Here is a 230,686-nt window from a genome sequence, read left to right as displayed (position 1 = left end):
GTCTTCAAAATCCTGCACCAGATGGTCTTTGCTGATGTCCAGCAGCTCGATACGCACGTTTTGGCGGAAATCCGTCTGGTCGATCAGCGATTTCACCCCACGCCAGGTCGACTCGACGCGCTGGAAGTCCGGGTGGTGCATGATCGCATCCAGTTGACGGCTTATCTGCCGATCCAACGAGGCGATATGCTCATCCAACAGCACCTTGTCCAGGCGTTCGACCTTATGGGCTGACTGTTTCAATAACTGCAGGAACACATTGACCGCGGCGGTAACCCGCTCATCAGCAGACACATCGGAAAGTGCCTCGGTATTTTGAAACACCTCGAGCCCGCCTAACTCCGCCACGGGACTCAAGTTAATTTTGCTGAACAGTGTGGCGTAGACCCCACTGTTGTTTTCCGACAGTACGGTGCTGCCGTGGGATTGCGAACCGGATTGTTCTACGGACATGCTCAAAACTCCTTTTTCAAACCCGCGGACATCAATTAGTTTTAGGCGCCAACGCGGCCAGTTCGGTACGAAGTTCAGCGCTTAACGCGTCGTCCTTGAGAATGCGCTCCAACTCATGTCGGAAGGTCGCGTTATCCAGCAAGTTGGATTTGAGATCGCGCAACAGATTGCGCATGGCCAGAAGTGCACGTAACTGCGGGACTTGCCGCGCAACCTGCTCCGGTTCGAAATCCTTCAGGCGTTGGAAGCTCAACTCGACAGTGGTGTCGCATGCGTCATCCGGCAAGGTGTTTTCCACCACCAGTTTCAGTCCCGGCGAGAACTCGCCGAGAACACTGTCAAAGTTGTTTTTATTGATATTGATCTTGCCCCGCTCCGAGAGTGGGCGTTGTTCCTTGCCGTTACTGTAGTCCCCCATCACCATTAACTTCAGGGGCAACTCGACTTTTTTCTGGGCGCCGCCGGTATGCAAGTCCAGTTTGATATTGACCCGCGCCTTGGGCACTTCATTCTGAAAACTATCTAGCGTCATAACTTCATCCCTTGCTGTATGGCAAAACAATAACCGGCCATCACTGGCGCTCTCTGTCGCCGCAAGAATGAAGTATCCCAGACATTTTTTACCAGCCCCCGAACTATGCGCGGGAACTTTCCACAAAGCTTTGAAGATGCATCCTACAAACCGCACAGATAAACTCTATTTCAACTTTCTATTTATTCATAAACAAAAAAATATGAAACAGCTGTCAGAAGAAGAGTAAATCCAGGGAGAACCCAAAACAAACCGATGAGGCAAGACCTATACAGACAGAGTGTTCCTAGCGTTAGAAATCACAATGCCTACAAACGCGAGAAAACCCAAGGCGAGGCATTCGATGAGAAGAACGCTTAAAAAGCGAGGCACGACTCACACCGCAACCGGCACATTAACGTCCGGCTGCGGTCGGTTGAAATCGTAATAGTTGTATTAGGGCAAGTCGGGATCAGGCCTCCCGACTTTTCACCTTCAGATGCCGCGCGTACCAGGGCCGCTTTGGCACCCGCTTGAACAATCCCTTCAGCGCGTCATCTTCTGCACCGAAAGTAATGCGCAATGCCAGCTTCATGGTCTCCGGGTCCATCTCCATCGACCGCCCCATCTGCAACCCCGGTGTGGTGCTGCAGCCGTGGGTGTCCGGGCCCAGCCAGGGGTCGCCGACCTCTACCCAACGCCCCTGGGCAAACCACGCCACGCCGTTGACCTCAAGCCGGCTGACCTCACCCGGATTGAAGCGCTCATGGGCACGGAACCAGTCCTCGATACGGTCATCGATCCAGCCATGAAAATGCCAGAACACCGGGTTCACATGGGATGAGAACGGGTCGCCCAGAAAGTCGTTTTCCGCGGCATACCACCGCGCGGCGAAGTCAGAAGGATCGCGGGCGAACGGCACCGGGCCACCGTTGGAGGGGTCGCGAGGCATGGAGGCCCAGCGCATGTGCAGCCAGTCGTGCAGCCCCAATTCCATCTCGGAACCGAGCTGGCCCAGGGTCAACTTGGCCAGGTAGCGCGGGTCGCGGTATTGGGACTCCCACACTTGAAAGTTGCTGTGGTAAGTCTCGGCCGCCTTGATGTCGCTGACCCACTGGGTGTAGTCAGGGTCATCCGGCGCCGACCAGGTGGGCGGCAAGGCAAAGCCATCGTGGTTGTCGAAGTAACGCACGAAACCCAGCCGGTCACGCTCCAGTGCAGGTTGCGGTGCGGGGAATTCGGGCCACGAAGGCAAGTCTTGCATCGAGCGCGCGGTGCCGAGCATATGGCGATGCATGAAGAAGAAATCGATCCCCGAACCGTTGCGGTCCTTGTGTTTGCCGCGCGCATCGCGCTCCTGGCCGCGGGGGCCGGGTTGCCAACCGATGCCGCGCAGGGCATCGCGCTTTTCTTCGGAGAGTTTGTGCCATTGGTCACGGGTCGCGTGCCAGAGCTGGTGGAACAACCGATGTTCGGCGCTGATCAGCCAGGCCAGCAGGGTCGGATTGAGGCCGATGCGCTCGCGGGCTTCGGGAAACAGTTGCTTGTGCGCGATAAACCGGTTGTCGCGTTCGGTCAATGCCAGGGGACGATCGAGGTTGAGAATCTGCCCGCTGAGGGTGCCGCTGCCGGCGTTGCCAAACACGCCCCAGACTTCGTCGAGGGTCATTTTGAATTCATAGGCGGGCACGCCACCGGGCGCGTCGCGGTCGATCAGGCGCCAGTAGAGCGTGGCGCCCTCCCCCGGCAGCAGGTCGCCGAGGACACGGTAACGCGGTTCGCCGGCGGCGCGCAGGTTGGCTGCGGTGTCGAGGTAGCCACGCAGGCCACGACCCCGTGGGGCGATGTCGAGCAACAGTTCCAGGCCCTGCAGCGGCAGGCCTTTGAGACCCGCGTCGCGACCTTCCAGGCGCAGGCTCCAGACACCGCGCAAGCTGTTCGCCAGGTGCTGGCCGGCAGTGTCGGCCAAGTCCACCGTGGCTTCGCCGGGAGTGATCGGGAATTCTTCTTCACGCGTCAGCTCGCGATGGGCATAGAAGGCCGCTGGCACAGCCGCGCCGGTCAGCGCCAGGCCTGCGATGAACCCACGTCGAGAGATCGTCATTGTCTACCTTAGGAAACGGCTTAATCAGAGCTAGAACGTTTGCAGGCCGGGGAAATTTACCGCACTTGGCGCACCGCCTAAATTTCTGCGTCCAGCGCTCGTTCTTCCCTGATAGCAAAGGCCTCAACTGACTGAGATGGCAATGACAAAACCACGTTCGAAAAAGGCGCTGTATATCGGCCTGCCACTGGTACTGGCCATCGGCGCCGCAGCCGGTTTCCTGGCCTGGGATCACTGGTTCAGGGGCAATGCGGGTTACCCACTGGCAGTGATCAAGCAGGCCAATGAAATGCAGGATCGCCTGTTGTCGTTCGACAGCCATATCACCGTGCCCCTGGATTTTGGCGGTGTCGGCAGCGAGGCCGACAAGGACGGCAGCGGCCAGTTCGACCTGGCCAAGGCTGCCCGCGGACGCTTGTCGGGAGCGGCGCTGACGATTTTCGGCTGGCCGGAGATCTGGAACGGTGCCAACGCCCCGCACAAACCCACCGACGGTTTTGTCGAAGAAGCGCGCCACGAGCAGGAGGTGCGCTACAAGATCATCTCCGGCATGGTCCGCGACTTTCCCAACCAAGTGGGCATTGCCTACACCCCGGACGATTTCCGGCGCCTGCATGGCGAAGGCAAATTCGCGATCTTTATCAGCATGCTCAACGCCTACCCCCTGGGCAATGACCTGAATCAGCTGGACCTGTGGGCCGCACGTGGCATGCGCATGTTCGGCTTCAGCTATATCGGCAACAACGCGTGGTCCGACTCATCGCGCCCACTGCCGTTTTTCAATGATTCCACCGACGCCCTCGAAGGCCTGTCGCCGATTGGCCAGCAAGCCGTGCACCGCCTCAACGACCTGGGCGTGATCATCGACGTGTCGCAGATGTCGACCAAGGCGCTGGAGCAGGTGGCACAGCTGAGCCGCACGCCAATGGTCGCGTCCCACTCGGCGCCGCGAGCGTCGGTGGATATTGCGCGCAACCTCAGCGACAAGGAACTGCAACTGATCAAGAACAGCGGCGGCGTGGTGCAAGTCGTCGGGTTCTCGGCGTACCTGCGACCGCTGAGCCAGCCGACCCAGGACAAGCTCAACAGCCTGCGCGCACGTTTTGATCTGCCACCGCTGCCAAACCTCGCCATGGCGCTGATGCCCGGCGACGCAATCATCGCCGCCTGGCCCGAGCAGAAATTCGGCCAGTACGCCCAGGGCCTGTACGGCATTCTTGAGGAAGAACCCAAGGCCAGCCTCAAGGATTGGGGCGACGCCATCGACTACACGGTACGCAAGATCGGCATTGATCACGTCGGCATCTCGTCGGACTTCAACGACGGCGGCGGCATCGACGGCTGGGAGAACGTCGGCGAGGTGCGCAACGTCACCGCCGAGTTGATCCAGCGCGGCTACTCCGAAGCTGACATTGCCAAGCTGTGGGGTGGCAACTTCCTGCGCGTGTGGGACCAGGTACAAAAAGCCGCCAAGCCCTTGGCCAATCGCTAATCACCTAGAAGCACGTCCATGACCGACCGCCGTACATTTCTCAAGCAGGCCGGGGTATTTGCCGCCAGCCTGCCGCTGCTGCCCGAGGCGCTGGCCGCGACTGCCGCGCCTGCGGCAAAACATCCATGGACGGATCTCAAGCAACTGTTCAACCAAGACCCGAGCTACCTGCACTTCTCCAACTTCCTCGTGGCGTCACACCCCAAACCGGTGCGCGACGCCATCGAGCACTACCGCCTGCAGATCGACCGCAATCCCGGCCTGGCGATGGACTGGGGCCTGGAAGAAACCTGGAAGCGCGAAGGCCAGGTGCGCGAATGGGCCGGTCGTTATTTGCAGGCCGCACCCGCGCAGATCGCCCTTACCGGCAGCACGTCCGAGGGCCTGGCGATGATCTATGGCGGCATCCAGCTGCGCGCCGACCAAGAGATCCTCACCACCGTGCACGAACATTACGCGACCCAGAACGTGCTGGATTTTCGCGTGCGCAAGCAAGGCACCCAGGTGCGCCGGTTCAAGCTGTTCGAGCACGCCAACCGCCTCTCGGCGGACGAAGTGCTCGGTAATATCCAGCGCAATATCCGCCCCAATACCCGCGTGCTGGGCATGACCTGGGTGCAGTCCGGCAGCGGCGTGAAGCTGCCCATCGGCGAGATCGGCCAGTTGGTGACTGAACACAACCGCCACCGCGACGACCACGACCGCATTCTCTACGTGGTCGATGGCGTGCATGGCTTTGGCGTGGAAAACCTCGACTTCCCGGACATGCACTGCGACTTCTTTATCGCCGGCACCCACAAATGGATGTTCGGCCCGCGCGGTACCGGCCTGGTCTGCGCCCGCGAGAGCGAGAACAAGTACATCACGCCGATGGTGCCGACCTTTTCCGAGGACACCAACTTCGCGACCACCATGACCCCTGGTGGCTTCCACGCATTCGAACACCGCTGGGCGGCCGATGAAGCCTTCAAGCTGCACCTGCAGCTGGGCAAGGCGCAGGTGCAGGCGCGTATCCATGCGCTCAATACCGAGCTTAAAGACCAACTGCTGAGCCACCCGCAGATCGAACTGGTCACGCCGCGCAGCGCCGAACTGTCGGCTGGCTTCACCTTCTTCCGGGTCAAGGGCCAGGACAGCAGCGACATCGCCGACTACATGATGAAACAGCGTGTTGTCATCGATGCGGTGGACCGCGATGCCGGCCCGGTGATCCGCACCGCGCCCGGCCTGCTCAATTCCTCCGACGAGATCCAGCGTTTCATGGCCCTGCTGAGCCCTCGGCTGTGACGTGCATTTTTCCTTTTGACCAGAGGCCCTCATGATGCGATCCCGATTCAACCCCCTGGCCGCCCTGACCCTGGCGGCCGCCTGCGGCGCCCTGCTGCCAGGCCTGGCCCAGGCTGCCACGCCGCAGCCGGGCAAAGTGTTCAAGGACTGCAAGGACTGCCCGGAAATGGTGGTACTGCCCGCGGGCACGTTCACCATGGGCACGCCCGAGGATGAAGTCGGCCGCGAGCCTGACGAAGGCCCGATGCACACAGTGACCTTCGCCAAGCCCTTCGCCATGAGCCGCTTCCACATCACCGCCAGCGAGTGGGACAGCTACGTGCGCCAGACCGGAGTAAAAATCGCTGACGGCGACACCCGCCCCGGCCGCGAATGCATCGCCAGCAAACCGCGCTACCCGCAGGGCCCACGCCAACCGGCGGTATGCATGGACATGGACGACATCCAGAGGTACGTGAGCTGGCTGTCGAAAAAGACCGGCCAGCAGTACCACATGGTCAGCGAAGCCCAACGCGAATACGCCGCGCGGGCCGGCACCAAGGGGCCCTTCCCGTTCCCGTTTGACGAGGGCAAGGGTTACAGCATTGCCGGGCACGCCAACACCTACGGCCCGGCGGATGGCTACAGCTATTCCTCGCCGGTGGGCAGCTATGCGCCGAATGGGTTTGGCATGTATGACATGCACGGCAATGTCTACGAGCGGGTTGCCGACTGCTACCACGAGAACTACGCCGGTGCGCCGTCCGATGGCAGCGCCTGGACGGAACAGACCTGCGAGGCCTACGTCATTCGTGGCAATGACTGGGGCGAGGCGCCCGTGTTTTCGCGCTCGGGCAACCGCAACAATATCTACCCGCAGACGCGGGGGGACTGGATTGGCTTTCGGGTAGTGCGCGAACTCTGAAGCACTGAAGATTCAAATGTGTGCAGGCTTGTGTGGGAGCGGGCTTGCTCGCGAAAGCGGTGTGTCAGTCACTATTTCCGGTGAATGACACACCGCTTTCGCGAGCAAGCCCGCTCCCACATTTTGAACTGTGCCCGCTTCAGATTTTTGCCAACAGCTCCAACCCTTCATGCAACGCCGGGAACAGGCTGTTGTTGAAGTTATTCCAGCGCAATTCGAGGATGGTGTCCTCAGGCGAAATCTCGGTCTTCAACACGTCGTGAAACACCTCCCCCGAATCAATGCCGTTATCCACGTAATGAAACGATGCGCCAGTCAGGTACAGCGGTTCCGACGGCGTGGTGGCCTTGGTGGTCCAATCCGTCACCGTCAGCCCGCGCGCGCCGTACAGCGCATTCCACGTGGCATACGCGCCGCGGCGCTCGTACGGCGATTCGATGCGGGTAATACCGGGGTGAATGTTCATGATGCGCCGCGCAAATGGCGCACCCGGTCGCACCAGCTCATCCAGGATCACCAGCAAGCCATCGAGCACCACGATGTCAGCCTTCAATTCCACCAGCGTGTCATGCAAGCGACGTTCGAAATCCTGCTTGCCGGCGATGTGTTCGGCGCTGCCCCGTGGCAAGCGGCGATAGGTGGACGGCACACTCAACAACAAGTCATTGACCAGCCGGCCCTGCACCCGCAGGTCCGCCGGGTACAGCCACTGGCGGCCAGGCTGGTAGGCAAAGCCGTAGTCCTTGACCAGTTGCTGGTCCCGCGGGTTCTGCTCGTCATCGTCGTACACCACGCCCACCAGGTTGTAGGCCTCGCCCAGCGAGGTGTCGTTCAACGAACCCACCAGGAACTCCAGCACCGATTTCATGTAGCGCTCGTGGTCCTTGTAGGCCACCGGCTGCCCGGCCTTGTCGGCGGCAGCATTTCTCAGGGACCACACGTACACCAGATTCTTCTTCGACATTGTTTCGCTCTCGCTGGATGGACTGCGCGCTGCGTGTTTACGCGTGCGCCTACATCACAAGAACGAACCAGCCCGCCGCCAATTTATCTGCCGCCGGCACCACCGGGCACATCGCGCTAAATACTCGCCACCACGCTTCGTTTGTCATGGGTAAGGGTCTGTGTGCCCAGCCCCTCTATTCACTCTCCGGGAAGTATTTATGACCGACCCCAAGCGCGGCGCCTTCAATGGTCTGCTCGCATTGCTCAGACCTTTTCGTACCCTGGTGACGGTGTCCGTCGCCCTGGGCATGGCAGGCGGCCTGGCCATCACCTTTTTGCTGGCCACCATCAACAACGCCCTGCACTCCTCCACCGGCATGACCCAAGGCGTGGTACTGACCTTTGCCGCCCTGTGCGTGCTGGCCCTGACCAGTTCGATCGTGTCCGACATCGGCACCAACTATGTCGGCCAACGCATCATCGCCGCGTTGCGCAAGGAACTGGGCGAGAAAGTGCTGTCGGCGCCCATCGAACAGATCGAGCGCTACCGCTCCCACCGCCTGATCCCGGTGCTGACCCACGACGTCGACACCATCAGCGATTTCTCCTTCGCCTTCACCCCGCTGGCCATCGCCACCACCGTGACCCTGGGTTGCCTGGGCTACCTGGCGTACCTATCGGTGCCGATGTTCCTGCTGATGATCGTCGCCATCGCCATCGGTTGCAGCGTGCAGTTCATCGCCGGCGCCAAGGGCATTCGCGGTTTTGACGAGGCCCGTGACCTCGAAGACGAACTGCAACGCTACTATTCGGCAATCGCCTCGGGCGCCAAGGAGCTGCGCATCCACCGGCCACGTCGCTATCGCATGAACACCCATCGCATCCAGGAAACCGCCGACCAGATCAGCGACATCCAGGTGCGCTCGGTGAACATCTATATCGTCGCCAAGACCTTCGGCTCGATGCTGTTCTTCGTAGTCATCGGCCTGGCCCTGGCGATGCAGGCCTACAGCCCCAATCCGGACCCGGCGGTGATCACCGGTTTCGTACTGGTGCTGCTGTACATGAAAGGCCCGCTGGAGCACGTGGTGGGTTACCTGCCGATCATCGGCAAGGCGCGTATCGCGTTTGCGCGCATCAGCGAACTGGCCGAACGGTTCTCATCCCCCGAGCCGCACTTGTTGATGGACGCCAGCGAGGCGCCTCACCCGGTGGTCACCAGCCTGGAATTGCGCGGCGTGAGCTACAGCCCGCCGCCGGTGGAGGGCAGCCAGCCGTTCCACCTGGGGCCGATCAACCTGAGCATCAAGCAGGGCGACATCGTGTTTATCGTCGGCGAAAACGGCTGCGGCAAGACCACCCTGATCAAGCTGTTGCTGGGCCTGTACCCACCCCAGTCCGGAGAAATCCGCCTCAACGGAGAAACCGTCACCGACCCGGTGCGCGACGACTATCGCCAGTTGTTCACCACCGTATTTGCCGACTATTACCTGTTCGATGACCTGGTACAGGGCAGCGCCACGCAGTCGCTGGACAGCGCGACCAAGTACCTCGAGCGCCTGGAGATTGCGCACAAGGTCAGCGTCAAGGACGGCGTGTTCAGCACCACCGACCTGTCCACCGGCCAGCGCAAGCGCCTGGCCCTGGTCAACGCCTGGCTCGAAGAGCGCCCGGTGCTGGTGTTCGACGAATGGGCCGCCGACCAGGACCCGGTCTTTCGCAAGATTTTCTATACCGAGCTGCTGCCGGACCTCAAGCGCCTGGGCAAGACCATCATCGTGATCAGCCACGACGACCGCTATTTCGACATCGCCGACCAGTTGGTGCGCCTGCGTGCGGGCAAGGTCGTGCACGAATTGGAATCGGCATGAAAAAAACTTTCCGGTTTTTTCAAGTAGGAACGTCTCACTAGTGGTAATGAGAACCAGACTCAATAAACATCTATAATCTGCCCACTAAAACATAGAAGAGAAAGTATTCATGTCAGTACGACTCGGTCTGAGCCCCTTGAGCAAAGCGCTATCGATGCGACGGGCACTGAACTTCAACCTGTTGCCCAGCGCGCTGGCGCTGGCCGTGTCGCTGCCGATTGCCGGCTATGTACAGGCACAGGAACTTGAGATCGACGTGCCGGCCCAGTCCCTGGGTAGCGCACTGCAAGCGTTCGGCCGCCAGTCCAACCTGCAAGTGCTGTACAGCCCGACGGATGTGGAAGGCAAGCGCAGCAACGCCGTCAAAGGCAAATTCGACCCGGACCGCGCCCTCGGCACCCTGCTCAAAGGCACCGGCGTCGGGTATGGCCTGCAAGGCAACACCATCAGTATCAGCAGCCACGCAGGTTCCGGCCTGGAACTGGGCGCGACCCAAGTGACCGCCAACCAACTCGGCACCGTGACCGAAGGCACCGGCTCCTACACCCCGGGCACCATCGCCACCGCCACGCGCCTGGTACTGACGCCACGGGAAACGCCGCAATCGATCTCGGTGGTCACGCGCCAGGCCATGGATGACTTCGGCCTCAACTCGATTGACGACGTGATGCGCCACACCCCCGGCATTACCGTGTCGACCTATGACAGTGAGCGTACCAACTATTTCTCGCGCGGCTTTTCCATCAATACCTTCCAATACGACGGTATTCCAACCCTGCGCGACGCCCAATACTCGGCTGGCCAGACGCTGACCGACATGGCCATCTATGACCGCATAGAAGTGCTCAAGGGCGCTACCGGTTTGTTGACCGGGGCTGGCGGTGTAGGCGGCACGCTCAATTTGATCCGCAAGAAGCCGACGTCCGAGTTCCAAGGTAGCGTCGAATTGGGCGCCGGGTCTTGGGACAACTACCGCTCCCAGATCGACGTAAGCGGCCCGCTGACTGAAACTGGAAATATTCGTGGTCGAGCGGTTGCGTCATATCAAGACAAGCACTCGTTCCTCGACCACTACTCGCGCAAGACCAGTGTTTTCTACGGGATTCTTGAAGCCGACCTGGACGAAGACACCCTGCTGACCGTAGGCGCCGACTACCAGGACAGCGACCCGAAAGGTTCCAGCTGGACCGGCAGCCGCATGATCTTCGACGCAGAAGGCAAAGAGCTGGACTTGCCACGCTCGTTCAACAACGGCCCGAAATGGGGTTCGTGGGCGCAATACAGCCGTACAGCCTTCGCCACTCTGGAACATAGCTTCGCCAATGGCTGGGTCGCCAAAGGCCAATACAACCACCAGATCAACGGCTACCATGCACCGCTAGGCGCCCTCTCTCAGGACTCCGGCAACCAGAGCTCGCTGTTTGCAAAAAAACACACTGGCGAAACCACCGGAGACAGCCTTGACGCCTACGCCACGGGGCCTTTTGAACTGTTTGGTCGTGAGCACGAGTTGGTGGTGGGCCAATCCATTTCGACCAGCAAATGGACGGGCAAGAGCTACAACGCCGTCTTTGCTCCCGGCACCAACTCTGCTGACTTCTATAACTGGGACGGCGACATTCCGGAGCCAGAGTGGGTTCAATACCGCAAACTCGACCAGAGCACTCGCCAGACCGGCACTTACCTCACCAGCCGCTTCAGCCTGACCGACGAAATGCACCTGCTGCTCGGCGCGCGCCTGGCCAACTACGAAGTCACCGGCACCAGCAAGTCCAAGGAGAGCGGTAAAGTCGTGCCTTATGCCGGCCTGACATACGACCTCAACGATAACTTTACCGCCTACACCAGCTTCACTGAGATCTTCCAGCCGCAGACCGACTACTTCGACCGCGAAGACAAAATGCTTGAGCCGGACGAAGGTAAGAACTACGAAATCGGCCTCAAGGGTGAATTCTTCAATGGACGTTTGAATTCCAGCCTCGCGTATTTCGAAGTCCACGAAGAAAACCGTCCGGAACTCGACAGCGAGCACAACTCAGTTCCCGGCAACGATACGGCCTACTACGGCATCAAATCCAAGACCAAGGGCTACGAAGCAGAAATCTCCGGCGAAATCGCCACCGGCTGGCAGCTGCAGGCGGGCTACACCCACAAGGTTGCCCGCGACGACAGCGGCGTGAAGGTTTCCACCTGGGAACCGGAAGACCAGGTCAACTTCTACACCACCTACAAACTCACCGGCCCGCTGGACAAGCTCACCGTCGGCGGTGGCGCACGCTGGCAGAGCGAAGGTTGGAAGTCGATCCGCAACTCCGGCCTGCGCCGCTCCGAAGTCCTCACCCAAGACCCGTACTGGCTGGTGGACCTGATGGCCCGCTACCAGATCACCAAAAACCTGTCGGCCACCCTCAACGTCAACAACGTGTTCGACAAGAACTACTACACCAACATCGGTTTCTATGACTCCGCCTACCCTGGCGACCCGCGCAACATGATGGTCACCACCCGCTACAACTTCTAAACCCGCGCTAAAGCAAAAGCCCCGTATCTCGCGATACGGGGCTTTTTTGTGCCTGCAATACTATTTTGTAGTGAGCGGGCTTGCCCCGCGCCGGGGGGCGAAGCCGCCCCAAACCCAGGCACCTGGGTCTGTCTGAAACACCGCAGAGGACCGTTTTGGGGCGGCTTCGCCACCCAGCGCGGGCAAGCCCGCTCACTACAGGGATGGTTTATGCCAGAGCCGCCGCCAAGGCCCCGTCTAACGAGATACGCGGCTTTTTTATCACCCTGAAACGCAATCTGTAGTGAGCGGGCTTGCCCCGCGCCGGGGGGCGAAGCCGCCCCAAACCCAGGCACCTCGGTCTGTCTGAAACACCGCGCAGGACCGTTTTGGGGCGGCTTCGCCACCCAGCGCGGGCAAGCCCGCTCACTACAGGGATGGTTTATGCCAGGGCCGCCGCTAGGCTTTTGATGAACTCAGCGTTATCAACAATCCGATGGTGAGTCGTGTCGATCACCACCGAGCGCTCGATCCCCGCCTGCCCAATCACCTCGCGCAAACCACTTTCGATCAGCGCCTGGTGCATCCCCGCCTCGCTACGTGCCGCCCACCAGCAACTGACCGGCGCCTTGATCGCGCGGAAGTCAGTGGCCTGCAAACGCTCATCGAGGATCTGCTTGATCGCCCACGAACGCTCGGTTTCACCGCCACTTTGCAGTTCGGCCTTGAGGGCCTGGAAGCTGGCGCCCAGCGTCGCATCCGCCCAGTCGCACAGGTGCTGCCACTGTTGCTCCTCATTGCAATGAGCCTGCTGCGCCTGGCGCCATTGCGCCTGGACCTGCTCGGCATGCGCGGGGAACATCACCTCCAACATCTGCGCCCGGCGTTCAACCGCACTCAGTTGCGGCTGCGACGGTGCAGCGCCCTGCTCCCAGAACGCGGTAAACCGTGACGGCGGTGGCCCGTCGATCCAGCCGACAAACTCCACCGTGCGCCCGGCCTGCTCCAGCAGGTACGTCACTTCCATCGCCAGGTTCCCACCCAGCGACCAGCCCGCCAGTCTGAAGGCGCCCTGAGGCTGCGCGTTCAACAGTTGCTGGGCGTAGTCCTCGACCATCTGCGTCCAACCCGGCACTGCACCGTCCTCTGCCACCAGCGCCCGGCAAATAATCCCGAACACCGGCCGCTGTTCACGCAATGCCAAGGCAATTGGCTTGTAGCAATGCACCGAGCCGAAACTTGGGTGGAACAGGTACAGCGGCGTGCCTTGGGTCTGGCTGTTGAGCGGCACGATCAATGAACTTGGCGCATCACCCTCGATACAACGGGCTTGCCCGGCCACCGTGGGGTTGAGCATCAACTGATTGACGGCCAGCACCGCGCCGCAGAGCCGATTGATCCGCTCCTTGAGCATCAGCACCAACAACGAATGGCCGCCCAATTCAAAGAAATTGTCGTGCAAACCAACGCGTTCAACCTCGAGCACCTCGGCCCAAATCGACGCAATCTGGTGCTGCAACGCCGTTTGCGGCGCAGCGAATTCACCCCCCCGGCCATGGGCATCCGGCTTGGGCAGCGCCTTGCGGTCCAGCTTGCCGTTGGGGCTCAGCGGCATCTGCTCGAGCACCACCCACTGCGCCGGCACCATGTAATCCGGCAAGTGCCGGGCCAGGTGCGCGCTGACGTGCGCACGCCACTCGGCGTCGGTCGCGTGCAGCACCACATAGCCCACCAGCTGCTTGCTATCGACCACCAGCACCGTGGCTTCGCGCACCAACGGATGCTCCAGCAGGCGCGCTTCGATTTCACCCAACTCAATACGCAGGCCGCGCAACTTGACCTGATGATCGAGGCGCCCGAGGTACTCAATCACCCCGTCGGCACGTTGGCGAACGCGGTCGCCGGTGCGGTACAAGCGTGCGCCGCGCTGGAATGGGCACGGCACGAAGCGCTCGGCCGTCAAGGCCGGACGCCGGTGATAACTGCGCGCCAGGCCTTCACCGCCCAGGTACAACTCACCGGCAACCCCGACCGGCACCGGCAGCAACTGCGCATCCAGCACATGGGTACGCAGGTTGGCGATGGGTTCACCGATCGGCACGGTATCGCTGCCTTCATCGGTGCAAGTCCAATGCGTCACGTCAATCGCCGCTTCCGTCGGGCCATACAGGTTGTACAGCCCGGCCTGGGGCAACTTGGCAAAGACCTGCTGCTGGGCATCCACCGGCAGCGCTTCGCCACTGCACACAATGCGTTGCAGGCTATGACAGGTCGATACCGCCGGGTCTTGCAGGAACGCCTGCAACATTGACGGCACAAAGTGCAGCGTAGTGACCTGCTCGGCGTTGATCAGGCTGACCAGCCTCGCCGGATCGCGATGATCACCCGGCGCTGCCACCACCAGGCGTGCGCCAGTCATCAACGGCCAGAAGAACTCCCACACCGACACGTCAAAACTGAACGGGGTCTTTTGCAGCACCGTGTCTCGCGCATCCAGACCATAGGCCTGCTGCATCCAGCACAGGCGGTTGGTCAGTGCCGAATGTCGGTTGCCTGCGCCTTTGGGCTGGCCGGTGGAGCCGGAGGTGTAGATCACATAGGCGAGGTTTTCCGGATCGATAGCGATGCCTGGGTTGTGCTCGCCATACCCTTCGAACCACGACTCACCCAGCACCACGCTGTGCAACCCTGCTGGAATCGGCAGTTGTTCCAACACGTGCGCCTGGGTCAACAGCAGTGTCACGCCGCTGTCTTCAAGCATGTACGCCAGGCGTTCGCGTGGATATTCCGGGTCAAGCGGCACATAGGCACCGCCCGCCTTGAGAATCGCCAGCAAGCCGACGACCATTTCGATGGAGCGCTCCACTGCCACGCCGACCAGCACGTCAGGGCCCACACCGGCGCTGATCAAACGATGGGCCAGGCGGTTGGCGCGACGGTTCAGCTCGGCGTAGCTCAGGCGTATTTCAGCAAATGCCAAGGCTGGCGCATCCGGCGTGCGTGCGGCCTGTTCTTCGATCAGCTGGTGCACACCGCGTTGCAGCGGGTAAACCTGGGCGGTGGCGTTCCAGTCGTGGACCACTGACTGCTGCTCGAGCGCATCCAGCAACGGCAACTGGCCGATGCGCTGTTGCCCATCACCGGCCATGCCTTCCAGCAGATTCAGCCAGTGCTGCGCCATGCGGGCCGGCGTGGCGGCGTCGAACAAGTCGCTGGCATAGATCAGCGAAGCCAATAGCGCATCGCTCGACTCCTGGGTGCTCAGGCTCAGGTCGAACTGTGCGGTGCGGGTTTGCCATTCCAGGCCACTGACGTGCAGGCCCGGCAGTTGTTGCGCCGGTTCTGAGGTCTCGGCCTGGTGGTTGAACATCACCTGGAACAACGGGTTGAAACTCAGGTTGCGCTCAGGGTGCAACGCTTCGACTAACTGTTCGAACGGCAAATCCTGGTGCGCCTGGGCTTCCAGCGCCCGTTGCTTGACCTGTTGCAGCAGCTGGCTGACGGTCAGTTGGCCGTCGATGTCGGCCTTGAGCACCTGGGTGTTGACGAAGAAGCCGATCAGCCGCTCGGTTTCCTCACGGTTGCGGTTGGCAATCGGCACGCCGACGCGGATGTCCGACTGGCCGCTGTAGCGGTGCAGCAAGGTCTGGAACGAGGCGAGCAGCAACATGAACAGCGTGACTTCTTCACGCTGCGCCACTTGCCGCAACGCCGCCAGCAAGCGCGGCGGCACACTGATGTCCAGGCTCGCACCGCGATGGCTTTGCAGGGTTGGGCGGCCGTGGTCCAACGGCAGCTCCAGCACTGGTTGCTCGCCTCCCAGGCGCTCGCGCCAGTAGTCGAGCTGGCGATGTTTTTCGCCGGCATCCATCCAGTCGCGCTGCCAGCTCGCGTAATCGGCGTATTGCAGCGCCAGGTCAGGCAGTTGCAGGTCCTGGCCGCGGCTGTAGGCCGCATACAGTTGCACCAGCTCATCGACCATCACCTGCATCGACCCGCCATCAGAGACAATGTGGTGCTGTACCAGCACCAACACATGCTCGTCCTCGGCCAGGCGCAGCAGGTTGACGCGCATCAGCGGGCCGCGTTGCAGGTCAAACGGCTCGGCGATCAGTGCTTCGACCAGGGCCAGCACGTCACCCTCATCGACGTCACGACGCGAGATCTCGACCTCGGCATGCGCCGCAATCACCTGTACCGCGCGCTCGCCGTCCTGTTGCACATGGGTGCGCAGGCTTTCATGACGGGCGACCAGGGTGTCGAAACTGCGCTGCAACGCAGCCGTGTCGAGGCGTCCTTTCAGGCGCAAGGTGCCGGGGATATGGTAAGCGGCGCTGTGTGGGTCCAATTGCCAGAGGAACCACTGGCGCTCCTGGGCGTACGACAACGGCAACGGCTGCTCACGCCCTACCGCCACCATCGGCGGCGCCAGTGGCTGTGTGTTCACGGCATCGGCCAGCACGCTGGCGACAAACCCTTGCAGGCGTGGCTGCTCGAACAGGCTGCGCAGCGGCACCTCACGCCCGAGCAGGTTACGCAGGCGTGAGATCACTTGCATCGCCAGCAACGAATGACCGCCCATCTCGAAGAAGTGGTCGTTCAGGCCGACACGCTCGGCGCCGAGGATCTCGGCCCAGATCGCCGCGATGTGTTGCTCCAGTTCAGTGACCGGCGCAACCCAATCCTGTTGCGCCTGGCTGGCGTCCGGCTTGGGCAGGGCCTGGCGGTCCAGCTTGCCGTTCGGGTTGAGCGGCATGCGCTCAAGGAAGATCAGGTGCGCGGGCACCATGTAGTCCGGCAGTTGCTCGCGCAGCAGCGTTTTCAGGGCTTCAGCGTCCTGCTCGGCAGCAACCAGATAAGCCACCAGTTGATTATCAGCCGCCAGCACCAGGGTTTCGCGCACACCGTCCTGCGCCAGCAACAGGGCTTCGATTTCCCCCAACTCGATACGGAAACCACGGATTTTCACCTGATGGTCCACACGGCCGACGTATTCGATCACGCCATCGGCGCGATAACGCGCCAGGTCGCCGGTGCGGTACAGGCGGTCGCCGCCGAAAGGATCGGGAACGAAACGTTCAGCAGTCAGCAACGGGCGATTCAAGTAAGCACGGGCCAGGCCGCATTGGCTGCCGATGTACAACTCACCGACGGCGCCCAACGGTGCCAGATTCAAATCGCGATCCAACACGTACAGTGCACGCCCCGGCAACGAACGGCCAATCGGGCTGGCGGTGGCGCCGATGGTTTCTTCACCACGGGTGCAATCCAGCACGCTCGACACCACCGTGGCCTCGGTCGGGCCGTAGGTATTCAACAAACGTACGTGGCCAAGGCCAGCCTTGAGCCACTGCGCCGGGCCGTCCAACGGCATCGCTTCGCCGCCGATATGGATCTGGCGCAACGCCCCATAAGAGCGCGGCCCCGCTGCCAGGCAATCGAGCAGGAACAGGTTCCAGTACGCCGTCGGCAAGTCCGCCAGGGTGATGCCTTGGCGGATGATCTCCGCGTACAGGCGGCCGCTGTCCCACAGCTCGGCACCGCGCAGAACTACGGTCGCGCCGTGGGTCAGCGCCGGGTAGAGCTGCTCGACGAAACCGTCGAAGTTCAGGGTGGCGAACTGCAGGACACGATCGTCCTCGCTCAACCGCGAATAGCCGGCCGCAATCGCGGAAAACTCGGTCAACGCCGCATGGTTGATCGCCACGCCTTTAGGCTTGCCGGTGGAGCCTGAGGTGTAGATCACGTAGGCCAGGTTCTGTGGTTCAACTGCTACCTGCGGATTACCTTCGGCACACGGGTCCAGCGCCAACCGATCAATCGCCACGCTGCGCAGCCCTGCGGGCAACGGCATTGGTACGTGGGACTGGGTCAGCACCAGGCTCACGCCGCTGTCTTCCAACATGTGCAGCAGGCGTTCGCGCGGGTATTGCGGGTCCAGCGGCACGTAGGCGCCGCCCGCCTTGAGGGTCGCCAACAGGCTGACCACCATGGCGAACGAACGCTCCACCGCGACACCGACCAGGACCTCGGGGCCGACCCCCTCAGCGATCAGGTAATGCGCCAGCTGGTTAGCCTGGCGATTGAGCTCGGCGTAGGTCAGCGTCTGCTCATCCAGGCACAGGGCAATGGCGTCGGGACGTCGTCGTACTTGCCGCTCGAACAGCCCGTGCACACCCAACGGGCTTTGGAATGCAGCAGCGCCGTTGTTCCATTGCACTTGCTCGACCCCGGCCAGCAGCGGCAACTCGCAGACACGTCTGTGCGCATCAGCGGCCACTGCGTGCAACAAGTGCTGCCAGTGCTGGGCCATGCGCGCGATGGTCGCGTCGGTAAACAGGTCGGTGGCGTAGGTCAGCGTGGCAAACAGGCCATCGGCCGAGGCTTGGGTGTCCAGGCTCAAGTCGAAATGCGCCGGATGGTTGTTGGACTCCAGCCCTTCCAGGCGCAGGCCCGGCAGTTGTTCGCCACGCTGCACACGCAGCTCGGACTGGTGGTTGAACATCACCTGGAACAGCGGGTTGTGGCTCAGGCTGCGTTCCGGTTGCAGCGCTTCCACCAACTGTTCGAACGGCAGGTCCTGATGCGCCTGGGCTTCCAGCGCACGGCGCTTGGTCTGTTGCAGCACCTGGGCAAAGCTCATTTGCCCGTCGATTTCAGCCTTGAGCACCTGGGTGTTGACGAAGAAGCCAATAAGACGCTCGGTTTCCACGCGGTTGCGGTTGGCAATCGGCACGCCGATGCGGATGTCCGACTGGCCGCTGTAGCGGTGCAACAGGGTCTGGAACGAGGCCAGCAACAGCATGAACAGCGTCACGCCTTCGCGTTGTGCCAAGGCCTTGAGGCCGGCGACCACATGCGCCTCCAGCGCCACATCCAGGCGTGCGCCGCGATAGCTCTGCACGGCCGGGCGTGGATGATCCAGGGGCAACTCCAGCACCGGTTGCTCCGCGCCCAGCAGTTCGCGCCAGTAACTCAGTTGGCGCTGCTTTTCACCGGCGTCCATCCAGGCACGCTGCCACAGCGCGTAATCGGCGTATTGCAGTGGCATGGCGGGCAACTGCACGTCATGGCCCTGGCTATAGGCGGCATACAGTTGCACCAACTCATCGACCATCACCTGCATCGACCAGCCGTCCGAGACGATATGGTGCTGCACCAGCACCAGCACATGTTCCTGCGCGCTCAGTTGCAACAGCTTGACCCGCAGCAGCGGGCCCTGGCGCAGATCGAACGGGCGGGCGATTTCGGCTTCCACCAGCGCCTGCACCTGCTCGGCAGTCGGGTTATCGAGTGCCAGGCTGTCGATGTGCAGGGTGGCCACCGGCAGCACGCGTTGCAGGGTGCGCTCGCCGGCGCTGACAAACACGGTGCGCAAGGTTTCATGACGGGCCAGCAGGCTGTCGAAGCTACGTTGCAACGCCGAGCGGTCCAGCTCGCCCGTCAGGCGCAAGGCATTAGGCACGTGATAGGCCGCGCTTTCAGGCTCCAACTGCCACAGGAACCACTGGCGTTCCTGGGCGTAAGACAGGCTCAGCGGTTGATCACGGTCCACGGCCAGCATCGCTGGAGCCAACGGCGCTTCATCGCTTTGCAGGGCCTGCAAGGCCAACACGAAACCTTCCAGTTGCGGTTGTTCGAACAGCGTACGCAGGGCGATTTCCCGCGCCAGCAGTTGGCGCACCCGCGAGATCACCTGCATCGCCAGCAGCGAATGCCCGCCCAGCTCGAAGAAGTGATCGGTCAGGCCGACGCGCTCGGCGCCGAGCACATCGGCCCAGATCGCGGCGACTTGTTGCTGCAACGCGGTGACCGGTGCAACCCACATGCCCTGGGACTGCGCGGCGTCAGGTTGCGGCAAGCCCTTGCGGTCGAGTTTGCCGTTGGGGGTCAGGGGCATTTTGGCAAGGAACATGAAGTGCGCGGGCACCATGTAATCCGGCAGGTGGGTTTTCAGGGCGCGGCGCAGGGTTTCGCGGAACTCGGTTTCGTTGGCCAGGGCGGCATCAGCCGGGACGACGTAGGCCACCAGTTGCTTGCCGGTCGGGCCGTCCTGGGCCACCACCACAGTTTCGCCGACGCTGTCCTGTTCCCGCAGGCGCGCTTCGATTTCCCCCAGTTCGATGCGAAAACCTCGGATTTTCACTTGATGGTCGACACGCCCGAGGTAATCGACCACGCCGTCCGCACGCCCACGGGTCAGGTCGCCGCTGCGGTATACGCGGCTGCCGGGCTTGCCGAACGGGTCCGGTACGAAGCGTTCGGCGGTGAGCGCCGGGCGCTCCAGGTAACCCCGGGCCACGCCCTCGCCGCCCAGGTACAACTCGCCGGCGACGCCGATGGGTTGCAGGTTGAGCTGGGCGTCCAGCACGTAGCCGCTGCGGTTGCCCAGCAAGGTGCCAATCGGCGCGTAGACGGCGCCGCAGGGATCGCCTTTGCGCGCTTTCCACAACAGTGGCGTGACCACGGTTTCAGTCGGGCCATAACCGTTGAACAGGTAGGTCGGCTTGAGCGCACGCCAAGCCAGGTCGTAACTGGCCTGCGCCACCGCATCGCCGCCAAAGCAGTAGACCCGCACCGCCGGTGGATTGCCGTCGCGCTCGGCATGTTCGGCCAGCTGTTGCAGGTACACCGGCGGGAACACCGCCATGGTCACGTTGTGGCGATGCATCTGCGCGTAGGTGTATTCCGGCAGCCACAGGCTGTCATCGCGAATCAGCACGCTGGCGCCGTTGATCAACGGATGCATCCAGCCTTCATGGGAGCCGTCGAAGGCGAAGGACATGAAGTGCAGTTCGCAATCGGCCGGACCGGTTTCGTAGCGCTCGCCAGTGGCGATGATGTGCGCCACCAATGGACCGTGGGAAACCGCCACGCCCTTGGGCATGCCGGTGGAGCCGGAGGTGTAGATCACGTAGGCAAGGTTGTCGCCGTCCAACGCCACCTCTGGCGCGGTCTCGGCATAGTCCTCGGTGCAATCAATCGCCAGCACCTCTAGGCCCTCGGCAATCGGCAGTTGCGGCACCGCACTGCTGTGGGTCAGCAGCAATTGCGCGCGGCTGTCTTGCATCATGTACAGCAGGCGATCACGCGGGTATTCGATGTCCAGCGGCACGTACACACCGCCGGATTTCATCACGCCGAGGAACGCCACCAGGCTTTCGGCACTGCGCGGCATGGCAATCGCCACCCGCACTTCGGGGCCGACGCCACGGGCGATCAGCGCGTGGGCCAGGCGGTTGGCCTGGCGATCCAGCTCGCCGTAGCTGAGGGTTTGCGTGTCGAACTTGACCGCCACCGCCTGCGGATTTTCACGGGCGCGGTCGGCGAACAGTTCATGCACCAGACGAGCGTTTGAGAAGCCGGACTCACTGCGATCCCACAGTTGCAGGATGTGCTGTTGCTCATCGGCATCCAGCAGGTTCAACTGCCCGATGTTCTGCTGCTGGTCGGCAACCATCGCCTGCAGCAGGTTCTGCCAATGCCGCGCCATGCGCGCAATGGTCGGCGCATCGAACAGATCGGTGCTGTAACCCAGGGATGCCCACAAGCCGTCGCGGCTGTCATGGGTGTCCAGGTCGAGGTCGAAGTGCGCGGTGCGCCGCTCCCAGGCTAGGTTTTCAATGCTCAGGTGCGCCAGCGCCAGCGGTTCACGCGGCCCGTCGGTCTGGTAGTTGAACATCACCTGGAACAGCGGGTTGAGGCTCAAGCTGCGCTCCGGTTGCAGCGCTTCCACCAGTTGTTCGAACGGCAGGTCCTGGTGGGCCTGGGCGTCCAGCGCCCGTTGCTTGACCTGCTGCAGCAGTTGGGCGACGGTGGTTTGCCCGTCGATCTCGGCCTTGAGCACCTGGGTGTTGACGAAGAAGCCGATCAGCCGCTCGGTCTCGACCCGGTTACGGTTGGCGATGGGCACGCCGACGCGAATGTCCTGCTGGCCGCTGTAGCGGTGCAACAGGGTCTGGAACGACGCCAGCAAGAGCATGAACATCGTCACGCCTTCGCGCTGCGCCAAGGCTTTCAGGTCTGCCGCCAGCGCCGCCGGCAACGGCACGTCGAGACGCGCACCGCGATGGCTTTGCTGGGCGGGGCGCTGGTGATCGAACGGCAATTCCAGCACCGGCTGCTCACCGCCCAGCAGGTCGCGCCAGTAGCTCAACTGGCGCTGTCTTTCGCCGGCTTCCATCCAGTCGCGTTGCCACAGCGCATAGTCGGCGTACTGGATCGGCATCGCCGGCAGTTGCGGCACATCACCGCGGCTGTAGGCGCTGTAGAGCTGCACCAGTTCATCGACCATCACCGCCATCGACGCGCCATCGGAGACGATATGGTGCTGCACCAGCACCAGTACATGCTCATCGGCCGCCAGGCGCAGCAAGGTCACGCGCAACAGCGGGCCCTGTTGCAGGTTGAACGGGCGTGAGATTTCGGCGGCGACCCGCGCATGCAGGTCAGCCTCGTCGATGTCGGCCAGCTCGATGGGGAGCGCGACCTGAGTACCGATCACCTGCACCGCGCCCTCGCCTTCCTGCTGCACATAGGTGCGCAGGCTTTCGTGGCGCGCGATCAAGCTGTTGAAACTGCGCTGCAAGGCCTCGCAGTCCAACTGGCCGGTCAGGCGCAAGGCACTGGGAATATGGTAAGCGGCGCTGTCGGGGTCCAGTTGCCAGAGGAACCACTGGCGTTCCTGGGCGTAAGACAACAGCAGCGGTTGCAGGCGATTGCGCGCTACCAGCGGTGGCGCCTGTTCGCGGCCTTCCAGCGCCTGCACTGCCGCCGCGAAACCGGCCAGCCTTGGTTGTTCGAACACCAGTTTCAACGGTACTTCCTGCGCCAGGACCTGGCGCAGGCGCGAGACCACTTGCATCGCCAACAGCGAGTGGCCGCCCATTTCGAAGAAGTGGTCGTTCAGGCCGACGCGCTCGGCGCCGAGGATCTCGGCCCAGATCGCCGCGATGTGTTGCTCAAGCTCAGTAACCGCCGCAACCCAATCCTGTTGCGCCTGGCTGGCGTCCGGCTTGGGCAGGGCCTGGCGGTCCAGCTTGCCGTTCGGGTTGAGCGGCATGCGCTCGAGGAAGATCAGGTGCGCGGGCACCATGTAGTCCGGCAGTTGCTCGCGCAGCAGCATTTTCAGGGCTTCAGCGTCCTTATCGGCAGCGACCAGATAAGCCACCAGTTGATTGTCAGCCGCCAGCACCAGGGTTTCGCGCACACCGTCCTGCGCCAGCAACAGGGCTTCGATTTCCCCCAACTCGATACGGAAACCACGGATTTTCACCTGATGGTCCACACGGCCGACGTATTCGATCACGCCATCGGCGCGATAACGCGCCAGGTCGCCGGTGCGGTACAGGCGGTCGCCGCCGAAGGGATCGGGGACGAAACGTTCAGCAGTCAGTAACGGGCGATTCAGGTAAGCACGGGCCAGGCCGCATTGGCTGCCGATGTACAACTCACCGACGGCGCCCAACGGTGCCAGGTTGAGGTCACGGTCCAACACGTACAGCGCACGCCCCGGCAACGAACGGCCAATCGGGCTGGCGGTGGCGCCGATGGTTTCTTCACCACGGGTGCAGTCCAGCACGCTCGACACCACCGTGGCCTCGGTCGGGCCGTAGGTATTCAACAAACGTACGTGGCCAAGGCCAGCCTTGAGCCACTGCGCCGGGCCGTCCAACGGCATCGCTTCGCCGCCGATATGGATCTGGCGCAACGCCCCATAAGAACGCGGCCCCGCCGCCAGGCAATCGAGCAGGAACAGGTTCCAGTACGCCGTCGGCAAGTCCGCCAGGGTGATGCCTTGGCGGATGATCTCCGCGTACAGGCGGCCGCTGTCCCACAGCTCGGCACCGCGCAGAACCACGGTCGCGCCGTGGGTCAGCGCCGGGTAGAGCTGCTCGACGAAACCGTCGAAGTTCAGGGTGGCGAACTGCAGGACACGATCGTCCTCGCTCAACCGCGAATAGCCGGCCGCAATCGCGGAAAACTCGGTCAATGCCGCATGGTTGATCGCCACGCCTTTAGGCTTGCCGGTGGAGCCCGAGGTGTAGATCACATAGGCCAGGTTCTGCGGGTCGACCGGTACCTGCGGATTGCTCTCGGCACAGCGCTGCAACGCGTCCTTGGCGCTGTCGATGTCGAGCCTCGCCACCTCGGCGGGCAACGGCAATGGCTGGGCGGATTGGCACACCACCAAACGCACATGGCTGTCTTCGAGCATGTGCAGCAGGCGGTCGCGCGGGTATTGCGGGTCCAGCGGCACGTAGGCGCCGCCCGCCTTGAGGATCGCCAACAGGCTGACCACCATGGCGAACGAACGCTCCACTGCCACGCCGACCATCACTTCCGGTCCGACGCCCTGGCCGATCAGGTAGTGGGCCAAGCGGTTGGCCTCACGGTTCAACTCGGCATAGGTCAGCGTCTGCTCATCCAGGCACAGGGCAATGGCGTCGGGACGTCGTTGCGCTTGCACCTCGAACAGGCCGTGCACACCCAGCGGGCTTTCGAAAGCTGCGCCGCCGTTGTTCCAATCGTTCAGCAAGTCGCGCTGCTCGCCGTCGGCCAGCAACGTCAGTTGCGCCAGGCGGGTGCCCGCGCTGGCAACCATCGCGTGCAGCACGGTTTGCCAATGCTGCGCCATGCGCGCCACGGTGGCGGCTTCGAACAGGTCGGTGGCAAAGGTCCAGGAGGCCCACAAGCCCTGGTCGGTTTCTTCGGTGTCCAGGCTCAAGTCGAACTGCGCACTCTCGCTTGCCCACTCCAGGGAGGTCACGCCCAGCCCCGACAGTTGCTGCTCGCCCACGGCTGTACGAGTTTGCGCCTGGTGGTTGAACATCACCTGGAACAGCGGGTTGTGGCTCAGGCTGCGTTCCGGTTGCAGCGCTTCCACCAGTTGTTCGAACGGCAGGTCCTGGTGACTCTGGGCCTGCAACGTGCGCTCTTTGACCTGGGCCAGTAGTTGGCGGAAGGTCATCTGACCGTCGAGGTCGGCCTTGAGCACCTGGGTATTGACGAAAAAGCCGATCAGGCGTTCGGTCTCAGCGCGGTTGCGGTTGGCAGTCGGCACGCCGATGCGGATGTCCGACTGGCCGCTGTAGCGGTACAGCAGGGTCTGGAACGACGCCAGCAACAGCATGAACAGGGTCACGCCTTCGCGCTGCGCCAAAGCCTTGAGCCCCGCGACCAGCGCAGGTTCCAGCGCCACATCCTGACGCGCGCCGCGATAACTCTGGCGCGCCGGGCGTGGGTGATCGAACGGCAATTCCAGTACCGGCTGGCTGCCACCGAGTTGTTCACGCCAGTAACCGAGCTGGCGCTCCTTCTCCCCCGCTTCCATCCAGCGGCGCTGCCACAGCGCGTAGTCGGCATATTGGATCGGCAGTGCCGCCAACTGGCAGTCCTGGCCGTTGCTGTAGGCGGCGTAGAGCTGCATCAGCTCTTGCACCATCACGCCCATCGACCAGCCGTCGGAGACGATATGGTGCTGCACCAACACCAGCACATGCTCGTCTTCGCCCAGGTTGAGCAGGTTTACGCGCAACAAGGCACCGTGCTGCAAATCGAAGGGCTCGGCGATGAGTGCCTGCACCCGCGCTTGCAACCCGTCTTCGGTGACCGTGCTTTCAATGATGTCGACGACAGCGTGGGCCAGCACCACCTGGGAGCGGTTGTCACCCTCCAGATGCAGGCGCGTGCGCAGGCTTTCATGGCGTTCGAGCAGGCGGTCAAAGCTGCGCTGCAAGGCGCTTTTATCCAGGCGCCCGCTCAGGCGCAGCACGCCGGGAATGTGATAGGCGGCGCTGTCCGGGTCCAGTTGCCAGAGGAACCATTGACGTTCCTGGGCGTAGGACAGCGGCAGTGGTTCACCGGCCTCGCGGGCCGGGGCAATCGGCAGTTGCCCGAAGCTCATGCCGCGGGTTTGCAACCGTTGGTAGAACTGCTGGCGTTGTTCCAGAGGCAGGCGAAGAAAGCGCGACACCAGGTCGATGTTAGGGTTGGAAAGCATGGTTCAAATCGCCTCTAGTTCGCTCAAAAAGTCACGAAGATCATCAAAGTCTTCCGCGCTGCCGGCACGGAAGGTGGCGGCGGCCTGGACATAGGCGCGCAGGGTTTCGGTCTGGAACACCTCCACCAGCGGCACTTCCAGGCCCAGTTCGGCCTGGACCCGCGAGGTGATCTGGATGGCCAGTAACGAGTGGCCGCCGACCTCAAAGAAGTTGTCGTTCAAGCCCACTTGTTCCAGGCGCAGGACGTCGGCCCAGATGGCGGCGATCTGCTGCTCCAGCTCGGTTTCGGGGGCCACGTAGCTTTGCTGCAACTGGCTCGCGTCCGGTTCGGGCAGGCCCTTGCGGTCGAGTTTGCCGTTGGGGGTCAGGGGCATTTGCGCGAGGAACATGAAGTGCGCGGGCACCATGTAATCCGGCAGGCGGGCTTTCAGGGCGCGGCGCAGGGTGTCGCGGAACGCGGCGGTATCAGCCAGGTTGGCCTCGGCCGGGACGACGTAGGCCACCAGTTGCTTGCCGGTCGGGCCGTCCTGGGCCACCACCACGGTTTCGCCGACGCTGTCCTGTTCCCGCAGGCGCGCTTCGATTTCCCCCAGTTCGATGCGAAAACCTCGGATTTTCACTTGGTGATCGACGCGCCCGAGGTAATCGACCACGCCGTCCGCACGCCCACGGGTCAGGTCGCCGCTGCGGTACACGCGGCTGCCGGGCTTGCCGAACGGGTCCGGTACGAAGCGTTCGGCGGTCAGCGCCGGGCGCTCCAGGTAACCCCGGGCCACGCCCTCGCCGCCCAGGTACAACTCGCCGGCGACGCCGATGGGTTGCAGGTTGAGCTGGGCGTCCAGCACGTAGCCGCTGCGGTTGCCCAGCAAGGTGCCAATCGGCGCGTAGACGGCGCCGCAGGGATCGCCTTTGCGCGCTTTCCACAACAGTGGCGTGACCACGGTTTCGGTCGGGCCATAACCGTTGAACAGGTAGGTCGGCTTGAGCGCACGCCAGGCCAGGTCGTAACTGGCCTGCGCCACCGCATCGCCGCCAAAGCAGTAGACCCGCACCGCCGGTGGATTGCCGTCGCGCTCGGCATGTTCGGCCAGCTGTTGCAGGTACACCGGCGGGAACACCGCCATGGTCACGTTGTGGCGATGCATCTGCGCGTAGGTGTATTCCGGCAGCCACAGGCTGTCATCGCGGATCAGCACACTGGCGCCGTTGATCAACGGGTGCATCCAGCCTTCGTGGGAGCCGTCGAAGGCGAAGGACATGAAGTGCAGTTCGCAATCGGCCGGACCGGTTTCGTAGCGCTCGCCAGTGGCGATGATGTGCGCCACCAATGGACCGTGGGAAACCGCCACGCCCTTGGGCATGCCGGTGGAGCCGGAGGTGTAGATCACGTAGGCAAGGTTGTCGCCGTCCAACGCCACCTCTGGCGCGGTCTCGGCATAGTCCTCGGTGCAATCAATCGCCAGCACCTCTAGGCCCTCGGCAATCGGCAGTTGCGGCACCGCACGGCTGTGGGTCAGCAGCAATTGCGCGCGGCTGTCCTCCATCATGTACAGCAGGCGATCACGCGGGTATTCGATGTCCAGCGGCACGTACACACCGCCGGATTTCATCACGCCGAGGAACGCCACCAGGCTTTCGGCACTGCGCGGCATGGCAATCGCCACCCGCACTTCGGGGCCGACGCCACGGGCGATCAGCGCGTGGGCCAGGCGGTTGGCCTGGCGATCCAACTCGCCGTAGCTGAGGGTTTGCGTGTCGAACTTGACCGCCACCGCCTGCGGATTTTCACGGGCGCGGTCGGCGAACAGTTCGTGCACCAGACGAGCGTTTGAGAAGCCGGACTCACTGCGATCCCACAGTTGCAGGATGTGCTGTTGCTCATCGGCATCCAGCAGGTTCAACTGCCCGATGTTCTGCTGCTGGTCGGCAACCATCGCCTGCAGCAGGTTCTGCCAATGCCGCGCCATGCGCTCGATGGTGCTGGCTTCAAACAGATCGGTGGCGTAACTCAAGGACGCTAGCAGGTGCGTCTGGGACTCTTCGATGTCCAGCGTCAGGTCGAACTGGGCGACCGCTTCATCCCAACCGACCGGGCTGATCGTCAACTCGCCCAGGCGCCGCAAGTGCTCGCCCGCGAGGCTGATGTGGTGGTTGAACGCCACTTGGAACAGCGGGCTCAGGCTCAGGCTGCGCTCCGGCTGCAGGGCTTCCACCAGCTGTTCGAACGGCAGGTCCTGGTGGGCCTGGGCTTCAAGGGCGCGCTGTTTGACCTGGGCGAGCAGCTCACGAACGCTGGTGTGCCCGTCGATCTCGGCCTTGAGCACCTGGGTGTTGACGAAGAAGCCGATCAGGCGCTCGGTCTCGACCCGGTTGCGGTTGGCGATGGGCACGCCGACACGGATGTCCTGCTGGCCGCTATAGCGATGCAGCAGCACTTGGTAGGACGCCAGCAACAACATGAACAGCGTCACGCCTTCGCGTTGGGCCAGGGCCTTGAGACTGTCGAGCAGCGCCGCCGGCAACGGTACATTGAGCCGCGCACCGCGATGGGTCGGCACCGCCGGGCGCTGGTGGTCGAACGGCAGCTCGAGCACCGGCTGTTCGCCGCCGAGCCGTTCGCGCCAGTAATCCAGCTGGCGGGCCTTCTCTCCCGCTTCCATCCATTGGCGCTGCCAGGCGGCGTAGTCGGCGTACTGGATCGCCAGCGCTGGCAGTTGCAGGGGTTGCCCCTGGCTGTAGGCGGCGTAGAGCTGGACCAGTTCATCGACCAGCACGTGCATCGACCAGCCATCGGAGATGATGTGGTGCTGCACCAGCACCAACACATGCTCATCGGCCGACAGGCGCAGCAGGCTGACGCGCAGCAGCGGGCCCTGGCGCAGGTCGAACGGCTGGGTGATACAGGCTTCGACCAAGGCTTTCAGGCGCGTTTCATCGGCATCGACGACGCGCAGAGCGATGCGCGTTTCGGGGCTGATCACTTGCACCGTGCGCTCGGCGTCCTGCTGCAAGTGAGTGCGCAGGCTATCGTGGCGCGCCGCCAGGGTGTCGAAGGCGCGCTGCAGGGCCACCTGATCCAGCGGGCCCTTGAGGCGCAGGGCGCTGGGCACGTGATAGGCCGCGCTGTGGGGGTCGAGTTGCCAGAGGAACCATTGGCGTTCCTGGGCATAGGACAGGGCCAGCGGCCGCTCGCGTTCAACGCGTTGGATCGGCTTGTCTTCAACCCGCACGTCGGTCAGTGCGCGGACAAAATCCCCCAGCACCGGCTGGTCGAACAGCGCCTTCAAGCCCACATCCAGCCCCAGGCCGTGGCGGATGCGCGAGACAGCCTGGGTCGCCAGCAGAGAATGCCCACCCAGTTCGAAGAACTGATCGTTCAGGCCAACCTGCGCCACCCCGAGCACCTCGGCCCAGATCATGGCGACCTGTTGCTCCAGCTCCGTGTGCGGCGCGAGGTATTCACGCGCTTGCGCTTCAACGTTCGGCAGAGCCTTGCGGTCCAGCTTGCCGTTGGGGCTCAACGGCATGCGCTCAAGCGACAACCATTGCGCCGGGACCATATAGTCCGGCAGGTGCTCGGCCAAATGGGCGCCGAGCACTTCACGCCAATCCTCGGCGGCGGCATGCAGCACCACGTAGGCCACCAGAGACCGGCCGTCGACCGCCAGCACGGCGCACTCGCGCACCGAGGTGTGTTCCAGCAGGCGCGCTTCGATCTCCCCCAACTCGATGCGTTGGCCACGCAGCTTGACTTGATGGTCGATGCGCCCGGCGTATTCGATCACGCCGTCGTCGCGATAGCGCGCCAGGTCGCCGGTGCGGTACAGGCGTTCCCCGCTGACGAAAGGATGGGCGATAAAACGCTCGGCGGTCAGCGCCGGGCGGCGGTGATAACCGCGGGCCAGGCCGACGCCGCCAAGGTACAACTCACCCAGCACGCCCACCGGCACCGGCTCGAAGTTGTTGTCGAGGATGTAGCAACCGAGGTTGGCAATGGGACGGCCAATCGGCACGGCATCGCGGCCTTCGTCGATGCAGGTCCAGTGGGTCACGTCGATGGCCGCTTCGGTCGGGCCGTACAGGTTGTAGAGCCCGGCCTGCGGCAGCTTGGCGAAGACTTGCTGCTGGGCGTCCACCGGCAGCGCTTCACCGCTGCACACGATGCGGTGCAAGGTGTGACAGGTGGCAACGCTCGGCTCCTGCAAAAATGCCTGCAACATCGACGGCACAAAGTGCAGTGTGGTGATGTGCTCGGCGTTGATCAGGCTGACCAGCCTGGCCGGATCGCGATGATCACCGGGCGCGGCGACCACCAGGCGCGCGCCGGTCATCAGCGGCCAGAAGAATTCCCACACCGACACGTCGAAACTGAATGGGGTCTTTTGCAGCACGCTGTCGCTGACGTCCAGCGCGTAGGCTTGCTGCATCCAGTGCAGGCGGTTGGCAAGTGCCGAGTGGCGGTTGCCGGCACCTTTGGGTTGGCCGGTGGAGCCAGAGGTGTAGATCACGTAGGCGAGGTTGTCGCCGTCCAGCGCGATGCCGGGGTTGGCTTCGCTGTAGCCCTCGAACGTTGAATCGCCCAGCACCACGCGTTGCAAACCCTCGGGAATCGGCAGTTGCGCCACTAGATGCGCCTGGGTCAGCAGCAGTTTCACGCCGCTGTCGTCGAGCATGTAGGCCAGGCGTTCGCGTGGGTATTGCGGGTCCAGCGGCACGTAGGCGCCACCGGCCTTGAGCACGGCGAGCAGGCCGACGACCATTTCAACCGAACGTTCCACCGCGAGGCCGACCAGCACATCCGGGCCGACACCGGCTTCGATCAGGCGGTGCGCCAGGCGGTTGGCGCGGCGGTTGAGTTCGGCGTAGGTCAGGCGCTGCTGCGCAAACACCAGCGCCGGGGCATCCGGTGTGAGGGCCGCTTGATCCTCGATCAGTTGATGCACGCAACGCTGCAACGGGTAGTCGCGGGCGGTGGCGTTCCAGTCGTGGAGCACCTGTTGGCGGACGGTGTCGGTCAGCGCCGGCAGATCCCCCAGGCGTTGCGGCGTGGCCTGGCTCAAGCCGTGCAGCAGGTGTTGGAAAGACTCGGCCAACTGGCGGATTTCGCCGGCGCCGAACAGTTGTCGATCAAAGCTGAATTCGAATTCAAGGACCGCACCCGCGCCCAACAGCACGGTAAGCGGATAATGCGTCTGCTCCAGGTTTTGCACATTGCTGAACCCAAGCCCGGCGGGCGCACCGTGGGCCAACGCCGCGGACACCGGATAGTTTTCCACCACCAACAGGGTGTCGAACAACGCCGCCCCACCCGCCCCCGCCCAGCGCTGGATGTCGAACAGGGGCGTGTGTTCATGTTCGCGCAGGCTCAGGTTGAGCGCCTGCAGCTGTTGCAACCAATCGGCGACCCACAGCTGCGGGCTCGGCGTAGCGATGACCGGCAAGGTGTTGATGAACAGGCCGACCTGTTGCTCTACCCCCGGCAAACCGGCCGGGCGCCCGGAAACGGTGGCACCAAAGGCCACGGTGTCTTGGCCGGTGTGGCGTTGCAGCAACAGCAGCCAGGCCGCTTGCACCAGGGTGTTGAGGGTGACTTTGTGCGCTTGGGCGAAGGCTTTCAGTTGCGCGGTCTGCGCCGGGCTCAGGGCCAGATGCTCACTGCCCTTGGCCGCTGCGGGTGCCGTTGAGACGCCACGCGCCAGTTGCGTCGGGGTGTGCAGCGCGGCCAGTTGGTCTTTCCAGAACGCTTCGCTGAGGGCCCCATCCTGCGCCTGCAACCAGCCGATGTAATCGCGGTAGTGCCCATGAAGCGCGGGCAATGGCTGGCCGGCGTAGTGCTGCAAGACTTCGCCGAACAACTGCGCACGGCTCCAGCCATCCAGCAGGATGTGGTGGTTGGTGTAGATCAGATGGAAGCGCCCGGGGCCGGTACGCACCAGTTTCAGGCTGAGCAGCGGCGCCTGTTCCAGCACGAAACCCTCGGCGCGGGTCGCCTCGCTCAGTTCGTCCAGCGCGGCTGGCTGATCGGCGCGCGCCTGCCAGTCGTACTCGATGAACGGCAAGCCCACCTCGCGGTACACCGCTTGCAGGGGCTGGGTTTGCGCGTCCTGCCAGACAAAGCCGGTGCGCAGCATGTCATGCCGGGCCAGCACCTGTTGCCACGCGTGCTGGAAGCGCGGCACGTCCAGGCCCACAAGGTCGGCGCGCAGCTGGCTGACGTAGATGTCGTCCTGGCCTTGTTGATACAGGCTGTGGAACAGCATGCCCTGCTGCATCGGCGACAATGGGTAGAGGTCTTGCACGCCTCGGGCGGGCAGCGCCAGCTCGTCCAGTTGCGGCTGGGTCAGGCGCGCCAGGGGCACGTCGGCCGGGGTCAGGCCGCCGTGTTGCGGGTCGACGCAATGGGCAATCAACGCCAGCAGTTCCTGCCGGTAGTCGTCCGCCAGGCGCTGGATGGTCGAGCGCTGGAACATCTCGCGGCTGAAGCCCCAGTTCAGGCTCAGTTCACCGCCGTAGACCTGGCCTTCCAGGGTCAGCCAGTTGGCCAGCGGCGCTTCGTCGTCCTGGGCCTGGCCGCTGCCTTGCGTGGCCGGGACGAACAGCGCGGACTCGTCGAACTGGCGGTCGAACTGCCCCAGGTAGTTGAAGGTAATTCGCGGTGCCGCGAGGCCTGCCAGGGCTTCGCGCGATTGCACCGTGCCCAGATAGCGCAGCAGGCCATAGCCCAGGCCCTTGTCAGGCACGGCGCGCAGTTGCTCCTTGACCGACTTGATCGCGCTCGACAGCTCGCCTTCGGCCTGCAAGCGCACCGGGAACAGGCTGGTGAACCAGCCGACGGTGCGGGTCAGGTCAACGCCGTCGAACAGGTCCTCGCGGCCATGGCCTTCGAGCTGGATCAACGCGGCGTGCTGGCCGCTCCAACGCCCGACTACCCGCGCCAGTGCGGTCAGCAGCAGATCATTGACCTGGGTGCGATAGGCCGCCGGGGCGTCTTGCAATAGTTGGCGGGTGTGTTCGCTGCTGAGACGGATTTCGAGCTTGTCGCCCAGGCGCTTTTGCAGGCCGCCCTGGAGGTTGTCGCACGGCAGCTCGGCATCGACCGTTTGCGCCTGCCAATACGCCAGTTGCGCGTCGAGGTGGTGTGCCTGGGCCTGCAACCGCTGCGCCCAGGTCTGATAGGCGCTGGTTTTTGCCGGCAAGGCGGCTCGGCTGTAAGCCTGTTGCAGGTCTTCCAGCAGGATGCGCCACGACACCCCATCGATCACCAGGTGATGCACCACCAGCAGCAGGCGCTGGGTGCCATCGGCCAGCGTGACCAGCGCGGCGCGCAACAGCGGGCCATGTTCCAGGTCGAGGCTGCGTTGGGCGTCATTGCACAGGGCGGTGAGTTCTGCATCGCTGTTCGCGTGACGTTGCCACAACGGCGCATCCCTCACGGGCTCGGCGTGGGCCTGCTGCCAAGCATCGGCCTGCTGGGTGAAGCGCAGGCGCAAGGCGTCGTGATGGTTGATCACTTGGATCAACGCCGCGCCAAGACGCGCAGGCTCCAAAGCCTCGCGCGGGGTCAGCAGCAGCGACTGGTTCCAATGCTGGCGCACCGGGATCGCCTGGGCGAAAAAGGCTTGCTGCACCGGGGTCAGGATCACATCGCCACTGACCGGACCTTGATCAATAAGCGTGGCCTGCTCGAAGCTCGCCACCAGCGCAAGCGTGCGCACGCTCTGGTACTGGAACAGGTCGCGCGGGCTGAAGCGCAGCCCCGCCTGCCTGGCGCGGCTGACCACTTGGATAGAGATGATCGAGTCGCCGCCGAGCTCGAAAAAATTGTCGTCCAGGCCGACCTGTTCGACGCCCAGCACATCAACCCAGATCGCCGCCAACGCCATTTGCAGGGAGGTTTGCGGGGCGCTGTAAGCCTGTTGCGGCGCGGTGTCCGGCAGCGGCAGCGCCTTGCGGTCGAGTTTGCCGTTGGCGGTCACCGGCAGTTTGGCCAGGGCCACGAAGTGGGTTGGCACCATGTATTCCGGCAGGCTGCCGAGCAGCCAGGCCTTGAGGTCGACGGGCTCGTCGTGTGCGTGGACGAGATAGGCGACCAACTGTTTGCCGCCCTGCACCAGCACCACCGCCTCGCGCACGGCGGGGTGCTGCATCAGGCGTGTCTCGATTTCACCGAGCTCAATACGCAAGCCACGCAGCTTGACCTGATGATCGAGGCGACCGAGGTATTCGATCACGCCGTCGGCGCGTTGGCGCACGCGGTCGCCAGTGCGGTACAGGCGCTCGCCGTCGGCGAACGGGCTCGGCACAAAGCGTTCGGCGGTCAACGCCGGGCGCCGGTGATAACTGCGCGCCAGGCCGGTGCCGCCCAGGTACAGCTCGCCGGACACGCCCGCCGGCACCGGATTGAGCTGGGCGTCGAGCACGTAGGTGGCCAGGTTGGCGATAGGCCGACCGATGGGCACGCTGTCGGCGCCTTCATCGATGCAGGTCCAGTGGGTCACATCGATGGCAGCCTCGGTCGGGCCGTACAGGTTGTAGAGCGCGGCCTGGGGCAATTTGGCGAAGACCTGGGTTTGCGCATCCAGCGGCAACGCTTCGCCACTGCACACGATGCGCTTGAGGCTGGCGCAGGCATGCACGCCCGGCTCGTGGATAAACGCCTGCAGCATCGAGGGCACAAAGTGCAACGTGGTGATGCCATGGCGGCCAATGGTCTCGATCAGCCGCGCCGGCTCGCGATGTTCGCCAGGGGCGGCGACCACCAGGCGCGCGCCGGTCATCAGCGGCCAGAAGAACTCCCACACCGAGACGTCAAAGCTGAACGGGGTTTTCTGCAAGACCGCATCGCTGCCATCCAGCGCGTAGGCCTGCTGCATCCAGCACAGGCGGTTGACCAACCCACGATGGCTGTTGCCGGCGCCCTTGGGCTTGCCGGTGGAGCCGGAGGTGTAGATCACGTAGGCGAGGTTGAGCGCCTGGACCTGCACCGCAGGGGATGCCGTGCTGTAGCCATCGAGTGCGCTGGCCACCTGATCCAGGGCGATCACCTGCAGGCCCTCGGCCGGCAGTTGCGCGAGCAGGCGCTGCTGGCTGAGCAGCAGCGTGATGCCGCTGTCTTCGATCATGTAGGCCAGGCGTTCCCGGGGGTATTCCGGGTCCAGCGGCACGTAGGCGCCACCGGCCTTGAGAATCGCCAGCAGGCCGATGACCATGTCGATGGAGCGCTCAACGCAGATGCCCACCAGCACATCCGGGCCGACCCCGCGTTCGCGCAACAGGTTGGCCAGTTGATTGGCGCGGGCGTCGAGTTGGGCGTAGGTCAGGCGGTTGTCGCCAAACACCAGCGCCGGTGCGTGCGGCGTGCGCTGCACCTGGTCTTCGATCAGTTGATGAATGCCGCGCTCGGTCGGATAGGCCTCGGCGGTGTGGTTCCAGGCGTGGACCAACACCTGCTGGTCCTGCGCCGCGAGCATCGGCAACTCGCCGATGCGTTGCTGGCCATCGGCAATCATGGCGCGTAACAGGCTGATCCAGTGTTCGGCCATGCGCGCGATGGAGGGCGCGTCGAACAGGTCGTTGGCGTAGGTCAATGCGGCATGCAGGGTGCCGGACTTTTCATAGGTATCGAGGGTCAGGTCGAACTGGGTGGTGCGGCCTTGCCACTCCACCAATGCCAGCTCCAGGCCCGAGGCGGTGCTGATGCTCGCGATGTCCGCCACCATCGGTTGGTGGTTGTACATCACCTGGAACAGCGGCGTGTGACTGAGGCTGCGCTCGACCTTGAGGGCTTCCACCAGGCGCTCGAAGGGCAGTTCCTGATGATCCTGGGCGCCCAGCGCGTGTTCCTTGATGGCTTGCAGCAACTCGCCGACGCGGGTTTGCCCGCTGAGTTCGGTGCGCAGTACCTGGGTGTTGACGAAGAAACCGATCAGCCCTTCGACTTCGCTGCGGTTGCGGTTGGCGATGGGCACGCCGATGCGGATGTCGCCCTGGCCGGTGTAGCGATGCAGCAGCACGTTGAAGGCGCCCAGCAGCAACATGAACAGCGTGACGTTGTGCTGTTGCGCGCAACCGCGCAGTTGCGCGGCAAGCGTCGGTTCGATCGCAAAGTTATGCCGTGTGCCCTGGTAGCTGGGCACGGCCGGGCGCGGGCGGTCGGTGGGCAGTTCCAGCACCGGATGTTCATCGCCCAGGCGTGCCTGCCAGTACTCAAGCTGACGCGCCTGCTCCCCGGCTTCCAGCCAGCGGCGTTGCCACAAGGCGTAGTCGCTGTACTGGATCGGCAGTGGCGGCAGTTGCGGCGCTTCGTTGCGCTCATGGGCGTCGTAGAAACGGATGAATTCGTCGATCAGCACGTTCATCGACCAGCCGTCGGAGACGATGTGGTGCAAGGTCAACAACAGCACATGCTCCTGCTCGTCGAGCTTGAGCAGTTGCACGCGCAGCAGCGGGCCGTGCTCCAGGTCGAACGGCAGCAGTGATTGACGGGTCGCGGCGGCATTGACGGCCGGCTCGCGCTCGGCAGCAGCCAGGGCGCTCAAGTCGAGCTGCTCAATGACCAGCGAGGTCGGCGTGGCGATTTGCAACAGTTGCTCATCGGCGCCGCGCTGGAACACCGTGCGCAACGTTTCATGCCGCACCACCAGGCTGGCGAACGCCTGCTCCAGGGCGCCCAGGTTCAGCGCGCCCTTGAGCCGCACCGCGCCTGGCAGGTTGTAGGCGCCGCTGGCCGGGTCCAGCTGCCATAAAAACCACATGCGCTGCTGCGCGTAGGACAGCGCCTGACGATCCCCCGCCTCCACCCCTGCCGGAATCGGAAACCGGGAAAAATCCACGCCTTCTTTCTGCAAGGCTTGCAGGAACAGTTGGCGTTTTTCCAGGGGCAACCCGATAAACCGGCGAGCAAGTTTCAAGGAGTCTTCAGCGTTCATTTCTTGGAGTCCGGAGCAATAGGCGGGAAGCACAAAGGCACGTCGTCCCTATAAAACGAACCGGAGAGGGAAAAATTAGCGCGGGGTAAAAGGCGTGCAACCGAGTGTCATCAACGAACTGAAACACTACGTTCGGCGCCAGATCATCGAACAATTGAAATCAGAAGACCTGATTCAGTGAACAACCGACCGAAACACAAAGGCTACATTGGCTCCATCGAAGATGACCTGACACGCCAGGCATTGAACGAGTTTTTACAACATCACTGCGCACAGCCGCTCCCGACGATTGGCTGATTAGCCCAATCGCCGATACCCAAGCACCGCTGACCCCGCCACCACTGCCCCCGCCACCAACGCCACCCAAAATCCGCTGGTGGCGCCAAAGTGGTCGATCATCCAGCCGGAGCTGGCGGCACCGATGGCCACGCCGATGCTCAGGCCGGTGATCAGCCAGGTCATGCCTTCGGTCAGGCGGCTGGGTGAGACGATGCGCTCCACCAGGGCCATGGACACGATCAGGGTTGGCGCGAAGAACAGGCCGGAAATAAAGATCGTCACCGCCAGCCCCGGGATGTTGGTCACCAGCAACAGCGGCAAGGTGGTCAACGCCGTGGCCACGCCGCAATACAGGAACTGCCGGGGCAGCGGCGCCTTGAGCTTGAGCGTGCCAAAGACCAACCCGGCGAGACACGAGCCGATGGCATACACCGACAACACAATGCTCGCCGCCGCCGGCTGGCCCTGGTGCTGGGCGAAGGCCACACTGACCACGTCCACCACGCCGACGATCACGCCCATGGCCAGCAGCAGGATCATCAGGATCAGCACGGATGGCGACGCGATTAACCAGCCGCTGTGGTGGTCGTGGCGCACATGCACGGGCGGTTCGGTTTCACGCTGCAACACAAAGGTGGTGACGCCCACCGCCAGCAACAGGGCGGCGACTAGCGGCCCGGCCTCCGGGAACAGCACTACGCTCAAGCCCACCGAAATCGGCGGGCCGATGATAAAGCACACCTCATCCAGCACCGACTCCAGGGCAAACGCGGTTTGCAGTTTGGGTTGCCCACGGTACAACTCGGTCCAGCGCGCCCGCACCATGGCGGACATGTTCGGCATGCAACCGGCCAGGGCGGCGAACAGGAACAACGTCCAGCCCGGCGCCTGCAATCGGGTACACAGCAGCACCATCAACAAGCCACCGCCGCCGATCAACGCTGCGATGGGCAACACCCGGCCCTGGCCATAACGGTCCACCAACCGTGAAACCTGCGGTGCACAAAATGCCGTGGCCAACGCAAACACCGCCGCCACCGAGCCCGCCAGGCCATAGCCGCCATGCACTTGGGCGAGCATGGTAATCAGGCCGATGCCGGCCATCGACACCGGCATGCGCGCAAGCATGCCGGCCAGCACAAAAGCCCGCGCGCCTGGAACCTGGAATAACGCGGCATAGGGGTTTGCCATCTCTTCTTGACCTCTTCTTCTGCGCCTTGGGGTTTGCCATTTGAAGCGATCAAGGCAAAATACATACGATACGTATGTGACGAATCATGCTTAACATACGCACCGTATGTCAATCACTCACTTGCCCATAACGAGCCCCCCCATGAGCCGAGCCCGTGCTGAAATGATCGAAGACACCCGCGCCCGGCTGATCGCCAGCGCGCGCCAGGCGTTTGCCACGCAAGGGTACGCCAACACCTCGATGGACGACTTTACCGCCCGCGCCGGTCTGACCCGCGGTGCCTTGTACCATCACTTCGGTGACAAGAAAGGTCTATTGGCTGCCGTGGTCGCGCAACTCGACAGCGAGATGGATGCGCGTTTGCAGCACATCACCGACCAGGCCCTGGACCCCTGGGTGGGCTTCTGCGAGCGCTGCCGGACGTATCTGGGCATGGCCCAGGACAGCGAGATCCAACGCATCGTATTGCAGGATGCCCCTGCCGTGCTGGGAGACACCGGCTCCCAGCAACACTGCGTGGCATCGCTGCGCCAACTGCTGGAAGGCTTGATGCAAGCCGGGGTGATCCACCCGGCCCCGAGCCAGGCATTGGCTCAGTTGATCAACGGCAGCCTGGTCAGCACCGCGCTGTGGATCGCCCGGAATGAACACCCGGACGCGCGGCTACAAGAAGGCTTGCTCGGTTTGGAACTGCTGCTGGGCGGCCTTAAACTCACACCAACCGCGTGATCTGCTTATGCCGCCACACCAGGCGGTAATAGGCGACCTGCAACCCGAACATCGCCAGGTAGGTCACCGGAAATGCCATCCACACGCCTTCCAGGCCGAAGTGCGCGTTGAACAGGTAGGCCGTCGGCAGCTCCACGCAGAGTACGCAGAAAATCGAGATCGCCACCGGCATCAGCACCACCCCGCTGGCACGCATGATGCCGCCGACCACGGCCTGAAAGCCAAACACCAGGATGCTCCACAACATGATGTGCAGCAGGTGCTCGGCATTGACCCGCGCCGCGTCCTCGGTGATGAACAGGCCAAGCAACCAGTGCGACAGCAGGTAACCCAGCACGATCAAGCCACCTGTCAGGCAGGTATTGATCAGCAGCCCGGTGCGCAGGATCGGCCCGATACGCTCCAGCCGCCCCGCGCCAATCGCCTGGGCGCCGAGGATCGATGCAGTGATGGCAATCGACAGCGCCGGAAACTGTACGTAGTTGACGATCTGCGTCACCGCGCCATAGGCCGCGGTGGCCTGGGAGCCGTGACTGTTGACCAGGGCAAGGATGACCAATTCCGACAGCGACAACACCACCATCTGCAAGCCAGTGGGCAAACCGATGCGCAGGACTTTACCAAGAATCACGCGGTCAAGGCGCAGGGCTGACAGCAGTTCGCGATCCGGCGCCATGACGTGGTTTTTATGACGCAGGCGCAGGATCAGAAACAGCATGGCCAAGGCATTACCCACCAGCCCGGCATACACCGCGCTCTGGATGCCCATGGGCGGCAGGCCGATCCAGCCACGGATCAGCGCCGGGGTCAGCAGCAGCCCGACCAGGGTCGAGACCACCAGCGCCAGCAGTGGCGATACCGTATCGCTGACACCGCGCAGCAACTGGGTGTAGAGGATGAACACCAGCAGCAGCGGCATGATCAACATCATCATCTGCGCATACCCCACCGCGTCATCCAGCACGTCAACTGGCGTGCCCAGCGCCTGCAACGCCGGGCGTGCGAACAGGCAGCCGAGCACCGCCGCGATCACGCCCACCCATGCGCCCAGGGTCAGGGTCGCGCCGGTAATCACCTTGACCAGCGCCGTTTCCTGGGCGCCCCAGGCCTGGCCGATCAGCACCGAGGCGCCCGCCCCCAGGCCGATGACCAGAGCAATAAAGAAAAACACGATGGGAAACATCCCCGACACCGCCGCCAGCGCCTGGGTGCCGAGCATCTGCCCGACGTAGATGCCGTTGAGCGTGCCGGAAAAACTTTGCAGGAAGTTGGACAGCACCATCGGCGCCAGGAAGATCAGGTAGATCTGCCATAGCGGGCGTTGCATAGGGTTTTGCATGAAAAACGGAGCCTCGTGACACATGCGCGATGCGAGCTTATACCGCAAATGGATCCAATCCAGTAACGAGGAATGCAGAACGCCGCAGCTTGCCGCCCTTCATCTGCCATGGTCAGGATGAAATGCTCCACCTCTACCAACAGTGCCGCCGCCTGCGCAGCCTCGCTAAAGCTCGACAGCCACGGGAGATTGGCAGTGCCTGGGCAATCTCCAGCCGAACACTCACTATCCATCAACACCAATCACCTGTGGGAGCGGGCTTGCTCGCGAAAGCGGTGTATCAGTCAGCGGTTGCACCAGCTGACAGACCGCTTTCGCGAGCAAGCCCGCTACTACGCCCTGAAACGATGATCAGTCCGGGTTCCCGATAACAGCAGCGATGAGCCGGGCCACCGACTCATCGCTGTGCCTCAACCCGCTGACGATCAGCTTTTACTGAGCATGTGGTTGAGGTTGTCGATATCGAAGCGTTGGTCTTCTGCGCCCGGCTTGCCACTCTCCACTTTGATACCGATGTCCAGGTCTCGCAGCAGGCCCGGACGCCTTAGCAGCTCGGCCGCCAATTGCTGCGCTTGCGAGCTGAACGTACGGTTAGAGGCAACTTGCCCTGACGCTTCCTTCAACTCATTGACGTTGACGTACTTATCGTTGGCGCCAGCGGTGAATTGCCTGAAGTTGTCTTTAACGCCTTGCAGCAGATCGTGATCACTCATATTGCGATACTTGTCCGACGAGAACTGCAAATTGCCCCTGGAGAAAGCGCCGTCCATTACGCCCATGCTGCTTTGATCAAGCTCCTTGAACAAGCCACCCCGCTCCAGCAGTTCATTGGCCAGATCTACCTCCTTCTGCGTGGCGGGCTGGCCATCCAGGCGATAACCGCTGGCAACGGCACTGAGGGACTTGTCGGTGATCATGCCCGGAGAATTCGGATCTTCAAAGGCACTGAAACGCGCCAGTATCTTGTTGCTGAAATCCTCCTTCGAGTCATTGGCATACGGACGATTCCCGGAAGCTTGGGCCGGGCCGTTCCACTGGCTGCGATTGGCGTACTGGCCGTCCAAAGCCGGCTGTCGCGGGGAGGGTTGAAGGGCCAAGCGAAAGTTGAATTGACCGTCGGGCCGCTGCTGCAAGCCACTGCTGTAGCGCTTGGGTACTTCACGCAGCAGTGGAGCTTCCCGTTGATCAAAATGCATGATCATAGCGTCCGCTTCGCCCCGGCTGACTTGATTATTCAGCAGTTGGCTCACTTCAGGACGGCTGAGGAGCTCTCGGGCGAGGGAGGTCATCCGGTTGACGTAGTTATCACCCATCGGCTCGCGGCCGGCCGCCCACTCAAGGTTTGGACGCGTGACAACGTCGCTGCCGAACCTGCGGAAGTGATCGAAGTTGTGGGCGAACTCACGGGCCACTGATGAGTTGGGCACGTTCATATAGATGCTGGTAAGCGCAATTGCGGGTGGCTCACTACGCTGGACAAAACCGCCATTGAAAAGCGATTCCTGTTGAAGACTTAACTGGTACATGGCACAACCTCAAATAGTGGAATCGATAACTGCCGACCCCCACTCATTGGCGCGCACAGGATCGACCTCCTCTCTGTGGCAACTGGCTGTCGAATGGTTCCTGCAAGCACCCATGAGCTTGCCGATACCCCTCGGTTAACTTTCCTCGCTCCCCGCACGTTGCTTTCGCCGACAAATAACGACCTATCGCCATGAAGACTGCAAACTCAAGCGTCAGATCGGGGTAATCGGCAGTGCGCGCTTGTGAGCCGTCTTCATGTAAGCACCCTGCAGTATCCCCCTCACCCGCTCGCTCACCGGCTCGCCCATCAGGTACGCATCGATTTCTGCGTAGGAACAGCCGTAAGCGTGCTCATCCAACTTGCCAGGCGTCAGTTCTTCAAGGTCGGCCGTGGGCTGTTTGTGCACCAGTTTGGCCGGTGCGCCAAGCGCCGTGGCCAGCAGGCGCACCTGGGTTTTGGTCAAGCCCGACAGTGGAGCCAGGTCGCACGCGCCATCGCCGAATTTGGTGAAGAACCCCATCAACGCTTCGGCACCGTGGTCGGTGCCGACCACCAGGCCGTTGTGCAGGTTGGCCACGGCGTACTGCGCAATCATCCGTGCGCGCGCCTTGACGTTGCCCTTGATGAAGTCGAGATGGGCGGCGCTGGCTTCAGTGGCACCCAGGCTGGCCATCAGGCCATCGACGCTGGCGGCGATGTTCAGGGTATCGACCTGGTCCGCAGTGATAAACGCCAGTGAGGCCTGGGCATCGGCTTCATCCGCCTGGCTTTTGTAAGGCAGGCGCATGGCAATAAAGCGTGCGTCGTAGTGCTCGGCGCGTAATTGCTCCACCGCCAGTTGGCACAGGCGGCCGGCAGTCAGGGAGTCAACACCACCGCTGATGCCCAGCACCAGTGCTTGGCAGCCGGACTGGCGCAAGGTGGTCTTGATGAAGTCGATGCGCCGTTGGATTTCCCCGGGCTCGCCGCCCGCCACCAAGCGCCGATTGATGTTCAGTTCCTGCGCGATACGGTCTTGTGTTTGCATGTCACACCTCGTTGTTGCCTAAGTCGACCCGTGGGAGCGGGCTTGCTCGCGAAGACGGCGTTTCAGTCAGCCCCTTTGATGCTGCGCCACCGCTTTGAAGGGCAAGTCGCCTGCCACCGAAAACACCTGTGCCGCGTACTGCAAAAACGAGGCGTCTTCGCAGACATTCTTGATCGGGTCATCGGAGAACTTCACCACCGGCTCGCCGTGCACCCGCACCAGTTTCATCACGATGCTCAGTGGTTCGACGCCTTCTACATCACACGCCAGGCTGGTGCCCATGCCGAAACCGAACCTGGCCTTGCCACGCACGTGGCGCAGGATCGGCAGGCATTTTTCGAAATTCAGACCGTCGGAGAACATCAGGTCCTTGGTCATCGGGTCGATGCCCAGTTGTTTGTAGCGGGCCAACACTTTGTCGGCCCAGGCGATCGGGTCGCCGGAGTCCTGGCGCAGGCCGTCGTAGAGCTTGGCGAAGTACAGGTCGAAATCCTTGAGGAAGAAATCGGTGCTGATGCAGTCGGTCAAGGCAATGCCGAGGCGGCCACGGTACTCACGCACCCAGTTCTCCAACGCCGCATTCTGGCTCTCACGCAGGCGCCCCAGTTGCTGGTGCACCATCAGCCATTGGTGGGCCATGGTGCCAATCAGCGGCAGGTCGAACTCATAGGCCAGGTGCGCGTTGCTGGTGCCAACGAACTGGCCGGGGAAGTCGCGACGCATGATGTCGACCACTTCGCGCTGGGCCTTGAACGACAGGCGCCGACGGGTGGAGAAATCAGACACGCGCAGGTCGGCCAGTTCGTCGCGGCTGAGGTTTTTCTCCAGCCAGTCAAACTTCTGGTAGAGCTTGCGGGTGACGTCTTCGAGGCTCACGTCGGGGTACTTGTCGCGGTTGCGCAACTCGCTGACCAGCGCCAGCACCGGCTGTTCGAACATGATGCAGTGCAGCATCGGGCCGACCACGCGGATGTTCAGTTGGCCATCGACTTCACTGACATGGATATAGCGCAGGTTGAAACGGAACAGGCCGAGGAAACGCTCGTAATCCGGGGTGAGGTATTCGCGAAAACGCGGGTTGAACAGAAACCGCAACTCGCCTTCACGCATGTGCAGGCCAGCGAGTTTTTCCAGTTCGTCGCGCAGTTGCGGGATCAAGTGGCCGAGCTTTTCCTTGGAACGCACGATGAAGTTGTATTCCACATCGACGTTGGGGTGCTGGTGCAACACGGCCTGCATCATGGTGAAGGTGTAGTAGTCGGTATCGAGCAACCCCTGGATCACCGGGGATTCATAGTCGTAGGCACTTTCCATGCTGGTTCTCCTTAACGCGTGGCCATCGCGGCCAGTTCTTCGCGGGTGCTGCTGATCACGGCACCGGCCTTGAGCAGATCGTTGACCGCCTGCACACCGCCCTCTTCGCTGATGCCTCGGCAGGCGGGCAGGTGCAAGACCACTTCCAGGCCGGCCTTGAGCAGTTGCAACGCGGTGGTCTTGACGCAGTAGTCCAGGGCCAGGCCGCCGACGAGCACGCGGCTCACGCCTTGGGCTTTGAGGTACTCGATGACGCCGGTGGACAGTTTGTCGTGCAGGTCATGAAAGCAGGCGCCGTAGGGGTGCAGGTCGGGTTCGACGCCTTTCCAGATGAAGTAGTCGTAGTCATACGGGGTGGGCAACTCGTCGAGCAAGGTGAAGCCTTCGGTGCCGGGTACGCAGTGGCTGACCCAGGTCACATCGGCATGGGCCAGGCCGGTGGGTTGCAGCATCTCGCTGTGTTGCGCCACCACCCACGGGGCGTGCGGGGTATGCGCATCCTTGCTGCCGACACGATGGCCGGCGAGGCTGGCCATGAAGTTGAGCTCGGCGCCGATCTGGTCGCCGCCGGCCACTGGCAATTCGTTGGGGCACAGTGGCGTGAAGCTCTTCTGGGCATCGACGTCGAATGAAGCAATGGCGGTTTTTGCGAGGGTCATGGCGGTTCTCCTGTGGCCTGAAAACAAAAGTACACGTCATGTACTTTCATTGCAAGAAACATTTGTTTATCTATGCTGGACTCAGTACATGACATATCTGTTCGATCCGTTAGACTGTGCCCGCCACTGTTCATAAGGATGTTCCATGTCACTCAGCGCCTACCTGCATACCATCGACCTGTGCGTGTTGTACTACTGCCGCGCTAGCGGCGAGTTGAAGCTGTTGCTCAACCAGCGCGAAGCCGAACCGTTCGCCGGGCATTGGGCACTACCGGGTGTGGTGGTGAATGGCGGCGTGCAGGACCTGAGCCTCAAGGATGCGCTGGAGCGGTTGCGCGCCAGTGACAAGGTGGGTTTTGAGCTGGCCTGGAGCGAACAGGTGGGCACCGTGGGGGATGCGTTCCGCGACCCGCGTTGCTGGTCGTCGTCCACCTACTACCTGGCGATCGTTGCGCAGGCGGTGGAATTGGGCGCGCATCAGGCGTGGTTTGCGCTGGATGCCGTAGCCGCGGGCGGCTTCAAGCTGCCGTTCGACCACAACCTGATCGTCGCGGCAGTGCAGGAACGGCTGTTGTCGAAGTCGTTGTACAGCAGCTTGCCGTTGATGTTCCTGGGCGACGAGTTCAGCGCACCGGAGGCGACCACGATCTTTTCCGTGGTGCTGGCGCGGCCGGTGTTGAAGACCAGTATTCGCCAGCGCCTGATGAAGCTGACGGAGGCAGGGTATTTGCGGGAAACGGGGCGCAAGAAGCAGGGTGAAGGAGGAAGACCGCAGGCGACGATGGAAGTGTTGAAGCCAGGAGAGATCTACTTTTTCGACCGTAGCTTTGCGGACTGACGCGTTCTGCCGAACAACACAGCGCAACTGTGGGAGCGGGCTTGCCCACGAAGGCGGTGACTCAGTCAAGATCCCCAGCGCCTGACACTCTGCCTTCGCGAGCAAGCGCCCCCCCTACACAAGCCCTTCCCCACACCTCGGTACGACGCTAATTCATCCAGTTGCCGCCGTCGACGTTGTAGGTCTGGGCCACCACATAGTCAGCGTCCTTTGATGCCAGGAACACCGCCATCCCGGTCAAATCCTGCGCCGTGCCCATCCGCCCAAACGGCACCTGCGCCCCCACCCGCCGCTTCTTCTCCCCCGGCGCCAGACCTTCATGCCGGGCGAACAGCGCATCCACCCCATCCCAATGCTCGCCGTCCACGACCCCCGGCGCGATGGCATTGACGTTGATGCCCTGCTTGATCAGGTTCAACCCCGCCGACTGCGTGAGGCTGATCACCGCGGCCTTGGTCGCGCAGTACACCGCCACCAACGGCTCGCCACGGCGTCCGGCCTGGCTGGCCATGTTGATGATCTTGCCACCGTGGCCCTGGCGGACCATCTGCCGCGCTGCCGCCTGCAAGGTGAACAGCGTGCCGGCGACATTGATCGAGAACAGCCGCTCGTAGCTAGCGCGGCTGATGTCGACAATGGGTGCCAGGTCGAACAACGCGGCGTTGTTGATCAGAATATCCAGCTTGCCGGCCTCGGCCACCACGGCGGCAATCGCGTCGTCGATGGAGGTCTGGTTGGTGACATCCATTTCAACGGCATAGGCGTGTGGACCCAGCTCGGCGGCGGTCGCTTGCGCCTGTTGCAGGTTTATATCAGCGATGGCCACGCGGGCACCCTCCGCGATATAGGCCTGGGCAAAGGCGCGGCCGATGCCGCGCGCCGAGCCGGTGATCAGCGCGCTTTTACCTTCCAGTCGTTTCATGGCTGCTCCTGTCAAAGTCATTTCGGATAACCCGCACGTTTCATCTCGCGTTCGGTGGTGGACTGGGCCTGAAGCAGCGCCTGGTCCACCGACATGCCGCCGGTCAGCGCCGCCGAGAACAGCTTGCCGACCGAGGTGCCGATGGCCTGGAACTCGGGGATGGTCACGTATTGGATGCCCACGTACGGCACCGGTTTGGCCGACGGGTGCGCGGGGTCGGCATGCTTCATCATTTCCAGGGTCACCTGGGCGAACGGCGCGGCCTTCAAGTAGGCGTCGTTGTAGGTGGACTGGCGGGTGCCTGGCGGGACGTTGGTGATGCCTTCTTTATCGGCGACCAATTGGATGTAGTCCTTGGAGGTGGCCCAGGTGATAAACGCTTTCGCCGCGTCCTTGTGCTTGGAAGTGGCCGGGATCGCCAGGGACCAGGCGTACAGCCACGAGGAGCCCTTGTCGGTGACTTCGGTCGGCGCGGCGGCGAAGCCCGTGCGGTCGGCGACCTTGCTTTGGCTCTTGTCGGTGGTGAAGGAGCCGGCGACGCTGGCGTCGACCCAGATCGCGCATTTGCCGCTGTTGAACAGCGCCAGGGTTTCGTTGAAACCGTTGCTGGACACCCCCGGCGGGCCGTATTGCTTGAGGTTGTTGACGTAGAAATTGGCCGCCGCGGTCCACTCGGGGCTGGTCAGTTCGGGCTGCCACTGCTCATCGAACCAGCGCGCGCCGAAGGCATTGGCCATGGTGCTCAGCAGCGCGATGTTCTCGCCCCAACCGGCCTTGCCGCGCAGGCACAGGCCGTACTGGCCCTTGTCCTTGGCAGTGAGCTTGGCGGCAAATTCGCCGAGCTGGGTCCAGGTCGGGTGCGCAGGCATGCTCAGGCCAGCCTGCTCGAACAGGTCGGTACGGTAGTAGGTGACGGTGCTTTCGCCATAGAACGGCAACGCGTAGAGGGTGTTGTTGACCGACAGACCCTGGCGCACCGACGGGAAGATGTCGTCGGCGTCATAGCCGGCCGGCAGCCCGGTCAGCGGTTCCAGCCAGTGTTTGGCGCCCCACAGCGGGGTTTCGTAGGTGCCGATGGTCAGCACATCGAACTGCCCGCCCTGGGTCGCAATATCGGTGGTAAGGCGCTGGCGCAGCACGTTTTCTTCGAGCACCACCCAATTGAGCTTGATGTCCGGGTGCTGCGCTTCGAACACCTTGGACAGACGCTGCATGCGGATCATGTCGCTGTTGTTGACCGTGGCGATGGTCACGGTATCGGCGGCGTGACTGGCCATGGCCGAGGCCAGGCCGGACAGCAGGAACAATGCTTGCGTAAGCTTGAGCATGGCGGTTTCCACCTGTTGTTTTTGTTGTTGAGGGCCGATTACAGCAGCTTGGCCAAGCCCCCACAAACCCATGGCGGACGCGCGAGTGGTACTTTTTTAACCGTCACTCGCGGGTTAAAAAAGTATCAGTTCCGGGCGAAAACGGGGGTAGCGCGGCCACGGCCGAGGCGCGTATTTTGGAGCGATTCCAAGAATCATAAGAAGCCCCGCCATGCCTGCCAGCCGCGCCCAGCTGTTCGAGCAACGCCCTGCCGAACGTGAAGTGATCCTGCCCGAACCGGACCACTGCTTTCGCTGGTTCGAACACGACTACCCCTATGACCTGGCGCGCTGGAACCATCACCCCGAATTTGAAATCCACCTGATCCGCCAGGGCAGCGGCAAGTTGGTTGCGGGCGACTATATCGGTGCATTCAGCGCCGGCCATGTCGCCCTGATCGGCCCCGACCTGCCCCACGACTGGATTGGCGAACTGGCCCCCGGCGAACACCTGCACGGTCGCGATGTGGTGCTGCAGTTCGACGGCGCCGCCCTCCTCGCCCTGCGCAAGACCCTTCCGGAACTCGGCGACTTGCAGCCGCTGTTCGAGCACGCCCGACGCGGCCTGCAATTTCACGGCGACACCGCGCTGCGTGCGGCAGCCTTGATGGAAGACATCGGCCGCGCCCAGGGCCTGCAGCGGCTGATCCTGTTCCTGCAACTGCTCGACACCCTCAAGCACGCCCCGGCGCAGCACGTCCAGGCACTGGCCAGCCCGTGCTACGCGCCGACCCTGGATGCACGCAGCGCCGAGCGCATCAACAAGGCCTTCGATTACCTGATGCGCGAACTCACAGGTGACGTGCGCCTGTCGGAGATCGCCGCGCAACTGGAGATGAGCGAGCCGGGCTTCTCGCGCTTCTTCAAGCGCAACACCGGCCACGGTTTCATCGACCTGATGCGCAAGTTCCGCGTACAACGCGCCTGCCGGTTGTTGCTGCAAAGCGAGATGTCGGTGGCGGCAATCTGCTTTGAAGTGGGCTACGCCAACCTGTCCAATTTCAACCGGCACTTTCGCATCGAGATGCAGCAGACGCCGAGCGAATACCGCCGGGAAACCGCGATGCACCTGTTCAATCGCCTCGACACAATGACACCCAGTCAATTCTGACCAAAAGGTCGATTAATCACGCTTTTTCCCTGCTTACTCAAGCCAATAGACAAAGTTGGTACAGCCTGTGCAAACGTTTGCGGGACGAACTTGCCAGCCAAGTTCACCACCACCCGAAGAATTGGGTTCAAACCGCGTACGAATAGGGATTTTCAATGCATTCCACTTCAAGGCACCCCTGCGCCCTTGGTGTTTCTCTGCTACTGGCTGTCGTTACGGGAGTACTCAGCGCACCCATTTTGGCGCAGGAAAACTCCATCGATGACTCAGCACAGGGCGAAACCCTGAGCCCGCAAGCCAGCCCGACGAAAAAAGGCGCTTACCTGTCAGACTGGTTCAATCAGGACCTGACACTTATCGGCAGCAAAGACATCAGCTTCGGCCCCAAGCCGTCCGACGATATCTACCTGGAATACGAGTACTTCGGCCGCAAGGGGCCGTTCGAGCTGTATGGCTACATCGACGTGCCGAAGATCCTCGGCATCGGTAACAGCAATGACAAAGGCGCGTGGGACCATGGCTCGCCAGTGTTCATGGAGCACGAGCCGCGCATCTCCATCGACTACCTGGCGGGCCGCAGCCTGGCCATCGGGCCGTTCAAGGAATGGTATGTGGCGTTCGACTGGATCTACGACCACGGCAGCAACCAGGCCAACCGCGCCAACACGCTGTACAGCGGCCTGGGCACCGACATCGAGACCCACTCGCGGGTCAACCTGTCGGCGAATTTCTACGGGCGTTATCAGTGGGAAAACTATGGTGCCAGCAATGAATACGCGTGGGACGGCTACCGTGCGCAAATGAAATACATCGTGCCCATCAGCAGCTTCGACAACGGTGCCTCGCTGACCTACATCGGCTTTACCAACTACGATTTCGGCTCGGACCTGCACAAGGACAACCCGGCGCGCACCGCCAATTCCCTGGTGGCAACCAACGTGCTGCTGTACTCGTTCACCCACCTGCGCTTCACCCTGGTCGGTCGCTACTTTCACAACGGCGGCAACTGGGAGGACGGCAGCGAGTTGAATTTTGGCGAAGGCAACTTCCGCGCCCGTTCGGACGGCTGGGGTTACTACGCCGGCGTCGGTTATCAATTCTGATCAAGGAGCTTTGGATGAAACTGTTTACCCGTCTCTCGCTGGCCGTCGGCCTGGCCCTGCTATCCCCTGTAGTGTTGGCGGATGCGCCCATCAAGCCCAAGGTGATGCTGATCACCATGTTCGCCCCCGAGGCGCAGACCTGGATCGATCGCCTGGAACTCAAGCAGGAAGTCCGCGTACCGGGCCTTTCCGCCGAATACCCGGTAATCCGCTGCAACACCCAGGACGTCTGCCTGCTGGTGACCGGCATGGGCCAGACCAATGCCGCCGCGTCGACCCTGGCGCTGGCCTTGTCGCCCAAGTTCGACTTGCGCCAGAGCTACTTCCTGATCGCCGGGATCGCCGGCATCAGCCCCAAGCTTGGCACCATCGGCACTGCGGCCTGGGCTCACTATCTGGTGGAGTTCGGCACGCAGTGGGAACTGGACTCGCGGGACGCGCCAAAGGATTGGCCGACCGGTTACATCGGCATCAACACCAAAGGCCCGAACGAAAAGCCGCCGCTGGACTACAAGACCGAAGTGTTTGAGCTCAACCCCAAGTTGCAGGCCAAGGCGTTCGCCCTGTCGCACCAGGTCAAGTTGAGCGAAAGCAAGGAATCCGCTGCCTGGCGCAAACACTATCCGGCCGCCCCGGCCAATCAACCGCCGCAGGTCACGCGCTGCGACACCCTGGCGGGCAATACCTGGTTCTCCGGCACACGCCTGAGTGAACGCGCCGAAGTCTGGACCAAGCTGCTCACCGACAACAAAGGCGAGTACTGCACCACCCAGCAGGAGGACAACTCCACCTATGAAGCACTGCTGCGCGCCAGCCGCGAAGGGTTAGTGGATATTCAACGTTTGGCGGTGGTACGAGCGGGGTCGGACTTCGACCGGCCTTATCCGGGCTACAGCGAAGTGGACAACCTGCTGAAGTACGCCGACCAGGGTGGGTTCGTGCCGGCGCTGGAGAACCTGTATCGCACGGGTAACCCGCTGGTACAGGCGATCCTCAAGAACTGGTCGGCGTGGGAAAACGGCGTTCCCGAGGCCTGATAGGGATCAAGCTGTGGGAGGGGGCTCGCCCCTCCCTCATTTGAATGGCATTAAGGCAAGAAGATGATCTTGTCTGCACTGCCGCTGTTCACTTCCTCATAGCTCACCAAACCATCGGCCAACGCCACTTCCCGCAACCCCGTCGGCAGCGGCAGCGACCCCTCATCAAAAAACCGCCCGAACTGCTCCAGCATCCGCGCGCATTGCTCGCAGTTGTAGAGCAACGAATTGATCCCCACCACCGACCCGCCCTTGCGGTACAAGGCCAGGGCTGGCAGTTGCACATGCCCGTCCAGCGGCGCGGCGATGATCGCGATACGGCCGAACGGCGCCAGGCCGGCCACGGCCGCCGGCAGCCAGAAGCCAGTGGTGTCGAAGATCACATCGGCACCGCCGGTGAACACGCGGTTGACCTGTGCGCCCAAGTCCTCCGGCTGCCCCAGGGCAATCGTGTCGACCCCCTGCCCTTGCAATGCCTCAACCTGCTCCGGGCGCCGTACCGCCGCCAGCACCTGGGCGCCACGGATTTTCGCCAGGGCCAAGGCCGCACTGCCAACGGCGCCATTGGCACCAATCACCAGCAAGCGCGTGCCTTTGCCCACACCGCTGCGCTCCAGGGCATCCCAGGCGGTGGTGTAGGGAACACCCAGGCTGGCGGCTTGGGCGAAACTCAGATGGCTGGGCTTGCGGGCCACGCCGTTTGCCGCCACCTTCAGGTATTCGGCATGAGAACCGTCGGCAAAAAAACCGAGGTCGCGACCGGTGCCCCAGACTTCCTGGCCAAGCAACGCCTGCGGACCTTCGACGACAACGCCAGCGAAGTCACGCCCGGGAATGCGCGGCAACGTGGTGTAAGGGAAGCGCCCAAGCAGGTTTTTCACATCGCTGGGGTTCAAGCCTGCCGCCTTGATCTGTACCAGCACTTCATCGGCGCCCGGCACCGGGGTGGCGACGTCGACGAAGCGCAGGGCGTTGAGGTCGCCGGTAGCGGAAAATTGCAGTGCTTTCATGACCAATATCCATCGCAGGGAAAAGGGAAATCAGGACCACCAACCGCTGACCAGTTGCCGACCCAGGGGCCAGAGCTTTTCGCCGAGCAACATGCCCATCAAACCCACCAGGGCGATGGCCGGCGGCGCGGGCGAGCGGAAGTCCAAGGCGCCGTAGATCACGCCGACAAACAGGCCGATGGCGAGAGAAATGAGGTAGTTCATGGGGTGGCGCCTTGTGGGTTGATGGGCTCAGTCTAGAGCCCGCCTTCCTCACGCATCGGCCAAGTGCTTCAGGATTTCGGCCAATTCCTCAGCCGACGTAGTGCGACGGCGCCACACCGAGTGCGCGGCGGAACATGTCGCTGAAACTGCTTGGCGAGTAACCCAGAGCGCGCGCGATACTGCTCACCGATTGGCCCTGGATCAACTCCGCGACCGCCGTGGCCAGTTGCACCTGGCGACGCCATTCGGCGAAGCCCATGCCCAGGTGGCTTTGGAACAACCGCGACAAGGTACGCACGCTGGCCCCGGCGGCGGCGGCGTGTTGTTCGAAGGAGATGTCCAGGGATGGTGCGACCATCACCGCCTGGCACGCATTGCTTAGACGGCGGTCGGCGTCCATCGGCATGGCGATGCGGATTGGCGAGCGTCGCGCCCGTTGCAATTCCAGCAACGCCAGACGCACCACCGCGTCGTAGTAGCCGGCATCACCGCTGTCACCCTCGTCCACCAAGGTCACGATCAGTTCGCGCAGCAGCCCACCGACCTCGATCACCTGCACCTGGCCGTCCAGCGTCGCTGCCAATGCGGGGCGCAGGTAGATATTGCGCATCTGCAAGTCCGACACCACGCGAATCCCATGCTCCACCCCCGGCGGCAACCAGACGGCACGCTGGGGCGGCACCACCAGGGCTTCGCGCGGGGTTTCGACCCACATCACGCCGCTCATGGCGTAGAGCAATTGACCCCAGTCGTGGCTATGGGGCTCCACATACAACCCACGCGGATAGGTGCGTGCCAGAGGCTGCACGGGAACGGCATGATCACTGAGGTCGGGGGGTGCGGCCAGGGCCATGGGGAGCACATCAGTCAGGAGTGAGTGCTCATGGTAATCAGCGACGCTCGACAATCCGAGCTATTTTCCAATGTGGGAACGGGTTTGTGTGGGGGTGGGAGATTCTATGGTTGCGGCGCAACACCTCTACCAACAGTACCGCCGCCTTCGCAGCCTCGCTAAAGCTCGACAGCTCCCACAGGGGATTGGCGGTGTGAGAGGGATCTCCAGCCGAACACTGACATCCCAGCAACACAGCTCAAATGTGGGAGCGGGCTTGCCCGCGAAAGCGGTGGCTCAGCCAACACCTCTACCAACAGTGCCGCCGCCTTCGCAGCCTCGCTAGGGCTCGACAGCTCCCACAGGGGACTAGCAGTGCCTGGGCGATCTCCAGCCGAACACTCACTATCCATCAACACCGATCAACTGTGGGAGCGGGCTTGCCCGCGAAAGCGGTGGTTCAGCCAACACCTCTACCAACAGTGCCACCGCCTTCGCAGCCTCGCTAAAGCTCGACAGCTCCCACAGGGGATTGGCGGTGTGAGAGGGATCTCCAGCCGAACACTGACATCCCAGCAACACAGCTCAAATGTGGGAGCGGGCTTGTCCGCGAAAGCGGTGGTTCAGCCAACTCCTCTACCAGCAGTACCGCCGCCTTCGCAGCCTCGCTAAAGCTCGACAGCTCCCACAGGGGATTGGCGGTGTGAGAGGGATCTCCAGCCGAACACTCACTATCCATCAACACCGATCAACTGTGGGAGCGGGCTTGCCCGCGAAAGCGGCGGTTCAGCCAACACCTCTACCAACAGTGCCACCGCCTTCGCAGCCTCGCTAAAGCTCAACAGTTGCTCCCACATTTCTTTGACCACGTCAGTCGGCCTGGCGAGTATTGCTGCGATACATGAACACCAATGCCAGCGCCAGACAGACCATCGCCACAATCCGGCTCCCCGATAAATCAATCGCCGGGTTGCCCAGCCAGCCGAAGTTGTCGATCAACATGCCCATGCCCAATTGCCCGACGATCACGGCCACCGTCGCCACGGCGGTGCCGACCACAGGCACCGCGCCGACCATCACCAACATGTACACCACGCCGAACAAGGCACCGGTCAGTTGCCATTTCGGCACGTCCAGCAAGCTGACGGCCTGGGCGGGCTCGAAGAAGAAAATCAGCAGCGCCGTGCTGAGCGCACCGACGGCGAAGGTCAGCAAGCTGCTGCGCAACACGCCGACCGTCTGGCCCAGGCGCCCGTTGATCGCGGCCTGCACACTCAATACCGCACCGGCGGCAATGACCAGTACCAACAATAGAATCAGATTCATCGCCTTACCCTCGTGCAATCAGAACAAGCGCCACCACAATCAACGCCAGGGCTATCCAGCGCTCGCCGTTGACCCGCTTGCGCGCGGTGCCGAACCAACCGAAATGGTCGATCAGCACGCTCTTGCCGACCTGCCCGGACAAAATCGCGACCATGGTCATCGCGATGCCGATATGCGGCGTAGCCAGGGTCAACACCACCACGTACATCGGCCCGAGGAACCCGCCGATCAATTGCCAGCGCGGCAGGTCGGCCAGCGCCGGGCCCTTTTGCGGGCCGCTGAACAACAAGAGCACGTACAAGATCGCCGAACCAACGCCAAAGATGCTCAACGTCGCCCACAAATGCCCGACTTGCTGGCCCAGCGGCCCGAGCAAGCCTGCCTCCACCGACAGGCCCATGCCCGCCAGGATCACCAACGGCAGCAACAACAGCCGCAGAAGGTTATGTTTCGGACGGGCCGACGCCACACCCTCGATAGAACTTGCCTGCATACATCACCTGCGCTTCAAGAAAGGAACCATGGCGCGCATTATCCGGTGGTCGTGCTATGCAATAAATGGGAACATGCCGACAACACTTTTGCGCAAAACGCACAGCACGGAGTCATGATGCAGGGTTTGAATGAATTGAGTTTCAAGGCGCTGCGCCTGTTCGTCGCGGTGCTCGACCACGGCAGCTTTTCCGAAGTGGCCCGCCGGGAAAGCCTGGCGCCCTCCTCCATTTCCCGGCAGATCCAGCTGATGGAGCACGCCCTGGGCCAGCAGTTACTTTACCGCCACACCCGAGCGGTCAGCCCGACCGAGGCCGGGCGCCTGCTCGGGCATCATGCGCGACTGTTGCTGGAACAACTGGAAACCGCCGGCCAGGCCCTGCAGGAACAGGAGAGCGAACCCAGCGGCCTGGTACGTATCAACGCACCGATGGTGTTCGGCCAGCGCCACTTGTCACCGTGGCTCGGCGAACTGTGCCGACGCTATCCCAAGCTGCAACTGGACATCCAGCAGACCGACACCTACGTCGACCCGCTGCAAGACGGCACCGACCTGCTGTTTCGCATCGGCGTGCTCAACAACTCAGGCATGCAGGCGCGCATCTTCGCCCCGCAGCGCTTTCGCATCGCCGCCAGCCCCGCCTACCTGGCCCGACACGGCACGCCGCAGCACCCCGACGAACTCGTCCACCACCAATGCCTGGCCTACAAAGGCATCACCGGCCAACAACGCTGGTTCTTCCGCCGCGCCGGCAGCGACTGGACGCCCTACAGCGTCAAGGGCCCAATCACCGGCAACCACGCCGACACCCTCACCCACGCCGCCGAACAAGGCCTTGGGCTGGTCGTGTTCCCCTCCTGGCTGATCGGCGAAGGCTTGCGCGCCGGCACCTTGCAGGCGGTGCTGAACGAATACGAAGTGGCGACCACACTGGAGCCGCAGCAGATCGCCGCACTATGGCCGGGGAGCCGGCGGTTGTCGCTGAAGGTGCGCACGGTGATTGATTACTTTGTGGAGTGTTTTGGGACCGTGCCGTATTGGGATCGATGATTTAAAACAGCCACTGCCCAATCAACCACGCATTCGCCCCGCTGATCACGGTAAACAGAAACCACGCCAACACCCGCGTCGGCAGCCGATTCACAAATGGCCCCATTAGCTGCTTGTCTCCGGTCATGCGGATCAGCGGGAACAACGCAAACGGCAATTGCAGGCTGAGCACCACCTGGCTGAGGATCAACAGCTTGCCGATGGCCGCATCGCCCATCAGCCACACGCCGAGGAACGCCGGGATCAGCGCCAGGCCGCGGGTGATCAGGCGGCGTTGCCAGCAGGGAATGCGCAGGTTGAGGTAGCCCTCCATGATCACCTGCCCGGCAATGGTGCCGGTGAACGTCGAGCTTTGCCCCGACGCCAGCAAGGCGATGCCGAACAGGATGCTGGCAAACGCGCCGCCCACCAGTGGGTCGAGCAGATGGTAGGCGTCCTGGATCTCGACCACATCGGTGTGGCCGCTCTTGTAGAACGCGGCAGCAGCAAGGGTCAGGATCGCGGCATTGACCAGCAAGGCCAGGGCCAGCGAGCCGATGGTGTCGATGCGCGCCAGTTTGACCGCGTCCTGTTTACTGGCGAGATCCTTGCCGATCAGACGGGTCTGCACGATCGAGGTGTGCAGGTAGAGGTTATGCGGCATGACCGTCGCGCCGAGAATACCGATAGCCAGGTACAACGGCGCAGCGTCGCTGATCGCCGAGAGTGACGGCGTAAAGCCGCTGAACACATCCGGCCAATACGGTTTGATCAGCACCAGTTCGATAAAGAAACACACGCCGATGGTCGCCACCAGCGCCAGCATGATCGCTTCCAGGCGCCGGAAGCCTCGGTTCTGCAGGGCCAGGATCAGCAGCGTATCGAAGGCGGTGATGACAATGCCGGTGGTCAGAGACACCCCCAGCAGCAAGTGAAACGCCAGGGCGCAGCCGAGCACTTCGGCCAGGTCGGTGGCAATGATGGAGATTTCCGCCAGCGCCCACTGGGTACGGGCGGAGCGCCGGCTGTAGCGCTCGCGGCACAGTTGCGCGAGGTCCTTGCCGGTGGCGATGCCCAGCCGCGAGCACAAGCACTGCACCGCCATCCCCGCCAGGCTGGCCAGCAGCACCACGAACAACAGGCTGTAGCCGTAACGTGAACCGGCCTCGATGGCCGTGGCCCAGTTGCCGGGGTCCATATAGCCGATGGAGATCAACAGGCCGGGGCCGGCGAACATCAGCATGCGCTTGAAGAACGAAGCCTTGGGGTCGACGGCAACGGAGCCGGCCACTTCCGGCGGGCAGAACGGGGCGGTGGCAATTTTCGGCAGGCTGAATTTCACGCGGTATCCCAGGCAAACACACTAGACAGGCGCGCAGCTTAGCAGTCGGACGCGACCGTGCGCATTACCGTGTCCCTGGGCAGGTCAAACGCTTCCACGACTTGTACCACCAGGTCCATTTCCTGGTTCAGCGCCTCGCGCTCCATGCGCTGACGGATCACGCCGACCACCAGTACCGCCAAGGTGGTAATCGAATAGGCCGGGCCGGAAAATGCACGCACCCCGCTCACCAGCAACATCGCGGCCGCCAACGCCTGGCCCACCAGCGGAATCGCCGTGGCCGCACCACGCCGCAGGATGAAACCGGTGAGCCCGGCCAGCGCCGTGCCACTCAACGCCGTGGTCGCCGAGCGGCCCATGTCGAAACGATTGAACAAGCCCTGCTCTTTTTGCGCCGCGGCCTTGAGTTCGGCGTCGAAGGCTTGCCGGTCAGCGCTGTTGAGTTTGTCCTTGTATTGTTCGATGAGCTGCTGCGCGACCTGTGCCTCGATGTCCGCCAACGCCACGGTTGCAACCGGCTGATCAAACTTGATCCCCAGCCGTTGCGCGACATCCTCGGCGATCTGTCGATAACCCACGCCATGGCCACGGGCCAGGTTCATAAAGCTGTCGCCGCCCATGCGTTGCAGCTCGATGGCCAGTTTCAGCGGCTCGCGCACGCCGGCATCAATCGACGCGCTGCGTTTTTGCGCCATCAGTTCGGCGAGGAACTTCAACTCATCCGGCCGCGCCTGCACCAGTGCCGGGAACAGTTCGGCGTCCTCTTCGGCAAAGCGCACCTCGCTGCTGCGCTGGTCGGCGCGGATCATGCCGCGCCGTTCCTGCAACAGGTCGGTGTATTGCACCACCGTTTTAAGCTGCGGCCAGTAGGCGGCGTGATCGAAAGTTGCCAGGTGCACATTGGTGACCTTGGACTTGAGGGCGGGCGTGAGCGGGATGGCATAACGACCGATGCAGCGCTCGTTGTCCGGCTTGATCGCCAGTGCCCAATCCTTGCTGGAATGGCAGTTGATCAGCCGGCCCTGCAGCGGCGCCGAGACTTGATCCCATGGGCTCGACGTACAGATCGCCCCGCCCATCAGCAGCAAGTGATTCAACGGCAGTTCACGGGCCACCTCAGGGCTGGCCAACAAGCTTTTGACCAGAATCCGCGCGCCGAGGGAATGGCCGATCAGGTTGATGCGCCGCACCGGCAGGGCCTCGGCGTGCAGAAAGTTGGCCAGTTCAGGCAACAGGGTCTGGGCGACTTCGTCGACACGCGCCTCAACACTTTTGTAATGGTCGAGAAAATACGCAATCGCCTTGCCCACCCCCACAGTAGCGGCGCCCAGGCCACCGCCGCCGAGCATCGCAGCGATCACCTCCTTGAACGGCGCGAACAGGTTTTCCAGAAAATGCCCGGCCGGCCAGAACAGCATCACATTGGTCGAGCCTTCGATACTCGCCAGTTGCGCCTTGAAATTACCCAGTTGCTGACGGTTGAAGAACGCCGAATAACCGTGAACGTAGAGATTGAGCACATCCCCCTGGGGCTCGCCACACAACACAAAGGTGGGCTTGCGGGTGCGGTGCATTTCATCCCACTGGTGCTGCATGGGCCGGTGACTCCTGGTGACGATGGACGGCGATAGTAACAAAGCGTGGCCGGCGCAACGGTGAATCCTGACCGATGAACGATCAGAACAACGCCGCCGCCCTTGATTTGGCCAGGTAGCGCGCCGGCGCCTCCCCCACGTTGCGCCGGAACACCGAGGTGAATGCGCTGGAGCTGCTGAAGCCCAATGCCAGCGCCACGTCGGTAATCGAGGCACCGTGGCTGAGCCGCGCAGTGGCTTCCAGCAGGCACACCTGCTGGCGCCAGGCCACGAAGGTCATGCCAGTGTGTTCAAGGAACTGACGGGTAAAGGTGCGCCGGCTCATGCTTGACCATTCGGCCATGGTGTCGAGGGCGATGGTCTGCGTGGGCGCGTCCAGGAAGCGCTGGCAGGCGCGGGCGAGCCGAGGCTCTAACGGCAGCGGCGCGCTGAGGGGCAGCTCTGGCATGGCGCCGATTTCATCCACCAGCAACGTCAGCACGCAATGCTGCCTGACACTGGGCCCCGCCGCCGGGTCAATCGCCAGTGCCGCCTCCAGCAAATGCCGCAGCAGCGGCGACACCTCGAACACCTGGCAATGCCCCTGCAAACCTGCGCGCCGGGCAGCGGCGTCAGAGAGATAGGTGTTGAGCATGACCACATCGCCACGCATGTGCATTTCATGGGGCACGCCGCCGGGCACCCAGATCGCCCGCTGCGGCGGCACCACCCAATTGCCAAGATCGGTAAACATCTTCATCGCCCCCGTGGACGCATAGGCGAACTGGCCACGGCTGTGGGCGTGGCGCGCAAACACGGTGCCCGAGGCATATTCGTGCAGCGTCACTACGGCTTCGGGGTCATCACGGGTGAAGGTCGGGATCATGGCCCGATTTTGTCAAAACATGACCTGGCATAGCAAGCGGGCCATACGAACGCCGCCTACCATCGTTGCCTTTGGACACGCCTGCCAGCTCAAGGGAACGACCATGCTCAAGAAACACCTGGCACTTGCCATCCTCGTCACTCTGGTCTGGGGTTTGAACTTTCCCATTACCAAGCTTGGCCTGCGCGGTATCGACCCCTTCGTACTCACCGGCATCCGCTTCGCCCTCGCCGCCTTGCCGCTGGTGTTTTTCATCCGACGCCCCGCCGTGCACTTCGGCTATGTAGCGGCTTACGGGGTGATTTTCGGCTTGGGCATGTGGGGTGTGATCAACTACGGCATCCAGATAGGCGTGAGCCCAGGCATCGCTTCGCTGATCATCCAGCTCAGCGTGTTCTTCACCCTCGGCTGGGGCGTGGTGCTGTTCAACGAAACCCTGCGTGACGCACAACTGGTCGGCGCCGGGCTGACCTTGCTCGGCCTGGCGGGCATTGTCGTCACCCAGGACGGTAGCCACGCGGTGCTGGGGGTCATGCTGATCGTACTCAGCGCACTGGCGTGGAGCGTGGGCAACGTGATCATCAAACGCTCAGGGGTGAAGGAAATCTTCGCGTTCATGGTCTGGGCCGGCCTGTTTCCACCGATCCCGCTGTTCCTGATGGCCTGGTGGATGCACGGCAACGCTGCGTTCGAAAGCCTGCCCGCCCACCTGGACGCCACGGCCATCGGCTCGATCCTGTTCCAGGTCTACCTGGCCACGCACTTTGCCTACTGGGGCTGGAACTCATTGCTCAAGGCGTACCCGGTATCGACGGTGGCACCGCTGTCGCTGCTGATCCCGGTGTTTGGGCTCGCCAGTTCGATGCTGATCATTGGGGAGCGGGTTTCCTGGCTGGAGCTGGTTTCGATGGCTGTCATTCTGGTGGGGTTGGGGGTGGGGTTGTATCGCTGGCCGGTGAAACGCAAACCCGGCACAGGGCCGGGTAGCATTCAATAGGCAAAGTTATCGATCTTGACCTGGCCGTCTGGAAACGTCGCGATAATCTCCAACTCGCCGCCCATCGCACGGATGTAGTCTCGCAATGTACTGATGTACATGTCGGTGCGACGCTCCATCTTGGAGACCGCCGCCTGATTGATATTCAATAGTTTGGCCAGGCTCTCCTGGCTCAACTGCCGGGCCTTGCGCAGCTCGTGCAGTGGCATTTCCTTGAGATGTTGCTGGAACAACTGCTTGGCTTCGGCCTGGGATTGCGGCGTCATGCGTGCTTGAAGTTCAGCGAATTTTTTAGCCATGGTTGCGGCCCTCTTTACCTAATGCTTTCAAATGGACGTCATACAGCTTTTCTGCCTCCGGGACGTTTTGCTCATACCACCGTCCAAACAGCCCCAGGAGGTCTACACTGGCGGATACCGATACTTGCTCCTTTTCAGCCAGGCTATCCCAGCAACCGCCGAATTCATCCGTGTATTCAATGTCCCAACTCATGCAAATATTCCGCCCAAGGAATATAAACTCAAGAGCATAAAACTAGGTGACGAAGTGGCTAGGCTTCCACTCGCCGCGCACGGGCAATTGTTTGTAGATCCTTCAGAAGCGCCAGCAGAGCGTAAAAAAGGACGCTCCACATGCATCACTCACCGCAAAAACACAATTCTCGAAATGTAAAAAGCGCTCTAATACGCTCCTGTTGATTCGCTCTAAAGATCCTGGAGTTCCCAATGCCCCATGAAGGCAACCTGTTACAAGCAGCCGTGGTGTTCCTGCTCGCCGCCGTATTGACCGTGCCCCTGGCCAAGCGCCTGCAATTGGGCGCGGTGCTGGGCTACCTGTTCGCTGGCGTGATCATCGGTCCGTCAGTCCTCGGGTTGGTGGGTAACCCGCAAAGCGTCGCGCAATTTTCCGAATTGGGCGTGGTGTTGCTGCTGTTCATCATCGGCCTGGAACTGTCGCCCAAGCGTCTGTGGGTGATGCGCAAGGCGGTGTTCGGCGTCGGCCTGGCCCAGGTGTTGCTCACCGGCCTGGTGATGGGCGCTGTAGCCTTGTGGCTGTTTGGCCAGCCGTGGAATAGCGCGATCGTGCTGGGCCTGGGCCTGGCGTTGTCGTCCACCGCCTTCGGCCTGCAAAGCCTGGCCGAACGCAAGGAGCTGAACCAGCCCCATGGGCGCCTGGCCTTTGCCATCCTGCTGTTCCAGGACATCGCAGCCATCCCGTTGATCGCCATGGTGCCGTTGCTGGCCGGCAGCGATCATCCGACCACTGAGGCCCAGGGCTTGCAGCATGTGTTGCAGATCCTCGGCAGTATCGCCGTGGTGATCATCGGCGGGCGCTACCTGTTGCGGCCGGTGTTTCGCGTGGTGGCCAAGACCGGCCTGCGCGAAGTGTCCACCGCCACCGCCCTGCTGGTGGTCATCGGCACCGCCTGGTTGATGGAACTGGTGGGCGTGTCGATGGCCCTCGGCGCCTTCCTCGCCGGGCTGCTGCTGGCGGATTCGGAATACCGTCACGAACTCGAATCCCAGATCGAGCCGTTCAAAGGCCTGCTGCTGGGGCTGTTCTTCATCAGCGTGGGCATGGGCGCCAACCTCAGCTTGCTGCTCAGCAGCCCACTGCTGGTGATCGGCCTGACCATGCTGCTGATCGGCCTGAAATTACCCCTGCTCTACGCCGTCGGCCGCCTGGTGGGCGACCTCAACCGCGAAAGTGCCCTGCGCCTGGGCGTGGTGTTGGCGGCAGGCGGTGAATTTGCCTTCGTGGTGTTCAAGATCGGTCGCGACCAGGGCCTGTTCGAACCTCATCTCTACGATGTACTGGTGCTGACCATCACCCTCTCGATGGCGGTCACCCCGTTGCTGCTGTTGATCTGCCCGAAGCTGTTCAAGCCCAAGGTCAAGCCGGTGGAAGTGCCCGAGGAATACCGCACCATCGAGAGCGATGCACCTCGCGTGGTGATCGCCGGCATGGGGCGGATGGGCCAGATCGTCGCGCGAATCCTGCGCGCGCAAAACATCTCGTTCATCGCCCTCGACACCTCGGTGGAAACCATCGAGCTGACCCGCAGCTTCGGCGGCATGCCGGTGTTCTACGGCGACCCGCAACGCCCCGAAATCCTGCACGCGGCCAAGGTCGACCAGGCGGAGTTCTTCGTGATCGCCATGGACGACCCGGAAATCAACATCAAGACCGCCGAACTGGTGCGCAACCTCTACCCGCACATGAAAATCATCGCCCGTGCGCGTAACCGCCAGCACGTGCACCGCCTGGTGGACCTCGACGCCTCACCAGTGCGCGAGACCTTCTACTCCAGCCTGGAAATGAGCCGCCGCACCCTGGTCGGCCTCGGCTTGACCCAGGCCCAGGCGGATGCGCGCATCACCCGCTTCAAGAACCACGACCTGCAAGTACTGGCCGCGCAGCACGCGGTGTACGACGACGCGGCCAAGGTCATGCAGACCGCCCAGGAAGCCCGGGCGGAACTGGCGCGATTGTTTGAGATGGACCGGCTCGAAGAAGAGTCCGACAAGGTGTAAGGCCCAGGGCGAACGAGATTGCGATTTTTCTGACAGAATGTGCCGCAATTTCGTTCACCCCCCCTGGAGCGCTTCATGGCCACTTTCACCAAGACCGCCGCCCTGCTGGCCCTCGCGCTTGCCGCCAGCAGCGTGTTCGCCGCCAGCAGCGTGTTCGCCGCCAGCAAGCCGACCACGCAGACCATCTCCACCCTGGGTGGCAAGTTCACCTTCAACCTGCCCAAGGCCTACGCGGCCGACACCCTGCCGGTCAGCAAGGCCGAAGATGCCAGCGCCGCGACTCAAGGCACGCTATACGCCAACCAGACCACGAAAAGTGTGGTGATCGTCGCCGAAACGGTACGGACCGACGCGGTGAACGTCGAGGATAACGACGCACAGTTCCTCGACGGTGCAGTGGCCGGCTTCGTCAAGGATCAGAGCGCTGCCCTGCCGGACTTCAAGAAACAGAGCGAGAAAAAACTGACCTTCAAGGGCCTGGGCCTGCGCCAGGTGGACAGCACCGCGACACAGGGCGGTGGCAAGACGCTGAACAGCACATTCCTGGGGGGATCGGGCAACCACATGCTGGTGATCCAGGCGATTTCGCGCGGCGATGACGCCAAGGGCCATGCCGAGCTGGTGAAGCAGATCACGGGCGGCAAATAACCCGACCCGCCAAGCAACACCAAACCAAATGTGGGGGCCCGCCCCACATTTTTTGACCGTGCTCACTTCAAGCTTTTTTCCAGCCAGGCCTTCAAATCCTGCACTTCAGCCTCGCTGATGGTATGCGGCATGCCCATATATCCATGAAACTCCGGCTTCAACCCCACCCCCACCAACGCCTCATTCGCCCTCGTCGCCGACGCATACGCCAGCGCCTGGTCCAGCGTGCCGTGGCCAATGAAGATCGCCAGCCCGCTCAATGCCGCATCCGGCTTGAGCTCAGCCTTGAGCACTGGCAACACACTGCCACTCAACGCCGCAATCCCACGCACCAACGTCGGCTTACGCAACCCCACCTCGTAGGACATGATTGCGCCCTGGCTGAACCCCACCAGAAATACCCGATCGCTGCGGGTGTGGTACTTGGCGGTGGCCTGGGTCACAAACTCTTCGATCAGCCTGGCGCTGCGTTGCAAATCGGCGGTCTCGCCGTCGTAATCGCCATCCCCGGGTTTCTTCGCAAACCAGCGATAGCCGCGCGCATCCACCGGCATCGGCGCCCGTGCCGACAGGTAGGTCCAGGTGGGTGGCAGTGCGTCCTTGAGGCCAAACAGGTCCTCTTCGTTGCTGCCAAACCCATGCAGGAAAATCACCAGCGGCGCGTTACGCGCATCAGCCTGGGTCTGTTCCAGGTACGCCAGCGGTAAATCGGTGTGTAGCGTATCGTCGGCATGAACGGCGCCGGCCACCAGGGTCAGCGCGAGGGCAAACAGCTTGAGCATGGGGCGATACCTCAGGGTTTGCGCAACAGATAAGTGTCCATGATCCAGCCATTGGCCAGGCGTGCGGCCTTGCGCACCCGCTCGATTTCTTCGGCGACTTCAGCGACTTTGCCGCTGATCAGGATCTCATCCGGCGTGCCCAGGTAGGCCCCCCAGTAAATGTCCAGGTCCTGATCGGCCACGGTGCGGTAGGAGTCTTGCGCATCGAGCATCACCACCAAGGTGTCCGCATCACTCGCCTGCCCTGCCGCCAACCGGCGCCCGGTAGTGATCTCGATGGAGCAGCCAATACGGTTCAGCGGCACTTTGTGTTGCGCCGCCAGGGCCTGCACGCTGGTGATGCCGGGGATCACTTCGAATTCAAACTCACTGCGCCCGCTGGCCAGAATCGCTTGCAGGATGCGAATGGTGCTGTCGTACAGCGCCGGGTCGCCCCAGGCCAGGAAGGCACCGACTTCTCCGTCGGCCATTTCCTCGTTGATCATGCGCTCAAAGGTTTGCTGCTTGTCGCGGTTCAGATCCTCCACGGCGGTGGTGTAGTCGATTTCACCGCGCACGCGTTCGGGGCAATCGGCCTCGACAAAGCGGTAGCCGGGCTCGGTGATGTAGGTCTCGCAGATCTCGCGGCGCAGGTCGATCAACTTGTCTTTGCTCTGGCCCTTGTCCATCAGGAAAAACACGTCGGTGCGATTGAGCGCCTTCACGGCCTGCATCGTGATGTAGTCAGGGTTGCCGGCGCCAATGCCGATGATCAGGATGCGTTTCATGGGTTGCTCTCATTGCGGGGCGTGGATTTTGCCATGTTCGGCGGTTCAGGCGTGAGTTTCCAGGCGCAGGCGCCAGACCGTATTGAAGCGCAGCTCCGTACTGGACAGCGGCTCGACGTCGATCCGGTAGAACATCGCCACCGGAAGCTGCAGGGCGTAGAGCATCGCCGCGCGAATCACCAAGGGGTGGGTGACGGCGACGATATGGCCGGGGTGCGCTTCAAGAGCCTGCATCCACTGCGCGACCCGTGCACAGACCTGATCCACCGATTCGCCACCGTGGGGCGCACTGGCGCTGTCGGCCAGCCACGCGTTCAACTCATCGATCGCCAGCTGGCTGATGTCCTGGCCTTTCCACTGGCCGAAATCGCCATCGCGCAAGGCCTCTTCAAGCAGCGCATCGCTGCCGAACAAACCCGCGGTCTGCCGAGTGCGTGCTTCCGGCCCGCACAGCAGGCGGCGGCTGGGCTTGTAACGCGCGGCCAGCGACAGCGCCGCGCCTTGCCAATCCATCACCACCGCTTCGTCATCGCAGAAGCGCCCGCGTTTTTGCAGGGGCGTGACGGCATGACAGATCAGGGTCAAACGGGTGGCTTGCACGGACTTCGCTCCGACAGAGACAGGTCGGCAAGCCTCGCGCACTTATCCCTCAAGCGCAACGCCCTTGAACGGGCTTACCCCAATGCCAGTCGCTCAAGCAGTCCCGAGGGCAAACCACTCGCGCCGCCCCTCGAACGTGCTCACGATCAACTCCACAATCACCTGCACCGCCTGCGCATCCCGCACCTGGGCGTTCACCGCCAGCCACACCTGGCGTTGCATGCTGTCGTCCAACAACCCCGGCAACGCCACCAGCCCTCGGTCGAAGCTGCCCATGTAGTGCGGCAGCAAGCCGATGCACGCGCCGCAGCGGATCATTTCCAGCATCAGCGAGTAGGCCTGCACTTGCACCACGGCAGCGCGGCGTTGTTCCACCACGTGGTTCCAGGGGTGCAAGGCCTCGACCTGCACGTCGGGCTGCCACTGCACCAGCATGTAGTCGTCGAGGTCGTCGACGCTGTCCGGGCGCGTGGTCAGGCGTGAGTAGCGCTTGGCGATGTGCGGCAGGTAATGCAGGCGCGCCAGGGGCTGCGGCGGTTCAGTGGGGAAACTCGGGCCGCACGCCGGGCCCTCGGTGTCGGACAACCACAGCACCACGTCCACATCCACCGCTTGCAGCGACAGCTGGCTGTCGATGGAGATGATCTCCAGGCGCACGCTGGCATTACGGCGCAGCAAGGCAATCAAGTCGCGGCCGAGGATGTCGTGCAGGATCGGTTCGGCCACGGCCAGGCGGATCAGCGGCTGCTCCACCACCGGCAGGCGCCGTTCATGGGCCAGGGCGACCAGTTGTGCCTGCAATTGCTGGCCATCACGACTGAGCACCAAGCCGTTGCCCTGATACGTGAACAGCGCATGCCGCACCTGTTCTTCGAGCTGCGCCAGGCGTTTGCGCAACAACGTCGATTTGATATTCAGGCTGCGCGCCGCCTGCATGAAACAACCGCAGCGCGCACTCACCAGGAAGTAGCGCGCCACCTCCGGGTCGATCTCGCCGGCCAAGGCCTGCCAAGTGCGGTGTGGCTCATTCACGGCGCGCCAGGGGGCGGGCGATTGGACGCCGGACGGTTCTAGAAATGCCATGGGAGACTCCCTGTCTTGTTGGTCTGTGCATCCAATGCGGGTGGTCGCGCGTTACTCCAACACCTTGTTCAACTCGGCGCCATCAATGCTCAAGGTCGCGGTGTTGAGCATGCCTTCCAGGTACGCCTTGGCGATCTGCTCCTGGCGTTGGCTGCGCAAGGCTTCGGTGAGCCGTTCACGCAGTTCGTCCAGGGTCGCGGTGCGCGCCGGTTGCTGGCCGGTGAGCTTGAGCACATGGAACCCGGCCGGGCTCTGCACCACCTCCGACACCGCGCCGACCTTGAGCCGCGCCACCGCCTCGCGTACCTGGGGCACCAGTTGCTGCAACGGCTGCATGCCCGAATCGCCGCCGCGTTGGGCGGTGTTCGGGTCCTGGGAATATTGCGTGGCCAGCGCGGCGAAATCTGCCGGCGCGGCCTGGGCCCTGCGGCTCAGTTCCTGGGCCTGGCGGCGGACCGCGTCGGCGGACTGCGGGTCGTTCACCGCGAGGAAAATCTGGCTCACCCGATACAGCGGCGGCGTCACCCACTGTGCCTTGCCGGCGTCGTAGGCCTGTTGCAACTCAGCCGCACTGGGATAGTCGGCAGGCACCTGGCTGACCGACAGCATGTAGTCGCGAAACACAATCTGCTCGGCGGCGGCACGGGTCTGCTGCTCTACCTCCGGGCGCTGGCGCCAGCCCTGGGCGTCGGCCTGTTCAAGCACGGCCTTTTGCGCCAGGCGCGAGCGCAGCCACGTCTCCAGCGCGCCACGGTTGCCGCGCAATTGCTCGCGGGACTCGGCCGGCAGGCTCGCCAGCACGCTTTTCATTTCCGCCAGGTCGATCTGCTGGTTGCCCAGGCGCGCCACCGCCGGGCCACTCGCCGGCGTCGCGGCTACCGGCGCCGGCTGTTGCGCCGCCACCGGGTCGCTGCCCGGCCGCAAGCTCAAGCCCACAGCCACCACCAGCAGGGCCAGCGCACCGGCGCCGACCATCAGGGTTGGCTTTTTCACAATACGCCCGCCTCTTCGCCCACCACCTGCGCGGCGGCCTGCAACTGCGCCGCCTGCTGGCTGTACTCACGCAGGTAGACGATGAACTCCTGCAACAGGCGGTCCCACAGTTCCAGCTGGCTGCGCAAATGCGTGACGCCCACACCGGCCACCACCACGTCCATTTCCATCAGCAAAAATTCACCTTGCACCGACAACCGCGCAAAGCGCCGCGAAGCGTTCCACACCTCGGCCAGGCCTTGCGGCAATTGGCCCTGGATGCGCAGCGCGCAGCTGTAGGTGAAGTCCACATAGCTGCCCTGCTCCGCCGCCGGGTTGCCGAAGCGCACGGCAAAGCCGATGCCCTGGCTGGCGCTGAGCAGTTGCACGATACCGTTCTGTTCGCTCGGGTTGACCCGGTAACCGGCGTCCTGCAACAGCTCGGTGAGGCTCTGGATGGTCACGCTATCAATCAATTCGCTCATGCTGATCTCTTCCCTGTCTATCAATGATTGGTGGTTGCCTGGGGCGCATCGAAACGGCTCTTGTACAGATCGTCGCCAAAGCCTTGGGCCAGTTCCTCGAACTTGACCCGCGCGCTGCTGGCGAAGGGCTGGCGGATGCTCATCACCTCGGCCACATCGATCTTTTCGTAGGCCGCCAGCAACTGCTGGGCCACCCCGTACATCTGTTGATTCTTGACTGAACATTGCTGCACTTGTGTGTCACGTTCGCTCAATTGCGCCTGCAAGCGGGCGCGTTCGGCCTCCTTGCCCTTGGCGAGCACCAGCAGTTCTTCATAGGCCTTCTTGAATTTGCCGATCTGCTCGTTGCTCGCCGCCACCTGGGCTTGCGCCTGGTTGTGCAGGCTCTGTTGCTGGCCGGCCATCTGTTCGGCCACGCCACGGGTCTTTTCCAGCTCGGCGGTCAATTGCTTGATTTGCGCCTGGGCCTGCTTGGCCTGGGCTTCGGCGGCGATACGCGCGGCACTGGCCTGGGCCTGTTCGCTTTGCAGCGCCTGCAACTGCTGGGTGGTGCTGCGCAGTTGAGTACGCAGGCGCTCTTCCATGCCTTCGGCGCAAGCGGCGCTGGCGATGAACAACAACAGCAGCCCGCAGATTCGCGTGTTCATGTGGCATCTCCTGTGCGCCTCAGAAGCGCGTGTTGAGTTCCAGTTGCATCACATCGACTTCGAACGGCGCGCCATACACCTCCGAAGCACTCAACCAACGCGCACTGGCGTAGACGTTCTTTTCCAGCCCGTAGTTGGCGCCAACGAAGTAACCCTTGGCGTTGGTGCCGCCCAGGTGAAACGAGGAATCGTTGAAGCCGTCGGGCAAGGCATCCGGCTGGATGTACTTGTAGCCGGCCAACACGTTCCAGTCGCCACGCTTGCGCATCTCCAGTGCACTGCCGAGGGTGAACGAGACCATCAGCGCATTGCCGCCACTTTCAAACTGGCCGTTGCTGTTGATGTTGTTGACGATCTGGCCTTCGCCACGCTTGAGCATCTCGCCCTTATCGTAGGCCAGGTTGTGGATGAAGTTGGCCTGGCTGCGCAGCTTGAAGTCGCTCGGCAGCTCGCTGTCCCACACCGCATTGAGGTCGAGCACATTGAACTTGGACGCCAGCCCCACGTACTGCGGGTTCGGCGTCTTCGCCGGGTCGGCCGGGTTGGGCGTGATGTCGCGCAGCAGGAACACGCTGTTGCCCTTCTGCATAAAGGCCACGCGTGTGCCGTCGGTGTCGCAACCGGCGGCACCGGCCCACGGCTTGCACGGGCTGGAGCGCTGCCCTTCGATGTCCTGGAACTGGTAGTAGGCGCCCGCCAGCTTGAGGCTGTTGCTGCGGTTGATCTTCCAGTCCGCACCGATCTGCGCGCCGAACAGCCACTTGGTCTCGCTGTCCTCCTTGTCGATGCCGTTGCTGCTGGCGGCATCCGCGGTGTATTCCACCGGGAACGCCCCCACGGTGCCGAACAAACCCCACTCGCTGTTGAGCTTGTGGTTGAAGATCGCCGCCACGCCGTCAAAGTTGAGGTCGTTGGAATACATCATGTCGGTGGAATAGAACGGGTTGCCGATACGCCCGGCGGTCAGCGCCATGGAGTCGCTGGCCTTCCAGGTCAGGTAGCCCTGGTCGAGCCAGATGTCCTTCTTGCCAAAGCCGCCGCCGAGGGTCTGGGTGGTCGACACCGGGTTGTTGTCGGAACCGGTGCCGATGCGGATACCGGCGGTCCACTCCGGTGACAGCACCGCCTTCATGCCCAGACGTGCGCGCAGGCGGAACAGGTTCTCGCGGTCCTTGGTGGTGTTGAGCAGCGGCGGGAACTTGGTGTTGGAGTCCTTGTTCACGTCATACGGGCCGGTGTCATTGAGTTTGGCGTAGTCGACGATCTGGTTGCTGTTGTTGCCGGAGAAGTAACGCGACTCGTCACGCAGGCGGATGTCGCCGTCAAAGCTGATGCGCGAGACCCAGTCCGGGAACGTGTTGGGCTGTGCCCAGTTTTCCTGCTTGGCGGTGGCCATGACTTCGGCCTTGACCTGATCGCGGATCTGATCGCGCACCGCTTGCGGCACGTACTGCACACGCACATCCCCCGGCGCGGCGGCGGGACCGGCGGCCACCACCGGCGCGGCGTTGGCCTGGCGCGCCTGCTGGGCTTCTCTTTCAGCCTGGGCGATCAGCCCGTTGGCCGTGTCCTGGGTCAATACCCCCTGCTGCACCAACAGGCGGATCAGGTTGACGGTGACGTTTTCCGAGGGGGCGACCGGGGCTGCCGTCGCCTGGCCGACCAGGGTCGCGATGACCATGCCAACCGCCAGGGTCAGTCGATTCACGGGGGAAATCATGTGTACGCAACTCCTGTAAAAAACCGTAGAAAAGGGGTTCGATCAATCCGGCCGCCGGCCCTTGAAGGACAGGCGTACCGGCATCTTCACTGCGTCCGGAACACGTTGCGGCACGTGGGAGGCACGCAACGCCGCCAGCACCTGTGCATCGATCTCGGCATCACCGCTGGACTTGACCAGCTCGGCCCGCGTGACCTGCCCGTCACCGCGCAGCCACAAATCGGCCTGCACTGCATAGGCGCGATTGCGCAACTGCGGGTCATCGCGCAGCAAGCGCTGGAACACACCGGCCAGGTACTGCTTGTAGGTCCCCGCACCCAGGCCGCCGCCACCGGAACCGGCCATGCCGCCACCCTTGCCGGCGCCGATGTTGAAGCCGTCATTACCCGACTGCGCATCACCGTCGATCTGCATCGGGTTGGCCAGATCATCAGCCGGCGACGGTGGGGCTTCGTCCGCTGGCTTGACCTCTTGCGGCTCAGGCGTCGGCACCGGCTCGGGGATTTTTTCTTCGACCTGGGGCTCGGGCTCCTTGGGTTTTTCCGGCGGCGGTGGTGGCGGTGGCGGCAACGGAATAATCGTCGGGATCTTTGGCGCTTCGCGGCGCACGCCGCTCATGTCATTGGCCCACTGCCACAAAAACCAGGCCGCAACCGCGCCCAGCAAGAGGCCTGCGCCCCACTTCAGCGGGCGCAGCGGCGGCTTGTTTTTCACCGGCAACGGCGGCATCGGAATCTGTGCGGTCATGGCTCAGCCCTGGCTCGGTTTGCCGGTGACCAGCCCGACCTGGGACAGCTCCAGCCGTCGCAGCAAGTCGAGCACCTCGATCACCTTCTGGTATTGCACCAAGGCGTCACCGCGCACGATCACCGGGAAATCCGGGTTCAGCGCTTTCTCGATGCGCAGGCGTTCTTCCAGCTCGCCGAGGGTCACCGGGTAGGCGTCGAGGAACACCTGACCGCCGTCGTTGACGGAGATGGCCTTGGTCTTGGCCTCCGACAGCGACACCGAGGCGCTGGCCTTGGGCAAGTGGATCTGGATCCCCGAGACCTGGGCGGTGGCGGTGAGGATAAACATCACCAGCACCACCATCAGCACGTCCACCAGGGGCGTGATGTTGATGCTGTCGACGGCGGCATCGTCGTCATCGTCGTGGGAGGCGTTTACGGAAGCCATGCTGATACTCCTCAGGCCGGTACGGCGGCGTGCTGCTCGCGGCGATGCGCGGCTTCACTGGACTGGCTTTCGCCGTGCATCTCCGCCAGGCGGGTGATGAACTCGTCGACGAACACCCGCATATCGGCGCTGACTTCCTTGTTGCGCGTGATCAGGCGGTTGTAGCCAAACAGCGCCGGGATCGCCACGAACAGGCCCATGGCCGTGGCCAGCAAGGCGGCCGCCATCCCCGGCGCAATCGCGTTGATGTTCACGTCACCGGCCATGGCCGTGCCGAGGAACACCACCATGATCCCCAGCACGGTGCCGAGCAGGCCGATGTACGGGCCGCCGGCGATGGCGTTGGACAGGGTCGAGAGTTTGGCGCTGAGCGCCTGGTTTTCGCGGGTGCGCACACCGTCCATGGAGCAGCGGATCGCTTCGATGGTCGCCGCCGAGACTGACGAGGTGTCAGCGCCCTGGGCGCGGCGCGTGCGGATTTCCTTGACCGCCACCAGGTACAGGCGCCACAGCGAGGAATGCTGCAGACGCTCGGCCAACTGCGCGTCGTCGGCATACATCTCCAGACGCGTGCCGATCTGCGCGAAGTGCTCGCGGAACACTTCGTTGGCCGCGCTGAGACGGCTGACCTGGCGGTTCTTGCGCAGCATGATGACCCACGACTGGAACATCATCGCCACCAGCACCAGGATGATCACCCAGGCGTCCACCGGCACGGCGTTGAGCAAAAAGCCCAGGCTGCCGAAACCAAAACCGGACTGTTCTTCATCAACGCCGTACGCCACCAGTTTCGACTCGGCGCCCTGGGCGCTGGCGTCGGCCAGCAGCAACGTGGCCGGGCGTGCGACCTTGGACAGGCGCAGCTCGTCGATGGCCCCGGCAAACGGCTGGTGAGTGCTGGCGGCGTCCGGCAGGTCGCCACCAATCGCCAGTGGCGAGTTGAACGCAGGCACGGCCACGGCCAGGGTCGCGGTTTCGCGGCCATTCACATACAACGCGACTTTTTCACCCTCGGCGGTGAACGCCAGGTGCTGCCATTGGCCGGGGTTCAGCGCTTGGCTCGACACGGCGCGCTGGCCGTCAATGTCCACAAACGGCGTGCCCTGGTTCAAGCCCAGCAACAGGCTGTGCGCACCCTCGCGACGGGCGAAGACGATTTGCTCGCCGCTGGCCTGATCCAGGCGCAACCAGGCGCTGAAAGTGAACGCCGCGCCGGCGGCGTGTTGCAGCGACGGGCTGGCCGGCAACAGCAGCGGCTGGCCGCCGAACTGCAAGGCGCGGCCGATCACGCCGTCGATGCTCGCGCCGGTGGCGTTCAGCGCGGTGTTGGCATAGGCCGTGGTGTCACGGGCCGGGGTGCCGTTGGCATCGTCGAAGTGGTAGAGCGCGGTGTAGTTGGGGTCGAACGCCAGTTGGCCGTTGCTGGTAGCCGCAGCTTTCTGGTTGCCGTAGTACATCCACAGGTCCTGGCGCTGGCCGCCTTCAACCTTGGGCACATCGACCCAGATCAGGGCCATGCCCATCAGCGGGTCGAAGCTTTCGATCTGGTGGTTGAGCACGGTCTTGTCATCGGCGCTGACAAAGCGCAGGTCGGCGCCGTCGTCCTTCACCCCGTCAAAGGTGAAGTTGCCAGTGTGCAGGCGCACCAGCAGCGCGGTGCGGCCCAGGGCCTGGCTGATCGCGGCGCCTTGGGCGGTGGTGTCCACGGAAATCTGTTTGCGGTAGTGCCAGTCGTCTTGCCACCAGGCATGGGCAGTGGCCGGGAGCGCGAAGCCCAGGCAGATCAACAGGCTCAGGAATAGGCGTTGCATGGGTGGAGTCTCCGGAAGAAAAAGTCAGAAAGTCGCCTGCACACTGAAGTGCAGTCGCGAGTCCTGTTTCTGGGTGTTCGGTCCATCGAGCAGCGGGTAGCCCCAATCCAGGCTGCCGGACAACCATTTGCTCAAACTGGCGCGGGTGCCGAGGCCGACGCTGGCCAGGCTGTATTCGTCTTCTTGCTCGGGCATCGGGTCGTGCAGACGCAGGCGTGCGCCTTCGGCAAACGCGTAGAAGCGCCAGTCCTTGACATAGCTGCCGACGTACTTGGCCAGGGACGGCGTGCGCAGCTCCTGGGAGAGCAAGTAGCCCTCGTCCCCAGTGCGCTCCGCCGCCAGATAACCGCGCACCGAGGTGGCGCCGCCGGCCGAATATTGCTCGTTCGACACCAGCGGCCCCGAGGCCAGCTGGAACGCGGCCTTGGACGCCGACTGCCAATCGCCAGTGAAGGTGTAGGTGTAATTCAGGTCGCCCTTGAGCACGGCGAAACTGGGGCTGGCTTTGTAGCGCTTGTAGTCGAACTCTGCGGCATCGCTGCCGTAGCCGAAGAACGCGCGGGTGCCCACCACCAGGTTCAAACCCAGGCCGAGCTGGGATTGCTCGGTGTAGCGATAGCCGTTGTAGCCGAGGGTGAACGGCGCGTACTTGAGCGGCACCTGGTCGCTGCTGGCGCCGAATTTCATTTCTTCGTCGAAGTCTTTGAAGTCGATACCCACCGACAACGAATTGGCCCAGACGCCCGCGCCCGGAAAGCTGTAGATCGCCGACACGCCATAGGAATGCCCCTTGCCCAGCACGTTGCTGCCGCCGAGGGTGGCGATATTGCTGTCGGACTGGTAGCCGGAGAACTGCAACGCCCAGCGATCATCCAGCGGCGCAGTGTAGGAGCCCGACCAGACCTTGGCGTTGGTGCTGTCCTGGGGCGCGGTGAAGTAGGTCAGGGAAATCGCGTGGCCCAGTTGCCAGAGGTTGTCGTAACTCAGGGTGGCGACCGAGCGCAGCTTTTCGGTGTCGGCGCTGTAGTCGTTGTTCAGGCCGATGCTGGCGTGCCAGGGATTCTGGTCTTCCACCTGCAAGTCCACATCCATGGTGCCCGGGCGCTGGCCCTCGCGAACCAGTGGCGTGACCTGACGTCCGACGCCACGGTTGAGCCCGGCGAGCTGGGTTTGCACGGTGGCGAAGTCCGGCACCGCACCTTCCTTGAGCGCCGACACTTCGTCGCGGATTTCCACTGGCGAGTAATGCTTGGCACCGACCACGCGTACGCGGCCGATCTTGGTTTCGCTGACTTGCAGGTAGACGATACCGTCATCGACCTTCTGCTCCGGCAGCTCGACAAACACCGACTGGTAGCCCCGTGCCTGGTAGATCTTTTGCAGCGCGTCGCGGGCGCCTTCGATGTCGCCCAAGGTTTTTTGCGGGCCGAGAAACGGGTACACCGCCTCTTCAATCGCCGCCGCATCGAGCACGGTATTGCCGCGCACGAAATACTCATTGACGTCGACCCGGCGTGCTGCGCCCTCCTCCTCGGCCTGCGCAGGCTGGGCCTGGGCCCACAGCGTCAGGCAGCACAGCGCCAGCGTTGACTTGAACAGATGCTCCACACCGCCCCCTAACTTTCCAAGTTTTTGCACCGTCGCCGTTTGCACGGCGTTTGGCCTGCTCAATTGCTGGTTGTCGAAAGATGGCTGTGCCGGGCCAGCCAGGTGTGCAGCAAGGCGAAATTCAGCGAGAACTCCGGCATGTGCAGCAAGGCGCCACAAAACACGTCACCGATGATGGTCTGGATCAACTGCACCGCCCGCGGGTTGCCCAGCACGCTGGCGATGTCCCGTTGCAGGACGTGAATGCCCCACACCTTCTGGTTCAGGTCGAGGCCGACGAACCAGCGGAACAGCAGGTTGTAATTGAGCTGCTCGTGCAGTTGCTGCTCGCTGGGCACCGAATACAGCAGTTGCAACAGGAGGATGTGCACCACGGTGTGCGGCGCAATCAGCATGCCCGGCTCGGGCTGGAGCCAGTCGCGATGGCTGTCGAGCACCTCATCGATCTGCGGGCGCAGCAACACCAGCGAATGCCCTGCCGGGATAAAGCTGGACACTTCCTTCAAGGCGCCCTGCCAATCGTCCTGGGAGACGATCCACACCCACGGCGCGCCATAGCGGTACACCGAAACCGGCTTCTTGCGCGCGGCTTCGACGATCTTCGACAGGCGCTGATCGAGCTCCTGCATGCCGACTTTCGAGTAACGTTCCATAGTTCCCATTGCCCCACTCCTGGCGTCCTGCTGACGGCTTCGACAACGACTTTTGATCGTATCCAGCGCGTTACATAGGACAGACAGGCGCGGGTGGGAGCTACCGAACTTTTGTCATGAAAGCTTCATTTGGGATTGATTCGGAGGCAATTTTCAGGACCCGGCACGGAAGGACATATGTGCACGAGCTTTTGTGGGAGCGGGCTTGCTCGCGAATGCGGTGTATCAGTTGATGCATGTGCTGACTGACCCACCGCATTCGCGAGCAAGCCCGCTCCCACACAAGCCCGCTCCCACATTTGGATCTGCGCCCACCCTCTTGCTTCACATCGCCCACAAAAAAACGGGGCGATCAGTGATCGCCCCAAAAGTACATCGAGAGGTCCTTCAAAAAGTCTACAAACTGATCTGCTTGCGCTCCTCATCCGTCAAGCGCGCCCGTGCCTGGTCGCTCAAGGGGCCGGCGCCCAGCACCTGCACGGGGCTGTTGGGGTTGTAGCCGCTGGTTTTCGGCGCGTCTTCGGGGCCGCGTTCTACCGGCTCGGTGCCAAAGCTCAGCACCTCCACGGTGACGATGGACGGCCGCCCTTGCTTGGCCGCCGCCTGCTGGCTGCGCGCCGCCTCTTCCGCCGCCTGGGACGCCGCCGCTCCGGCCGCGCTGGCCGAACTCATGGCGCCGGTGTTGACCGCCGCCGCCACCGGCACCCCGGACGACTTGCCCTGAGTCTGGATGTTCGCCGCGTTCACCACGCGCAACGCGGCGATGTTGACGTTGCCCGACACCCGAATGCCCGCCTCGCCCGCATCGATGGTGCCCAGCGGTGCGATCAGGTCGATGTCCCCCGCCGGTATTTCCGGGATCGGGTTGAGCGTGGCGATCCCCGCGCCGGTACTCGGCACGGACGGCGACAGGCTGACGTTACCCCAGTTGTCATAGACACGCTTGGGCGGCGTGTACACCACGGTGGTCTTGGAACCGCGCCCGGCGTTGATGTCGCCCTCGGCGGTCCAGCCCATGATCGAGCCGCCAAACGTAGTCATGATGCGGCTCTGGCCCAGCAGGATGCTGCCCATGGAATACAGCTGGATATCGCCAGCCCCCTGGGTGATCACCCCCGCCGTGGACGGTGGCGCCTCGCCTTCGATACCGAAGGTCTGGCTGCCGCCCGGGGTGAGCATCTGGATCGCGCCACCGAAGTTGGTGTGCACGCCCGAACTGCCGAACAGGGTGATGTCGCCCTTGTAGGTGATCGGGTTGCCGGCCACGTCCTTGTCCGGGAACAGCGCGGCGATGGCGGCACGCCCACGCAGGTAGCTGCCCTGGCGCACGCTGCCATCGGTGTTGTACTCGCGGCCGGCGGCCTTGAGTTCGGCGAAGTACACGTCACGGGCAAACACCCGTTGTTGCTCCGCAGGCAGCGCCTTGTAATAGGCCAACGCCTGCGTGCTATCGCCGACAAAACCGAAGCGCTCGGCGAGCCAGGTGACCAACTCGTTTTCGTAGGTCTTGGCCACCTTGGCGCCCTGGATCGACTCGCCGGCTTGCGCCAGATTGACGGGGTCCAGGTAGGGCTCGACGAAACGCAGGTAATCCGGGCCATTGGGGCCGACACCGGCTTGCATCACGATGCTTGCGCCTGGACGGTTATCGCCTGCCACGACTGCTCCGAGGCTGGTGACACTGACCTCGCCACCTCCCGCCGCATCCCGCCCGGACATCAGGATATTGCCGCCCGCCGTCACCTCCAGCAGACCAGGACCGGCGACCTGGAAGTTGCTGTAGAGAATGTCGCGACCGGCGGAGACGATGGAAATATCGTTGGGGTTGTTGTGGATGAACAGGTTGCCGGTTTGCCGCTCCGAGTCCGGTCCCATGGTGTTGTTGAACGCGCTGCCGCTGCTGACGACATCGCGCCCGGCCATCATCCACACCGCGCCGTTGCCCTCGTACCAGACCTGTCCCGCGTTGCGCGTTCCAGCCGTCGTGGAGAAAGTAATCACCCTGCCGCTGCTGACGCCAATCAGGTCACCGCTCAACGCGTAGAAACGCGCCGGGGCATTCGGCACATACCCCGCCGCAGAGGCCGTCGGGGCTCCAAAGGTGAACAAGGGACGCGGAATACTACCGATAACGCTACCCCCCGACACCAGGCCGCTGCTGTCGGAGATATTGTGGCTATCGGCGTCTGTCTGGCCGTTGATCGTGCCGACGAATGCCGGCCGCCAAGGGGTGGCCATGATGCCGGGGTTGGCCGCAGACGGCGTGACGAACATGCCGCCCGCGTAAATCGAATCGCTGGCCAGGAACTGCAACTCGCCATTGGCGCCTGGGGCGAGCAGAAGGCTAGAGAGGTAGCCAGCATCAATCGAGGATTCTCGCACCGCTCGTCCATAGTAGAGACTGCCACCGGCGGCGGTTGCTCGAAGGATCGAGGGATACACGATCGCCATATCAGAAGGAGTGCCGCTGACATTCGGCGTCACATTGCCGCCAGCCGAAAAAAGATCAATCGCGGTGTGATCCGTCCATAACGTGAACCAGCTGTCCCCTACACCCCGCTCGGCTCCCCGTGTAAACGCGGACTTGTTCGCCACCGAGCCCCGGCCCGGGTCGAGCACATTCTGCACCACCAGATCGCCGGCCGCCGCCAGGTTGAACGTGGCGTCACCCGGCACCAGGGTAATTCCGCCCAACGGTATGCCACGGGTGGCCTTTAACGGATCGTATGCGCGCGTTTCGCCAGGGCTGTGCTGTGTGGTCGTGCTGCCGTAAGTCAGATTGATACCGCCCACCGCGCCGCTTTGCACCTGTGCATTGCCACGCACGTTGACCAGTACCCCGTTGCGCAAATCCGTCGTCTGCACCCCAACCGGGTTGAGCGTACCGCCGACACGCAACCGCAAGTCTCCCCCGCCGTTCAGCACCAGGCTGCCGTCGTTGGCCATCCGGCCGGTGCTGCCCACCGCCAATACCAGGCCCTGGGTACGCGGGTTCAAACCGGGATCGAGCGCGCTGTTGGTCCGGCTGTCCAGCAACCCGGCGTTACCGCGCACGTTGACATCCAGGTCACCGCCGCCAAGGGTGCCAAAGCCGGTGAAGCCGAGCATCTGATCGACCGAAGGGGTACTGGCGTAAGTGCCGAAGTTGATCCACCAGGCCGTGGGTTGGGCCTGCCCGCCGGTGGCCACATCGGCGCTGCCTTGACGCCACAACCAGTTGCCGACGCTGGCGGAATCGTAGCCACGATCCTTGGGATCAGGCCGCCCGGCGATGCCCTCGGAGATACCGGTGATATTGCCCGTCAGGTTCCCGCCGACGTTCAGCGTGAGGTTGCCGCCGGCATCGGGATACCAGGCGCGGTACAGGCTGTCGGCAGAACCATTGACAAACTTTTCGTAGGCGCTGGCAGGATCGGCCAGGACGGTGTTAGTGCGGCCCAGGGTCCGCGCTTGATTGTAGGGATCGCCCGCCTGGGTCGCGACGGAGGACGTGCCTGCGGTGTAGACCCCATAAAGTGAGTCCATGCTCAGGTCGCCGGCGCTCAACAGCTCCAGGTCACCCGTGCCGGTACGCAGCACGCTGAAGCGGGTACTGGACGGTGTCGAGGCATACTGCTTGCCACCTTGGGCGAGGCAGTAGGCAGGCGAGCCCCCGCAGAATTCGTCTACGGAAGGTATGCCGAACAGGTCCAGGATGCTTTGCTCGATCACGGTACCCACCGTCACGACCACGCCGTTGGCGGCCAAGTCTTGGACCGCATATTCGGTCCAGACGTAGCTGACCTTGATCTTGCAATAATTCGGGGAGCTCGCGCAGAAATCGGCAATCGCTCCCAACTGGAAATCATCCAGGATCTTCTGGTCGATCGGGTCGCCTTCCTTGACGATCACGCCGTTGGCAGCCAAGTCCTGGACCGCAAACGCGGTCCAGGTCTGCACCCCGGTAGCTGGCAGTTCCTTGGCGAACATGCCGTAGTGACTGTCCGCCAGGCGCAAGTCGCCACTGCGCGGATGGGCTTGCAGGATACGGCTGTCCGCCGCGTCGGTGTCGGCGCCCGCCACCAGACGCAGTGACCAGGATTGCGAACCCTCGGCCAGCATCGGTGCGATGGCCCAGAGCTTGCCCTGGCGCCCCGCCACTTGCGGACGTAACTGGATCGAGTCCACCCCGCTCGGCAACTTGACGTTGGTGCCAGCGGGAATCAACGCCCCGCGTGGCAAGGCGCGAGCGCCGTCCAGCAACACGATGCTGCTGGTCAGCGAGCCCTGGTGAACCTGGGGTAATGGCACGCCTTTAGGCCAGACCATGCTCATCAATTGCGTGCCCTGGCTGAGCAACGTACCGGCGTCCAGTTGAGTACCGGCTTGCAATGTGGTCGTCGCGCCAAGCAGGGTGCCAGCGGCAAACAGCACATTGCCCGAAGCGTCCCGTACAGCGGCCGCCAACACCGTGCCCGCCGGCAAGACCAGGTCCTGATTGAGTACGGCGCTGACCGGCAAGCGCGTGCCGGCTGCCACCGTCAGGCCCTTGATCGGCAGGTCGTAGTTCAACGTACTGCCCGCCGGGAACGCCGTGCCATCGGCCAGGGTCACGCCGTTGCCCGGCACGACGATATCGCCGCCGCTGAAGTCTTTGCCGGGCAACAATACCCAGCCCTTGTCATCCACGGTTTCCGGTGGTGGTGAGAAACCATCGTTGATGCTGCCGTAAATGCTCAGGTCGCCGCCCGCGCGCAGGGTCAGGCTGCCAGATTCACCGGAACCGTACACCGAGGTCTGCCGGGTGTGCGGGTTGAGGCTGGCGTAGCGATAGCCGGACAGGTCCAGGTCGCCCTGTACCACCAGGTCACCGTCCGGGGTGCTGCTGACGATTTGCACCCCTGGGCGCAGATGGAACGTATCGGCATACGTACTGTTGTTGAGCCCGGCGAGCTTGTTGTTGAGCAAGTCCGAGTTGAGCAAGGCCGCGTTGATAAACGCTGTACTCAATGCGTGCTTGCCGTCCAGGTAAGCCTGGTCGATCTGCTGATAAGGTCGCCCGCTGGCCGTCGGGTCGGTGATCACGGGCGCATCGTCGTATGTGGCCATGCCGTTGAGCGTGATCGAGCGTGCGCCCTGGATTGCCAGGCGGCCACGGGCGTCGATGTCGATGTCATTGCTGCTGCCATCGGCATTGATCAGCCGTGGCGCGTTCAATTCAAGGCTGCCACGCGCGAGCCCGTCGTTGTGGGTCGAACCGGCGGTGCCGTGACGCAGGTCGATGCGCACGCCATCGGCGAGGCTCAAGCGCCCGTCGCCGGAGCCGAGCACCACCATGGCACGGTTCGGCGAGTCGATGATCTTGCCGTAGCTGTCCACCCGCAGTTTGCTGCCGTGGGCATCCAGCACGGCACTGCCGTCCAGGCTCAAGCCGTGCTTGCCCGCCAGGTTGATGCTGCCCACGCGTTCACCGCTGGCATCCACCAGGCCAGTGACACGCAGGCTGCCGTTGTCTACCGAGACGCTGATGTTGCCGGCCTTGAGGCCGTTGCCGATGGTCAAGTTGCCTTGCTTGAGTTGGAAGCTGCGCGCGCCGAACACCTGCCCAACGTTGAGGCGGCTATTGAGGTCGGCAAACTGCTGGTCCAGCGCACCGCTGCTGCCCAGGCGCTGGGCCTGGATCTGCACGCTGCCCGCCAGATACGGCATCAAGGTGCCGCCCGCGTCGTAGTAGCCGCTGCTGCTGCCCAGGAGCGTGCCTTGCAGGTCGACGACCCCGCCCGCCGCATCCAGCGCCACGGCCCGCAGCGTACCCGCCTGGTTGTACTGGGCCGACAGGTCGATGGTCGAGCCTGCCGCTTGATGGATATTGCCGGTGCGGCTGTCGAGGGTGACGTCGCCGCCCCAGCCGTACTTGGTCACATCGTTGAAGGTGATCGCACGCCCGGCGACATCAATCAACGCCGCGTCCGTCAACTGCACATCACCCCGCGCTGCAAGGCTGACCTTGCCGCTCGGCAGCACCACGGCGCCCGCCAGACGAATGCTGTCGCCGTTCAAGGACAATTGGGCACCCTGCCCCTCGGCCTTGCCGCGTGCCCCGGCAGACGCCGCCACATCAATCGCGCCACCGGCAGTGATGCGGTTGACTGAGCCAGCGGCACCGGTCATCAGCGGCGTGAGGATATTCAGGTTACCGCCTGTGTAGGTGAAGCCCTTCACCGCGTCATAGGCACCCTGCTGTTGATAGACCGACAGGCTGCCCTTGTGATTGGCGGTGATGCGTTCGCTGGCGTTCAGATTGACGTTGGCAAAGCCCAGCGCCAGGCGGTCGAAGTTCAGGGTCGTGCTCGGCTGGGCAAAGCTGCCGTAACCGAATTCGATGCGGTCGGCGTTGATGTCCAGGCGCCCGCTGCCGGTGCCCGCGCCGCCGCTGACCACGGCACCCGCGGGGTTGGTCGCGCCCTGCCAGATCAGGTTGGCGGTGTGGATGCTGGCCACATCGTTGGCACCGCCGGCGCCATAGATCGCCGGCGTGGAGATCATCAGGTTGCTCAACCGCGATTTGCCGGTCAGGGGGTCATAAGTATCCAGCGAGGTGCTGCCGTAGAAATTGAAGCTGTCACGGGCCGAGAGTTGCAGGGTCTCCAGGGCCGGCGCACCGAACTGGGTATCGCCCTGCAGCAGACGGTCGAGCAGTGCCTGGGACAACGTGAGGCCTGCCGGCCGTTGATTCGCGGCTTCTGCGGCGGCGAGCGCAGCGGCGCTGCCAAGGTTGATCGCACTGACCCCCAGGTTGAGGTGACGCGTGCCGTAGCGCACTTGATCGCCCAGTGCAAACGAGGCGTCGGTCAAAGCGACGATACTGCCTTCGGAATACAGCCCGGTCTGCCCACTGCAAGGGCTGGTGCTACAGGTGCCGATGCTGATGCCCCCACTGACCTCGCCACCAACGCCCGGCGCCGCGATCACATTGAGCAGGCCGTTGGACACCGCCAGCATGTTGGTGACCTTGTAGATAAAACCGTCACGGGCGTCGTAGCCCGCGTTGCCTCGGCCGATAGTGTTGATCGAAGCGCCCTGCTCAACGACGATCGAGCCGGTTTGACTGACCAGGAACACTTCAGGCGCAGCCAACGTCGCGCCTTCACGCAGCACAATGTTGCTGCGGGCGCCGTTCACCCCATCCACCAACGTGATGAAGTTGCCAGACTGGCCATACGTGACGCTGGTCATGCCCCCGACGACCAGGCGCGATGCCCCCAGTGCATTGAGGCTGTCAGCCCGCAAGGTGATCCCTGCAAAACCCTGGGTCGCCGCCCGATCTGCGCCCACTACTTCAATGCCACCACGGGTCGTATCGACTACCGTTACCGTACCGCCATAACCCCCCTGCGCTGCACCGAAGCGGCCAATACCCTGGAATGAAAATGCATCCGCACCACCACCGGTGCGCAAGGCCAGTTTCAAGGTCTTGGCATCCACCTCAAGCATGGGGCGTGGCACGCCGATTTTTGCCGCGTCCGCCCTGGCGAACTGCGCATAGCTGGTTTCGTTGTACTGGGAATAGCGGCGCAGTGTATCGGCCGACGTCAGGATCAATTGACTGGCAACGTTGTCGCTGATTCCGGTATTGGCAATCGACAAGCGCCCGGCCGTGCTCCACGAACCGTTGCGCATCAATTGGGCCGCGCCATCGCCGCCCAAGCCAGCCAAACCGTTGATTTCAACGCGATAGGCCCCGGGCAGTAACGCGTAGGTCGATGGCATCAGCGTGTAAGTTCCGGCGGGCAGCCCCGGTATACCGGCGCCGATCGTGACTTGCTGGCCAACCAACGGTGTGACCGCCCCGGCCTCCCCCGCCACAGGCGCGGCAACGGGCTGCCCCCCCGGCACAATCGCGTAGATCGGGTTGGTGGACAGGCCCGGCAGGCTGAACCCACCGTTGGCGCCCACTTGCACCAGCGGGTTGTAGCGCGCATCGGTGGAGCCGCCGCGCCCGGACACAAACCCGGCACCCAGCAATTCGCCACCGCCGGACAGGTCCACGGTGGCATCGGGCAGCACGGCGACGTTCTTGCCGCCCAGGATCACGCCAATCCCCAGATCCTGACCGCTGGCACTGAGCCCGCCTTGCCCGACAAACACCACTTGCTTGCCGTTATAGCGGTAGACCTGGCCGTCCACCGTGCCGCCAAACGGCATCACCAGGCCCTTGCCACTCGCCGACGTGAGGCTGCCCGGCAGCAACTGCACGCGCTCGCTGCCCGTGCTGCCAATATCGATCAGCCCCAGCGGAGCGCGTACCACGCCCCCCTGGATAATGTTTGCGGCACCCAGTTGCAGGTGGCCGAACACCGAATAAGGCAGCGGTGCATCGGTGCTGCCGACACGGCCGATGGTCAACGTGCGCAAGGGGTCAAAATCCAGGCCAAGGGCAGCGGTGGATGAATCGCCCAAATAGCCGGCGACGATACGCGCACCGACTTCGGTGGCCGGGTAGAGTTGCGCAGCGCGCAGAGTCATGTCGCCTTGGGTCAGCAACTGCGTGTTGATACCGGCGACGATAGCGTTTTCGACGCTACCCGCCAGGAAGCGCAAGTCGCCCTGACTGGTGAGGTTCACCTGATCAAAACCACGCCGCTCGACGGTGAGCAAGCTGGCGTCGGCCTGGCGCAGGCTACCCTTCATGCCAAATGTCACGTTGTCGCGCACATCAATCAGAGCACCGCCAGCATTGAACTGCGCCGTCGTGGCGAGCTGGGACGGCTTGCCCAGGTTGATGGTCGGGCGCACGTTCGGGTCCAGGGTCTGCGACGTCAGACCGGCCAGCAACAGATACGGCGCCGATAGGTTGATGCGTGAACCAGCGGCGGCTCCTTCACTGAGGTTATACGCGGCGCTGAACAGGCGCAGGCTCTGACCCATGGCGATGTTCACGTCGCCATCGAAGCTCATCAGGCCATTGCTCATCAGCGCCAGGTTGTCAAAACCACCCGCGCTGATTTGGTCCACCCCGAGCCGCGCATGCCCATAGACCAGGCTGTCGGCGGCGGCCTCGGCGGTGTCCGCCAGACTCAGAGGCTGGTGGGTCTGGCTGATGATCAACTCGCGGCCGTTGAGTACCCGGTTACTGGCGTACTGCTTGAGGTAGTTCGGGCTCTCCAACGCGACGACCAGGCTACCACCCGCCGCCCCCACGCCACCGGCGCGGGCGACAAAACTGCCATCCAGGTACAGGCCGTTGTTGGAGGCCAGGCTGATGGTGCCGCCGTTGCTGGCGACCTGCACCGTGCCCTGCCCCGCTACATTCAGTGTGGCCTGGGTGCCGGACGCTTCCAGGCGCGCCCCGTCACGCACCACCACAAACAGGTCGCTGGCGCTGGCGACGCCGGTGGTCAGATCAAGATCGCCACCGATGCGGATCTTGCCACCGGCGTCCACCACGCCGTAGCGGCGCCCTTGGTTGTCCACGGCGCTGACGGCGCGGGCCGACACATCGACCACGGCGTGTTCACCCAGCCAGATCGAGCGGCCATGCCCTTCGGCATTCGCCTGCAACAGCACCTGCGGGGTCACCGCCAGGCCGCCCAGGCTGACGTTGCCGCCCCAGGCGTTGAGTGTGCCGTTTAGGGTCAACTGGCCAACGCTGCGCAGGTTGATGGCCTGGCGCGGGTCGACGTTGATCACCGCACCCTGGCCGACGGTCAGGGCCGTGGTCGCCAGTTTGTCAGCCGTGATGTACGGGTTGCCGGCGGTCAGGTTCAAGCTGGCGCCGCGCCGGGGGGTCAACACGCCTTTGACGGCGTCCGGCTGATACAACTCGGGCAGCCAGAGCGCCAGGGCGCTGGCGGGGTCACTGCCACTGGGCGTGGTACTCGCCTGGTCACCCAGGTGCAAGACCGGCACGGTCACGTCGACCTGGGTGCCGTCGGCGACGAGCAGCCCTTCATTGCCAGTGATGTCGTAGGCCGAAAAGCCCTTGTTGAAAAAGTCCCCGGCCAATTGCAACGTGCCGGTGGCGAGGGGATCGGCACTTTCGCCAATCAACACCTTCTGGCTCTGCAAGGCCAGGGTGCCGCCGCCACTCACACCGTAACCGCGCACCTCGCCCTGGAGGCTCAACGCGCCCAGGGCGCTCAGGGTGGCGCTGCCGCCTTTGCCACCGTTGACACTGCGATCGACGCCAAACGTGGCCCCGGAGGACACCTCCACCAGGCTGCCCGCGCCAAGGCTCACATCGCCGCTGCTGCGCAGCGAGACCTTGCCGCCGTTCACGTACGCCACACCGTTGCCGCCACCGGCAGGGTCCAGCAGCAGATTGTTCCAGCGCCCCGAGGCGTCCAGCTTGACACCCTCGGCCACGTCGATCTGCCCGCTGCCCGCCAGGATCACGTCGGCCACCGCGTTGTTGCCGTTGAGATTGACCTGGTTGAGCACGTTGCCCAGATTCAGGCTGCCGCCGTGGGCAGTCAGGTTTGCGTTCACCTCGACACGCGGTGCGTAGAGGGTGATGTCGCCGCCATCGGCGACATTGAGTGCGCCATTGACGGCGATGCCCTGCTTGGCACCGAGCTTGATCGCGCCCAGCTGGAAGCCATTGAGTTGATCGGCGTCCAGCACCACCGCGCCTTGACGCTCGGCGGGCAATGCCGTGCTCAAGTCCATACCGGCGGCGATCTTTTGCGCGGACTGCTCGATCAGCACCTGCTCCGCCATCGGCGTCAGCCCATAACGCAGGGTGCCGGTGGTCTTGTCATAGATCGGCGTGTATTGCCCGATGATCAACTGCGCCCGCTGGGCCAGCGCTTTCTGGGATTGCTGATAACCGTCGAGGTTGAGCGCCGGTGCCCGGGTCTGGCGATCACCCTGGAACACGTCGCTGAGAATCTGGCCTTCCAACACCGCGCCTGAGGTGCCGACCACCAGCTTGCCGGCATCGCGGCCCACGGTGTAACCGGACTCCTGGCGGCTTTGCTGGGCGATCAGGGGGTTGTAGTAGTAATCGGTCTGGCCCCAGCGCGCACTGGTGTCTTCAAAACCCTTGTAGACGCCGGAGTAGAGAATGTCGCCCGGTGCCTTCGACAGTTCGTACAAACGCCCGTCCGGCCCCTTGAGCCAGGTCAGGCGGATCTTGCCGGCCTGCACATCCACGGTGCCGCCCGACAAGTTGATCTGCGCGCCCTGCTGGGTCACCACGTCCTTGCCGGTAAACGTCACGGTGCCGCCCTGGGCCATCCACTCGCCCACCGAGTGGCCCTGGGTGCCGAGGTAGCCACCGACTTCGAGCAAGCCGCCCGCGGTGTACCAGCGATCCGTCGTATAGCCGTTGGTGCCGGCCGGGACAAACACCAGCTCACGCAGGTCGACCCACACGTCGTTGTTGATCAGTTGCCCGCCATCGCGGTTGACCACCGCATCGCGCTGCTCGTTGCCCTGCACGTTGATCTTGATGTTGTTGGCTTCCATCGCCACCTTGACGCCGACCGCGCCCGACACATCGATCTTCGCGCCGTCGCGCACCAGGCTGCGTTGCCCGGCACTGACGGCGACCTGGCCGCCGGTGGCGAGGGTGATCGAGCCGTTCTGGAAGTCCACCGTGCCGCCGCTGACGATCTCGACCCGTGATTGGTCGCTGCGGTCGGCCACGGCGCTGAGGTGATTGAACTGCCCGTTGATCAGATTGGCGGCCAGACCATCGAACTTGCTCAGGCCGTTGGCCTGCTGGCTGTTGAGCGCGGTGCTGGCGCTGGCATCCAGCAGGATCGCGGTAGTGCTGCCTTCGCCCAGGGTGACACTGCCAGTGGTGTCAGTGGCCGAGTTGAGCAAGTGGATGGTCCCACGCGTATCCACCGAGGTACTGGCCAGGGCCACGCCGTTCTGCGCGACCTGGTGGCCGGTCAGGGTGATGTCGCCGGTGGAGGCCATGATCAGGCCGCTGTTGCCGACCTTGCCCGCCGTGCTGCCAGCGTTGAGGCCAGCCGCCACTTCGTTGCCACGGGTGGTGGAACGCTCGTTGCCGGCGGTGCCGACACCTTTGCGGATGTAAAAGCTGTCACCCGCCGCCAGGGTGGTCTGGCCCTTGGCGGTGATGATCGTACCGGCGTTGTCCACCTCGGAACCAAGCAGCAAGGCATAGCCGCCGGCATCGGTGGACGTGGCGGCGTTGTGGGTCTGGATCACTGCGCCGCGCTGGACTTCAACCTTGCCGGCCGCATCGGTAAACGTCGGCTGGGTGCCGTTGGTATCGACGTAAATGCCGCGCTGGGTGAACTGTTCATCGGTGATGTTCGCCGCCGCCGCCACCAGATTGCGCACGTTGACCTGGCTGGTGCCACTGAACACCACGCCGTTGCGGTTCATGATCATGACCGTGCCGGCGCCGTTGATCTGGCCCTGGATTTCACTCGGGCGCGCATTCGGATCGTTGACGCGGTTGAGCAGCGCCCAGTTGGACTGCTGCTGGAAGTCCACCGTGGTGTTGCGCCCGACGTTGAACGTCTCCCAGTTGAGGATCGCCTTGTCGGCGGTCTGCTCGATGTTCACCGTGGTCTTGCCGCCGGCCTGGGTCTGGGTCGGGCCCTTGGCGTTCGTCCAGCCCTGGGTCAGGCTGTTGTCGACCTGCAAGCCGCCCTTGCCCAAGCCATCGGGAATCGTCGACACCTGCCCCAATGCCGCCTGCCGCCCGGCCGCTTGCGCCGCCTGCTGCGCGGCAATCGCCGCGACGCTGGTGTTCAGCGTGCTGATCGAACGCGCCAACTGCTGATTGGCCCGCGCCTGCTGGTTCAAGGTCGGAATGCCCGACACCTGCCCACTGGTACGCGCCGCCGTGGCCGCCTGGGACGCGCCCTTGTCGGCAAACCAGCCGGAACTGAACGCCGACGCCGCCTGGGCGTTGCCCGCCACCATCAACAAGGCAATGGCCTGGGCCAGGGGCTTGAGCAACAACACAGGCTGGGCTTTGCGGTGAACCGTTGGTTTGCAGCGGACCATCTGGATCTTCCTTCTTTGTAGTTGCCCAGGGGCAAGACACGCTCACGTATGAGGGTTAGGCGGTTGGCGAGGGGCACGACTGAACTTCTGTCATGCAAAGTTCATAAAGGGCTGCTAACGCAAAAAAAATCAGCAACGGCACAGGCCGTTGCTGATCGGTGTTGCGGGTCGTTGAAGCGGGGTTACAGCGGACGACCGATTTGGTTGCAGACGTCAGACTTGCCGATGCTCAGGTTGCTGGTGGCAGTCACGAAGTTGTTGGTAATGGCGGTTTTCCAAGCGGCTGGCAACGGTACAAAACGGTTGGACTTGATCGCGTTGTCGTTGGTGTTCAGGGAGCTGGAGCCGTAGTGACGAGTGAAGAACGCACGCACTTGCGAGGTTTGGGTGGCGTCGGCATAGCACTGGCTGAAGATCAGGTTGGTGAAGCCCAGGATCGGATAGCCGCTGGTTGGGTAGGCGACGACGCTTGGATCGGTAGTGCTGGCTGTGGCGGCGAAGGTAGGTACCCAGGCGTTCTGGTCGTTGACGTTGGTAGGAACTGGTACCACGGCAATGGCTGCCGAGACGTTATCCGGTGCTGGGGACACACCGCCTACCTTGGCAACCTTGGTCGCGTCATCCAGACCGGCCAGCGTGGTGGCCGCGTAGTCCGGGCTCATGTAGGTGATGGCACCGTCGGTGGAGTTCAACAGGGTCATTACCGCTTGGCTGCCCGAGGCAGAAACGGAACCGGCTGGAACCTTCTTGGTCACGTTGCCGTAGCTCTGGGCAAAGTTAGTGGTCACAGCGAATGCCTCGGTCTCGGCGCACTTGGCGTTGAGGAAGCGCGTGAACAGTTCGGTGGTGCCGCTCGCTTCGCTGCGGTAAACAACCTTGATCGTGCCGGTACGGCCCGAACCCGCGATCTGGCTCCAGTCGGTCAGACGGCCGGAGAACACACCACACAGTTGGTTGACGCTCAGGTCAACGGCAGCAGTCCCTGCCTTGTTGAACGGAATGGCCACCGAAGTCGCCACCGAAGGCACCTGGATCAGCTTGCCCCACGCGGCTTCATGACCGTTCTTGTAATTCAGCAGTTCACCGGCCGTCAGCTTGGAGTCGCTGCCAGCCCAGTGCACGTTCTTGGTGCCGGTGCCGAATTGGCTGTAGTCGTTGTTGAGGAACGCCGCTTTGCCTTTGCCGCTGCCAACGCCGATGTAAGGGGCAAAGCCGGTGGTGAGTACGCCAGCAGTCTGGTACAGCGGCTGAGGCAGAGTGGCGCCGCCGCCGTTTACGTCTGCGAATGCAGCTTGTGCCGAGCACAGTGCAGCGAGGGTCATGGATACCGCGAGAACGTTGCGCTTAAACATGAAGAAGCTCCTTTCGTCGTGTTTGTACGTTTGGGGTAGATGGCTCTTGCATGACGCTATGGCTTCGGTCCCAAGCCGTCGTGCGGGGGTGGCCAGGGGTGAAAACCATGGGAGAGAAATTCGCAGTTTCCGATGACGGTTGTAGGAAAAAACCTCGGGAGGAACGCCTTGATTTTTAAAAAGATTCTCGGGTGTTTTGGTCATGATTTTGAGCGGTTTGGGCGCAGGTGACAGCGAGGTTTCAGCGGGTGGGGCTGGAGGCCGTGTAGACCTTGGGATGTGACGGAATGAGGAACCCGAGGTAGAACGGGAGCACGAAAAATGTGCTGAACACACATAACCCATGTGGATTGGGTTTGGCCAGTAGGTCAGGTGACGAGTTGGTTGATCTCGATGATCGGCAGCAACACCGCCATGACAATGACGAGTACGACGGCGCCCATCACCACAATCATCAGCGGCTCCAGCAACGCAGTCATGCCCATCGCCCGCCGTTCAATATCCCGCGACAGCGTCTGCGCCGCACGCTCCAGCATCGGCGGCAGCGAGCCGGTCTTTTCGCCGCTGGCGATCAGGTGGATCAGCACCGGCGGAAACACCTTCTCCACCGCCAGCGCCGGGGCCAGGTTGACGCCTTCGCGCACTTTGGCGGTGGCCTCGCAGACGCACCGGTCGAGGCGGTCGTTGGACAGGGTCTGGCGCGCCGCTTCCAGGGCGCGCAGCAACGGCACGCCGGCACCGCCGAGGATCGCCAGGGTCGAAGCGAAGCGCGCGGTGTTGAGGCCCAGCACAAACCGCCCGATCAGCGGCAAGCGCAGCACCCGGCTGTGCCAATTCAGGCGCGCCACGGGATTGCGCAAATACAGGCGCCAACTCCAGAAACCAGCGACGATCCCGGCAAAACACAGCCAGCCCCAGGCGCGGATAAAGTCGCTGGCGTTGAGCATCGCCAAGGTCAGCCCCGGCAAATCCTGGCGCGCCTGGGAAAATGCGCTGACCACCTGGGGCACCACGTAGCTGAGCAAAAAAATCACGATACCGATGGACACCAGCCCCACCACGCCAGGGTAGATAAACGCCGTAAGGATCTTGCCGCGCAGGTTGTTGCGCTCCTCGATGTAGTCGGCGAGGCGCTCCATCACCTGGGCCAGGTCGCCGGACTCCTCCCCCGCCGCGATCAATGCACGGTAGATCGAGGGGAAGTCCCGTGGCCGCGCAGCCAAGGCATCCGCCAGACGCATGCCGCCACGCACATCGGCACGCACTGCGCTGAGGGTCTGGGCGATGTGTTTTTTCTCGGCCTGCTCCACCGTTGCGCTCAACGCCGCTTCCAACGGCAGGCTGGCGCCCAGCAGGCTTGCCAGTTGGCGCGTGGCCCAGGCCAGGTCGTTGTCCGAGAGCTTGGGGGTGAACAGGCTGCTGCCGGCGACCTGCTGGTTGCTCTCCAGCTGCACCAGCAACGCGGTCAAACCGCGCCCGCGCAAGTTGGCAAATGCCGCGCTCTGGCTGTCGGCCTCCACATGCCCGGTCTCGACGTTGCCGCTGGCATCGGCGGCCTCGAAGCGATAGCGATTCATCAGGCGTCCCGTGTCACGCGCAGGATTTCTTCAGGCGCGGTGGCGCCGCTGCGCACCCAGCGCTCGCCGTCTTCACGCATGCTGAACATGCCGGCGCGGCGGGCGGCCAGGCGCAGGTCCTGCTCGCCGGCGCCCTGGTGGATCAGGCTGCGCACGTCGTCATCGACGCAGAACAACTCGTGGATGCCGGTGCGGCCGCTGTAGCCGACCTGATTGCACTGCGCACAGCCCACCGGGCGCCAGGTACCGGGCGCGGCCGGATCTTCCTGCTTGCAGTGCGGGCACAGGCGACGCACCAGGCGCTGGGCCAACACGCCCAACAACGAGGAAGCCAACAGAAACGGCTCGACGCCCATGTCGATCAGCCGGTTGACCGCCGACACCGCATCGTTGGTGTGCAGGGTCGCCAGCACCAGGTGACCGGTCAGCGAGGCCTGCACGGCAATTTGCGCGGTCTCCAGGTCGCGGATCTCGCCAATCATGATGATGTCCGGGTCCTGGCGCAGGATTGCGCGCAGGGCGAGGCCAAAGGTCATGTCGATCTTGGCGTTGACCTGGATCTGGCTGATGCCCGGCAGGTCGTATTCCACCGGGTCTTCCACGGTGAGGATATTGCTGGTGCTCGCATCCAGTCGCGCCAGCGCCGCATACAGGCTGGTGGTCTTGCCGCTGCCGGTGGGCCCGGTGACCAGCACGATGCCGTGGGGCTGGCGGATCAGCGTGTCGAGGCGCGCCAACAGCTGCGGTTCCATGCCCAGGGTCTCCAATTGCAGGCGCCCGGCCTGCTTGTCCAGGAGCCGCATCACCACCCGCTCGCCATGCCCGGTGGGCACCGTCGACACGCGAATATCAATCGGCCGCCCGGCCACCCGCAGAGCGATGCGGCCGTCCTGGGGCAGGCGTTTTTCGGCGATGTCGAGCTGGGCCATGATCTTGATCCGCGACACCAGCGCGCCGTGCAACGCCTTGCGCGGTGACACCACATCACGCAGGGTGCCATCGACGCGGTAGCGCACCACCGAGTGGGTTTCATAGGGCTCGATATGAATATCGCTGGCCTCGTCGCGGGCGGCCTGGGTCAGCAAGGCGTTGATCATGCGGATCACCGGCGCGCCGTCCTGGGTGTCGAGCAGGTCGGTGACTTCGGGCATGTCTTGCATCAGGCGGTCCAGATCCACCTCGTTTTCTGCCGCGCCGACCACGGCGGCGGCGCTGCCGGTGTCGGCGTAGGCGCTGGTGAGCAGGCCGTCGAGTTCGTCGTCGCGCACTTGTTCGATGGGGGATTGGCCGAATTGGCGGTGGACTTCGCTGATGGACCAGCCGGGGGTTGAGGGGCATACCGTCAGGAGCAGGCCTTCGGCGTTAGTGCGCAGGAGGATGCGTTGGGACTTGGCCCAGGCGTAGGGGAGTAGGCTCATGTTGTTGGCCCTGTTTGTCGGTGTACATATCCGTTTTTTGGGCAACGGCGGCTTATGGTTCCGCTCTTACAGCGGCTCACTTTTGAAAAGCGCAAAAGTAAGCAAAACGCTCTTGCCCCAACACTCGGCACCTCGCCTAGGCTCGGTGTGCCCGTAATCCATGTCGAATTCCGGCCAGCGTGTTTAACGGGGCGCCTAAGATCAAAATCAAGAGCCAGAGCACAGTTCCATCTGAATACATGGAGATCCAAATGTGGGAGCGGGCTTGCTCGCGAATGCGGTGGATCAGTCAACTCATTCATTGGCTGATCCACCGCATTCGCGAGCAAGCCCGCTCCCACAGTTTTGACCCAGTTCATCCCGCCCATTTCGGTCGGCTCTAAGGCCGCCGCGCTCTGGCTTTTGATCTGGGATCGCCCCGTAAAACCACGCTGGCCGAAGATCACTGCGGCACCGCCCGAATCACCGCCCGCGGCCCCTGCTGCCCGCCCGGGATCGCCTTCTCCACCGAAGGCAACTGCGGCGCCTGCACATCCGGCATCGCCCAACTATGCTCCGGTTGCAACCCGCCCTGTGCCCGACGCATGAATTCATAGCGGTTCAGCGTGATACTGCGCCCCGCGCCACTGTCACGAACGATGTAAGGCCGCAAAAACACCATCAGGTTGGTCTTGTTCACACTGCGCTTTTCATTGCGAAACAGCGCACCCAACCCGGGAATATCCGACAACCACGGCACCGCATCATTGCTCTGGCTGTAGCCATCCTGCAGCAACCCGCCAAGCACCATGATCTGCCCGTCATCCAACAGGATGCTGGTATCGATCGCCCGCTTGTTGGTCACGGTGCCCGCCTCCACCGAGGCCCGCGAGTCGACGCTGCTGACTTCCTGGTAGATGTCCAGCTTGACCGTGCCGCCTTCGGAGATCTGCGGCCGCACATTCAGCTTGAGCCCGACTTCTTCACGCTGCACGGTCTGGAACGGGTTGTTGCTGGTGCCGCCACCGCCGGTCACATAGCTGCCGGTGACAAACGGGATGGTCTGGCCGACAAAAATGCTTGCCGCTTCGTTGTCCAGGGTCAGCAGGTTCGGCGTCGACAGCACGTTGGTGCCGCCCTTGCTCTTCAAGGCGCGGGCCAGGACCTTGAGGTCGAGCACCTTGCCGATGCCGGGGATGTCCACGCTGCCGTTGACCAGGCCGATGTTCAGGCCCTTGGGCAACACGTCGATGCTGGTCTTGCTGGTGGCCGTGGCGTTCACGCCGCTGCCGCCCAGGTTGACCCCGCCAAAACCGCCCTTGCCCCCCAGGTTGCCGGCCTGCCACTGCACCCCGAACTCGCTGGCATCGTCCTCGCCGACCTCAACGATCAGGCTTTCGATCACCACCTGGGCGCGACGCTGGTCGAGCATGTCGATGACTTCGCGCAGGTTGCGGTACAGCGGGTCCGGGGCGGAAATCAGCAAGGTGTTGGTGGTGGCGTCGGCCTGGATGGTCACACCGCCGGCACTGAAGGCGGTGTCTTGATCCTTGGTAGTGCCGGTGCCGCTGGTTTGTTTGTCCTGGGCATAGCTGGACTGCACGCCACTGCCGGTGGGCGTGCCGCTGCCGTTTTGCGCGGCGCCGCCCTGGGTGTTCTGGCCATTGCCACCCATGGCACTGAGCTTGCCCCGCGCTTCATCGCTGACGCCGGACTCGCTCTCGCCGGTCAACAACCCACGCAGCGACTGGGCCAGCTTGCCCGCCTGGGCATTGCGCAGGTACACCACGTGCATATTGCTCGGGTTGCTCTGGGCATTGTCGAGCTTGTAGATCAGGTTGCGCGCCAGCTCGGTGCGCTCGGGGCTACCGGAACGGATGATGATCGAGTTGGAGCGCGGGTCGCCGACCACGTTGATCTTCTGGGTCTGGTCGGCGCCTTGGGTGTCGAGCAGTTCGGCGACCATCGCGGCGATGTCCACGGCGATGCCGTTCTGCACTTTCACCACGTCGGTATCGATGGCGCTGGGGGTGTCGATGCCGTTGATGATCTGCGCCACGCGCGCGAGGTTTTCCGCGTAGTCGGTAATGACAATGCTGTTGTTGCCGGGGTAGGCGTTGATCGGGTTGTTCGGCGACACGATGGGGCGCAGCACCGGGATCAGGTTCACCGCGTTTTCGTACTGCAAGCGGAAGGTGCGGGTCTGCATGCCGCTGCTGCCGGCGCTGTAGATCGGCCCGCCGAGCAATTTGGCATCGGCTTCGGGCACCACCTGGGCGACGCCGCCCACGTCCACCACGCTGAAGCCCTGCATGCGCAGCGCCGCCAGCAGCATGTCGTAGGCCTGGTGCGCCGGCACCTGGCCTTCGCTGACCAGGGTCAGGTTGCCCTTTACCCGGGGGTCCACCAGGAACTGCTGGCCGGTGGCACGGGACAAGGCGCGCACCACCGCCTGGATGTCGGCGTCGACAAAATTGAGCTGCACCGGCTGGTCACCCAGTGGGTTGCGTGCCTTGAGCACCGCCGGGGCATGACCACGGGCGCTGCTGGTGATCGGATGTTGCACGGCGGGCTTGGGCGCCAGCTCGCGCTGGCGCTCCAACGCGCTGTCGCCGCCGCTGCGCCGGGTGTCGGCAAGGGGCTGGCCGAGTTCGCTGTCCACCAGCAACGGCTTGGTCGATGGGCTGTTGCATGCACTCAGGGCCAGCAACAGCAACGGCGCGGCCAAACGGAAAGGGGGGACTGACCACTTCATGAAGCTTCCTTAGCGCCAAGCGCCTGATCCATGCGAACGGTCCCGGACACAGTGCCGGCCGAGTTGTCGAGGGCATCCGGGGCACGCTGTAAACGCGCCGCGGACACCTCCAGGGAAAACGAACGGGGGCTGCCCAACAGCCAGTCCACCACGGCGTCGGCCGGGGCGTTGTCGAAGGTCAGTTGCCAGCCGCCGGGGGCCTGCGCCTGCAAGTGGTAGTGACCTTGCAGACCCGCGCTGTCGAGGGCCTGGCGCAGCGTCGCTTCATCGGCCTGGCGCGGCGCGGCGACGCCTTGCAACAACACCTGCAAGGCTTCGGCCTGGGCGCGCAGCTTGGGGGTTTCGACCTGCCAGTAAGCGATCTTTTTCAACGCTGGTTGGACCAGCACCAGCCAGGTCAACAGGCTCGCCAGCACCAGCCCGGCGCCACTCAGCAAGCGTTTTTCGCGCAGGGCCAGGCCGCTCCAGAACACACGCCATCGAGCCTTCCACTTATTCATCGCTGGCTCCCGCTACGGCCGGGCCGATGCTCCAGCCGTGTTCTTCGCGAGTCGCGGCAAACCCGGCCTGGGCCAGGGCGGCCTGCCACTCGGCCTGGGCTACCGGGTTGCGGGTGTCGGCGAGCAATTGCAGGTACAGGCGGCCCTGTTCAAAGGTCAGGCGCTCGACGCTGGCCACCATAAATGGCAGGTTGCTGCCCGCCAGTTGCAGCAGGCTGGAAAAGCGCTGGCCAGGATCGGCACCCGCGCCGCTCTGGCGCGCCGCCAATTGCTGGCGGGCCTGCTGCAACGGATTGAGCACCACCGGCAACTCGGGAAACGCCTGGCGTACTTGCTGGCTCATCAACGTCTTGAGCCGCTGGCCTTCGTCGACCTGGCGCGCCGCGTAAAGGTTGAGGCCCAAGGTCCAGATCGCGACAGCCAGCGCGACACACGCCAGCGCCCTGCCCCAGCCGCCGCTCGGCGTATGGCTGAGGCCTGCGTGCAAGCCCCAGCCGGGCACGGCGCCGCTCCAGCGTTGCGCGGCGTCCACCAGCGGCCTATCCAACGGTGGCTGGCCCAACGGGTGCACCGCGCCTTGTTGCAGGCTGTCACGTGTCAGCAGGTAGCCTTCGTCCAGCGCCGCCGTGCCGACCGGCAAGGCATAGGGCGCCGGGTACAGGCCGCGCAGTTTCAGTTGCAATTGGGCCAGGCGCTCCAGCCCGGCCTTGGGCAGCCACGCCACCTGCACACCGCCGTCGCTGTCACGCGGGCCGTGGGCCACGTGCATCTGTTCCACCGCACCGAGGATCAACGCTTGCGCGGCGCAGGCCACGGCGGCGGCGGTTTTCGCCGCGGGCAGTGGCGGCAATTCCAGGCGGGTGAGCAGGCTGTCACGAGGATGCAGAAAGCACTCCAGCGCCTGTCGACGATTGCGCAATTCGGCCAGGCTGGCGTAGCCCTCATCAATCACCACGCCACGCTCCAGCCAGGCGAATTTGACCTGGCTGTCGGCACTCAATTGCTCCAGTGGCGGCAAGCCAATGCGCAGGCGCTTCATACGCCCACCCGCGACCAGATCACTTGCGGTTGGCGGTCTTCGGGGCGGTGCAGCAACGCATCGATCGTGACCCGGCGTTGCTCACGCCGCGCCTGGCCCTGCACGCGAAACCACTCGCTGGTAATCCCCACCAACACCGATTCCACAGCGACCTGCGGCAAGTGCAGGCGGTTGACGAAATCCCCACGGTTGATAAACCAGCGCCCGCTGTCGCGCTCGGCCACCAGCCCCTGGGCCTGGGCCAGGCTCAGTTGCGGCACCACAGCACTGAGCACTTCGGCGCTGGCGGTGTTGCCGTTGACCCAGGTCTGGCCGGGCAACACGCTGATATACGCCTGCAAGCGGCGCAACAGTTGCGGGTCGAGGCCTTCGATTGCGCTCAACTCATCCAGACTGCGCAGCATCGGGTATTTGGCCGGTACTTCATACGAGCCGATCACCCGCTGGCTGATGCGCCGGCTCACCGCAGGGTCGACGCCCAGCGTGCGGCACAGGCGTTCAAAGCCCTGCAACTGCTCGTTATCCACCTGCTGGCGATTGACCAGGTTGCGCAGGTTGAACTTGCCCTGCTCGTCGTCGATGCGCCCTTCGAACACGCCGCCCTGCACCCGTGCCCACGGCTGGTCGAGACGGGTCAGCACATCCTTTTGCCGCGCCTCCCAGAGCATCTGCCGGCTGCGCTCCAGGCTGCCCTGCAACAGCCATGTGCCCTGCAGGCGCAACTGCTCGGCCTCCAGGCTGCGGGTGAACACGGTCTGGCGGGTGAGCATGGCGCCGGCCAGCACCGCCACCACCGCCGCGATCAGCAACGCGCTGATAATCGCCATGCCGCGCTGCTTCGCCGCTGTGGGCGAATGCCGTTTCATGGCGCGCCTTACAACTGCCAGGAGCCGATGTCGGCGTTCACGCCGTCGCCATCCGGTTGGCCATCGGCGCCGAGGGAGAACACGTCGATCTCGCCGTTGGCGCCCGGGTTGAGGTAGTGGTACGGATGGCCCCAGGGGTCGTTGGGCAAACGGTCGAGGTAGGCGCGCCAGCTGCCGTTTTTCGCATCGGCCGGGCGCTCCACCAACACGTTGAGACCCTGGTTCATGCTCGGGTAGGTGCCGTGGTCGAGGCGATAGAGTTTCAACGCCTGCATCAACCCGCCGATGTCCTGCTTGGCGGCTGTGGCGCGCGCCTGGTCCGGACGGTCGAGCACCTTGGGCACCACCATCGCCGCGAGGATGCCAAGGATGACCACCACCACCATGATCTCGATCAACGTGAAGCCACGCTGGCCGCGACGGCTCTGCATCAGGGACTTCAGGGGCGCGATTTCCATCTCGACATTCCTTGGCTTGAGTGCATTTCGAGGCCGCAGTGTTGCAAGAACACATGTCAGTCGTATTGAAAATCCTCGGGAGTTTCGGTCGCCAATCGGTCAACTCGCGGCGTTAGTCTGCGGGCCTGTTTCCCCGGTTTGAGAGCGCCATGCACGGCCGTCGCAACGAGAGCGGTTTTACCCTGATTGAAGTGCTGGTGGCGCTGGCGATCATTGCCGTGGCCATGGCTGCCGCCGTGCGCGTGGCCGGCTTGATGACCCAGAGCAACGGCCTGCTGCGCGATAAGTCCATGGCGTTGCTGGCGGCGCAGAGTCGCCTGGCGGAGCTGCGCCTGGAAGGCGGGCTGCGCAGCGGCAAGAAGACGTTCGAGTGCGATCAGGGCCGCCTGAAGCTGCGCTGCGAGCAAACCATCAACGCCGATGGCCGACTGTTTCAGGTCGCGGTACGAGTGCTTGATGCCAGCCGCGAAGCACCGCCGCTGGCGTGGTTGCAGACGCAGGTCATGGCCGAGTGAGGCGCGGCAACGCGGGGCCGTCCGGCAGCTTTTCGAGGTGGACGCGAACCTTCTCGCCCGCACGTTCGATCTCCACGGCATCGCCCTCGATGGCCGTCAACCGCACGCCGGGGCTGAGGCGTTCCCCCAGTAAAAAGCTGCGCGGCGGGCCGTCGTTGAGGCTGAGGATCGCCACCGCACCACGGGCCCCGGCAAGCACGCCGGTGACTTTGACCTGGGGCGTCGTCGCCACATTGGAAAACCACTGCAACGCCGGATTATCGCTGCGTGCGGCCAGCGCCTGGGGTGTGGCCGGTGGCGTGCTGGATTCGGCGGATGTGAGCAGCAGCGGCGCCCAGATGGCGACGCCAGCCAACGCCGCCAACACGCCCAGGGCCTGCACGCCATGGGCGGGTGAAACACGAAGGGTAAATGCCATGGGGGACCTCCTGTTTGTCCGTGGCCTCAGCCTACAGGCCAATTCGCACGTTTTTATTTCACAACCTCGCCAGTTCTCCAGGTGCCGACCGATGAAACAGCAAGGCTTCACCCTGATCGAACTGATGGTGGTGCTGGTGATCATCGGCATCGCCAGCGCCGCCATCAGCCTGACCATCAAGCCCGACCCGCTGCAGCGGCTGCGCAAAGACGCCGAGCGCCTCAGCCAACTGCTGCAAATCGCCCAGGCCGAAGCCCGCGCCGACGGGCGGCCGATCACCTGGCGTGCGGATGCGAAGGGTTATCGCTTCAACCGGCGCAGCGATGATGGCGCGGGCGTGGACGCGTTCCAGGGCGACAGCTCATTGCGCCCGCGCCTGTGGGACAGCACACCGATGCAGATCAACATCGAGCCGCGACAAACCCTGGTACTCAACGCCGAATGGATCAACCCACCCCTGCGCGTAGTGCTGTCGGACGGGCAACACAGCCTCAGCCTGCAACGCGACCCCGCCGGCCTGCTGCGCGTGGTGAGCCAGCCATGAATAAGCCTGTAGTGAGCGGGCTTGCCTCGCGCTGGGTGGCGAAGCCGCTCCAAACCCAGGCACCGCGGTATTCCCCAGACGCCGCAGCGCGGGGCAAGCCCGCTCACTACAAAGGCAATTTGTCGGTTCATGCAGCGCAACGGGGCTTCACCCTGATCGAAGTGATGGTGGCGATCATGCTGATGGCGCTGGTCAGTGTGATCGCCTGGCGTGGGCTCGACAGCGTCACCCGTGCCGACCAGCACTTGCAGGCCAGCACTGAACAGACCGAGGCGCTGCTACGGGCGCTGAACCAGATGCAACGCGACCTCAGCCTGCGCGCCAGCGTCGAACTGACCGCGCTCGAGGCGCCAAAAGCCGAGGGGCTGGCCGCGGTGACTGTGCGCAGCTCCGACAGCAAGGGCTTTCGTCTGGAGGTGATCCGCAGCGCACCGGCGCTGGGGGACGGCCTGCAACGCGTGCGCTGGTGGCTCAAGGGTGACGCGCTGTACCGCGCCGCCGCACCCGCACGGGATCGCTTCCCGCTGCCGGCGGCAACGGATGGGGTGATGGTGCTGGCGGGCGTCAGTGACTTGCAGGTGCGGGTGTGGGAGCAGGACAAGGGCTGGCGGCAGTTGAGCGGCAATCGGCGGGACGACCCATTGGGGCTGGAGATCAGCCTGGTACGCCAGACGCCACAGGGGGTTGAGCGCTATCGGCAGGTGGTGGGGCCGCTGAAGTAAGGCGGCTCAGCTCAACAACACCACGCCACCCGGCAGTTCCGTGCACTTGGCGCCGTACGCATCGCGAATCAACAAGGCCACCCCGGCCAGTTGCTGCAAGCTGAAGCGGGCCTGCACGCGACGCTGGCCCAGCTGCTTGTTGAGCAGCACCAGCATGCCCGGCCGGTAGCGGTTGATCTCGTCCACCACCGTGGCCAGGGTGGCGTTGTTGAACACCAGCACCTGCTCGCGCCAGGCCACCACAGCCTGGGTATCCACCGCCACCACAGCACCGATACCCCCTGCGCCATAGGTCAATTGCCGGCCGCTGCCCAGGCTGACGCTGTTGCCGCCCACGTCCACCGACAGCGAGCCTTCGATGCAGGTGACGCACACCGTCTGGTCAGTGTTGCGCACATTGAACCGCGCCTGGGCCGCACTCACCCAACCGGCGCCGGCCTGGACCTTGAGCGGCTGCGCCAGGTGGGCGACCACTTCGACTTCGCCTTCGAGCAATTCAATGCCCGGCCCGATCCGGCTGATGCGTGTCTGCGTGTTGAGCTCCAGGCTCACGCCGTCGCTCAACAGCACTTGGCGCTGCTCGCCGACTTCGGTGCGATAGTCCGCCGTGAGCCCGGCAAAGCCGCCCGGCGTCCCCACCCGCACCATCACCACGGCGGCCGAAGCGGCAATCGCGCCACCGAGGAATGCACGGCGGCCGAAGCGACGCGGCTGCGTCGCCTGCTCAAGGGCCGGGGCGAGTTGCTGCCACAGCACTTTGGCCTGCTCGAACGCCTGGGCATGTTCCGGGCTCTGCTCGCGCCAGGCCTGCAAGGCCTTGGCATCGGCCACGGTGGCGCGGCCCGAGGTCAGCAGGAGCAGCCAGTCGCAGGCTTCGTCATGCAGGGGGCTGGCGGATGTTTCCCGGGCGGTGGAGAGGCTAAAAATGTTCAAGCGCGCACATACTCACGGTTTTATCAGGGACTCGACACTAAGACGGTTTTCCGGCCCCGGGACCGAACCGCTGAATCACTTTTCTTTCCAGACGCTTGGCGCAATGGCCAAGGGCGGCCTTGATTTCCTTCTCGACCATGCGCGTGGAGATGCCGAAACGCTGGGAAATTTCCAGGTGCGGCGCTTCTTCCAGGCGGGCGGCGATCAGGATTTTGCGCCGGCGGGCCGGCAGTTCGTAAAGCGCCTTGACCAGGGACTGGATCTCACGCTGGCCCCCCACCACCCGCGACGGGTCCTGGGCTTCGTCGGCGGTTTGCAGCAACTCTTCGACCTCGCTGCCGGTGAGCAGCCGGGCGTCGGCCTGACGGCGGTCGGCGGCGATGTTCAGGGCCATGCGGTACAGGTAGGCGTTGGGTTGTGCAAGGTTTGGCGGCATGTCCATGCGGTCGACCCGCAGGTAGGTTTCGTGCAGCACGTCGTTGGCCAGGTCCTCCGAACCCAGGCGCTTGCGCAAACGCACCTTGAAGTCCTCATAGGACGCCAGGAACAAGCTGACCATCGTACTGTGCCCGGTATTTTTCATCCGCCCGAGGCTCCCTTCGCTGCTGTGCATTCCATGCGTGTTCCTGTTGTGTCGGGCATCAAAAGTAAAGTCACCGGCTGGCGCAGCGAGCTGGGCGCCGGGCGTTCGACCCGCGCCGCACCCAGGCTGCGCACCAGTGCTTCATCGCGTTGTGCGTCGCCGGTGGAGCTGACCAGCCGGCTGTATTGGATCACCCCGTTCGGGTTGACCCACACCTGGACCAACGCCCGGAAACTGCCAGGCCGGGTCAGCGGCGAACGGCACAGGCTGGCCTCGATGGCTTGCTGCAAGGCGGTGGCATAACTGTTGTTGATCCGCGCTGCGTTACGCCGCTCGGGGGTGTGACTGACCTCGGGCACCTGCAAGGTGAACGCGTCACTGCGCGCATAACGCGCCATCAGGCCACTCCCGGTGAGCAACATCGCCAGTGCCTCCTGCGCCGTGAAGCGCCCATGCACGCCGATGGAACGCCGACCCCGGGTGAGTTCGCGATCAACCAGCACCGCCATGCCGGTAGCGCGGCTGTAGGCTTGCAGGGCGTGTTCCAAGTCTTGGGGCGGCAGGTCCAGCAGCAACCCTGGCTCTGCCTGTGCGGACGCCGCCCCCGTCAGCAGCAACAGCAGGACCCAGGCGCAAACGGCGCGCCTCCAGCCCCCCTGTTCACCTCCCGCTCTGCATCGCTGCACGGCCGACGTGTCCTCGAAAACCGTCATCCTGAGGCCAGTTTATGAACCTGATGTTACGGTGATAGCAAAAAAAACATCACGGTGACGACAAGCCCGCTGCATTACACTTTCAAACCTAACCGGCCCACCCCTCGGGCCTGCCAGGAGGCCCCGATGAAGCTAGTCCCGACCCTCGCCAGCCTGCTGCTGTGCACCGCCCTGCCCCTGCTCGCCCACGCCGACAACGCGGCACGCACCTGCACCGAGGTGTCGGTGGATGGTTACAAGGCACCCGACTATGGCTGCCTGAGCCAACAGATGGGCGGTGACACAGACGCGACCAAGGCGGCGAAGAAAAACCGCGAGGCGCAACAGATCCCGATCGAAAAACGCCCGCCGAACGCGGTGGGTCTGGCCACCCCGGCCGCCACGGGCGTGCGCATGGGCAATACCTTCGGCAACTCGGTCAAGCCGCAACGGCCTTGAGCCTGTTGACGAAATATTCATCTTTGCCTGCCTATGATCGCCCCCCCTCGTTGGGGAGTAACCGTGTCCACCGACGCCTTCGCGGCGGCCATCGGCAAAGGCTCCAGCCTGCACAAACCGCGCCTCACCGAAGCCCTGCGCGCCGGCCTGATCTTTGGCGTGATTGAAGCCATCACACCGATGATCGGCTGGGCCATCGGCCATGCCGCCACGCGCTGGGGCGAAAGCTGGGCATCGTGGTGGGCAAGCGTGCGCAGATGGTTGGCGGGGTGGTGTTGATGCTGGTGGGTGCGACGATTCTGTATGAGCACTTGTCGGTCTAAGCAACAGCGCTGAGCAAACATGTGGAAGCGGGCTTGTGTGGGAGCGGGCTTGCTCGCGAATGCGGTGGATCAGTCAACATATCTGTGTCTGATACACCGTCTTCGCGAGCAAGCCCGCTCCCACATTAAGCCCGCTTCCACCTGGGACTTACGGTGTTACTAGGCAGCGTTGCGCTCTTTTTTCAGGCTGTCCATATCGATCACAAAGCGGTATTTCACATCGCCCTTGAGCATCCGTTCATACGCCTCATTGATGCCCTGGATGTCGATCATCTCCACATCCGAGACAATCCCATGCCTGGCACAGAAATCCAGCATGTCCTGGGTCTCTTGGATCCCGCCGATCAACGAGCCCGCCAGGCTGCGGCGCTTGAAGATCAGGTTGAACACCGACGGCGACGGGTGCGGGCTGTCCGGCGCGCCGACCAGGGTCATGGTGCCGTCACGCTTGAGCAGGTTGAGGAAGGCATCGAGGTCGTGGGGCGCGGCGACGGTGTTGAGGATGAAGTCCAGGCTGTTGGCGACCTTGGCCATCTCGTCCGCGTTCTTTGACACCACCACCTGGTCGGCGCCCAGGCGCAGGCCGTCTTCGCGTTTGTTTGGCGAGGTGGTGAACAAGGTCACGTGGGCGCCCATGGCGTGGGCGATCTTTACCGCCATGTGGCCCAGGCCGCCGAGGCCGACCACGCCGACCTTCTTGCCGGGGCCGACCTTCCAGTGGTGCAGCGGCGAATAGGTGGTAATGCCGGCGCACAGCAGCGGCGCCACGGCCGCCAGGTTGGAATCGTCGTGGGAGATGCGCAGCACAAACTTCTCCTTGACCACGATGCTGTCGGAGTAGCCGCCAAACGTGTTTTCGCCACCAAATACCGGGCCATTGTAGGTGCCGGTGAAGCCGTTCTCGCAGTACTGCTCTTCACCCTCGGCGCACGACGCGCAGTGTTGGCAGCTGTCGACCATGCAACCGACACCGGCGAGGTCGCCGACCTTGAAGTGCTTCACGCCTGCGCCCACCGCCGTGACGCGGCCGACGATTTCATGGCCCGGCACCGACGGGTACAGGGTGTTGTTCCATTCGTTGCGCGCGGTGTGCAGGTCGGAGTGGCAGACGCCGCAATAGAGGATGTCGATCTGCACATCCTCCGCCCCCGGCGCACGGCGTTCGAAGGTGTAGGGCTTGAGGGCATCCTTGGCGTTCTGCGCGGCGTAGCTGTAAGTCTTGGCCATTTCGTTCACCTGTGTGATCGGACAGTGGAAGTCAGTGGACCAGCATAGACGCTGAACCGTTCAACCGAGCACACCCGTACAAGCCCTTCGTCCGGTTTCACGCAATAGTGAACTACAGTTCTCTTCCCACCCACCCAGGAGTTTTCCATGAGCACATTCGTTGCCAAAGACGGCACCCAGATCTACTTCAAGGATTGGGGCAGCGGCCAGCCCGTGTTGTTCAGCCACGGTTGGCCGCTGGATGCGGACATGTGGGAATACCAGATGGAGTACCTGAGCAGTCGCGGCTACCGCACCATCGCCTTCGACCGCCGTGGCTTTGGCCGCTCGGACCAGCCCTGGACCGGCAATGACTACGACACCTTTGCCGACGACATCGCGCAGTTGATCGAACACCTGGACCTCACAGACGTGACCCTGGTCGGCTTCTCCATGGGCGGCGGCGACGTGTCGCGCTACATCGCCCGCCATGGCAGCGCCCGTGTGGCCGGCCTGGTGCTGCTGGGCGCGGTGACGCCGATCTTCGGCCAGCAAGCGGATTACCCCCAAGGCGTGCCGCTTGATGTATTTGCCGGGTTCAAGGCCGAGCTGCTCAAGGACCGCGCGCAATTCATCAGTGATTTCAACACGCCGTTCTATGGCCTCAACAAGGGCCAGGTGGTCTCCAACGGCGTGCTGACCCAGACCTTGCAGATCGCGCTGATGGCGTCGCTCAAGTCGACCGTGGATTGCGTCACCGCCTTCTCCGAGACCGACTTCCGCCCGGACATGGCCAAGATCGACGTACCGACCCTGGTGATCCACGGTGACGGCGACCAGATCGTGCCGTTCGAAACCACCGGCAAAGTGGCCGCCGAACTGATCAAGGGTGCCGAGCTGAAAGTCTACAAAGACGCGCCCCACGGCTTTGCCGCGACCCACGCCCAGCAGTTGAACGAAGACCTGCTGGCCTTCCTCCAGCGCTGAACCAGGATCAACAGCCTACCTGTGGCGAGGAAGCTTGCGCCCTCGCCACAGGCAATGCGCTACGTGTTGACTGCCTGGCGTTGGCCCAACGCCAGGCGCCCCGGCCCGCTGATCAGCAACGTGGTGAAGATGATCAGCAACAACCAGCCAAACTGCGCCTCGAACAGCGTCCACTCGGGATGCACCACCAGCAACGCGATCAACAGCACCGCAAGAATCGGCAGGCACGCCAGCCGCACCAGCACCCCGGCAATGATCAGCAACGGGCACAGCACCTCGGCGAAAATCGCCAAGGCCAGGGTGATAGGCGCACCGAGGTGGAACGGGTCTTCGATCAGCTTCAACTGCTCGCTGTAGTTGAGCAACTTGGGCAGGCCATGCACCCACAGCAAAAACAACGCCCCGCTGGCCCGCAGGAACAACAGCCCCAGATCCTGATACTTTGATTCGTGCATATGCGCTCCGGTGTGAGTTGACCTTCTGTCGCGGTCGATTCTGTCGACAGGCGCACGCGCACGCTTGCAAGCCTGTGCTGACCTCACTCCCCCGTGCCGGCAAACGCCGCGACGATTTCATCGATCACCACCCGCACCCGTGCGGTGTGGCGCAGGTCGGCGTGGGTCACCAGCCATACGTCGTAGGGCGTCGGTCGCGTGCGCTGCGGCCACAGGCGCACCAGGCCGTCGCGCTCACCGCTGGCCACCGGGATTTCACCGATGCCGATGCCGGCGGCAATCGACCGGCGCACCAGCAGGCTGGAACTCAAGGCGGCGACAATGCGCCCACGGCCCAGCGGCTCGGACACCAGCGTCAGGTCCTTCTGGTGTTGCAGATAGGGTTGATAGACCACCAGATCGTGGCCGTCGAACAGGCTGCCGGGCTCGGGCACACCGTGACGCTCGACGTAGCCTTGGGAGGCAAACAAGCCCACCGGCCAACGGGCGATGCGCCGGGCGATCAGGTCGGGGTTGTCCGGGCGCGTGTTGCGCACCGCGATGTCGGCTTCCCGCTTGGCCAGGCTGAGGATCTGGGTGGACGCGTCCAATTGCACGCGTACGTCGGGGTGTTTGTCGTGCAAACAGGCGATGGCCGGGATCAGGAAGTCGATGGCCAGGGAGTCGGTGGTGCTGACCCGCACAGTGCCGGTCAGGCGTTCATCCAGGCCCTGGATCTGGCGTTGCAGATCAAGGGCCGAGCGTTCCATTTTTTCCACCGAGAGCAAGGCCGCCTCGCCAACGGCGGTCAGTGCGTAGCCCTCGGAGGTGCGCAGAAACAGCGTCGCGCCCAGGGATTTTTCCAGGGCATTGACGCGCCGGCCAACGGTCGCCTGGTCCACCCCCAGCACCCGTGCCGCCCCGCGCAGCGTGGATTCGCGGCAAACCGCGAGGAATACCCGTGCATCGTCCCAATTCATGCGTTTCTCCAGTGCTGCATATATGCATCAGTATGAAGCTTAATCGCAGCATTATTGCATCGATAATCCTGGCTATGCTGGGCGCCAGAGAAAAATACCCAGGACCGCCCCCATGCATGACCTCCACGCTTGTGCTCGTCGCTCGATCTGGCTGCCGATCTTCGCCGGCCTGTGTGCCAGCCTGGTCAGTATTGGCCTGGCACGTTTCGCCTACACGCCACTGATCCCAAGCCTGATCCAGGCCCACTGGTTCAGCGCCAGCGATGTGGTGTACCTCGGCGCCGCCAACCTGGTGGGCTATTTGATCGGTGCGCTGATCGGTCGGCCCCTCGCCCAACGGACCTCCAACACCACCGCGTTGCGCCTGATGATGGTCGCGGTGACCCTGGCGTTCTTTGCCTGCGGCTTTCCGTTGTCGGTGGCCTGGTTCTTCGGCTGGCGCCTGCTGTCGGGGGTGGCCGGTGGCGCAATCATGGTGCTGGTGGCGGCGACGGTGCTGCCCCATGTCCCGGCAGCGCGGCGGGGCTTGGCAAGCGGTGCGATCTTCCTCGGGATCGGCCTGGGGATTGCCGGTTCAGGCACCCTCGTGCCGCCGCTGTTGCGCCTGGGCCTGCAGCAGACCTGGTTCGGCCTCGGCCTGTTGGCATTGGTGCTGACCGCCGCAAGCTGGTTGGCATGGCCCCACGGCACGCAGCAGGAACCCGCACCACCGGCACACGCGCCGCTGCCCACCCCCGCCGGTGTGTACCTGTTGTTTGCCCAATACGCCTTTATGGCGGCGGGCCTGGTGCCAGCCATGGTGTTCCTGGTGGACTACGTGGCCCGTGGCCTGGGGGATGGCCCGCAGGTCGGCGCGATGATCTGGGTGATGTACGGGCTGGGCTCGATTATCGGGCCGGTCACCTATGGGTACCTGGCTGACAAACTCGGGGCCCGCGCCAGCATTCGCCTGGTCCTGGTGGTGCAGGCGCTGGCCGTCGGGCTATTGCCCTTCGCCGGCTCGTTCACCGCCCTGGCGCTGCTGGCGGTGATCCTTGGCTCGTTCCCACCAGGCATCGTGCCGCTGGCCTTGGCGCGGGTGCATGAATTGCTGCCCGACCATCACCAGCAACAGCTCGCCTGGAGCCGTGCAACGGTGTCGTTCGCGACATTCCAGGCACTGAGCGGGTTTGCCTATTCAGCCTTGTTCAACAGCAGCGGTGGCGACCATGGGTTGTTGTTCATGATTGCAGCCGGGGCGATCGTGGTCGCGCTGATGCTGGAACTGGGTATGTTGCAACTGAACCGCCGACCGTTCGCTACGGTCCCACCCCATACGCTTACCGCTACAGGACTTGCAAAATGACCCTGCCTACCGACATGACCCTGATTGAAATCACCACTCCCGGCGGCCCCGAAGTGCTCAAGCCACGCCAGGTCCCCGTGCCCACCCCGGGCGCCGGCGAAATCCTGATTCGCGTGCACGCCGCCGGGGTCAACCGCCCCGACGCCTTGCAACGCGCGGGCACGTACCCGATGAAGCCCGGCATGAGCCTGATTCCCGGCCTGGAAGTGGCGGGTGAAGTGGTCGCACTGGGCGACGGGGTCAGCGCCTTCGCCCTCGGCGACAAGGTTTGCGCCCTGACCAACGGCGGCGGCTATGCGCAATATTGCGCGGTGCCTGCCGGCCAGGCGTTGCCGATTCCCGAGGGCCTGTCGTGGCTTCAAGCCGCCGCGATCCCGGAAACCTTCTTTACCGTGTGGGCCAACCTGTTTGGCATCGGTGGCGCGCACAAGGGTCAGCGTGTGCTGATCCATGGCGGCACCAGCGGCATCGGCACCACCGCACTGATGTTGTGCCGCGAATTCGGGATCCAGGCATTTGCCACCGCCGGCAGCGCCGAGAAATGCGCGGTCATCCGCGACCTGGGCGCCGAGGCGATCAATTATCGTGAGCAGGACTTCGCCGAAGTGATCGGTGCCCAAGGCGTGAATGTGATCCTCGACATCATGGGCGCCTCGTACCTCAACACCAATCTCAAGGCCTTGAGCATGGATGGCCGCCTGGTGATGCTGGGCTTTCTCGGCGGCACCAAGGCCAATGACGTGGACTTGCTGACCATCCTCGGCAAACGCGCGATTGTGACCGGCTCACTGCTGCGCACGCGGACTGCGGATGAAAAAGCCGCCATCGCCGCACAACTGCGCGAGCACGTGTGGCCGGCGCTGTCAGGCGGGCGTTGCCTGCCGATGATCGATCAGGTGTTTGAGTACACCGACGCCGACAAGGCCCATGCGCGGATGGAAGGTGGGGAGCATATCGGCAAGATTGTGCTGCGGGTGATCTGAACCCGCACAAATCCAATGTGAAAAGCAGGCTTGTGTGGGAGCGGGCTTGCTCGCGAAGACGGTGTATCAGACACAGATACTTTGACTGAACCACCGCTTTCGCGAGCAAGCCCGCTCCCACATTTGATTTGCTGTGTATTGAAGGCCGCCGTTTTAACGGTAAGTCGGGTAATCGATATAGCCCTGCTCCGAACCCCCGTACATGCCTTCGACCCGCAGCGGGTTCAGCGGCCAGCCATTGAACAGGCGTTGCGGCAGGTCCGGGTTGGCAATGAATGGGCGGCCAAACGCGATCAGGTCCGCCAGCCCCGCTTGCACCAGTTTCTCGCCACGCTCGGCGGTATAGCGTCCGGCGTAGATAATGCGGCCGCTGAAGCTGTCACGCAGCGCACGCCGGAAGCTTTCCGGCAATTGAGGTGCGTCGTCCCAATCCGCCTCGGCAATGGAAACGTAGGCGATGCCCGCCGCTTCCAGCATTTTGACGGCTTCGATGTAAGTGTGATGTGGGTCTTCTTCCACCAGGCCGATGTACACGCGGTCCTGGTCGGTGCCACTGAACAACGGCGAAAAACGCACGCCCAGTCGATCCGGCCCGACCGCATCGCTGACCGCCGCGACAATCTCGCGCAGAAAACGCAGGCGGTTATCCAGCGAACCACCGTATTCGTCATCGCGCTGATTGGAATGCGCCGAAATGAACTGGTTGACCAGATAACCATTGGCCGAATGAATCTCCACCCCATCGAACCCCGCCGCCATCGCGTTGCGCGCGGCCTCGGCATACAAGCCGACCAGGTCCTTGACCTCTTGCGTATCCAACGCACGCGGCACTGGCGGTTGCACCAGTTCACCAGCGCCCGGCGCGGTTTCGATGAACGCCTTGACCTGTTTCGGCTGGATCGCCGACGGCGCCACCGGGGCTGCGCCGCCTGGTTGCAACGCGTGATGGGAGACGCGCCCCACATGCCACAGCTGAGCAAAGATCACCCCGCCGTCAGCATGCACAGCGTCAGTGACGGTGCGCCAGCCATCGACCTGCGCCGCGTTGTAGATCCCCGGCGTCCACGCGTACCCCTGGCCACGGGGCTCGATCTGCGTGCCCTCGCTGACCATGAAGCCGGCCGACGCACGCTGGCGGTAATACTCGGCCATCAAGGCGGTGGCGATGTCACCGGGTTGGGCGCTGCGCTGGCGGGTCAACGGCGGCAGCACAATGCGGTTGCCCAGTGTGTGCCGACCCAGTTGCAGTGGGGTGTTGAGAATATTGTCTGTCATGTGCGGTTTTCCAAATCCTGGACGAGCAAAAGCCTTGGCGACTCCTCGGGAGCCGCCAATCAAAAGGTAATGAATGAACTTACGCGGTGAGTTTCAGCAGCGCCTTGGCCACATCGCTGGAGCTGCCCGGGTTCTGCCCGGTGACCAGCAAACCATCGACGATCACAAAGGATTGCCAGTCGGCGCCCTTCTCGTACTTGCCGCCGAGTTTCTTGAATTCGTCTTCAACCAGGAACGGCACCACATCGGTCAATTCCACCGCGGCTTCTTCCGAGTTGGAGAAGCCGGTGACGCGACGCCCCTTGATCAGCGGCTCACCGTTGACTGCCTTGACGTGACGCAGCACACCCGGTGCGTGGCAGACGAAACCAATCGGCTTGCCGGCGCGTTCGAAGGACTCGATCAGCGCGATCGACACCGGCGACTCCGCCAGGTCCCACAACGGACCGTGGCCACCTGGGTAGAACACCGTGTCGAAATCGGTGGCGTTGACCGCATCCAGCTTCAACGTATTGGCCAAGGCCTGCTGCGCGGCCGGGTCGGCGGCGAAGCGGTGGGTCTGTTCGGTCTGGAAGTCCGGCAGGTCGCTGACCGGGTCCAGCGGTGGTTGCCCGCCGGCCGGGGATGCCAGCACCACCTCGGCACCGGCGTCCTTGAACGCGTAATAGGGTGCCGCAAACTCTTCGAGCCAGAAGCCGGTCTTGCGGCCGGTGTCTCCCAACTGATCGTGAGAGGTCAAAACCATCAATACTTTCATTGTCGAGTGCCTCGGGATGAGTGTGGGTTGAAGCTTAGGAGCCTGGGTTGCACGGCACAACGTCATATCCGCAAGGTTTTCGGACATGCACGGTGGCGGTTGCCGTTTGCCCGCCGCGCGCGGACAATTCCACCTCCCCTGCCCTTGGAGAGATGCGATGCACAGCGTGGCGCTGCTGGTTTACCCGAATTTTGAGTGCCTGAGCCTCAGTGTCGGCTCGGTGTTCGAGTGCGCGAACCTGCTGCGTGGCGAGCCGGCCTACGAGTTTCACCTGGTGTCGGAGCGTGGCGGCGCGGTGATGACCTCCCAGGGGTTCTCGGTGAACACCACGCCGATCCGCGCCGAAGGCTATGACACGCTGATCGTCGGCGGCTACATGGAGTTCCGCCTGCCGGAGGCCAACCTGCTGGAATTGGTCAAGGCCGCTGCCGTCCAATCGCGGCGTGTTGCATCGCTGTGCATGGGTATTTTCGTGTTGGCCGACGCCGGCCTGCTGGAAGGCAAGCGCACCACCACCCATTGGATTCACGCCCCGGCATTTCGCAAGCGCTACCCGCAGATTCAATTGGAAGAAGACCGCTTGTTCGTGGTCGACGGCCAGATCTGGACCGGCGCCGGCATGAGCGCCGGCGTGGACATGGCCCTGGCCATGGTCGAGAACGACCTGGGCAGCGACCTCGCGCGGCGCATCGCCCGCAAACTGGTGATCGCCCAGCGGCGCGGCAGCGAACAGTCGCAGCTGTCGGCCCTGCTGGAGCTGGACCCCAAGTCAGACCGCGTGCAACTGGCCCTGGCCTATGCCCGCGAAAACCTGACCCACGATCTGTCGGTGGACGCCTTGGCCGATGTCGCACGGCTCAGCCCGCGCCAGTTCAGCCGGGTGTTTCGTGAAGAAACCGGCCAGACCCCGGCCAAAGCCATCGAATCGCTGCGGGTGGAAGCCGCGCGGACGCTGATGGAGACCAGCCGCCACCCGGTGGAAGTGGTCGCCCGCGAAACCGGCTTCGGTGATCGCGAACGCATGCGCCAGGCCTTCCTGCGCGCCTTCGGCCAGCCGCCGCAGGCAATGCAGCAAGCGTTTAATGCAGCGCCACCCGCGTGATCAGGTAGTTCACCAACTGCGGTTCGTCATCCAGTTCAAGCAGTTGCACCGGGCGCGGCAGGTTATCCAGCACCGTGCGCCAGAACGCCTGGGACACTTCGTCCTGGTCATAAAAACGCACCAGCCAGTTGGATGCGCCACTGCACAGCACCTGGGTGGCGATAGCGCGCCCGATGCCTTTGCGCCGGTAGCGCTTGAGGATAAACAGGTCGGCCAGCTCCAGCGCATCAATGCCGGGCAACTCGCTGCCTTCGATCAGCAGGAAGCCGGCGATAAAACCATCCACCAACAACAGGTTGGCGCTCCACTGCGGGTCTTGCCAGTAGCGCGCCAGGTGTTCGTCATGGATGTAGAAACGGCCGTCCCCTTCGACATCTTCCTGTTCCCAGTCCGACGACTCATAGGCGTAGTACTGGTAGAGATTGCGGATCAGCTCGGCGGCTTCGGGGCCGGTCTGGATCAGTTCGACGGTGGTTTCGGACATGGGGCTCTCGGTGAAAAAATGCAGGGCGCCATTGTTCACAAAACCTTCGCGCAGGCCAATACATTGTCCAACCTTTCTGTTTGCTGAACCGATTGCGGATTTACCCTGCCCTGGCCAAATTCCTGAAACATTTAGAATAGACTTCGCGCAAATCCCCCTTTTCTCAAGGACACGCACCGTGACCAACGTCTGTTCCGCCGGCCTGGATGTGGGCTTTGCCTCCCTGGACTACTTGCAGATCTTCATCCTGGGCGTGATCCAGGGCATTACCGAGCTGCTGCCGGTGTCGTCCACCGCCCACATGCGCGTGGTCCCCGCCCTGCTCGGCTGGCAGGACCCAGGCTCGGCGTTTTCGGCGGCGATGCAGCTGGCGGCGCTGGCGGCGGTGGTCAGCTATTTCTGGCGCGACGTGCACCAAGTCACCACCGGCAGCATCGGCGCAGTGCGTCGGGGCGACTACAACGACCGCTGGTTCAAGCTGGCCGTGGCGATTGTGCTGGCGACGATACCCATCGGGATTGCCGGGTTGGCGCTGTCTTCGACCTTGAACGCATGCAACTCGCCGTTGCGTGGGTTGATGGTGATCGGCATTTCCTGCGTGGTCATGGCGGTGCTGCTGGCCGTCGCAGAAGTACGCGCACGCCACACCCGGGAGATGGGTGAGATGCGCCTGCGCGATGCGCTGATCGTCGGCATTGCGCAGATTGGTGCTTTGATTCCGGGGGTATCGCGCTCGGGTTCCACCCTCACCGCCGCACTGTTCCTCAACTTCAAGCGTGAAGAAGCGGCGCGTTTCTCCTTTCTGCTGGGCCTGCCGGCCATTGCCCTCGCCGGGTTGAAGGAGCTGTGGGTACTGCTGCGCGCCGACTTGCCCGCGCATGCCTGGCCGCATCTGTTGTTTGGCCTGGTGGTGGCGAGCGTCTCGGCGTTTTTTGCGATCTGGGGGCTGATGAAGTTTTTGGAGCGGTTCTCGACCTGGCCGTTTGTGATCTACCGGGCGTTATTGGGGGTGTTTCTGATTGTGGCGGTCAGCACTGGCCTGCTGAGCTGACTCCATTGCGAAAGCACATCCAATCCAATGTGGGAGCGGGCTTGCTCGCGAAAGCGGTGGATCAGTCAACCTATTCAGCGACTGGCACACCGTATTCGCGAGCAAGCCCGCTCCCACAAAAGCCCGCTCCCACAGTTGGACTGAGTTGTTTTAGAGGCCGCCGCTTCGATCGGCCAGTTCTTCCAGCAGGTCAGCCGACGGCACAAAAAACAACCCACCCGTCACCGCCGTACTGAAATCCAGCAAGCGGTCATAGTTGCCTACCGGCCGCCCGACAAACATATTCTCCAGCATCAATTCCAGCGGCTGCGGCGAGCGCGCGTAGCCGATGAAATAGGTGCCGAACTCCCCCGCCCCAGGCCGCCCAAAGGGCATGTTGTCGCGCAGGATCTTCACCTCATTGCCGTCCTCGTCGGTAATCACCGTCAGCGCACTGTGGGCGTTGCTCGGCTTGGCCTGGTCATCCAACTCGATATCCGCCAGCTTGGTGCGCCCGATCACCTTCTCCTGGGCCTCCACCGTCAGGCCGTTCCAGGCGTTCATGTTGTGCAGGTACTTCTGCACCAGCACGTAGCTGCCACCGCGGAATTCGCTGTCCTCATCACCGACAAGGGTGAAGCCTTCGGCCTTGCGCCCCACCGGGTTCTCGGTGCCGTCGACAAAGCCGATGATGCTGCGCATATCGAAGTAGCGGAAACCCTGGACCTCGTCCACCACCTTGACGCTATCCCCCAGCGCCGCCATCAACTGGGTGGCCAGTTCGAAACACAGGTCCATCTGCTCGGCGCGGATATGCAGCAGGATATCCCCCGGCGTCGCGACGGCCATGCGCCCCTGCACCCCAAACTCGCGAAACGGATGCAGCGCCGCCGGGCGTGGCGCACCGAACAGCCGGTCCCAGGCATCCGAGCCAAACCCGCAGACACAGGTGAGATTGCCGTCCGGCACGCGCTTGCCCACCGAGCGCACCAACCCGGCGATGTCGGCGCACCAGGCGCGCACCGTATCGACATTGCCGGGCGTCAAGGTGGCGACCATGAAAATTGCGCTGCGGGTGATCGGGTGGCACACCGACTGCGGTTCCAGAGGTGGCAAAACAGAGGATGGGGTCATGGTGAACGTCCAGACTAAAGGGCGAGATTAAACTCGCGCAGATTAGCAGATCATTTCTGACAGTTGCGCCACACTTCGCGGATCAACGCTTGCAGCTTCAAGGCCTCGCTCCAGCGATCGCTGATCTCGCGACCGTCTGCGCCGGTGATGGCATACGGCGGCGGGCCCAGCTCGCAGGTGAAGGACAGGCTGTGCGGCGTGTCGGGCCGCGCCAGCCAGTCTTCGATCCCGTAGCGCCACCACTCGGTGAAGCGCTGCACCCAGGCTTGGTGCTGGGGAAAGTCCAGCGAAACCTGCACCTGTTCACTGCTCGCCACGCGCCCATGAAACCCCCAACTATGGCGCAGGATCGTGCGGATCTGTTCATCGTCTTCCACGGCACCCGGCTCCGGCAGTTCGCGCCCGACCACGTAGTGGGACAGGTCGGCCAGCAGCTGCAAATCCGGCATTTGCGCGAGCAGATCGAGGGTGAAGTGCAGGTCGTTGGTCAGCCGATAACGGTGGGTTTCCAGCAGCACCGGAAAGTCCACCTGCTCGGCCAGGCGCTGCCAGCCTTCGACCAAGCGTGCCGCCTCGGACTGCGTACGCGGGCGCACGTCGGCCTGCAAAGTGAGATGGTGACAGCCGTAGCGGCTGATCACATCCAGTGCAGCGGCCAGGTCATCCACCGATTGCGGGAACAGTTGGCCCTCGATCTGCAAGCCCCTGGCCGAGGCGGCGGCGTGCAGGCGGGCGACATCGGCGGGCTTGCAGTAGTGGTCGGTGATGCCGTCGAAACCCGCAGCTTTGATGCGGTCCAGTTGCACGTCCAGAGGGCCGGGCTCGGTTTGCATCGCCCACAGGGATTGGAATACCAGGAATTGGCGCATCTCAGCCTCGCAGCAACTGTTTGAGGGACACTTCGGGGTCGGCCAGGCTGGCCGTGTCGAGCGCGATATGCGCGCCGATCAGGCGTTCGCAGAGCTTGATGTCCTTGGCCGCGCCGTTGCCGGGCGCCCAACCGCAAGCGCCTTGCATGCGGGACTCGGCGTCCAGGTAGAACAGCAACAGCGCGCCGCCGGGCAATGGCCGAGTGACCACAGTCGGCGTCATCACGCCCACGGTGAGCAAGCCCCAATCGTACTGGTCGGACCAGAAACCGGGCAGCGCATCGAAGGGCAATTGGCGCCCGAGCAGGTTCAACGCCGCATGCCGGCCCTGGGCTTCGGCGTTGCGCCAGGTTTCCTGGCGCTGGTACAGGCCGTCGAGGCGGAACTCACATACATCGCCCGCCGCATAGATATGCGCCGCGCTGGTGCGCAACTGCGCATCGACACGAATACCCTGCCCCACTTCCAGCCCGGCCGCCGCCGCGAGTTCGATGTTCGGCTGCATGCCGATGCCCACCACCACCAGGTCGCACGGCAACAACTGCCCATCGACCAACTGCACGGCATCGGCCTGGATCGATTCCAGTACCACGTTCAAGCGCACATCCACCCCGTGCTGGCGATGCAACGCCAACAGCGCCGCCGAGATCACCGGCGGCAATACCCGCCCGGCCAGGCGCGGCCCGGCTTCCAGCAGCGTCACCTCGCAGCCCAGGCCACGGGCGGTCGCCGCCACTTCCAGGCCGATAAACCCGCCACCGACCACCACCAGCCGTGTGCCGGGCCGCAGCGCGCTGCGCAAGGCCAAGGCTTCATCGTGGGTGCGCAGGTACAACACGTTGGCCTGGGCCTGGGGCAAACGCCGCGCCCGGCCGCCGGTGGCCAGCAACAGGCCGGCGTAGGCCAGCCACTGGCCGTCGGCGAGTTGCAGGCGCTGTTGCTCGGGCTGCAAATGAGTCACCGGGTTGGCGGCGATATGTTCGATGTTCAACGCGGCCAAGCGCTCGCGGTCGCACAGGCTGCAGCCGGCCAGGTCCACGCAGCCTTGCAGCAACCCCTTGGACAGCGGCGGCCGTTCGTAGGGCAGGTGCGGTTCATCGCCGATCAGGATCAGGCGTCCGGTGTAGCCTTCTTCGCGCAGGGTCAGCGCCGCACGGCCGCCGGCATGGCCGGCGCCGACGATGATCAAGGGCGCGTTCATCGTCACACCGTGACGGCGAGCAACACCCGCCCCGCTTCGACCCGTACCGGGTAGGTCTTGAGGTTGACGCACACCGGCGCGCCCATGGCTTTGCCGGTACGGTAATCAAAGCGTCCGTTGTGCTTGGGGCATTCGATCACGTGGTCCATCACCAGGCCGTCGGCGAGGTGGATTTTCTCGTGGGTGCACAGGCCGGCCGTGGCAAAAAATTCATTCTCGGCCGAGCGATACACCGCGTAGGTGTGAGCGCCATGGTCGAAGCGCAGCACGTCTTCTTCGTCTATTTCGCCCACGGCGCAGACGTCGATCCATTGATCGTTCATGGTAGTTCCTCGTGGTGAACGAGCTTGTTGTAGTGAGCGCGCTTGCTCGCGCAGGGCTGCGAAGCGGCCCCAGGATCAGCTATCGGGATTTGTCTGGAAAAACGCGGGGGCGTCATTGGGGCTGCTTCGCAGCCCAGCGCGAGCAAGCTCGCTCACTACAACAGGCGCGCCGGGAATCGGGCGTTGGATGAAGTAGGTGGGGTCGCTGCGTTGCTTCCAGATCGTCGGCAGGATTTCCTTGTAGGCCTCGAAGAGGTTGGCGTACGGCGGCGGGCAGTCACCGCGGATCTCTGCGTGCAGTTGCTCGAGGGCGTGGTACGGCACCATCGGGTACATGTGGTGTTCGAGGTGGTAGTTCATGTCCATGTAGATAAAGCGCAGCACAGGGTTCATGTAGATGGTGCGGCAATTGCTGCGGTGGTCGAGGACGTCTTCGGCGAGGCCCACGTGCTGGGTCAGGCCGAACAGGTAGCCGAGCCAGGCACCGTAGATGCTCGGCAAACCGATCAGCATCAGCGGCAACCAGCTGTGCAGGTACAGCGCGGTGCCGATGACCACGGCGTAGATCGCCAGCCAGATACGGGCGGCGCGGAATACCTTGGGCCACTCGGACTCAGGAATGAAGTCGGCCTCCTGGGCACTCATCTTGCCGGCGGCGTGACGCGCCACGCCGCTGAAGGTTTTCCAGGCCAGGGGCAGGTTGAACAGGCTCAGGCACATCATCAGAAAGCTCGGCGGGCGCGGCTCGACGATCTCCGGGTCGCGGCCGACGACGATGGTGTCGGTGTGGTGCCGCGCATGGCTCCAGCGCCACACGTGGGGCTCGAAGATGCACATGAAGCTGGCGACCTGGTAGAGCACGTCGTTCATCCAGCGGGTCTTGAACGCGGTGCCGTGGCCGGTCTCGTGCCAACGCGGGTTGGACGCCGTGCCGTAGAGCACGCCATACACCATGAAGAACGGCACGCAGGCCCAGGAGCCCCAGAACCAGTAGCCGCCAAAGCCACTGGCAAACAGCGCGACGAACCACAGGGCGGTGTCGCGCAAGGCCGGGCCGTCGCGGCGTTGCATCAGTTCTTTCATGCGTTTACGGGAAATCGGTGATTGATACCAGCTGGCCGAGACCAGGCCTTTTTCAGCGGCGCGGGCGGCTTCGGGGCCAGTGAGGCTGTAGTCGCGCCGGGCGGTGTGAGCGGTGTGTTCAGGCATTGTTATTGTTCTCCGCAAGCGTGGGGTTCAGGTGCCTTGCCAAACCCACGATAGAGAAGCGCTAAATCGCCCTCAAGGCCTTGAATCCATTCCCTATCAAGCTATCATCCAGGCCCAGCGGGGCTTGATAGTTTTCTATCAAGACGCATCAAGGGCTTGCCATGAACAACCATAAACGCCCAACCATTGCCACCGTGGCCGCTCAGGCGGGCCTCAGCGTGGCCACCGTCGACCGGGTCTTGAATGCGCGTGCGCCGGTCAATCCCGATACCGCCGAGCAGGTGTTCCAGGCGGCCGAAGCCGTGGGCTATTTCGCCGCGCGGCTGATCGGCCAGCGCATTCGCGAACGGCGGCCGACCTACCGTTTCGGTATCCTGCTGCTGGCCACCGCCCAGGCGTTCTACGCCACCCTGGCGCAGTCGATTGCCGAGGCGGCGCAGCAACACGCCGGGGCCAACCTGACCTGCCAGTTCGAGTACATCGTCGAGCGCACACCGAGCGTGATCGCTGCGCAGATCGAACAACTCGCGGTGCAGTGCGACGGCCTCGCCGTGGTCAGCTTCGCCCATCCACTGATCAATGCCACGTTGGCGCAGATCCGCGCCGCCGGCGTGCCGGTGGTGGCGCTGCTGTCGGACATCCACGAACAAGCCCTTGAGCCTTACGTGGGCCAGGACAACCACGTGGTCGGCCGCACCATGGGCTGGTTGCTCGCACGCACCTGCGGCGCACGCAAAGGCAGCGTCGGGATCTTGCTCGGCGGCCACCGTTTCCTCGGCCACCAGGCCCGCGTCGAAGGCCTGCACAGCTACCTTGCCGAACACGCGCCGGGGCTCAAGCCGTTGGAGCCGTTGATCAACCTGGACAACTGCGACATCACCGAAGAGGCCACCCTCGACCTGATCACCCGCCACACCGACCTGCGCGGCCTGTGCGTGGTGGGCGGCGGTGGCGACGGCATCATCAGCGCCCTCGCGCAACTGCCCAAGCGCCCGGCGCTGTGCTGCATCTTGCAGGAGTCCACCGAGCTGTCGCGCCAGGCGTTGAGGCAGGGGTTGATCGATGTGGCGATGGACTCGCAACCAAAGCTGACGGCCACGGCGCTGGTGCAATTGATGGTGGAGTTGCAGACCGCCGAGGCGTTCGATCCGGTGCGGCATCGGGTGCACATACCGCCGCAGATTGTCACTTCGGAAAACATCTGCGCCTGACACACAGTTTGATCGGTGCGAGGCTCAATGATTGCGAAAATCCGCGGCATTCAGGCCGAACCGGCTCATCTTGTTGTACAGCCCGCCCCGCGACACATTGAGCTGCCGCGCCGCCAGGCGGATGTTGCCGCCGGTGCTCTGCAGCGCGGCGACGATGGCGTGCATCTCGAAGCTGCTCAGTTGCTGGGCAGGTGGCGGCTCGGGCAATCGCATGGGCGTGCGCGGGCGCGTGTCCAGAGGCAAATCAATCGGTTGGATCAACTCGCCCATGGCCAGGTTGGTCGCGCGCTCGATGCTGTTTTCCAGCTCCCGCACATTGCCCGGCCAGCTGTAGGCCGTGAGCAACGCCAGCGCATCCGGCGCAAACCCCTGCACCGATTTACGCAATGAGCGAGCGCAGCGCATAAGGAAATGCCGTGCCAGCAAGGGAATGTCTTCGCGGCGCATGCGCAACGGCGGCACGGTCAGGTTCAACACGTTGAGGCGGTAGTAAAGGTCTTCGCGAAATGCGCCTTCGGCCACCGCCTGGCTGAGGTTGCGGTGGGTCGCGGCGATGATGCGCACGTCCACCTGCCGCGAATTTTTCGCGCCGACACGGGTGACTTCGCCCTCCTGTAATACCCGCAACAGGCTGACCTGGGCATCGAAGGACATGTCGCCAATCTCATCCAGAAAAATCGTGCCGCCATCCGCCAACTCGAACTTGCCCGCTGAACCGCCCCTCGTCGCGCCGGTGAATGCCCCTTCGACATGCCCGAACAGTTCGCTTTGCACCAGGTCACGAGGGATCGCGCCGCAGTTGACCGCTACGAATGGGCCATTGTGGCGCTCGCTCGCGTTGTGGATCGCCTGGGCGAACAGCTCCTTGCCGGTGCCGCTTTCACCGAGGATCAGGGTGGTGGCGTCACTGCGACTGGCGATGCGCCCCAGGTGCAGCGCGTCCTGGATCGCCCGCGAGCTGCCCTGGATGGTGTCGAAGGTGTAGCGGGCCTGGGTGCTGATGATGCGCCGGGTGATTTCGCGGATACGCCGGTTCTCGCGCAGCGACACGATCACCCCGCCCTGCTCCAGCGGGCACACCGAGACCAGGCAGGCGAGCTGGCTGCGGTCGTGCAGGTGGAAGGTGCAGTCGAGGTCGCGCACCGGCTCACCCAGGGAGTCGCTCAACTCACTGCGGCCCAGGTGCTGGAACGGGCGGCCGATCAGCTCCAGGCCGACCCCGAACAATTGCCGGGCATAACGGTTGAGCGCCTTGATGCAGCCGCGTTCATCCAGCACCACCAGGCCTTCGTTGAGCACTTCGAGGACGGTTTGCTGTTCTTCCAGCAGCGCTTGCAGGGCCATCTGCCGCGACACGGCTTCGGCCGCCGCTTGCACGGTGCCCAGGGTGTGGAAGTGAAACCAGCCGGGCTCGGCGGTGAGGGTCAGCATGGCCAGGGTTGTGCCCTGGGCATTCTTGATCGGCGCGGCAGCGCAGTGCATGCGCCGCTCGCGCAGGCCGCTGGCAAAATTTTCCTCGGCCAGCACATACACCAGACGATCCTCGGCCAGGGCCAGGCCGGTGCAGTTGGTGCCTTGCACCGACTCCAGCAGGCGGCTGCCCACCGGGGTGATGTCCAACCCGCAGAAATACAGGGTGGTGCCGTCGGCGTCGGTGAGGTTGATGTGCCCACGCGGGTTGTAGGCCAACAGGCCGTGCATGACTTGCGCGGCGGCGGTGATCAGCACGCGGTGGGCAGCCAATGTGGCGGCCAGGGCGTCGGCGCCGACAAAACGATAGCTGGCGTCCGCCGGGTCGATCCCCGCCGCGACGCTGCGCCGCCACGAATCCCAGATCACCTGCCGTACCGCCGCCGGGCGTTCGCCTTCGCCGCCCTGGCAAGCGCGCCACGCCTGCTCCAGCGCCGCGACGGGGCCATCGTTCAGCGCGGCGGGCCCCAGGGCGGTGAGGTAATCGAGGTCTTGCACGCTGAACGTCATGCTCATGGGGAGGGGTCCGTGTTCATAATTTCGACATGTCAGTATAGGCATGTCATTTAAATCAACACATTTTGTTTATTCGTAATATTTAATCGTTAATTATCAATAACTTATAAACTGGCACAGGCTTTGCTCTTACCTCCTTGCCGATCAGGACCGTCCTGAGGCCAACAATAAAAAAGGGGTAATTGCATGACTACACAGAACATCCGCCTGGGCTTGATCGGTGCCGGCCGCATGGGCAGCTTCCACGGCCTGACCGCCGCACGGCACATCCCCGGCGCCAGCCTGGTGGCGATTGCCGATCCGACGCCGGGCCAAGCCGCCCGCCTCGCCGCCGAGCTGGGCGTGGCCAAGGTCTACACAGACCCGCAACAACTGCTCGACGACCCGGACATCGACGGTGTGCTCATCGCCGCCCCCGCCCGCAGCCACGCCGAACTGGTGATCAGCGCGGCCCGCGCCGGCAAGGGAATCTTCTGCGAAAAACCCATGGCCATCACCCTCGATGAAGCCGACCGCGCCATCGCCGCCGCGGCCGATGCCCGTGTGCCGTTGCAGGTTGGCTTCAACCGGCGCTTCGCCAAGAGTTTTCGCACCGCCCACCTCGATGTCGTCGCCGGCCGTATCGGCACCCCGCAGCTGCTGCGCTCGCTGACCCGCGACCCGGCGCTGAACAACCCGGCGGCCTCGCCGCAATGGGTGATCTTCCTCGAAACCCTGATCCACGACTTCGACACCCTGCGCTACCTCAACCCTGGCGCCGAAGCCGTGCAAGTGCACGTGATGGCCGACGCGTTGATCGCGCCTGAGTACAAGAGCAAAGGCTTTCTTGACACCGCCGTGGTCACGATCCGCTTCGACAACGGTGCGATTGCCACCGCCGAAGCCAACTTCCAGGCCGTGTATGGCTACGACGTGCGCGGCGAAGTGTTCGGCAGCGCGGGCATGCTGACCATGGGCGGCGTCAACGAGTCCGACCTGGTGCGTTACCTGGCCCAGGGTATCCAGGCCGATACCCAGCGCCTGGACACCGACCTGCTGCGCGACGCCTATATTGCCGAGCTCAACCACTTCGCCGATTGCCTGCGCAGCGGCGCCAAACCCCTGGCCAGCGGTGAAGATGCCCGCGCCGCCCTGGCGATTGCGCGGGCGTGCATCGAGTCGTTCCAGCAAGGCCAGGCGGTGGCGGTATGAGCCCGTTCAAACTGGCGATCAGTGCCGAGATGGTGTTTCTCGAACTGCCCTTCATCGAGCGCGTAAAGCGCATCCATGCACTGGGTTTCAGTGCCGAGATCTGGAACTGGACCGACAAGGACATCAGCGCCCTGGCCGCCACCGGCGCCGACTTCACCTCGATGACCGGCTACATCAGCGGCACCCTCACCGACCCCGACGGCATCCGCCGATTGCTCGACAGCGCCCGCGAATCCCTTGGCGTTGCCGAACGTTTGAAGTGCCCGAGCCTGAACCTGCACGGCACCGGCCTGGGTGACGGCGGCCTGCCCGTGCAGCCGGTCAGCCACACCAGCGGGCGCATGTGGTTGAGCGCCTGCAAGACCCTGGAAAAAATCGCCCGCCTGGGCGAAGACGCCGGCCGCGTGTTTCTGCTGGAAAACCTCAACACCGCGGTCGACCACCCCGGCACGCCGTTCGCCCGCGCCGAGGACACCCTGGCGCTGATCGAGGCGGTTGGCAGCCCGCACCTGAAGCTGAACCTGGACCTGTACCACGCGCAGATCGGCGAAGGAAACCTGATCGAGCTGATCCAGCGCGCCGGCAGCGCGATCGGCGAAATCCAGGTCGCCGACGTACCGGGGCGCAAGGAGCCCGGCACGGGTGAAATCCACTACCCTGCGATTGCCAGGGCCTTGCATGCCATGGGCTACCGCGGCGTGGTCGGCCTCGAAGGCTGGGCCAGCGGCGATAGCGAGCTGGCCCTGGAGCGATTCCGCCAAGCGTTCACCCTATAACAATAAAAGGCCCCCCCCTATGAACCGCTACTCGTTGATTGTTGCCTCGCTGTTGCTGCTGGTCAGCCCCTGGTCATTCGCCGATTACCGCATCGGCGTGAGCATTGCCCGGGTCGACGACAACTTCATGACCTACGTGCGCAACGGCCTGGAAACGGCCGCCAGGCAACAGGGCGTGCAGATCCAGTTCGAAGACGCCCAGGGTGATGTGGTGCGCCAGCTCAATCAGGTCGAAGGCTTCCTGAACCAGAACGTCGACGCAGTGATTGTGCTGCCGGTGGACACCTCCGCCACCGCCAACATGACCCGCGCCGCCGTGGCCGCCCACAAGCCGCTGGTGTACGTCAACCGCCACCCGGATGAGCGCAGCCTGCCCAAGGGCGTGGTCACCGTGGCCTCCAACGACATCGAGGCCGGGCAGTTGCAGATGCGCTTTCTCGCCGAGAAACTGGGCGGCAAGGGCAATGTGGCGATCATCATGGGCGACCTCGCCCAGAACGCGACCCACGACCGCACCGAAGGCGCCAGGCAGGTGCTCAAGGACTATCCCGGGATCAAGGTGGTGGAGCAGCAGAGCGCCGAATGGCAACGCAACAAGGGCATGGACCTGACCAGCAACTGGCTGCTGGCGGGGACGCAGTTCGATGCGATTGTTGCCAACAACGACGAAATGGCGATCGGCGCCGGGATGGCGTTGCAGCAGGCGGGGAAAGCCAAGGGCGAAGTGGCGATTGTGGGGATCGATGGCTTGCCGGATGGCTTGGCGGCGGTGAAGCGTGGGTTGCTGGCGGCGTCAGTGTTCCAGGACCCAAAAGCCCAGGCAGCCAAAGCCGTGGAGTCGGCGATCAGGATGATCAAGGGTGAAGCGATTGAGTCAGAGGTGTGGGTGCCGTTTGAGCTGATCAAGCCCGAACAGGTCGCGATCTACGAGCAACGCTACCAATAGATTGATATGTGCAGATCCAACTGTGGGAGTGGGCTTGTGTGGGAGCGGGCTTGCTCGCGAAGACGGCGTGCCAGTCAGCGGATTTGTCGACTGATACACCGCATTCGCGAGCAAGCCCGCTCCCACACAAGCCCGCGCCCACCTTTTACAACTGCGTTAATCAAGATCGCTGGCGTCATGGCGCTCGGCCAGTTGCTCATGCGGCTCACCGGAAACCCGGTTCACCCTACGCCCACGCTGCACCGCCGGCCGTGCATCAATCGCATCGGCCCAGCGTTGCACATGCTTGTATTCATGCACCGACAAAAACTCCGCCGCACCGTACAAACGGCCTTTGACCAAACCACCGTACCAAGGCCAGATCGCAATATCGGCGATGGTGTATTCATCCCCGGCAATGTACTCGCTGACTGCCAGGCGCTGGTCCAGCACGTCGAGTTGACGCTTGGTTTCCATGGCGAAGCGGTTGATCGCGTATTCCATCTTGCTCGGCGCATACGCATAAAAATGCCCGAAACCACCGCCCAGGTACGGCGCGCTGCCCATCTGCCAGAACAACCACGACAGGCACTCCGCCCGGGCCGCCGGTTCAGTGGGGAAGAACGCACCGAACTTCTCGGCCAGGTATTGCAGGATCGCGCCGGACTCGAACACGCGAATCGGCGTGGCGCCGCTGCGGTCCTGCAAGGCCGGGATCTTGGAGTTAGGGTTGAGGCCGACAAACCCGCTGCCGAACTGGTCGCCGTCACCGATCTTGATCAGCCAGGCGTCGTATTCCGCACCGCTGTGCCCCAGGGCCAGCAGCTCTTCGAGCAGGATCGTGACCTTCTGCCCGTTGGGCGTGGCCAGGGAATACAACTGCAACGGGTGTTTGCCCACCGGCAGTTGTTTCTCATGGGTAGCACCGGCGATGGGCCGGTTGATGCTGGCGAAGGTGCCGCCGTTTTCGGTGTCCCAGGTCCATACTTTCGGGGGTACGTAGTCGGTCATGCTGACTGCTCCATAGGCGTTTACGATCAACGAATTCGTAGGCCATCTTACCCATTGACGTCAGATATTGCGCAGGCCTATCACCTGCCCTTACTCTCTTGGGCCAATGACGTAGTGAGCAATGGAGGCTTCATGAAATTGATCGGCATGCTGGACTCGCCGTACGTACGCCGCGTGGCCATTTCCCTGGAGCTGTATGGGGTGGCATTCGAGCATCAATCGCTGTCGGTGTTCAGCACCTTCAACGAATTCTCCCAGATCAACCCGGTGGTCAAGGCCCCTACCCTGGTGCTGGACGATGGCACGGTGTTGATGGATTCCAGCCTGATCCTGGATTACCTGGAAAACCTGGCCCCGGCCGACAAAAAGCTGCTGCCCCAGGCCCCAAAGGCACGCGCCCATGACTTGCAAGTGCTGGGCCTGGCGCTGGCCGCCTGCGAGAAGAGCGTGCAGATCGTCTATGAACACAACCTGCGCCCCGCCGAGAAGTTGCACGCGCCATGGCTGGAGCGGGTCACGGGGCAATTGCTCGCGGCGTATTCGTTGCTGGACAAGCACGTGGCCGACAGTGACGTGTTGAACCAGGCCAGCCTTACGGCTGCGGTGGCATGGTCGTTCAGCCAGTACACCGTGGCGTCGGTGGTCGATGCCCAGGCATTCCCCAACCTGCAACGCCTGGCCGAGCGACTGGAGCAACACCCTGCCTTCAAGAAATACCCCATCGAATAAACACCCCCTATCCACCTGTAGGAGTGAGTTTGTGTGGGAGCGGGCTTGCTCGCGAAGGGGGAGTGTCAGTTACTGGATTTACCGACTGGTACACCGCCTTCGCGAGCAAGCCCGCTCCCACATGAGTGCTTTGTTGACTGGAAGATTGAGGATCAGACCCACCCACCATCCACGATAAAGTTCTGCGCCGAACACATCGCCGAGGCATCCGAGGCCAGAAACAACGCCATGTTGGCGATATGTTCCGGCAACACACTGCCCGGCAGGCACTGGCTGCGGCTGATCAATTCCTTCGCCGCGTCGTCGACCCACATCGCCAGTTGTTTCTCGGTCATCACCCAACCCGGCACCAAGGTGTTCACGCGGATCCGGCTCGGCCCCAGCTCTCGCGCCAACGCACGGGTCATGCCGTGGGCGGCAGCCTTGCTGGCGGCGTACACGGGGTAGCCGGCCGAGGCCATCATCCAGCCGACCGAACCGAGGTTGATGATCGCCCCGCCGCCCGCGCCTTTCATCATCGGCACTACGGCCTTGGCGGCGAAGAAGGCGTGCTTGAGGTTCACCGAGATGAGCCGGTCGAAGGTGTCCGAGTCGACCTCTTCCAGGGTGTGCCGCACGTCATTGGCGGCATTGTTCACCAGCACGGTGATCGGCCCCAGGGAGTGTTCGAAACGCGCGATGGCGGCCTTGTAGGCGATCTCGTCAGTGATGTCGCACTGCACGAATTCCACCGTATGCCCCCGTGAGCTCAACAACGCCGCCAGGCGTTCGCCCTGGCTTTGGGCGCGGTCCACAAAGCCGACCTTGGCACCCTGGGCGGCAAACGCGCGCACCATGAATTCACCAATGCCCGAGGCGCCGCCGGAAATCAGCACGGTCTTGCCTTCTAGGTCGGGGTAAACGGCGTGTGTGGTGGTCATAAAATGCTGCCTCGTCTAATTAGTCTTATTTTATTTTGCAAAAACCTGTTTAAAGGCTATAAATTCGCTGTCCAACAGACAAAATATCGCACATTAGTAGAACTATTCCACTCAAAACAACAAAAGGAAGTTCGACCATGAAGCACCCTCGATACCTGCTCTCGGGCCTGGCCATGTCCATGCTGATCGCCAGTGGCGGCACCCAGGCGGCAGGCCTGAGCAGCGAGCACAAACCCTTCGGTAAAACCAACGACGGCACCGCCGTCGAACAGTACATCCTGCGTAACAGCCATGGCATGCAAGCCACGGTGATCACCTACGGCGGCGTGTTGCAGGCGCTCAAGGTGCCGGACAAACACGGCAAGGTCGAAGACGTGGTGCTCGGCTTCGACGATGTGCAGGGCTACCAGGCCGGCACGGCGTTTTTTGGCGCGACCATCGGGCGCTTTGGCAATCGCCTGGCCGGCGGCGCGTTTGAACTCGACGGCAAGCGCTACCAAGTGCCGCTCAACGACGGCCCCAATGCGTTGCACGGCGGCGCCCAGGGCTTTGACAAACATGTGTGGACCGCCACGCCAATCAAGGCCAAGGACTCGGTGGGCGTGACCCTCACCTACCTGTCCAAGGACGGCGAGATGGGCTTCCCCGGCAACCTCAAGACCGAAGTCACCTACCGCCTCAACGACAACAACGAACTGCACATCGACTACAAGGCCACCACCGACAAACCCACGGTGCTCAACCTGACCAACCACAGCTACTTCAACCTGGCCGGCGCGGGTAATGGCGACATTCTCAAGCAGGTCGCCACCCTGCACGCCAGCCATTACACGCCGGTCAATGCCACCCTGATCCCAACCGGCGAACTGGCGCCCGTCAAGGGCACGCCGATGGACTTCCTCACGCCGACGCCGATTGGGCAGCACATCAAGGACGATCATCCGCAGCTCAAGTTTGCCGAGCCCAAGAGCGGTGGGTTTGATTTCAACTGGGCGCTGGATAGCAAGGGCGACGTGAAAAAACTGGCGGCCGAAGTGCGTGATCCTGAGTCGGGACGGCGCTTGCAGCTGTTTACCACGGAGCCTGGGGTGCAGTTTTATACCAGCAACTTCCTCGATGGTTCGGTGAAGGGTAAAGCCGGCAAGACGTATCTGCATTGGAGTGGGTTTACGTTGGAGACCCAGCATTTTCCGGATGCGCCCAACCAGCCGAACTTTGCATCCACCCGCCTGAACCCAGGCCAGACCTACACCCAGAACACCATTTTCAGATTCACCGCGGACTAAAACTGTGGGAGCGGGCTTGCTCGCGAATGCGGTGTGTCAGTCAACACATTTGAATCTGATACACCGCATTCGCGAGCAAGCCCGCTCCCACATTTGGTTCCTCACATGGCTTGGAGTCAGCGTTGTTTCATGCGGTCGATGACCACCGCCAAGAGCAGGATCGAGCCACGGATGACGTACTGGTAGAACGTGTCGATGTTCTTCAGGTTCATCGCATTCTCGATGATCGCCAGGATCAACACCCCGGCGATCACGTGACGGATCATGCCCACCCCACCACTCAACGACACCCCGCCCAGCACGCAGGCCGAGATCACGGTCAGCTCGAAGCCCTGGCCAATCATCGGCTGGCCCGAGGTCATGCGTGACGCCAGGATCACCCCGGCCAGCGCGCCGATCAGGCCGTGCACGGCGAAGATGAGGATCTTGGTGCGATCCACGTTCACGCCGGCCAGCAGCGCGGCCTCCGGGTTGCCGCCAATGGCCATGGTGTTGCGCCCGTAGGTGGTGTAGTTGAGCAGCCAGCCGAAGAACAGGAAGCACAGGATGGTGATCAGGATCGGCACTGGCACGCCCAGCAACTGGCCGTTGCCGAACACGAAAAACTGTTCCTGGGACACGCCCACCGCCTTGCCGTTGGCAAAGATGTAGGCCAGGCCGCGCACGATCTGCATGGTCGCCAAGGTGGTGATCAGCGCGTTGACCCGCAACTTGGCGATGACGATGCCGTTGATCAGCCCGACGACCAGGCCCATCAGCAATGCCGCGCCGATGCCGAGCAACACGCTGTCGGTATCGCGCATCACGATGGCCGCGACCACCCCGGCACAGGCAATCACCGAGCCCACCGACAGGTCGAAGTGCCCGGACGCCAGGCAGAACAGCATGGTGCAGGCGGCGATGCCCACCGTGGAAATCGCCAGGCCCAGCCCGCGCATGTTCAGCGGCGAAAGGAAGTTGTCGATAAGCAAGGCGCACAGCAAAAAGATGCTCACCGCCGCCAGCAGCATCGCCCAGTTGTCGAGCAGTGCGCGCACATCCAGGGGTTTGCGTGCCGTGGGCAGCGCGTTGTGTTGAGTGGTCATGGTTCTCTCTCAGTTCGCCAGGCTGCGCGGCAGGGCCAGTTGCAGCAGGTTGGATTCAGTGGCGTGCGCGCGGGTTTGTTCGCCGCGCAGCGCGCCTTCGCACAGCACCAGGATGCGGTCGCTGATGCCCATCACTTCCATCAAATCGCTGGACACCACGATCACCGCAACCCCGCTTGCTGCCAGGGTATGGATGATCTGGTAGATCTCCGACTTGGCGCCGATATCGATACCGCGGGTGGGTTCGTCGAGCAGCAGCACCTTCATCGGCATCGACAGCCAGCGGCCGAGAATGGCCTTCTGCTGGTTGCCGCCGGAGAGGTACATGATCTTCTGCTCGGCATTCGGCGTCTTGACCTTCATCGCCTTGATCTGGTGCTCGGCGTTGCCCTTTTCCCAGCCGTCACGCAACAACCAGCCGAACGCCGAATGGGCGCCACGGGCGCTGATGTTGATGTTCTCGGCGACGCTGGACAGCGGGATGATGCCTTCCTTTTTGCGGTCTTCCGGGCACAGCAGCACCCCGGCGGCGATGGCATCGCGCGGTGAGCGCAGTTGCAGCGGCGCGCCGCACAGCTCCATGCGACCGGCGCTGGTGCGCTCTAAACCGCTGAGCAGACGGAACAGTTCGGTGCGCCCTGCCCCAACCAGGCCGAACAGGCCGAGAATCTCGCCCTTGCGCACGTCAAAGCTGATCGGTTCACGCAAGCCGGGGCCTTGTAAACCGTCGACCTTCAACGCCACTTCGCCGTGCTCACGCGGGCGGTAATCGTAGATGTCCTGGATGTCGCGCCCGACCATGCACGTCACCAACTGGTCATGGGTCAGCGCGCTCATGTCGTCGAAGGTGCGTACGAAGCGGCCGTCCTTGAACACCGTCACCGCGTTGCAGATGCGGAACACTTCTTCCATGCGGTGCGACACGTAGAGCACCACTTTGCCCTCGTCGCGCAGACGCGTGATGATCGCCATCAAGCGGTCGATCTCCCGCGCCGACAGGCTGCTGGTGGGCTCGTCAAACGCGATCACATGGGCGCCACGGGACAGCGCCTTGGCGATTTCCACCAGCTGGCGCTGGCCCAGGGACAGGCGGCCGAGCTTTTCGGCCGGGTCGATTTCATCCGCCAGGCCCTTGAGGCAAGCGAGGGCCTGCTGGCGCAGCAAGCCCCGATTGACCACGCCGAACCGCGACGGCAAATGCCCGAGGAACAGGTTTTCGGCGACGGTCATTTCCGGCACCAGGTGCAGCTCCTGGTGGATCACCGCCACGCCGTTGGCGATGCTGTCGGCGGCGCATTTGAAGGCCATGGTCTGCGCGCCGATGTGCAGCGAGCCGCTGTTGGGAATGTAGGCGCCGCCAAGGATTTTCAGCAGCGTCGACTTGCCCGCACCGTTCTCGCCCATCAGGGCGTGCACCTGCCCCGGGTGGGCGGTAAAGCTGATGCCATCCAGCGCCTTGACCCCGGGAAAGGTCTTGCCGATGCCGTCAAAGCGCAGGGCCGCAGCGGTCATTGCCACAACCCGATTTTGGTCAGTTCTTCCTTGAAGTTGTCGCGGGTGATCAGCGTCACTTCATCCATGGCGGTGTACTTCGCCGGTTCCGTGCCCTTGGTGACCCAGTCGAACATCATTTTCGCGGTGTTGTAGCCCTCGATATGCGGGCTCGGCAGCATCGAACCGAAGAAACCACTGTTCGGCTTTTTCAGCTCGCCGATGGCGTCGGTGCCATTGATACCGATGCCGATCACGTTGGCCGCCTTGAAGCCGGCGCTTTCGGTGGCGCGCACGCCGCCAAGCACGGTGTTGTCGTTCATGCCGCCGATGATCAGGTTTTTCGCGCCACTGGGCAGCTTGACCAGGGCCGAGTTGGTCGCGTCCATGCTGCCCGGCACGTCGAGGGTTTTCAGGGCGGCGGTGAGGATGTGGTCCTTGGGAAGGCCGGCTTCTTCCAGGGATTTGATCGAACCGTCGGTGCGTTTTTTACCGGTGTCGAGTTCGTTATAGGTGTTGATCACCGCGTAGGTGTCCTTCCAGTCCCAACCGCGCTTTTTCGCTTCGCCAGCCATGGCCGCGCCTTGTTTCTGGCCGACTTCGAAAGCGGCCATGCCCAGGTACGGCACGTCCTCCATGAAGTTGCCCTTGGCATCGACGAAACGATCATCCACCGCCATGACTTTCAAGCCATTGGCCTTGGCCTTGGCGACGATGGCCGGGCCGAGGGACACATCCGGCGGGCAGATCACAAAGCCCTTGGCGCCGTTGGCCGCGAGGCTGTCGATGGCCGAAAGGGTTTTCTCGCCATCGGGCACGGCGATCTTGATCACGGTAAACCCATGGTCCTTGCCGGCTTTTTCGGCGAAGGCCCATTCGGTCTGGAACCACGGTTCTTCAGCCTGCTTGACCAGAAAGCCGATCTTCACTTCTTCAGCGGCCAGCAACAGCCCACTCAAGCTCATGGCCGAGACCGCTACGGCGGCGGCGCACAGGGAACGGATACCACGACGACGATTCATAGGGTGACTCCTTGTTGTTGTTTTTAGGTAGAACGGTTCTTGTGGCGCGGGAGCTTGCTCCCTCACCACAGCTCAGGCTCGCTCGTTATCCGGCGAAACGCGTGCAAGGCTTTCCGGGCACATCCACTTCCATTGCCAGCACGGCACCGTCCAACGGGTGATCCAAAGGGCTGGCGGCACTGGTGATATACAGGGTGGTAAGGTCCGGCCCACCGAACACACAACTGGTGGGACGGCTGACAGGCAGTTCAATGATGCGGTCCACCTCCCCATCTGGCGCGATACGCAGCAGGCAACTGCCATCCCAGCGCGCATTCCACAAGTAGCCTTCAACGTCCATCGCCGAGCCGTCCGGCACGCCGCGTGCGTGGGCGCCGAACCACGCCTGCGCGGGGTCGAGCTGGCCGTCCGGCCGGATTGCAAACTGGTACAGCGTGCGGTCCATGCTGTCGCCGAAGTGCACCAGGCTGGCATCCTCGTTCCACAGCAGGGTGTTGGGGATGCCCAAGCCGCCGAGCAACGGCGTGACCTGCGCATCGGCATCGATACGAAACAGGCCGCCGGAACGGCGCGTAATCGGCAGGTCTTCACCCTGTTCGCCGATGTTGTTCTGCATGGTGCCCAGCCACAGGCGCCCCTGGGCATCGCAGCGCGCCTCATTGCTGCGGTTGCCCGGCTGCGGGTCGGCGACGCACAACAACGTCAGGGCTTCGGTGACCAGATCCAGGCGATGCACACCACTGCTCAACGTCACCAACGCATCGCCGCGCTCACACGGGATGAACGCCGAGACATGCTCGGGCAACTGCCACACCTGCAACTGCCCGCCCATCAGGCGCAGCGCCTGCTTGCCGGCGATATTGACCCAGTACAGCGCCTGGGTGGGCACGTCCCAGAACGGACTCTCCCCCAGTTGCGCACGGTGTGCGGTAACGGCGTGAAACGACATGTTGCCTCCTGGATTGTTGTTGTTCTCAGGTCTGCGTCTTACAGCGGGTCACGCGATGGCGTGCCATCCACCAACCGCTGGATACGCAACGGGTTGGCGTTTTTCAACGCGTCGGGCAGCAGGCTATCAGGGTAGTTCTGGAAGCACACGGGGCGCAGGAAGCGGTCGATGGCCAGGGTGCCGACCGAGGTGCCACGGGCATCGGACGTTGCCGGGTACGGGCCGCCATGTACCATCGAGTCGCAGACTTCGACGCCGGTGGGGTAACCGTTGAGCAGGATGCGCCCGACTTTCTGTTCCAGCAGCGGCGTGAGTTCGGCGAACTGTTGCAGGTCATTCGGCTCGCCGATGAGGGTTGCGGTGAGCTGGCCATGCAGGCCGTGCAAAGCGGCACTGAGCTGAGCCTGATCAGCCACTTCGACAAACACCGTGGTGGGGCCGAAGACTTCTTCCTGCAACACTTCATCGCCGTCGATCAACAGGCGCACATCAGCCTTGAACAGCTGCGGCTGCGCCTGATTGCCCGCCTGCGGGTTGCCCGCCAGATGCTCGATGCCGGGGTGTGCGAGGAGTTTTTCCAGGCCCTTGCCATAACTGCCCAGGGTGCCGGCGTTGAGCATGGTTTGTGCCGGTTGATCGCCGATCAATTGCGCCACTTGTTGGGTGAACGCGGTGAAGGCCGGCGAGGCGATGCCGATCACCAAGCCAGGGTTGGTGCAGAACTGGCCGCAGCCCTGCACCACCGAGGCGGTCAGGTCGCGGGCGATGGTTTCGGCGCGGGCTTTGAGCGCCTCGGGCAGCACGAGCACCGGGTTGATGCTCGACATCTCGGCAAACACCGGGATCGGTTGCGGCCGCGCCGCCGCCATGTCGCACAACGCACGCCCGCCCTTGAGCGAGCCGGTAAAGCCCACGGCCTGGATCGCCGGGTGCTTGACCAGCGCCTCGCCGACGCCCGCGCCAAAGATCATGTTGAACACACCGGCCGGCATGCCGGTGGCGTCGGCGGCGCGGATAATCGCGTCCGCCACGCGCTCGGCGGTCGCCATGTGCCCGCTGTGGGCCTTGAACACTACCGGGCAGCCTGCGGCCAGCGCAGCCGCGGTATCACCGCCGGCTGTGGAAAACGCCAGGGGAAAGTTGCTCGCGCCAAACACGGCGACCGGGCCCAGGCCGATGCGGTATTGACGCAGGTCCGGGCGCGGCAGTGGCTGGCGCTCCGGCAACGCCTTGTCGATGCGTGCGCCGTAGAAATCACCGCGCCGCAGCACACTGGCGAACAGGCGCATCTGGCCGCTGGTGCGCCCGCGCTCGCCTTTGATGCGGGCAGCGGGCAGCGCGGTTTCGCGGCAGACCAGCTCGACAAAATCATCGCCCAACGCATCCAGTTCATCGGCGATCGCATCGAGGAACTGCGCACGCCGGGCTGCACTCAATCCACGGTAGGCCGGGTAGGCCTGCGCGGCGGCCTTGGCGGCGGCGTCGACTTCCTGCGCGGTGGCCTGGTAAAAATCCTGGGGCAAGGCTTCGCCGGTGCTGGCGTCGACGCTCTTGAGTGTGACGCTGCCGTTGGCGCTGCGCTGGCCGCCGATGTAGTTGTGGCCGAGAAACTGGGACATGAGGGGCTCCTTAAAGGGTGAGGACGTGGCCGGGTTCGAATGCCGCATCGCTGCTGCCGACGCTATTGACCAACGGCGCGCCGAATTCGGTCTGGCTGATCTCGAACACATCCCCCGGCTGGGTACGTATACCGTCGGCGAATGACAACGTGGCGGTGCCGAAGAAGTGGACGTGCACATCGCCCGGCGTGAGGAACTGGCGGTACTTGAAGTGGTGGTATTCGAGGTTTTCCAGGCTGTGGCACATGTTGGCCTCGCCGCTGAGGAACTCGTTCTGCCAGATCACTTCACCGTTGCGCAGGATGCGACTGCTGCCCGACAAATGCGCGGGCAGCTCGCCGATGCGCAGCTCGGGGCCGTAGCTGCAACTGCGCAGTTTGGAATGGGCCAGGTACAGGTAGTTCTTGCGCTCCATCACGTGGTCGGAGAACTCGTTGCCCACCGCGAAGCCGACGCGATAAGGCCGGCTGTCCGGGCCGATGACGTAGAGGCCGCCGATTTCCGGCTCTTCACCGGCGTCTTCGGCAAAGGGTGGCACCGGGAACGCGGCGCCGGGGCGCACGACGATGCTGCCGTCCCCCTTGTAGAACCACTCCGGTTGCACACCCGCCTGGCCGGCAGCGGGTTTGCCGCCCTCCACGCCCCATTTGAAGATGCGCATGGTGTCGGTCAGGGCGGTGTCGTCACCGGCCTGGTGCATCTTGTCGCGGGCCGCGGCGCTGCCCAGGTGGGTCAGGCCGGTGCCGCTGATAAGCATGTGAGCGGGGTCGGGGTGATCCAGCGGTGGCAGGATTTTCAGCGCGGCGAGCAATGCCGCGTAATCGTGGCTGGCGCCCAGGCCCAGGCTGTTCACGTGTTGCGCCAGGCCGACGCCGGCGTCGATGGCGGCCAGGGCCAATTCCCGCACGCTGCGGGCGCCCTGCACTTCGCGCAATTGCGCGCCCTGCACCACGCCGACCCGGCGCTCACTGTTGTGCACTTCAAACTGAACTAAACGCATGCCTTTTCTCCTTGAATCAAGTACGTGTGGCGCCACGGGCGCTGGCGGCAAATTGGTCGGCGGGCAGCACGTGCTTGCGTTCCAGCAGGCGGTAGACCACGCCGGTCAGCAGCAGGCCGAACACCATCACAGCGGACAGGAAGTACAGGCCCGAAGCGAGGTTGCCGGTGTATTCCTTGAGCGCACCGATCACGAACGGGCCGATATAGCCGCCGAGGTTGCCCACCGAGTTGATCAACGCAATGCCCGCCGCCGCGCTGGCCCCCGCAAAGAAGCGCCCCGGCAAGGTCCAGAACACTGCGGTGCAGGAAAACATCGCGAATGCCGCCAGGCACAGCGCGGCCATTTGCAGCACCGGCACACTGAGCGAGGCGCTGAAGAACAGCCCGATGGCGCCCAGTACGTAGAGCACCGCAAGGTGGCCGTAGCGGTCGTTCAAGCGGTCGGAACTGCGCGGGATGATCAGCAGGCCGATAATGCCGAAGAGGTAAGGCACGGCGGAGATGAAACCCGTGGTGAGGTCGCTGCCGCCGAACTGCTTGATCAGAGTCGGTAGCCACAGGCCCAGCCCGTAGATGCTCAGGGTCACCGGCAGGTAGAACAGCGCCAGCAGCAACACGCGTTTGTCTTTCAAGGCATGCAACGGGTTGCCGTGGCGGGTCTGGCCGTAGGTTTGCAGGTCTTTGTTCAATTCGCCGGTAAGCCAGGCCTTCTCGTCGGCGCTCATCCAGCTGACCTGCTTCGGCCCGTCCGGCAGGAAGCGCAGCACCGGCCAGGTCAACAGGATCGCCGGGGTGCCGATGACGATGAACAGCCACTGCCAGCCGTGCAGGCCGAGGATGCCGTCCATGCCCAGCAAACCACCGGACACCGGGCCGGTGATCATCATCGCGATGGGCTGGGAGAGGATGAACAACCCGAGGATCTTGCCGCGATGGCGCACCGGGAACCACTGGGTGATGTAGTACAGAACGCCAGGGAAGAACCCCGCCTCCGCCGCGCCGAGCAGAAAGCGCATCACATAGAAGCTGTGCGGGCCCTGCACAAAGGCCATGCCGATGGTGATCGTGCCCCAGGTGATCATGATCCGCGCAAACCAGCGCCGTGCGCCGAAGCGGTCGAGCATCAGGTTGCTGGGGATCTCGAACAGGAAGTAGCCAATAAAGAACAGCCCCGCGCCCAGGCCATAGGCGGCGTCACCGATGCCGACGTCGGCGCCCATGTGCAACTTGGCAAAGCCCACGGCGGAACGGTCCACGTAGGCGATCAGGTACAGCAGGATCAGGAAGGGAATCAGTTTCAGCGTGATGCGCCGAATAAGCCGCAGTTCCTGGCTCATGGGTCGATCTCCGGATTGTTGTTTTTATAGAAGCTCGGGGGACGCCTCTCGCGAAAATCCGCCAGGGTCATACCTCAGTTGAGAAAGACTATATAGTAGGACTATTTGCAAAACAACTCTTCCAAAGCAGCGATTTTGCGCTTATGTTTAAGCACGCATAGAACATATAGTCATACAATAAGAGAATCGATCATGTCTGATAAAAAGCCCGGCCTACGCTCCGCCCAGTGGTTTGGTACTGCCGACAAGAACGGCTTCATGTACCGCAGCTGGATGAAGAACCAGGGCATTGCCGACCATCAGTTCCATGGCAAACCGATCATCGGCATCTGTAATACGTGGTCGGAGTTGACCCCGTGCAACGCGCATTTCCGCCAGATCGCCGAGCACGTCAAACGCGGCGTGATCGAGGCCGGTGGCTTCCCGGTAGAATTCCCGGTGTTCTCCAATGGCGAATCCAACCTGCGCCCTACCGCCATGCTCACGCGCAACCTGGCGAGCATGGACGTGGAGGAAGCGATTCGCGGCAACCCGATTGACGGCGTGGTGCTGCTGACCGGCTGCGACAAGACCACCCCCGCCCTGCTGATGGGCGCCGCCAGTTGCGACGTACCAGCCATCGTGGTCACCGGCGGGCCAATGCTCAACGGCAAGCACAAGGGCCAGGACATCGGTTCGGGCACAGTGGTCTGGCAGCTCAGCGAACAGGTCAAGGCCGGCACGATTACCCTGGACGATTTCCTCGCGGCCGAGGGCGGCATGTCGCGTTCGGCGGGCACCTGCAACACCATGGGCACCGCCTCGACCATGGCCTGCATGGCCGAGGCGCTGGGTACTTCCCTGCCCCACAACGCGGCGATTCCGGCGGTGGATGCGCGACGTTATGTGTTGGCGCACATGTCTGGCATGCGTGCGGTGGAGATGGTGCGTGAAGACTTGAAGCTGTCGAAGATCCTCACCAAAGAGGCGTTTGAAAACGCGATCCGCGTGAACGCGGCCATCGGCGGTTCGACCAACGCGGTGATTCACCTCAAAGCCATCGCCGGACGCATCGGCGTCGAACTCGACCTGGACGACTGGACCCGCATGGGCCGCGGCATGCCGACCATCGTCGACTTGCAGCCGTCGGGGCGCTTCCTGATGGAAGAGTTCTACTACGCCGGCGGCCTGCCCGCCGTGTTGCGCCGCCTCGGTGAAGCCAACCTGATCCCGCATCCGAATGCGCTGACCGTGAACGGCAAGTCCCTCGGCGAGAACACCAAGGACTCACCGATCTACGGCAGAGATGAAGTGATCCGCACCCTCGACAACCCGATCCGCGCCGACGGCGGCATTTGCGTCTTGCGCGGCAACCTGGCGCCGCTGGGTGCGGTGCTCAAGCCGTCGGCCGCCAGCCCGGAACTGATGCAGCATCGCGGCCGTGCGGTGGTGTTCGAGAACTTCGACATGTACAAGGCACGCATCAACGACCCGGAACTGGACGTGGATGCCAACTCGATTCTGGTCATGAAGAACTGCGGGCCGAAGGGGTACCCGGGCATGGCCGAGGTGGGCAACATGGGCTTGCCGGCCAAGCTGCTGGCCCAGGGCGTGACGGACATGGTGCGGATTTCCGACGCGCGCATGAGCGGCACCGCATACGGCACCGTGGTCTTGCACGTGGCGCCGGAAGCGGCGGCTGGCGGGCCGTTGGCCACGGTGCAGGAAGGTGACTGGATCGAGCTGGACTGCGCCAACGGCCGCCTGCACCTGGACATCCCCGACGCCGAACTGGCGGCGCGCATGGCCGATCTTGCACCGCCGCAGAAGCTGATCGTCGGCGGCTATCGCCAGCTGTACATCGACCATGTGCTGCAGGCGGACCAGGGTTGCGACTTTGACTTCCTGGTGGGCTGCCGAGGGGCGGAAGTCCCCCGGCATTCCCACTAATTGGGATGCTATGATGCGGCGTCTTTAAGCCAGAGCCTCCCCGTCGTTATGGATCACCAGCCGCCCAAGCCGCGCAAGAGCATGCATGCCCAGATCGTTCAGGACTTGGGCATGCACATCGTTTCCGGGCGCTTCAAGCCCGAAGAAAAGCTGCCCCTGGAGGCCACGCTCTGCGAGGAGTACAAGGTCAGCCGCTCGGTGTTGCGCGAGGCGACGCGGGTGCTCAGCGCCAAGGGCCTGGTGTATTCCAAGCCACGGGTCGGCGCGGTGGTACGGCCACGCTTGAAATGGCACCTGCTCGACCCGGACGTGCTGTCCTGGTTGATGCAGTCCACGCCCCACAGCGAATTCTTCAACACCCTGGCCGGTGTGCGGCGCATCCTCGAACCGGAAATCGCCGCCATGGCCGCGACCACGGCTACCGATGAAGACATCGCCACCATCGAAAAAGCCTACCTGGGCATGGAAACCGCGAAGACCCACGAAGAGCTGCTACAGGCCGACCTGGACTTCCACCGCGCCATCGCCGACGCCACGCGCAACGACCTGCTGGCCTACATGTGCAACATGCTGTCGTTGCCGCTGCGCGAATCGATCAACATCACCAACCGCCGCCCCGACATCCAGGGCCTGAGCCTGCCCCGGCACAAGGCGATCCTCACCGCGATCCAGAACCGCGACGCACTGGGTGCGCGGCATGCCTCTCTGGTGCAACTGGACGACACACGCGTAGCGCTGGACACCGTCATGAACGTCCTCACCCCCCTGTAGTGAGCGGGCTTGCCCGCGCTGGGTGGCGAAGCCGCCCCAAACGGTGCGCCGCGGTGTTTCAGAAAAACCGGGGGGGCTGGATTTGGGGCGGCTTCGCCACCCAGCGCGGGGCAAGCCCGCTCACTACGGGGTTTGGTGCAAGCGGTAGGTGTTGAGGACGGTGTCGGCGCCGTAATCCTGCTTGCTCCAGATCACCCGGTCGCTTTTCCCCTCAAACCCGCGCTCGCCCATGTAGCCGTCCAACGCCAGGCGTTTCCAGGACTGGCCCCAGTCCTGGGAATAGAACACCGCGTCGGCCGAGATGTTCGCCTCACCCCACCAATACAGCCAACGCGGCGGACGGTGGCCGCTGTAGGTGTTGACCAGCAGGCTGTTACGTCCTACCCACAGCCCGAACGCCTGGGTCTTGGCGGGCAGTGGGGAGAACACGTTGGGTAGCTCGCCCAGGGGTTTCCAGGCCAGGCTGCCCGTGTCCAGCTCGGCGACCAGCGTGCGACCGCCGGAGCCCTGGTCGATCAGCCCGATCACACGACCGGCGCCGTTGTCGGCCAGTTCGGAGATATACAGGCCGTTGTCCCGCTGCAGGTTCTCCACTTGCCACTGCCCAGCCACGCGTTGCACCTGTACACGAGTGGTGACGCTGAACGCCAGGTTATCGCTCTTGCCATCGGGATGGCTGGCCCAATAACGCTGGGACACCCAGATAAACGCACGCTGCGGGCTGACTTGCAGGACATGGGTGAGTTGGTCGACCGAGTCGCGCCACTCCTGGATGTCCGGGTGCTGGCTGCGCACGTAGTCGGCGGTCACTGCCAGCGGCTCTGTCACCGTGATCGGCGTGCTGTGGGCACCGCCATCGTCGGAGTAAAACACCCCGGACAGCGGCTCGATGTCGTCGGCCCAGCGCCAGGCCCAGACCTCGTCCTTGCCGTAGAAGTACGGCGTGATCGTGGTGGCCGCACCGCTCACGTCAGGGAAAAACCCGTCGCGCAGCCACGCCCAGCTTTTGCCCTGGTCATCGCTGCGAAACACCACGTTCTGGGCGCCCCCATCGTCGGCCCGATAAATGTCCGTCAACAGCACAACCCTTGCACCGTCTGCACTCGTCACCAGGCACGCCGTGCCACTGACCTGCGCTACCGGCTTGAACACGCCGTCGGCATCCAGGCGCGCGATAACGCTGGTTTGGGACGTGTCCCGTGGTTTGCCGGCAACCAACCCATTCAGGTCGATGCGCTCGGCCGACGGCGCCAGCTGTTCATATTCATTTTCCACGCGCCCCACCAGCCACGTGCCCTGGGCGGTCACCACCACCCCGGTGCAGTCCTTGGCGACCGCGCGTGGCCGCACGCCGGGCAAGGTGCCGAGGGTCTGTTGAGCGGGGCTGGCGCCGCCGATTTGCTGGGTGGCGCTGATGAGAATCCAGCAGTACCAGAGCGCCAGGACGACCACCAGCGTGAAAAGCACACGGGCTATCAGGGTTGAACGAGGCATGAGATGTCCATATCCGGGAAAATGGACATGCTTTTCTCATCAAATGGGGGTGGACGTAAATGCTTATCGGCGGGGATTTGTCAGGGGTGTGACGCGGCTTGCAATTGGCTGCAAGCCGCGCGGGGTTTTACAGGGTGTAGGCAATGCCGACCTGGACGGTGCGGGGGGCACCGGGGTAGGCGTAGATATTACCGAACGCACCTTCCTCAAACTCGCGATTGAACAGGTTTTTCACGTCGAGGTTCAGGCGTACTTTGTCGTTGACCTTGTAGTAGCCAAGCAGGTCGACGACGGTGTAGGCATCCATGGCGAACGAGGTGTTTGCCGTCTGGCCTGCGCGCTCATCCACGTATTTGGCACCTGCACCCAGGCCAAGGCCCTTCAGCGTGCCGTCCTGGAACTCGTACACGTTGAGCAGGCTGAAGCTGTTGCGCGGGATGTTCATCAGGCGGGTGCCGGAGCGGAGCGTGGTGTCCTTGGTGACTTCGGCGTCTACATAGGCATAGCCGCCGATGACCCGCCATTGCGGCGTAAGGTTGCCCGCCACGTTGAGATCGAAACCACGGCTGCGCACCTGGCCTGCGGCAACGCTGAAGGCCGAATCCACCGGGTCGGTGGCGAGGACGTTTTTCTTCTCGATCTGATAGATCGCGGCATCGACGCTCAGCTGGCGATCCAGTGCTTCCCACTTCACGCCCATCTCATAGGACTTGCCCTTCTCCGGCTCGAACCCGCCACCGACGCGGGCCGCGCCGGTGTTTGGCTTGAACGAACGCGCAGCGTCGGCGTAGACCGCTACGGTGTCGGTGAGGTCGTAGGTCACACCCACGCGCGGAGTGACCGCGTTGTCCGCGGCGCTCCAGGGTTTGACACCGCTCACATAGCTTTCGTAGTCATGTTCGAAGCGCTCGAAACGCGCGCCGGCCAGCACTTTCAGGCGCTCGGTGAGCGCAACCTGGTCCTGCACGAATGCGGCGTAAGTCTTGAGGTTTTCCTTGTCATGGGTCGGTGTGCGGGTGAGCGGCGGACGTGCCTGGCCGTAGACCGGATCGAAGATGTCGATGGGGTAAGTGCCAGCCGCCGCACTGGAGCGCCGGATGATCGATTTGTAGTCGTAGTTTTCAAATTCGACACCGGTCAGCAAGGTGTGCTCGAAACCGCCTGCGGAGAAATGCCCGGTGAGGTTGAGCTGGGTGTCTTTGTCGGTCCATTCCAGCTTGCGGTAGTTGAAGTTGCGTTGCAGGGTGCGACCGTCGGCGTTCAGGCTGGCGGGACCGTTGGCCTCAATAGCATTGCCCTGCAACGTCCCATCCAACCACTGGAATCCACCGCCCAAGGTCCAGTTCTCATTCAGCAGATGCTCAAAGCGCAACTGCGCCATGCTGTTGTCGTTGTGCAGCTTGCCCACATCCTTGTCGCCCCAGAACGTATCGCGGGACGCGGTGCCTTTTTGATTGGCGAAGCGCGTCAGGCCACGGTCCAGCGGGTGGTTGTTGCGCATGAAGTCGCCTTCGAAGATCACCTTGGTGTCGTCGCTGGCCTGCCAGGTGATCACCGGCGTCACGCCGTAGCGCTCGGTTTCCACATGATCACGAAAGGTCTCGCCGCCCTCGCCCACCACGTTCAGGCGATAGGCCAGGCGGCCTTCGTCATCCAGCGGGCCGGAGGCGTCGAGGGTGCCGCGCTTCATGCCTTGGTCGTTCAGTTGGCTGCCCAGGGTCACGGTGCGCTCGGGCAGTGGTTGCTTGGACACCACGTTGAAGGTGCCGCCTGGGTCGCCACGGCCGTACAGCATAGTGGCCGGGCCGCGCAGTACTTCGAGGCGTTCGATGGTGTTGGCGTCCGGCATGTTCGGGTAGCCACGGTTGATCGGGAACCCGTTGCGGTAGAACTCGCCGGTGGTGAAACCGCGCACAGTGAAGGTAGTGAGGCCCTGGCCGCCGAAGTTGTTGGCACGGCCGACGCCGCCGGCGTAGTCCAGCGCGTCTTGCAGGCGGGTGGCGCCGATGTCTTCGACGGCATCCTTGGTCACTACGCTGATGGATTGCGGGGTTTCATGGATCGAGGTGTCGGTGCGCGTCGCACTGGCGGAACGTGTGGCGAGGTATCCCTTGACCGGGCCTTGGGCGGTCTCGTAGTCCGCGGTGCCGGTGATGGAGGTGGCTTGCAACTCCACGCTGGCTTTGTCGGTCGGGGCGACTTCTGCCCAGGTGAAGGGGGAAAACGCCTGAAGCACACAAATGGAAACCAGGGTACGACGCATGAATGATGAACCTAGTGAATGAGCCAAATGGAGCGGCATAGCTGCCAGATTTTCGCGGCGCGATGCTATACCAACCGCAGATCAATTGATATGCGTTCTCATTCACTATTTTTCGGGTAACCACTTTGTATCGGCTTGACGCGAAGCAACGGTGGGAGGGAGCAAGCCCCCTTCCACCGTTGGATTTTTTCCAGCCTTGGCGTTATCGCCAATCAGCGATAGCGCTCCAACCAATGCGCGTAAGGCGCCGGCAAGGTCCACGACGCCTTCTCCACGCCCAGTTCCTTGGCCGCAAAGTACGCCCAATGCGGATCAGCCAAATGGGCACGGCCGACCGAAACCAGGTCCAGATGCCCGGCCTGCAAGGCTTCTTCCGCCAGATGCGGCGTGCCAAACCCCCACGCCGAAGTCACCGGGATACCGGCTTCGCGGCGCACGCGCTCGGCAATCGGGCCCATGAATGCCGGGCCCCACGGGATATGGGTGTCCGGGATGGTAAAGCCGACGCTGACGCTCAACAGGTCCAGGCCACCGGCCTTGAAACGACGGGCCAGTTCGATGGATTCGGTGAGGGTCTGCTCGTCACGGCCGTCGTATTCGAGCACACCGAAACGCGCGGTCAGCGGCAGGTTTTCCGGCCAGACTTCGCGCACGGCGGCCAGGGTTTCCAGAAGGAAGCGGCTGCGGTTGTCAAAGCTGCCACCGTAGGCGTCGGTGCGCTGGTTGGAGTGTTCGGAGAAGAAACTCTGGCCCAGGTAGCCGTGGGCGAAGTGCAGCTCGATCCATTCAAAACCGGCGTCGCGGGCACGGCGGGCGGCGTCGACGAAGTCCTGGCGTACGCGGGCGATGTCGTCCAGGGTCATGGCGCGAGGCACTTGTGGCAGGTTGGCACCAAAGGCAATCGCCGACGGCGCGATGGTTTCCCATGCACGGGCGTCGGAAGCGGGCATATGGTCATCGCCTTCCCACGGGCGGTTGGCACTGGCCTTGCGCCCGGCGTGGCCGATCTGGATGCCCGGCACCGAGCCGGCAGCCTTGATCGCCTTGACCATCGGCACAAACGCGGCCGCATGGGCATCGCTCCAGATCCCCGCGCAACCCGGGGTGATACGGCCTTCCGGCGCCACGGCGGTGGCCTCGACCACCACCAGCCCTGCCCCACCACGGGCCATGCTGGCCAGGTGCACGTGGTGCCAGTCGTTGACGATGCCGTCATCGGCCATGTACTGGCACATCGGCGGGATGGCGATGCGGTTGCGCAGGGTGACGTCTTTGAGTTTGAACGGTTCGAACAAGGCGGCCATGGGACGACTCCAGCAAGGGGGTGGTTGATTCGATAGTTCGATGGTAATCGAACTATAGTATTCAGCGATAGCCCCCTGTTATGATTCATTTCATGCGAGCCTTCAAACACCCCCTTGTCCAAGACCTCACCCTCGAACGCGTGCTCTACGCGCTGAGCGACCCGGTGCGCCTGGACATCGTGCGTTGCCTGGCCGGTGTTGCCGAAGCCAGCTGTGGCGAACTGGATGGCGGGCGGCCCAAGTCGAGCATGTCCCACCACTTTCGTGTGTTGCGCGATGCCGGGCTGGTGCAGACGCGCAGTGTGGGGACCACGCACATGAACTCATTGCGCGGCGATGAGCTGGAAACCCGCTTCCCGGGCTTGCTCGCCAGCATCCTCGCCCAGCAATAAGAAACGTTTCAGCAGCGAACCTTTCCCCCCTACCCCGCGTCCGAGCTAAGGCACTGTTGCCCACCGCTCGTCGCGAGGTCGTCGTTTGAAAGCCGCCATCATCAAGAAATACCGCCTGATCATCAAAACCATGGGCTACGTCGGTTGGGCCCTGTTCTGGCTGTTGCTGTGGGACGTCGCCGTCACCGTGGACTTCATGCTGTTCCTCACCTACAAGATCAACCTGCCGCTGATGCCCCTGACCCTGCTTGGCTCGGCGCTGGTGGTGCTGATCAGTTTTCGCAACAGCAGCGCCTATAACCGTTGGTGGGAGGCGCGCACGCTGTGGGGGGCGATGGTCAACAATTCGCGCAGCTTTGCGCGCCAGGTGCTGACGCTGCTGGATGACGCGGACGACGAAGTGAACCCGGTCAAGGCCACCCTGCTGCGTCGGCATGTGGCCTATGTGAATTGCCTGGCCGCGCACCTCAAGGGCCAGCCGTGCCCTGACGAGGTCCGTGCGTTTATCCCCGCCGATGAGTTTGCCCGCAGCGGCGCCACCAATAATTTTGCCAACGACATCCTTACCGGTTCGGCGACGTTGCTCGCCAGGGAGTACAAGGCCGGCCACCTCGACAGCATCCGCCTGGCGCGGCTGGAATCGACCCTGGTGGACCTGTCCAACGCCCAGGGCGGCATGGAGCGCATCGCCAACACCCCACTGCCCTACCCCTACGTATACTTCCCGCGCCTATTCATCTCACTGTTCTGCCTGATCGTGCCGGTGGGCCTGGTGGAATCCCTCGGCTGGTTCACTCCGCTGGCCTCCACGGTGGTGGGCTTCATGCTGCTGGCCATCGAGCGTATCGGCACCGACCTGCAAAGCCCGTTCTACTCCAGCGAACACCAGATCCAGATGGACACCATCTGCGAAACCATTGAAAAAAACCTGCAATCGATGCAGCGCGATGCACTGGGTGGCGAGCGTATCGGCTAAACGCTGCCCGACGCCTAAAGTGCGTGCCCTGCTGGTCGATATATGGGGGGTACGCATGGGCAATCCCCCCTAAAAACAACACATGCGACGCTCTTCGCTGCTTTTCTCCGCCTTGCCAACTCTAATAAGTACCCTGCGGGAGATGTCATGAATATCAAACACAAGCTGACCTGGGCGTTTGCGACCATCGCATGCGTGCCGGTGATCCTGGTGGCCGTGCTGGTGGTACTGAACCTGCGGGATGCGGCCGTGGCCAACTTCCTCGACAGCAGTAGCCGCGAGATCCGCCAGATCGACAATGGCATGAAGCAATTCTTCGACGGCATCAGCCAGAACGTTGAATATGTGGCCAAGGACCCGCGCGTTGTCGCAGCCAAAGACCTCAAGAGCTACGCCGGTGCCGACGCCGCGCAAATCCCCCTGACCCAAACGAATAAAGAGCTGCTGGCGATCTTCGACCAGTTCGCCAAAAGCCACCCCAGCACCGCCTACCTGTCCCTCGGCCTCGCCGACGGCGGTTACGCCAGCTACCCCGACGACACCAAGCTGAACAACTACGACCCACGCGTGCGCCCTTGGTATAAAGCCGCCATCGCCGCACCGGGCACTACCGTGCGTACCGGGGCGTACTACTGGGCGCCGGACGATGTGGTGCTGATCGGCACCGTGCACACCGTTGCCGACGCCACCGGCAACATCCTCGGCGTGGTTGGCCTGGACGTGTCGCTCAAGCAACTCACCGAACTGGTGCGCAACATCAAACTGGGCGACAGCGGTTACCTGATGCTGGTGGAAGGCAACGGCAACGTGCTGGTAGACCCCAGCGATGCCAAGCACAACTTCAAGCCCTTGGCCGACCTCGGCCCGCAATACGCCGAACTGGCCAAGCGCACTGACGGCGCGACCCAGATCGAGATCGACGGCGTGCCTTACATGGTCAACGTGGTCAGCTCCAAAGACCTGGGCTGGCGCTTCATCGGCCTGATCAAGCGCGACGAGGTGATGGCCGGCGCCTCCAGCCTGACCTGGCTGATCGCCGCCATCGCCGCCGCGCTGGCCGTGGTGTTCGCCCTCGTCGGTGCGAGTTTCGCCAGCATGATCGTGCGACCGATCCGCGGCGTGGCCGATGGCCTGCAGGAAATCGCCGAAGGTGAAGGCGACCTGACGCGCAAACTCAGCGTGCAAGGCAAGGACGAAACCGCGACCCTGGCCGGCTGGTTCAACCAGTTCCTCGGCGCGATTGCGCAGTTGGTGCAGCGTATCGGCAGTGCGTCCAACGACCTGCAAAGCGCCGCCGCCGACACCAGCGACGTCGCCAACAACATGAACCAGGCCGCCGGCCGCCAGCGCGAAGCCGTGGAACTGGTCAGCACCGCGTTCAACGAGATGGTCGCCACTTCCAACGAAGTCGCACGCTCGTGCAGCGCCGCCGCCACCAGTGCCGATGAGGGCTACCGCGACGTACACAACGGCCAGCAACACATCGGCGAAGCCACCGGCAGCGTACTCAAGCTCAGCGAAGACCTGCAAAAGTCGACCCAGACCATGCAGTTGCTGGAGCAGGACAGCCAGAACATCAACACCATCCTCGACACCATCCGTTCGATTGCCGAACAGACCAACCTGCTCGCGCTCAACGCCGCCATCGAAGCCGCGCGCGCCGGCGACCAAGGTCGCGGCTTTGCGGTAGTGGCCGACGAAGTGCGCGCCCTCGCCCGCCGCACCGCCGATTCCACCGGCGAGATCGACAGCCTGCTGGGCAACCTCGCCCGGCGCACCCAGGAAGTCACCTTGCAGATGCAGGGCAGCCTGCTGGTTTCGCAGACCAGCGTGGATCGCATCCAGCAGGCCCGCGACAGCTTTGACAAGATCCTGGGCTCGGTGGACTCGATCCGCGACCAGAACACCCAGATCGCTACCGCCGCCGAAGAACAGCACCAGGTGGCCGAAGAGATCAACCGGCACATCGCGCAGATCCATGCCGATGCGCAACTGGTTGAAGGCTTCGCCCACTCGGCGCAGGCCGGTTCAGGCCGGCTTACGGATATTTCGGGGCAGCTCAAGGGGTTGGTGGGCCGGTTCAAATACTAGATAACCTCAGCCTGGGTTCGCCTGCAGGGAGCAGGCGAACGCTGCGTGTATTCGCTACTATGTGCACCAGCCCCCAGACCGACCCGGAACGCCAATGCCCAACCCCAAGGACACTGCTGCCGACAGCAGCACCCCGATGATTCCCGAGCAGCGTCGCGAGCAAATCCTGCGGCAGTTGCGCAAGCATCAGGTGATGAGCGTGCACCAGCTGATGGAGATGTTCGACTGCTCGCACATGACCGTGCGCCGCGACATCGCGCTGCTGGAGCAGGAAGGCCGGGCCTATTCGGTCACCGGAGGGGTGCGTATCGCCAGCCAGTTGCACAGCGAGCCGAGCCATCAGTCCAAGGCCGTGGTGGAACTGCCGCAGAAACAGGCCATGGCGCGCCTGGCCGCACGGTTGCTGCACGCGGACATGACGGTGTACCTGGATGCGGGCACCAGCACCCTGGAGATCGTGCCCTATATCAAGGCGCTGTCGGGGATGACGGTGGTGACCAACGACTTCGGCATTGTGCAGGCCTTGATGGATGCGCAACAGGTGACCGTCATCCACACCGGCGGGCAGCTGGACCATGACAACCATTCTTCGGTCGGCGGGCTGGCGGTGGCGACCTTGCGTCAGGTGGTCACCGACATCGCGTTCATGTCTACCAGCTCCTGGGACCTGCACCGTGGCATCACCACCCCCTCGGCGCTGAAGGTCGAGGTCAAGCAAGTGGCCATGCAGTCGGCGGCGCAGGTGGTGCTGGTGGCAAGCAGTTCCAAGTACGGCACCTTCAGCATGTACCGGATTGCCGGGTTGGAACCGTTCGACGTGATCATCAGCGACGACGCCCTCGCCCCGGCGGCGGCGGACGGCATCCGCAAGCGCGGCATCGAGCTGATGCTGCCAACCCAACCGAACTGATGGTTGGGGCGGGGTTCGGTGCGGTTATTGAGCCGCCTTCCAGTCCCGCAACCATTGCAGGCCCGTCGAGGTGTCGCCCCTTGGCCGGTACTCGCAGCCGACCCAGCCGGTGTAGCCCAACTGGTCCATCAGGCCGAACAGGTAGCCGTAGTTCAACTCGCCCGAGTCCGGCTCATGGCGGTCCGGTACGCCGGCGATCTGGATATGGCCGATGCCGTTGAAATCACGACGCAGCTTGGTCGCCACATCCCCCTCGACAATCTGGCAGTGGTAGCAGTCGAACTGCACTTTGAGGTTGCTCGCCCCCACTTCACGGCAGATGGCCTGGGCCTGGTCCTGGCGGTTGAGGAAGAATCCCGGCATGTCGCGGGTGTTGATCGGCTCCAGCAACACCGTCACCCCGACCCGGGCCGCTGCGGCGCTGGCGTAGGCGAGGTTTTCCAGGTACACGGCGTGGTGGCGCTGGCGCAGGCTTTCCGACGGCAACAGGCCGGCCATCACGTGGATGCGGTCGTTGCCGAGCACGGCGGCGTATTCCAGCGCGCGGTCGAAGCCCAGGCGAAACTCGGCCTCGCGCCCCGGCAGCGTGGCGATGCCGCGCTCCCCCGCCGCCCAGTCACCCGGCGGTGCATTGAACAGGGCCTGGACCAAACCGTTGTCGCTCAGGCGCTGCTTGAGCTCGGCCGCGCTGTAGTCGTAGGGAAACAGGTATTCCACCGCATCAAACCCATCGGCTTTCGCCGCGGCGAACCGCTGGAGAAAGTCGTGTTGCGGATACAGCATGCTCAGGTTGGCAGCAAAGCGAGGCATGGAAACTCCTGGAAGTCAGACAAAAGGCCAGATCAGTAGGGTAATCAAGAACCCCAAGGTGCCGAGCAAGGTGGTGATCACCGTCCACGTGCGCAGACCGTCCGCCACGTTGAGCCCGGCGAGCTTGGTGAAGATCCAGTAGCCGGCGTCGTTGATGTGCGACATCGCCAGCCCGCCACCGCCCATGGCCAGGCACAGCAGCGCCAGGTGGTTGGGCGTGAGGTTGAGGGTGACGATCAGCGGGCTGATGATCCCGGCCGTGGTCACCAGCGCCACGGTCGTAGAACCCTGCACCGCACGCAGCAGCATGGTCAACAAAAAGCCCAGGGCCAGCACCGGCAAGCCGGTGGTACGCAGCATGTCGGAGACTACCGCGCCGATGCCGGTGTCCACCAGCACCTTGCCGAACACACCACCGGCACCGGCAATGAGGATCACCATGGCCACGCCCGGCAACGCCGAACCAATCACATCCGATACCTGGCTGCGGCTCCAGCCACGGCGCGAGCCCAATAGCCAGGCGCACAGCAAGGTGTCGATCAGCAGCGCGACCAGCGGCGCGCCGAGCACCGTCATCACTCCACGCAAGGTCGACTCGACCGGCAACAGCGAAGTCGCCAGGGTACCCAACAGGATCAACACAATCGGCAGCAGGATCAGGCTGACAATCAAGCCAAAACCCGGTGCAGGCGCCGCCGGCAGCTTGGCGGCGATGGCGCTGGTGGATTCTTCCAGGCCCATGTGAGACTCGGCCACGGCCGCTTGTTGTACGGCCTGCTGGCCACCATTGTTCCAGGCCTGCAAGTCGGCGTTGGTCACGTGCGGGCCGTAGACTTCGGCGCGGATGTCGTCGGTCATCGGGTAGAAGCGGCGGGTCATGCGCCCCGCCACGCGATAGCCGATGTAGCACAGCAATGCGGTCATCGGCAGGCCGAACATCAGCACCCGCCCCAGGTCCGCCCCCAGTTGGCTGGCGGCCGCCACGGCACCCGGATGGGGCGGCAGGAACGCATGCACGGTCAGCAATGCCGCACACATCGGCAGCGCAAAAATCAGCAGCGGTTTGCGTGCGCGGCGAGCCACGCCATAGGCCAGCGGCATCAGGATGATCACCCCGACTTCAAAGAACACCGGCACGCCGATGATGAACCCGGCAATGGTCAGCGCCAGCGGCGTGCGGCTGTTGCCGAAGCGCTCGATCAGCGATTTGGCCAGGGCCTCGGCGCCGCCGGAGAGTTCGATGATGCGCCCGATCATCGCGCCCAGGGCAATGATGATTGCGATATGGCCAAGGGTCTTGCCCATGCCGCCTTCGATGGTCGCGACCAGGTCGGCGGGTTTCACCCCGGCGACCAGGGCCACCACGATACTCACCAGCATCAGCGCGACAAACGGCTGGAATTTGTACTTGAGGACCAGAAACAGCAGCAGCGCGATACCCGCACCGGCGGTCAACATCAAAATCAGTGGGCTCATTCGAAAATGTCCTGTTGTTATTGTTTTTTACGCAAGCCGGGGCCGTCGAGTCCCTGACCAGGGCCTCGGGGCAACGCGTGCAATGTTGGGGTTACCAGTGTGCGCCGAACGTCTCGCGCAGTTCATCCAGTGCAGCCTGGTCCAGCGGCGCGGGCCTTGGGTTGCTCATCAACCAGAGCCGCGCGGTTTCTTCCAGTTCTTCCAGGGCGTAGCTGGCCTTGGCCACCGAGCTTTCCCAGACCACCGGCCCGAGGCGTTCGAGCATCACGCCGCGCACGCTGTTGGCCAGTTGTGCAACTTGCTCGGCAACCATTGGGGAGCCGGGGCGCTGGTAGCCGATCAAGGGAATGTGCCCGACCTTCATCACCTGATACGGCGTGAGCGGCGGCAAGATGTCGTCCGCGCGCCACACCCCGGCCAGGGTCAGCGCCACCAGATGGGTCGAATGGGTATGCACCACACCGCCCACCGAAGGGTTGCGGTCGTACACCTGGCGATGCAGGGCCAGGGTCTTGGACGGCTTTTCACCGCTGACCCACTCGCCTTTCAGGTTGACCTTGGCGATGGCGGCCGGGGTCAGGCGCCCGAGGCAGATATCCGTCGGCGTAATCAGCCAGCCATCGTCGAGGCGCGCGCTGATATTGCCGGCACTGCCCACGGTGTAGCCGCGCTGATAAAGGCTGCGGCCGACCTCGCAGATTTCGTCGCGCTGGGCCTGTTCGTCGATGCCGCTCATTGCGCACCTCCGGCCAGTTGCGCGAGGGCCTTGGCGAAGAAATCGCGGCCGCCGAAGTTGCCCGATTTCAACGCCAGCGCCAACGGCTCGGCACCACCGCTGAGGGTAGCCGGCACGCCCGGATCGATCTGCGCGCCGATCTGCAACAGGTTGACGCCCAGCGCCTTGACCACCGCGCCGGAGGTTTCGCCGCCGGCGATCACGAAGCGCCGCACGCCACTTGCGCGCAGGCCGCTGGCGATCTCGCCCAGCGCGTCCTCCACCAGGGCCCCGGCGCGTTCGACGCCCAATTGTTGTTGCACTGCCTTGACCTCGGCCGGGGTGCTGGTGGCGTAGATCAACACGGTGTGCGCGCTGTCGCGGGCAAACGCCAGGGCCTGGGCCACCACCGGTTCACCGGCCGCCAGGGCCAACGGATCAATGCGCAACGCCGGGCGCCCGGCTTCTTGCCAGGCTGCCACCTGGCCCAGGGTCGCTACCGATGCACTGCCCGCCAACACCACTTCGCCGCCGCTGACCGAGGGCAACGTGGCGACATCGAAGTCACGCAATTTGCCGGCGCGGCGGAAATTGTCCGGCAGGCCCAATGCCAGGCCCGAGCCGCCGGTCAGCAACGGCAAGTCCGCGCAGGCACTGCCCAGGGTGTAGAGGTCGCGGTCCGACAGCGCATCGGCGATGGCGATGCCCACGCCTTGCGCACGCAGTTCGGCGATCTTGGCGCGGGTCGCCTCGACCCCGGCGCCAATCGCGTCGTAACGCAGCAGGCCGACCGGCAGCTGGGTCTGGCTTTGCAGCACACGTACCAGATTGGCGTCGCCCATCGGCGTCAACGGATGATGCTGCATGCCGGATTCGCTGAGCAGTTGGTCCTGCACAAACAAGTGGCCACGGAAAATCGTCCGACCGTTTTCCGGAAACGCCGGGCACGCCAGGGTGAAGTCGCTGCCCAGGGCCTTGAGCAAGGCTTCGCTGACCTGGCCGATATTGCCCGCGGCGGTGGAATCGAAGGTGGAACAGTACTTGAAGAAAATCTGCTCGCAGCCCTGTGCGCGCAGCCAGTCCAGTGCGGCCAGGGATTCAGCAACCGCCTCGGCTGCCGGGGTGGTGCGCGACTTGAGGGCGATGACAATTGCATCCGCATCCAGCCCGGCCGCGACTTCGCGACTGGGGATGCCGATACTCTGCACCGTGCGCATGCCACCGCGCACGAGCATGTTGGCAAGGTCGGTGGCGCCGGTGAAATCGTCGGCGATGCAGCCCAGCAATGGGCGCGCGTTGGCAGTCGTCATGACGCGTTCCTTAAACAGAGTCGGGCTTGGCGGTCGGCAGATCGATACCGGGGAAAATCTTGATCACCGCCGAGTCGTCCTCGCGGCCGAAACCGGCACTGGAGGCCTGCATGAACATCTGATGTGCGGTGGCCGACAGCGGCAGCGGGAATTTGCTCGCACGGGCGGTATCCAGCACCAGGCCAAGGTCCTTGACGAAAATATCCACCGCCGACAGCGGCGTGTAGTCCGCCTTCAGAATGTGCGGCACGCGGTTTTCGAACATCCACGAGTTGCCGGCGCTGTGGGTGATGACTTCGTACAAGGCATCGGCGTCGACGCCTTCGCGCAGGCCCAGGGCCATGGCTTCGGCAGACGCAGCGATGTGCACGCCGGCGAGCAACTGGTTGATGATTTTGACTTTGGAGCCAAGGCCATGGACATCGCCCAGGCGATAGACCTTGCCCGCCATGCCGGCCAGCACGGCCTCAGCCTTGGCGTAAGCAGCGTGCGGGCCGGAGGTCATCATGGTCATTTCACCGGCGGCAGCCTTGGCCGCACCGCCGGAGATCGGTGCATCGAGGTACAGCAGGCCCTGCTCCGCCAGGCGCTGGCCGAGGTCAACCGCATAGGTCGGCGCCACGGTGGCGCAGCCGATCAGCAGGCTGCCAGGACGCAGTGCCGCCACCGCCCCGCCTTCACCGAACAACACAGTTTCGGTCTGCTCGGCGTTAACCACCACCGTGATGATCACATCGCAGGCTTCGGCCATCTGCGCCGCAGACGTGCAGGCCACCCCGCCTTCGCCTGCGAACTGCCGGGTGACGGCGTCACGCACGTCACAGGCATGCACATTGAAGCCGGCGCGCAGCAGCGAGCGGGCAATGCCCAGGCCCATCGCGCCCAGACCGACAACACCAACATTCTTATTATTCATGGGGTACTCCAGGGGAAAACGGCGGCTGAGGCCACACCGGCGAGCCGCGTTGGAATTGCTATCGATCATCCACCAATGAACAGATTATGTGAAGTATTTTTTCAATCTAACATTTTTTAACATCGTGTCTTTTCCGGCAAAGCGCCGCGCTCCCTGCTTGAATCATCACATCCTCTGCTACTTACGTCTTATCGCAAGAATGTACTAACCAGTTACTTATCTTGCTAACATTCTCTCTTTGCCATTCACCTTGAGTGCTGTCGACATGAAACAAGCATCACGCGCCACGGGCGCCTCTAGATTTCTCCTGCTGGGATTGGGCGTCATCATCGCCCTGCTCGGCGTGGCGCTGGCCGTTGGCGGCGCCAGGCTGGTCAGCCTTGGAGGTTCCTGGTATTTCCTGATCGGCGGCCTGGCCATGGCGGTCTCCGGGCTGCTGATTGCGCGGCAGAAACCAGCCGGCGCGTGGCTGTTCGCCGCGTTCCTGGTCGGCACGGCGATCTGGGCCGTGGCGGATGTGGGGCTGGTGTTCTGGCCGCTGTTCTCGCGGCTGTTCATGTTCGCGGCCATCGGCATGGTGGTGGCACTGGTTTACCCGCTGCTGGCCGGCAAGCCGGCGCGTGGCGCGTATGGCGTCGCCGCCGTGTTGGCGGTCGGCGTGGCGGTGGCGGCGGGCAATATGTTTGTCGCCCACCCCAGCGTCGCGCCGACGGGTGCCGGTCCGGGCATCACCCCGGTGGCGGCGGCCGATGCGCAGAAAGATTGGGCGCACTACGGCAACACCGAAGGCGGCAGCCGTTTCGCCGCGCTGGACCAGATCAACCGTGACACCGTGAACAAACTCAAAGTGGCGTGGACCTACCACACAGGTGACGTCGCCCTCAGCGACGGCAACGGCGCCGAAGACCAACTGACGCCCTTGCAGATCGGCAACAAAGTCTTCATCTGCACCCCCCACAACAACCTGATCGCCCTCGACGCCGACACCGGCAAAGAGCTGTGGAAGAACGACGTCAACGCCAAGTCGGCGGTGTGGCAGCGTTGCCGTGGCATGGCCTACTTCGACGCCACCGCGCCGATTGCCCAGCCGACCCAACCAAACAGCTCGCCGATCATTGCTGCCAGTGTCGCCGCCGGTGCGCAGTGCCAGCGTCGCCTGCTGACCAACACCATCGATGCGCGCCTGATCGCCGTGGACGCCGACACCGGCAAGTTCTGCGAAGACTTCGGCAACCACGGCCAAGTGGATCTGAAAGCCGGCCTGGGCAACGTGCCGGACAGCTACTACCAACTGTCCTCGGCGCCATTGATCGCTGGCACCACCGTGGTGGTTGGCGGGCGCGTGGCGGACAACGTCCAGACCGACATGCCCGGCGGCGTGATCCGTGGCTTCGACGTGATCACCGGGCAAATGCGCTGGGCCTTCGACCCCGGCAACCCACAGGACAAACAAGCCCCGGCCGAGGGCAGCACCTACGTGCGCAGCACGCCAAACAGCTGGGCGCCGATGTCCTATGACCCGCTGATGAACACCCTGTTCTTGCCGATGGGCAGCTCGTCCACCGACATCTACGGGGTTGAACGCACGCAGCTGAACCACAAATACGGCGCGTCGGTCCTCGCGCTGGACGCCTCCACCGGCGCCGAAAAGTGGGTGTACCAGACCGTCCACAATGACCTGTGGGACTTCGACCTGCCGATGCAGCCAAGCCTGATCGACTTCACTGCACCCGGCACCGACAAAGCCGTGCCTGCAGTCGTGATAGGCACCAAGGCCGGGCAGATCTACGTGCTCGACCGCGCCACCGGCAAGCCGCTGACCGAGGTTAAGGAAGTACCGGTCAAGGCCGCCAACATCCCCAACGAACCCTACTCGCTGACCCAGCCTAAATCTGTGGGTATGCCACAGATCGGCGCGCAAACCCTGACCGAGTCGGACATGTGGGGTGCCACCCCGTTCGACCAACTGCTGTGCCGCATCGACTTCAAGGGCATGCGCTACGACGGCCTGTACACCGCGCCGGGCACCGATAAATCCCTGAGTTTCCCGGGCTCCCTGGGCGGCATGAACTGGGGCAGCATTTCCACCGACCCAGTGCACGGTTTTATCTTCGTCAATGACATGCGCCTGGGCCTGTGGATCCAGATGATACCGTCGCAGAACAAGGCCCAGGCCGCGTCCGGCGGCGAAGCGCTGAACACCGGCATGGGCGCCGTGCCCCTCAAGGGCACGCCGTATGCCGTGAACAAAAACCGCTTCCTGTCGGTGGCCGGTATTCCGTGCCAGGCGCCGCCATTCGGCACCTTGACCGCGATCGACATGAAGACCCAGAAAGTCGCGTGGCAAGTGCCGGTGGGCACCGTTGAAGACACCGGCCCCCTGGGCATCCGCATGCACTTGCCGATCAAGATCGGCCTGCCGACCCTCGGCGGCACGCTGTCGACCCAAGGCGGCCTGATCTTTATCGCCGGCACCCAGGACTTCTACCTGCGCGCCTTCAACAGCGCCAACGGTGATGAAATCTGGAAAGCCCGCCTACCCGTCGGCAGCCAAGGCGGCCCGATGACCTACGTCTCGCCGAAAACCGGCAAGCAATACGTGGTGATCACCGCCGGCGGTGCACGCCAGTCCACTGACCGTGGCGACTACGTGATCGCCTACGCCCTGCCTTAACCCCTCGATCAAGCGCGGTGCCCTCTGCACCGCGCTTTCTGTCTGGAAGAACCCGCATGACCCTCACTTCTCACACGTCCCTGGGGCGCCTGCTGCTCGGCCTGGCCCTGGGCGCCGCCTTGCCCGTACAAGCCGATGACAGCACCCTGACCGGCGACTGGGGCGGCCTGCGCCGCGAGCTCGACGCACAAGGCATCCGCTTCACCGGCGACTACAGCGGCGAGACCGCCTACAACGCCCACGGCGGTATGCACCGCTCGGCGCGCTACTCGCAGAACCTCAAGCTCGGCGTGCAGTTCGACCTGGGCAAGCTCTACGGTTTCAACAACGGCGACCGCATCCAGCTGACCATCAACGACCGACGCGGCAACAGCGCCTCCGAAGACCTGGTGGGCAACCGCCTGCCGATCCAGGAAAACTACGGCGGCCTCTACACGCGCCTCACCGAGTTGAGCTATGAGCGCACGCTGTTCACCCCGGAGCTGAACGTCAAGCTCGGCTACATGGCCATGGGCAACGACCTCGGCGGCCTCGACAGCGGCATTCTGTGCAACTTCATGAACGCCGGTTTCTGCGGGCACCCGCTGAACATGTCCGGCGGCAGCGGCTGGACCAACTACCCGAATGCGCGCCTCGGTGCACGGGTCAAATACGACCTCTCGCCAAACTGGCAACTGCGCGTGGCGGCATTCAACGTCGACCCGCAAAGCAACGGCAACTCCAGCCGCGCCTGGCATCTGACCCCCAAGCACACCACCGGCACCGTGGTGCCCATCGAGCTGATCTACAAGCACGCGGGCACCCTGCCGGGCGAATACAAGGTGGGTTATTACTACGACAGCTCCGACGTCAAACGCATCGGCAGCACCAAGGATGTGAGTGGGCGCAGCGGGCACTACCTGCTGATCGACCAGGCCGTGTGGGCCTCGGATACATCCGCCGGTCGCGTGCTGCATGCCTTTGGCCAATACTCGGCGGCCAGTGAAGCGGCCTCACCGTTCAGCAAGTGGTATGGCGCGGGCATGGTGTTGTACAAACCGTTCGAAGGCCGCCCGCGTGACACCCTCGCCCTCGGCTACGGGCGTGCCGTGCCGAACCCGCGCAGCCGTGAGGTGCAGGAACTGGCGGCGTTCAACGCCGGTACCGATTACCCCAACCTGAACAACGCCGAGCAGTTGATCGAACTAAGCTACGGCTACCAGGCCACGCCGTGGCTGACCTTGCGTCCGGATGTGCAATACATCATCGAACCGGGGGCGTTTTCCGGGGACAAGATCGACGACGCGTTGGTCCTGGGTTTGCAGGTCAAGGCGACCTTCTAAGCCACCGGCAGCGCGTTGTTGATAATCTCGCGTGCGTAGTTCGCCAGTTGCTTGGCGCTCATCGCCGCGACCTCATCCGCCTCGATGGGCGGATGGGCGACGATGCTGACCTGCGTCCTGCGCAAGGCGTTGTAAGCGATATGGTTCACCGCCGGGCTGATCGTCACCGGAACGATCCCCACCCCCATCTCCTTGGCCAGCCGAAAGGCACCGCTCTTGAACGCGAGCATCTTTTCGCCATGGGTGCGCGTGCCTTCCGGGAAGATCCACAGCGACGTGTTGTCGGCCACCACCCGCCTGGCGAGCTTGCGCAACCCCTCGATAGACGCCCGTGGGCTGCTTCGATCGATGAACAGGCTGCCGGTCAACCAATACAACTGCCCTAGCAGCGGCAACCATTTGAGTGAGTGTTTGGCCACAATCACCGTACCGGGGTTGAGCGCTTGCGCCACGATCAGCGCGTCATGGTTGCATTGGTGGTTGGCCACATAAATATAGGGTTGGGTGGTGGGCACGCGGTCAAAGCCGTGCACCTCGACACGCACCGCGCAGATGCGATTGATCAGCGCGTAGACTCGGCAGGCCACGTACAGGTTTCGGTTCTTCGACGGGTTGATCAGCATGTAGAGGCATAAAAACGGAAAGCTCGACACGATCAACAACAGCACCAACAAGGCTCTGGCCAACGCAATCATAAATAACCCGCTTCAGGCCGCGAGGCACAAGGCGCGGGTGGTGGTGTCGTCGATGTCGATCCAGAATGGCACGATGCGTTGGTTGTCGATCAGGTGCGGCGCCGAGATCCGGCGCGTGGTAACGCCCATCCGCTTGAGCAGGCGCTCGTTGCCCACTGCGCTGAACGCAATCAGGCGAAAAGCGCCCTTGGAGCGCGCCACATCAATCACTTCGCGAACCAGTTTTACCGTGTTCTGCCACGATTGCTCGGCGCTCAACACCTGCCCCTTGGGCTGGCTGATGGCAAAGCGTGACAGCTCCCAAATATCCGCCGAGAACGGCGGCGGGCTTTCCCCCATCAGGTGCGGGAACACTTCGCCCAGCAAGTACGGGCCATTGGTGGGCAGCAGGCGGGCGCAACCGAAGATCTCGCGATCACGGTCACAGGCCAGAACGTAGACGGTATCCGGGCGATCAAACGCATCCAGCTCACGCCCCTCTTCGCACGGCAAGGGCCAGCCCAGGGCTTTGACAAATACCTCATACCGATACTTTGCCAGGGCACTCGCCATGCCTGGCAATAGTTCACCCACTGTCCCTGTTACTGCCGTAAGCATGCCAACCACCCAACCAATATTATTGGCCGAGTACAGCAAACCGTTGATTTTGTGAGTAGCTGCCCGAATAGGCAGGTGGACTACCCCCAGAAACTATGCATCCGCCGCCTGGAACAGCCTGTATAATTCGACTCCGCCCAGCTAAGACGGGCGTCGAGCATGGAAGGAACTCTTGGTGAATGACTGGCGCGAAACGTTAGTCGAGGCAGTGTCGGGCTGCACGACCGAACATGAACTATTCAATAAATTGCATGCCATTACGTCCGGCTTGGGCTTTGAATTCTGCTCCTACGGTCTAAGAATTCCGCTGCCGCTGGGCGCACCGCACTATGTCCTGCTGTCGAACTACCCGAGCGCCTGGGAAAGCAAGTACGTCAGCGAGAACTACTTCGTCCAGGACCCTACCGTCGAACATGGCCTGACCCGCTCCATCCCCCTGCATTGGTCCGCCGCGCAACAGCACAAACAATTGGCCTTCTGGGAGGAAGCGCGGCACTACCAGCTGAACCATGGCTGGTGCCTGTCTTCCCAGCGGGGGCCCAACGCGATTGGCCTGCTCTCGGTTTCACGCTCCAGTGAATATATTTCTGCGCTGGAGTTGGAGAGCGTCGAAAACAAGCTGATCTGGCTGACGCAGTTGGCGCACGAGTCCATGACACGCTTTTTCTCTGACAAATACCTGCCTGAAATCGACCGGCCCCTGACCGTGCGCGAGAAAGAAACCTTGCGCTGGACGGCACTGGGCAAGACCTATTTCGAGATCAGCATGATCCTGACCATCGACATCCGCACGGTGAAGTTTCATCTGGTCAACGCCATGCGCAAACTCCAGGCCAGCAACAAGGCCGAGGCGGCCGTCAAGGCGGCCCTGCTGGGGCTGCTTTTTTAACCCTGGCGATACTCTCCTGGCGTGCAACCAAACTCACGACGAAAGACCGTGTGCAGGTACTGGGCCGACTTGAAGCCGCAACGCTGCGCAATGTCGGCAATCGCCAGGCCACGGTTTTCCAGGCCTTTGGCGGCCGCCGCGAGCTTGAAGCGCAGGATCTCGTCATGCACGCTGCACCCGCGTTCGCGGCGAAAGTGCGCCTCGAGGGATGAACGCGATACCCCCACATACGCTGCCACCTGGGCGGTCTTGATGCCCTGGCAGGCGTACTGGCGGATAAACAGCAGCGCCTGCATCACATACGGGTTGCCCAAGGGTTGATGCAGGCTGGAGGCTTGCACATTGATCGCCTCCGGCGGCACCAGGATCTGCTCGGCCTTGCACGGCTTGCCATGCAGCATCTGGTGCAACAGCGCCGCCGCCGTGCGGCCCATGGTTTCGGTGCCCTGGATCACCGAACTCAGCGGCACCCGCGTGAGCGTGCGGGTCAGTGGGTCGTTGTCGATGCCGATCAGCGCGACCTCCTCCGGCACGGCAATCCCGGCGGTCAGACAGGCTTGCAACAACTGCCGCGCACGGGCATCGGTGACGGCGATGATGCCGATGGGTTTGGGCAAGCCCTGCAGCCAGGCGATCTGCTGCTCTACGGCGCTGTCCCACAGCGGTGCGCTGGTGCCCAGGCCGCGATAGATCTCGACGGCCAGGCCGTCGCGCTGCATCAGGCGGCGAAAGGCTTTTTCCCGCTCCTGAGCCCAGCGATTGGCCTTGGCCTCGGGCAGGCTGAAACAGGCAAAGCGCGTCAGGCCCGCTTCGATCAAGTGCTCATAGGCCAGCTTCATCAAGCCGTGGTTATCAGTGGCCACGTAGGGAATGCCCTTCGGATACGCCCGCGCATCCTCATAGGAACCACCCACCGCCACCACCGGCAGTCGGCTCCCGGCCAGCGCCTCGCCAATCAGCGGATCGTCGAAGTCGGCAATGATCCCATCGCCCTGCCAGCGTTCGATGCCCTTGAGGCGGCACAGAAAGTCCTCTTCAAGGAACAAGTCCCAGGAGGCGCGGGTGCTGCTCAGGTAATTGCCGATGCCGGCGATGATGCCGCGGTCGTAGATTTTGCTGCCGTTGAACAGCAAGGCAATGCGGTGCACGGGCGGTAGGGTTTTCATTGTTTTTGTCCTGGGGCCGGTCGGGACAGACTAGACCCCACCACTCAAAATCGCACCATCCCTTGGTGATTTTCATAATCGCCAGCCCCAACACCGTTGCTAGTATCGAGACACCGCCAAGAATAATAAGGAAAACGCCATGCCGTACTTCCCAGGTGTCGAGAAGGTTCGCTTCGAAGGCCCAAACAGCGACGCTCCCCTCGCCTTTCGCCACTACGACGCAAACAAACTGATCCTCGGCAAACCCATGCGTGAACACCTGCGCATGGCCGCCTGTTATTGGCACACCTTTGTCTGGCCGGGGGCGGACATGTTTGGCGTGGGCACCTTCCAGCGCCCGTGGCAGCGCAGCGGCGAGCCAATGGCCGTGGCCATCGGCAAGGCCGAGGCGGCGTTTGAGTTTTTCTCCAAGCTGGGCATCGATTACTACAGCTTTCACGACACGGATGTCGCCCCCGAAGGCAACTCGTTGAAGGAGTACCGCCACCACTTCGCACAGATGGTCGATCACCTGGAACGGCATCAGGAACAGACCGGCATCAAACTGCTGTGGGGCACCGCCAACTGCTTCAGCAACCCGCGCTTTGCCGCCGGCGCCGCGAGCAATCCAGACCCCGAGGTGTTTGCCGTGGCGGCCGCCCAGGTGTTCAGCGCGATGAACGCCACGCACCGGCTCAACGGGGCCAACTATGTGCTGTGGGGCGGCCGCGAAGGCTACGAAACCCTGCTCAATACCGACCTCAAGCGCGAACGCGAACAGCTCGGGCGCTTTATGCGCATGGTGGTGGAGCACAAGCACAAGATCGGCTTCAAGGGCGACCTGCTGATCGAGCCCAAGCCCCAGGAGCCGACCAAGCACCAATACGATTACGACAGCGCCACGGTGTTCGGCTTCCTGCATGAATACGGCCTGGAACATGAGATCAAGGTGAACATCGAAGCCAACCACGCGACATTGGCCGGGCACAGTTTTCATCACGAAATTGCCACCGCCGTGTCCCTGGGGATTTTCGGCAGCATCGACGCCAACCGCGGTGACCCGCAGAACGGCTGGGACACCGACCAATTCCCCAACAGCGTCGAGGAAATGACCCTCGCCACCTATGAAATCCTCAAGGCTGGCGGTTTCAAGAATGGCGGCTATAACTTCGACTCCAAGGTGCGCCGCCAGAGCCTGGACGAAGTGGACCTGTTCCACGGGCATGTGGCGGCCATGGATGTGTTGGCCCTGGCGCTGGAACGCGCAGCGGCGATGGTGCAGAACGATCGGCTGCAACAGTTCAAGGACCAGCGTTACGCCGGTTGGCAGCAACCGTTGGGCCAGGCGGTGCTGGCGGGTGAATTCAGCCTGGCGTCGCTGGCCGAGCATGCGTTTGCCAATGAGTTGAACCCGCAGGCGGTAAGCGGCCGCCAGGAAATGCTCGAAGGCATCGTCAACCGCTTTATCTACCGCTGAACACGTAGTGAGCGGGCTTGCCCCGCGCCGGGTGGCGAAGCCGCCCTAAACCCAGGCGCCGCGGTGTATCAGAAAGACCGAGGCGTCTGGATTTGGGGCGGCTTCGCCACCCGGCGCGGGGCAAGCCCGCTCACTACAAAAACCCGTTTCACCTGAGTCTTTCCAACAACAATAAAAGGACGCATACCCATGAAACGCACACTTATCGCCACCGCCCTGGCCCTGCTCGCCCTGCCCGTCATGGCCGACCCGGCCCACCCGAAAATCGGGTTTTCCATCGACGACCTGCGCCTGGAACGCTGGTCACGCGACCGTGACTACTTCGTCGCGGCCGCCGAAAAACTCGACGCCAAGGTCTTCGTGCAATCGGCCGACGCCAACGAGCAAAAGCAGATTTCCCAGATCGAAAACCTGATCTCCAGGGGCGTCGACGTGATCGTCATCGTGCCGTTCAACGCCACCGTCCTCACCAACGCCGTGGCCGAAGCCAAGAAGGCCGGGATCAAGGTGGTGTCTTATGACCGCCTGATCCTCAACGCCGACATCGACGCCTACATCTCCTTCGATAACGAAAAAGTCGGCGAGATGCAGGCCAGTGGCGTGTTGCAAGCGGCGCCCAAGGGCAACTACTTCCTGCTCGGCGGCGCGCCCACCGACAACAACGCCAAGGTGCTGCGCGAAGGCCAGATGAAGGTGCTGCAACCGGCCATCGACAAGGGCGACATCAAGGTGGTGGGCCAACAGTGGGTCAAGGAATGGAACCCCACCGAGGCCCTGAGCATCGTCGAGAACGCGCTGACTCGCAACGACAACAAGATCGACGCCATCGTCGCCTCCAACGACGCCACCGCCGGTGGCGCGATCCAGGCCCTGGCCGCGCAGCAACTCGCGGGCAAGGTGCCGATCTCCGGCCAGGACGCCGACCTCGCCGCCGTCAAGCGCGTGATCGACGGCACCCAGACCATGACCGTGTACAAACCGCTCAAGCTGATCGCCACCGAAGCGGCCAAGCTTTCGGTGCAGTTGGCGCGCAATGAAAAACCGGCCTACGGCTCGCAATACGACAACGGCAGCAAAAAGGTCGACACCATCCTGCTCACCCCGACCCCGCTGACCAAGGCCAATATCGACCTGTTGGAGAAAGACGGGTTCTACACCAAAGAGCAGATTGCCGGGCAGTGACCGCCATGGCCGACTACCTGCTGCAAATGAACGGCATCGTCAAACGCTTTGGCGGTGTCAACGCCCTCAACGGCATCGATCTCCAGGTGCGGCCAGGGGAGTGCATTGGCCTGTGCGGCGAGAACGGTGCCGGTAAATCCACCTTGATGAAGGTGCTGTCGGCGGTCTACCCCCACGGCACCTGGGACGGTGAAATCCTCTGGGACGGGCAACCGCTCAAGGCTCAATCCATCAGCGAAACCGAGGCCGCCGGCATCGTGATCATCCACCAGGAACTGACCCTGGTGCCCGACCTGTCGGTGGCCGAGAACATCTTCATGGGCCACGAGCTGACCCTGCCGGGCGGGCGCATGAACTACCCGGCGATGATCCACCGCGCCGAAGCCCTGATGCGCGAGCTCAAGGTGCCGGACATGAACGTGTCGCTGCCGGTGTCGCAGTACGGCGGCGGCTACCAGCAGCTGGTGGAAATCGCCAAGGCCCTCAATAAACGCGCGCGCCTGTTGATCCTCGACGAGCCCTCCTCGGCCCTGACGCGCTCGGAAATCGAGGTGTTGCTGGACATCATCCGCGACCTGAAAGCCAAGGGCGTGGCCTGCGTATACATCTCCCACAAGCTCGATGAAGTGGCGGCGGTGTGCGACACCATCGCGGTGATCCGCGACGGCAAGCACATCGCGACCACCGCCATGGCCGACATGGACATCGCCACGATCATCACGCAGATGGTCGGCCGCGAGATGAGCAACCTCTACCCCACGCAACCCCACACGGTCGGCGAGGTGGTTTTCGAGGCGCGCAACGTCACCTGCTACGACGTCGACAACCCCAGGCGCAAACGCGTCGACGACATTTCCTTTGCGCTCAAGCGCGGCGAAATCCTCGGCATCGCCGGGCTGGTTGGCGCCGGGCGCACCGAGTTGGTGTCGGCGCTGTTCGGCGCCTACCCCGGCCGCTACAGCTGTGAGGTGTGGCTGGAAGGCCAGCGGATCGACACCCGCACACCGCTCAAATCGATCCGCGCCGGGCTGTGCATGGTGCCAGAAGACCGCAAGCGCCAAGGCATCATCCCCGACTTCGGCGTGGGCCAGAACATCACCCTGGCCGTGCTCGACACCTATGCCAAGCTGACGCGCATCGATACCGAAGCCGAACTGGGCAGCATCGACCGGCAGATCGCGCGCATGCACCTCAAGACCGCGAGCCCGTTCCTGCCGATCACCAGCCTGTCCGGCGGCAACCAGCAAAAGGCTGTGCTGGCGAAAATGCTGATGGCCAAGCCGCGGGTGCTGATCCTCGACGAGCCCACACGCGGCGTGGACGTGGGCGCCAAGTATGAGATCTACAAACTGATGGGCGCGCTGGCGGCCGAAGGGGTGGCGATCATCATGGTCTCGTCGGAACTGGCCGAGGTGCTGGGAGTGTCCGACCGCGTGCTGGTGATCGGCGACGGCCAACTGCGCGGCGACTTCATCAACGACGGGCTCACCCAGGAACAGGTGCTCGCCGCAGCGCTCAGCCACAACAACAATAATAATGATCGGAAGACCGCGTAGATGAACCAGGTCAAACAGCTGTTTACTCGCTACAAAATGCTTGCCCTGGTCATCGCCGTGGCGGTGATCTGGGTGTTTTTCAGCTGGCAGACCGATGGCGGCTTTCTCACGCCGCGCAACCTGTCCAACCTGCTGCGGCAGATGGCGATCACCGGGATTCTGGCGTGCGGCATGGTGCTGGTGATCATCAGCGGCGAGATCGACTTGTCGGTGGGCTCGTTGCTGGGGTTGCTCGGTGGCTTGGCGGCGATCCTCGACGTGGTGTATCACGTGCCATTGCTGGCCAACCTGAGTCTGGTGGCGTTGTGCGGGTTGATGATTGGTTTGGCCAACGGCTACATGACGGCCTATCTGCGCATCCCGTCGTTTATCGTCGGGTTGGGCGGGATGCTCGCGTTTCGCGGGATTCTGCTGGGGATCACCGGCGGCACCACCATCGCGCCGGTGTCGCCGTCGCTGGTGTACATAGGCCAAGGGTATTTGCCGCATACGGTGGGTGTTGGGCTCGGGGTGCTGTTGTTTGCGTTGACGCTGTTCCTGACCTGGAAACAGCGCCGCAATCGCGCATTGCATGGGTTGACGGCGCACTCGATGGTGCGTGACCTGGTGCGTGTAGCAGTGATCGGCGCAGTGCTCGCCGGATTCGTCACCACCCTCAACAGCTATGACGGCATTCCGGTGCCGGTGCTGCTGTTGATGGTGCTGCTCGGCGTGTTCAGCTATGTCACCAGCCAGACCGTGTTCGGCCGCCGGGTGTATGCGGTGGGCAGCAATATGGAGGCCACGCGGCTGTCGGGCATCAATGTGCAGGCGGTGAAATTGTGGATCTTCGGGATCATGGGCGTGATGTGCGCGCTCGCCGGTCTGGTCAACACTGCGCGGCTGGCTGCCGGCTCACCGTCAGCAGGCAACATGGGCGAACTGGACGCCATTGCCGCGTGCTTTATCGGCGGCACCTCGATGCGCGGCGGCTCGGGCACGGTGTATGGCGCGTTGCTGGGGGCGTTGGTGATTACCAGCCTGGACAACGGCATGTCGATGCTGGACGTGGACAGTTACTGGCAGATGATCGTGAAGGGCAGCATTCTGGTGTTGGCGGTTTGGGTGGATGTGAGTACGCGGGCTGGGCGACGGTAAGTTCCCCCATTCTCCAAAACACCCTAGAACCCTTGTGGGAGCGGGCTTGCTCGCGAATGCGGTGGTTCAGTCAACTCATTCATTGGCTGATCCACCGCATTCGCGAGCAAGCCCGCTCCCACATTTTTGACTGCATTTCAGCATTAGGGCGTTGGAATTGCTGGCGTTTTGTCATGGTTTGTAAAGGGCCAGCAAGTCGTGTCGCTTTAAATTGCAGGACGTTTCCGAGACAATCCCCGCCGCCTTGTGCCTGCTGGAATCGGTGGCAAGTCTGCGGTCCGTCACTGCCAATTCAGTGACCGGGTTTAGCAGCCTGACTTCAATAGGCACACGGTTCACATCTGCATTTATGGTGGCTGTGCGCGGGGCACCTTCGGGTGCGCTGGTTTTCCTATTGACCGGTCTGCTAACCCGCGTACAGCTACCACCCACGTTTAGCAGCGTTGACGGTAGCTCCCTTGCCCAATAGGAGTTACACCATGAACAAAGCCCGACCCGACCCACCCATCGACCCCGCCAAAGACCGCGCCGCCTTCAACCGCGCCATCGATCACTACCTGCCTACCAGAGGCTTCCACTCGGTCAACGAAGACCTGAGTTTCGAAGACGCCCTACTCTACACCGCCAGTTTGCTCGACAGTGCTTCGGCGACGGCGCTAGATTGTGGTGAGCAGCTGGAAAGCCTGGAGCGGGCGAAGATTTTGGCCGTGTGGCACCTGCTGGAAATTGCCAAGACCACCGTGGACCGCTCCATCAACTGCCTGAAACACGGATAAAAAAATGTGGGAGCTGGCTTGCCTGCGATAGCGGTGTATCAGTACTCGATGTGCTGACTGACACCACGCTATCGCGGGCAAGCCCGCTCCCACAGTTGACCGTGTACTGGCTTAAGTTATTTGGAGACCGGCATGGCGAACTCGGCGCCTTGCTCGATGCTCTCCGACCAGCGCTGCATGATCGACTTCTGCTTGGTGTAGAACCGCACACCCTCAGTGCCGTAGGCATGCATGTCGCCAAACAGGCTTTTCTTCCAGCCGCCAAAACCATGCCACGCCATCGGCACCGGGATCGGCACGTTGATGCCGACCATGCCCACTTCAATGCGCCGGGCAAATTCGCGGGCGATGTTGCCGTCGCGGGTAAAGCAGCTCACGCCGTTGCCGAATTCGTGTTCGTTGACCAGTTTCACCGCTTCGCCGAAGTCGCTCACGCGCACGCAGGCCAGCACCGGGCCGAAGATTTCTTCGCGGTAGATGCTCATCTCTTTGGTCACGTGGTCAAACAAGGTCGCGCCGAGCCAGAAGCCGTTTTCCAGGCCCGCCTCGGTCGGCACGTAGTCGCGCCCGTCGAGCAGCAGTTGTGCGCCGGCCTGCACGCCTTGCTCGATATAGCCGCTGATGCGTTCCAGGGCAGCACGGGACACGATCGGGCCCATCTCGGCTTTCAGGTCGCGGCCGTCGGTGATGCGCAGTTGCTTGGCGCGCTCGGTCAGCGCGGCGATGACCTTGTCCCCCACGTCGCCCACCAGCACCGCCACCGAGATGGCCATGCAACGCTCGCCGGCACTGCCGTAGGCCGCACCCATCAGGGCGTCGACGGTTTTTTCGATGTCGGCGTCGGGCATCACCACCATGTGGTTTTTCGCGCCACCCAGGCCTTGCACGCGCTTGCCGTGGCGGGCGCCGGTTTCGTAGATGTATTGCGCAATCGGCGTCGAGCCGACGAAGCTCACTGCCTTGACGTCCGGGTGTTCGATCAAGGCGTCGACCGATTCCTTGTCGCCCTGCACCACGTTGAACACGCCTTTGGGCAGGCCGGCTTCATGCAGCAACTGCGCCATGAACAACGACGCACTTGGGTCAGTCGGGCTTGGCTTGAGGATGAAGGTGTTACCCGCCGCGATGGCAATCGGGTACATCCACATCGGCACCATCACCGGGAAGTTGAACGGCGTCACGCCCGCTACAACGCCCAGCGGCTGGCGCATGGTCCAGTTGTCCATGCCACGGGAAACCTGGTCGGAATACTCGCCCTTGAGCAGGTTCGGAATACCGCAGGCGAACTCCAGAATGTCGATACCACGGTCCACTTCGCCCTGGGCGTCGGTGAACACCTTGCCGTGTTCGGCAACGATGATGCGCGCCAGGTCGTCCTTGCGTTCACGCAGCAGGTGCAGGTACTCGAACAGCACGCGGGCGCGGCGGATCGGCGGGGTGTCGGCCCAACCGGCGAAGGCGGCCTGGGCAGCGGCGACGGCTTCGGACACGGTCTGGCGGCTGGCCAGCGCGACGCGCCCGGTCTTTTCGCCGGTGGCCGGGTTGAAGACGTCCTGATAGCGATCATCGCGGGACACGCGCTGGTCGTTGATGTAGTGCTCGATTGTAGTTGTCATGGCAGTAGATCCCAGGTGGGTAGCATGCAGGTCAGTAAGTCAGACACACGATAGGCTTTCGCTTTGTTCCTAACCAGAGCAGAATCCTGAACTTATTGTCCACATATGCGAACAATCCCATCATGGAAAAGGCTGAGATCGAAGGGCTGTGGACCCATATCCACTGGCTGTCAGTACTGGAAGAACACGGCACCTACACTGCCGCCGCCGCCCGCCTGGGTGTGAGCAAGTCCGCTGTGAGCCAGCGCATTTCCGACCTGGAAAAGGCCACCGGCACCCGCCTGGTCACCCGCACGACACGCAGCGTGCGCCTGACAGACGCGGGGTTGTCGCTGACCCGCGAAGTGCGCAGCGCCTACGCGCAAATCGCACGCAGCTTCTCGTCGGTGCGCGACTCGGTCGGAGAGATTCGCGGGCTGGTGCGTCTGACCGCGCCGGTGGCCTTCGCCCGTCAGCAACTGGTGCCGCATCTGTCGGATTTTTTGCAGCAATACCCGCAGGTGCGTATCCAGCTGGACGTATCCGACGCCCTGAGTTCACTCGCTGCCGAAGGCTACGACCTGGCGGTGCGCCATGGTTTCCAGGTGCCGGAAACCCATGTGGCGTGGAAGCTGTGCGACACCACTTCGGTGTTGGTCGCGACCCAAGACTACCTGCAACGCCACGGTGAACCCCGCGAGCCGGGCGAGTTGTCCGCGCATAACTGCCTGTTCTACCCACGCGGCACCGACCAGCCCGCCTGGACCTTCGAGCGCGGCACAAAACACCTCGAACGCCTCACGGTGCCAATCTCCGGCAGTTTCGCCACCAATAACAGCGAAGCCCTGCGAGACTCGGCCCTCAATCACCTGGGCATCGCCCTGCTCCCGGATTTCAGCGCGCATGCCGCGCTGGCCAGCGGCAAGTTGGTGCAGGTGCTCAAGGACTGGACGCTCAAGGGCGCGTTTGCCGATGAGATTTACCTGATCCGGCCGTATTCGCCCCATGTGCCGAAGTCGGTGAGTGTGTTGGTCGGGTATTTGAAGGACAAACTGTCGGGCGGATTCAGGTTCACAGGCTGAGGTTTAGCGCTTGCCGGATAGAACCAATAGTCCATAATGGACAAATTAGTTTAGTCACGGAGCATCCCATGCCCAGCACGCCTCAAGTGATCAACCAAACCCAGGCCCGCGAGCTGCTCGCCCAAGTCGATGTACCGCAGATCCTGCACAAGCTGTTCCGCGACCTGGCCGCCGGGCAGGCGGTGCAGCCGGCGCAACAGTTAGTCGAATTTCCACAGGCTGCCGGCGACTTCATCAACTACCTGGGCGTGCTGGCCGAGGAAGGCGTTTATGGCGTCAAGACCTCACCGTACATCGTGCGTGAACAGGGGCCGCTGGTGACGGCGTGGACGCTGTTGATGTCGATGCACACCGGCCAACCCCTGCTGCTGTGCGATGCCGCCGAGTTGACCACCGCCCGCACGGCCGCAACGACCGCGTTGGCGGTGGAGGCGTTGGCGCCTCTGTCGGCACGGCGCCTGGCGATTATCGGCAGTGGCAAGGTAGCCCAGGCGCATCTGCATTACGTGAAAAACCTCCGGGACTGGCAAAGCATCCGCGTATTTTCGCCAAGCCTGGGCGCAGCTGCACCGCAGGCCATCGCCCACCTCAACAGCCTGGACCCACGGCTGACCATCGCGCCTACGTGCGATGCGGCTGTGGACGACGCCGACGTGATCCTGCTGTGCACCTCATCCGCCGGGCCGGTGATCGATCCAAGCCGCCTGGGCAAGCCGGCATTGATCACCTCCATCAGCACCAACGCCCCGCGCGCCCACGAAGTACCACCCGAGTCGCTGAACGGCATGCAGGTATTCTGCGACTATCGCCAGACCACCCCAGGCTCGGCCGGGGAAATGCTCATCGCCGCCGAGCAGCACGGCTGGGACAAACGCCACATCGTCGGCGATCTGCCCGAACTGCTCAGCGAACACGTACCGCGCCCGTCCTACGACCGTCACGTATTCTTCCGCTCCATCGGCCTGGGCCTGGAAGACATCGCATTGGCCAATGCACTCTGGAGACACTTATGAGCCACGCAGATTTCATCATCATCGGCGGCGGCATTGCCGGCGCGTCCACGGGTTTCTGGTTGTCGCCGCACGGCAAGGTGCTGGTGCTGGAGCGTGAAAGCCATCCGGGTTATCACTCCACCGGGCGTTCGGCGGCGCTCTACACTGCCGCCTATGGCACCGCGCAAGTGCGCGCGTTGACCCTGGCCAGCCGCGCGTTTTTCGACAACCCGCCGCCGGGTTTCTGCGAACACCCGCTACTGACGCCACGGGGCGAAATCACCGTTGACTTTATCGGCGACGCGGCCGAATTGAACGCCCAGTACCTGAGCGCCAAGGCCACCGTGGCACAGGTTGAACTGCTCAGCGCCGACGAAGCCTGCGCGAAAATGCCGATTCTGCGCCGCGAAAAAGTCCACGGCGCGCTGTACGACCCGACCGCCAGCGACATCGACACCGACGCGCTGCACCAGGGCTACCTGCGTGGCATCCGCCGCAACGGCGGCGAGGTGCGCACCGACAGCCACGTCATCGGCTTGAGCCGTGACGCCGCCGGCCTCTGGCAGGTGCAAACCGGCGATACCACCTACAGCGCGCCCATCATCATCAACGCCGCCGGTGCCTGGGCCGACAGGCTCGGTGCGCTGGCCGGTGCCGCGCCTATCGGCCTGCAACCCAAGCGCCGCTCGGCCTTCATCTTTGCCGGCCCCGAAGGCGTCGACAGCCACCACTGGCCGATGCTGGTGGCACTGGACGAATCCTTCTACATGAAACCCGACGCTGGCATGTTCCTCGGCTCGCCGGCCAACGCCGACCCGGTCGAACCCCAGGACATCCAGCCCGAAGAGCTGGACATCGCCATGGGCATCTACCAGATCGAAGAAGCCACCACCCTGACCATCCGCCGCCCGACGCGCACCTGGGCCGGGCTGCGCAGCTTTGTGCAGGATGGCGATTTGCTCGCGGGCTTCGACCCCGTGGTGCCCGGCCTGTTCTGGGTGGCCGCCCAAGGCGGGTATGGCATCCAGACCTCCCCGGCCATGGGCCAGGCCAGCGCAGCGCTGGTGCGCGGGGCGCCATTGCCGGAGCCACTGACGCGGTTTGGCCTCGACGCTGGTATGCTCTCCCCCGCACGCCTGGAGCCCCATTGATGAACAGCGCCGAACAAGAACAGATCATGCAGAACTTCCGGGCGATGGCCGACGCCATCGCCACGCTGTTCTTTCCCCACGCCGAAGCAGTGCTGCACGATTTGCGCTCGCAAAAGGTCGACTACATCGCCAACAACCTGTCGAAACGGGCAATTGGCGACGACTCGGCGCTGGAGGACATGCTCAGTGACGACATCAGCGACGTCAATATCGGCCCGTACGAAAAGCTCAATTGGGATGGCCAGAAAATTCGCAGCCTGAGCACCGTGCTGCACGACCACACAGGTCGGCGCCTGGCGGTGCTGTGCATCAACCTGAATATTTCACTGTTTGAAAACGCCAAGGCGGCGCTGGACCTGTTTCTCTCGCCGAGCAAACTGATCCCACAGCCGGACTCGCTGTTTCGCGATGATTGGCAAGAGCGCATCAACACGTTTTTGCATGCCTGGATGCGCGAGCGGCAACTGAGCCTCAACCTGCTGACCCGCGACCACAAGCGCGAACTGGTACTGTCGCTACATGCCGAGGGCGCGTTCAAAGGCAAGAGCGCCTCGAACTACGTGGCCAACGTGCTGGGCATGGGGCGGGCGACGGTCTACAAACACCTCAAGGAATTGAAGGGCCATTGAGGCACCTCGGTCGTAGTGAGCGGGCTTGCCCCGCGCTGGGTGGCGCAGCCGCCCCAAACGATCCACCGCGGTGTTTCAGGAAGACCGAGGTGCCTGGATTTGGGGCGGCTGCGCCACCCAGCGCGGGGCAAGCCCGCTCACTACAATAGGGGGCGCCGGGTTGTGTGGGCATCAATCGCCGTAGATGTCGGACTTGAAGTACTGCTGCGAAATCTTCTGGTACTCACCGCTCGCCCGAATCCCGTCAATCGCCGCGTTCAATTGCGTGACCAACGCCTCATTGCCCTTGCGCACCGCGATCCCCGCGCCCTCGCCCACGTATTTCGGGTCCTTCAGCTCGGGCCCGACAAACGCATAGCCCTTGCCCCGAGGCATCTGCAGGAAGTCATTCAGCGGGATGGTGTCGGCAAAGATCGCATCCAGCCGACCGGCCGCCAGGTCCATGTAGATTTCTTCGTTGTTGCTGTAGCGCTTGACGGTGATGCCCTTGGGTTCAAACACCTCGGTGGCATAACGGTCGGTGGTGGTCGCACGCTGCACGCCGATGGTCTTGCCCTTGAGGCTGGCGTAGCCGTCATCCACCACCGCGCCGTCCTTCATCACCAGCCGCGACGAGGTGAAATAGTACTTGTGGGTGAAGTCCACCGACTTCTTGCGGTCTTCATTGATGGTCATGGACGACAAGGCCATGTCGATTTTCTTCACCTTGAGGGACGGAATCAGACCATCGAACTCACCTTCGACCCACACACACTTGACCTTCATCTGCGCGCACAGGGCGTTGCCAATGTCGTAGTCAAAACCGACGATCTCGCCTTTTTCCGTCTTGGAGGCAAACGGCGGGTACGCCGCTTCAATGCCGATGCGCAGGGTTTTCTCGGCTGCCATCAACGGGCAGGACGCAAGCAGGCCCAAGGCCAGGGCGGTGATGAGGGGGAGTTTCTTCATGATGAGGTTCTCGCGGGTTGTTGTTGGTTTGGCAAGAGAGAAGAAAGCGCTGCTGTAATTGTTTTGTACTTATAATTCCATACTGGACTTTTACGTCTTTTCCGTCAATCGCAGTTGTAGCGCGTGTGCACCAACACCCGGGTAAACGCCGGCGCTGCCCGCGCCCCTTCCCGCGCACCGCGAATCCAGCGCACCGCCGCCGCCAGTTCGCCGACGACATCATGGGACACCACGTAGTCCATCACCCCGGATTCGAGCATCGCCCGCGTATGCCCGGTCAACTCGTGGCCGACGAATACCGGGCGCTGCTCGGCAGGAATCGTGCCGATGGCCTGGGCCACGCCACGGTTGGCGCCGGCCACGTTGTAGATTGCCGCCGGGTAGTCGTGCTTGGAGAAATAGCGCAGCAACTGCTCGGCGGTGGTCTGCGGGCTGTCGTCGGACATCATTCGCTCGTCGATTTTCAAGTGCGGGAACTCCGCGCGCAGCACCCGTCGAAAGCCCATCTCCCGCTCCTGCTGGCAGCGAAACGCCATGCTCGTGACCAGCAGGATCTTGGCCCTCTGCCGCGCCAGGCGATTGCCGATCAACAGCCCGGCGACGCTACCGGCCGCGTATTGATCATTGCCCACATAGGCACTGCGCCCCGAGTTGGGCAGGTCGGTGGTCAGGCAGACCACGGGGATCGCCTGGCGACACAAGGCGCGGATGGCACGATTGATCGCCGGGTGTTCGCGGCACACCACAATCACACCGTCGGCCGTGGCGCCGTCGGCCTGCACCTGGTCGGCCAATGCCGCAGGATCGACCTGATTGCTCGGCACGTAGCTGCCGTGCACCACCACGCCGGGGGTCGAACTGTTGATCTCCTCCTGCGCACTGGCCAGCGTGGCGTTGAAGGTTTCCCCCGACTCACAGAACAGTTTGATATGCAGGGTGGCCGTGCCGTTGGCCAGGTCCTGCTTGAGCTTGTCCAACGCCGCCAGCACCTTGAGCCGGGTATGTTCGCGCACCCCGGCGCGGTTATTGAGTACGCGGTCCACGGTAGCGACGCCGACCCTGGCAACCCTGGCGATCTGCTCCACGGTAGGGCCCTTCCAGAGTTGCGTGGAGCTTTGCTGAGGCATGGCGGCGCATCCTGAATGATGTAAATGCCCTCCGTTATAAACCGCAAACCTCTATTTACGCAGTTTTTTAAGCGTCCTTATTTGATGGTTTTCACATCAGATTTTGCCCTTGCTCAGCCTTGAACACGGCGTGGTCGCTGCGAATAATCGCCTCACAACAACCACAACACTCCGTCAGGAATCGCGCTATGAAACTGGGATTTGTCACCGACACCCTGGGCAACCTGCCCTTGGGCGATGTGCTCAAGCACGCCGAACGCATGGGCCTGTCCGGCCTGGAAGTGAACACCGGCGGCTGGTCCACCGCGCCACACTTGAACCTCAAGCAAATGCTCGACAGCAACGCCGCCCGCCGCGATTTCACCCGCAGTTTCGAGCAGCACAACCTGGAAATCATCGCGCTGAACGCCAACGGCAACCCGCTGCACCCGACCCAGCCGGAGCAGGCGCAGTGCCTCAAGGACACGATTCGCCTGGCCGGTGAGTTGGGGATCAAGACCGTGTGCACCATGTCCGGCCTGCCCGAAGGCCAGGCCGGCGACCGCATGCCCAATTGGGTCGTAGCCTCGTGGCCGCCAGAGACGCAAACCATCCTGCGCTACCAATGGGAAGAGCGCCTGCTGCCGTTCTGGAGCGAGATCGCCGACCTGGCCAAGGCCCACGGCGTGGAGCGCATCGCCCTCGAATTGCACGGCAGCCAGTGCGTGTTCAACGTGCGCTCGCTGCTCAAGCTGCGCAACGCCATCGGCCCGGTGATCGGCGCCAACCTCGACCCGTCGCACCTGTTCTGGATGGGTGCCGACCCACTGGCCGCCGCCGATGCCCTGGGCGATGCGCTGTACCACGTGCACGCCAAGGACACCCTGCTCAACACACCGGTGCAGGCGGTGGATTCGCTGCTGGAAAACGGCTCGCTGATGGACGTGTCGGCACGCAGTTGGTCCTACATCACCCTCGGTTTCGGCCATGGCGAGCAGTGGTGGCGACAGTTCTGCTACCGCCTGAAAATGGCCGGCTACGACGGCTGGCTGTCCATCGAACACGAGGATGTGCTGCTCAACAGCCTCGAAGGCCTGGAGAAATCCGTGGCGCTGCTGCAAGGGCTGATGCCGGTGGCGGCCAGCGATTTCAAGCCTCAGGCGATCTGAGCCCCCTCACTGCCGTTTGGCGATGAAGTCAGCCTTTTTCTTCAGTACCGCCTGGTTGCTGTATGAGGAGTTCTCGCCGGGGCTCAACAGCACCGTGTGAAAACCTGGCCAGTGTGGGAGCTGGCTTGCCTGCGAAAGCGGTGGTTCAGCCAACACTTCTACCAACAGTGCCGCCGCCTTCGCAGCCTCGCTAAAGCTCGACAGCTCCCACAGAGGATTGGCGTTATTTGGGAGACCTGCAGCCGGACGCGCTCTACCGAACGACACCGCTCAAATGTGGGAGCTGGCTTGCCTGCGAAAGCGGTGGTTCAGCCAACACTTCTACCAACAGTGCCGCCGCCTTCGCAGCCTCGCTAAAGCTCGACAGCTCCCACAGAGGATTGGCGTTGTTTGGGAGATCTGCAGCCGGACGCGTTCTGCCGAACGACACCGCTCAAATGTGGGAGCTGGCTTGCCTGCGAAAGCGGTGGTTCAGCCAACACTTCTACCAACAGTGCCGCCGCCTTCGCAGCCTCGCTAAAGCTCGACAGCTCCCACAGAGGATTGGCGTTGTTTGGGAGATCTGCAGCCGGACGCGTTCTACCGAACGACACCGCTCAAATGTGGGAGCTGGCTTGCCTGCGAAAGCGGTGGTTCAGCCAACACTTCTACCAACAGTGCCGCCGCCTTCGCAGCCTCGCTAAAGCTCGACAGCTCCCACAGAGGATTGGCGTTGTTTGGGAGACCTGCAGCCGGACGCGTTCTGCCGAACGACACCGCTCAAATGTGGGAGCTGGCTTGCCTGCGAAAGCGGTGGTTCAGCCAACACTTCTACCAACAGTCCCGCCGCCTTCGCAGCCTCGCTAAAGCTCGACAGCTCCCACAGAGGATTGGCGTTGTTTAGGAGACCTGCAGCCGGACGCGTTCTGCCGAACGACACCGCTCAAATGTGGGAGCTGGCTTGCCTGCGAAAGCGGTGGTTCAGCCAACACCTCTACCAACAGTGCCGCCGCCTTCGCAGCCTCGCTAAAGCTCGACAGCTCCCACAGAGGATTGGCGTTGTTTGGGAGACCTGCAGCCGGACGCGTTCTGCCGAACGACACCGCTCAGATGTGGGAGCTGGCTTGCCTGCGAAAGCGGTGGTTCAGGCAACTTCTCTACCAACAGTGCCGCCGCCTTCGCAGCCTCGCTAAAGCTCGACAGCTCCCACAGAGGATTGGCGTTGTTTGGGAGATCTGCAGCCGGACGCGTTCTACCGAACGACACCGCTCAAATGTGGGAGCTGGCTTGCCTGCGAAAGCGGTGGTTCAGCCAACACTTCTACCAACAGTGCCGCCGCCTTCGCAGCCTCGCTAAAGCTCGACAGCTCCCACAGAGGATTGGCGTTGTTTGGGAGATCTGCAGCCGGACGCGTTCTACCGAACGACACCGCTCAAATGTGGGAGCTGGCTTGCCTGCGAAAGCGGTGGTTCAGCCAACACTTCTACCAACAGTGCCGCCGCCTTCGCAGCCTCGCTAAAGCTCGACAGCTCCCACAGAGGATTGGCGTTGTTTGGGAGATCTGCAGCCGGACGCGTTCTACCGAACGACACCGCTCAAATGTGGGAGCTGGCTTGCCTGCGAAAGCGGTGGTTCAGCCAACACTTCTACCAACAGTGCCGCCGCCTTCGCAGCCTCGCTAAAGCTCGACAGCTCCCACAGAGGGTCGCCGGGCCTTGGTCGTCTAAATCAGACACCGGCACCCCGCGGATGCCCCAGTTTTCGTTACCAGCCTGGCTATACACACCGGGCGTGCGGGCAAACACGTCGACCAGGCTGTGATCGGCCTTGTCGCGCAGTTGCTGCTCGGTCACCACCACTACGCTGGACTGGGTCTGCTCCAGGCTGCGATTGATCTTTTCGCCGCTGACTTGACCTGCTGAAAAAAAATCCCACCCAGGCATTGTTAACATCTTAACCATAAGATTAACATGTTAACCAACCCAGCCAACTCAGGAGATCCGCATGCCCCGCGCCGCCAGCGAAATCGCCACAGGCACCTTGTTCGGCGTTGCCTTGAACTACACCGGTCTGCTGCAAAGCCGACTGGCCGAATTCAACCAACCGCCCTACCAGCAGCCACCGCAAAAACCGGTCCTGTTCATCAAGACCCCCAACACCCGCACCACCGACGGCCAAGCCGTGACCGCCCCCGCCGGCGAGCGCCTGCAACCCGGCCCGGCGCTGGGCGTGGTGATCGGCAAGACCGCCAGCCGCGTCGCCGAGCAGGACGCGCTGGCCCACGTCGCTGGCTACCTGATCGTCAACGAATTCAGCCTGCCCGAAGACAGCTACTACCGCCCCGCCGTCAAAGCCAAGTGCCGCGATGGCTTCTGTGCACTCAGCAGCGAGGTGATCCCCACCCGCGATGTTCCGCACGCCCACAACCTGATACTCAAGCTGCTGGTCAACGGCGAAGTGCGCCAGGAAAACACCACCGCCAATTTCGTGCGCAGCATTCCCCGGCTGATTGCCGAACTCAGCGAATTCATGACCCTGCACGAAGGCGACGTGCTGATCACCGGCACCCCGCAAGGCCGCGTCGATGTAGTGCCCGGCGATGACGTCGTGGTGGAAATCAGCGGCCTCGGTCGCCTGCGCAACTCAATCGTGGCCGAGTGAGGAATCACCGATGAAACACGCACGCATCCGTTATCAGAACCAGATCCACACCGTCACCGTAGAAGCCGACAACGCCGTGCGCCTCGCCGATGGCCGCCTGCTCGCCGAACATCAGGTGCAATGGCTGCCGCCGGCCGAGGGCAGCATGTTCGCCCTGGGCCTGAACTACGCCGACCATGCCGCCGAACTGGCCTTCAACGCGCCCACCGAACCGCTGGCATTCATCAAGTCGCCGGGCACTTACACCGGCCACAACCAAGTGACCTGGCGCCCCGACAACGTCAAGTACATGCACTACGAGTGCGAGTTGGTGGCGGTGATCGGCAAGCCGGCACGCAACGTCAAGCGGGCGGACGCGCTGGACTATTTGGCCGGCTACACGGTGTGCAACGACTATGCGATCCGCGACTACCTGGAAAACTACTACCGCCCCAACCTGCGCGTGAAGAACCGCGACTGCACCACCCCGGTCGGCCCGTGGATCGTCGACGCCGCCGACGTGCCCGATCCATCGCGACTGACCCTGCGCACCTGGATCAATGGCGAGTTGAAGCAGCAAGGCAGCACTGCCGACATGATCTTCGACATCCCCTACCTGATCGAATACTTCTCCAGCTTCATGACCCTGCAACCCGGCGACATGATCGCCACCGGCACGCCCGAAGGCCTGGCCGATGTGGTGCCGGGGGATGAAGTGGTGGTGGAAGTCGAAGGCGTTGGCCGCCTGGTCAACCGCATCGTCAGCGAATCCGAATTCTTTGCCGCGCGCGGCTGAACACAACAACAGAGAGCACAGCATGATCAAGCACTGGATCAACGGCCGCGAAGTCGAGAGCCGCGACACCTTCACCAACTACAACCCGGCCACCGGCGAAGCCCTGGGTGAAGTCGCCAGCGGCGGTGCCGAGGAGGTCAACCTGGCCGTCGCGGCGGCCAGGCAGGCCTTCCCCAAGTGGGCCAACACCCCGGCCAAGGAGCGCGCGCGGCTGATGCGCAAGCTCGGCGAGTTGATCGAGCAGAACGTGCCGAACCTGGCCGAACTGGAAACCCTCGACACCGGCCTGCCGATCCACCAGACCAGGAACGTGCTGATCCCGCGTGCCTCGCATAACTTCGATTTCTTCGCCGAAGTCTGCACGCGCATGGACGGCCACAGCTACCCGGTCGACGATCAGATGCTCAACTACACCCTGCGCCAGCCGGTGGGGGTCTGCGCGCTGGTGTCGCCGTGGAACGTACCGTTCATGACCGCCACCTGGAAGACCGCGCCCGCGCTGGCCCTGGGTAACACGGCGGTGCTGAAGATGAGCGAACTGTCGCCGCTGACCGCCAATGAACTCGGGCGCCTGGCACTGGAAGCCGGCATCCCGCCCGGCGTGCTCAACGTCGTTCAGGGTTACGGCGCAACGGCCGGCGATGCGTTGGTACGCCACCCCGATGTGCGCGCGATTTCCTTCACCGGCGGCACTGCCACCGGGCGGCGGATCATGCAGACCGCAGGCTTGAAAAAGTACTCGATGGAATTGGGCGGCAAGAGCCCGGTGCTGATTTTTGACGATGCCGACCTTGATCGCGCCTTGGACGCAGCGCTGTTCACTATCTTCTCGCTGAACGGTGAACGCTGCACCGCCGGCAGCCGCATCTTTATCCAGGAAACCGTCTACGACAGCTTCGTCGCCGAGTTCGCCGCACGCGCCAAGCGCTTGATCGTCGGCGACCCGCAAGACCCGAAGACCCAGGTCGGCTCGATGATCACCCAGGCCCATTACGACAAGGTCACCGGCTATATCAAGATCGGCATCGAAGAAGGCGCCAACCTGCTGGCCGGCGGCCTGGAACGCCCGGCCAATCTGCCGGCGCACTTGTCCAAGGGCCAGTTCATCCAGCCCACCGTGTTTGCCGACGTGGACAACCGCATGCGCATCGCCCAGGAAGAAATCTTCGGCCCTGTGGTGTGCCTGATCAAGTTCAAGGACGAGGCCGAAGCCCTGCGCCTGGCCAACGACACCGAGTACGGCCTGGCCTCCTACATCTGGACCCAGGACATCGGCAAGGCCCATCGCCTGGCCTACGGCATCGAAGCCGGCATGGTGTTCATCAACAGCCAGAACGTGCGCGATTTGCGCCAGCCGTTCGGCGGCGTCAAGGGTTCGGGCACCGGGCGTGAAGGCGGCGAGTACAGCTTCGAGGTGTTTACCGAAGCCAAGAACATCTGCATCTCCATGGGCAGCCATCACATTCCGCGCTGGGGGGTGTGAGGATCGACTCGCTATCGTGAGCCTGCCGGGTTTATAAAACGGCAAGGGTCACCGGCTACCTTCGCGCAGACCAATCACAAGAATCCGGGCCCTCGAGGGCCCCGCCAGGAGAACCGTCATGGGCAAGCTTGCTCTAGCCGCCAAGATCACTCACGTGCCGTCGATGTACCTGTCGGAACTGCCCGGCCCACGCCAGGGCTTTCGCCAGGCCGCCATCGACGGGCATCGCGAAATCGGCCGACGCTGCCGGGAACTGGGAGTCGATACGCTGGTGGTGTTCGACACCCACTGGCTGGTCAACGCCAACTACCACATCAATTGCGGGCCGCATTTCAAGGGCCTGTACACCAGCAACGAACTGCCGCACTTCATCAGCAACATGGAGTACGAGTTCCCCGGCAACCCGGAGCTGGGCAAAATCCTCGCCGATGAATGCAACCGCCTTGGCGTGGAAACCATGGCCCACCACGCCACCACCCTGGCACCGGAATACGGCACGCTGGTGCCGATGCGGTACATGAACGCCGACCAGCATTTCAAGGTGATCTCGGTGTCGGCGCTGTGCACCTCGCACTACCTCAACGACAGCGCTCGCCTCGGCTGGGCCATGCGCAAGGCGGTGCAAGAGCACTACGACGGTACCGTGGCGTTCCTTGCCAGCGGTTCACTGTCACACCGTTTTGCCCAGAACGGCCAGGCCCCGGAATTCGCCACCCGGATCTGGAGCCCGTTCCTCGAAACCCTCGACCAGCGTGTGGTGCAGATGTGGCAGGACGCCGAGTGGCCGGAGTTCTGCGGCATGCTTCCGGAGTACGCGGCCAAGGGGCACGGCGAAGGTTTCATGCATGACACCGCGATGCTGTTGGGGGCCATGGGCTGGTCGAACTACGACGCCAAAGTCGAAGTGCTGACGCCCTACTTCGCCGCCTCCGGTACCGGCCAGATCAACGCGATTTTCCCGGTGACGCCACAGGACGGCTCGGCCACGCCGCCGGCCAGCGCGTCCAACCCCACTGCCGTGGCCTCCACCAGCCGCCTCTGACAGAGAGACCTGACATGCCCCACTTAGTCCTGCTCTACACCGCCGACCTGGAGCCCTGCGCCGACATCCCGGGCCTGTGCCGGGCACTTGCCGACACCATGCTCGAGCAACACGACGCAAGCGGCAAAGCGGTCTTCCCCAAGGGCGGCACCCGCGTGCTGGCCTACCCCGCCGCCCACAGCGCCGTGGCCGACGGCAACGGCGACTACGGCTTTCTCTACGCCAACCTGCGCATGGGCGCCGGGCGCAGCGCAGCGGTGCACCAACAGGTCGGCGACCAATTGCTGGCGGTGTTGAACGCACACCTGGGCCACCTGCTGCTGCAGCGACCGATCGGCATCACCCTGCAGATCGACGAAAGCCCGGGCCAGGTCTACGACGGCAAACACAGCAGCCTGCACCCGCTGTTCAACCGCTGAATCCTTTTTTGCAGAGAGACCCGTCATGCTCGATTCAACCTTGATCCAACTGGCGGCCGAGCGCCTCGACACGGCCGAACGCACGCGCCAGCAAGTCGCGCAGTTTTCCCTCAGCTACCCCGACATCACCCTCGACGACGCCTACGCCATCCAACGCGCATGGGTAGCACGCAAGATCAGGGACGGGCGCAAGCTGGTCGGCCACAAGATCGGCCTGACCTCCCGCGCCATGCAGGTCTCGTCGAACATCACCGAACCCGACTTCGGCGCCCTGCTCGACGACATGCTCTTCGACGAAGGCACCGACATCCCTTTCGAACGCTTTATCGTGCCGCGGGTGGAAGTCGAACTGGCGTTCATCCTCGGCAAACCCCTCAAGGGCCCGAACGTCACGGTATTCGAAGTACTCGACGCCACCGAATGGGTGATCCCGGCGCTGGAAATCATCGACGCGCGCATCCAGCAGGTCGATCCGCAGACCGGCGCCACCCGCAAGGTGTTCGACACCATTTCCGATAACGCCGCCAACGCCGGCGTGGTGATGGGCGGCCGCCCGGTACGCCCCACCGACGTGGACCTGCGGCGAATTCCGGCGGTGCTGTACCGCAACGGCGTGATCGAGGAATCCGGGGTCAGCGCCGCCGTGCTCAATCACCCGGCCAAGGGCGTGGCATGGCTGGCCAACAAGCTCGCGGCCTACGACGTGAGCCTGGAACCGGGGCAGATCATCCTCGGCGGCTCGTTCACGCGGCCGGTGACGGCCAGTCCGGGCGACACCTTCCATGTCGACTACGACCAACTGGGCAGCATTGCCTGCCGCTTTGTCTGAGGGTGCAGTGATGCTGAAAAACACGTTCAAGGCCCGCCTCAAGGCGGGTGAGCCGCAGATCGGCCTGTGGCTGGGCCTGGCGGATGCGTATTGCGCGGAACTGGCCGCCAACGCCGGGTTCGACTGGCTGCTGATCGACGGCGAACACGCGCCCAACGACCTGCGCAGCCTGCTCGGCCAGTTGCAGGCAATTGCGCCCTACCCGTCGCAGCCGATCATCCGCCCGGTACAGGGCGACACGGCGTTGATCAAACAAGTGCTGGATATTGGTGTGCAGACCCTGCTGGTGCCAATGGTCGAAAGCGCCGCCCAGGCGCGCGAGCTGGTGCGCGCCATCACCTACCCGCCCCATGGTATTCGTGGCGTCGGCAGCGCGTTGGCGCGGGCGTCGCGCTGGAACAGCGTGCCGGATTATCTGGACAAGGCCGACGCAGAAATGTGCCTGCTGGTGCAGATCGAAAACACCGAGGGCCTGGCCAACCTCGATGCCATCGCCGCGGTCGACGGCGTAGACGGCGTGTTCATCGGCCCAGCGGACTTGTCGGCAGCCATGGGCCATCGGGGCAACCCTGGCCACCCGGACGTACAAGCGGCGATCGAAGAGGCGATTGCGCGGGTGTGCAAAGCAGGCAAGGCGGTTGGCATTCTGAGTGCCGATGAAAAACTGGCGCGCCGCTACCTGGAATTGGGCGCTACTTTTGTCGCCGTCGGCGTGGATACCACCGTATTGATGCGCGGGCTGCAAACCCTAGCGGGTCGCTTCAAGCAGATTGCCCCCCCTGGACCCGCAGCAGGTGGGGTGTACTGATCCCAGAACACAGGGATCGGCGGTGTCCTCGGTTCCCGAGCCTGGCACATATCCAAGTGTGGGAGCTGGCTTGCCTGTGATAGTGGTGGGTCAGCCAGCATTTGTATTGATTGACACGCCGCCTTCGCGGGCAAGCCCGCTCCCACAGGGGGTCGGCGGTGTCCTCGGTTGCCGAGTTGGGCGCACATCCAAGTGTGGGAGCTGGCTTGCCTGCGATAGTGGTGGGTCAGCCAGCATTTGTGTCGACTGACACGCCGCCTTCGCGGGCAAGCCCGCTCCCACAGGGGATCGGTGGTGTCCTCGTTTGCTGAGCCTGGTGCACATCCAAGTGTGGGAGCTGGCTTGCCTGCGATAGCGGTGGGTCAGCCAGCATTTGTGTCGGCTGACACGCCGCCTTCGCGGGCAAGCCCGCTCCCACAGGGGATTGGCGGTGTCCTCGGTTGCTGAGTTGGGTGCACATCCAAGTGTGGGAGCTGGCTTGCCTGCGATAGTGGTGGGTCAATCAGCATTTGTGTCGACTGACACGCCGCCTTCGCGGGCAAGCCCGCTCCCACAGGGGATCGGTGGTGACTTCGTTTGCCGAGTTGGGCGCACATCCAAGTGTGGGAGCTGGCTTGCCTGCGATAGCGGTGGGTCAGTCAACATTTGTATTGACTGACACGCCGCCTTCGCGGGCAAGCCCGCTCCCACAGGGGATTGGCGGTGTCCTCGGTTGCCGAGTTGGGCGCACATCCAAGTGTGGGACCTGGCTTGCCTGTGATAGCGGTGGGTCAGTCAGCATTTGTGTCGACTAACAGGCCGCCTTCGCCAGTTGCGGATGCGGCAACACCATCGAATACACGCCCTGGTGATACAGCAGCGGCGCCCGGCCAAAGTCGTCGAAGCGCACGACCTTGCCGATCATGATCCAGTGGTCCCCGCCGTCCACCTGCTGGTACTTCTCACAATGAAAGTGCGCGGCACAGTCGGCGAACACCGGCGCCCCTCCTTCACCGCGTTCATGGTCAACCCCGGCAAACCGGTCTTCCCGGGGCCGCGCAAAATTGTTCGACAGGTCGATCTGGTTGGCCGCCAGGATGTTCACCGCAAAATGGCTCGCCTGCTCGAACACCGCGTGGCTGCTGGAACGTTTGTCGATGCTCCACAACACCAGCGGCGGGTCCAGCGATACCGAGTTGAAACTGTTGGCCGTGACCCCGACCTGCTGGCCGTTCTCAGTCGCGGCGGTGACCACCGTGACACCCGTGGCAAAGTTGCCCAGGGCACGGCGAAAGGCGCGTGAATCGAATTCAATAGACATGCAAGACTCCTCGCGCCGCAGCCGGGCTGCAGCGCTGATTATTAGGGTTGAAAGCCGGCTCAGACCATCGTGGGATCGGGCTCAAGCCCCATCAGCTCGCGCCCGAGAATCTGCGCGCACACGTCGTAGTCGGTGTAGGCATGCGCCCCGGTCATATGGGCGTCGCGCCACAACCGTTGCAGCTCGTTGCTCTCCATCCACGCCCCGCCGCCGGCGGCTTCAAACAAGCGGTCCACGGCCTGGATGCACATCTTCACGGCGTACGCCTGGTTGGTGCGCCAGAACGCCAGGGTTTGTTTCGACGGGTACACATGGCGGGCGCCATGCTCGGCGTGTTCCTGCCAGGTTTTTTCCAGGAATGCGCGGGCGGCGGCGACCTGGTGGGTCGACTCGGCCAGGCGCATCAGCGCCGGGGTGGCCGCGCCGACCTGGGCGCCGGTGTAGGCGCGCACGCGGTGGCGCGTCTTGTCGCGAAAGGCTTCGAGCATCCGCTCGGCAACGCCAAGGCTCACCGTCGAGAAACCACTGGCGAAATACGGCCGATAGGGTGTGAAGTAAATCTCGCTGTCGGGGTACAAGCCAAACCCGGCGGATTTGCCTTCCATCATGTCCTTGGCTTTCTGGATGCGGTAGTTGGGCACAAACACCTTATCGACGCTCAAGGTCTTGGTGCCGCTGCCGCGCATGCCCACGGCAAACCAGTCGTCGAGGATCTGATAATCACTGCGCGGCAACACCGCAAAGCAATAATCCTGGCCGCCCTCAGGGTTGTGTCGGCGACAGCCCAGGATCGCCCACTCGGCGTGATCACTGCCGCTGCTCCAGCCCATCTGCCCACTGAAGAGCACACCACCGTCGACCTCCTCGACCTGGCCGAACGGCGCAATACTGCTGCTGGCCGTCGCATCGGGGTTCTCCCGCCAGAGCTCGTCCTGCAACTGCTTGGAAAACATCGCCAGTTGATGACTATGGGTGCACAGCAGACTCATCGCCCACGCCGTGCTCGCACACGCGCCGGCCAACAGCGCAATGCAGTCGCAGAACGCCGGCAATGACATTTCCAGGCCACCGTAGGCCTTGGGTTGAAACGCACGGTGCAGGCCAAGGCTTTTAAGCAAGGCGATATTGGCCGCTGGCACTTTCCGTTCGGTTTCGGCCTGGGCGGCATTCGCGGCAATGCTCGGCAGGATCGCCTTGAGGTCTTCCAGCAGGGAGTTGGAGGGTTGCATCGGGACACCTGTTTTTATTGGAGTTGGTGGCCAGTATTGCGAGCGCGGGCGTGGGGCGAAATGGACGTTTCGCGGGGACTGTTGCACTTTTCATAGGCCCGCTACGCCAGCATCGGCGTCACTTCAGATTTTTGACACTGGCAAACGTCGACTCCCCTCGCGCCTGCTCCAACACATTCATCGGTGCCGGTGCGGGGCGCAGTTGAATCATCGGTTTCAACACCTGCGAGCGCTCACCGTCGGTGACCGAGCGCTCATCACTGGGCGGCACGCCAAAGTACTCGCGGTAGCATTTGGAGAAGTGCGGGGTGGACACAAAGCCACAGAGCACCGCCAACTCGACAATGGAAATGGGCGTCTGCTTGAGCAACTGCCGCGCACGGATCAGCCGCAGCCGCAGGTAATAGCGCGACGGCGAACAATGCAGGTACTTCTGGAACATCCGCTCAAGCTGGCGACGCGACAGCGCGACGTAAACGGCCAGTTCATCGAGGTTGATCGGCTCTTCGAGGTTGGCTTCCATCAGCGCGACAATTTCCTGCAACTTCGGTTGCTGGGTGCCGAGCATGTGCTTGAGTGGCACGCGCTGGTGGTCCTGCTCGTTGCGGATGCGTTCGTACACGAACATGTCCGAAATCGCCGCCGACAACTCATGCCCGTGATCGCGGCCGATCAGGTGCAACATCATGTCCAGGGGGGCCGTCCCCCCCGAGCTGGTGAGACGCTCACGGTCGAGGGTGAACAGGCTGGAACTGACGCTCACCCGTGGAAACGCTTCCTGCATGGCCGCCAACCATTCCCAGTGCACGCTGCATTCGTGCCCATCGAGCAAGCCCGCCCGCGCCAGCACCCAACTGCCGGTGCAAATGCCGCCCAGGCGCTTGGAATAGCGTGCCTGGCCGCGCAGCCATTTGAGCAGTTCGCCGGTCACGGTGCCCTGGATACCAATGCCGCCGCACACGATCACGCTGTCGGCGGACGGCACGCTGACAATCGAGCCGTCCGGGGTGACGGGCACGCCGTCGCTGGCCCAGACCGGGTGGCCGTCGAGGCTCGCGGTGTGCCAGCGGTACAGCTCCTGGCCCGCCAATTGGTTGGCCATGCGCAACGGTTCCAGGGCGGACGCCAGCGAGATCAGCGTGAACTGGTCCAGCAGCAAGAACACAATGCTGTTGACCGCCCGGGTGGTCATGGTTGGGTGGCTGCGGCTACGGGCAATTGCGCGGGTCCGGGATGTCGTGCGGTGATCAGGCCGATGAATGAAATCAACAACGCCAGGCCGAGGGTCGACGACACCTCGAAGCGGTGCTCCGGCGTCACCAGCATCACCGTCAACGCGCCGCAAATGAACGCAATCACCAGCCATGTCAGCCAGGGAAACAGCCACATCTTGAACGTCAGCGGCACGTTACGCCGCTGCAGGATCTTGCGCATACGCAGTTGCGAAATCGCGATCACCAAGTACACCAGCAAGGCAATGGCGCCCGAACTCGCCAGCAAAAACTGGAACAGCCCGGCCGGCATGAAATAACTGAGCAGCGTCACCCCCGCGCCCAGCACAGTACTGGCCAGCACCGCGGCCCGGGGCACGCTGGCCGCCGAGGTCTTTTTCATCAGCGCGGGAGCATCGCCGCGCTTGCCCAGGGAAAACAGCATGCGCGACGCAATGTAGATCGATGAGTTCATGCAACTGGCCACGGCGATCAGTACCACCACATCCACCAGCAGCTTGGCGTGGGGAATGTTCATCAGTTCCAGTGCGCGCTGGTAGGAGCCGACCGATGCCAGCAACGGGTCATCCCAGGGCACCACGGAGATCACCACAAAAATCGATAGCACATAGAACACACCGATACGCCACATCACCGAACGGGTCGCGCGGGCGATGTTCTGCGCCGGGTTGCTGGACTCCGCGGCCGCGATGGTCACCGCTTCGGTGCCGATGAAGCTGAACATGATGGTAATGAACGCGCCGACCACCGCCGACAGTCCATTCGGCGCGAACCCACCGTGTTCCTCCATCAAGCGGCCGAGCCCGCTGGCCTCGCGCTCGGGGATCCAGCCCATCAGCACGGCAAACCCCAGGCCAATAAAGCCGATGATCGCCACCACCTTGGCCATGGCGAACCAGAACTCGAATTCGCCGTACTTGGAGACGCTGAACAGATTGGTGGCCACCAACAAAAAGATCGACAGCAAGGCAAAGAGCCAAGCGTCGATCTGCGGGAACCATTGGTTGAGGATATGCCCGGCGGCCAGGGCTTCGATGGGGATCACCAGCACCCAGAACCACCAGTACAGCCAGCCGATGGTGAAACCGGCCCAGCGCCCGATGGCCTGGTCCGCATAGGTCGAGAACGAACCGGTGTCCGGGTTGGCCACCGCCATCTCGCCAAGCATGCGCATGACCAGCACCACCAGCAACCCGGAAAACAGATAGGCCAGCATCACGGCCGGGCCCGCCGCTGCAATCGCGTGCCCGGAGCCGACAAACAGCCCTGCGCCGATAATCCCTGCGATAGACAACATGGTGACATGGCGCGGCTTGAAGCCTTGCGCCAATTGACCGTTCAAATCCTTGGAACTCAGGCTATTCATCGTTGTTTTTATTCTCGGTGATCGACGTTGAGGCGTACTGACTGATCAGTCAGGCGATCATCATCTCTTAATGATGAGTCACCTTACGCGGGCCGGCTTGCGCGAAAATAGCCTGAGGGCGGCACGAATGTGCCTGATATCGACATTCGTGCTTGACGCTGGCCTCAAAAATCCACGCTGGCCGACAGCTGCAACGTGCGCGGATAACCCGGCGAGAACGCGCCGTACGACGCCACTCCCGACCAGTATTCACGATCAAACACGTTCTGCACCGTGGCGCGGAAGGTGGTAGGCCGCCCTTCGATCTTGGTCGCGTAGCGCGCGCCCATGTCGATGCGCGTCCACGCATCCAACTGCTGGGTATTGGCCTGGTCGACGTACTGGCGGTCGGTGTAGATCGCGCCGCCGGTAAGGGTGAAACCTTCCAGCCCCGGCGTGTCCCACTCGGCCCAGAGGTTGGCCTGGATGTCCGGCACGCCCACGGGTTTGTTGCCACGGTTGGCGGCGGTGGCGGATTTGGTCAGCTCGCCATCGAGGAAGGTCACACCGCCCATCAGGCGCGTGCCGGGCGCCACTTCGCCATACAGGCTCAGCTCGACACCACGGTTGCGCTGCTCGGCCTGTACCGAAAACACATTGCCGGCACCGACTTCGCCGCTGGGCTTTTCAATCTGGAACAACGCCACGCTGGTCATGAAGCTGCCGTGTTCATACTTCACGCCCAATTCGTGTTGCTTGGACTCGTAGGGCGCAAAGGTCTCGCCGGCATTGCTCGCCGTACCGGGTGCGGCATCGCCTTTGCTCAGGCCTTCGACATAGTTGTAGTAGAGCGACACGTCATCCCAGGGCTTGACCACCACGCCGAGCAGCGGCGTATTGGCACTGGCGTCATACCGCGCACTGACCCCGCCGGTGCTGTTGTAGTTGCGCGATTCGATGGCTTGGTGCCGCATGCCCAGGGTCAGTTGGAGGCGGTCTTCGAACAGGCCCAGGGTGTCGGTCAACGCCACGCCGGACAGCTCGGTTTCGGAAATGCGCAGCACCTTCGGCGTGTTGATGTACTGCTGGGGCGTGTCCACCGGGTGATAGATGTTGGAGTAAATGTCCTTGCCGTTGGTGATGCCCCGCGACAGCTCATCCCTATAACGGCTCGCCATCAGTGTGGTGGTATGCGTCACCGGGCCGGTGGCAAAGAGGCTGCGCAGGCCGATGTCGGCCGTCGAACGGTCGACGTTGAATTTGTAGTAGCCCGGCGTGTTTTTGGTGTCACCGGCGTCATTGAGGATGCGCGGCACCTGGTCGGACAGGCGCTTCACATCCGAACGCCCGCCACCGGCGTGGGCGAACACCGTCAGGTTGTCGTTCAGGTCATATTCGCCGCCGAGCAGCAACGATTGCTCCTTGGTGTCCGACCAGCCCCACTTCTGCGGCAGGCTGGTGCGGCCATTCGGCGCGGAAGGCACCTGCACGCCCGGTTGAATGGTGAACGGACGCGAGGCGCCCTCCCAGCTTTCCTTCTGGCTCAGGTAGTCGAGGTTCAGGCGCAGGCGCTCGCCGCGATAATCCAAGGCAATCGCACCGATGCCAACGTCGCGATGCTGGTTGTCCACGGCCGTGTCGCCGCCTTGCAGGCTGCCGTTGAAGCGCACGCCAAACTGGTTTTCAGCGCCGAAACGGCGGCTCAGGTCGAGGTGGCCGCCAACCTGGCTGTCCGACGCATAGCTGCCGGTAAAGCGCGTCAGGTCCTCGTCCAGCGGACGTTTGGGCACGATATTGATCACCCCGCCGACGCCGCTGTTGGGCGAGATGCCGTACACCAGCGCCCCCGGCCCCTTGAGCACTTCGATGCGCTCGGCGTACTCGGTAAATGCGCGGTAGTTGGGCGCTACGCCGTAGACGCCGTCATAGGCCAGCTCGCCGAGGTTGCCCTCGCCAATCGCGAAACCACGGATGAAAAACGAGTCGACGATGCCGCCGTTCTGCCCGGTGGAACGCACCGAAGGGTCGCGCTCCAGTGCGTCGGCGACGGTCACGGTTTGCAGGTCGGCAAGGGTCTTGGCGGTGTAGCTGGTGACGCTGAACGGGGCGTCCATCACGTCCTTGTTACCCAGCATGCCCAGGCGCGCGCCCCGCGCCACCTGGCCGCCGGCGAGCACCTCGGGCAAGGCGCTGGGGCCGTTGTACACGGCGTTGACGTTCGTCGCGTCAAGGGTCAGGCTCTGCGCGCTGTCGTCGCTCGGCTCGGCGGTGGCGGCCCAGGCGTTGCTGCTGGCGGCGGCCAACAACAGGGCGGTACGAATGGCGAATGTTAACCGGCTGGCAACGGGCATGACGGTGGGGTCCTTGCATCGAGAGAAGATGAGAATTACTCCTGATGCCAGCCAACCGACGAAAAAGTATCAGCACCCCGCACATTTTTTTGCACACCGAGATTGATCCATGCCACCGACCCGCATCCTGATTTCCCTGCTGTTCGCCATCCAGCTCGTGTCGATGGGCGCGATGGAAATGAGCGGCCCGTTCTGGCCGGTGCACTTGCGCGGGCTGACCGACTCCGATGCGTTGTTCAGCTTCGCCAGCATCGCCGTGTACGTCGGTCCGATGCTCGGCATCCTGCTGACCAGCGCGTTCTGGGGGCGCGTCGGTGATCGTCATGGCCACAAGCTGATGATGATCCGCGCCCTGATCGGCCTGACCCTGACCCAACTGGCGCTGGCCTTGATCAGCGACATCTGGGCGATCCTGCTGTTGCGCTTTGTGCAGGGCGCGTGCGCCGGGTATATCGCCCCGGCCCAGGCGTATGGCGTAAGTATCGAGGCGCCGGCCCGGCGCGCGCGGTTGTTTGCGCTGTTGCAGATTTCCACCAACGTCGGCTCGCTGCTCGGTGCGGTGGTCGGCGGCTTGATCCTCGATCACGCGACGTTTTTCTGGATCAACCTCAGCGCCTCGGCACTCTGCGCGGTGTGCACGCTGGTTGCGGCGCTGAGCCTGCCGGACGTGCCGCCGCAGAAGAAACCCGTGAACGCGTCGAGCGCCGTGGTATGGCGCAGTTCGGCGCTGCTGCCGCTGCTGGTGGTGATGGGCATTCTGCTGCTGGCGCGAATGCTGCCGCAGACCTCGTTCGCGCTGTATGTGAGCAGCACATTCAACGTCAGCAACGCCTGGGTCGGCCTGTGCTACGGCCTGCTGGCATTGGGTTTCATCCTGTGCGCAACGACATGGGCGCGGCATTTCGAAGGGCGTGACCCAGGCGATTCCCTGCGGCGCATCGCCTGGGTGGTACTCGCGTGCATTGCGCTCACCGGCATCGCCGGCATCACCCGCAACCCGCTGGTGTTCGCCCTCGGTTACCTGGTGTGGGGCGTGTTGCTCGGGGCGACCACGCCGGTGCTGATGGCGTTGATTTCAAAGAGCGCCGACAGCTCAAGCCAGGGCTACGTGCTGGGGATCGCCCAGGGCACTGCGCAATTCGCCTCGATTGCCGGTATCGCCATCGGTGGCCTGCTCAGCCAGGTGTATGGCCTGGCGTATACCTACCTGTTCGTCTGCGCGGCGTATGGGCTGGCACTGCTTGCGATTCTCGCGTTGCGTTCACGCCGGGTTGTCCCTTAGCATTGGGAATACTTCTCAATTGCACGGATGTGCGCCATGAGCGAAATCCTCGACGCCGATCACAACCACCACCTGCGCGCAATCGAGGCGCTGTACAGCGGGCATCACGGCTGGCTGTACGCCACGCTCAAACGCAAACTCGGCAACGCCATGGATGCGGCCGACCTGGCCCAGGACACCTTCACCCGGATCCTCGCCTCCCAGGTCACGGTGATCGACCAGCCACGTGCCTACCTGACCTGCGTGGCCAGGGGCATCCTGGTCAATTGGTATCAGCGCAAGGCGTTGGAACGGGCTTATCTGGAAGCCCTCGCCAGCGCGCCGCTACAGCAAGCACCGTCGGCGGAAACCCACTTCATGGTGCTGGAAACCCTGCACGAAATCGACGCGATGCTCGACGCGCTGCCGCCACTGGTCAAACGCGCGTTCCTGCTGTCGCAGCTCAGCGGCCTCAAGTACGACGCGATTGCCGAGCAACTGGGCGTGTCGCTGATCACCGTCAAACGCTACATGAAACAGGCGTTTGTGCAGTGCCTGATGCTGGTGGAATAAGCCCATGCTCAGCCTGCGCAAACAGCCACCGCTCGCCGCCGATGTCCTCGAAGAGGCCGCCGAATGGCTGATGCGCCTGAGCGAAAACGACCTCAGCGCCAGCGAACGCGCCGAGTGGGAACGCTGGAAAACCAGCAGCCCCGAACGTGATCGCGCCTGGGCCCGGGCGCAGTTGCTGCAAAGCAAGCTCGGCGGGCTGCCGCCGGCCCTGGCGATGTCGGCGCTGGATCGTCCAAGCCACCCGGAACGCCGCGCCGTCCTGGGCAAGCTGGCCTTGCTGCTGGCGGTGATGCCGGTCGGCTGGGGCAGTTGGAAACTTGCGCAATCCCAGCAATGGACCGCCGACTACCGCACCCACGTCGGCGAACGCCGTGAACTGGTGCTGGCCGATGGCTCGCGTATCACGCTCAACACCGATACGGCCATCGATGTGCGTTTTGACAGCCAGCAGCGTCTGGTGCACTTGCGCGAAGGTGAGATGCTGGTGCAGACGGCCGCGGATACCTCGCGCCCATTCCTGGTCAGCACCCGCCAGGGCCGCATGCAGGCCCTGGGTACGCGCTTCACCGTGCGCGAACTGAGCCCGCTCACCCACCTGGCGGTGCTCGAAGGCGCGGTCAAGGTGATGCTGGCCGAGAACAACCAGAGCACACCGCTGATCGTCAACGCCGGGCAGCGCATGAACTTTTCTGCGCAGACCTTTGGTGGGGTGGCGGCTACCGACCGTAACGTGGGGGCCTGGACCCAGGGCATGTTGATGGCTGACAGGATGCGCCTGGCGGATTTCGTTGCCGAACTGGCGCGTTATCGGCGTGGTTTTGTGCGTTGTGATCCCGCGATTGCTGATTTGCGTATCTCTGGGGCGTTTCCCATCAGTGATACACAGCGCACGTTGAACATGCTGGTGCAGACATATCCGGTGGTTGTCAGTGGGCATTTGAGTGGGTATTGGCTCACGTTGTCGGCGGCTTAGGGCGTGTCAGCCAACTCATTCATCGGCTGATCCAGCGCATTCGCGAGCAAGCCCGCTCCCACAGTTTTGACCCCGTTCAACCCGCCCGAATGGATACGTACACCAAAAATAAACCCCTGCCACCCTGATACTTTTCCCAATCTCAACTGGCAAACACATCAACCCCCACTCCAACCCACAGGCCCCCCATCCATGCTCGTGATCCGCAGCGCACTGCTCAGCCTGGCCCTCACCAGCGCCGCCATGGCCGCGCAGTTGGATGGGGTGACAATGCGTGCCTACCAGATCACCCCCGGCCCCCTCGGCGCCACGCTGTCGAACTTCGCCGTGGACGCCGGCATCGCGCTGTCGTTCCTGCCGGCGCTCACCGACGGCCTGACCAGCCCCGGCCTGTCCGGCACCTATTCGACCGAGGAGGCCGTTACCCGCCTGCTCGCCGGCAGCGGCCTGGAAATGGTCTTGCGCGCAGACGGCAGCTACACCCTGGCACTACGCCGGGTCACCCTGTCGGAAACCACCGTCAGCGGCACGGCACAACGCAGCGACAGCCTGCCGCCAGCCTATTCCGGCGGCCAGGTCGCGGTCGGCGGGCGCCTGGGCATGCTCGGCAACCGCGACGTGATGGACGCGCCCTTCAGCGTCAGCACCTACACCGCGTCGCTGATCAAGGACCAGCAGGCCACCACCGTCGGCGATCTGCTGGAACGCGACTCTTCGGTGCGCTCCACCGGGCAGACCGGCGGCATTGTCGATTCGTTTTTCATCCGCGGCTTCCCGGTGGGCGAAGGCAACCTCGGCGAACTGGCCTTCGACGGCGTCTACGGCGTGGCCTCCAACTATCGCGTGTTTACCGAGTACGCCGAGCGCATCGAAGTGGTCAAGGGCCCCGGCGCCCTGCTCTACGGCATGTCGCCCAACAGTGCGGTGGGCGGCGTGATCAATGTGGTGCCCAAGCGCTCCCTCGACGAAGACCTGACCCGCTACACCGCCAGCTACACACAGGATGCCCACATCGGCAACCGCATCGACATCAGCCGCCGCTTCGGTGACGAGCGCCGCTTCGGCCTGCGCCTGAACGGCGGCGTGCAGCAGGGCAACACGGTGATCGACGCGCAATCACGCGACGTCGGCATCGGTGCGCTATCCCTGGATTACCAGGGCGAGCGCCTGCGCGGCAGCCTGGACCTGATCTCCCAGGAAGAAGAGTTCGACGCCGCTTCCCGACCGTTCCTGATCACCCCCGGCGTGAACATTCCCAACGCGGCCAACGGCCGCACCAATGTCAGCCAGGACTGGGGCTGGTCACGCACCCGCGACAAATCCGCGTTGCTCAGCGGCGAATATGACCTCAGCGATGCCCTCACTCTGTTCGCCCACGCCGGCGGCGGCAAATCCGCCGTGGCGCGTATGTCCGACCAGACGCCGAAGATCATCAACGCCGCCGGCGACACCGATTCCACACCCGGTTACTACCGCTTCGAAGTCCAGCGCTACACCGTGGACGCCGGTGCCCGCGTACGCTTCGACACCGGGCCGGTCAGCCACACCAGCGTGGTGCAGGCCAGCCGTTATCGCGACGAGCTGTCACGCGGGATCATTTCCGGCGCCTCGGTGCTGTCGAATATCTATCACCCCACCGAGCGCCCCAAGCCGTCGATCCCCAAGCCGGACGCGCCGAAAGTCTCGGCCACCGAGCTGACCGGCGTGGCCATCGCCGACACCTTGTCGGTATTGGACCAGCACGTGCAGGTCACCGTCGGCCTGCGCCAACAGCGCATCCAATCGAACAACTACAACACCGTGGGCGCAGTCACCAGCGCCTACGACGATGGCAAGACCACGCCGCTGTTCGGCGCAGTGCTCAAGCCGTGGGAGCACGTGGCGTTCTACTACAACTACCTCGAAGGCCTGAGCAAGGGCGATGTGGCGCCGTCCAACGCGGCGAACGCCGGTGAGATCTTTGCGCCTTACGTGTCCACGCAGCATGAGGTCGGGGTCAAGCTCGACTACGGCACCTTCATGTCGACCCTGGCGCTGTTCCAGATCGACAAACCCAGCGGCGAACTGGCCGACGGGCGCTTTTCGGTGCAGGGCGAACAGCGCAACCGTGGCCTGGAATTGAGCGTGTTTGGCGAAGTCGCCCAGGGCACGCGCCTGCTCGGTGGCGTGACCTTGATGGACGCGCAATTGACCCGCAGCGGCATCGCCGCCAACCGTGGCAATACCCCGGTCGGCGTGCCCGAGATGCAGGCCAACCTGTGGGCCGAATGGGACACGCCGACAGTCGAGGGGCTGACGTTGACCGGCGGCGCGATCTACACCGCCAGCCAGTACGTCGATCAGGCCAACACCCAGCGCCTCGATCCCTGGACCCGCATCGATGTCGGCGCACGCTACAGCACGCGCATCGCCGAGCGACCGACCACATTCCGCGCCACGCTGCAGAACCTGTTCGACCGCCAGTACTGGTCCGGCGTGGCCTCCTACGGCGCGTTCTCCCAGGCCTCGCCACGCACCCTCCTCCTCTCGGCCACGGTCGATTTCTGATACCAGCAAGGGCTTACATGATGCTTTCGATTGTGCGATGCGGCCACGTCCTGGCGGCGCTGTTGTTCACCGGGTTGCTGGGCATGCCGGCGTTTGCCACCCCCACCACGGTCACCGATCTGCTCGGCCGCCAGGTCAAGGTCAACCTGCCGGTGCAGCGGGTGATTCTCGGCGAAGGCCGCCAGCTGTACCTGGTGGCCGCACTGGACACGCAAAACCCCATCGAACGCATCGTCGGCTGGCGCAAGGACCTGATCCAGTCCGACCCGGACACCTACAACGCCTACCTGCGCAAATTCCCCGCCATCGCCAAGATCCCCACCTTCGGCGGCTTTGAAGACGGCACCTTCGACATCGAACAAGCCATCTCCCAGCGCCCCGACGTGATCATCCTCAACATCGAGGCACAGCACGCCACCGAAGATGCGCGCTACATCGAGAAACTCGACGCCCTGGGCATCCCGGTGGTGTACGTGGACTTTCGCAACCAGCCCATGACCAACACCGAGCCGACCATGCGCCTGTTTGGCCAGTTGTTCGGCAAAGAGCAGCAGGCCGAAGCGTTTATCGCGTTTCGCAACAAGCAGATCCGCCGTGTCACCGACGTGATAGCCGCGCAGCAGCCCACGCGCCCTGCGGTATTTATCGAGCGTATCGGTGGCTACACCGAGGATTGCTGCCTGAGTTTCGGCAATGAAAACTTCGGCCTGTTCGTCGAGCTGGCCGGCGGCAACAACATCGCCAAAGGCATTATTCCCAGCACCTTCGGCCAGTTGAACCCCGAGCAGGTGATCGTCGCCAACCCGGCCCAGGTGGTCGTCACCAGCGCCAACTGGGAGGCGTTCGCGCCGGGTGGGCACTGGGTCGGCGTCGGCCCCGCAGCCGACATGGCCGAGGCCCGGCGCAAACTGGCGTGGTACACCGGCCGCCCGGCCTATGCCGGGATCAAGGCCCAGGAGCAGCAAGCGTTCCACGCGATCTGGCACCAGTTCTACAACAGCCCGTACCAGTTCGTGGCGATCCAGCAGTTGGCCAAGTGGTTTCACCCGACGCTGTTTGCCGACCTCGATCCCGAGGCCGCCTTTCGCGAGTTGCACGAGCGCTTCCTGCCGGTGCCCTACGAGCCGGGCTACTTCGTGAGCCTCAAACCATGAGCGCCTACCGCCAGCTGGTGCTGCGCAAACGCCTGATCCTCTGCGCCCTGGCCGTGCTGTTGTTGGGCAGTGTGTTGCTCGACCTGGCTCTGGGGCCGGCGCGCTACAGCCTCAGTGAAGTGCTCGGCGCACTGTTTGCCCCGGACACCGCCGCGCCGCAAGTGCGCGTGGTGATGTGGGACATCCGCCTGCCCGTCGCGCTGATGGCCGTTGCCGTGGGCGCCGCGCTGTCCCTGGCCGGCGCGCAGATGCAGACCATCCTCAACAACCCGCTGGCCAGCCCGTTCACCCTGGGCCTGTCCGCCGCCGCCAGTTTCGGCGCCGCCATGGGCCTGGCGTTTGGTGTGGCGCTGTTCCCGCTGGCGGCGCAGTACATGGTGCCGCTCAATGCCTTCATCATGGCCATGCTCTGCGCGCTGCTGATCCACTTCCTCAGCCTGCGCCGTGGCGTGAGCGCCGAAACCATCGTGCTGCTGGGCATTGCGCTGGTGTTCACGTTCAATGCGCTGCTGGCGCTGGTGCAGTTTTTTGCCACCGAACAAGCGGTGGCCGCCGTGGTGTTCTGGACCATGGGCAGCCTGACCAAGGCCACCTGGCCCAAGTTGGGGGTGATCTGCCTGGTGATCCTGATCACCCTGCCGATTTTCGCCAAGCGCGCCTGGGCCCTCACCGCGTTGCGCCTGGGCGACGACAAGGCCGCCAGCTTCGGCATCAACGTGCGCAGCCTGCGCTTGCAGACGCTGATCATGGTCAGCCTGCTCGCCGCGTTCCCGGTGGCGTTTGTCGGCACCATTGGCTTTATCGGGCTGGTCGGTCCGCACATCGCGCGCATGCTGATCGGCGAAGACCAGCGCTTCTTCCTGCCCGCCTCGCTGCTGACCGGCGCACTGATCCTGTCGGCCAGCTCGGTGGTGAGCAAGACCCTGATCCCCGGCGCGATTTTCCCGATTGGCGTGGTCACCTCATTGATCGGCGTGCCGTTCTTTATCTCCCTGATCCTCGGCGGGAAGAAAAACTCATGGTAAGTATTCAGCTGGACGACTTGGGCGCCTGCTACGGACCACGCACCATCATCAGCGGCGTCAGTACCGCACGCTTTGTCGGCGGCCAGGTGGTCGCCGTGGTCGGCCCCAACGCTGCCGGTAAATCCACCCTGTTCAAGCGCATCGCCGGGCTGCTCGACGGGCCGGGTGAGGTGATCCTGCAAGGTTCGACAAAGGGTGTGCAGGGCATCAGCTACATGCCCCAGGGCCTCAATGCCAGCGCCCGGTTGACGGTGTACGAATCGGTGCTGCTGGCGCGCAAGCAACTCGCGCCGGGCTGGACGGTGCACGATGACGAACTGCGGCTCGTGGATGAGATGCTTGACGCCCTGGGCATCCGCGACCTGGCCTTTCGCAACCTCGGTGAACTCAGCGGCGGCCAACAGCAACTGGTCTCCATCGCCCAGACCCTGGTGCGCGAACCCGAAGTGCTGCTGATGGACGAGCCCACCAGCGCCCTCGACATGCACCGCCAAGTGCAGGTGCTGGGGTTTATGCGCGCCCTCGCCCGCCAGCGCCAGGTGATCGTGTTTATCGCCCTGCACGACCTCAACCAGGCGCTGCGCTTCGCCGACCAGGTGCTGGTGATCGCCGACGGCACGGCCCAGGCCAGCGGGCCGAGTCATGAGGTGATCAATGAAGCCATGCTACGCACGGTCTACAAGGTTCAGGCGCGCATCGAACGCTGTAGCCGGGGGCAGCACCATATCCTGATCGACGACATCGTCTAACTGGCACAATCCTCGCGAATGCTTGCCTGATCCTCTGGATTTGACGACGGCCGGGCACATGGCCCTTGCGTGGTGGTCTAGAGTTCGACACTAAGCGGCCAGCGCATTCCCGATCCTATAAAGGCCGCACCTACCGTCGACGTGCAGGTGAGCCATGGAATTACGAATCAACCAGACGACCTATCAGGTCGATGCGGATGCCGATACCCCGTTGCTGTGGGTAATCCGCGATGACCTCGGCCTGACCGGCACCAAGTACGGCTGCGGCCTGGCCCAGTGCGGCGCCTGTTCGGTGCTGGTGGACGGCAACGTGGTGCGCAGTTGCGTGACCCCGGTGGCCGGGGTGGTCGGGCGTGACATCACTACCATCGAGGCGATTGAAGCCGATGCCGTGGGCAAGCGCGTGGTCGCGGCCTGGGTCGAGCATCAGGTGGCGCAGTGCGGGTATTGCCAGTCCGGGCAGGTGATGGCGGCCACCGCGCTGCTCAAGCACACCCCCAAGCCGAGCACTGCGCAGATCGACGCGGCGATGGTCAACCTGTGCCGGTGCGGCACCTACAACGCGATTCATGCGGCGGTCGACGACCTGGCCAAGCAGGAGTACGCCTGATGAATACCCGCGACGAACTATTCGATGGCCCGGTGAACCTGTCGCGCCGGCGCTTTCTGGCGAGTACGGCGGTGGGTGCGCTGGTGATCGGTTTCGGCTTGCCCCTGGGTTCGGCCCGCGTGCAGGCCGCCACGGCGGAACGCGGCACCCAGGTGCCGGCGTTCCTGGAGATTCGCCCGGACGGTAGCGTGCGATTGCTCAGCCCCTTCATGGAAGGCGGGCAAGGCACGCACACGGCGATGGCGCAGATTGTCGGCGAGGAACTGGACGCTGACCCCGCGACCTTCATCGTCGAGGCCGCACCGCCGGGCGAGGCCTACGTGGTGATGGAAAACGGCATGCGTATCACCGGCGGCAGCATGTCGGTGCGTATGAGCTACCCCACCATGCGCCGCCTGGGCGCGCTGGCCCGGGCCATGTTGTTGCAGGCCGGCGCCGAGCAGTTGGGCGTGCCCCTGACCGAACTGAGCACCCAACCCGGTCGCGTGGTACACGCGGCGTCCGGGCGCTCCCTGGGCTACGGCGAGTTGGCCGGACGCGCCCTGGACATGCCGGTGCCCGACCCGGCAGGCATCAAGCTACGCGACCCGAGCCAGTTCCGTTGGATCGGCAAGCCGGTACGTCGCGTCGATGCCTACGACAAATCCACCGGCAAGGCGCAATACAGCATCGACCTCAAGGTCGACGGCATGCTCCACGCCGCGGTGCAACACGCACCGCGCCTGGGCATGACGGTGGGCAGCCTGCGCAATCAGGCGCAGGTCGAAGGGATGAAGGGCGTGCACTCGGTGCATCAACTGCCCGGCGCCGTCGCCGTGGTGGCCGAACGTTGGTGGCATGCCAAGCGTGCGGTGGAGGCGCTCCAGGTTGACTGGCAAGAGGCTGGTGCAGACGCGACCGTTCGGGTGATGCCCGCGGACTTTTCCAGCGATGGCTGGCGCGATGTGCTTGCGGCCCAGCAAGGCCCGGGGCGTGACGATGAAAACGAAGGCGATGTCGCCGCCGCCCTGAAAGGCGCCAAAACCAGCCTCGAAGCCACCTACCATAACCAATACGTCAACCACGCCCAGCTGGAACCGCCCTCTGCCCTCGCCCGCTTCAACCCCGACGGCACCCTGGACATCTGGCTGCCCAACCAGGCACCGGACATGTTCCGCGCCGACATCGCCAAGCGCGCGGGTCTCGACCCGGCGCAGGTCAACCTGCACTCGCCGTTGCTGGGCGGTTTTTTTGGCCGGCATTTCTTGTATGACTCGGCCAGCCCGTATCCCCAGGCCATCGCGCTGGCCAAGGCGGTCGGCCGCCCGATCAAGCTGATCTGGAGCCGCGAGGAAGAGTTCCTGCGCGACGTGCTGCGCCCGGTGGCGGTGGTCAAGTTCCGTGCCGCGCTGGATGACAAAGGCTTTCCCGTGGCCATCGAGGCGGTCAGCGCCACCGAAGGCCCAACGGAAGCGATCGCCGGTAAACAGGGGGCCAAACTCGACCCCACGGCCCTGGAAGGACTGTCGGGAAAATCCTATGCGATCCCCAATAAACGCATCGCGCAGATCTACGTCAAAGGCCCGACGATGCTGGGTTACTGGCGTTCGGTGGGCAATTCGCTGAATGACTTTTTCTACGAAGCGTTCCTCGACGAGTTGGCGGACAAGGGCGGCCACGATCCTTACGAGTTGCGCCTACACCTGCTGCGTGACAACCCACGGCTGACCACCCTGCTGCAAGCGGTGGGCGAGTTGTCCGGCGGTTGGAAACGCGGGCCGTTCACCGCCGAGGACGGCAGCCGCCGTGCGCGGGGCGTGGCCATGGCCTCGCCGTTCGGCTCCCATGCGGCGGTGATCGCCGAGGTGTCGATTGAACACGGCCAGGTCAAGGTGCATGACATCTGGGAAGCGATTGACCCGGGCAGCATCGTCAACCCGGCGATTGTCGAAGCCCAGGTGAATGGCGCGGTGGCGTTGGGCTTGTCCCAGACGCTGCTGGAGGAAGCAGTGTTCGTCGACGGCAAGCCGCGGGCGCGCAATTACGACCTGTACCCGATCCTGCCGCCGTCGCGGATGGCGCGGGTGCATGTGCGGATTGTCGAGAGCGGCGAAAAGATGGGCGGCATCGGCGAACCGCCGCTGCCCGCCGTCGCGCCGGCCGTGGCCAATGCGGTGGCGCAGTTGACCGGCCAGCGCATCCGCAGCCTGCCCCTGAGTCGCCACACCTTCAGCTAACGCCAGGAACCGTCCATGAACAACCGACGATTGGCTAGAACCGCAGGCTGGCTGGCGCTGCCCTGCCTGGTCGCCGCCGCCGTGCTGGCCTGGTATGTCACCCGCCAGCCCGCTTCGCCCTTTGAGCAAACACAAAGTGTGGATGCCGCATTGGTCAGTCGCGGCGAATACGTCGCACGCCTCAGTGACTGCGTGGCCTGCCACAGCCTGCCAGGCAAGGCGCCGTTCGCCGGCGGTCTGGAGATGGCCACGCCGCTGGGCGCGATCCACGCCACCAACATCACGCCGGACCGCGACAACGGCATCGGCAACTACTCCTTGGCCGACTTCGACCGCGCGGTGCGCCATGGCGTGACGCCGGACGGGCGCCGGCTCTACCCGGCGATGCCCTACCCGTCCTATGTGAAGCTCAGCGACGACGACATCCGGGCGCTGTACGCGTTTTTCATGGCAGGTGTGCAACCGGCCAACCTGCCGAACATCCCCAGCGACATTCCCTGGCCGCTGAACCTGCGCTGGCCCATCGCGTTGTGGAACGGCGTGTTCGCCCCCAGCACGCCCTACGCGGCCAAACCGGCGCAGGACGAACTGTGGAACCGTGGCGCGTATATCGTGCAAGGCCCCGGCCACTGCGGCAGTTGCCACACCCCCCGTGGGCTGGCGTTCAACGAGAAGGCCATGGACGAGTCCGGCGCGCCCTTCCTCGCCGGCGCCCTGCTCGACGGCTGGTACGCCCCCAGCCTGCGCCAGGACCCCAACAGCGGGTTGGGACGCTGGAGCGAGGCGCAGATCGTGCAATTCCTCAAGACCGGGCGCAACGCCCATGCGGTGGTCTACGGCTCGATGACCGAGGCGTTCAACAACTCCACCCAGTTCATGCAAGACGCCGACCTGGCCGCCATCGCCCGTTACCTCAAGTCGCTGCCCGGCGACCCGCAGCGTGACGGCACACCGTGGCAATACCAGGCGGCGGCCGCCAGCAACGCGCCCGGCGCCCACACCTATGCGACCCGCTGCGCGTCCTGCCACGGCCTGGACGGCAAGGGCCAGCCCGAATGGATGCCGCCCCTGGCCGGCGCCACCTCGGCACTCGCCAGGGAAAGCGCCTCGGCGATCAACATCACCCTCAACGGCTCGCAACGCGTCGTCGCCGCCGGCGTGCCGGACGCCTACCGCATGCCGGCCTTGCGCGAGCAACTGTCGGATCAGGAAATCGCCGAAGTGCTCAGCTACATGCGCAGCACCTGGGGCAATCACGGCGGCCCGGTGGATGCGCAGGCGGTGGGCAAGCTGCGCGGGCATACCGATCCGGCGAGCAGCAGCCCGATTATTTTGCATATGCGCTGAGGTCGGGCTTCAGCGATGCTGATGCTGCGGTTTACCGCAACTATAGCGGTGATCCCTTCGCAGCCTCGCTGGGGCTCGACAGCTCCCACAGGGGATTGGCAGTGTCTGCCGCGTGACTGTGCGCTGGGCACCTGCGGGTGTGCCAGACCAACTGGCCGGTCGGCCAACCCGCGTACAGCCGCCACTCCCCGTTTAGTCGCGAAGGGGTCGGCTCCTTATCTACCAGTTGGAGATACACGATAAACAAGGTCGTCCCCGATCCTCCCTTCTACCCCACCAAAGACCGCGCCGCCTTTAACCGGGTTAGATTGTGGCGAGCCACTGGCAAGCCCCGAGCGGGCGAAGATCCTGGCAGTGTGGCATTTGCTGGAAATTGCCAAGACTACGGTGGATCGCTCTATCGAGTGCCTGAAGCCCACAAAAGCTGCGGCGTGAATGCGCGAAGAGCAAGCCGAACCGCCCTTGACTGGCTGGCATCAGGACAAACATCAAAGCACTAAAGCACGACCCATCTGCCAAGCTGCAAACCCAATCAGGCATACCCCGCTAACTCGGTTCAGCCAGCCAAAATGGGCTCTCCCCGCGAGCGTCCTCTTGATCATCGCCCCTGCAACCACATAAAGCATTTGCCCTAAAAGCGACCCTGTTAGAACTCCCAGCAAATTCAAGTACAGACCAGACCCATCAAGCTGGGCGCCGCTGGCGACGACATAGGAGGAAATTGCCGCGATGGTGAGTGGACTCGTCAACGTCAATAAAAAAACCGCGACAAACCCTGCGGCTCGCCTGGTTACCGCCGCACGCGCAGTTTTTTTGAAAGTGAGCACACCTAGATAAAAGAGGTAGACAATCGCAGCCCACGCCAACCACTGACTATTGGCGAGCCAAAATGCTTCAATCGACTTCAAACCAATAAAAGCGACAGCTGCAAACAACGCGTCGGCAACTGCCGCACCGAGAGCTCCGGGTAACGCACTACGAAAGCCGTGGGTGATGGATTGTCCCAGAATAGTCAAGGCTACCGGACCGAAACTTATCGAAAGCAGTATCGAGAACAGCATGGCGCCCAAGAAGTCCTGCATCTAACTCACAACCTCTCTAAACATCGGATAGCAAAAAAAACCAATACTGGATCATCTTCATCAACCAATCCGTATTCACTGGCGTACTTTTTCCTTATTGTTTTTAAGCATGGGAGTTTGAGTCATTTACCAAAAAAACAAATCACCAACAACAAACTCTTCACTCAACTACTATCCTACATACAACACTGTAGGCTTTTACTGTAAGTACTTCCCATCCTGACACGCCACTTCTACTTATAGATAAACATCACCTATTAAGTATCTTCGTCAGTGCTAATAAGCCACACGAACAAAAAAGTTCTACGGGCATACCAATGCGAGGCATCGACAGGCTTCAGGTTTTTTTCCAGCTTGCTTCGTCGTTGCGATAACGGCGTGTCAGCCAGTAATTGCATTGGCTGACCTGCCGCTTTCGCAGGCAAGCCAGCTCCCACATTTTGATATCCATGCATCAGGGGACTTCGCTGGGTTACTGGCGTTTTGTCATGCTTTGTAAAGGGCCAGCAAGCCGTGTCGCTTTAAATTGCAGGACGTTTCCTAGACAATCTCTGCCGCCTTGTGCCTGCTGGAATCGGTGGCTAGTCTGCGGTCCGTCACTGCTTATCAGTGACCGGGTTTAGTCGCCTGACCTCCAGTTGTGCGCAAGCTGTCACCGTGTTCATGGTGGCTGTGCGCAGGGCACCTTCGGGTGCGCCGGATCCAACTGGCCGGTCGACTAACCTGCGTACAGCCGCCACCCTCGTTTAGTCGCGAGGGATCGGCTCCTCACCTACCAGTTGGAGATACACGATGAATAAGGTTGTGCCAGATTCCCCCTTCGACCCCGCCAAAGACCGCGCCGCCTTCAACCGCGTCATCGATCACTACCTGCCCACCAGAGGTTTCCACTCGGTCAACGAAGACCTGAGCTTCGAAGACGCCCTACTCTACACCGCCAGCCTGCTCGACAGCGCGTCGGCCACCGCACTTGATTGTGGTGAGCAACTGACAAGCCCCGAGCGGGCAAAGATCCTGGCAGTGTGGCATTTGCTGGAAATTGCCAAGACTACGGTGGATCGCTCTATTAACTGCCTGAAATATAACTAAAAAATCTGGGACTTAGCTTGATTGCGATAGCGCCGTGCCAGTCGCCAAAAATGCCAGCTGACCCACCCTTTCGCAGGCAAGCCAGCTCCCACATTTGAATTTGCGCCTGGCTCAAAAAACAGCCTCACCAGGTATCCCCTTGTGGGAGCGGGCTTGCCCGCGAAGGCGGTATACCAGCCGCCAAAAATGCCAGCCGAACCACCGCTTTCGCAGGCCAGCCAGCTCCCACATTTGAATTTGCGCCTGGCTCAAAAAACAGGCTCACCAGGTATCCCCTGTGGGAGCGGGCTTGCCCGCGAAGGCGGTATGCCAGTCGCCAAAAATGCCGGCTGACCCACCCTTTCGCAGGCAAGCCAGCTCCCACATTTGAATTTGCGCCTGGCTCAAAAAACAGGCTCACCAGGTATCCCCTGTGGGAGCGGGCTTGCCCGCGAAGGCGGTATGCCAGTCGCCAAAAATGCCAGCTGACCCACCCTTTCGCAGGCAAGCCAGCTCCCACATTTGAATTTGCGCCTGGCTCAAAAAACAGGCTCACCAGGTATCCCCTGTGGGAGCGGGCTTGCCCGCGAAGGCGGTATGCCAGCCGCCAAAAATGCCAGCCGAACCACCGCTTTCGCAGGCAAGCCAGCTCCCACATTTGAATTTGCGCCTGGCTCAAAAAACAGGCCCACCAGGTATCCCCTGTGGGAGCGGGCTTGCCCGCAAAGGCGGTATGCCAGTCGCCCAAAATGCCAGCTGACCCACCCTTTCGCAGGCAAGCCAGCTCCCACATTTAAATTTGCGCCTGGCTCAAAAAACAGGCTCACCAGGTATCCCCTGTGGGAGCGGGCTTGCCCGCGAAGGCGGTATACCAGCCGCCAAAAATGCCAGCCGAACCACCGCTTTCGCAGGCAAGCCAGCTCCCACATTTAAATTTGCGCCTGGCTCAAAAAACAGGCTCACCAGGTATCCCCTGTGGGAGCGGGCTTGCCCGCGAAGGCGGTATACCAGCCGCCAAAAATGCCAGCTGAACCACCGCTTTCGCAGGCAAGCCAGCTCCCACATTTGAATTTGCGCTTGGCTCAAAAAACAGGCTCACCAGGTATCCCCTGTGGGAGCGGGCTTGCCCGCGAAGGCGGTATGCCAGTCGCCAAAAATGCCAGCCGAACCACCGCTTTCGCAGGCAAGCCAGCTCCCACATTTGAATTTGCGCCTGGCTCAAAAAACAGGCTCACCAGGTATCCCCTGTGGGAGCGGGCTTGCCCGCGAAGGCGGTATGCCTATCGCCAAAAATGCCAGCCGAACCATCGCTTCCTCAGGCAAGCCAGCCCCAACAGGGGATCTCCACCGTCTGATAGTCCTCATCACAATTGTTAACCGTTTCTTTGACGTTTTTTTCTCATCTGCCGCTCTACATTCGCCGCGCCCAAACATGCAAATGATTCCTATTGGTCTAGGCTCAATCGACCACTAGCGGACTTCCCGTGCAGTTATAAAAACCGGAGCGCTCACCGCATGACCAGCCGTCTTCCTTCCTTTATCAAAAAAGCCCTGCTCGCCACTGCATTGGTCAGCGCGGGGCATGTGTATGCCGCTGATTCGGTGGGCATCGTGGTGTACAACGCCCAGCACGAAAGCCTGACCAAGGCTTGGGTCGAAGGGTTTACCCAGGAGACCGGTATCCCGGTGACTATCCGCAACGGCGATGACACCGAGATGGGCAACCAGATCGTGCAGGAAGGCGCCGCCTCTCCGGCCGATGTGTTTCTCACCGAGAACTCGCCAGCCATGGTGCTGGTGGACAACGCCGGGCTGTTCGCGCCGGTGGCACCGACCACCCTGGAACAGGTAGACGCCGCTTACCGTCCGGCCCACGGCAAGTGGATTGGCATTGCCGCGCGTTCGACGGTGTTTGTGTACAACCCAAGCAAGCTCAACGCCGGCGACTTGCCAAAGTCCCTGCTGGACCTCGCGTCGCCAAGCTGGAAAGGCCGCTGGGCCGCGTCCCCGGCCGGGGCCGACTTCCAGGCCATCGTCGCCGCTGTGCTGGAACTCAAGGGCGAAGCCGCGACCCTCGATTGGCTCAAGGCGATGAAAGCCAACGCGGCCATCTACCGTGGCAACAGCGCGGTGCTCAAGGCCGTCAACGCAGGCCAGGTCGACAGCGGCGTGATTTATCACTACTACAGCTTCGTCGACCAATCCAAGACCGGCGAAAACAGCAAGAACACCCAGTTGCACTACTTCAAGCACCAAGACCCGGGCGCATTCGTGAGCATTTCCGGCGCCGGTGTATTGGCCTCCAGCAAACACCAGGAACAGGCCCAGGCCTTCGTGAAGTGGATCACTGGCAAAGATGGCCAGGCGATCTTGAAAGACGGCAACTCGTTCGAATACGCCGTTGGCCAGAACGCGCAATCCAACCCCAAGCTGGTGCCGCTGGCGCAACTGGACGCGCCGAAGGTCGACGCCTCCAAGCTCAACAGCAAAAAAGCGGTTGAACTGATGACCCAAGCCGGACTGCTCTGATTGTTGCCTGAAACGTCCCTCCCCGGCATTGCCCACGCGATGCCACACAAACGCACCCGCGGCCTGTTCAGAGGCCGTGGGGGTACGTGGGTCACCGGCCTGTCGGTGCTGGTTTCGCTGCTGGCGCTGTTGCCGATTGCGTTTGTGATCGGGGTGTCCTGGCAGATCGGCTGGGCGCAGATCGAGGCGTTGGTGTGGCGGCCACGGGTCGGCGAGTTGCTGGTCAACACCGTGCTGCTGGTGATGTTCACCCTGCCCCTGTGCATTGCGCTCGGCGTGGCCCTGGCCTGGTTGACCGAACGCACCAACCTGCCCGGCCGCCGCGTCTGGTCGCTGCTGGCGGTTGCGCCGCTGGCGGTGCCGGCGTTTGTGCACAGTTACGCGTGGGTCAGCCTGGTGCCGTCGATCCACGGCTTGCCAGCCGGTGTGCTGGTGTCGGTGATTGCCTATTTTCCATTTCTGTACCTGCCGGTGGCGGCGACCCTGCGCCGGTTGGACCCGGCCATCGAAGACGTGGCCGAATCCCTGGGCCTCAAGCCCTGGGCGGTGTTCTGGCGCGTGGTCTTGCCACAGCTGCGCCTGGCGATCTGCGGCGGTGCGCTGCTGGTGGGCCTGCACCTGCTGGCCGAATACGGCCTGTACGCGATGATTCGCTTTGATACCTTCACCACGGCGATTTTCGATCAATTCAAATCCACCTTTAATGGCCCGGCCGCCAATATGCTCGCGGCGGTGCTGGCCCTGTGTTGCCTGGCGATGCTCACCGCCGAATCCGCCGCGCGCGGCCATGCACGGTATGCGCGGGTCGGCTCCGGCAGCGCCCGCGAACAACGCACCGTGCAACTGAGCACGAGCACCACCCTGCTCGCCCTGACCCTGCAAGGCATGACCTGCGCGTTGGCCCTTGGCGTGCCGCTGATCACCCTGGGCCAGTGGCTGGTCGCCGGTGGCGCGCAGGTCTGGCAGCTCGACGAGCTGCTGCCGGCACTCCTGCAAACCGTGCAACTGGGCGTTGCTGGTGCACTGTTGACCACCTGCGCGGCGGTGCCGATCGCCTGGCTGTCGATTCGCGCACCGGGGCGCTTGCAACGCCTCCTGGAAGGCTGCAACTACATCACCAGTTCGCTGCCCGGCATCGTCGTTGCGCTGGCGCTGGTCACGGTGACCATCCACTTCGCCCGGCCGATCTACCAGACCACCATTACGGTGCTGCTCGCCTACTTGTTGATGTTCCTGCCACGGGCCCTGGTGAGCCTGCGTGCCGGTATCGCCCAGGCGCCGGTGGAGCTGGAAAACATGGCGCGCAGCCTCGGCCGTTCGCCGGGCCGCGCGTTGTGGCTGATCACCATGCGCCTGGCCGCACCGTCCGCTGCGGCGGGTGCGGCGCTGGTGTTCCTGGCGATCACCAACGAGCTGACCGCCACCCTGCTGCTGGCGCCCAACGGCACCCGCACCCTGGCCACCGGTTTCTGGGCGATGACCAGTGAGATCGACTACGCAGCAGCAGCCCCTTACGCGCTGATCATGATCCTGTTGTCACTGCCGTTGACCGGCCTTCTCTACCACCAATCCAAACGCACGGCAGGCCGATGAACGCCCTCGAACTGAACGCACTCTGCAAATCCTTTGGCACCCAGCGTGCCCTGGCGGATGTCAGCCTGTCGGTGCCCACCGGCAGCCGCACCGTGATTGTCGGGCCGTCCGGCTCGGGCAAGACCACCTTGTTGCGCATGATCGCCGGCTTTGAATTTCCCGACTCCGGCAGCCTCACCCTCGACGGCCAACCGCTGGTCGACGGCACCCACGCCGTGCCGGCCCATCAGCGCCAGATCGGCTATGTACCGCAAGACGGCGCGCTGTTCCCGCACATGACCGTAGCCGACAACATCGGCTTCGGCCTGGCCACCCAGGGCCAAGCGCGCCACACACGCATCGCCGAATTGATGGACAGCGTGGCCCTCGACGCCAACATGGCGCGGCGCTGGCCCCACGAACTGTCCGGCGGCCAACAACAGCGCGTGGCGCTGGCCCGCGCCCTGGCGCAACAACCCCGGCTGATGTTGCTGGATGAACCGTTCTCGGCCCTGGACACCGGGCTGCGCTCGGCGATGCGCAAGATGGTCGCGCGGCTGCTGAGCGACGCGGGTATCACCACGATCCTGGTGACCCACGATCAAAGCGAGGCGCTATCGTTCGCCGATCAACTGGCAGTGATGCGCCAGGGCCGCCTGGTGCAATCGGGCCATCCGATGGACCTGTACCAATACCCCGTCGACGAGCAGACCGCGTTGTTTCTCGGCGAAGCCGTCGTCATGCCCGCAAGGATCGAAGCCGGCTGGGCCCACTGCGGCCTGGGCCGCGTGCCAGTCGACAGCAAGCTCGACCACGAAACCTCGCGGATCATGCTACGCCCGGAACAACTGCAACTGAGCGCCAGTCACGATAGCGGCTGCCGTGGCGTGGTGACTGAACGCGAATTCGGCGGCAATACCTGCACGCTGACCGTGACGCTGCCCGCCAATGAGTTCGCGCCCGGCCAGTCAATCCTGGTGCGCAGCTCCGGCCTGCAGGCGCCGCCCAACGGCAGCGTGGTGCACCTCACCACCTTGGGCTTGGCCCATGTCCTGAAAAAAACCGCGGCCCTCAGTCCCAGCTAAGTTTCGTGCCGTACCTTCTCCCCTGCGCCAACCACCGCGCAGTCAAGGAGAGGTAAGCCCGATGAATGCCACAGCAGCCCGTTGGCTGAACAAAGTACCCGAGGTGACGCTGTCCTTCTGGGTGATCAAGATCTTGTCCACCACCGTGGGCGAAACCGGCGCGGATTACCTCGCCGTCGATGCCGGTTTCGGCGCCGGCTGGACCAGCATCGGTATGGCCGCGCTGCTGGCCGTGGCGTTGTTCTGGCAGATGCGCACCAAGGCCTACACGCCGTGGATCTACTGGTTGACCGTGGTGCTGGTGAGCATCGTCGGCACGCAGATCACCGACATCCTCACCGACAAGCTCGACGTCAGCCTGTACGCCAGTACGGCGATTTTCTCGGTGTTGCTCGGCCTCAACTTTATGGTCTGGTATCGCACCGAACACAGCCTGTCGATCCGCGACATCGTGACCCCGCGCCGCGAGTGGTTCTACTGGACCACTGTGCTCTGCACCTTCGCACTCGGCACCGCCGCCGGTGACCTGGCCACCGAAGCGCTGGGCCTGGGCTTCACCCTTGGCGCCTTCATTTTCGCCGGCTTGATCGCGGCGGCACTGGTGGCCTGGCGGCTGGGCGTCAACTCAGTGCTGACGTTCTGGGTCGCCTACATCCTCACCCGCCCGTTCGGCGCCTCCCTCGGCGACCTGCTGACCCAAGCCAAGACCTACGGCGGCCTGGGCATGGGCGCCAGTTGGACCAGCGCGCTGTTCCTCTGCGTCATCGTGCTGTTGGTGGCCGTTGCGCAACTCAGCGTCGGCAACCGCAAAGCCATTACCCCATGAATACTCACACCAAGGAAAGCCTCATGCGCCCTGTTCAAGACCTGATTCGCCGCGTCGCTATCGCCTGCGCCATTCTGATGCTGGGCATCGCTACCGGCTGCTCCAAACCGGCCGATAAACCCAACGAAGCCGCAGGTTCGGCGACCAGCCAACGCCAGGCCTCGAAACTGGGCGATCTATCGGAGTTCCGCAACATTGCGGTGGACGTCTCGGCCCTCGTCGCCAAGAACGACCTGGCGGGCGCCAAAGCTCGCATCAAGGACCTGGAAACCACCTGGGACTCCGCCGAAGCCGGCATCAAGCCGCGCGCCGCCAACGACTGGCATGTGCTCGACAAAGCCATCGACCGCGCCCTCTCGGCGTTGCGCGACGGCAACCCGAACCAGGCGGACTGCAAGGCCTCGATGGATGACCTGCTCAAGGCCTTCGACGTGATGAAAGGCTGATACCGGACAAATGCCCGCACGGGTGCTTCAATACACACGCGGCGATCACTTCGCCGCGTGTGGTTTTACTGAGGATGTGCGCGACATGCGGATACTGCTGGTCGAAGACGACCCGATGATTGGCGATGCGATCCAGCGTGCGCTCAGCGATGCAAGCTATGCCGCCGACTGGGTCAAGAACGGCATGACCGCCCTGGCCGCACTCGACACCCATCCCTACGACATGGTGCTGCTCGACCTCGGCCTGCCGGGCAAGGACGGCCTTGAGGTGCTGGGCTGCATCCGCGCGCGCAACAACTCCGTGCCCCTGCTGATCATCACCGCCCGTGACAGCCTCGACGACCGCCTGCGCGGCCTGGATGGCGGCGCCGATGACTATTTGCTCAAACCATTCGACATCCCCGAACTGCTCGCGCGCATGCGCGCGGTGCTGCGCCGTAAGGGCGGCAGCGCGTTGTCGTTGCTGGGCAATGGTGTGGTCTCGCTGGACCTGGTGTCCAAGCAAGCCAGCACCGACGAGCTCACCGGCGTGGCGTTATCGAGCCGTGAGTTTGCGTTGCTGCAAGCGCTGCTGATCCGCCCGGGGGCGATCCTGTCCCGCAGTGAACTGGAAGACCGCCTATATGGCTGGGGCAACGAAGTCGAGAGCAACGCCATCGAGTTCCTGATCCACGCCTTGCGGCGCAAGTTGGGCAGTCATGTGATCAAGAACGTCAGGGGCATGGGATGGATGGTTTCAAAAAGCGTTTGAGTGAGTCGGTGCAACTGCGCCTGTCGGTGACGCTGTCGCTGGCGATTTTGCTGGTGGCGGTGCTGGCCAGCGTGTTTGCGTTTGTCTCGGCGTTTGACGAAGCCCACGAACAGCAGGACGACACCTTGCGCCAGGTGGCCATGCTGTTCGACCGCCAGCAGATGACCCTGCAATACCCCCAAGCCACGCGCATCGAGGGCGATGACGAAGAGTCGCGGGTGATCATCCAACACCTGGGCGACGGCCAGCATGCGACGGGCACCACCGATGAGGCGTTGCCCCTGCCCTTTCCCACGACCCTCGCTGATGGGCTGGCTACCGTGGATGTCGCGGGTGAAGCCTTTCGCGTACTGGTGCACACCACCGCACGCGGCGAGCGGATTGCGGTGGCTCAGGAATCCGACGCCCGCGACAAGGACGCCCGCGAGAGCGCCTGGCGTAGCCTGCTGCCGTTCCTGATCCTGTTTCCGGTGCTGCTGCTGGTGGTCGGCGACCTGGTGCGCAAGCTGTTCCGTCCGATTGGCGTGCTCGCCGCCGAGATCGACCAGCGCGCCGAACAGGAACTGCATCCCATCGAGGAGCAGCACCTGCCCACCGAAGTGCGGCCGTTTGTGGTCGCGATCAATCGCCTGCTGGCGCGGGTCGCGCAGTCCATGGACAGCCAGCGACGCTTTGTCGCCGACGCCGCCCACGAACTGCGCTCGCCGATGACCGCCTTGTCGCTGCAAGCCGACCGCCTGGCGGCCACCGACCTCTCGCCAACCAGCCGCGAGCGTTTTGTGCCGTTGTCACGAGGTATAGAGCGCGGTCGCAAACTGATCGACCAGCTACTGAGCCTGGCAGCGGCCCAATCCACCTCGGCGCGGGTGCAAACCACGTTGTCGGTGCATGAACTGTATCGCCAGGTCCTCGAAGACCTGCTGCCCCTGGCCGAGCGCAAGCAGATCGACATCGGCGTTGAAAGCCCTGAAGACGTGCAAGTGGTATTCAATGCAATGGACCTGCTGACCCTGGTGAAAAACCTGGTGGACAACGCCATTCGCTACACCCCACCGGGCGGGCGTATCGACCTTTCGGTAGAAAAGCTGCCGGACGCTGTGCTGCTACAAGTCAAGGACACCGGGCCGGGCATTGCCGCGCAGGAACATATGCGGGTGTTCGACCCGTTCTATCGCAGCCTGGGCACCGACGAAGCAGGTTCCGGGCTCGGCTTGTCGATCGTCAAGGCCATCGCCGACCGCACCGGCGCGCGGGTGGCGTTGTCGTTTAGCGATGCGGTGCAACAACGGGGGTTGTGTGTGAGTGTCTGGTTGCCCTGACCCCACAGTGGTTCGCTTGCAGCAACCGTTGCCAGCCATGCGCGTACGTATCATCATCCACGCCGCAAACGGTTACCCCCCGTATTCCCCCCTCATTGTTGAACCGCTTAGCCATTGAAGCTGTTGTCTTGCGTTATTGCAGAGCAGCACCACAAGGACACACACATGCTCGGACGCAAACAGCCAGATGCCAAGCTGGCTGGCCCCACAAGCCCCACGCCCATCAGCGCGGGGGCCGCATTCCACCTGACGGTGAGTTTCATGCTCGCGGTGATCCTTGCGTTCCTGGCCGTGGAAGGCTGGCGCACCTGGCGGGACTACCATGCAGCGTTCGCATCGGCACGCGACTCCGTCACCAACCTCGCGCGGGCCACTGCGCAGCATGCCGAGGATGCCATCCGCCAGGTGGATGTGTTGACCGCTGCGCTCAGTGAACGGGTGGAAGGCGACGGGTTGCACAATATCGATGTGCCGCGCATCCACAACTTGCTGGTGCAGCAGGCCAAGCTGATGCCGCAATTGCATGGCTTGTTTATCTACGGCCCGGAGGGTGACTGGATCGCGACGGACAAGGAGGTCCTGCCCGAGCCTGCGAACAATGCCGACCGTGATTACTTCCAATATCACCGTACCCACACCGATCCCAATGTGCGCATCGGCGCGGTGGTAAACAGCAAGTCCACGGGGGATTTGATCATCCCGGTTTCGCGTCGGTTGAATAACCCTGACGGCTCATTCGCGGGGGTATTGCTGGGGACGATCAAGGTCAGTTATTTCGTCGATTACTACGGCGATTTCAAAATCGACGACAAGGGCGCGCTGGTGCTGGCCTTGCGTGACGGGACCATCCTGGTGCGACGCCCGTTCATCGCCGCCGTGGTGGGCAAGAGCCTGACCGCGAGCGAGATTTTCAAGCGTTACCTGCCGATGTCCAACGAGGGTGTCGCCGAGGCCAGGGCGGTGGTCGACGACACTGAGCGCTTGTATGGCTACAGGGCCCTTGCCGCGTATCCGTTGGTGGTTGAAGCGGGGCTTTCCCGCGAGTCCATCATCGCGCCGTGGCGTTGGGATCTGTTCAAGACCGGCTTTGTGCTGTTCTTCCTGATTGGCGCGTTCACCGTGTTCGGGCGGGTGGTGTTGAACCAACTGCGCCGGCGCATGGTGATGGAGGGCGAGCTGCGCCTGGCCCATCAGTCCATGCGCGACATGGCCTTGACCGACAGCCTGACCGGGCTGGGCAACCGTCGACGCCTGGACAGCGCGCTGCTGGACGAGATTCGCCAGGCCATCCGGCAGCGCTCGACGCTCTCGTTGATCATGCTCGATGTCGATTACTTCAAGCGCTACAACGATACCTATGGCCACGCGGCTGGCGACGATTGCCTGAGTGCGGTGGCTACCGCAATCTTGCAAGCGGTCAAGCGACCCGGGGACCTGGCGGTCAGGTATGGCGGGGAAGAATTTGCCGTGCTGCTGCCGAACACCGATAACCCAGGCGCCGCGACCGTTGCCCGCGACATCCTCGAGGCCATTCGCGCAATGGGCATCGAGCACAGCACCCATCCACTCGGCCATGTCACGGCCAGCGCCGGGATCGCCAGCGTTCAGCCCACCGGGCAACACGTCACGCCGGCCAGCCTGATCACCGCGGCGGACAAGATGCTTTACGCGGCCAAGCAGAACGGCCGCGACCGCTGCTGCAGTGCTTCGGATGAGGAAGGGCAGCCGGTTTAGTGCAAAGCACTCGCGACGCACCGTGCCTGTTATCCTACGCATCAGGATTCCAAGCCAGAGTGCTTTCAAGGACGTAAATGACTGCGCAAAACACCGTGCGCTATTGGCACGCCGTCGAGTTGCTGCAACCCCAGGCCGCACCCAAGCTGAAAAAGCGCGACAGCGACTACCAGCCGTATTTCCAGGATGTGCCCTCCAGCGCCCAGATCCTGCCGTGGATGCCAGCCAACGCGCTGAACCGGCAACGGCTGCCGCCCAAACGCACCTGGAGCCACACCCTCTACGCCCACCTTTACGACAACCTGGATGTGGCTCGCCAACTGGAGCGGCTATTCGGTGCTGACCAGGGCTACAAGGAGCCACAACGGCGCACTTCGGCGCTGTTCGCATTGAAGTTCAACGACCGAGGCATGATGCTGGCCGACAGCCTGGTGCTATCGAGCGAGGCCTGGTTCGTCGGCTGCGCTATCCACCGCAAGGATTGGACCCGCGGTTTCGACGAAGCCCAGCAATCCCTTCGCGAACAGGCCAGCCGTTTGCTCGGCGGCGTGGTCCTGGCCGCGGACCTGGAGCGCCTGACCACCTGCGTACGCCAAGCCTTGGGCCTCGATGCATTTTTCGGGGATAAACCACGTACCCACCGCTTTCGCTCGGCGCCAATCAACCCGGAAAAACCCGAACAGGAAGACGATCCGCTCAACAGTTTCCTGCTCAGCGACCTGGCCGACGTCGCCGACGCCCTGGCGCGCGGCGAAAACAGCCAGCCACTCGCCCGCTATCTGAGCCAGCATGACGCCAGCCAACGACTGCATCTGGATCAGCCTGGCGCGGACCTGGCGCTGATCGACCGCTTGGCCCCATCACGTTATGCCGCCGGCTGCTGGCCGGCCGAGCGCCATCTGGGCCTGGTGCACTCCCAGCAACTGGCGGTCAACAGCCTGCTGCAAAACCTGAGCAGCGGCAGCGGCGTGATGGGCGTCAATGGTCCGCCAGGCACCGGAAAGACCACCTTGTTGCGTGACTTGATCGCCGCCGTGGTGACCCAGCGCGCCGATGTCTTGGCCTCGCTGGGCAAGGCATCGGACGCCTTCATCAAAAATGGCCGGGAATCCGCCAATGATGGCGGTCGGGAGCGCTTCGCTTACGTGCTGGACCCGCGCTTGTTCGGCTTCGAAATGGTGGTGGCCTCGTCCAACAATGGCGCTGTCGAGAACGTCACCCTCGAACTGCCTCAGCGCGACAAAGTCGACCCTTCCTGGCTGCCCGACGCCGAGTACTTCAGCGAACTGGGCGAGCTGATCAGCGGCAAGCCGGCCTGGGGCTTGATCTCGGCAGCGCTGGGCAGCAAATCCAAACGTTCCCAGTTCGTCGACCGTTTTTTCTATGGCAACGGCGGGTCCACACCCGACACCCCCAGCCCAGAGGACGTACCACCGCCCAAGGGCATGCGCGAGTGGTTGAGTGAACAGGCACAGCAGATGAAGCTGCTCACACCCGCCGACAAGGCCAGCCACTGGCGTGCGGCCGTCAAACAGTACCAGGACGCCAAAGACGCAGAGCGCTCATTGCGCGCTCAAGCAGACGACATTCTGGAGCGAATCCAAGGCGTTATCAGTGCCAAGGCGCGCGTCAAACAGCAGGAACATGAGCGCCAGGCACGACTGGCTCAACGGCGTAGCCTCGATGGCGAACACGCCGCGCTGGAATCACAGCAGCTCCCCCCCACCCGCGAACACCTGCAACGTGCCCTCCTGGCGCTCGAAGCGCACCTGGCAAAAAAACCCGGGCTGCTCGCCAACCTGCTCAGCCTGTGGGGGGCACACCGTACCTGGACCGCCCACCAACGCGTGCTCGTTGGCACCCATATGCTGGCGAAGGATGCCTTCGACAGCGTGCAACGCCAGCTGGAACGACTGCGCCTGCAACTTGGCCAGCTCAATCAGCAGTTGGCGGCCGACGAACAGGCTATTGGCGAAGCCATACGCCACGCCTCCTTGCAGATAGACAAGGCCCGCAGCGTTGCACAGGCGGGTCAAGCCGAGCATCTGCTGACCTGGCTGGAGCAAGGCCAACTGGGCAGGGGCACACACATCGAGCTGCGCGAACCCTGGATTCTCGAAGGATGGCGTCAAGCACGGGCAAACGTCTTCATCGAAGCGCTGAAGCTACACCGCACATTCTTGCAGATTGAAGCCTCACGCCTGGGCTATAACCTGAGCTTCATCACCAGCCTGCTGACCGGCGGCCGTTACCGTGGTGTATCCCAGGCCGTGATACGCTCGGCTTGGGCTTCGCTGTTCATGGTGGTGCCGGTCCTCAGCAGTACCTTCGCGTCGTTCGCGCGCTCGTTCGGCAGCCTGGGTTGCAGTGAGATTGGCTGGCTGCTGGTGGATGAAGCCGGCCAGGCAACCCCGCAGGCCGCGGTCGGCGCCCTGTGGCGCGCACGGCGGGCGGTACTGGTCGGCGATCCGCTGCAATTGGAACCTATCATCACCGTCTCCGACGCGGTGCTCGAACATATGCGCACCCGCTATCACATCGACGCGCATTGGCTGCCTAACCGACAGTCCGCACAGACCCTGGCCGACCACGCCACACCCTGGGGCCGAATGGCCGGCCCTCAGGGCCAGAAATGCTGGGTCGGCCTGCCACTGGTGGTACACCGTCGTTGCGATCGTCCGATGTTCGACCTGGCGAACCGTATTGCCTACGACGGCGCCATGGTCTACGGCACCATTGCCCCGTCTGCGGCCAAGGAAACCCCCGCTCGCCTGCTCACCGGCTGGGTGCATGCCAGCGGCCCGTCTTCAGGCAACTGGGTCGATAACGAAGGCCACGCCCTGGATCGCCTGCTCAGCGTGCTCGAGGCCGACGGCGTGCCGTCCGGCAGCATTGCAGTCATCACCCCTTTCCAGGATGTCCGTAATCAACTCAAGGACCGCGATCTCGGCAAGCGCGTGCACGGCACCATTCACACCATGCAAGGCAAGGAAGCTGCGGTGGTCATCCTGGTACTGGGCGGTAACAGTGAAAACGGCGGCGCACGCAATTGGGCCGTCTCACAACCCAACCTGCTCAACGTTGCCGTGACCCGAGCCAAGCGCCGCCTGTATGTGATTGGCGACCGCAGCGACTGGCAACAGCGCAATCTGTTCTGTGAAGTCATGGAGTTGTTACCTGCCCTTCACCCGGTGACTGCCGACACGGGCGCATGAAAGGCGAAAAGCGTTTTACAAACGTCACAATGCCTCTTCGTTTCGCAGTTGTTGGCTCATGTCATCACAGGCTTTCGACCAATCCGTAAGCCATTGCGGCATGCCTGGCGAATCCTCTGACAACCCCAATTCGCGGCAGAAGACAGAAGGTGAAATGGTGCCTTCTGCCGCGCGAAACAGACCGCGCATCACGACAACGGCAACCACGCGTTTGCGACTGATAAATCGATGCTCGAGGTAGCTCCACTTCGCGTCCCAGCCAAGCATCCTCGTATGGATTTCGAAAGACTCGAAAAGCTTCAGTTCACGGCGAAACTTACCCCAGGTGTCTCCAACGATAGGCAACGCCTTGGCACGCAACGCGACCCGAAATGCACCGGTGCGCAGCACATAGTCCATTCGGGCCACATCGGCCAACGTGAAGTATCGACCGTTGGTAACGTGGCGATTGAAGTCCAGATCCAGAGGCCAGACCCGCAGGCGGGTTACGGTGGTTGCCAACCCGTCGACAGGTCTACGCCAAGGTCTACGAAAAAGCAGGAATAAAAGCCGAAACCAGAGATTCATATGCGCCCGGATGTCTGAATGAGCAAAAAACTCTAGAGCAATGCGAGGCACTCGGATATGTCCGAAACTGACTGTTTTCATCCAAGGCGCACAATTGGGTTTGCACGGGTCAGAAGTACATCTACCGTGCCGGCCGGTTAGACAGTGGTCAAACAACACTGCTGGAAACGTTCATTGCCGCACCAGGCTAGCGTATGACCTCGTCCTGTTCTTCCGAGGTTTTCAACTTTCTCAGGCACCTCAACAAAAGCCCCAACTATTCAAAAATCAAAAATCTTACGCACACGACAAAACACTTATATTTTATTTTCAACCCAACAAGGCGCCTTAATACTTCCGGGAAAAAGTGCTGGTTTACCCAAGTAAAATCCCTGCGCCCAATCAGCACTTGCCGCCAGAAGTCTTTGGCGATCAGCTGAGCGTTCGACACCCTCTACAATCACGCAAGGCGCCAATGTCTTGCATAGTTTTACAAGGTGTTCAAACGTGTCACTGGCACGCGTACTTTCCCGTGCACGGTGCAAGTACCCCATGTCAATTTTTATAATGTCCGGTTCAGCATCACGCACAAACGACAGCGTACTGAAACCTGCGCCAAAATCGTCGATTGCTATTCGACCGCCCAAGCGACGCATACGCAGGACGAAATCAACCGATGTGTCGCAAGAAGAGATCGACGAACTTTCGGTGATTTCGATAATCAAGCGCCGTGCAATATCAGGCTCGCCTCGCAGGGCATCAAGAATGGGCTCCCATAGAGCGTCCAGCGTCGCACTCTGCGCAGAAATATTGCACCCCAAGCTGATTTCTGGATTGACCCGCAGCGTTTTTATGAGACTCATCACGACATAACAATCAAGCAAACGAATGGAGCGTTGCGCCTCAAGTATAGGAAAAGGGTTGATATTCATCCGACCACTGACATGCCGCAGCAAACCTTCATGGTACAAAATACCGGCCGCGCCCACAGCCATAACAGGCTGAAAGGCAAGCCTGAAATGTTTACGCGAAAGTTGCTTATAGAACCAGCGTACGAATTCAGCCTCTTTATTTTGCGACAGACTACAAAAGTCCAATTCCGAGCTCATGAAACCCCACTAACTTGAGCGCTCTGCCCGATCCAAATATTGGCAACAACCTCCCCTGCATCAATTATTACAGCCGCTTGGCTGTAAGGTGCATCCATCACCCAGCAGAATACTCACATCAAAGTTTCAATTTGGACAGTGTTCCCAGATACCATTATCATGTCCGCACACACCGACATAAATAGAGTATTTACTCTGACGTGTTCATTATCGGCTCACGTGAGTGGCGGACGTCAAAGATGCGCAGCATTTCAACAGCTATTTTTGCACCTTTCGTACAAGCACTCGCTCAGAACGGCATTCAGGAAGACCTCATATTCCGCCGCCTCAATGATCTGGTTGAACTCGATGTTTCAACAGCGCATCGCATTGAGTTGGCAGCTGTTTATAACATTCTTGATCTCGCTGTCGAACTCACCGGAAACCCGGAAATTGGACTTGACGCGTATAGTTATAGCCATCTCGGCAGCCTGGGTGCTGCCGGGTACGCAATCATGTCCAGCCCCACTCTGGGAATAGCTATAGAAAGAGTGGCCAGCTATCACCCTCTTGCCACCGACGGTTCCAGGATCACCGTAGAACGACACACGGGCGTGATACGCGTGAGCGGTTTCGAGGAGGGAATGCCTCATCTTCCGGCCCCTCGATCATTCCTGGATGCCGGTGCAGCACTGTTTATAGGCTTGATGCACTGGTTGGTGCCCCACGTAAAACCACTGCCCTTGGCAGCGCACTTTCCGTATCCAAAGCCTGCAGACACTCAACGACTCGAGCAGATGTTCGGCTCCGATCTGAGCTTCAACGCCCCTCACATAATGCTCATCTTCAGCAGTGAAATTTTCGATCTGCCCTTGATCACCGCAGACCCCGCACTGGAACTCATCCATTGCCATTACGCCGATGCACAGTTGAGGGCGATCAATGGCTCACCCGAGTTGCAGATACGTCGATACTTATCAGACGCCATGCCCCGTGGAGAGCCATGTACCTTGGAAATGGCGGCCGCTCATCTCGGTAAAAGTGCAAGAAGCCTTCAGAACGCGCTGGAAAAGGAAGGCACAAACTTCACTTATCTCCAGGACGAGTGTCGCCGCCTATTAGCCCGTACGTTACTGCTCGACTCTTCGCACAGCCTCAAATACATAGCCCTCACCGTCGGCTTTCGCGAGCTCAGCAGCTTTCATAAAGCCTGCCTACGCTGGTTCGGCGCGTCGCCGGCGCAGTTGCGCGAGGCAAAACACAGTCAGCCTTGAAGAATACAGCGCTAGAGCACAGTGCGTGCCATCCAAGTGATGGGCACCAGTCAGAACGGTATTTCCCGGTCAATATTTCCCATCACATTCGCCTGCCCCCGCCGAAACCTTTCAACGGTTGCTTGCGCGCAGAACCGCTGAGTTCCGCAGACCATCGGCAATCGAGGCTGGCCGATTGGCGGACAGGATTCTGGATCTGAATCAGCCCCTATGCCGTGGACTTCGATGGAATTCGAAGTGAAGAAAAAAGAGGTCGAACCGCCCACTCGGTAAATCGCAGGCAAAAAAAAGCCACTCGTTTGAGTGGCTTCTTCATAATGCTTGGAGCGGGAAACGAGACTCGAACTCGCGACCCCGACCTTGGCAAGGTCGTGCTCTACCAACTGAGCTATTCCCGCTTGGTGATGCGCATTCTATAGAATTCTTGAAGCCCGTCAACCTCTTGATTCAAAAAAGTTTTATTTCTTTTCAACAGTGGTGCGCAGATGAGGCCAGGCGGCGCGTAAATACTGGAGCATGGACCACAACGTCAGGCCCGCCGCGATCAGCAGCAGGGCGTAGCCAGTCAGCACCCAGAAGGAGAAGTCCGATGGGTTGGCCAGCAGGATGACCAGCGCGAGCATCTGCGCGGCGGTTTTCCACTTGCCCATGTTGGACACCGCGACGTGGGCGCGGGCGCCGATTTCGGCCATCCATTCGCGCAGGGCCGAGACGACGATCTCGCGGCCGATGATCACGGCGGCCGGCAGGGTCAGCCACAGGTTGCCATGTTCCTGCACCAGCAAGACCAGCGCCACCGCCACCATCAGTTTGTCGGCCACCGGATCGAGGAAGGCACCGAATGGCGTGCTTTGCTCCAGGCGGCGCGCCAGGTAGCCGTCGAGCCAGTCGGTGGCGGCCGCAAAGGCGAATACCGAACTGGATGCGGCATAGCTCCATTCGTACGGCAAATAGAACAACAGAATGAAAATCGGAATAAGCAGGACGCGTAGAACGGTGATCAGATTAGGGATATTCATCGGCACAACTGGCTACGAGGTGGAAAGGCATTCTATTCGCTATGCAGATTCGCATAAATCAACTCAGCGAGCTTTTTACTGATACCGGGAGCTTTGGCTATTTCGTCAATGCTGGCACGGGATAGCTCCTGCAAGCCACCAAAATGTTTAAGCAAGTCGCGACGTCGCGTCGGGCCGACCCCCGCAACCCCTTCCAGGGTTGAGGTTCGCCGGGTTTTACCACGGCGGGCACGGTGCCCGGTAATGGCGAAACGGTGGGCTTCGTCGCGGATTTGCTGGATCAGGTGCAACGCGGGTGAGTCGCCCTTCAAAGTGAACTCATGGGCGGCATCATTCAAGTACAACGTTTCGAAACCGGCCTTGCGTGTGGCGCCCTTGGCCACGCCGAGCAGGATCAGGTCAGGCACCGCCAACTCGTTGAGCACATCACGGGCCATGGACAACTGGCCCTTGCCACCGTCCACCAGCAGGATGTCCGGCAGTTTGCCCTCGCCGTCCTTCAATTTACTGAAGCGCCGCGTCAGGGCCTGGTGCATGGCGGCGTAGTCATCACCGGCGGTGACGCCTTCGATGTTGTAGCGCCGGTAGTCGGACTTGATCGGCCCTTCCGGCCCGAACACCACGCAGGACGCCACGGTGGCCTCGCCGCTGGAGTGGCTGATGTCGTAGCACTCCAGGCGCTGTGGTGGCTCGTCCAGGTTGAGGACTTCGGCCAGCGCATCGAAACGTGCGGCGACGTGCTGTCGATTGGCCAGGCGCGCGCCCAGGGCCTGTTCGGCATTGGTCACCGCCAACTGCTGCCAGCGCGCGCGGGTACCGCGTACACGGTGGCTGATGTCGAGCTCACGGCCGCGCAGTTCGTGGATCGCCTCGATCAGTGTCGGGAAGTCTTCGTGTACCACGTTGACGATCAGCTCGGACGGCAAGTCGCGTTCGGGGCTACTGACGTAGTACTGGCCAAGGAACGCGGCCATGACTTCGGCCACTTCCTCATCGATACCGGTCTGCGGGAAGAAATTCTTGCTGCCCAGCACACGCCCACCGCGCACGCTGATCAGGTGCACACAGGCGCCACCGGGGTTGACGAAGGCAGCGATCACGTCGACGTCACCAGTGCCGCCTTCCATGCTTTGCTGGTCCTGCACGCGACGCAGCAGGGAGATCTGGTCACGCAACTCGGCGGCGCGCTCAAAATCCAGGGTGCTGGCGGCCTGCTCCATGGCGGCGGACAGCTCGTCGGTGAGCGCATTGCTGCGTCCTTCAAGGAACATCACCGAATGGCGTACATCTTCGGCGTACTCGGCCGGCTCCACCAAACCCACGCAAGGCGCCTTGCAGCGCTTGATCTGGTATTGCAGGCACGGCCGGGTGCGGTTCTTGTAGAAGCTGTCTTCGCACTGGCGCACAAAAAAGGTCTTTTGCAGCAAGCTCAGGCTTTCACGAATCGCCCCGGCGCTGGGGTACGGCCCGAAATACTTGCCCTTCTGCTTTTTCGCACCGCGGTGAATGCTCAGACGTGGAAAGTTGCCATCGGACAAAAACACGTAGGGGTAGGATTTGTCGTCACGCAGCAGGATGTTGTAGGGCGGCCGCCATTCCTTGATCAGCGTCTGCTCAAGCAACAGCGCTTCGGTTTCATTGGCGGTGATGGTGGTTTCGACCTGGGCGATGCGGGCGACCAACGCTGCTGTCTTGGGCGCAAGGCCGCTCTTGCGAAAGTAGCTCGCCAGACGGTTTTTCAGGTTCTTGGCTTTACCGACGTAAAGCAGGCGCGCCTCGCTGTCGAACATGCGGTACACGCCGGGGCGGCCACTGCAGGTTGAGAGAAAGGCACTCGGATCGAACGGCGTGGTCATGTCAGGCGCTGGCGTCCACCATGCCGTGGCGCACTGCGAGCAGGGTCAGTTCAACATCACTGCTGATGGCGAGCTTCTCGAAAATGCGATAGCGGTAGGTGTTGACGGTCTTGGGCGACAGGCACAGCTTGTCGGAAATCGTCTGCACCTTCTGGCAACCGACGATCATCAAGGCGATCTGGATTTCCCGCTCAGACAGCGCATCGAACGGCGAATCGCTGACCGGCTGGAAGGATTTGATCGCCAACTGCTGGGCGATCTGCGGGCTGATGTAACGCTGGCCGGCAAACACCAGGCGAATGGCTTGCACCATCTCGGCCAGGCCGGCGCCCTTGGTCAGGTAACCCGCCGCCCCCGCCTGTAGCAAACGGGTCGGAAACGGATCTTCCTCACACACCGTCACCACCACGACCTTGATGTCCGGATGGCTGCGCAACAATTTGGTCGTGGCGCCAAGACCGCCGATGCCAGGCATCTTGACGTCCATCAACACCACATCGGGTTTCAACTCCCGAGCCTTGATCAGGGACTCTTCCCCGGACTCGGCCTGGCCGACTACTTGCAGGCCATCGATGTCAGCCAGCATTCGTGTAATGCCTGTACGAACGAGATCATGGTCATCGACTACTAGCACCCTAATCAAGCAGACACCTCGCGATATGGTCTTATAGGTTGCTGAACACCTTAGCAAAAAACCAAGGCGCAGACCTAGCTACACGCGTCATATATATAGAGTTTGGGTACACGGCAGTCGTCCGCCAAACAGCGAACGCCCGGGTTTGCGGGGGAAAGGCTCAGGAATCCCGGTGCTGCGGCTTGGCCTTGCCATTCAGCGAGGCTGAATGCTCAGCCAGGGTCGACGTCAGGCGGCGGATTGCATCCTGGTCTTCCTTGAGCATTGAGCGGTAATCGACCAACACTTTCTCTTCAACTTGACTCAATTGGTCCAATTGAATCGGCGTGGGACTGCCTGTCAACACGAACAGAATATCCACACCTCGCTCGGCAACCCTGGAGAGGTAGTCGGCTTTGGGCGCCCGCCCGCCACTTTCATACTTGCCTTGTGCGTTGGCTTCAACGCCTCCTATCTCACCAAAAACTTTTTGCGACAGGCCAAGTCGCTCTCTTTCTTGCCTCAAACGCGAACCGATTCCACTCATTTGGATGTATGATCCTATTTTGCACACCTCAAGAGGTGACACATCATCTCTTTATTAAACAAACTTGAACGGTTTTGAACTATGCCCGGAATCCGTACTGCTGCACAAGCCAAGGCCTGGCTAGAACATCAAGGAAAGTCAGTGCAAGCGTTCGCCCGAGAACATGGCGTTGATCCGGCAACCACCTATCAAGTGCTCGCTGGGCGCAAAAAGGGACGACGTGGAGAAGCCCACAAGGTAGCGGTCCTTCTGGGCATGAAAGAAGGGATCATCCTTTCTGAGGCTGATGGCCAAAACAACGATCAGGAAATCGTCTCCTGAAGCCAGTATGCGCTTATTAGGATTCAGTGCAGGGTTAGCTTGATCGACAGGTGCGCTCCATGCGCCAAAAGCAGTCTTCCTCACCGACGATACTCAGCCCCATGCGCTGATACAGCCCTCTTGCCGGGTTGGTCTTGAACACAGTCAAACGCAACAAACCCTGCCCGCATGCCTTGAGAGCCATCTGCTCCAGCACCCAACTCCCTGCACCCTGCCGGCGACAATCTTCGAGCAAATGCAGTTCGCGGATATACAGTGCCCGGCTGTCTCGGCTCAGGCTGATAAAACCCAGGACACTGTCGTCACGGCAGATCAGCCAGTTTTCCCGGCCGGCCCAAGCCGTATCAAACCCCTCGTTGGACCACGGCAAACCGTACTGCGTGTAATAGCGGCCCATGGCCTCATGGGTCAGCGTTCGTGCGAACGGCAGGTCGCGGTCTGTGGCTGCGCGCAGGTGGAATGCCATTTACACGACCACCACTTGGCCAGCCCATTCCCCGCCCTCACGCCGGGCAAGCACCAGCGCGTCACCGACGCCCGGCGCAGCAGCAAGCAAACGACCACCAGCGGCCCAGATCGCACTGCGACCGGCACACACATAGCCACCGGACGGGCCGCCATGATTGGCCATCAACACCAGCAAGCCATATTTGGCGGCATAACCTTGCAACAACGTGCTGTCCGTTGCGTAGCCTGCTTCGCTGATCAATACACCGGCGGCGTAAACCGTCGCCCCCGCTTCAGCGGCAGCATGCGGATGACTGGCGTGGGAGAAGTCTGCACAAACTGCCAACGCAATCCGGTCGTCCACCCACTCCAAAACCGCACCGCCCTGCCCCGCAATAAACGCGGTTTCTTCGCCTGGGTGCAGATGCTGTTTGGTGTACACCGCCAGGGAGCCGTCCGCCCCCAGTACCAATGCGCCGATCATCACCCCCGCTTCAGGTGCCAAGCGGATTGGCATCCCCACCACGGCGGTCAATCGCAGCTCCCGCGCCATCTCACGCAACGGTGCGAGCAACTTGTCCTCGGGTGTTATCGCCAGCTCGGCAGCCAAGCACGGCTCATAGCCAGTCAACGACAACTCCGGAAACACCAACAGCTGCACGGCGTGCTCCGCCGCCACACGCATAAAGGTCAGGTGCCGCTGCAGATTGGCCCGCACATCGCCCGCGATAGAGAGGGATTGAGCAGCAGCAAGGGTCAAGGCAGTCACGGTCGCGTCCCGGCAATCATTGTTAAAGTTTGACAAGCATATCTCGACCGATAGCCGGAGGGTGTCAGAAATTACTGATTGAATCCTCCTGCGTGCCTCGAGTAAGCTCCCCCCATCATTTGGAGACACACCATGTTGCAACTCACCCACACTCAGGTTTGCCTTGCTGCCAGCGCCCCGCGCCTGGTGTCGGCTACCCGCGTGAACGGTTCGAGCGCACCTGTCAGCTTTTATTTTGGGTATTGGTTTAGCCACTGGCGCGCCTGATACCTGAAATCGGCGCCCACTACTCAAGGGGTCGCCTACCAGAGAAATCTAACCCCCGGTCGGCTCCCCGACCGGGGGTTTTGTTTTTCAGGCCCTTATAAATTCAGCAAGAACACTTAAAGGACACACGACATGAACTACGCCACCTATTACCGCTACGACACTTCCACTGCATGGCGATTTAGCAAGCTCCGTTCGGGACAGCCTGCCGCCTCCGATCGGTCACCTATTGGTGGCAAGCCAACACACGTAGCCGATACGGCCAATTGTCGAACACCCCAGTAGGGCCAAGCGTGCGGGAATAACCCGCCGCTTGCCCAGGAAGCCTTGAATATGAAC

Annotated in this window: 174 protein-coding genes, 1 tRNA gene and 7 pseudogenes (2 of these 182 cut by a window edge); 81 read left to right on the top strand and 101 right to left on the bottom strand. The window is 63.0% G+C overall.

Annotated features, from left to right (window positions below; genetic code table 11):
• The 3 genes from tssC to pvdP form a co-directional block, all read right to left on the bottom strand.
• A protein-coding gene (gene tssC / locus AC3ISR_RS11315; protein ID WP_192301124.1) for a type VI secretion system contractile sheath large subunit crosses the window boundary here: on the bottom strand, positions 1 to 453 show its beginning. 1,086 nt of this gene lie to the left of the window's left edge; only the first 453 of its 1,539 coding nucleotides appear in the window; the start codon lies at positions 451 to 453; its stop codon lies off the left edge, out of view.
• Between the two features lie 31 nt (positions 454 to 484).
• The gene (gene tssB, locus AC3ISR_RS11310) at positions 485 to 985 is read right to left on the bottom strand and encodes a type VI secretion system contractile sheath small subunit (protein ID WP_192301156.1); all 501 of its coding nucleotides are present in this window, start codon (positions 983 to 985) and stop codon (positions 485 to 487) included.
• Between the two features lie 451 nt (positions 986 to 1,436).
• Positions 1,437 to 3,068, bottom strand: a complete 1,632-nt coding sequence (gene pvdP / locus AC3ISR_RS11305) for a pyoverdine maturation tyrosinase PvdP (RefSeq protein ID WP_463984807.1) — start codon at positions 3,066 to 3,068, stop codon at positions 1,437 to 1,439.
• A 142-nt stretch (positions 3,069 to 3,210) separates the two neighbouring features.
• On the opposite strand from pvdP, the gene pvdM reads away from it, so the two are divergent.
• From pvdM to pvdO, 3 genes are read left to right on the top strand one after another with little or no spacing between them, the layout of a single operon-like run.
• Entirely contained in the window at positions 3,211 to 4,560 is a 1,350-nt protein-coding gene (gene pvdM, locus AC3ISR_RS11300; protein WP_192301122.1) for a pyoverdine-tailoring dipeptidase-like protein PvdM, read from the top strand.
• An 18-nt stretch (positions 4,561 to 4,578) separates the two neighbouring features.
• Positions 4,579 to 5,847, top strand: a complete 1,269-nt coding sequence (pvdN, locus tag AC3ISR_RS11295) for a pyoverdine-tailoring periplasmic protein PvdN (protein WP_192301121.1) — start codon at positions 4,579 to 4,581, stop codon at positions 5,845 to 5,847.
• 31 nt (positions 5,848 to 5,878) lie between these two features.
• Positions 5,879 to 6,751, top strand: coding sequence for a dihydropyoverdine dehydrogenase (gene pvdO / locus AC3ISR_RS11290; protein ID WP_192301120.1), 873 nt, complete (start codon positions 5,879 to 5,881; stop codon positions 6,749 to 6,751).
• 139 nt (positions 6,752 to 6,890) lie between these two features.
• On the opposite strand, the gene AC3ISR_RS11285 is transcribed toward pvdO, so the two are convergent.
• Complete coding sequence (locus AC3ISR_RS11285) at positions 6,891 to 7,715, bottom strand: formyl transferase (RefSeq protein WP_192301119.1); 825 nt, start codon at positions 7,713 to 7,715, stop codon at positions 6,891 to 6,893.
• A gap of 199 nt (positions 7,716 to 7,914) precedes the next feature.
• Here AC3ISR_RS11285 and AC3ISR_RS11280 point away from each other — a divergent pair, with 199 nt between their 5' ends.
• Together AC3ISR_RS11280 and AC3ISR_RS11275 are read left to right on the top strand one after the other, a co-directional pair.
• Positions 7,915 to 9,567 carry a cyclic peptide export ABC transporter gene (locus AC3ISR_RS11280; RefSeq protein WP_463984808.1) on the top strand — a complete coding sequence of 551 codons (1,653 nt, stop codon included), beginning with the start codon at positions 7,915 to 7,917 and terminating at the stop codon, positions 9,565 to 9,567.
• Positions 9,568 to 9,676: 109 nt separating this feature from the next.
• On the top strand, positions 9,677 to 12,088 hold the full coding sequence (locus tag AC3ISR_RS11275) for a TonB-dependent siderophore receptor (RefSeq protein WP_192301117.1): 2,412 nt from the start codon (positions 9,677 to 9,679) through the stop codon (positions 12,086 to 12,088).
• A 421-nt stretch (positions 12,089 to 12,509) separates the two neighbouring features.
• Here AC3ISR_RS11275 and AC3ISR_RS11270 read toward each other — a convergent pair whose 3' ends face one another.
• The 3 genes from AC3ISR_RS11270 to AC3ISR_RS11260 all read right to left on the bottom strand — a co-directional run bounded on the left by AC3ISR_RS11270 (position 12,510) and on the right by AC3ISR_RS11260 (position 38,468).
• On the bottom strand, positions 12,510 to 26,069 hold the full coding sequence (locus AC3ISR_RS11270; protein WP_463984809.1) for a non-ribosomal peptide synthase/polyketide synthase: 13,560 nt from the start codon (positions 26,067 to 26,069) through the stop codon (positions 12,510 to 12,512).
• A 3-nt stretch (positions 26,070 to 26,072) separates the two neighbouring features.
• The gene (locus tag AC3ISR_RS11265) at positions 26,073 to 36,998 is read right to left on the bottom strand and encodes a non-ribosomal peptide synthase/polyketide synthase (RefSeq protein WP_489324756.1); all 10,926 of its coding nucleotides are present in this window, start codon (positions 36,996 to 36,998) and stop codon (positions 26,073 to 26,075) included.
• Positions 36,999 to 37,295: 297 nt separating this feature from the next.
• Complete coding sequence (locus AC3ISR_RS11260; RefSeq protein ID WP_192301075.1) at positions 37,296 to 38,468, bottom strand: MFS transporter; 1,173 nt, start codon at positions 38,466 to 38,468, stop codon at positions 37,296 to 37,298.
• A 142-nt stretch (positions 38,469 to 38,610) separates the two neighbouring features.
• On the opposite strand from AC3ISR_RS11260, the gene AC3ISR_RS11255 reads away from it, so the two are divergent.
• Positions 38,611 to 39,198: a TetR/AcrR family transcriptional regulator gene (locus tag AC3ISR_RS11255; protein ID WP_192301076.1), complete on the top strand. Its 588-nt coding sequence runs from the start codon at positions 38,611 to 38,613 to the stop codon at positions 39,196 to 39,198.
• Here AC3ISR_RS11255 and AC3ISR_RS11250 read toward each other — a convergent pair.
• From AC3ISR_RS11250 to AC3ISR_RS11230, 5 genes are all read right to left on the bottom strand, one after another.
• A complete protein-coding gene (locus tag AC3ISR_RS11250) occupies positions 39,182 to 40,537 on the bottom strand; it encodes an MATE family efflux transporter (protein WP_463984811.1) in 1,356 nt (451 codons plus the stop codon). The two genes, AC3ISR_RS11255 and AC3ISR_RS11250, sit on opposite strands and share 17 nt — an antisense overlap.
• A 425-nt stretch (positions 40,538 to 40,962) precedes the next feature.
• Positions 40,963 to 42,063, bottom strand: coding sequence for a hypothetical protein (locus AC3ISR_RS11245; protein WP_463984812.1), 1,101 nt, complete (start codon positions 42,061 to 42,063; stop codon positions 40,963 to 40,965).
• 213 nt (positions 42,064 to 42,276) lie between these two features.
• Positions 42,277 to 43,092 carry an NAD(+) synthase gene (gene nadE, locus AC3ISR_RS11240; RefSeq protein WP_463984813.1) on the bottom strand — a complete coding sequence of 272 codons (816 nt, stop codon included), beginning with the start codon at positions 43,090 to 43,092 and terminating at the stop codon, positions 42,277 to 42,279.
• 66 nt (positions 43,093 to 43,158) lie between these two features.
• Complete coding sequence (gene pncB, locus AC3ISR_RS11235) at positions 43,159 to 44,406, bottom strand: nicotinate phosphoribosyltransferase (RefSeq protein ID WP_192301080.1); 1,248 nt, start codon at positions 44,404 to 44,406, stop codon at positions 43,159 to 43,161.
• Between the two features lie 11 nt (positions 44,407 to 44,417).
• Positions 44,418 to 45,065 (bottom strand): nicotinamidase, encoded by a 648-nt coding sequence (locus AC3ISR_RS11230; protein ID WP_463984814.1) that lies wholly within the window; start codon positions 45,063 to 45,065, stop codon positions 44,418 to 44,420.
• Positions 45,066 to 45,210: 145 nt separating this feature from the next.
• On the opposite strand from AC3ISR_RS11230, the gene AC3ISR_RS11225 reads away from it, so the two are divergent.
• On the top strand, positions 45,211 to 45,903 hold the full coding sequence (locus AC3ISR_RS11225) for an NUDIX hydrolase (protein WP_192301082.1): 693 nt from the start codon (positions 45,211 to 45,213) through the stop codon (positions 45,901 to 45,903).
• Positions 45,904 to 46,051: 148 nt separating this feature from the next.
• On the opposite strand, the gene AC3ISR_RS11220 is transcribed toward AC3ISR_RS11225, so the two are convergent.
• Together AC3ISR_RS11220 and AC3ISR_RS11215 are read right to left on the bottom strand one after the other, a co-directional pair.
• Entirely contained in the window at positions 46,052 to 46,825 is a 774-nt protein-coding gene (locus tag AC3ISR_RS11220) for an L-iditol 2-dehydrogenase (RefSeq protein WP_463984815.1), read from the bottom strand.
• Between the two features lie 17 nt (positions 46,826 to 46,842).
• A complete protein-coding gene (locus AC3ISR_RS11215; protein WP_463984818.1) occupies positions 46,843 to 48,102 on the bottom strand; it encodes an ABC transporter substrate-binding protein in 1,260 nt (419 codons plus the stop codon).
• Between the two features lie 262 nt (positions 48,103 to 48,364).
• Between AC3ISR_RS11215 and AC3ISR_RS11210 the strand changes: the two genes are divergently transcribed.
• From AC3ISR_RS11210 to AC3ISR_RS11200, 3 genes are all read left to right on the top strand, one after another.
• Positions 48,365 to 49,303, top strand: coding sequence for an AraC family transcriptional regulator (locus tag AC3ISR_RS11210; protein ID WP_463984816.1), 939 nt, complete (start codon positions 48,365 to 48,367; stop codon positions 49,301 to 49,303).
• A 155-nt stretch (positions 49,304 to 49,458) separates the two neighbouring features.
• Positions 49,459 to 50,406 carry a nucleoside-specific channel-forming protein Tsx gene (locus AC3ISR_RS11205; protein ID WP_192301086.1) on the top strand — a complete coding sequence of 316 codons (948 nt, stop codon included), beginning with the start codon at positions 49,459 to 49,461 and terminating at the stop codon, positions 50,404 to 50,406.
• Between the two features lie 14 nt (positions 50,407 to 50,420).
• Positions 50,421 to 51,443, top strand: coding sequence for a purine-nucleoside phosphorylase (locus tag AC3ISR_RS11200; protein WP_463984817.1), 1,023 nt, complete (start codon positions 50,421 to 50,423; stop codon positions 51,441 to 51,443).
• A gap of 50 nt (positions 51,444 to 51,493) precedes the next feature.
• Here AC3ISR_RS11200 and AC3ISR_RS11195 read toward each other — a convergent pair whose 3' ends face one another.
• The 5 genes from AC3ISR_RS11195 to AC3ISR_RS11175 all read right to left on the bottom strand — a co-directional run bounded on the left by AC3ISR_RS11195 (position 51,494) and on the right by AC3ISR_RS11175 (position 55,308).
• Positions 51,494 to 52,453, bottom strand: a complete 960-nt coding sequence (locus tag AC3ISR_RS11195; RefSeq protein ID WP_489324755.1) for a quinone oxidoreductase family protein — start codon at positions 52,451 to 52,453, stop codon at positions 51,494 to 51,496.
• Between the two features lie 30 nt (positions 52,454 to 52,483).
• Positions 52,484 to 52,657, bottom strand: a complete 174-nt coding sequence (locus AC3ISR_RS11190) for a DUF1427 family protein (protein WP_192301089.1) — start codon at positions 52,655 to 52,657, stop codon at positions 52,484 to 52,486.
• 88 nt (positions 52,658 to 52,745) lie between these two features.
• Positions 52,746 to 53,510 carry an AraC family transcriptional regulator gene (locus AC3ISR_RS11185; RefSeq protein WP_192301090.1) on the bottom strand — a complete coding sequence of 255 codons (765 nt, stop codon included), beginning with the start codon at positions 53,508 to 53,510 and terminating at the stop codon, positions 52,746 to 52,748.
• A gap of 849 nt (positions 53,511 to 54,359) precedes the next feature.
• On the bottom strand, positions 54,360 to 54,815 hold the full coding sequence (locus tag AC3ISR_RS11180) for a DMT family transporter (protein WP_192301091.1): 456 nt from the start codon (positions 54,813 to 54,815) through the stop codon (positions 54,360 to 54,362).
• Positions 54,816 to 54,819: 4 nt separating this feature from the next.
• Positions 54,820 to 55,308, bottom strand: a complete 489-nt coding sequence (locus AC3ISR_RS11175) for a DMT family transporter (RefSeq protein WP_192301092.1) — start codon at positions 55,306 to 55,308, stop codon at positions 54,820 to 54,822.
• A 117-nt stretch (positions 55,309 to 55,425) separates the two neighbouring features.
• On the opposite strand from AC3ISR_RS11175, the gene AC3ISR_RS11170 reads away from it, so the two are divergent.
• On the top strand, positions 55,426 to 56,358 hold the full coding sequence (locus AC3ISR_RS11170) for a LysR family transcriptional regulator (RefSeq protein ID WP_489324754.1): 933 nt from the start codon (positions 55,426 to 55,428) through the stop codon (positions 56,356 to 56,358).
• A 1-nt stretch (position 56,359) separates the two neighbouring features.
• On the opposite strand, the gene AC3ISR_RS11165 is transcribed toward AC3ISR_RS11170, so the two are convergent.
• From AC3ISR_RS11165 to AC3ISR_RS11155, 3 genes are all read right to left on the bottom strand, one after another.
• A complete protein-coding gene (locus tag AC3ISR_RS11165) occupies positions 56,360 to 57,679 on the bottom strand; it encodes an Nramp family divalent metal transporter (protein ID WP_192301094.1) in 1,320 nt (439 codons plus the stop codon).
• A 38-nt stretch (positions 57,680 to 57,717) separates the two neighbouring features.
• Entirely contained in the window at positions 57,718 to 59,274 is a 1,557-nt protein-coding gene (locus AC3ISR_RS11160; RefSeq protein ID WP_489324753.1) for a DUF726 domain-containing protein, read from the bottom strand.
• A gap of 82 nt (positions 59,275 to 59,356) precedes the next feature.
• On the bottom strand, positions 59,357 to 60,139 hold the full coding sequence (locus tag AC3ISR_RS11155) for an AraC family transcriptional regulator (protein WP_489324752.1): 783 nt from the start codon (positions 60,137 to 60,139) through the stop codon (positions 59,357 to 59,359).
• 103 nt (positions 60,140 to 60,242) lie between these two features.
• On the opposite strand from AC3ISR_RS11155, the gene AC3ISR_RS11150 reads away from it, so the two are divergent.
• On the top strand, positions 60,243 to 61,136 hold the full coding sequence (locus AC3ISR_RS11150; protein WP_463984766.1) for an EamA family transporter: 894 nt from the start codon (positions 60,243 to 60,245) through the stop codon (positions 61,134 to 61,136).
• Here the strand turns inward: AC3ISR_RS11150 and AC3ISR_RS11145 are convergent.
• Positions 61,130 to 61,435 carry an XRE family transcriptional regulator gene (locus tag AC3ISR_RS11145; RefSeq protein ID WP_489324751.1) on the bottom strand — a complete coding sequence of 102 codons (306 nt, stop codon included), beginning with the start codon at positions 61,433 to 61,435 and terminating at the stop codon, positions 61,130 to 61,132. The two genes, AC3ISR_RS11150 and AC3ISR_RS11145, sit on opposite strands and share 7 nt — an antisense overlap.
• Entirely contained in the window at positions 61,428 to 61,628 is a 201-nt protein-coding gene (locus tag AC3ISR_RS11140) for a hypothetical protein (protein WP_489324750.1), read from the bottom strand. The genes AC3ISR_RS11145 and AC3ISR_RS11140 overlap by 8 nt, the downstream gene beginning before the upstream one ends.
• Positions 61,629 to 61,861: 233 nt before the next feature.
• Here AC3ISR_RS11140 and AC3ISR_RS11135 point away from each other — a divergent pair, with 233 nt between their 5' ends.
• Together AC3ISR_RS11135 and AC3ISR_RS11130 are read left to right on the top strand one after the other, a co-directional pair.
• Positions 61,862 to 63,670, top strand: coding sequence for a monovalent cation:proton antiporter-2 (CPA2) family protein (locus AC3ISR_RS11135; RefSeq protein ID WP_489324749.1), 1,809 nt, complete (start codon positions 61,862 to 61,864; stop codon positions 63,668 to 63,670).
• A 75-nt stretch (positions 63,671 to 63,745) separates the two neighbouring features.
• The gene (locus tag AC3ISR_RS11130; protein WP_489324748.1) at positions 63,746 to 64,318 is read left to right on the top strand and encodes a DcrB/PsbP domain-containing protein; all 573 of its coding nucleotides are present in this window, start codon (positions 63,746 to 63,748) and stop codon (positions 64,316 to 64,318) included.
• 62 nt (positions 64,319 to 64,380) lie between these two features.
• On the opposite strand, the gene AC3ISR_RS11125 is transcribed toward AC3ISR_RS11130, so the two are convergent.
• The 22 genes and pseudogenes from AC3ISR_RS11125 to gspG form a co-directional block, all read right to left on the bottom strand.
• Positions 64,381 to 65,100, bottom strand: a complete 720-nt coding sequence (locus AC3ISR_RS11125; protein WP_489324747.1) for an alpha/beta hydrolase — start codon at positions 65,098 to 65,100, stop codon at positions 64,381 to 64,383.
• An 11-nt stretch (positions 65,101 to 65,111) separates the two neighbouring features.
• Complete coding sequence (cobF, locus tag AC3ISR_RS11120) at positions 65,112 to 65,867, bottom strand: precorrin-6A synthase (deacetylating) (protein WP_489324746.1); 756 nt, start codon at positions 65,865 to 65,867, stop codon at positions 65,112 to 65,114.
• 45 nt (positions 65,868 to 65,912) lie between these two features.
• Positions 65,913 to 66,467 carry a histidine phosphatase family protein gene (locus AC3ISR_RS11115; protein ID WP_489324745.1) on the bottom strand — a complete coding sequence of 185 codons (555 nt, stop codon included), beginning with the start codon at positions 66,465 to 66,467 and terminating at the stop codon, positions 65,913 to 65,915.
• 93 nt (positions 66,468 to 66,560) lie between these two features.
• Positions 66,561 to 67,550: a LysR family transcriptional regulator gene (locus AC3ISR_RS11110; RefSeq protein WP_463984764.1), complete on the bottom strand. Its 990-nt coding sequence runs from the start codon at positions 67,548 to 67,550 to the stop codon at positions 66,561 to 66,563.
• Positions 67,551 to 67,601: 51 nt separating this feature from the next.
• The gene (locus AC3ISR_RS11105; RefSeq protein ID WP_463984763.1) at positions 67,602 to 68,543 is read right to left on the bottom strand and encodes a peptidylprolyl isomerase; all 942 of its coding nucleotides are present in this window, start codon (positions 68,541 to 68,543) and stop codon (positions 67,602 to 67,604) included.
• Entirely contained in the window at positions 68,540 to 69,007 is a 468-nt protein-coding gene (locus tag AC3ISR_RS11100; RefSeq protein ID WP_192301105.1) for a YbjN domain-containing protein, read from the bottom strand. The genes AC3ISR_RS11105 and AC3ISR_RS11100 overlap by 4 nt, the downstream gene beginning before the upstream one ends.
• A gap of 20 nt (positions 69,008 to 69,027) precedes the next feature.
• The gene (locus tag AC3ISR_RS11095) at positions 69,028 to 69,654 is read right to left on the bottom strand and encodes a DNA repair protein (protein WP_489324744.1); all 627 of its coding nucleotides are present in this window, start codon (positions 69,652 to 69,654) and stop codon (positions 69,028 to 69,030) included.
• A gap of 19 nt (positions 69,655 to 69,673) precedes the next feature.
• On the bottom strand, positions 69,674 to 71,374 hold the full coding sequence (locus AC3ISR_RS11090; RefSeq protein ID WP_463984761.1) for a putative porin: 1,701 nt from the start codon (positions 71,372 to 71,374) through the stop codon (positions 69,674 to 69,676).
• Between the two features lie 42 nt (positions 71,375 to 71,416).
• Positions 71,417 to 72,121, bottom strand: coding sequence for an energy transducer TonB family protein (locus AC3ISR_RS11085; RefSeq protein WP_192301108.1), 705 nt, complete (start codon positions 72,119 to 72,121; stop codon positions 71,417 to 71,419).
• 3 nt (positions 72,122 to 72,124) lie between these two features.
• Positions 72,125 to 72,550 carry an ExbD/TolR family protein gene (locus tag AC3ISR_RS11080; RefSeq protein WP_065905942.1) on the bottom strand — a complete coding sequence of 142 codons (426 nt, stop codon included), beginning with the start codon at positions 72,548 to 72,550 and terminating at the stop codon, positions 72,125 to 72,127.
• Positions 72,551 to 72,561: 11 nt separating this feature from the next.
• Positions 72,562 to 74,361: a DUF2341 domain-containing protein gene (locus AC3ISR_RS11075; RefSeq protein WP_463984760.1), complete on the bottom strand. Its 1,800-nt coding sequence runs from the start codon at positions 74,359 to 74,361 to the stop codon at positions 72,562 to 72,564.
• A gap of 24 nt (positions 74,362 to 74,385) precedes the next feature.
• Complete coding sequence (locus AC3ISR_RS11070) at positions 74,386 to 75,969, bottom strand: ShlB/FhaC/HecB family hemolysin secretion/activation protein (RefSeq protein ID WP_489324743.1); 1,584 nt, start codon at positions 75,967 to 75,969, stop codon at positions 74,386 to 74,388.
• A gap of 265 nt (positions 75,970 to 76,234) precedes the next feature.
• Positions 76,235 to 76,598 (bottom strand): annotated as a pseudogene (locus AC3ISR_RS11065) (transposase); the annotation flags it as partial.
• A gap of 420 nt (positions 76,599 to 77,018) precedes the next feature.
• On the bottom strand, positions 77,019 to 89,594 hold the full coding sequence (locus AC3ISR_RS11060) for a filamentous hemagglutinin family protein (RefSeq protein ID WP_489324742.1): 12,576 nt from the start codon (positions 89,592 to 89,594) through the stop codon (positions 77,019 to 77,021).
• A gap of 182 nt (positions 89,595 to 89,776) precedes the next feature.
• On the bottom strand, positions 89,777 to 90,946 hold the full coding sequence (locus tag AC3ISR_RS11055; protein WP_463984757.1) for a substrate-binding domain-containing protein: 1,170 nt from the start codon (positions 90,944 to 90,946) through the stop codon (positions 89,777 to 89,779).
• 368 nt (positions 90,947 to 91,314) lie between these two features.
• Positions 91,315 to 92,523 (bottom strand): type II secretion system inner membrane protein GspF, encoded by a 1,209-nt coding sequence (gspF, locus tag AC3ISR_RS11050; protein WP_192301113.1) that lies wholly within the window; start codon positions 92,521 to 92,523, stop codon positions 91,315 to 91,317.
• Entirely contained in the window at positions 92,523 to 93,941 is a 1,419-nt protein-coding gene (gene gspE / locus AC3ISR_RS11045) for a type II secretion system ATPase GspE (RefSeq protein ID WP_192301114.1), read from the bottom strand. Before gspE ends, gspF begins: the two co-directional genes overlap by 1 nt.
• 442 nt (positions 93,942 to 94,383) lie before the next feature.
• The gene (gene gspD, locus AC3ISR_RS11040; protein ID WP_489324741.1) at positions 94,384 to 96,675 is read right to left on the bottom strand and encodes a type II secretion system secretin GspD; all 2,292 of its coding nucleotides are present in this window, start codon (positions 96,673 to 96,675) and stop codon (positions 94,384 to 94,386) included.
• Positions 96,672 to 97,175, bottom strand: a complete 504-nt coding sequence (locus AC3ISR_RS11035; RefSeq protein WP_192300942.1) for a type II secretion system protein M — start codon at positions 97,173 to 97,175, stop codon at positions 96,672 to 96,674. The genes gspD and AC3ISR_RS11035 overlap by 4 nt, the downstream gene beginning before the upstream one ends.
• Positions 97,168 to 98,214, bottom strand: coding sequence for a type II secretion system protein GspL (gene gspL, locus AC3ISR_RS11030; protein ID WP_489324740.1), 1,047 nt, complete (start codon positions 98,212 to 98,214; stop codon positions 97,168 to 97,170). The genes AC3ISR_RS11035 and gspL overlap by 8 nt, the downstream gene beginning before the upstream one ends.
• Positions 98,211 to 99,080, bottom strand: a complete 870-nt coding sequence (gene gspK / locus AC3ISR_RS11025; protein ID WP_192300940.1) for a type II secretion system minor pseudopilin GspK — start codon at positions 99,078 to 99,080, stop codon at positions 98,211 to 98,213. The genes gspL and gspK overlap by 4 nt, the downstream gene beginning before the upstream one ends.
• A gap of 8 nt (positions 99,081 to 99,088) precedes the next feature.
• Entirely contained in the window at positions 99,089 to 99,538 is a 450-nt protein-coding gene (gene gspG, locus AC3ISR_RS11020; protein WP_192300939.1) for a type II secretion system major pseudopilin GspG, read from the bottom strand.
• 149 nt (positions 99,539 to 99,687) lie between these two features.
• On the opposite strand from gspG, the gene gspI reads away from it, so the two are divergent.
• The gene (gene gspI / locus AC3ISR_RS11015) at positions 99,688 to 100,053 is read left to right on the top strand and encodes a type II secretion system minor pseudopilin GspI (RefSeq protein ID WP_192300938.1); all 366 of its coding nucleotides are present in this window, start codon (positions 99,688 to 99,690) and stop codon (positions 100,051 to 100,053) included.
• On the opposite strand, the gene AC3ISR_RS11010 is transcribed toward gspI, so the two are convergent.
• Positions 100,040 to 100,471, bottom strand: a complete 432-nt coding sequence (locus AC3ISR_RS11010; RefSeq protein WP_192300937.1) for a type II secretion system protein N — start codon at positions 100,469 to 100,471, stop codon at positions 100,040 to 100,042. The genes gspI and AC3ISR_RS11010 overlap by 14 nt on opposite strands.
• Positions 100,472 to 100,562: 91 nt before the next feature.
• Here AC3ISR_RS11010 and gspH point away from each other — a divergent pair, with 91 nt between their 5' ends.
• Both gspH and AC3ISR_RS11000 read left to right on the top strand, forming a co-directional pair.
• Positions 100,563 to 101,015, top strand: coding sequence for a type II secretion system minor pseudopilin GspH (gspH, locus tag AC3ISR_RS11005; RefSeq protein WP_192300936.1), 453 nt, complete (start codon positions 100,563 to 100,565; stop codon positions 101,013 to 101,015).
• Positions 101,012 to 101,737, top strand: a complete 726-nt coding sequence (locus AC3ISR_RS11000; RefSeq protein WP_489324739.1) for a type II secretion system protein GspJ — start codon at positions 101,012 to 101,014, stop codon at positions 101,735 to 101,737. Before gspH ends, AC3ISR_RS11000 begins: the two co-directional genes overlap by 4 nt.
• A 6-nt stretch (positions 101,738 to 101,743) precedes the next feature.
• Here the strand turns inward: AC3ISR_RS11000 and AC3ISR_RS10995 are convergent, their stop codons facing one another.
• From AC3ISR_RS10995 to AC3ISR_RS10985, 3 genes are read right to left on the bottom strand one after another with little or no spacing between them, the layout of a single operon-like run.
• Positions 101,744 to 102,670: a FecR family protein gene (locus tag AC3ISR_RS10995; RefSeq protein ID WP_489324738.1), complete on the bottom strand. Its 927-nt coding sequence runs from the start codon at positions 102,668 to 102,670 to the stop codon at positions 101,744 to 101,746.
• Positions 102,671 to 102,707: 37 nt separating this feature from the next.
• Positions 102,708 to 103,253 carry an RNA polymerase sigma factor gene (locus tag AC3ISR_RS10990; protein ID WP_192300946.1) on the bottom strand — a complete coding sequence of 182 codons (546 nt, stop codon included), beginning with the start codon at positions 103,251 to 103,253 and terminating at the stop codon, positions 102,708 to 102,710.
• Positions 103,250 to 103,876, bottom strand: coding sequence for a secretin and TonB N-terminal domain-containing protein (locus AC3ISR_RS10985; RefSeq protein WP_489324840.1), 627 nt, complete (start codon positions 103,874 to 103,876; stop codon positions 103,250 to 103,252). The genes AC3ISR_RS10990 and AC3ISR_RS10985 overlap by 4 nt, the downstream gene beginning before the upstream one ends.
• Before the next feature lie 216 nt (positions 103,877 to 104,092).
• On the opposite strand from AC3ISR_RS10985, the gene AC3ISR_RS10980 reads away from it, so the two are divergent.
• Positions 104,093 to 104,404 carry a hypothetical protein gene (locus AC3ISR_RS10980; RefSeq protein WP_463984754.1) on the top strand — a complete coding sequence of 104 codons (312 nt, stop codon included), beginning with the start codon at positions 104,093 to 104,095 and terminating at the stop codon, positions 104,402 to 104,404.
• 33 nt (positions 104,405 to 104,437) lie between these two features.
• Positions 104,438 to 104,650, top strand: a pseudogene (locus AC3ISR_RS10975) (manganese efflux pump); the annotation flags it as partial.
• Between the two features lie 236 nt (positions 104,651 to 104,886).
• Here AC3ISR_RS10975 and AC3ISR_RS10970 read toward each other — a convergent pair.
• Positions 104,887 to 105,954, bottom strand: coding sequence for an NAD(P)-dependent alcohol dehydrogenase (locus tag AC3ISR_RS10970; protein WP_192300931.1), 1,068 nt, complete (start codon positions 105,952 to 105,954; stop codon positions 104,887 to 104,889).
• Between the two features lie 147 nt (positions 105,955 to 106,101).
• Here AC3ISR_RS10970 and AC3ISR_RS10965 point away from each other — a divergent pair, with 147 nt between their 5' ends.
• Entirely contained in the window at positions 106,102 to 106,920 is an 819-nt protein-coding gene (locus tag AC3ISR_RS10965; RefSeq protein ID WP_192300930.1) for an alpha/beta fold hydrolase, read from the top strand.
• A 59-nt stretch (positions 106,921 to 106,979) separates the two neighbouring features.
• Here the strand turns inward: AC3ISR_RS10965 and AC3ISR_RS10960 are convergent, their stop codons facing one another.
• Positions 106,980 to 107,375 (bottom strand): DoxX family protein, encoded by a 396-nt coding sequence (locus AC3ISR_RS10960; RefSeq protein WP_463984753.1) that lies wholly within the window; start codon positions 107,373 to 107,375, stop codon positions 106,980 to 106,982.
• Positions 107,376 to 107,458: 83 nt separating this feature from the next.
• A complete protein-coding gene (locus AC3ISR_RS10955; RefSeq protein WP_192300928.1) occupies positions 107,459 to 108,334 on the bottom strand; it encodes a LysR family transcriptional regulator in 876 nt (291 codons plus the stop codon).
• A gap of 112 nt (positions 108,335 to 108,446) precedes the next feature.
• Between AC3ISR_RS10955 and AC3ISR_RS10950 the strand changes: the two genes are divergently transcribed.
• Complete coding sequence (locus tag AC3ISR_RS10950; RefSeq protein ID WP_463984752.1) at positions 108,447 to 109,679, top strand: YbfB/YjiJ family MFS transporter; 1,233 nt, start codon at positions 108,447 to 108,449, stop codon at positions 109,677 to 109,679.
• Positions 109,676 to 110,662: an NAD(P)H-quinone oxidoreductase gene (locus AC3ISR_RS10945; RefSeq protein ID WP_463984751.1), complete on the top strand. Its 987-nt coding sequence runs from the start codon at positions 109,676 to 109,678 to the stop codon at positions 110,660 to 110,662. Before AC3ISR_RS10950 ends, AC3ISR_RS10945 begins: the two co-directional genes overlap by 4 nt.
• Before the next feature lie 153 nt (positions 110,663 to 110,815).
• On the opposite strand, the gene AC3ISR_RS10940 is transcribed toward AC3ISR_RS10945, so the two are convergent.
• Positions 110,816 to 111,937, bottom strand: a complete 1,122-nt coding sequence (locus AC3ISR_RS10940; protein WP_463984750.1) for an alkene reductase — start codon at positions 111,935 to 111,937, stop codon at positions 110,816 to 110,818.
• A gap of 79 nt (positions 111,938 to 112,016) precedes the next feature.
• Complete coding sequence (locus tag AC3ISR_RS10935) at positions 112,017 to 112,694, bottom strand: type 1 glutamine amidotransferase domain-containing protein (RefSeq protein ID WP_192300924.1); 678 nt, start codon at positions 112,692 to 112,694, stop codon at positions 112,017 to 112,019.
• Between the two features lie 157 nt (positions 112,695 to 112,851).
• On the opposite strand from AC3ISR_RS10935, the gene AC3ISR_RS10930 reads away from it, so the two are divergent.
• On the top strand, positions 112,852 to 113,796 hold the full coding sequence (locus tag AC3ISR_RS10930) for a GlxA family transcriptional regulator (protein WP_192300923.1): 945 nt from the start codon (positions 112,852 to 112,854) through the stop codon (positions 113,794 to 113,796).
• Here AC3ISR_RS10930 and AC3ISR_RS10925 read toward each other — a convergent pair.
• Positions 113,774 to 114,280 (bottom strand): GNAT family N-acetyltransferase, encoded by a 507-nt coding sequence (locus AC3ISR_RS10925; protein ID WP_192300922.1) that lies wholly within the window; start codon positions 114,278 to 114,280, stop codon positions 113,774 to 113,776. The genes AC3ISR_RS10930 and AC3ISR_RS10925 overlap by 23 nt on opposite strands.
• 178 nt (positions 114,281 to 114,458) lie before the next feature.
• On the opposite strand from AC3ISR_RS10925, the gene AC3ISR_RS10920 reads away from it, so the two are divergent.
• Positions 114,459 to 115,331, top strand: coding sequence for an undecaprenyl-diphosphate phosphatase (locus AC3ISR_RS10920; protein ID WP_192300921.1), 873 nt, complete (start codon positions 114,459 to 114,461; stop codon positions 115,329 to 115,331).
• 150 nt (positions 115,332 to 115,481) lie between these two features.
• Here AC3ISR_RS10920 and AC3ISR_RS10915 read toward each other — a convergent pair whose 3' ends face one another.
• The 5 genes from AC3ISR_RS10915 to AC3ISR_RS10895 all read right to left on the bottom strand — a co-directional run bounded on the left by AC3ISR_RS10915 (position 115,482) and on the right by AC3ISR_RS10895 (position 120,046).
• On the bottom strand, positions 115,482 to 116,444 hold the full coding sequence (locus tag AC3ISR_RS10915; protein ID WP_192300920.1) for a Dyp-type peroxidase: 963 nt from the start codon (positions 116,442 to 116,444) through the stop codon (positions 115,482 to 115,484).
• Between the two features lie 50 nt (positions 116,445 to 116,494).
• Positions 116,495 to 117,313: a sugar phosphate isomerase/epimerase family protein gene (locus tag AC3ISR_RS10910; RefSeq protein ID WP_463984749.1), complete on the bottom strand. Its 819-nt coding sequence runs from the start codon at positions 117,311 to 117,313 to the stop codon at positions 116,495 to 116,497.
• Between the two features lies 1 nt (position 117,314).
• Complete coding sequence (locus AC3ISR_RS10905) at positions 117,315 to 118,514, bottom strand: NAD(P)/FAD-dependent oxidoreductase (protein WP_463984748.1); 1,200 nt, start codon at positions 118,512 to 118,514, stop codon at positions 117,315 to 117,317.
• A gap of 2 nt (positions 118,515 to 118,516) precedes the next feature.
• Complete coding sequence (locus AC3ISR_RS10900) at positions 118,517 to 118,837, bottom strand: MocE family 2Fe-2S type ferredoxin (RefSeq protein ID WP_017735293.1); 321 nt, start codon at positions 118,835 to 118,837, stop codon at positions 118,517 to 118,519.
• A gap of 75 nt (positions 118,838 to 118,912) precedes the next feature.
• Complete coding sequence (locus tag AC3ISR_RS10895; RefSeq protein ID WP_489324737.1) at positions 118,913 to 120,046, bottom strand: fatty acid desaturase family protein; 1,134 nt, start codon at positions 120,044 to 120,046, stop codon at positions 118,913 to 118,915.
• Positions 120,047 to 120,207: 161 nt separating this feature from the next.
• Between AC3ISR_RS10895 and AC3ISR_RS10890 the strand changes: the two genes are divergently transcribed.
• Positions 120,208 to 121,257, top strand: coding sequence for a LacI family DNA-binding transcriptional regulator (locus AC3ISR_RS10890; RefSeq protein ID WP_192300917.1), 1,050 nt, complete (start codon positions 120,208 to 120,210; stop codon positions 121,255 to 121,257).
• Between the two features lie 24 nt (positions 121,258 to 121,281).
• Here the strand turns inward: AC3ISR_RS10890 and AC3ISR_RS10885 are convergent, their stop codons facing one another.
• On the bottom strand, positions 121,282 to 123,243 hold the full coding sequence (locus AC3ISR_RS10885) for a sigma-54 interaction domain-containing protein (protein ID WP_463984747.1): 1,962 nt from the start codon (positions 123,241 to 123,243) through the stop codon (positions 121,282 to 121,284).
• Positions 123,244 to 123,429: 186 nt separating this feature from the next.
• Here AC3ISR_RS10885 and AC3ISR_RS10880 point away from each other — a divergent pair, with 186 nt between their 5' ends.
• Genes AC3ISR_RS10880 through AC3ISR_RS10870 form a run of 3 tightly spaced genes read left to right on the top strand, consistent with a single transcriptional unit; the run spans position 123,430 to position 126,156 of the window.
• Positions 123,430 to 124,434, top strand: coding sequence for a Gfo/Idh/MocA family oxidoreductase (locus tag AC3ISR_RS10880; protein ID WP_305392446.1), 1,005 nt, complete (start codon positions 123,430 to 123,432; stop codon positions 124,432 to 124,434).
• Positions 124,431 to 125,210 (top strand): TIM barrel protein, encoded by a 780-nt coding sequence (locus AC3ISR_RS10875; protein ID WP_192300914.1) that lies wholly within the window; start codon positions 124,431 to 124,433, stop codon positions 125,208 to 125,210. Before AC3ISR_RS10880 ends, AC3ISR_RS10875 begins: the two co-directional genes overlap by 4 nt.
• Positions 125,211 to 125,229: 19 nt before the next feature.
• Complete coding sequence (locus AC3ISR_RS10870; protein WP_192300913.1) at positions 125,230 to 126,156, top strand: sugar ABC transporter substrate-binding protein; 927 nt, start codon at positions 125,230 to 125,232, stop codon at positions 126,154 to 126,156.
• A 156-nt stretch (positions 126,157 to 126,312) separates the two neighbouring features.
• Here the strand turns inward: AC3ISR_RS10870 and yghU are convergent, their stop codons facing one another.
• A complete protein-coding gene (gene yghU / locus AC3ISR_RS10865; protein ID WP_192300912.1) occupies positions 126,313 to 127,146 on the bottom strand; it encodes a glutathione-dependent disulfide-bond oxidoreductase in 834 nt (277 codons plus the stop codon).
• Between the two features lie 132 nt (positions 127,147 to 127,278).
• On the opposite strand from yghU, the gene AC3ISR_RS10860 reads away from it, so the two are divergent.
• Positions 127,279 to 127,875 carry a glutathione S-transferase family protein gene (locus AC3ISR_RS10860; RefSeq protein ID WP_463984746.1) on the top strand — a complete coding sequence of 199 codons (597 nt, stop codon included), beginning with the start codon at positions 127,279 to 127,281 and terminating at the stop codon, positions 127,873 to 127,875.
• Positions 127,876 to 128,027: 152 nt separating this feature from the next.
• Here the strand turns inward: AC3ISR_RS10860 and AC3ISR_RS10855 are convergent, their stop codons facing one another.
• A complete protein-coding gene (locus AC3ISR_RS10855; protein ID WP_463984745.1) occupies positions 128,028 to 128,795 on the bottom strand; it encodes an SDR family NAD(P)-dependent oxidoreductase in 768 nt (255 codons plus the stop codon).
• 137 nt (positions 128,796 to 128,932) lie between these two features.
• On the opposite strand from AC3ISR_RS10855, the gene AC3ISR_RS10850 reads away from it, so the two are divergent.
• The gene (locus tag AC3ISR_RS10850; RefSeq protein ID WP_192300909.1) at positions 128,933 to 130,081 is read left to right on the top strand and encodes an aldose epimerase family protein; all 1,149 of its coding nucleotides are present in this window, start codon (positions 128,933 to 128,935) and stop codon (positions 130,079 to 130,081) included.
• 116 nt (positions 130,082 to 130,197) lie between these two features.
• Here AC3ISR_RS10850 and araH read toward each other — a convergent pair whose 3' ends face one another.
• From araH to AC3ISR_RS10815, 7 genes are all read right to left on the bottom strand, one after another.
• Positions 130,198 to 131,166 (bottom strand): L-arabinose ABC transporter permease AraH, encoded by a 969-nt coding sequence (gene araH, locus AC3ISR_RS10845; protein WP_192300908.1) that lies wholly within the window; start codon positions 131,164 to 131,166, stop codon positions 130,198 to 130,200.
• A gap of 9 nt (positions 131,167 to 131,175) precedes the next feature.
• Entirely contained in the window at positions 131,176 to 132,678 is a 1,503-nt protein-coding gene (araG, locus tag AC3ISR_RS10840) for an L-arabinose ABC transporter ATP-binding protein AraG (protein ID WP_489324736.1), read from the bottom strand.
• Positions 132,675 to 133,679 carry a substrate-binding domain-containing protein gene (locus AC3ISR_RS10835; RefSeq protein ID WP_463984888.1) on the bottom strand — a complete coding sequence of 335 codons (1,005 nt, stop codon included), beginning with the start codon at positions 133,677 to 133,679 and terminating at the stop codon, positions 132,675 to 132,677. The genes araG and AC3ISR_RS10835 overlap by 4 nt, the downstream gene beginning before the upstream one ends.
• Positions 133,680 to 133,764: 85 nt before the next feature.
• The gene (locus AC3ISR_RS10830) at positions 133,765 to 134,628 is read right to left on the bottom strand and encodes an SMP-30/gluconolactonase/LRE family protein (protein ID WP_463984887.1); all 864 of its coding nucleotides are present in this window, start codon (positions 134,626 to 134,628) and stop codon (positions 133,765 to 133,767) included.
• A 38-nt stretch (positions 134,629 to 134,666) separates the two neighbouring features.
• Positions 134,667 to 136,247: an aldehyde dehydrogenase (NADP(+)) gene (locus AC3ISR_RS10825; protein ID WP_463984886.1), complete on the bottom strand. Its 1,581-nt coding sequence runs from the start codon at positions 136,245 to 136,247 to the stop codon at positions 134,667 to 134,669.
• 10 nt (positions 136,248 to 136,257) lie between these two features.
• Positions 136,258 to 137,247, bottom strand: coding sequence for an AraD1 family protein (araD1, locus tag AC3ISR_RS10820; RefSeq protein ID WP_463984885.1), 990 nt, complete (start codon positions 137,245 to 137,247; stop codon positions 136,258 to 136,260).
• 16 nt (positions 137,248 to 137,263) lie between these two features.
• The gene (locus tag AC3ISR_RS10815; protein WP_192300902.1) at positions 137,264 to 138,586 is read right to left on the bottom strand and encodes an MFS transporter; all 1,323 of its coding nucleotides are present in this window, start codon (positions 138,584 to 138,586) and stop codon (positions 137,264 to 137,266) included.
• A 192-nt stretch (positions 138,587 to 138,778) separates the two neighbouring features.
• On the opposite strand from AC3ISR_RS10815, the gene AC3ISR_RS10810 reads away from it, so the two are divergent.
• Both AC3ISR_RS10810 and AC3ISR_RS10805 read left to right on the top strand, forming a co-directional pair.
• Positions 138,779 to 140,515, top strand: coding sequence for an IlvD/Edd family dehydratase (locus AC3ISR_RS10810; RefSeq protein ID WP_192300901.1), 1,737 nt, complete (start codon positions 138,779 to 138,781; stop codon positions 140,513 to 140,515).
• A 48-nt stretch (positions 140,516 to 140,563) separates the two neighbouring features.
• On the top strand, positions 140,564 to 141,286 hold the full coding sequence (locus tag AC3ISR_RS10805) for a FadR/GntR family transcriptional regulator (protein ID WP_017739605.1): 723 nt from the start codon (positions 140,564 to 140,566) through the stop codon (positions 141,284 to 141,286).
• 123 nt (positions 141,287 to 141,409) lie between these two features.
• Here AC3ISR_RS10805 and AC3ISR_RS10800 read toward each other — a convergent pair whose 3' ends face one another.
• The 3 genes from AC3ISR_RS10800 to AC3ISR_RS10790 all read right to left on the bottom strand — a co-directional run bounded on the left by AC3ISR_RS10800 (position 141,410) and on the right by AC3ISR_RS10790 (position 146,347).
• Positions 141,410 to 142,780: a hypothetical protein gene (locus AC3ISR_RS10800; RefSeq protein WP_489324735.1), complete on the bottom strand. Its 1,371-nt coding sequence runs from the start codon at positions 142,778 to 142,780 to the stop codon at positions 141,410 to 141,412.
• Positions 142,781 to 142,907: 127 nt separating this feature from the next.
• Positions 142,908 to 145,043: a TonB-dependent siderophore receptor gene (locus AC3ISR_RS10795; RefSeq protein ID WP_463984883.1), complete on the bottom strand. Its 2,136-nt coding sequence runs from the start codon at positions 145,041 to 145,043 to the stop codon at positions 142,908 to 142,910.
• A gap of 212 nt (positions 145,044 to 145,255) precedes the next feature.
• The gene (locus AC3ISR_RS10790) at positions 145,256 to 146,347 is read right to left on the bottom strand and encodes an NADH:flavin oxidoreductase/NADH oxidase (RefSeq protein WP_192300898.1); all 1,092 of its coding nucleotides are present in this window, start codon (positions 146,345 to 146,347) and stop codon (positions 145,256 to 145,258) included.
• 92 nt (positions 146,348 to 146,439) lie between these two features.
• Here AC3ISR_RS10790 and AC3ISR_RS10785 point away from each other — a divergent pair, with 92 nt between their 5' ends.
• The 5 genes and pseudogenes from AC3ISR_RS10785 to AC3ISR_RS10765 all read left to right on the top strand — a co-directional run bounded on the left by AC3ISR_RS10785 (position 146,440) and on the right by AC3ISR_RS10765 (position 150,716).
• Positions 146,440 to 146,739, top strand: coding sequence for an ArsR/SmtB family transcription factor (locus tag AC3ISR_RS10785; RefSeq protein WP_463984882.1), 300 nt, complete (start codon positions 146,440 to 146,442; stop codon positions 146,737 to 146,739).
• Positions 146,740 to 146,824: 85 nt separating this feature from the next.
• A complete protein-coding gene (locus AC3ISR_RS10780; RefSeq protein WP_192300896.1) occupies positions 146,825 to 147,715 on the top strand; it encodes a bestrophin family protein in 891 nt (296 codons plus the stop codon).
• 42 nt (positions 147,716 to 147,757) lie between these two features.
• Positions 147,758 to 148,945, top strand: a pseudogene (locus tag AC3ISR_RS10775) (HAMP domain-containing protein); the annotation flags it as partial.
• Between the two features lie 345 nt (positions 148,946 to 149,290).
• Positions 149,291 to 149,806 (top strand): annotated as a pseudogene (locus AC3ISR_RS10770) (methyl-accepting chemotaxis protein); the annotation flags it as partial.
• A gap of 94 nt (positions 149,807 to 149,900) precedes the next feature.
• The gene (locus AC3ISR_RS10765) at positions 149,901 to 150,716 is read left to right on the top strand and encodes a DeoR/GlpR family DNA-binding transcription regulator (protein WP_192300894.1); all 816 of its coding nucleotides are present in this window, start codon (positions 149,901 to 149,903) and stop codon (positions 150,714 to 150,716) included.
• Between the two features lie 24 nt (positions 150,717 to 150,740).
• Here AC3ISR_RS10765 and otnI read toward each other — a convergent pair whose 3' ends face one another.
• The 5 genes from otnI to ltnD all read right to left on the bottom strand — a co-directional run bounded on the left by otnI (position 150,741) and on the right by ltnD (position 156,012).
• Positions 150,741 to 151,526, bottom strand: a complete 786-nt coding sequence (gene otnI / locus AC3ISR_RS10760; RefSeq protein ID WP_463984881.1) for a 2-oxo-tetronate isomerase — start codon at positions 151,524 to 151,526, stop codon at positions 150,741 to 150,743.
• A 15-nt stretch (positions 151,527 to 151,541) separates the two neighbouring features.
• On the bottom strand, positions 151,542 to 153,002 hold the full coding sequence (locus AC3ISR_RS10755) for a GntT/GntP/DsdX family permease (RefSeq protein ID WP_192300892.1): 1,461 nt from the start codon (positions 153,000 to 153,002) through the stop codon (positions 151,542 to 151,544).
• Between the two features lie 91 nt (positions 153,003 to 153,093).
• Entirely contained in the window at positions 153,094 to 153,738 is a 645-nt protein-coding gene (gene otnC / locus AC3ISR_RS10750; RefSeq protein ID WP_226455993.1) for a 3-oxo-tetronate 4-phosphate decarboxylase, read from the bottom strand.
• A complete protein-coding gene (otnK, locus tag AC3ISR_RS10745; RefSeq protein ID WP_192300890.1) occupies positions 153,735 to 155,027 on the bottom strand; it encodes a 3-oxo-tetronate kinase in 1,293 nt (430 codons plus the stop codon). Before otnK ends, otnC begins: the two co-directional genes overlap by 4 nt.
• 10 nt (positions 155,028 to 155,037) lie before the next feature.
• Positions 155,038 to 156,012 carry an L-threonate dehydrogenase gene (gene ltnD / locus AC3ISR_RS10740; RefSeq protein ID WP_225595722.1) on the bottom strand — a complete coding sequence of 325 codons (975 nt, stop codon included), beginning with the start codon at positions 156,010 to 156,012 and terminating at the stop codon, positions 155,038 to 155,040.
• A 196-nt stretch (positions 156,013 to 156,208) separates the two neighbouring features.
• Between ltnD and AC3ISR_RS10735 the strand changes: the two genes are divergently transcribed.
• Both AC3ISR_RS10735 and AC3ISR_RS10730 read left to right on the top strand, forming a co-directional pair.
• Positions 156,209 to 158,617 carry a glucose/quinate/shikimate family membrane-bound PQQ-dependent dehydrogenase gene (locus tag AC3ISR_RS10735; protein WP_463984880.1) on the top strand — a complete coding sequence of 803 codons (2,409 nt, stop codon included), beginning with the start codon at positions 156,209 to 156,211 and terminating at the stop codon, positions 158,615 to 158,617.
• Between the two features lie 56 nt (positions 158,618 to 158,673).
• Positions 158,674 to 159,939, top strand: a complete 1,266-nt coding sequence (locus AC3ISR_RS10730; RefSeq protein ID WP_192300887.1) for a carbohydrate porin — start codon at positions 158,674 to 158,676, stop codon at positions 159,937 to 159,939.
• On the opposite strand, the gene AC3ISR_RS10725 is transcribed toward AC3ISR_RS10730, so the two are convergent.
• Positions 159,936 to 160,634, bottom strand: coding sequence for a lysophospholipid acyltransferase family protein (locus AC3ISR_RS10725; protein WP_192300886.1), 699 nt, complete (start codon positions 160,632 to 160,634; stop codon positions 159,936 to 159,938). The two genes, AC3ISR_RS10730 and AC3ISR_RS10725, sit on opposite strands and share 4 nt — an antisense overlap.
• 12 nt (positions 160,635 to 160,646) lie before the next feature.
• Complete coding sequence (locus tag AC3ISR_RS10720; protein WP_226455996.1) at positions 160,647 to 161,231, bottom strand: acyl-homoserine-lactone synthase; 585 nt, start codon at positions 161,229 to 161,231, stop codon at positions 160,647 to 160,649.
• A 175-nt stretch (positions 161,232 to 161,406) separates the two neighbouring features.
• Between AC3ISR_RS10720 and AC3ISR_RS10715 the strand changes: the two genes are divergently transcribed.
• Positions 161,407 to 162,120, top strand: a complete 714-nt coding sequence (locus AC3ISR_RS10715; RefSeq protein WP_192300885.1) for an autoinducer binding domain-containing protein — start codon at positions 161,407 to 161,409, stop codon at positions 162,118 to 162,120.
• On the opposite strand, the gene AC3ISR_RS10710 is transcribed toward AC3ISR_RS10715, so the two are convergent.
• A complete protein-coding gene (locus tag AC3ISR_RS10710) occupies positions 162,117 to 163,286 on the bottom strand; it encodes a XylR family transcriptional regulator (protein WP_192300884.1) in 1,170 nt (389 codons plus the stop codon). The two genes, AC3ISR_RS10715 and AC3ISR_RS10710, sit on opposite strands and share 4 nt — an antisense overlap.
• 139 nt (positions 163,287 to 163,425) lie before the next feature.
• Between AC3ISR_RS10710 and xylA the strand changes: the two genes are divergently transcribed.
• The 5 genes from xylA to AC3ISR_RS10685 all read left to right on the top strand — a co-directional run bounded on the left by xylA (position 163,426) and on the right by AC3ISR_RS10685 (position 169,393).
• Positions 163,426 to 164,742 (top strand): xylose isomerase, encoded by a 1,317-nt coding sequence (gene xylA, locus AC3ISR_RS10705; protein WP_192300883.1) that lies wholly within the window; start codon positions 163,426 to 163,428, stop codon positions 164,740 to 164,742.
• A gap of 189 nt (positions 164,743 to 164,931) precedes the next feature.
• Positions 164,932 to 165,924, top strand: a complete 993-nt coding sequence (gene xylF / locus AC3ISR_RS10700) for a D-xylose ABC transporter substrate-binding protein (RefSeq protein ID WP_192300882.1) — start codon at positions 164,932 to 164,934, stop codon at positions 165,922 to 165,924.
• Between the two features lie 5 nt (positions 165,925 to 165,929).
• Positions 165,930 to 167,480: a D-xylose ABC transporter ATP-binding protein gene (gene xylG / locus AC3ISR_RS10695; RefSeq protein ID WP_463984879.1), complete on the top strand. Its 1,551-nt coding sequence runs from the start codon at positions 165,930 to 165,932 to the stop codon at positions 167,478 to 167,480.
• Entirely contained in the window at positions 167,481 to 168,617 is a 1,137-nt protein-coding gene (locus tag AC3ISR_RS10690) for a sugar ABC transporter permease (protein WP_192300880.1), read from the top strand.
• A 479-nt stretch (positions 168,618 to 169,096) separates the two neighbouring features.
• Positions 169,097 to 169,393: a DUF6124 family protein gene (locus AC3ISR_RS10685; RefSeq protein WP_192300879.1), complete on the top strand. Its 297-nt coding sequence runs from the start codon at positions 169,097 to 169,099 to the stop codon at positions 169,391 to 169,393.
• A 116-nt stretch (positions 169,394 to 169,509) separates the two neighbouring features.
• Here AC3ISR_RS10685 and AC3ISR_RS10680 read toward each other — a convergent pair whose 3' ends face one another.
• On the bottom strand, positions 169,510 to 171,009 hold the full coding sequence (locus tag AC3ISR_RS10680) for a CoA-acylating methylmalonate-semialdehyde dehydrogenase (protein ID WP_192300878.1): 1,500 nt from the start codon (positions 171,007 to 171,009) through the stop codon (positions 169,510 to 169,512).
• 122 nt (positions 171,010 to 171,131) lie between these two features.
• On the opposite strand from AC3ISR_RS10680, the gene AC3ISR_RS10675 reads away from it, so the two are divergent.
• The 4 genes from AC3ISR_RS10675 (at position 171,132) to AC3ISR_RS10660 (ending at position 174,842) form a co-directional block, all read left to right on the top strand.
• Positions 171,132 to 172,070, top strand: a complete 939-nt coding sequence (locus AC3ISR_RS10675; protein ID WP_192300877.1) for a LysR family transcriptional regulator — start codon at positions 171,132 to 171,134, stop codon at positions 172,068 to 172,070.
• A gap of 68 nt (positions 172,071 to 172,138) precedes the next feature.
• Positions 172,139 to 173,083, top strand: coding sequence for an ornithine cyclodeaminase family protein (locus AC3ISR_RS10670; RefSeq protein ID WP_192300876.1), 945 nt, complete (start codon positions 172,139 to 172,141; stop codon positions 173,081 to 173,083).
• Entirely contained in the window at positions 173,080 to 174,213 is a 1,134-nt protein-coding gene (locus AC3ISR_RS10665) for an NAD(P)/FAD-dependent oxidoreductase (protein WP_192300875.1), read from the top strand. Before AC3ISR_RS10670 ends, AC3ISR_RS10665 begins: the two co-directional genes overlap by 4 nt.
• Positions 174,213 to 174,842: a helix-turn-helix transcriptional regulator gene (locus AC3ISR_RS10660; protein WP_463984878.1), complete on the top strand. Its 630-nt coding sequence runs from the start codon at positions 174,213 to 174,215 to the stop codon at positions 174,840 to 174,842. Before AC3ISR_RS10665 ends, AC3ISR_RS10660 begins: the two co-directional genes overlap by 1 nt.
• 171 nt (positions 174,843 to 175,013) lie before the next feature.
• Here the strand turns inward: AC3ISR_RS10660 and AC3ISR_RS10655 are convergent, their stop codons facing one another.
• Together AC3ISR_RS10655 and AC3ISR_RS10650 are read right to left on the bottom strand one after the other, a co-directional pair.
• Positions 175,014 to 175,790, bottom strand: a complete 777-nt coding sequence (locus tag AC3ISR_RS10655) for an ABC transporter substrate-binding protein (protein ID WP_192300873.1) — start codon at positions 175,788 to 175,790, stop codon at positions 175,014 to 175,016.
• A 104-nt stretch (positions 175,791 to 175,894) separates the two neighbouring features.
• A complete protein-coding gene (locus tag AC3ISR_RS10650) occupies positions 175,895 to 176,917 on the bottom strand; it encodes a LacI family DNA-binding transcriptional regulator (protein WP_225595720.1) in 1,023 nt (340 codons plus the stop codon).
• Between the two features lie 188 nt (positions 176,918 to 177,105).
• Here AC3ISR_RS10650 and AC3ISR_RS10645 point away from each other — a divergent pair, with 188 nt between their 5' ends.
• A complete protein-coding gene (locus AC3ISR_RS10645; protein WP_463984877.1) occupies positions 177,106 to 178,065 on the top strand; it encodes a sugar phosphate isomerase/epimerase family protein in 960 nt (319 codons plus the stop codon).
• Between the two features lie 1,670 nt (positions 178,066 to 179,735).
• Here the strand turns inward: AC3ISR_RS10645 and AC3ISR_RS10640 are convergent.
• Positions 179,736 to 179,954: pseudogene (locus AC3ISR_RS10640) on the bottom strand (TonB-dependent receptor plug domain-containing protein); the annotation flags it as partial.
• Positions 179,955 to 180,048: 94 nt separating this feature from the next.
• Between AC3ISR_RS10640 and AC3ISR_RS10635 the strand changes: the two are divergent.
• The 7 genes from AC3ISR_RS10635 (at position 180,049) to hpaI (ending at position 186,061) form a co-directional block, all read left to right on the top strand.
• Entirely contained in the window at positions 180,049 to 180,705 is a 657-nt protein-coding gene (locus tag AC3ISR_RS10635) for a fumarylacetoacetate hydrolase family protein (RefSeq protein ID WP_463985056.1), read from the top strand.
• A gap of 10 nt (positions 180,706 to 180,715) precedes the next feature.
• The gene (locus AC3ISR_RS10630) at positions 180,716 to 181,480 is read left to right on the top strand and encodes a fumarylacetoacetate hydrolase family protein (protein WP_192300420.1); all 765 of its coding nucleotides are present in this window, start codon (positions 180,716 to 180,718) and stop codon (positions 181,478 to 181,480) included.
• 22 nt (positions 181,481 to 181,502) lie between these two features.
• The gene (gene hpaE, locus AC3ISR_RS10625) at positions 181,503 to 182,963 is read left to right on the top strand and encodes a 5-carboxymethyl-2-hydroxymuconate semialdehyde dehydrogenase (RefSeq protein ID WP_463985055.1); all 1,461 of its coding nucleotides are present in this window, start codon (positions 181,503 to 181,505) and stop codon (positions 182,961 to 182,963) included.
• Positions 182,964 to 183,081: 118 nt separating this feature from the next.
• Positions 183,082 to 184,005 carry a 3,4-dihydroxyphenylacetate 2,3-dioxygenase gene (gene hpaD / locus AC3ISR_RS10620; protein ID WP_226456017.1) on the top strand — a complete coding sequence of 308 codons (924 nt, stop codon included), beginning with the start codon at positions 183,082 to 183,084 and terminating at the stop codon, positions 184,003 to 184,005.
• A 14-nt stretch (positions 184,006 to 184,019) separates the two neighbouring features.
• Positions 184,020 to 184,424, top strand: coding sequence for a 5-carboxymethyl-2-hydroxymuconate Delta-isomerase (locus AC3ISR_RS10615; protein WP_226456018.1), 405 nt, complete (start codon positions 184,020 to 184,022; stop codon positions 184,422 to 184,424).
• Between the two features lie 25 nt (positions 184,425 to 184,449).
• Positions 184,450 to 185,253, top strand: a complete 804-nt coding sequence (gene hpaH, locus AC3ISR_RS10610; RefSeq protein ID WP_192300416.1) for a 2-oxo-hept-4-ene-1,7-dioate hydratase — start codon at positions 184,450 to 184,452, stop codon at positions 185,251 to 185,253.
• 10 nt (positions 185,254 to 185,263) lie between these two features.
• Positions 185,264 to 186,061 (top strand): 4-hydroxy-2-oxoheptanedioate aldolase, encoded by a 798-nt coding sequence (gene hpaI, locus AC3ISR_RS10605; protein WP_463985057.1) that lies wholly within the window; start codon positions 185,264 to 185,266, stop codon positions 186,059 to 186,061.
• 802 nt (positions 186,062 to 186,863) lie between these two features.
• On the opposite strand, the pseudogene AC3ISR_RS10600 reads toward hpaI, so the two are convergent.
• From AC3ISR_RS10600 to AC3ISR_RS10580, 5 genes and pseudogenes are all read right to left on the bottom strand, one after another.
• A pseudogene (locus AC3ISR_RS10600) lies at positions 186,864 to 187,361 on the bottom strand (flavin reductase family protein); the annotation flags it as partial.
• A gap of 59 nt (positions 187,362 to 187,420) precedes the next feature.
• Positions 187,421 to 188,590, bottom strand: a complete 1,170-nt coding sequence (locus AC3ISR_RS10595; RefSeq protein ID WP_463985054.1) for a p-hydroxyphenylacetate 3-hydroxylase oxygenase component — start codon at positions 188,588 to 188,590, stop codon at positions 187,421 to 187,423.
• A 118-nt stretch (positions 188,591 to 188,708) separates the two neighbouring features.
• Positions 188,709 to 189,782 (bottom strand): choline metabolism transcriptional regulator GbdR, encoded by a 1,074-nt coding sequence (gbdR, locus tag AC3ISR_RS10590; RefSeq protein ID WP_463985053.1) that lies wholly within the window; start codon positions 189,780 to 189,782, stop codon positions 188,709 to 188,711.
• A complete protein-coding gene (gene gabP, locus AC3ISR_RS10585; protein ID WP_463985052.1) occupies positions 189,779 to 191,188 on the bottom strand; it encodes a GABA permease in 1,410 nt (469 codons plus the stop codon). The genes gbdR and gabP overlap by 4 nt, the downstream gene beginning before the upstream one ends.
• Before the next feature lie 164 nt (positions 191,189 to 191,352).
• Complete coding sequence (locus AC3ISR_RS10580) at positions 191,353 to 193,518, bottom strand: TonB-dependent receptor (RefSeq protein ID WP_463985051.1); 2,166 nt, start codon at positions 193,516 to 193,518, stop codon at positions 191,353 to 191,355.
• A gap of 109 nt (positions 193,519 to 193,627) precedes the next feature.
• On the opposite strand from AC3ISR_RS10580, the gene AC3ISR_RS10575 reads away from it, so the two are divergent.
• The 11 genes and pseudogenes from AC3ISR_RS10575 to AC3ISR_RS10525 all read left to right on the top strand — a co-directional run bounded on the left by AC3ISR_RS10575 (position 193,628) and on the right by AC3ISR_RS10525 (position 206,408).
• Positions 193,628 to 194,800, top strand: a complete 1,173-nt coding sequence (locus tag AC3ISR_RS10575; protein ID WP_463985050.1) for an MFS transporter — start codon at positions 193,628 to 193,630, stop codon at positions 194,798 to 194,800.
• 36 nt (positions 194,801 to 194,836) lie between these two features.
• Positions 194,837 to 195,352: a sigma-70 family RNA polymerase sigma factor gene (locus AC3ISR_RS10570; RefSeq protein ID WP_192300408.1), complete on the top strand. Its 516-nt coding sequence runs from the start codon at positions 194,837 to 194,839 to the stop codon at positions 195,350 to 195,352.
• Positions 195,353 to 195,356: 4 nt separating this feature from the next.
• A complete protein-coding gene (locus AC3ISR_RS10565; protein ID WP_192300407.1) occupies positions 195,357 to 196,325 on the top strand; it encodes a FecR domain-containing protein in 969 nt (322 codons plus the stop codon).
• 192 nt (positions 196,326 to 196,517) lie between these two features.
• Positions 196,518 to 198,872, top strand: a complete 2,355-nt coding sequence (locus AC3ISR_RS10560; protein WP_463985049.1) for a TonB-dependent siderophore receptor — start codon at positions 196,518 to 196,520, stop codon at positions 198,870 to 198,872.
• Positions 198,873 to 198,892: 20 nt separating this feature from the next.
• Positions 198,893 to 200,026: an ABC transporter substrate-binding protein gene (locus tag AC3ISR_RS10555; RefSeq protein ID WP_192300429.1), complete on the top strand. Its 1,134-nt coding sequence runs from the start codon at positions 198,893 to 198,895 to the stop codon at positions 200,024 to 200,026.
• The gene (locus tag AC3ISR_RS10550; protein WP_226456026.1) at positions 200,023 to 201,051 is read left to right on the top strand and encodes a FecCD family ABC transporter permease; all 1,029 of its coding nucleotides are present in this window, start codon (positions 200,023 to 200,025) and stop codon (positions 201,049 to 201,051) included. Before AC3ISR_RS10555 ends, AC3ISR_RS10550 begins: the two co-directional genes overlap by 4 nt.
• Positions 201,045 to 201,800 (top strand): ABC transporter ATP-binding protein, encoded by a 756-nt coding sequence (locus AC3ISR_RS10545; protein ID WP_192300404.1) that lies wholly within the window; start codon positions 201,045 to 201,047, stop codon positions 201,798 to 201,800. Before AC3ISR_RS10550 ends, AC3ISR_RS10545 begins: the two co-directional genes overlap by 7 nt.
• A 154-nt stretch (positions 201,801 to 201,954) precedes the next feature.
• Positions 201,955 to 202,410 carry a (2Fe-2S)-binding protein gene (locus AC3ISR_RS10540; protein WP_463985048.1) on the top strand — a complete coding sequence of 152 codons (456 nt, stop codon included), beginning with the start codon at positions 201,955 to 201,957 and terminating at the stop codon, positions 202,408 to 202,410.
• Complete coding sequence (locus AC3ISR_RS10535) at positions 202,410 to 204,626, top strand: xanthine dehydrogenase family protein molybdopterin-binding subunit (protein ID WP_463985047.1); 2,217 nt, start codon at positions 202,410 to 202,412, stop codon at positions 204,624 to 204,626. The genes AC3ISR_RS10540 and AC3ISR_RS10535 overlap by 1 nt, the downstream gene beginning before the upstream one ends.
• 15 nt (positions 204,627 to 204,641) lie before the next feature.
• On the top strand, positions 204,642 to 205,973 hold the full coding sequence (locus tag AC3ISR_RS10530; RefSeq protein ID WP_463985046.1) for a c-type cytochrome: 1,332 nt from the start codon (positions 204,642 to 204,644) through the stop codon (positions 205,971 to 205,973).
• Between the two features lie 239 nt (positions 205,974 to 206,212).
• Positions 206,213 to 206,408, top strand: a pseudogene (locus tag AC3ISR_RS10525) (hypothetical protein).
• Between the two features lie 53 nt (positions 206,409 to 206,461).
• Here the strand turns inward: AC3ISR_RS10525 and AC3ISR_RS10520 are convergent.
• Entirely contained in the window at positions 206,462 to 207,055 is a 594-nt protein-coding gene (locus AC3ISR_RS10520; protein WP_463985045.1) for a LysE family translocator, read from the bottom strand.
• Positions 207,056 to 207,847: 792 nt separating this feature from the next.
• On the opposite strand from AC3ISR_RS10520, the gene AC3ISR_RS10515 reads away from it, so the two are divergent.
• The 10 genes from AC3ISR_RS10515 (at position 207,848) to AC3ISR_RS10470 (ending at position 221,600) form a co-directional block, all read left to right on the top strand.
• The gene (locus AC3ISR_RS10515; RefSeq protein ID WP_463985044.1) at positions 207,848 to 208,144 is read left to right on the top strand and encodes a DUF6124 family protein; all 297 of its coding nucleotides are present in this window, start codon (positions 207,848 to 207,850) and stop codon (positions 208,142 to 208,144) included.
• A gap of 1,494 nt (positions 208,145 to 209,638) precedes the next feature.
• Positions 209,639 to 210,652: an iron ABC transporter substrate-binding protein gene (locus AC3ISR_RS10510; RefSeq protein WP_192300398.1), complete on the top strand. Its 1,014-nt coding sequence runs from the start codon at positions 209,639 to 209,641 to the stop codon at positions 210,650 to 210,652.
• Positions 210,653 to 210,691: 39 nt separating this feature from the next.
• On the top strand, positions 210,692 to 212,245 hold the full coding sequence (locus AC3ISR_RS10505; RefSeq protein WP_463985072.1) for an ABC transporter permease: 1,554 nt from the start codon (positions 210,692 to 210,694) through the stop codon (positions 212,243 to 212,245).
• Entirely contained in the window at positions 212,242 to 213,309 is a 1,068-nt protein-coding gene (locus AC3ISR_RS10500; RefSeq protein WP_463985071.1) for an ABC transporter ATP-binding protein, read from the top strand. Before AC3ISR_RS10505 ends, AC3ISR_RS10500 begins: the two co-directional genes overlap by 4 nt.
• Positions 213,310 to 213,370: 61 nt before the next feature.
• Positions 213,371 to 214,135, top strand: coding sequence for a COG4705 family protein (locus AC3ISR_RS10495; RefSeq protein WP_192300396.1), 765 nt, complete (start codon positions 213,371 to 213,373; stop codon positions 214,133 to 214,135).
• 23 nt (positions 214,136 to 214,158) lie between these two features.
• Positions 214,159 to 214,581, top strand: a complete 423-nt coding sequence (locus AC3ISR_RS10490) for a hypothetical protein (RefSeq protein ID WP_489324734.1) — start codon at positions 214,159 to 214,161, stop codon at positions 214,579 to 214,581.
• An 85-nt stretch (positions 214,582 to 214,666) separates the two neighbouring features.
• On the top strand, positions 214,667 to 215,332 hold the full coding sequence (locus AC3ISR_RS10485) for a response regulator (protein ID WP_192300394.1): 666 nt from the start codon (positions 214,667 to 214,669) through the stop codon (positions 215,330 to 215,332).
• Positions 215,308 to 216,651 carry an ATP-binding protein gene (locus AC3ISR_RS10480; protein ID WP_489324733.1) on the top strand — a complete coding sequence of 448 codons (1,344 nt, stop codon included), beginning with the start codon at positions 215,308 to 215,310 and terminating at the stop codon, positions 216,649 to 216,651. The genes AC3ISR_RS10485 and AC3ISR_RS10480 overlap by 25 nt, the downstream gene beginning before the upstream one ends.
• Before the next feature lie 165 nt (positions 216,652 to 216,816).
• Positions 216,817 to 218,385, top strand: a complete 1,569-nt coding sequence (locus AC3ISR_RS10475; RefSeq protein ID WP_463985067.1) for a sensor domain-containing diguanylate cyclase — start codon at positions 216,817 to 216,819, stop codon at positions 218,383 to 218,385.
• 77 nt (positions 218,386 to 218,462) lie between these two features.
• Positions 218,463 to 221,600 carry a DEAD/DEAH box helicase gene (locus tag AC3ISR_RS10470; protein ID WP_463985066.1) on the top strand — a complete coding sequence of 1,046 codons (3,138 nt, stop codon included), beginning with the start codon at positions 218,463 to 218,465 and terminating at the stop codon, positions 221,598 to 221,600.
• A gap of 24 nt (positions 221,601 to 221,624) precedes the next feature.
• Here AC3ISR_RS10470 and AC3ISR_RS10465 read toward each other — a convergent pair whose 3' ends face one another.
• On the bottom strand, positions 221,625 to 222,167 hold the full coding sequence (locus AC3ISR_RS10465) for a thioesterase family protein (RefSeq protein ID WP_192300427.1): 543 nt from the start codon (positions 222,165 to 222,167) through the stop codon (positions 221,625 to 221,627).
• A 296-nt stretch (positions 222,168 to 222,463) separates the two neighbouring features.
• Complete coding sequence (locus AC3ISR_RS10460; protein ID WP_463985065.1) at positions 222,464 to 223,255, bottom strand: EAL domain-containing protein; 792 nt, start codon at positions 223,253 to 223,255, stop codon at positions 222,464 to 222,466.
• 239 nt (positions 223,256 to 223,494) lie between these two features.
• Between AC3ISR_RS10460 and AC3ISR_RS10455 the strand changes: the two genes are divergently transcribed.
• Positions 223,495 to 224,508 (top strand): AraC family transcriptional regulator, encoded by a 1,014-nt coding sequence (locus tag AC3ISR_RS10455; RefSeq protein ID WP_463985064.1) that lies wholly within the window; start codon positions 223,495 to 223,497, stop codon positions 224,506 to 224,508.
• A 322-nt stretch (positions 224,509 to 224,830) separates the two neighbouring features.
• Here the strand turns inward: AC3ISR_RS10455 and AC3ISR_RS10450 are convergent.
• From AC3ISR_RS10450 to AC3ISR_RS10430, 5 genes are all read right to left on the bottom strand, one after another.
• Positions 224,831 to 224,906: transfer RNA gene (locus AC3ISR_RS10450), tRNA-Gly, on the bottom strand.
• Between the two features lie 60 nt (positions 224,907 to 224,966).
• Positions 224,967 to 225,527: a CDP-diacylglycerol--glycerol-3-phosphate 3-phosphatidyltransferase gene (gene pgsA / locus AC3ISR_RS10445; protein WP_003232771.1), complete on the bottom strand. Its 561-nt coding sequence runs from the start codon at positions 225,525 to 225,527 to the stop codon at positions 224,967 to 224,969.
• Between the two features lie 32 nt (positions 225,528 to 225,559).
• Positions 225,560 to 227,383: an excinuclease ABC subunit UvrC gene (uvrC, locus tag AC3ISR_RS10440; protein ID WP_192300387.1), complete on the bottom strand. Its 1,824-nt coding sequence runs from the start codon at positions 227,381 to 227,383 to the stop codon at positions 225,560 to 225,562.
• A gap of 1 nt (position 227,384) precedes the next feature.
• Positions 227,385 to 228,026, bottom strand: coding sequence for a response regulator transcription factor GacA (gene gacA, locus AC3ISR_RS10435; RefSeq protein WP_032886613.1), 642 nt, complete (start codon positions 228,024 to 228,026; stop codon positions 227,385 to 227,387).
• Positions 228,027 to 228,177: 151 nt separating this feature from the next.
• Entirely contained in the window at positions 228,178 to 228,543 is a 366-nt protein-coding gene (locus AC3ISR_RS10430; protein ID WP_192300386.1) for a helix-turn-helix domain-containing protein, read from the bottom strand.
• 81 nt (positions 228,544 to 228,624) lie between these two features.
• Between AC3ISR_RS10430 and AC3ISR_RS10425 the strand changes: the two genes are divergently transcribed.
• Positions 228,625 to 228,864, top strand: coding sequence for a DNA-binding protein (locus AC3ISR_RS10425; RefSeq protein WP_192300385.1), 240 nt, complete (start codon positions 228,625 to 228,627; stop codon positions 228,862 to 228,864).
• A 34-nt stretch (positions 228,865 to 228,898) separates the two neighbouring features.
• Here the strand turns inward: AC3ISR_RS10425 and AC3ISR_RS10420 are convergent, their stop codons facing one another.
• Together AC3ISR_RS10420 and AC3ISR_RS10415 are read right to left on the bottom strand one after the other, a co-directional pair.
• Positions 228,899 to 229,330 (bottom strand): GNAT family N-acetyltransferase, encoded by a 432-nt coding sequence (locus tag AC3ISR_RS10420; protein ID WP_463985063.1) that lies wholly within the window; start codon positions 229,328 to 229,330, stop codon positions 228,899 to 228,901.
• Positions 229,331 to 230,080, bottom strand: coding sequence for a carbon-nitrogen hydrolase family protein (locus tag AC3ISR_RS10415; RefSeq protein ID WP_463985062.1), 750 nt, complete (start codon positions 230,078 to 230,080; stop codon positions 229,331 to 229,333).
• 600 nt (positions 230,081 to 230,680) lie between these two features.
• On the opposite strand from AC3ISR_RS10415, the gene AC3ISR_RS10410 reads away from it, so the two are divergent.
• On the top strand, positions 230,681 to 230,686 hold the start of the coding sequence (locus AC3ISR_RS10410; RefSeq protein WP_463985061.1) for a 3-deoxy-7-phosphoheptulonate synthase. Its footprint extends 1,074 nt past the window's final position; the window shows 6 of its 1,080 coding nt (coding positions 1-6); its start codon is at positions 230,681 to 230,683; its stop codon lies off the right edge, out of view.

The organism is Pseudomonas sp. GL_117 (assembly GCF_057835125.1).
Note: the sequence above shows the minus strand (reverse complement) of the source record. Positions and strands in the feature narration are given on the sequence as shown.

Bases quoted from the DNA above. Each gene is read 5' to 3' on its own strand.
- tssB (WP_192301156.1), bottom strand. From the start codon at position 985: ATGACGCTAGATAGTTTTCAGAATGAAGTGCCCAAGGCGCGGGTCAAT.
- pvdP (WP_463984807.1), bottom strand. From the start codon at position 3,068: ATGACGATCTCTCGACGTGGGTTCATCGCAGGCCTGGCGCTGACCGGC.
- pvdM (WP_192301122.1), top strand. From the start codon at position 3,211: ATGACAAAACCACGTTCGAAAAAGGCGCTGTATATCGGCCTGCCACTG.
- pvdN (WP_192301121.1), top strand. From the start codon at position 4,579: ATGACCGACCGCCGTACATTTCTCAAGCAGGCCGGGGTATTTGCCGCC.
- pvdO (WP_192301120.1), top strand. From the start codon at position 5,879: ATGATGCGATCCCGATTCAACCCCCTGGCCGCCCTGACCCTGGCGGCC.
- AC3ISR_RS11285 (WP_192301119.1), bottom strand. From the start codon at position 7,715: ATGTCGAAGAAGAATCTGGTGTACGTGTGGTCCCTGAGAAATGCTGCC.
- AC3ISR_RS11280 (WP_463984808.1), top strand. From the start codon at position 7,915: ATGACCGACCCCAAGCGCGGCGCCTTCAATGGTCTGCTCGCATTGCTC.
- AC3ISR_RS11275 (WP_192301117.1), top strand. From the start codon at position 9,677: ATGTCAGTACGACTCGGTCTGAGCCCCTTGAGCAAAGCGCTATCGATG.
- AC3ISR_RS11270 (WP_463984809.1), bottom strand. From the start codon at position 26,069: ATGCTTTCCAACCCTAACATCGACCTGGTGTCGCGCTTTCTTCGCCTG.
- AC3ISR_RS11265 (WP_489324756.1), bottom strand. From the start codon at position 36,998: ATGAACGCTGAAGACTCCTTGAAACTTGCTCGCCGGTTTATCGGGTTG.
- AC3ISR_RS11260 (WP_192301075.1), bottom strand. From the start codon at position 38,468: ATGGCAAACCCCTATGCCGCGTTATTCCAGGTTCCAGGCGCGCGGGCT.
- AC3ISR_RS11255 (WP_192301076.1), top strand. From the start codon at position 38,611: ATGAGCCGAGCCCGTGCTGAAATGATCGAAGACACCCGCGCCCGGCTG.
- AC3ISR_RS11250 (WP_463984811.1), bottom strand. From the start codon at position 40,537: ATGCAAAACCCTATGCAACGCCCGCTATGGCAGATCTACCTGATCTTC.
- AC3ISR_RS11245 (WP_463984812.1), bottom strand. From the start codon at position 42,063: ATGTACCAGTTAAGTCTTCAACAGGAATCGCTTTTCAATGGCGGTTTT.
- nadE (WP_463984813.1), bottom strand. From the start codon at position 43,092: ATGCAAACACAAGACCGTATCGCGCAGGAACTGAACATCAATCGGCGC.
- pncB (WP_192301080.1), bottom strand. From the start codon at position 44,406: ATGGAAAGTGCCTACGACTATGAATCCCCGGTGATCCAGGGGTTGCTC.
- AC3ISR_RS11230 (WP_463984814.1), bottom strand. From the start codon at position 45,065: ATGACCCTCGCAAAAACCGCCATTGCTTCATTCGACGTCGATGCCCAG.
- AC3ISR_RS11225 (WP_192301082.1), top strand. From the start codon at position 45,211: ATGTCACTCAGCGCCTACCTGCATACCATCGACCTGTGCGTGTTGTAC.
- AC3ISR_RS11220 (WP_463984815.1), bottom strand. From the start codon at position 46,825: ATGAAACGACTGGAAGGTAAAAGCGCGCTGATCACCGGCTCGGCGCGC.
- AC3ISR_RS11215 (WP_463984818.1), bottom strand. From the start codon at position 48,102: ATGGCCAGTCACGCCGCCGATACCGTGACCATCGCCACGGTCAACAAC.
- AC3ISR_RS11210 (WP_463984816.1), top strand. From the start codon at position 48,365: ATGCCTGCCAGCCGCGCCCAGCTGTTCGAGCAACGCCCTGCCGAACGT.
- AC3ISR_RS11205 (WP_192301086.1), top strand. From the start codon at position 49,459: ATGCATTCCACTTCAAGGCACCCCTGCGCCCTTGGTGTTTCTCTGCTA.
- AC3ISR_RS11200 (WP_463984817.1), top strand. From the start codon at position 50,421: ATGAAACTGTTTACCCGTCTCTCGCTGGCCGTCGGCCTGGCCCTGCTA.
- AC3ISR_RS11195 (WP_489324755.1), bottom strand. From the start codon at position 52,453: ATGAAAGCACTGCAATTTTCCGCTACCGGCGACCTCAACGCCCTGCGC.
- AC3ISR_RS11190 (WP_192301089.1), bottom strand. From the start codon at position 52,657: ATGAACTACCTCATTTCTCTCGCCATCGGCCTGTTTGTCGGCGTGATC.
- AC3ISR_RS11185 (WP_192301090.1), bottom strand. From the start codon at position 53,510: ATGGCCCTGGCCGCACCCCCCGACCTCAGTGATCATGCCGTTCCCGTG.
- AC3ISR_RS11180 (WP_192301091.1), bottom strand. From the start codon at position 54,815: ATGAATCTGATTCTATTGTTGGTACTGGTCATTGCCGCCGGTGCGGTA.
- AC3ISR_RS11175 (WP_192301092.1), bottom strand. From the start codon at position 55,308: ATGCAGGCAAGTTCTATCGAGGGTGTGGCGTCGGCCCGTCCGAAACAT.
- AC3ISR_RS11170 (WP_489324754.1), top strand. From the start codon at position 55,426: ATGCAGGGTTTGAATGAATTGAGTTTCAAGGCGCTGCGCCTGTTCGTC.
- AC3ISR_RS11160 (WP_489324753.1), bottom strand. From the start codon at position 59,274: ATGCAGCACCAGTGGGATGAAATGCACCGCACCCGCAAGCCCACCTTT.
- AC3ISR_RS11155 (WP_489324752.1), bottom strand. From the start codon at position 60,139: ATGATCCCGACCTTCACCCGTGATGACCCCGAAGCCGTAGTGACGCTG.
- AC3ISR_RS11150 (WP_463984766.1), top strand. From the start codon at position 60,243: ATGCTCAAGAAACACCTGGCACTTGCCATCCTCGTCACTCTGGTCTGG.
- AC3ISR_RS11145 (WP_489324751.1), bottom strand. From the start codon at position 61,435: ATGGCTAAAAAATTCGCTGAACTTCAAGCACGCATGACGCCGCAATCC.
- AC3ISR_RS11140 (WP_489324750.1), bottom strand. From the start codon at position 61,628: ATGAGTTGGGACATTGAATACACGGATGAATTCGGCGGTTGCTGGGAT.
- AC3ISR_RS11135 (WP_489324749.1), top strand. From the start codon at position 61,862: ATGCCCCATGAAGGCAACCTGTTACAAGCAGCCGTGGTGTTCCTGCTC.
- AC3ISR_RS11130 (WP_489324748.1), top strand. From the start codon at position 63,746: ATGGCCACTTTCACCAAGACCGCCGCCCTGCTGGCCCTCGCGCTTGCC.
- AC3ISR_RS11125 (WP_489324747.1), bottom strand. From the start codon at position 65,100: ATGCTCAAGCTGTTTGCCCTCGCGCTGACCCTGGTGGCCGGCGCCGTT.
- cobF (WP_489324746.1), bottom strand. From the start codon at position 65,867: ATGAAACGCATCCTGATCATCGGCATTGGCGCCGGCAACCCTGACTAC.
- AC3ISR_RS11110 (WP_463984764.1), bottom strand. From the start codon at position 67,550: ATGGCATTTCTAGAACCGTCCGGCGTCCAATCGCCCGCCCCCTGGCGC.
- AC3ISR_RS11100 (WP_192301105.1), bottom strand. From the start codon at position 69,007: ATGAGCGAATTGATTGATAGCGTGACCATCCAGAGCCTCACCGAGCTG.
- AC3ISR_RS11095 (WP_489324744.1), bottom strand. From the start codon at position 69,654: ATGAACACGCGAATCTGCGGGCTGCTGTTGTTGTTCATCGCCAGCGCC.
- AC3ISR_RS11090 (WP_463984761.1), bottom strand. From the start codon at position 71,374: ATGATTTCCCCCGTGAATCGACTGACCCTGGCGGTTGGCATGGTCATC.
- AC3ISR_RS11085 (WP_192301108.1), bottom strand. From the start codon at position 72,121: ATGACCGCACAGATTCCGATGCCGCCGTTGCCGGTGAAAAACAAGCCG.
- AC3ISR_RS11080 (WP_065905942.1), bottom strand. From the start codon at position 72,550: ATGGCTTCCGTAAACGCCTCCCACGACGATGACGACGATGCCGCCGTC.
- AC3ISR_RS11075 (WP_463984760.1), bottom strand. From the start codon at position 74,361: ATGCAACGCCTATTCCTGAGCCTGTTGATCTGCCTGGGCTTCGCGCTC.
- AC3ISR_RS11060 (WP_489324742.1), bottom strand. From the start codon at position 89,594: ATGGTCCGCTGCAAACCAACGGTTCACCGCAAAGCCCAGCCTGTGTTG.
- AC3ISR_RS11055 (WP_463984757.1), bottom strand. From the start codon at position 90,946: ATGTTTAAGCGCAACGTTCTCGCGGTATCCATGACCCTCGCTGCACTG.
- gspF (WP_192301113.1), bottom strand. From the start codon at position 92,523: ATGAATCGCTATCGCTTCGAGGCCGCCGATGCCAGCGGCAACGTCGAG.
- gspE (WP_192301114.1), bottom strand. From the start codon at position 93,941: ATGAGCCTACTCCCCTACGCCTGGGCCAAGTCCCAACGCATCCTCCTG.
- gspD (WP_489324741.1), bottom strand. From the start codon at position 96,675: ATGAAGTGGTCAGTCCCCCCTTTCCGTTTGGCCGCGCCGTTGCTGTTG.
- AC3ISR_RS11035 (WP_192300942.1), bottom strand. From the start codon at position 97,175: ATGAATAAGTGGAAGGCTCGATGGCGTGTGTTCTGGAGCGGCCTGGCC.
- gspL (WP_489324740.1), bottom strand. From the start codon at position 98,214: ATGAAGCGCCTGCGCATTGGCTTGCCGCCACTGGAGCAATTGAGTGCC.
- gspK (WP_192300940.1), bottom strand. From the start codon at position 99,080: ATGAAACGGCATTCGCCCACAGCGGCGAAGCAGCGCGGCATGGCGATT.
- gspG (WP_192300939.1), bottom strand. From the start codon at position 99,538: ATGGAAATCGCGCCCCTGAAGTCCCTGATGCAGAGCCGTCGCGGCCAG.
- gspI (WP_192300938.1), top strand. From the start codon at position 99,688: ATGCACGGCCGTCGCAACGAGAGCGGTTTTACCCTGATTGAAGTGCTG.
- AC3ISR_RS11010 (WP_192300937.1), bottom strand. From the start codon at position 100,471: ATGGCATTTACCCTTCGTGTTTCACCCGCCCATGGCGTGCAGGCCCTG.
- gspH (WP_192300936.1), top strand. From the start codon at position 100,563: ATGAAACAGCAAGGCTTCACCCTGATCGAACTGATGGTGGTGCTGGTG.
- AC3ISR_RS11000 (WP_489324739.1), top strand. From the start codon at position 101,012: ATGAATAAGCCTGTAGTGAGCGGGCTTGCCTCGCGCTGGGTGGCGAAG.
- AC3ISR_RS10990 (WP_192300946.1), bottom strand. From the start codon at position 103,253: ATGAAAAATACCGGGCACAGTACGATGGTCAGCTTGTTCCTGGCGTCC.
- AC3ISR_RS10980 (WP_463984754.1), top strand. From the start codon at position 104,093: ATGAAGCTAGTCCCGACCCTCGCCAGCCTGCTGCTGTGCACCGCCCTG.
- AC3ISR_RS10970 (WP_192300931.1), bottom strand. From the start codon at position 105,954: ATGGCCAAGACTTACAGCTACGCCGCGCAGAACGCCAAGGATGCCCTC.
- AC3ISR_RS10965 (WP_192300930.1), top strand. From the start codon at position 106,102: ATGAGCACATTCGTTGCCAAAGACGGCACCCAGATCTACTTCAAGGAT.
- AC3ISR_RS10960 (WP_463984753.1), bottom strand. From the start codon at position 107,375: ATGCACGAATCAAAGTATCAGGATCTGGGGCTGTTGTTCCTGCGGGCC.
- AC3ISR_RS10955 (WP_192300928.1), bottom strand. From the start codon at position 108,334: ATGAATTGGGACGATGCACGGGTATTCCTCGCGGTTTGCCGCGAATCC.
- AC3ISR_RS10950 (WP_463984752.1), top strand. From the start codon at position 108,447: ATGCATGACCTCCACGCTTGTGCTCGTCGCTCGATCTGGCTGCCGATC.
- AC3ISR_RS10945 (WP_463984751.1), top strand. From the start codon at position 109,676: ATGACCCTGCCTACCGACATGACCCTGATTGAAATCACCACTCCCGGC.
- AC3ISR_RS10940 (WP_463984750.1), bottom strand. From the start codon at position 111,937: ATGACAGACAATATTCTCAACACCCCACTGCAACTGGGTCGGCACACA.
- AC3ISR_RS10935 (WP_192300924.1), bottom strand. From the start codon at position 112,694: ATGAAAGTATTGATGGTTTTGACCTCTCACGATCAGTTGGGAGACACC.
- AC3ISR_RS10930 (WP_192300923.1), top strand. From the start codon at position 112,852: ATGCACAGCGTGGCGCTGCTGGTTTACCCGAATTTTGAGTGCCTGAGC.
- AC3ISR_RS10925 (WP_192300922.1), bottom strand. From the start codon at position 114,280: ATGTCCGAAACCACCGTCGAACTGATCCAGACCGGCCCCGAAGCCGCC.
- AC3ISR_RS10915 (WP_192300920.1), bottom strand. From the start codon at position 116,444: ATGACCCCATCCTCTGTTTTGCCACCTCTGGAACCGCAGTCGGTGTGC.
- AC3ISR_RS10910 (WP_463984749.1), bottom strand. From the start codon at position 117,313: ATGCGCCAATTCCTGGTATTCCAATCCCTGTGGGCGATGCAAACCGAG.
- AC3ISR_RS10905 (WP_463984748.1), bottom strand. From the start codon at position 118,514: ATGAACGCGCCCTTGATCATCGTCGGCGCCGGCCATGCCGGCGGCCGT.
- AC3ISR_RS10900 (WP_017735293.1), bottom strand. From the start codon at position 118,837: ATGAACGATCAATGGATCGACGTCTGCGCCGTGGGCGAAATAGACGAA.
- AC3ISR_RS10895 (WP_489324737.1), bottom strand. From the start codon at position 120,046: ATGCCTGAACACACCGCTCACACCGCCCGGCGCGACTACAGCCTCACT.
- AC3ISR_RS10890 (WP_192300917.1), top strand. From the start codon at position 120,208: ATGAACAACCATAAACGCCCAACCATTGCCACCGTGGCCGCTCAGGCG.
- AC3ISR_RS10885 (WP_463984747.1), bottom strand. From the start codon at position 123,243: ATGAGCATGACGTTCAGCGTGCAAGACCTCGATTACCTCACCGCCCTG.
- AC3ISR_RS10880 (WP_305392446.1), top strand. From the start codon at position 123,430: ATGACTACACAGAACATCCGCCTGGGCTTGATCGGTGCCGGCCGCATG.
- AC3ISR_RS10875 (WP_192300914.1), top strand. From the start codon at position 124,431: ATGAGCCCGTTCAAACTGGCGATCAGTGCCGAGATGGTGTTTCTCGAA.
- AC3ISR_RS10870 (WP_192300913.1), top strand. From the start codon at position 125,230: ATGAACCGCTACTCGTTGATTGTTGCCTCGCTGTTGCTGCTGGTCAGC.
- yghU (WP_192300912.1), bottom strand. From the start codon at position 127,146: ATGACCGACTACGTACCCCCGAAAGTATGGACCTGGGACACCGAAAAC.
- AC3ISR_RS10860 (WP_463984746.1), top strand. From the start codon at position 127,279: ATGAAATTGATCGGCATGCTGGACTCGCCGTACGTACGCCGCGTGGCC.
- AC3ISR_RS10855 (WP_463984745.1), bottom strand. From the start codon at position 128,795: ATGACCACCACACACGCCGTTTACCCCGACCTAGAAGGCAAGACCGTG.
- AC3ISR_RS10850 (WP_192300909.1), top strand. From the start codon at position 128,933: ATGAAGCACCCTCGATACCTGCTCTCGGGCCTGGCCATGTCCATGCTG.
- araH (WP_192300908.1), bottom strand. From the start codon at position 131,166: ATGACCACTCAACACAACGCGCTGCCCACGGCACGCAAACCCCTGGAT.
- araG (WP_489324736.1), bottom strand. From the start codon at position 132,678: ATGACCGCTGCGGCCCTGCGCTTTGACGGCATCGGCAAGACCTTTCCC.
- AC3ISR_RS10835 (WP_463984888.1), bottom strand. From the start codon at position 133,679: ATGAATCGTCGTCGTGGTATCCGTTCCCTGTGCGCCGCCGCCGTAGCG.
- AC3ISR_RS10830 (WP_463984887.1), bottom strand. From the start codon at position 134,628: ATGTCGTTTCACGCCGTTACCGCACACCGTGCGCAACTGGGGGAGAGT.
- AC3ISR_RS10825 (WP_463984886.1), bottom strand. From the start codon at position 136,247: ATGTCCCAGTTTCTCGGCCACAACTACATCGGCGGCCAGCGCAGCGCC.
- araD1 (WP_463984885.1), bottom strand. From the start codon at position 137,247: ATGCGTTTAGTTCAGTTTGAAGTGCACAACAGTGAGCGCCGGGTCGGC.
- AC3ISR_RS10815 (WP_192300902.1), bottom strand. From the start codon at position 138,586: ATGAGCCAGGAACTGCGGCTTATTCGGCGCATCACGCTGAAACTGATT.
- AC3ISR_RS10810 (WP_192300901.1), top strand. From the start codon at position 138,779: ATGTCTGATAAAAAGCCCGGCCTACGCTCCGCCCAGTGGTTTGGTACT.
- AC3ISR_RS10805 (WP_017739605.1), top strand. From the start codon at position 140,564: ATGGATCACCAGCCGCCCAAGCCGCGCAAGAGCATGCATGCCCAGATC.
- AC3ISR_RS10800 (WP_489324735.1), bottom strand. From the start codon at position 142,780: ATGCCTCGTTCAACCCTGATAGCCCGTGTGCTTTTCACGCTGGTGGTC.
- AC3ISR_RS10795 (WP_463984883.1), bottom strand. From the start codon at position 145,043: ATGCGTCGTACCCTGGTTTCCATTTGTGTGCTTCAGGCGTTTTCCCCC.
- AC3ISR_RS10790 (WP_192300898.1), bottom strand. From the start codon at position 146,347: ATGGCCGCCTTGTTCGAACCGTTCAAACTCAAAGACGTCACCCTGCGC.
- AC3ISR_RS10785 (WP_463984882.1), top strand. From the start codon at position 146,440: ATGCGAGCCTTCAAACACCCCCTTGTCCAAGACCTCACCCTCGAACGC.
- AC3ISR_RS10765 (WP_192300894.1), top strand. From the start codon at position 149,901: ATGCCCAACCCCAAGGACACTGCTGCCGACAGCAGCACCCCGATGATT.
- otnI (WP_463984881.1), bottom strand. From the start codon at position 151,526: ATGCCTCGCTTTGCTGCCAACCTGAGCATGCTGTATCCGCAACACGAC.
- AC3ISR_RS10755 (WP_192300892.1), bottom strand. From the start codon at position 153,002: ATGAGCCCACTGATTTTGATGTTGACCGCCGGTGCGGGTATCGCGCTG.
- otnC (WP_226455993.1), bottom strand. From the start codon at position 153,738: ATGAGCGGCATCGACGAACAGGCCCAGCGCGACGAAATCTGCGAGGTC.
- otnK (WP_192300890.1), bottom strand. From the start codon at position 155,027: ATGACGACTGCCAACGCGCGCCCATTGCTGGGCTGCATCGCCGACGAT.
- ltnD (WP_225595722.1), bottom strand. From the start codon at position 156,012: ATGATCGATAGCAATTCCAACGCGGCTCGCCGGTGTGGCCTCAGCCGC.
- AC3ISR_RS10735 (WP_463984880.1), top strand. From the start codon at position 156,209: ATGAAACAAGCATCACGCGCCACGGGCGCCTCTAGATTTCTCCTGCTG.
- AC3ISR_RS10730 (WP_192300887.1), top strand. From the start codon at position 158,674: ATGACCCTCACTTCTCACACGTCCCTGGGGCGCCTGCTGCTCGGCCTG.
- AC3ISR_RS10725 (WP_192300886.1), bottom strand. From the start codon at position 160,634: ATGATTGCGTTGGCCAGAGCCTTGTTGGTGCTGTTGTTGATCGTGTCG.
- AC3ISR_RS10720 (WP_226455996.1), bottom strand. From the start codon at position 161,231: ATGCTTACGGCAGTAACAGGGACAGTGGGTGAACTATTGCCAGGCATG.
- AC3ISR_RS10710 (WP_192300884.1), bottom strand. From the start codon at position 163,286: ATGAAAACCCTACCGCCCGTGCACCGCATTGCCTTGCTGTTCAACGGC.
- xylA (WP_192300883.1), top strand. From the start codon at position 163,426: ATGCCGTACTTCCCAGGTGTCGAGAAGGTTCGCTTCGAAGGCCCAAAC.
- xylF (WP_192300882.1), top strand. From the start codon at position 164,932: ATGAAACGCACACTTATCGCCACCGCCCTGGCCCTGCTCGCCCTGCCC.
- xylG (WP_463984879.1), top strand. From the start codon at position 165,930: ATGGCCGACTACCTGCTGCAAATGAACGGCATCGTCAAACGCTTTGGC.
- AC3ISR_RS10690 (WP_192300880.1), top strand. From the start codon at position 167,481: ATGAACCAGGTCAAACAGCTGTTTACTCGCTACAAAATGCTTGCCCTG.
- AC3ISR_RS10685 (WP_192300879.1), top strand. From the start codon at position 169,097: ATGAACAAAGCCCGACCCGACCCACCCATCGACCCCGCCAAAGACCGC.
- AC3ISR_RS10680 (WP_192300878.1), bottom strand. From the start codon at position 171,009: ATGACAACTACAATCGAGCACTACATCAACGACCAGCGCGTGTCCCGC.
- AC3ISR_RS10675 (WP_192300877.1), top strand. From the start codon at position 171,132: ATGGAAAAGGCTGAGATCGAAGGGCTGTGGACCCATATCCACTGGCTG.
- AC3ISR_RS10670 (WP_192300876.1), top strand. From the start codon at position 172,139: ATGCCCAGCACGCCTCAAGTGATCAACCAAACCCAGGCCCGCGAGCTG.
- AC3ISR_RS10665 (WP_192300875.1), top strand. From the start codon at position 173,080: ATGAGCCACGCAGATTTCATCATCATCGGCGGCGGCATTGCCGGCGCG.
- AC3ISR_RS10660 (WP_463984878.1), top strand. From the start codon at position 174,213: ATGAACAGCGCCGAACAAGAACAGATCATGCAGAACTTCCGGGCGATG.
- AC3ISR_RS10655 (WP_192300873.1), bottom strand. From the start codon at position 175,790: ATGAAGAAACTCCCCCTCATCACCGCCCTGGCCTTGGGCCTGCTTGCG.
- AC3ISR_RS10650 (WP_225595720.1), bottom strand. From the start codon at position 176,917: ATGCCTCAGCAAAGCTCCACGCAACTCTGGAAGGGCCCTACCGTGGAG.
- AC3ISR_RS10645 (WP_463984877.1), top strand. From the start codon at position 177,106: ATGAAACTGGGATTTGTCACCGACACCCTGGGCAACCTGCCCTTGGGC.
- AC3ISR_RS10635 (WP_463985056.1), top strand. From the start codon at position 180,049: ATGCCCCGCGCCGCCAGCGAAATCGCCACAGGCACCTTGTTCGGCGTT.
- AC3ISR_RS10630 (WP_192300420.1), top strand. From the start codon at position 180,716: ATGAAACACGCACGCATCCGTTATCAGAACCAGATCCACACCGTCACC.
- hpaE (WP_463985055.1), top strand. From the start codon at position 181,503: ATGATCAAGCACTGGATCAACGGCCGCGAAGTCGAGAGCCGCGACACC.
- hpaD (WP_226456017.1), top strand. From the start codon at position 183,082: ATGGGCAAGCTTGCTCTAGCCGCCAAGATCACTCACGTGCCGTCGATG.
- AC3ISR_RS10615 (WP_226456018.1), top strand. From the start codon at position 184,020: ATGCCCCACTTAGTCCTGCTCTACACCGCCGACCTGGAGCCCTGCGCC.
- hpaH (WP_192300416.1), top strand. From the start codon at position 184,450: ATGCTCGATTCAACCTTGATCCAACTGGCGGCCGAGCGCCTCGACACG.
- hpaI (WP_463985057.1), top strand. From the start codon at position 185,264: ATGCTGAAAAACACGTTCAAGGCCCGCCTCAAGGCGGGTGAGCCGCAG.
- AC3ISR_RS10595 (WP_463985054.1), bottom strand. From the start codon at position 188,590: ATGCAACCCTCCAACTCCCTGCTGGAAGACCTCAAGGCGATCCTGCCG.
- gbdR (WP_463985053.1), bottom strand. From the start codon at position 189,782: ATGACCACCCGGGCGGTCAACAGCATTGTGTTCTTGCTGCTGGACCAG.
- gabP (WP_463985052.1), bottom strand. From the start codon at position 191,188: ATGAATAGCCTGAGTTCCAAGGATTTGAACGGTCAATTGGCGCAAGGC.
- AC3ISR_RS10580 (WP_463985051.1), bottom strand. From the start codon at position 193,518: ATGCCCGTTGCCAGCCGGTTAACATTCGCCATTCGTACCGCCCTGTTG.
- AC3ISR_RS10575 (WP_463985050.1), top strand. From the start codon at position 193,628: ATGCCACCGACCCGCATCCTGATTTCCCTGCTGTTCGCCATCCAGCTC.
- AC3ISR_RS10570 (WP_192300408.1), top strand. From the start codon at position 194,837: ATGAGCGAAATCCTCGACGCCGATCACAACCACCACCTGCGCGCAATC.
- AC3ISR_RS10565 (WP_192300407.1), top strand. From the start codon at position 195,357: ATGCTCAGCCTGCGCAAACAGCCACCGCTCGCCGCCGATGTCCTCGAA.
- AC3ISR_RS10560 (WP_463985049.1), top strand. From the start codon at position 196,518: ATGCTCGTGATCCGCAGCGCACTGCTCAGCCTGGCCCTCACCAGCGCC.
- AC3ISR_RS10555 (WP_192300429.1), top strand. From the start codon at position 198,893: ATGCTTTCGATTGTGCGATGCGGCCACGTCCTGGCGGCGCTGTTGTTC.
- AC3ISR_RS10550 (WP_226456026.1), top strand. From the start codon at position 200,023: ATGAGCGCCTACCGCCAGCTGGTGCTGCGCAAACGCCTGATCCTCTGC.
- AC3ISR_RS10545 (WP_192300404.1), top strand. From the start codon at position 201,045: ATGGTAAGTATTCAGCTGGACGACTTGGGCGCCTGCTACGGACCACGC.
- AC3ISR_RS10540 (WP_463985048.1), top strand. From the start codon at position 201,955: ATGGAATTACGAATCAACCAGACGACCTATCAGGTCGATGCGGATGCC.
- AC3ISR_RS10535 (WP_463985047.1), top strand. From the start codon at position 202,410: ATGAATACCCGCGACGAACTATTCGATGGCCCGGTGAACCTGTCGCGC.
- AC3ISR_RS10530 (WP_463985046.1), top strand. From the start codon at position 204,642: ATGAACAACCGACGATTGGCTAGAACCGCAGGCTGGCTGGCGCTGCCC.
- AC3ISR_RS10520 (WP_463985045.1), bottom strand. From the start codon at position 207,055: ATGCAGGACTTCTTGGGCGCCATGCTGTTCTCGATACTGCTTTCGATA.
- AC3ISR_RS10515 (WP_463985044.1), top strand. From the start codon at position 207,848: ATGAATAAGGTTGTGCCAGATTCCCCCTTCGACCCCGCCAAAGACCGC.
- AC3ISR_RS10510 (WP_192300398.1), top strand. From the start codon at position 209,639: ATGACCAGCCGTCTTCCTTCCTTTATCAAAAAAGCCCTGCTCGCCACT.
- AC3ISR_RS10505 (WP_463985072.1), top strand. From the start codon at position 210,692: ATGCCACACAAACGCACCCGCGGCCTGTTCAGAGGCCGTGGGGGTACG.
- AC3ISR_RS10500 (WP_463985071.1), top strand. From the start codon at position 212,242: ATGAACGCCCTCGAACTGAACGCACTCTGCAAATCCTTTGGCACCCAG.
- AC3ISR_RS10495 (WP_192300396.1), top strand. From the start codon at position 213,371: ATGAATGCCACAGCAGCCCGTTGGCTGAACAAAGTACCCGAGGTGACG.
- AC3ISR_RS10490 (WP_489324734.1), top strand. From the start codon at position 214,159: ATGCGCCCTGTTCAAGACCTGATTCGCCGCGTCGCTATCGCCTGCGCC.
- AC3ISR_RS10485 (WP_192300394.1), top strand. From the start codon at position 214,667: ATGCGGATACTGCTGGTCGAAGACGACCCGATGATTGGCGATGCGATC.
- AC3ISR_RS10480 (WP_489324733.1), top strand. From the start codon at position 215,308: ATGGATGGTTTCAAAAAGCGTTTGAGTGAGTCGGTGCAACTGCGCCTG.
- AC3ISR_RS10475 (WP_463985067.1), top strand. From the start codon at position 216,817: ATGCTCGGACGCAAACAGCCAGATGCCAAGCTGGCTGGCCCCACAAGC.
- AC3ISR_RS10470 (WP_463985066.1), top strand. From the start codon at position 218,463: ATGACTGCGCAAAACACCGTGCGCTATTGGCACGCCGTCGAGTTGCTG.
- AC3ISR_RS10465 (WP_192300427.1), bottom strand. From the start codon at position 222,167: ATGAATCTCTGGTTTCGGCTTTTATTCCTGCTTTTTCGTAGACCTTGG.
- AC3ISR_RS10460 (WP_463985065.1), bottom strand. From the start codon at position 223,255: ATGAGCTCGGAATTGGACTTTTGTAGTCTGTCGCAAAATAAAGAGGCT.
- AC3ISR_RS10455 (WP_463985064.1), top strand. From the start codon at position 223,495: ATGCGCAGCATTTCAACAGCTATTTTTGCACCTTTCGTACAAGCACTC.
- pgsA (WP_003232771.1), bottom strand. From the start codon at position 225,527: ATGAATATCCCTAATCTGATCACCGTTCTACGCGTCCTGCTTATTCCG.
- uvrC (WP_192300387.1), bottom strand. From the start codon at position 227,383: ATGACCACGCCGTTCGATCCGAGTGCCTTTCTCTCAACCTGCAGTGGC.
- AC3ISR_RS10430 (WP_192300386.1), bottom strand. From the start codon at position 228,543: ATGAGTGGAATCGGTTCGCGTTTGAGGCAAGAAAGAGAGCGACTTGGC.
- AC3ISR_RS10425 (WP_192300385.1), top strand. From the start codon at position 228,625: ATGCCCGGAATCCGTACTGCTGCACAAGCCAAGGCCTGGCTAGAACAT.
- AC3ISR_RS10420 (WP_463985063.1), bottom strand. From the start codon at position 229,330: ATGGCATTCCACCTGCGCGCAGCCACAGACCGCGACCTGCCGTTCGCA.